The sequence below is a fragment of the Pseudoblastomonas marina genome (assembly GCF_014641655.1).
Lineage (GTDB): Bacteria > Pseudomonadota > Alphaproteobacteria > Sphingomonadales > Sphingomonadaceae > Alteriqipengyuania_A > Alteriqipengyuania_A marina.
Genome location: NZ_BMID01000001.1, coordinates 225687 through 448998 on the forward strand (window position 1 = coordinate 225687; position 223312 = coordinate 448998).

The 223312-nt window shown below is 65.1% G+C and carries 217 protein-coding genes, 3 tRNA genes, 1 pseudogene and 1 riboswitch (2 of these 222 only partly in view); of the genes and pseudogenes, 104 read left to right on the forward strand and 117 right to left on the reverse strand.

The features are described from left to right. The 5 genes from IEW49_RS01035 to IEW49_RS01055 form a co-directional block, all read left to right on the forward strand. Positions 1–268: the 3' portion of an isovaleryl-CoA dehydrogenase gene (locus IEW49_RS01035; RefSeq protein ID WP_188640938.1), read on the forward strand. Its footprint begins 899 nt before the window's first position; only the last 268 of its 1167 coding nucleotides appear in the window; its start codon lies beyond the left edge, outside the window; the stop codon is at positions 266–268. Between the two features lie 13 nt (positions 269–281). Next, positions 282–1892, forward strand: coding sequence for a carboxyl transferase domain-containing protein (locus tag IEW49_RS01040; RefSeq protein ID WP_188640939.1), 1611 nt, complete (start codon positions 282–284; stop codon positions 1890–1892). Between the two features lie 74 nt (positions 1893–1966). Beyond that, positions 1967–2479: a hypothetical protein gene (locus IEW49_RS01045; protein WP_188640940.1), complete on the forward strand. Its 513-nt coding sequence runs from the start codon at positions 1967–1969 to the stop codon at positions 2477–2479. Between the two features lie 59 nt (positions 2480–2538). After that, positions 2539–3162: a lysophospholipid acyltransferase family protein gene (locus IEW49_RS01050; protein WP_188640941.1), complete on the forward strand. Its 624-nt coding sequence runs from the start codon at positions 2539–2541 to the stop codon at positions 3160–3162. Next, entirely contained in the window at positions 3155–3952 is a 798-nt protein-coding gene (locus IEW49_RS01055; protein WP_188640942.1) for a DUF1295 domain-containing protein, read from the forward strand. The genes IEW49_RS01050 and IEW49_RS01055 overlap by 8 nt, the downstream gene beginning before the upstream one ends. Positions 3953–3956: 4 nt before the next feature. On the opposite strand, the gene IEW49_RS01060 is transcribed toward IEW49_RS01055, so the two are convergent. From IEW49_RS01060 to gyrB, 8 genes are all read right to left on the reverse strand, one after another. Beyond that, entirely contained in the window at positions 3957–5801 is a 1845-nt protein-coding gene (locus IEW49_RS01060; protein WP_229658026.1) for a methyl-accepting chemotaxis protein, read from the reverse strand. Further along, positions 5798–7315 carry a putative bifunctional diguanylate cyclase/phosphodiesterase gene (locus IEW49_RS01065; RefSeq protein WP_229658027.1) on the reverse strand — a complete coding sequence of 506 codons (1518 nt, stop codon included), beginning with the start codon at positions 7313–7315 and terminating at the stop codon, positions 5798–5800. Before IEW49_RS01065 ends, IEW49_RS01060 begins: the two co-directional genes overlap by 4 nt. Positions 7316–7378: 63 nt before the next feature. Continuing rightward, positions 7379–8242 (reverse strand): CheR family methyltransferase, encoded by an 864-nt coding sequence (locus tag IEW49_RS01070; protein ID WP_229658028.1) that lies wholly within the window; start codon positions 8240–8242, stop codon positions 7379–7381. Next, the gene (gene cheB, locus IEW49_RS01075; protein ID WP_188640943.1) at positions 8239–9342 is read right to left on the reverse strand and encodes a chemotaxis-specific protein-glutamate methyltransferase CheB; all 1104 of its coding nucleotides are present in this window, start codon (positions 9340–9342) and stop codon (positions 8239–8241) included. The genes IEW49_RS01070 and cheB overlap by 4 nt, the downstream gene beginning before the upstream one ends. A gap of 13 nt (positions 9343–9355) precedes the next feature. After that, positions 9356–9721: a response regulator gene (locus IEW49_RS01080; RefSeq protein WP_188640944.1), complete on the reverse strand. Its 366-nt coding sequence runs from the start codon at positions 9719–9721 to the stop codon at positions 9356–9358. 64 nt (positions 9722–9785) lie between these two features. Then, complete coding sequence (locus IEW49_RS01085; protein ID WP_188640945.1) at positions 9786–10229, reverse strand: chemotaxis protein CheW; 444 nt, start codon at positions 10227–10229, stop codon at positions 9786–9788. Then, entirely contained in the window at positions 10226–12592 is a 2367-nt protein-coding gene (locus IEW49_RS01090) for a chemotaxis protein CheA (protein ID WP_188640946.1), read from the reverse strand. The genes IEW49_RS01085 and IEW49_RS01090 overlap by 4 nt, the downstream gene beginning before the upstream one ends. 78 nt (positions 12593–12670) lie before the next feature. Beyond that, positions 12671–15202: a DNA topoisomerase (ATP-hydrolyzing) subunit B gene (gyrB, locus tag IEW49_RS01095; RefSeq protein WP_188640947.1), complete on the reverse strand. Its 2532-nt coding sequence runs from the start codon at positions 15200–15202 to the stop codon at positions 12671–12673. A gap of 205 nt (positions 15203–15407) precedes the next feature. Here gyrB and IEW49_RS01100 point away from each other — a divergent pair, with 205 nt between their 5' ends. Beyond that, on the forward strand, positions 15408–15752 hold the full coding sequence (locus tag IEW49_RS01100) for a hypothetical protein (RefSeq protein WP_188640948.1): 345 nt from the start codon (positions 15408–15410) through the stop codon (positions 15750–15752). Next, positions 15749–16675 (forward strand): cation efflux transmembrane domain-containing protein, encoded by a 927-nt coding sequence (locus IEW49_RS01105; RefSeq protein WP_188640949.1) that lies wholly within the window; start codon positions 15749–15751, stop codon positions 16673–16675. Before IEW49_RS01100 ends, IEW49_RS01105 begins: the two co-directional genes overlap by 4 nt. Before the next feature lie 28 nt (positions 16676–16703). On the opposite strand, the gene IEW49_RS01110 is transcribed toward IEW49_RS01105, so the two are convergent. Then, entirely contained in the window at positions 16704–17483 is a 780-nt protein-coding gene (locus tag IEW49_RS01110) for a PIG-L family deacetylase (RefSeq protein ID WP_188640950.1), read from the reverse strand. A 92-nt stretch (positions 17484–17575) separates the two neighbouring features. On the opposite strand from IEW49_RS01110, the gene IEW49_RS01115 reads away from it, so the two are divergent. The 4 genes from IEW49_RS01115 (at position 17576) to IEW49_RS01130 (ending at position 22927) form a co-directional block, all read left to right on the forward strand. Further along, a complete protein-coding gene (locus IEW49_RS01115; RefSeq protein ID WP_188640951.1) occupies positions 17576–18958 on the forward strand; it encodes an L-serine ammonia-lyase in 1383 nt (460 codons plus the stop codon). A gap of 252 nt (positions 18959–19210) precedes the next feature. Next, a complete protein-coding gene (gene guaA, locus IEW49_RS01120; RefSeq protein ID WP_188640952.1) occupies positions 19211–20785 on the forward strand; it encodes a glutamine-hydrolyzing GMP synthase in 1575 nt (524 codons plus the stop codon). Between the two features lies 1 nt (position 20786). Further along, entirely contained in the window at positions 20787–21500 is a 714-nt protein-coding gene (locus IEW49_RS01125; protein ID WP_188640953.1) for an endonuclease III domain-containing protein, read from the forward strand. 32 nt (positions 21501–21532) lie between these two features. Then, the gene (locus IEW49_RS01130; RefSeq protein WP_188640954.1) at positions 21533–22927 is read left to right on the forward strand and encodes an MATE family efflux transporter; all 1395 of its coding nucleotides are present in this window, start codon (positions 21533–21535) and stop codon (positions 22925–22927) included. Here IEW49_RS01130 and IEW49_RS01135 read toward each other — a convergent pair. From IEW49_RS01135 to IEW49_RS01145, 3 genes are all read right to left on the reverse strand, one after another. Further along, positions 22917–23465, reverse strand: a complete 549-nt coding sequence (locus IEW49_RS01135; protein WP_188640955.1) for a DUF924 family protein — start codon at positions 23463–23465, stop codon at positions 22917–22919. The genes IEW49_RS01130 and IEW49_RS01135 overlap by 11 nt on opposite strands. A 50-nt stretch (positions 23466–23515) precedes the next feature. Next, the gene (locus IEW49_RS13080) at positions 23516–23938 is read right to left on the reverse strand and encodes a hypothetical protein (protein ID WP_229658029.1); all 423 of its coding nucleotides are present in this window, start codon (positions 23936–23938) and stop codon (positions 23516–23518) included. 78 nt (positions 23939–24016) lie between these two features. Further along, entirely contained in the window at positions 24017–24307 is a 291-nt protein-coding gene (locus IEW49_RS01145; RefSeq protein WP_188640956.1) for a zinc-finger domain-containing protein, read from the reverse strand. Between the two features lie 72 nt (positions 24308–24379). On the opposite strand from IEW49_RS01145, the gene IEW49_RS01150 reads away from it, so the two are divergent. Further along, positions 24380–25327, forward strand: coding sequence for an ABC transporter ATP-binding protein (locus IEW49_RS01150; protein WP_188640957.1), 948 nt, complete (start codon positions 24380–24382; stop codon positions 25325–25327). A gap of 26 nt (positions 25328–25353) precedes the next feature. Here IEW49_RS01150 and IEW49_RS13205 read toward each other — a convergent pair whose 3' ends face one another. After that, positions 25354–25476, reverse strand: coding sequence for a hypothetical protein (locus IEW49_RS13205; protein WP_268235610.1), 123 nt, complete (start codon positions 25474–25476; stop codon positions 25354–25356). Between the two features lie 348 nt (positions 25477–25824). Continuing rightward, on the reverse strand, positions 25825–26331 hold the full coding sequence (locus tag IEW49_RS01155) for a hypothetical protein (RefSeq protein ID WP_188640958.1): 507 nt from the start codon (positions 26329–26331) through the stop codon (positions 25825–25827). Positions 26332–26387: 56 nt separating this feature from the next. Between IEW49_RS01155 and nadB the strand changes: the two genes are divergently transcribed. The 4 genes from nadB to IEW49_RS01175 all read left to right on the forward strand — a co-directional run bounded on the left by nadB (position 26388) and on the right by IEW49_RS01175 (position 30680). Beyond that, complete coding sequence (gene nadB / locus IEW49_RS01160; RefSeq protein ID WP_188640959.1) at positions 26388–27977, forward strand: L-aspartate oxidase; 1590 nt, start codon at positions 26388–26390, stop codon at positions 27975–27977. Between the two features lie 238 nt (positions 27978–28215). After that, positions 28216–28701 (forward strand): hypothetical protein, encoded by a 486-nt coding sequence (locus IEW49_RS01165; RefSeq protein WP_188640960.1) that lies wholly within the window; start codon positions 28216–28218, stop codon positions 28699–28701. 139 nt (positions 28702–28840) lie between these two features. Then, positions 28841–29725 carry an alpha/beta fold hydrolase gene (locus tag IEW49_RS01170; protein ID WP_188640961.1) on the forward strand — a complete coding sequence of 295 codons (885 nt, stop codon included), beginning with the start codon at positions 28841–28843 and terminating at the stop codon, positions 29723–29725. A gap of 115 nt (positions 29726–29840) precedes the next feature. Continuing rightward, positions 29841–30680, forward strand: coding sequence for a GGDEF domain-containing protein (locus IEW49_RS01175; protein ID WP_188640962.1), 840 nt, complete (start codon positions 29841–29843; stop codon positions 30678–30680). A gap of 19 nt (positions 30681–30699) precedes the next feature. Here the strand turns inward: IEW49_RS01175 and IEW49_RS01180 are convergent, their stop codons facing one another. Further along, positions 30700–30939 carry a GlsB/YeaQ/YmgE family stress response membrane protein gene (locus IEW49_RS01180; protein WP_188640963.1) on the reverse strand — a complete coding sequence of 80 codons (240 nt, stop codon included), beginning with the start codon at positions 30937–30939 and terminating at the stop codon, positions 30700–30702. 3 nt (positions 30940–30942) lie between these two features. After that, entirely contained in the window at positions 30943–31212 is a 270-nt protein-coding gene (locus IEW49_RS01185) for a hypothetical protein (RefSeq protein WP_188640964.1), read from the reverse strand. 486 nt (positions 31213–31698) lie between these two features. Here IEW49_RS01185 and IEW49_RS01190 point away from each other — a divergent pair, with 486 nt between their 5' ends. The 4 genes from IEW49_RS01190 to IEW49_RS01205 are packed head-to-tail and all read left to right on the forward strand — an operon-like array spanning position 31699 to position 34552. Next, positions 31699–33753 (forward strand): ribonucleoside-diphosphate reductase subunit alpha, encoded by a 2055-nt coding sequence (locus IEW49_RS01190; RefSeq protein ID WP_373282451.1) that lies wholly within the window; start codon positions 31699–31701, stop codon positions 33751–33753. Between the two features lie 13 nt (positions 33754–33766). Further along, a complete protein-coding gene (locus IEW49_RS01195; protein ID WP_188640965.1) occupies positions 33767–34102 on the forward strand; it encodes a hypothetical protein in 336 nt (111 codons plus the stop codon). A gap of 57 nt (positions 34103–34159) precedes the next feature. Continuing rightward, complete coding sequence (locus tag IEW49_RS01200; protein ID WP_188640966.1) at positions 34160–34339, forward strand: hypothetical protein; 180 nt, start codon at positions 34160–34162, stop codon at positions 34337–34339. Positions 34340–34348: 9 nt separating this feature from the next. After that, complete coding sequence (locus tag IEW49_RS01205; protein ID WP_188640967.1) at positions 34349–34552, forward strand: hypothetical protein; 204 nt, start codon at positions 34349–34351, stop codon at positions 34550–34552. Between the two features lie 113 nt (positions 34553–34665). Here IEW49_RS01205 and IEW49_RS01210 read toward each other — a convergent pair whose 3' ends face one another. Both IEW49_RS01210 and IEW49_RS01215 read right to left on the reverse strand, forming a co-directional pair. Beyond that, entirely contained in the window at positions 34666–34908 is a 243-nt protein-coding gene (locus IEW49_RS01210) for a DUF2171 domain-containing protein (RefSeq protein ID WP_188640968.1), read from the reverse strand. Positions 34909–35110: 202 nt separating this feature from the next. Beyond that, complete coding sequence (locus tag IEW49_RS01215) at positions 35111–35722, reverse strand: hypothetical protein (protein ID WP_188640969.1); 612 nt, start codon at positions 35720–35722, stop codon at positions 35111–35113. 214 nt (positions 35723–35936) lie between these two features. Here IEW49_RS01215 and IEW49_RS01220 point away from each other — a divergent pair, with 214 nt between their 5' ends. After that, positions 35937–37004 carry a ribonucleotide-diphosphate reductase subunit beta gene (locus tag IEW49_RS01220; protein WP_188640970.1) on the forward strand — a complete coding sequence of 356 codons (1068 nt, stop codon included), beginning with the start codon at positions 35937–35939 and terminating at the stop codon, positions 37002–37004. A gap of 171 nt (positions 37005–37175) precedes the next feature. On the opposite strand, the gene IEW49_RS01225 is transcribed toward IEW49_RS01220, so the two are convergent. Together IEW49_RS01225 and IEW49_RS01230 are read right to left on the reverse strand one after the other, a co-directional pair. Next, a complete protein-coding gene (locus tag IEW49_RS01225; RefSeq protein WP_188640971.1) occupies positions 37176–37715 on the reverse strand; it encodes a hypothetical protein in 540 nt (179 codons plus the stop codon). Between the two features lie 281 nt (positions 37716–37996). Then, positions 37997–38557 (reverse strand): thermonuclease family protein, encoded by a 561-nt coding sequence (locus IEW49_RS01230; RefSeq protein ID WP_188640972.1) that lies wholly within the window; start codon positions 38555–38557, stop codon positions 37997–37999. A 144-nt stretch (positions 38558–38701) separates the two neighbouring features. Between IEW49_RS01230 and IEW49_RS01235 the strand changes: the two genes are divergently transcribed. Continuing rightward, on the forward strand, positions 38702–39004 hold the full coding sequence (locus IEW49_RS01235) for a hypothetical protein (protein ID WP_188640973.1): 303 nt from the start codon (positions 38702–38704) through the stop codon (positions 39002–39004). 19 nt (positions 39005–39023) lie between these two features. Here the strand turns inward: IEW49_RS01235 and IEW49_RS01240 are convergent, their stop codons facing one another. After that, complete coding sequence (locus IEW49_RS01240) at positions 39024–39665, reverse strand: hypothetical protein (RefSeq protein ID WP_229658031.1); 642 nt, start codon at positions 39663–39665, stop codon at positions 39024–39026. A gap of 252 nt (positions 39666–39917) precedes the next feature. On the opposite strand from IEW49_RS01240, the gene IEW49_RS01245 reads away from it, so the two are divergent. Next, the gene (locus IEW49_RS01245) at positions 39918–40493 is read left to right on the forward strand and encodes a DUF4440 domain-containing protein (RefSeq protein WP_188640974.1); all 576 of its coding nucleotides are present in this window, start codon (positions 39918–39920) and stop codon (positions 40491–40493) included. Positions 40494–40574: 81 nt separating this feature from the next. After that, on the forward strand, positions 40575–40877 hold the full coding sequence (locus IEW49_RS01250) for a hypothetical protein (protein ID WP_188640975.1): 303 nt from the start codon (positions 40575–40577) through the stop codon (positions 40875–40877). Here the strand turns inward: IEW49_RS01250 and IEW49_RS01255 are convergent. Continuing rightward, positions 40860–42179 carry a NupC/NupG family nucleoside CNT transporter gene (locus IEW49_RS01255; RefSeq protein ID WP_188640976.1) on the reverse strand — a complete coding sequence of 440 codons (1320 nt, stop codon included), beginning with the start codon at positions 42177–42179 and terminating at the stop codon, positions 40860–40862. The two genes, IEW49_RS01250 and IEW49_RS01255, sit on opposite strands and share 18 nt — an antisense overlap. Before the next feature lie 133 nt (positions 42180–42312). Here IEW49_RS01255 and IEW49_RS01260 point away from each other — a divergent pair, with 133 nt between their 5' ends. From IEW49_RS01260 to IEW49_RS01285, 6 genes are all read left to right on the forward strand, one after another. Further along, on the forward strand, positions 42313–42981 hold the full coding sequence (locus IEW49_RS01260) for a queuosine precursor transporter (protein ID WP_188640977.1): 669 nt from the start codon (positions 42313–42315) through the stop codon (positions 42979–42981). Further along, entirely contained in the window at positions 42978–43892 is a 915-nt protein-coding gene (argB, locus tag IEW49_RS01265; protein ID WP_188640978.1) for an acetylglutamate kinase, read from the forward strand. Before IEW49_RS01260 ends, argB begins: the two co-directional genes overlap by 4 nt. Before the next feature lie 71 nt (positions 43893–43963). Then, positions 43964–44260, forward strand: coding sequence for a YggT family protein (locus IEW49_RS01270; protein WP_188640979.1), 297 nt, complete (start codon positions 43964–43966; stop codon positions 44258–44260). Beyond that, positions 44257–45150: a bifunctional methylenetetrahydrofolate dehydrogenase/methenyltetrahydrofolate cyclohydrolase FolD gene (folD, locus tag IEW49_RS01275; RefSeq protein WP_188640980.1), complete on the forward strand. Its 894-nt coding sequence runs from the start codon at positions 44257–44259 to the stop codon at positions 45148–45150. The genes IEW49_RS01270 and folD overlap by 4 nt, the downstream gene beginning before the upstream one ends. After that, complete coding sequence (locus IEW49_RS01280) at positions 45147–45953, forward strand: Cif family virulence factor (protein WP_188640981.1); 807 nt, start codon at positions 45147–45149, stop codon at positions 45951–45953. The genes folD and IEW49_RS01280 overlap by 4 nt, the downstream gene beginning before the upstream one ends. Then, positions 45950–46573: a MarC family protein gene (locus IEW49_RS01285; protein WP_188640982.1), complete on the forward strand. Its 624-nt coding sequence runs from the start codon at positions 45950–45952 to the stop codon at positions 46571–46573. The genes IEW49_RS01280 and IEW49_RS01285 overlap by 4 nt, the downstream gene beginning before the upstream one ends. Here IEW49_RS01285 and IEW49_RS01290 read toward each other — a convergent pair whose 3' ends face one another. Both IEW49_RS01290 and IEW49_RS01295 read right to left on the reverse strand, forming a co-directional pair. Next, positions 46574–47188: an LON peptidase substrate-binding domain-containing protein gene (locus IEW49_RS01290; RefSeq protein ID WP_188640983.1), complete on the reverse strand. Its 615-nt coding sequence runs from the start codon at positions 47186–47188 to the stop codon at positions 46574–46576. It lies immediately after the preceding gene. 17 nt (positions 47189–47205) lie between these two features. Beyond that, on the reverse strand, positions 47206–48108 hold the full coding sequence (locus IEW49_RS01295) for a tetratricopeptide repeat protein (protein WP_188643040.1): 903 nt from the start codon (positions 48106–48108) through the stop codon (positions 47206–47208). 194 nt (positions 48109–48302) lie between these two features. On the opposite strand from IEW49_RS01295, the gene IEW49_RS01300 reads away from it, so the two are divergent. Next, positions 48303–48377, forward strand: a tRNA-Gly gene (locus tag IEW49_RS01300). An 18-nt stretch (positions 48378–48395) separates the two neighbouring features. Here IEW49_RS01300 and IEW49_RS01305 read toward each other — a convergent pair. From IEW49_RS01305 to IEW49_RS01360, 12 genes are all read right to left on the reverse strand, one after another. Beyond that, the gene (locus IEW49_RS01305; protein WP_188640984.1) at positions 48396–49292 is read right to left on the reverse strand and encodes a haloalkane dehalogenase; all 897 of its coding nucleotides are present in this window, start codon (positions 49290–49292) and stop codon (positions 48396–48398) included. Beyond that, positions 49289–49819 carry a DoxX family protein gene (locus IEW49_RS01310; protein ID WP_188640985.1) on the reverse strand — a complete coding sequence of 177 codons (531 nt, stop codon included), beginning with the start codon at positions 49817–49819 and terminating at the stop codon, positions 49289–49291. The genes IEW49_RS01305 and IEW49_RS01310 overlap by 4 nt, the downstream gene beginning before the upstream one ends. Positions 49820–49922: 103 nt before the next feature. Further along, complete coding sequence (locus IEW49_RS01315; RefSeq protein ID WP_188640986.1) at positions 49923–51104, reverse strand: saccharopine dehydrogenase family protein; 1182 nt, start codon at positions 51102–51104, stop codon at positions 49923–49925. Then, positions 51101–52300, reverse strand: coding sequence for a bifunctional alpha/beta hydrolase/OsmC family protein (locus IEW49_RS01320; protein ID WP_188640987.1), 1200 nt, complete (start codon positions 52298–52300; stop codon positions 51101–51103). The genes IEW49_RS01315 and IEW49_RS01320 overlap by 4 nt, the downstream gene beginning before the upstream one ends. A 49-nt stretch (positions 52301–52349) precedes the next feature. Beyond that, positions 52350–52904 carry a dCTP deaminase gene (gene dcd / locus IEW49_RS01325; protein ID WP_188640988.1) on the reverse strand — a complete coding sequence of 185 codons (555 nt, stop codon included), beginning with the start codon at positions 52902–52904 and terminating at the stop codon, positions 52350–52352. 592 nt (positions 52905–53496) lie between these two features. Further along, positions 53497–54510 carry an NAD-dependent epimerase/dehydratase family protein gene (locus IEW49_RS01330; RefSeq protein WP_188640989.1) on the reverse strand — a complete coding sequence of 338 codons (1014 nt, stop codon included), beginning with the start codon at positions 54508–54510 and terminating at the stop codon, positions 53497–53499. Positions 54511–54519: 9 nt separating this feature from the next. Next, a complete protein-coding gene (locus IEW49_RS01335) occupies positions 54520–55800 on the reverse strand; it encodes a nucleotide sugar dehydrogenase (RefSeq protein WP_188640990.1) in 1281 nt (426 codons plus the stop codon). 89 nt (positions 55801–55889) lie between these two features. Further along, positions 55890–56387, reverse strand: coding sequence for an EF-hand domain-containing protein (locus tag IEW49_RS01340; RefSeq protein ID WP_188640991.1), 498 nt, complete (start codon positions 56385–56387; stop codon positions 55890–55892). A 90-nt stretch (positions 56388–56477) separates the two neighbouring features. Then, positions 56478–58262, reverse strand: a complete 1785-nt coding sequence (locus IEW49_RS01345) for a DUF885 domain-containing protein (RefSeq protein WP_188640992.1) — start codon at positions 58260–58262, stop codon at positions 56478–56480. Positions 58263–58329: 67 nt separating this feature from the next. Next, positions 58330–60186 (reverse strand): DUF885 domain-containing protein, encoded by a 1857-nt coding sequence (locus IEW49_RS01350; protein WP_188640993.1) that lies wholly within the window; start codon positions 60184–60186, stop codon positions 58330–58332. 100 nt (positions 60187–60286) lie between these two features. Beyond that, a complete protein-coding gene (locus IEW49_RS01355) occupies positions 60287–61216 on the reverse strand; it encodes an MBL fold metallo-hydrolase (RefSeq protein ID WP_229658032.1) in 930 nt (309 codons plus the stop codon). Continuing rightward, positions 61213–62514, reverse strand: coding sequence for an amidohydrolase family protein (locus IEW49_RS01360; protein ID WP_188640995.1), 1302 nt, complete (start codon positions 62512–62514; stop codon positions 61213–61215). The genes IEW49_RS01355 and IEW49_RS01360 overlap by 4 nt, the downstream gene beginning before the upstream one ends. Positions 62515–62611: 97 nt before the next feature. On the opposite strand from IEW49_RS01360, the gene IEW49_RS01365 reads away from it, so the two are divergent. The 6 genes from IEW49_RS01365 (at position 62612) to IEW49_RS01390 (ending at position 71021) form a co-directional block, all read left to right on the forward strand. Then, the gene (locus tag IEW49_RS01365; protein ID WP_188640996.1) at positions 62612–64657 is read left to right on the forward strand and encodes a S9 family peptidase; all 2046 of its coding nucleotides are present in this window, start codon (positions 62612–62614) and stop codon (positions 64655–64657) included. 95 nt (positions 64658–64752) lie between these two features. Then, on the forward strand, positions 64753–65949 hold the full coding sequence (crtY, locus tag IEW49_RS01370) for a lycopene beta-cyclase CrtY (RefSeq protein WP_188640997.1): 1197 nt from the start codon (positions 64753–64755) through the stop codon (positions 65947–65949). Beyond that, on the forward strand, positions 65946–67490 hold the full coding sequence (locus IEW49_RS01375) for a phytoene desaturase (protein ID WP_188640998.1): 1545 nt from the start codon (positions 65946–65948) through the stop codon (positions 67488–67490). The genes crtY and IEW49_RS01375 overlap by 4 nt, the downstream gene beginning before the upstream one ends. Further along, on the forward strand, positions 67487–68068 hold the full coding sequence (locus tag IEW49_RS01380; protein ID WP_188640999.1) for an LOG family protein: 582 nt from the start codon (positions 67487–67489) through the stop codon (positions 68066–68068). Before IEW49_RS01375 ends, IEW49_RS01380 begins: the two co-directional genes overlap by 4 nt. An 83-nt stretch (positions 68069–68151) precedes the next feature. Beyond that, positions 68152–69084: a phytoene/squalene synthase family protein gene (locus tag IEW49_RS01385; RefSeq protein ID WP_229658033.1), complete on the forward strand. Its 933-nt coding sequence runs from the start codon at positions 68152–68154 to the stop codon at positions 69082–69084. A gap of 44 nt (positions 69085–69128) precedes the next feature. Next, positions 69129–71021, forward strand: coding sequence for an acetyl/propionyl/methylcrotonyl-CoA carboxylase subunit alpha (locus IEW49_RS01390; protein WP_188641000.1), 1893 nt, complete (start codon positions 69129–69131; stop codon positions 71019–71021). Here the strand turns inward: IEW49_RS01390 and IEW49_RS01395 are convergent. Next, on the reverse strand, positions 71018–72511 hold the full coding sequence (locus IEW49_RS01395; RefSeq protein ID WP_188641001.1) for a glycerol-3-phosphate dehydrogenase: 1494 nt from the start codon (positions 72509–72511) through the stop codon (positions 71018–71020). The two genes, IEW49_RS01390 and IEW49_RS01395, sit on opposite strands and share 4 nt — an antisense overlap. Then, positions 72508–73776, reverse strand: coding sequence for a multidrug effflux MFS transporter (locus tag IEW49_RS01400; RefSeq protein ID WP_188641002.1), 1269 nt, complete (start codon positions 73774–73776; stop codon positions 72508–72510). Before IEW49_RS01400 ends, IEW49_RS01395 begins: the two co-directional genes overlap by 4 nt. A gap of 66 nt (positions 73777–73842) precedes the next feature. Between IEW49_RS01400 and dinB the strand changes: the two genes are divergently transcribed. After that, complete coding sequence (gene dinB / locus IEW49_RS01405; RefSeq protein WP_188643042.1) at positions 73843–74979, forward strand: DNA polymerase IV; 1137 nt, start codon at positions 73843–73845, stop codon at positions 74977–74979. A 7-nt stretch (positions 74980–74986) separates the two neighbouring features. Here the strand turns inward: dinB and IEW49_RS01410 are convergent, their stop codons facing one another. From IEW49_RS01410 to IEW49_RS01420, 3 genes are all read right to left on the reverse strand, one after another. Next, the gene (locus IEW49_RS01410; protein WP_188641003.1) at positions 74987–75448 is read right to left on the reverse strand and encodes a Dps family protein; all 462 of its coding nucleotides are present in this window, start codon (positions 75446–75448) and stop codon (positions 74987–74989) included. A gap of 116 nt (positions 75449–75564) precedes the next feature. Beyond that, positions 75565–76113, reverse strand: a complete 549-nt coding sequence (locus IEW49_RS01415; RefSeq protein ID WP_188641004.1) for a hypothetical protein — start codon at positions 76111–76113, stop codon at positions 75565–75567. A 72-nt stretch (positions 76114–76185) separates the two neighbouring features. Beyond that, positions 76186–76259, reverse strand: a tRNA-Gly gene (locus IEW49_RS01420). A gap of 80 nt (positions 76260–76339) precedes the next feature. Between IEW49_RS01420 and IEW49_RS01425 the strand changes: the two genes are divergently transcribed. Next, positions 76340–76756: a secondary thiamine-phosphate synthase enzyme YjbQ gene (locus IEW49_RS01425; RefSeq protein ID WP_188641005.1), complete on the forward strand. Its 417-nt coding sequence runs from the start codon at positions 76340–76342 to the stop codon at positions 76754–76756. A 40-nt stretch (positions 76757–76796) separates the two neighbouring features. Continuing rightward, a complete protein-coding gene (locus tag IEW49_RS01430; RefSeq protein ID WP_229658034.1) occupies positions 76797–77348 on the forward strand; it encodes a hypothetical protein in 552 nt (183 codons plus the stop codon). Between the two features lie 12 nt (positions 77349–77360). On the opposite strand, the gene IEW49_RS01435 is transcribed toward IEW49_RS01430, so the two are convergent. The 3 genes and pseudogenes from IEW49_RS01435 to IEW49_RS13235 form a co-directional block, all read right to left on the reverse strand. Then, positions 77361–78047, reverse strand: a complete 687-nt coding sequence (locus tag IEW49_RS01435; RefSeq protein ID WP_188641006.1) for a DUF6445 family protein — start codon at positions 78045–78047, stop codon at positions 77361–77363. Between the two features lie 80 nt (positions 78048–78127). Beyond that, on the reverse strand, positions 78128–79381 hold the full coding sequence (locus IEW49_RS13085) for a hypothetical protein (RefSeq protein ID WP_229658035.1): 1254 nt from the start codon (positions 79379–79381) through the stop codon (positions 78128–78130). A 57-nt stretch (positions 79382–79438) separates the two neighbouring features. Next, a pseudogene (locus IEW49_RS13235) lies at positions 79439–80506 on the reverse strand (hypothetical protein); the annotation flags it as partial. Between the two features lie 123 nt (positions 80507–80629). Here IEW49_RS13235 and IEW49_RS01445 point away from each other — a divergent pair. The 4 genes from IEW49_RS01445 to IEW49_RS01460 all read left to right on the forward strand — a co-directional run bounded on the left by IEW49_RS01445 (position 80630) and on the right by IEW49_RS01460 (position 84576). After that, positions 80630–81427: a response regulator transcription factor gene (locus IEW49_RS01445; RefSeq protein WP_188641008.1), complete on the forward strand. Its 798-nt coding sequence runs from the start codon at positions 80630–80632 to the stop codon at positions 81425–81427. A 33-nt stretch (positions 81428–81460) separates the two neighbouring features. After that, positions 81461–81569, forward strand: a riboswitch (TPP riboswitch). Between the two features lie 39 nt (positions 81570–81608). Further along, positions 81609–83519, forward strand: coding sequence for a phosphomethylpyrimidine synthase ThiC (gene thiC / locus IEW49_RS01450; RefSeq protein ID WP_188641009.1), 1911 nt, complete (start codon positions 81609–81611; stop codon positions 83517–83519). Then, the gene (locus IEW49_RS01455; RefSeq protein WP_188641010.1) at positions 83519–83848 is read left to right on the forward strand and encodes a cystatin family protein; all 330 of its coding nucleotides are present in this window, start codon (positions 83519–83521) and stop codon (positions 83846–83848) included. Before thiC ends, IEW49_RS01455 begins: the two co-directional genes overlap by 1 nt. A 119-nt stretch (positions 83849–83967) precedes the next feature. Beyond that, positions 83968–84576 carry a hypothetical protein gene (locus IEW49_RS01460; RefSeq protein ID WP_188641011.1) on the forward strand — a complete coding sequence of 203 codons (609 nt, stop codon included), beginning with the start codon at positions 83968–83970 and terminating at the stop codon, positions 84574–84576. Here the strand turns inward: IEW49_RS01460 and IEW49_RS01465 are convergent. Next, a complete protein-coding gene (locus IEW49_RS01465) occupies positions 84573–85310 on the reverse strand; it encodes a SpoIIAA family protein (RefSeq protein WP_188641012.1) in 738 nt (245 codons plus the stop codon). The two genes, IEW49_RS01460 and IEW49_RS01465, sit on opposite strands and share 4 nt — an antisense overlap. A 299-nt stretch (positions 85311–85609) precedes the next feature. Here IEW49_RS01465 and IEW49_RS01470 point away from each other — a divergent pair, with 299 nt between their 5' ends. Further along, entirely contained in the window at positions 85610–86014 is a 405-nt protein-coding gene (locus tag IEW49_RS01470; protein ID WP_188641013.1) for a DUF6632 domain-containing protein, read from the forward strand. Then, positions 86011–86142 carry a hypothetical protein gene (locus IEW49_RS13210; protein WP_268235611.1) on the forward strand — a complete coding sequence of 44 codons (132 nt, stop codon included), beginning with the start codon at positions 86011–86013 and terminating at the stop codon, positions 86140–86142. Before IEW49_RS01470 ends, IEW49_RS13210 begins: the two co-directional genes overlap by 4 nt. Positions 86143–86282: 140 nt before the next feature. On the opposite strand, the gene IEW49_RS01475 is transcribed toward IEW49_RS13210, so the two are convergent. Both IEW49_RS01475 and IEW49_RS01480 read right to left on the reverse strand, forming a co-directional pair. Continuing rightward, complete coding sequence (locus IEW49_RS01475; RefSeq protein WP_188641014.1) at positions 86283–87698, reverse strand: hypothetical protein; 1416 nt, start codon at positions 87696–87698, stop codon at positions 86283–86285. A 244-nt stretch (positions 87699–87942) separates the two neighbouring features. After that, positions 87943–88416 carry a YaiI/YqxD family protein gene (locus IEW49_RS01480; RefSeq protein WP_188641015.1) on the reverse strand — a complete coding sequence of 158 codons (474 nt, stop codon included), beginning with the start codon at positions 88414–88416 and terminating at the stop codon, positions 87943–87945. A 94-nt stretch (positions 88417–88510) separates the two neighbouring features. Between IEW49_RS01480 and IEW49_RS01485 the strand changes: the two genes are divergently transcribed. The 8 genes from IEW49_RS01485 to IEW49_RS01520 all read left to right on the forward strand — a co-directional run bounded on the left by IEW49_RS01485 (position 88511) and on the right by IEW49_RS01520 (position 91931). Further along, positions 88511–88855, forward strand: a complete 345-nt coding sequence (locus IEW49_RS01485) for an HPF/RaiA family ribosome-associated protein (protein ID WP_188641016.1) — start codon at positions 88511–88513, stop codon at positions 88853–88855. Between the two features lie 64 nt (positions 88856–88919). Next, complete coding sequence (locus IEW49_RS01490; RefSeq protein ID WP_188641017.1) at positions 88920–89120, forward strand: hypothetical protein; 201 nt, start codon at positions 88920–88922, stop codon at positions 89118–89120. A gap of 39 nt (positions 89121–89159) precedes the next feature. Continuing rightward, entirely contained in the window at positions 89160–89498 is a 339-nt protein-coding gene (locus tag IEW49_RS01495; protein ID WP_188641018.1) for a hypothetical protein, read from the forward strand. Positions 89499–89701: 203 nt separating this feature from the next. Next, positions 89702–89914 carry a cold-shock protein gene (locus IEW49_RS01500; RefSeq protein ID WP_188641019.1) on the forward strand — a complete coding sequence of 71 codons (213 nt, stop codon included), beginning with the start codon at positions 89702–89704 and terminating at the stop codon, positions 89912–89914. A gap of 65 nt (positions 89915–89979) precedes the next feature. Next, positions 89980–90186 (forward strand): hypothetical protein, encoded by a 207-nt coding sequence (locus IEW49_RS01505; RefSeq protein ID WP_188641020.1) that lies wholly within the window; start codon positions 89980–89982, stop codon positions 90184–90186. A 161-nt stretch (positions 90187–90347) separates the two neighbouring features. Then, positions 90348–90773 (forward strand): COG3650 family protein, encoded by a 426-nt coding sequence (locus IEW49_RS01510; RefSeq protein WP_229658036.1) that lies wholly within the window; start codon positions 90348–90350, stop codon positions 90771–90773. Beyond that, complete coding sequence (locus IEW49_RS01515) at positions 90770–91222, forward strand: DUF3429 domain-containing protein (protein WP_188643218.1); 453 nt, start codon at positions 90770–90772, stop codon at positions 91220–91222. The genes IEW49_RS01510 and IEW49_RS01515 overlap by 4 nt, the downstream gene beginning before the upstream one ends. Positions 91223–91349: 127 nt before the next feature. Further along, a complete protein-coding gene (locus IEW49_RS01520; protein WP_188641021.1) occupies positions 91350–91931 on the forward strand; it encodes a fasciclin domain-containing protein in 582 nt (193 codons plus the stop codon). 60 nt (positions 91932–91991) lie between these two features. On the opposite strand, the gene IEW49_RS01525 is transcribed toward IEW49_RS01520, so the two are convergent. Together IEW49_RS01525 and IEW49_RS01530 are read right to left on the reverse strand one after the other, a co-directional pair. Beyond that, positions 91992–92333: an Mpo1-like protein gene (locus tag IEW49_RS01525; protein ID WP_188641022.1), complete on the reverse strand. Its 342-nt coding sequence runs from the start codon at positions 92331–92333 to the stop codon at positions 91992–91994. After that, positions 92333–93769, reverse strand: coding sequence for a S41 family peptidase (locus IEW49_RS01530; protein ID WP_188641023.1), 1437 nt, complete (start codon positions 93767–93769; stop codon positions 92333–92335). Before IEW49_RS01530 ends, IEW49_RS01525 begins: the two co-directional genes overlap by 1 nt. Before the next feature lie 192 nt (positions 93770–93961). Between IEW49_RS01530 and IEW49_RS01535 the strand changes: the two genes are divergently transcribed. Together IEW49_RS01535 and IEW49_RS01540 are read left to right on the forward strand one after the other, a co-directional pair. Continuing rightward, complete coding sequence (locus tag IEW49_RS01535; protein ID WP_188641024.1) at positions 93962–94588, forward strand: YbhB/YbcL family Raf kinase inhibitor-like protein; 627 nt, start codon at positions 93962–93964, stop codon at positions 94586–94588. Positions 94589–94688: 100 nt separating this feature from the next. After that, positions 94689–94940: an SWIB/MDM2 domain-containing protein gene (locus tag IEW49_RS01540; RefSeq protein WP_160615129.1), complete on the forward strand. Its 252-nt coding sequence runs from the start codon at positions 94689–94691 to the stop codon at positions 94938–94940. Between the two features lie 37 nt (positions 94941–94977). On the opposite strand, the gene IEW49_RS01545 is transcribed toward IEW49_RS01540, so the two are convergent. From IEW49_RS01545 to dapD, 7 genes are all read right to left on the reverse strand, one after another. Further along, entirely contained in the window at positions 94978–95397 is a 420-nt protein-coding gene (locus IEW49_RS01545; protein ID WP_188641025.1) for a DoxX family protein, read from the reverse strand. Next, the gene (locus IEW49_RS01550; RefSeq protein WP_188641026.1) at positions 95394–95843 is read right to left on the reverse strand and encodes a cupin domain-containing protein; all 450 of its coding nucleotides are present in this window, start codon (positions 95841–95843) and stop codon (positions 95394–95396) included. Before IEW49_RS01550 ends, IEW49_RS01545 begins: the two co-directional genes overlap by 4 nt. A gap of 10 nt (positions 95844–95853) precedes the next feature. Further along, positions 95854–96366 (reverse strand): ion channel, encoded by a 513-nt coding sequence (locus IEW49_RS01555; RefSeq protein ID WP_188641027.1) that lies wholly within the window; start codon positions 96364–96366, stop codon positions 95854–95856. 108 nt (positions 96367–96474) lie between these two features. Continuing rightward, positions 96475–96672 (reverse strand): DUF3008 family protein, encoded by a 198-nt coding sequence (locus IEW49_RS01560; protein WP_188641028.1) that lies wholly within the window; start codon positions 96670–96672, stop codon positions 96475–96477. Then, the gene (locus IEW49_RS01565) at positions 96672–96899 is read right to left on the reverse strand and encodes a hypervirulence associated TUDOR domain-containing protein (protein ID WP_188641029.1); all 228 of its coding nucleotides are present in this window, start codon (positions 96897–96899) and stop codon (positions 96672–96674) included. Before IEW49_RS01565 ends, IEW49_RS01560 begins: the two co-directional genes overlap by 1 nt. Positions 96900–96903: 4 nt before the next feature. Beyond that, positions 96904–97107: a hypothetical protein gene (locus IEW49_RS01570; protein ID WP_188641030.1), complete on the reverse strand. Its 204-nt coding sequence runs from the start codon at positions 97105–97107 to the stop codon at positions 96904–96906. A 72-nt stretch (positions 97108–97179) separates the two neighbouring features. Then, positions 97180–98004, reverse strand: a complete 825-nt coding sequence (dapD, locus tag IEW49_RS01575; RefSeq protein WP_188641031.1) for a 2,3,4,5-tetrahydropyridine-2,6-dicarboxylate N-succinyltransferase — start codon at positions 98002–98004, stop codon at positions 97180–97182. 162 nt (positions 98005–98166) lie between these two features. On the opposite strand from dapD, the gene IEW49_RS01580 reads away from it, so the two are divergent. Then, positions 98167–100494, forward strand: a complete 2328-nt coding sequence (locus tag IEW49_RS01580) for a S8 family peptidase (RefSeq protein WP_188641032.1) — start codon at positions 98167–98169, stop codon at positions 100492–100494. A 3-nt stretch (positions 100495–100497) separates the two neighbouring features. Here IEW49_RS01580 and IEW49_RS01585 read toward each other — a convergent pair whose 3' ends face one another. The 4 genes from IEW49_RS01585 to IEW49_RS01600 all read right to left on the reverse strand — a co-directional run bounded on the left by IEW49_RS01585 (position 100498) and on the right by IEW49_RS01600 (position 105094). Beyond that, complete coding sequence (locus IEW49_RS01585) at positions 100498–101580, reverse strand: phosphotransferase family protein (RefSeq protein ID WP_188641033.1); 1083 nt, start codon at positions 101578–101580, stop codon at positions 100498–100500. A gap of 89 nt (positions 101581–101669) precedes the next feature. Then, positions 101670–102758 carry a Zn-dependent alcohol dehydrogenase gene (locus tag IEW49_RS01590; RefSeq protein ID WP_188643045.1) on the reverse strand — a complete coding sequence of 363 codons (1089 nt, stop codon included), beginning with the start codon at positions 102756–102758 and terminating at the stop codon, positions 101670–101672. Then, a complete protein-coding gene (locus IEW49_RS01595) occupies positions 102758–103897 on the reverse strand; it encodes an acyl-CoA dehydrogenase family protein (protein WP_188641034.1) in 1140 nt (379 codons plus the stop codon). Before IEW49_RS01595 ends, IEW49_RS01590 begins: the two co-directional genes overlap by 1 nt. A 15-nt stretch (positions 103898–103912) precedes the next feature. Further along, a complete protein-coding gene (locus IEW49_RS01600; RefSeq protein ID WP_188641035.1) occupies positions 103913–105094 on the reverse strand; it encodes an acyl-CoA dehydrogenase family protein in 1182 nt (393 codons plus the stop codon). Positions 105095–105332: 238 nt separating this feature from the next. Here IEW49_RS01600 and IEW49_RS01605 point away from each other — a divergent pair, with 238 nt between their 5' ends. The 4 genes from IEW49_RS01605 to IEW49_RS01620 all read left to right on the forward strand — a co-directional run bounded on the left by IEW49_RS01605 (position 105333) and on the right by IEW49_RS01620 (position 109867). Next, the gene (locus IEW49_RS01605; protein WP_188641036.1) at positions 105333–106775 is read left to right on the forward strand and encodes an MFS transporter; all 1443 of its coding nucleotides are present in this window, start codon (positions 105333–105335) and stop codon (positions 106773–106775) included. An 80-nt stretch (positions 106776–106855) separates the two neighbouring features. After that, a complete protein-coding gene (locus tag IEW49_RS01610; protein WP_188641037.1) occupies positions 106856–108145 on the forward strand; it encodes an acyl-CoA dehydrogenase family protein in 1290 nt (429 codons plus the stop codon). Positions 108146–108165: 20 nt separating this feature from the next. Then, positions 108166–108972: an SDR family NAD(P)-dependent oxidoreductase gene (locus tag IEW49_RS01615; protein ID WP_188641038.1), complete on the forward strand. Its 807-nt coding sequence runs from the start codon at positions 108166–108168 to the stop codon at positions 108970–108972. Between the two features lie 4 nt (positions 108973–108976). Beyond that, complete coding sequence (locus IEW49_RS01620) at positions 108977–109867, forward strand: SMP-30/gluconolactonase/LRE family protein (protein WP_188641039.1); 891 nt, start codon at positions 108977–108979, stop codon at positions 109865–109867. 9 nt (positions 109868–109876) lie between these two features. Here IEW49_RS01620 and gmk read toward each other — a convergent pair whose 3' ends face one another. Genes gmk through IEW49_RS01635 form a run of 3 tightly spaced genes read right to left on the reverse strand, consistent with a single transcriptional unit; the run spans position 109877 to position 111541 of the window. Then, positions 109877–110524 (reverse strand): guanylate kinase, encoded by a 648-nt coding sequence (gene gmk, locus IEW49_RS01625; RefSeq protein WP_229658037.1) that lies wholly within the window; start codon positions 110522–110524, stop codon positions 109877–109879. 49 nt (positions 110525–110573) lie between these two features. Next, positions 110574–110996, reverse strand: a complete 423-nt coding sequence (locus tag IEW49_RS01630; RefSeq protein ID WP_188641040.1) for a hypothetical protein — start codon at positions 110994–110996, stop codon at positions 110574–110576. A 32-nt stretch (positions 110997–111028) separates the two neighbouring features. Further along, on the reverse strand, positions 111029–111541 hold the full coding sequence (locus IEW49_RS01635) for an SspB family protein (RefSeq protein WP_188641041.1): 513 nt from the start codon (positions 111539–111541) through the stop codon (positions 111029–111031). Positions 111542–111652: 111 nt separating this feature from the next. Here IEW49_RS01635 and IEW49_RS01640 point away from each other — a divergent pair, with 111 nt between their 5' ends. The 8 genes from IEW49_RS01640 (at position 111653) to IEW49_RS01675 (ending at position 117111) form a co-directional block, all read left to right on the forward strand. Further along, entirely contained in the window at positions 111653–112030 is a 378-nt protein-coding gene (locus IEW49_RS01640; protein WP_188641042.1) for a histidine triad nucleotide-binding protein, read from the forward strand. 73 nt (positions 112031–112103) lie between these two features. Next, positions 112104–112556 (forward strand): YbgC/FadM family acyl-CoA thioesterase, encoded by a 453-nt coding sequence (locus IEW49_RS01645; protein ID WP_188641043.1) that lies wholly within the window; start codon positions 112104–112106, stop codon positions 112554–112556. Then, entirely contained in the window at positions 112553–113254 is a 702-nt protein-coding gene (tolQ, locus tag IEW49_RS01650; protein WP_373282458.1) for a protein TolQ, read from the forward strand. The genes IEW49_RS01645 and tolQ overlap by 4 nt, the downstream gene beginning before the upstream one ends. Further along, entirely contained in the window at positions 113254–113697 is a 444-nt protein-coding gene (locus tag IEW49_RS01655) for an ExbD/TolR family protein (RefSeq protein WP_188641044.1), read from the forward strand. Before tolQ ends, IEW49_RS01655 begins: the two co-directional genes overlap by 1 nt. Positions 113698–113707: 10 nt before the next feature. Continuing rightward, the gene (tolA, locus tag IEW49_RS01660) at positions 113708–114499 is read left to right on the forward strand and encodes a cell envelope integrity protein TolA (protein WP_188641045.1); all 792 of its coding nucleotides are present in this window, start codon (positions 113708–113710) and stop codon (positions 114497–114499) included. Then, positions 114499–115884: a Tol-Pal system beta propeller repeat protein TolB gene (gene tolB, locus IEW49_RS01665; protein ID WP_188641046.1), complete on the forward strand. Its 1386-nt coding sequence runs from the start codon at positions 114499–114501 to the stop codon at positions 115882–115884. Before tolA ends, tolB begins: the two co-directional genes overlap by 1 nt. A gap of 67 nt (positions 115885–115951) precedes the next feature. Further along, positions 115952–116473: a peptidoglycan-associated lipoprotein Pal gene (gene pal / locus IEW49_RS01670; RefSeq protein ID WP_188641047.1), complete on the forward strand. Its 522-nt coding sequence runs from the start codon at positions 115952–115954 to the stop codon at positions 116471–116473. Between the two features lie 104 nt (positions 116474–116577). Then, positions 116578–117111, forward strand: a complete 534-nt coding sequence (locus IEW49_RS01675; RefSeq protein ID WP_188641048.1) for a J domain-containing protein — start codon at positions 116578–116580, stop codon at positions 117109–117111. A 10-nt stretch (positions 117112–117121) separates the two neighbouring features. Here IEW49_RS01675 and IEW49_RS01680 read toward each other — a convergent pair whose 3' ends face one another. The 8 genes from IEW49_RS01680 to pdeM form a co-directional block, all read right to left on the reverse strand. Further along, on the reverse strand, positions 117122–117595 hold the full coding sequence (locus IEW49_RS01680) for a hypothetical protein (RefSeq protein ID WP_188641049.1): 474 nt from the start codon (positions 117593–117595) through the stop codon (positions 117122–117124). A gap of 44 nt (positions 117596–117639) precedes the next feature. Then, complete coding sequence (locus IEW49_RS01685) at positions 117640–118527, reverse strand: ATP-grasp domain-containing protein (protein WP_188641050.1); 888 nt, start codon at positions 118525–118527, stop codon at positions 117640–117642. Continuing rightward, positions 118524–119831: a cystathionine gamma-synthase family protein gene (locus tag IEW49_RS01690; protein WP_188641051.1), complete on the reverse strand. Its 1308-nt coding sequence runs from the start codon at positions 119829–119831 to the stop codon at positions 118524–118526. The genes IEW49_RS01685 and IEW49_RS01690 overlap by 4 nt, the downstream gene beginning before the upstream one ends. Positions 119832–120129: 298 nt before the next feature. Continuing rightward, complete coding sequence (locus IEW49_RS01695; protein ID WP_188641052.1) at positions 120130–121539, reverse strand: SLC13 family permease; 1410 nt, start codon at positions 121537–121539, stop codon at positions 120130–120132. A 61-nt stretch (positions 121540–121600) separates the two neighbouring features. After that, positions 121601–122782, reverse strand: coding sequence for a DUF547 domain-containing protein (locus IEW49_RS01700; protein ID WP_188641053.1), 1182 nt, complete (start codon positions 122780–122782; stop codon positions 121601–121603). 70 nt (positions 122783–122852) lie between these two features. Then, positions 122853–124016, reverse strand: a complete 1164-nt coding sequence (locus IEW49_RS01705) for a DUF547 domain-containing protein (RefSeq protein WP_188641054.1) — start codon at positions 124014–124016, stop codon at positions 122853–122855. A gap of 96 nt (positions 124017–124112) precedes the next feature. Next, entirely contained in the window at positions 124113–124655 is a 543-nt protein-coding gene (gene infC / locus IEW49_RS01710; RefSeq protein ID WP_188643048.1) for a translation initiation factor IF-3, read from the reverse strand. 122 nt (positions 124656–124777) lie between these two features. Further along, the gene (gene pdeM / locus IEW49_RS01715) at positions 124778–125473 is read right to left on the reverse strand and encodes a ligase-associated DNA damage response endonuclease PdeM (protein WP_188641055.1); all 696 of its coding nucleotides are present in this window, start codon (positions 125471–125473) and stop codon (positions 124778–124780) included. A gap of 45 nt (positions 125474–125518) precedes the next feature. On the opposite strand from pdeM, the gene hemF reads away from it, so the two are divergent. Beyond that, the gene (gene hemF / locus IEW49_RS01720; RefSeq protein ID WP_188641056.1) at positions 125519–126376 is read left to right on the forward strand and encodes an oxygen-dependent coproporphyrinogen oxidase; all 858 of its coding nucleotides are present in this window, start codon (positions 125519–125521) and stop codon (positions 126374–126376) included. Between the two features lies 1 nt (position 126377). Here hemF and IEW49_RS01725 read toward each other — a convergent pair whose 3' ends face one another. The 4 genes from IEW49_RS01725 to IEW49_RS01740 form a co-directional block, all read right to left on the reverse strand. Beyond that, on the reverse strand, positions 126378–126494 hold the full coding sequence (locus IEW49_RS01725) for a DUF2474 domain-containing protein (protein WP_188641057.1): 117 nt from the start codon (positions 126492–126494) through the stop codon (positions 126378–126380). Then, complete coding sequence (gene cydB / locus IEW49_RS01730) at positions 126494–127501, reverse strand: cytochrome d ubiquinol oxidase subunit II (protein ID WP_188641058.1); 1008 nt, start codon at positions 127499–127501, stop codon at positions 126494–126496. Before cydB ends, IEW49_RS01725 begins: the two co-directional genes overlap by 1 nt. Continuing rightward, entirely contained in the window at positions 127498–128958 is a 1461-nt protein-coding gene (locus IEW49_RS01735) for a cytochrome ubiquinol oxidase subunit I (RefSeq protein WP_188641059.1), read from the reverse strand. The genes cydB and IEW49_RS01735 overlap by 4 nt, the downstream gene beginning before the upstream one ends. Positions 128959–129045: 87 nt before the next feature. Beyond that, entirely contained in the window at positions 129046–129939 is an 894-nt protein-coding gene (locus tag IEW49_RS01740) for a glycoside hydrolase family 16 protein (protein WP_188641060.1), read from the reverse strand. A gap of 136 nt (positions 129940–130075) precedes the next feature. Here IEW49_RS01740 and IEW49_RS01745 point away from each other — a divergent pair, with 136 nt between their 5' ends. The 4 genes from IEW49_RS01745 to IEW49_RS01760 all read left to right on the forward strand — a co-directional run bounded on the left by IEW49_RS01745 (position 130076) and on the right by IEW49_RS01760 (position 135721). Next, positions 130076–131956, forward strand: coding sequence for a M1 family metallopeptidase (locus tag IEW49_RS01745; protein ID WP_188641061.1), 1881 nt, complete (start codon positions 130076–130078; stop codon positions 131954–131956). A gap of 77 nt (positions 131957–132033) precedes the next feature. After that, positions 132034–133035 carry a hypothetical protein gene (locus IEW49_RS01750; RefSeq protein WP_188641062.1) on the forward strand — a complete coding sequence of 334 codons (1002 nt, stop codon included), beginning with the start codon at positions 132034–132036 and terminating at the stop codon, positions 133033–133035. Between the two features lie 51 nt (positions 133036–133086). After that, positions 133087–133527, forward strand: a complete 441-nt coding sequence (locus IEW49_RS01755) for a hypothetical protein (protein WP_188641063.1) — start codon at positions 133087–133089, stop codon at positions 133525–133527. A gap of 103 nt (positions 133528–133630) precedes the next feature. Then, on the forward strand, positions 133631–135721 hold the full coding sequence (locus IEW49_RS01760) for a RelA/SpoT family protein (protein ID WP_188641064.1): 2091 nt from the start codon (positions 133631–133633) through the stop codon (positions 135719–135721). On the opposite strand, the gene IEW49_RS01765 is transcribed toward IEW49_RS01760, so the two are convergent. Both IEW49_RS01765 and IEW49_RS01770 read right to left on the reverse strand, forming a co-directional pair. Beyond that, positions 135718–136707, reverse strand: coding sequence for a peptidylprolyl isomerase (locus tag IEW49_RS01765; RefSeq protein WP_188641065.1), 990 nt, complete (start codon positions 136705–136707; stop codon positions 135718–135720). The genes IEW49_RS01760 and IEW49_RS01765 overlap by 4 nt on opposite strands. 37 nt (positions 136708–136744) lie before the next feature. Beyond that, positions 136745–137152 carry a metallopeptidase family protein gene (locus IEW49_RS01770; protein WP_229658038.1) on the reverse strand — a complete coding sequence of 136 codons (408 nt, stop codon included), beginning with the start codon at positions 137150–137152 and terminating at the stop codon, positions 136745–136747. 80 nt (positions 137153–137232) lie between these two features. Here IEW49_RS01770 and IEW49_RS01775 point away from each other — a divergent pair. Beyond that, positions 137233–137323 (forward strand) — tRNA-Ser (locus IEW49_RS01775). A gap of 229 nt (positions 137324–137552) precedes the next feature. Here IEW49_RS01775 and IEW49_RS01780 read toward each other — a convergent pair. Genes IEW49_RS01780 through IEW49_RS01790 form a run of 3 tightly spaced genes read right to left on the reverse strand, consistent with a single transcriptional unit; the run spans position 137553 to position 139860 of the window. Then, positions 137553–139211, reverse strand: a complete 1659-nt coding sequence (locus tag IEW49_RS01780) for a recombinase family protein (RefSeq protein ID WP_188641066.1) — start codon at positions 139209–139211, stop codon at positions 137553–137555. After that, on the reverse strand, positions 139208–139624 hold the full coding sequence (locus IEW49_RS01785; RefSeq protein WP_188641067.1) for a DUF2924 domain-containing protein: 417 nt from the start codon (positions 139622–139624) through the stop codon (positions 139208–139210). The genes IEW49_RS01780 and IEW49_RS01785 overlap by 4 nt, the downstream gene beginning before the upstream one ends. Positions 139625–139626: 2 nt before the next feature. Then, complete coding sequence (locus IEW49_RS01790) at positions 139627–139860, reverse strand: DUF3489 domain-containing protein (RefSeq protein ID WP_188641068.1); 234 nt, start codon at positions 139858–139860, stop codon at positions 139627–139629. A gap of 632 nt (positions 139861–140492) precedes the next feature. Here IEW49_RS01790 and IEW49_RS01795 point away from each other — a divergent pair. The 3 genes from IEW49_RS01795 to IEW49_RS01805 all read left to right on the forward strand — a co-directional run bounded on the left by IEW49_RS01795 (position 140493) and on the right by IEW49_RS01805 (position 142735). Further along, on the forward strand, positions 140493–140768 hold the full coding sequence (locus tag IEW49_RS01795; RefSeq protein WP_188641069.1) for a hypothetical protein: 276 nt from the start codon (positions 140493–140495) through the stop codon (positions 140766–140768). Next, the gene (locus tag IEW49_RS01800; protein ID WP_188641070.1) at positions 140768–141409 is read left to right on the forward strand and encodes a Shedu anti-phage system protein SduA domain-containing protein; all 642 of its coding nucleotides are present in this window, start codon (positions 140768–140770) and stop codon (positions 141407–141409) included. Before IEW49_RS01795 ends, IEW49_RS01800 begins: the two co-directional genes overlap by 1 nt. Positions 141410–141793: 384 nt before the next feature. After that, positions 141794–142735: a DUF4238 domain-containing protein gene (locus IEW49_RS01805; protein WP_188641071.1), complete on the forward strand. Its 942-nt coding sequence runs from the start codon at positions 141794–141796 to the stop codon at positions 142733–142735. Positions 142736–142747: 12 nt separating this feature from the next. On the opposite strand, the gene IEW49_RS01810 is transcribed toward IEW49_RS01805, so the two are convergent. Continuing rightward, entirely contained in the window at positions 142748–143827 is a 1080-nt protein-coding gene (locus IEW49_RS01810) for a hypothetical protein (protein ID WP_188641072.1), read from the reverse strand. A gap of 25 nt (positions 143828–143852) precedes the next feature. After that, positions 143853–144158 carry a hypothetical protein gene (locus IEW49_RS01815; protein WP_188641073.1) on the reverse strand — a complete coding sequence of 102 codons (306 nt, stop codon included), beginning with the start codon at positions 144156–144158 and terminating at the stop codon, positions 143853–143855. A 244-nt stretch (positions 144159–144402) separates the two neighbouring features. Here IEW49_RS01815 and IEW49_RS01820 point away from each other — a divergent pair, with 244 nt between their 5' ends. Beyond that, positions 144403–144879: a hypothetical protein gene (locus IEW49_RS01820; protein WP_188641074.1), complete on the forward strand. Its 477-nt coding sequence runs from the start codon at positions 144403–144405 to the stop codon at positions 144877–144879. A 109-nt stretch (positions 144880–144988) separates the two neighbouring features. On the opposite strand, the gene IEW49_RS01825 is transcribed toward IEW49_RS01820, so the two are convergent. The 3 genes from IEW49_RS01825 to IEW49_RS01835 all read right to left on the reverse strand — a co-directional run bounded on the left by IEW49_RS01825 (position 144989) and on the right by IEW49_RS01835 (position 149971). Next, positions 144989–145738, reverse strand: coding sequence for a phospholipase D-like domain-containing protein (locus tag IEW49_RS01825; RefSeq protein ID WP_229658039.1), 750 nt, complete (start codon positions 145736–145738; stop codon positions 144989–144991). Between the two features lie 548 nt (positions 145739–146286). Further along, entirely contained in the window at positions 146287–149283 is a 2997-nt protein-coding gene (locus IEW49_RS01830; protein ID WP_188641076.1) for a RelA/SpoT domain-containing protein, read from the reverse strand. Between the two features lie 244 nt (positions 149284–149527). Beyond that, entirely contained in the window at positions 149528–149971 is a 444-nt protein-coding gene (locus IEW49_RS01835) for a very short patch repair endonuclease (RefSeq protein WP_188641077.1), read from the reverse strand. Positions 149972–150013: 42 nt separating this feature from the next. On the opposite strand from IEW49_RS01835, the gene IEW49_RS01840 reads away from it, so the two are divergent. Next, on the forward strand, positions 150014–151525 hold the full coding sequence (locus IEW49_RS01840) for a DNA cytosine methyltransferase (RefSeq protein ID WP_188641078.1): 1512 nt from the start codon (positions 150014–150016) through the stop codon (positions 151523–151525). Here the strand turns inward: IEW49_RS01840 and IEW49_RS01845 are convergent. The 5 genes from IEW49_RS01845 to IEW49_RS01865 all read right to left on the reverse strand — a co-directional run bounded on the left by IEW49_RS01845 (position 151522) and on the right by IEW49_RS01865 (position 160263). After that, positions 151522–153600: an AIPR family protein gene (locus tag IEW49_RS01845; RefSeq protein WP_188641079.1), complete on the reverse strand. Its 2079-nt coding sequence runs from the start codon at positions 153598–153600 to the stop codon at positions 151522–151524. The two genes, IEW49_RS01840 and IEW49_RS01845, sit on opposite strands and share 4 nt — an antisense overlap. Next, entirely contained in the window at positions 153593–154579 is a 987-nt protein-coding gene (locus tag IEW49_RS01850) for a PD-(D/E)XK motif protein (protein WP_188641080.1), read from the reverse strand. Before IEW49_RS01850 ends, IEW49_RS01845 begins: the two co-directional genes overlap by 8 nt. Then, positions 154572–157271: a Z1 domain-containing protein gene (locus IEW49_RS01855; protein ID WP_188641081.1), complete on the reverse strand. Its 2700-nt coding sequence runs from the start codon at positions 157269–157271 to the stop codon at positions 154572–154574. The genes IEW49_RS01850 and IEW49_RS01855 overlap by 8 nt, the downstream gene beginning before the upstream one ends. Continuing rightward, positions 157264–158700, reverse strand: coding sequence for an ATP-binding protein (locus IEW49_RS01860; protein WP_268235643.1), 1437 nt, complete (start codon positions 158698–158700; stop codon positions 157264–157266). Before IEW49_RS01860 ends, IEW49_RS01855 begins: the two co-directional genes overlap by 8 nt. A gap of 291 nt (positions 158701–158991) precedes the next feature. Beyond that, positions 158992–160263: a hypothetical protein gene (locus tag IEW49_RS01865; protein WP_188641083.1), complete on the reverse strand. Its 1272-nt coding sequence runs from the start codon at positions 160261–160263 to the stop codon at positions 158992–158994. A 270-nt stretch (positions 160264–160533) separates the two neighbouring features. Here IEW49_RS01865 and IEW49_RS01870 point away from each other — a divergent pair, with 270 nt between their 5' ends. The 4 genes from IEW49_RS01870 to IEW49_RS01885 all read left to right on the forward strand — a co-directional run bounded on the left by IEW49_RS01870 (position 160534) and on the right by IEW49_RS01885 (position 163837). Next, positions 160534–161427 carry a helix-turn-helix domain-containing protein gene (locus tag IEW49_RS01870; protein WP_188641084.1) on the forward strand — a complete coding sequence of 298 codons (894 nt, stop codon included), beginning with the start codon at positions 160534–160536 and terminating at the stop codon, positions 161425–161427. Between the two features lies 1 nt (position 161428). Continuing rightward, complete coding sequence (locus IEW49_RS01875) at positions 161429–161704, forward strand: DUF4258 domain-containing protein (RefSeq protein ID WP_188641085.1); 276 nt, start codon at positions 161429–161431, stop codon at positions 161702–161704. Between the two features lie 445 nt (positions 161705–162149). Next, positions 162150–162836: a hypothetical protein gene (locus IEW49_RS01880; RefSeq protein ID WP_188641086.1), complete on the forward strand. Its 687-nt coding sequence runs from the start codon at positions 162150–162152 to the stop codon at positions 162834–162836. A 176-nt stretch (positions 162837–163012) separates the two neighbouring features. Further along, positions 163013–163837 (forward strand): hypothetical protein, encoded by an 825-nt coding sequence (locus IEW49_RS01885; protein ID WP_188641087.1) that lies wholly within the window; start codon positions 163013–163015, stop codon positions 163835–163837. Between the two features lie 173 nt (positions 163838–164010). Here the strand turns inward: IEW49_RS01885 and IEW49_RS01890 are convergent, their stop codons facing one another. From IEW49_RS01890 to IEW49_RS01930, 9 genes are all read right to left on the reverse strand, one after another. Beyond that, the gene (locus IEW49_RS01890) at positions 164011–164370 is read right to left on the reverse strand and encodes a hypothetical protein (RefSeq protein ID WP_188641088.1); all 360 of its coding nucleotides are present in this window, start codon (positions 164368–164370) and stop codon (positions 164011–164013) included. Positions 164371–164393: 23 nt separating this feature from the next. Beyond that, positions 164394–165290: a hypothetical protein gene (locus IEW49_RS01895; protein WP_188641089.1), complete on the reverse strand. Its 897-nt coding sequence runs from the start codon at positions 165288–165290 to the stop codon at positions 164394–164396. 142 nt (positions 165291–165432) lie between these two features. Continuing rightward, positions 165433–166893, reverse strand: a complete 1461-nt coding sequence (terL, locus tag IEW49_RS01900; RefSeq protein WP_188641090.1) for a phage terminase large subunit — start codon at positions 166891–166893, stop codon at positions 165433–165435. Then, positions 166890–167486, reverse strand: coding sequence for a DUF5681 domain-containing protein (locus IEW49_RS01905; protein ID WP_188641091.1), 597 nt, complete (start codon positions 167484–167486; stop codon positions 166890–166892). Before IEW49_RS01905 ends, terL begins: the two co-directional genes overlap by 4 nt. Before the next feature lie 68 nt (positions 167487–167554). Further along, on the reverse strand, positions 167555–168976 hold the full coding sequence (locus IEW49_RS01910; protein WP_188641092.1) for a site-specific DNA-methyltransferase: 1422 nt from the start codon (positions 168974–168976) through the stop codon (positions 167555–167557). A 501-nt stretch (positions 168977–169477) separates the two neighbouring features. Then, a complete protein-coding gene (ligD, locus tag IEW49_RS01915; RefSeq protein ID WP_188641093.1) occupies positions 169478–172006 on the reverse strand; it encodes a DNA ligase D in 2529 nt (842 codons plus the stop codon). Position 172007: 1 nt separating this feature from the next. Beyond that, complete coding sequence (gene ku, locus IEW49_RS01920) at positions 172008–172847, reverse strand: non-homologous end joining protein Ku (RefSeq protein WP_188641094.1); 840 nt, start codon at positions 172845–172847, stop codon at positions 172008–172010. Positions 172848–172978: 131 nt separating this feature from the next. Continuing rightward, positions 172979–177361 (reverse strand): chemotaxis protein CheB, encoded by a 4383-nt coding sequence (locus IEW49_RS01925; protein ID WP_188641095.1) that lies wholly within the window; start codon positions 177359–177361, stop codon positions 172979–172981. An 87-nt stretch (positions 177362–177448) separates the two neighbouring features. Then, on the reverse strand, positions 177449–178225 hold the full coding sequence (locus tag IEW49_RS01930) for a Crp/Fnr family transcriptional regulator (protein WP_188641096.1): 777 nt from the start codon (positions 178223–178225) through the stop codon (positions 177449–177451). Between the two features lie 348 nt (positions 178226–178573). Here IEW49_RS01930 and IEW49_RS01935 point away from each other — a divergent pair, with 348 nt between their 5' ends. Both IEW49_RS01935 and acs read left to right on the forward strand, forming a co-directional pair. Continuing rightward, a complete protein-coding gene (locus IEW49_RS01935; protein WP_188641097.1) occupies positions 178574–179188 on the forward strand; it encodes a flavin reductase family protein in 615 nt (204 codons plus the stop codon). 60 nt (positions 179189–179248) lie between these two features. Further along, positions 179249–181150, forward strand: coding sequence for an acetate--CoA ligase (gene acs / locus IEW49_RS01940; RefSeq protein WP_188641098.1), 1902 nt, complete (start codon positions 179249–179251; stop codon positions 181148–181150). Here acs and phoB read toward each other — a convergent pair whose 3' ends face one another. From phoB to IEW49_RS01975, 7 genes are all read right to left on the reverse strand, one after another. Beyond that, on the reverse strand, positions 181151–181840 hold the full coding sequence (gene phoB / locus IEW49_RS01945) for a phosphate regulon transcriptional regulator PhoB (protein ID WP_188641099.1): 690 nt from the start codon (positions 181838–181840) through the stop codon (positions 181151–181153). Positions 181841–181862: 22 nt separating this feature from the next. Continuing rightward, positions 181863–182582, reverse strand: a complete 720-nt coding sequence (gene phoU / locus IEW49_RS01950; RefSeq protein WP_188641100.1) for a phosphate signaling complex protein PhoU — start codon at positions 182580–182582, stop codon at positions 181863–181865. A 1-nt stretch (position 182583) separates the two neighbouring features. Continuing rightward, a complete protein-coding gene (gene pstB / locus IEW49_RS01955) occupies positions 182584–183390 on the reverse strand; it encodes a phosphate ABC transporter ATP-binding protein PstB (protein ID WP_188641101.1) in 807 nt (268 codons plus the stop codon). Next, positions 183384–184670 (reverse strand): phosphate ABC transporter permease PstA, encoded by a 1287-nt coding sequence (gene pstA, locus IEW49_RS01960; RefSeq protein WP_188641102.1) that lies wholly within the window; start codon positions 184668–184670, stop codon positions 183384–183386. Before pstA ends, pstB begins: the two co-directional genes overlap by 7 nt. After that, on the reverse strand, positions 184663–186048 hold the full coding sequence (gene pstC, locus IEW49_RS01965) for a phosphate ABC transporter permease subunit PstC (protein ID WP_188641103.1): 1386 nt from the start codon (positions 186046–186048) through the stop codon (positions 184663–184665). Before pstC ends, pstA begins: the two co-directional genes overlap by 8 nt. Positions 186049–186065: 17 nt before the next feature. Next, the gene (locus tag IEW49_RS01970) at positions 186066–187109 is read right to left on the reverse strand and encodes a substrate-binding domain-containing protein (protein WP_188641104.1); all 1044 of its coding nucleotides are present in this window, start codon (positions 187107–187109) and stop codon (positions 186066–186068) included. 121 nt (positions 187110–187230) lie between these two features. After that, complete coding sequence (locus IEW49_RS01975; RefSeq protein ID WP_188641105.1) at positions 187231–188616, reverse strand: OprO/OprP family phosphate-selective porin; 1386 nt, start codon at positions 188614–188616, stop codon at positions 187231–187233. 300 nt (positions 188617–188916) lie between these two features. Here IEW49_RS01975 and IEW49_RS01980 point away from each other — a divergent pair, with 300 nt between their 5' ends. Both IEW49_RS01980 and IEW49_RS01985 read left to right on the forward strand, forming a co-directional pair. After that, a complete protein-coding gene (locus tag IEW49_RS01980) occupies positions 188917–190470 on the forward strand; it encodes a beta-helix domain-containing protein (RefSeq protein ID WP_188641106.1) in 1554 nt (517 codons plus the stop codon). Positions 190471–190577: 107 nt separating this feature from the next. Continuing rightward, entirely contained in the window at positions 190578–193367 is a 2790-nt protein-coding gene (locus IEW49_RS01985; protein ID WP_188641107.1) for a TonB-dependent receptor domain-containing protein, read from the forward strand. Positions 193368–193433: 66 nt separating this feature from the next. On the opposite strand, the gene IEW49_RS01990 is transcribed toward IEW49_RS01985, so the two are convergent. Both IEW49_RS01990 and IEW49_RS01995 read right to left on the reverse strand, forming a co-directional pair. Beyond that, entirely contained in the window at positions 193434–194099 is a 666-nt protein-coding gene (locus IEW49_RS01990) for a response regulator transcription factor (protein ID WP_188641108.1), read from the reverse strand. A gap of 89 nt (positions 194100–194188) precedes the next feature. Further along, positions 194189–195373 (reverse strand): sensor histidine kinase, encoded by a 1185-nt coding sequence (locus IEW49_RS01995; protein WP_188641109.1) that lies wholly within the window; start codon positions 195371–195373, stop codon positions 194189–194191. 107 nt (positions 195374–195480) lie between these two features. On the opposite strand from IEW49_RS01995, the gene IEW49_RS02000 reads away from it, so the two are divergent. Both IEW49_RS02000 and IEW49_RS02005 read left to right on the forward strand, forming a co-directional pair. Continuing rightward, positions 195481–196653, forward strand: coding sequence for an acyl-CoA dehydrogenase family protein (locus tag IEW49_RS02000; protein WP_188641110.1), 1173 nt, complete (start codon positions 195481–195483; stop codon positions 196651–196653). A gap of 18 nt (positions 196654–196671) precedes the next feature. Continuing rightward, positions 196672–197793 (forward strand): beta-ketoacyl-ACP synthase III, encoded by a 1122-nt coding sequence (locus IEW49_RS02005; protein WP_188641111.1) that lies wholly within the window; start codon positions 196672–196674, stop codon positions 197791–197793. Between the two features lie 9 nt (positions 197794–197802). Here IEW49_RS02005 and IEW49_RS02010 read toward each other — a convergent pair whose 3' ends face one another. Both IEW49_RS02010 and IEW49_RS02015 read right to left on the reverse strand, forming a co-directional pair. Then, positions 197803–198177: a response regulator gene (locus IEW49_RS02010; protein WP_188641112.1), complete on the reverse strand. Its 375-nt coding sequence runs from the start codon at positions 198175–198177 to the stop codon at positions 197803–197805. 59 nt (positions 198178–198236) lie between these two features. Beyond that, complete coding sequence (locus IEW49_RS02015) at positions 198237–200354, reverse strand: protein-disulfide reductase DsbD family protein (RefSeq protein ID WP_188641113.1); 2118 nt, start codon at positions 200352–200354, stop codon at positions 198237–198239. 39 nt (positions 200355–200393) lie between these two features. Between IEW49_RS02015 and IEW49_RS02020 the strand changes: the two genes are divergently transcribed. Further along, a complete protein-coding gene (locus IEW49_RS02020; protein ID WP_188641114.1) occupies positions 200394–202094 on the forward strand; it encodes an alkaline phosphatase family protein in 1701 nt (566 codons plus the stop codon). Beyond that, positions 202091–203305, forward strand: a complete 1215-nt coding sequence (locus IEW49_RS02025; protein WP_188641115.1) for an FAD-dependent monooxygenase — start codon at positions 202091–202093, stop codon at positions 203303–203305. The genes IEW49_RS02020 and IEW49_RS02025 overlap by 4 nt, the downstream gene beginning before the upstream one ends. A gap of 10 nt (positions 203306–203315) precedes the next feature. On the opposite strand, the gene IEW49_RS02030 is transcribed toward IEW49_RS02025, so the two are convergent. From IEW49_RS02030 to hemC, 3 genes are read right to left on the reverse strand one after another with little or no spacing between them, the layout of a single operon-like run. After that, the gene (locus tag IEW49_RS02030) at positions 203316–204254 is read right to left on the reverse strand and encodes a hypothetical protein (protein ID WP_229658041.1); all 939 of its coding nucleotides are present in this window, start codon (positions 204252–204254) and stop codon (positions 203316–203318) included. An 11-nt stretch (positions 204255–204265) separates the two neighbouring features. Further along, positions 204266–204949, reverse strand: coding sequence for a uroporphyrinogen-III synthase (locus IEW49_RS02035; protein ID WP_188641116.1), 684 nt, complete (start codon positions 204947–204949; stop codon positions 204266–204268). Further along, positions 204946–205911 carry a hydroxymethylbilane synthase gene (hemC, locus tag IEW49_RS02040; protein WP_188641117.1) on the reverse strand — a complete coding sequence of 322 codons (966 nt, stop codon included), beginning with the start codon at positions 205909–205911 and terminating at the stop codon, positions 204946–204948. Before hemC ends, IEW49_RS02035 begins: the two co-directional genes overlap by 4 nt. A 46-nt stretch (positions 205912–205957) precedes the next feature. On the opposite strand from hemC, the gene tsaD reads away from it, so the two are divergent. The 6 genes from tsaD (at position 205958) to IEW49_RS02070 (ending at position 212705) form a co-directional block, all read left to right on the forward strand. Then, complete coding sequence (gene tsaD / locus IEW49_RS02045; RefSeq protein WP_188641118.1) at positions 205958–206992, forward strand: tRNA (adenosine(37)-N6)-threonylcarbamoyltransferase complex transferase subunit TsaD; 1035 nt, start codon at positions 205958–205960, stop codon at positions 206990–206992. After that, positions 206989–207975 carry an NAD(P)H-dependent glycerol-3-phosphate dehydrogenase gene (locus IEW49_RS02050; RefSeq protein ID WP_188641119.1) on the forward strand — a complete coding sequence of 329 codons (987 nt, stop codon included), beginning with the start codon at positions 206989–206991 and terminating at the stop codon, positions 207973–207975. The genes tsaD and IEW49_RS02050 overlap by 4 nt, the downstream gene beginning before the upstream one ends. Before the next feature lie 50 nt (positions 207976–208025). Beyond that, positions 208026–209486: a lipopolysaccharide biosynthesis protein gene (locus IEW49_RS02055; RefSeq protein ID WP_188643051.1), complete on the forward strand. Its 1461-nt coding sequence runs from the start codon at positions 208026–208028 to the stop codon at positions 209484–209486. 137 nt (positions 209487–209623) lie between these two features. Then, positions 209624–211213, forward strand: a complete 1590-nt coding sequence (locus IEW49_RS02060; RefSeq protein ID WP_188641120.1) for a vWA domain-containing protein — start codon at positions 209624–209626, stop codon at positions 211211–211213. A 53-nt stretch (positions 211214–211266) separates the two neighbouring features. Next, on the forward strand, positions 211267–211992 hold the full coding sequence (locus IEW49_RS02065; RefSeq protein ID WP_188641121.1) for an OmpA family protein: 726 nt from the start codon (positions 211267–211269) through the stop codon (positions 211990–211992). Positions 211993–212087: 95 nt separating this feature from the next. Continuing rightward, entirely contained in the window at positions 212088–212705 is a 618-nt protein-coding gene (locus tag IEW49_RS02070) for a helix-hairpin-helix domain-containing protein (protein ID WP_188641122.1), read from the forward strand. Between the two features lie 25 nt (positions 212706–212730). Here IEW49_RS02070 and IEW49_RS02075 read toward each other — a convergent pair whose 3' ends face one another. The 4 genes from IEW49_RS02075 to uvrB all read right to left on the reverse strand — a co-directional run bounded on the left by IEW49_RS02075 (position 212731) and on the right by uvrB (position 217765). Further along, on the reverse strand, positions 212731–213309 hold the full coding sequence (locus IEW49_RS02075; protein ID WP_188641123.1) for a hypothetical protein: 579 nt from the start codon (positions 213307–213309) through the stop codon (positions 212731–212733). A gap of 73 nt (positions 213310–213382) precedes the next feature. Further along, entirely contained in the window at positions 213383–213931 is a 549-nt protein-coding gene (locus IEW49_RS02080; RefSeq protein WP_188641124.1) for a hypothetical protein, read from the reverse strand. Positions 213932–214004: 73 nt separating this feature from the next. Then, entirely contained in the window at positions 214005–215510 is a 1506-nt protein-coding gene (locus tag IEW49_RS02085; protein WP_188641125.1) for a S10 family peptidase, read from the reverse strand. A gap of 71 nt (positions 215511–215581) precedes the next feature. After that, positions 215582–217765, reverse strand: coding sequence for an excinuclease ABC subunit UvrB (gene uvrB, locus IEW49_RS02090; RefSeq protein WP_188641126.1), 2184 nt, complete (start codon positions 217763–217765; stop codon positions 215582–215584). Between the two features lie 98 nt (positions 217766–217863). On the opposite strand from uvrB, the gene IEW49_RS02095 reads away from it, so the two are divergent. The 6 genes from IEW49_RS02095 to IEW49_RS02120 all read left to right on the forward strand — a co-directional run. Continuing rightward, positions 217864–218415 (forward strand): DUF3617 domain-containing protein, encoded by a 552-nt coding sequence (locus tag IEW49_RS02095; protein ID WP_188641127.1) that lies wholly within the window; start codon positions 217864–217866, stop codon positions 218413–218415. Positions 218416–218509: 94 nt separating this feature from the next. Further along, positions 218510–219310 (forward strand): esterase/lipase family protein, encoded by an 801-nt coding sequence (locus IEW49_RS02100; protein ID WP_188641128.1) that lies wholly within the window; start codon positions 218510–218512, stop codon positions 219308–219310. Next, the gene (locus tag IEW49_RS02105; protein ID WP_188641129.1) at positions 219307–220725 is read left to right on the forward strand and encodes a circularly permuted type 2 ATP-grasp protein; all 1419 of its coding nucleotides are present in this window, start codon (positions 219307–219309) and stop codon (positions 220723–220725) included. The genes IEW49_RS02100 and IEW49_RS02105 overlap by 4 nt, the downstream gene beginning before the upstream one ends. Positions 220726–220740: 15 nt before the next feature. After that, positions 220741–221685 (forward strand): alpha-E domain-containing protein, encoded by a 945-nt coding sequence (locus IEW49_RS02110; protein ID WP_188643052.1) that lies wholly within the window; start codon positions 220741–220743, stop codon positions 221683–221685. 38 nt (positions 221686–221723) lie between these two features. Continuing rightward, entirely contained in the window at positions 221724–222521 is a 798-nt protein-coding gene (locus tag IEW49_RS02115) for a transglutaminase family protein (protein WP_308419703.1), read from the forward strand. Between the two features lie 365 nt (positions 222522–222886). After that, on the forward strand, positions 222887–223312 hold the 5' portion of the coding sequence (locus IEW49_RS02120) for a proteasome-type protease (protein WP_188641130.1). 327 nt of this gene lie beyond the right edge of the window; 426 of the gene's 753 nt are visible here — the first part of the coding sequence; the start codon lies at positions 222887–222889; the stop codon falls past the right edge of the window.

Consider the following 223312-nt stretch of genomic DNA (forward strand, 5'->3'; position numbering starts at 1 on the left):
ATCGGCGCGCGCCTACACCTACGCCGTGGCGAAGGCGTGCGACACCGGCAAGACCACGCGTTTCGACGCGGCGGGCGCGATCCTGCTGGCATCGGAAAACGCCTTCCGTGTCGCCGCAGAAAGCGTCCAGGCGCTGGGCGGCGCGGGCTACACGCTCGACTGGCCGGTCGAACGCTACATGCGCGATGCCAAGCTGCTCGATATCGGCGCCGGGACCAACGAGATCCGCCGCATGCTGATCGGCCGCGAACTGATCGGGGCCCAGTGAGGAAAGCAGATCGATGACCGCACCCGTTCTCACCTCCACCCTCGACCGCGAGGCGCCCGATGCCAAGGCGCGGTTCGAGCACAACACATCGCTCGCCACGGACTTGCGCTCGACCGTCGCCGCGGCCGCGCTGGGCGGCTCCGATGGCAGCCGCGAGCGGCATGTGTCGCGCGGCAAGCTTCTCCCGCGCGAACGGGTCGAACGCCTGCTCGATCCGGGCTCGCCCTTCCTCGAGATCGGCCAGCTCGCCGCCAACGGCATGTATGGCAAGGACCAGATCAACGGCGCAGGAATGATCGCCGGGATCGGGCGCGTCTCGGGCCGGCAGGTGATGATCGTCTGCAACGACGCCACCGTGAAGGGCGGCACCTATTACCCGATGACGGTCAAGAAGCACCTCCGCGCACAGGAAATCGCGCAGGAGAACCGGCTCCCGTGCATCTACCTCGTCGACAGCGGCGGGGCGAACCTGCCGCACCAGGCCGAGGTCTTCCCCGACCGCGACCATTTCGGGCGCATCTTCTTCAACCAGGCCAATATGAGCGCGATGGGCATCCCGCAGATCGCCTGCGTGATGGGCAGCTGCACCGCGGGTGGGGCCTATGTCCCCGCCATGTCGGACGAGACGGTCATCGTGCGCAACCAGGGCACGATCTTCCTCGCCGGCCCGCCGCTGGTGAAGGCCGCGACGGGAGAGGAGATCAGCGCCGAGGATCTGGGCGGCGGCGACCTCCACGCGAAGAAATCGGGCGTTGTCGACCATCTCGCCGAGAACGACGAGCACGCGCTCACCATCGTGCGCGATATCGTCAGCCAGCTCGGCGCGAATACCGATGCGGCCAGGGATGTAGCGCTCAAGGACCCGCGCCCCCCCAAATTCGACCCGGAAGACCTCTACGCCATCGTGCCCGACGACGTTCGCGCGCCCTATGATGTCAAGGAAGTGATCGCGCGGCTGGTCGACGGCAGCGAATTCCACGAGTTCAAGCAGCATTACGGCAGCACCCTGGTCTGCGGTTTCGCGCATATCTGGGGCATGCCGGTGGCGATCCTCGCCAATAACGGCGTGCTGTTCTCCGAAAGCGCGCGCAAGGGTGCGCACTTCATCGAACTCGCCTGCCAGCGCCGGATCCCGCTGCTGTTCCTGCAGAACATCTCGGGCTTCATGGTCGGCGGGAAATACGAGGCCGAGGGCATCGCCAAGCATGGCGCCAAGCTCGTCACCGCGGTCGCCACCGCGACCGTGCCCAAGGTCACCGTGGTGATCGGCGGCAGTTTCGGCGCGGGCAATTACGGCATGTGTGGGCGTGCCTACGACCCGCGCTTCCTGTTCACCTGGCCTAATGCGCGGATTTCCGTGATGGGCGGCGAGCAGGCGGCGAGCGTGCTCGCCACCGTCCACCGCGACGCCGACAAGTGGACCGAGGAGGAGGCCGAGGCCTTCAAGGCACCGATCCGCCAGAAATACGAGGACGAGGGCAATCCCTATTACGCCACCGCCCGCCTGTGGGACGACGGTGTGATCGATCCTGTGCAAACGCGCGACGTGCTCGGCCTGGCATTTGCCGCCACGCTCGAGGCACCGATCGCCGACAGGCCACGCTTTGGCGTCTTCCGCATGTAATTGCTGCCATTTTTCCGCCTTTTTTGAAACCGGTGGGGGCGGTCTTCGTTGTGACGGCGAAGGAGAAAACTGACATGCGTAAACATACGATCATGCTCGCCGCCGCCCCGCTCGCTCTGCTCGCCGCCTGTGGCGACGGCGCCGACGAGGAAGCTGTGGCCGAAACCGACATGGCCGCAGAAACCACGGCGACCGACACTTCCGAGCCCGACGCAGTAGCGCCGACGAAGATCGCCGATGCCGGCGATGTCTCGGGGGCGTACAGCTTCACCGGCGAGGACGGGGCCACCCGCTCGATCACGCTCAACGCGGCCGACACGACCTATAGCTACACCGACGACGAGGGTGTCGAGCAGTCGGGTACCTACACCGTCACGCCCGACGGCTATCGCATCTACCTGTCGGATTATTACGGTTCGCCCGGCTGGTTCATCTATCGCAACGACGCGCTCGACCTGATCCGGACCGATTTCGAGGTCACCCCCGACGTGACCATCACCGGCGATCGCTATCAGCGCGACGACGACGGCGAGATGCCCTCGCGGCGTCCCGAACTCGGCAGCTCGGTCGACCGCGACAAGCAGTAAGCCTCCGGCTTCCGCTTATCCCTCCTTCGGTGCTAGACGCATCGGGGGAGGGATTTTTCTTGCATAGCAAACCATCGCTTTTGTCGCGCATCGTGCGGCGGTTGCTGATCGCGCTCTATCGCTGGAAGGGATGGAAGCTCGAGGGCGGACGACCCGCTTGCGACAAGTTCCTGATCGTCGGCGCGCCGCACACGTCGAACTGGGATTTCGTCTTCTTCATCGGTGCGACTCACGAGCTCGGCATCAAGCCCAGCTTCATGGGCAAGCACACGCTGTTCGAAGGTCCGCAGCGCCGCTTCATGCTCGACATGGGCGGGGTGCCGGTGGTGCGGCACCAGCGCGGCGGCTACGTGCAATCGGTGATCGAGGCCTTCGCGGCGGTGGACGAACTGGCGCTGGTGGTCGCGCCGGAAGGAACGCGGAGCAGCAATGGAGAGTGGCGCAGCGGGTTCTATCACATGGCGCTGGGCGCCGGGGTTCCGATCGTGCCCGCCTGGGTGAACAACGAGACGATGCGCGGCGGGATGGGCGAACCGATCATGCCGACCGGAGATTACCGTGCGGACCTGGCGAAGCTTGCGGCGTTCTATCGCGAAAGGATGCCCGATTGCGCGCGTTTCGAGGTCCTCGAGAAGACCACGCAGACGCTCGACGAGCTGGAAGGAAATCGGACCGATGATTGATGCGCTGCTGTTCAACGCGATTCTGTTGATCGCCGTCATGATCCTCCTGTGGCTGGTGTCGGTGCGGATCGGAGACGTTTCCTTCATCGACGCGTTCTGGGGTGCGGGGATGGCGATGCTCGCAATCGCGAGCTTCGCGCAGGTCGATGCACCCGGCCCGCTGGCCTGGCTGTTGCTGGCGATGACCACCGCCTGGGGCTTTCGCCTCGGCATACACCTGTTCCGCCGCTGGCGGCGCGAGGGCGAGGACCAGCGCTACGAACGCATCCTTCGCAGGGACCGGGAGAAGGGGCGCTTCGCGCTCGCCGCGCTGGTCAAGATCTGGCTCGGGCAGGCGGTTCTGCTGTTCCTCGTTTCCAGCCCGGCGCAGGTCGGCATCCTCGCGAGCGGGATGTCGCAGGCGATCCCGCCGCTCGCCTGGGCAGGACTGGCGCTCTATCTCGTCGGCATCTTCTTCGAATGGATCGGCGACTGGCAGCTTGCGCGCTTCAAGGCCGATCCGGAGAACGAGGGCGAGATCCTCGACACCGGTCTGTGGCGCTATACCCGGCATCCGAACTATTTCGGCGATGCCTGCGCCTGGTGGGGTATCTGGCTGGTGACCGCGGCAATCGGCTGGGAATGGGCGCTCTACACCGTCGCCGGGCCGATATTCCTTACCTTCACGCTCACCAGATGGTCGGGCGCGGCCTTGCTCGAAAAAGGCATGAGGAAGAAGCGCGGCGACAAATATGCCGAATATGTCGCGCGGACGTCGTCCTTCATTCCGTGGCCGCCCGCCAGGGGCTGAGCGATCAGGCGGCCTGCGCGGTTTCCATTTCCTCGCGGGTTCCGAGATCGAAATTGCGGCGGGTATTGCCGAGGAAGGCGATCAGCTGGCGCTTGAGGGTCGCGGCCTGGCCTTCGAGCTCGGTCGCGCTCGCGAGGACCTGGTCGGACGCCGTGCCGGTAGCGATCGATGCGTCGCGCACTTCGCTGACGTGACGCGACGCCTCGTCGGTGCTGCGCGCGGCCACATCGATGCTGCGGGCGAGATCGCGTCCGGCGACCGATTGCTGGTCGACCGCGCTGGCGATCGAGATCGAGGTCGCCTCGAGTTCGCGGATCTGCTGGCCGATGGTGCGCAAGGCGGTCACGCTGTCGTCGGTCGAACCCTGGATTGCGCGGATTTGCTCGGCCACGTCTTCGGTCGCTCGGCTGGTCTGCTTCGCCAGTTCCTTGACCTCGCTCGCGACGACCGCGAAGCCGCGCCCTGCTTCGCCGCCGCGCGCCGCCTCGATCGAGGCATTGAGCGCGAGCAGGTTGGTCTTCTGCGCGATCGACTGGATCAGTTCGACGATCTGGCTGACCTGGGCCGCGCTCTCGGCGAGGGCGGAGATCGTACCGTCGGCACCATCGGCGGCTTCGGTCGCCTGGCGCGCGAGCTCGGCGCTGGTGGCAGCCTGGCGGCTGATTTCGGCGATCGACATCGCGAATTCGTCGGAGGCGGTGGCGGCGGCGGTCGCTCCGGACGACGCGCGCTCCATCGCGTCGCCCGCCTCGGCGGTCTCGCGATTGGTAAGCTGAGCGGAATCGGCCATTTCGGTGGCGGTCGCACGGAGCTGCGACGAGGCGGTCGCCACGCCCGAAACGATCCGTCCGACTTCGCTTTCGAAATCATGCGACAGTTTCTCGATGAAGGCGATGCGGTCGCGTGCTCGTTCGGCACGCGAGGTATGGCGGGCTTTCTCGGCCTCGAGCTCGGCTTTCGCCTGTGCATCGCGTTCGGCCTGCAGGACCTCGAGCTTCATGCCGCCCTGGCGGAATACCTCGAGGCTGCGCGCTAGGTCGCCGAGTTCGTCGGGCCGCTCCTGATGGTCGATCGTGACCCTTTCATAGTGCATCTCGCGCCCGAGGCGGCGAACCTTGCGGAGCAGGTTTTTGAACGTGCGATCGAAGTCGCGCGCGAGGAAGAGCCCGAATCCGGCAAGCAGGAAGGTCAGGCCGAGCACCGCCATCATCAGGAAAAAGATGGTCTTGAAGGTCGCCGAACCGCTTGCAACGAAGTCCTCGGTGATCGCGCGCGTGTGCGACGAAAGCGCCTCGCTCGTTTCGCGCAACGCGGCGGCGCGCTCAAGCTGGAGGCCCGCTGGGGCGCCCGTCGCGACCGCCTGCTCGAACCGGTCGATCTGTGTCGCGACGAATCCGGAGAGACGTGCGAACTCGGTGTCGCTGGTCGACAATTCGCCCATCCCGTCGAGATTTGCGCGCATCGAAGCGATCGCTTCGGTCGCTTTTTCTTCCAACGCGCCCTCGCGGCCGGCTGCGAGGAACTGGGTTTCGAGTGCGGCACGATCGACGTCGGCCGACAGCGCATTCGCCGAATAGGTCGCCGCACGATACTCGCCCGCGCGTTTGAGATCGCTCGCCATGGTCGAGAAGCCGAACAGGATCGCAACGATGAGCGCGCTCACGAGCCCCATCAGCCCGTAATTGACGAGCTTGAGCCTGGTCGAGAGGTTCAGCGACCGCCATTGCGAAAGGCCACGGCGATGGCGCGACGTTTCTTCGCCATCGTCGATCGGCGAAATCGGATCCTGCGCTTCGATCGGGCGGTCGGCCGCGACATCGTCGGCGGTGATGGCACTCATGGCAGTCATGCTGCGGTCTTTCCGGATTGGCCGGCCCGGCGAGCGGGCAGGTTGAGATGATCTTCGATATCGGTGGCGGGCATCGGGCGGAAATAGAGCCACCCCTGCATCTGGTCGCACCCTGCAGTGCGCGCGAGATCGGCCTGCGCTTCAGTTTCGACGCCTTCGGCGGTGACGCCCATCTTGAGGGCCCGTGCGACCGAAATGCTCGACAGCATCATGGCACGGGAGCCTTCGTCGTTGGCGCTTTCGACGATCAGCGAACGATCGAGCTTGAGCTTTTCGAAGCGGAACTGGCGGAGGAAACCGATCGAGGCGTAGCCGGTCCCGAAATCGTCGAGCGCGATGTTCACGCCGAAGCCCCGGATCACGTCGAGGCTGCGCCCGGCGACGACAGGATCGACGACGAGGCAGGTTTCGGTCACCTCGAGTTCGAGCCGCTCGGGTTCGAAGCCCGTTTCCTCGAGGATCTGGCCAAGCTGGATCGGGAATTCGGGGTTGCGCAACTGCGCGGCGGAAATGTTGACCGAAAGCGTGATGTCGCCCCACGCGCGGGCATCGGTGCAGGCCTGGCGCAGCACCCATAGCCCGATCGGATTGATGAGTCCGGTGCTCTCGGCCACCGGGATGAACACGTTGGGGCCGACATTCTTGCCGTCCGGACGCGCCCAGCGGAGCAATGCCTCGACCGCGACGATCTCGCGGGTCGTGGCATGGACAAGCGGCTGGTAGTGGACCCGGAACTGGCCTTCGGAGAGTGCGGTGCGCATTTCCTCGTCGATCCGGCGCATCGCCTCGCTATCGCGGTCGAAATGACCCGAGAACCAGGTGCAGCGCGCCTTGCCGCCACGTTTCGAGGCATACATTGCGACGTCGGCTTCGCGCAGCAGCTCGGACGGCTCCAGCGCCCGGCTCGCCCGGCGGCGCGTCAGGCCGATGCTGGCGCTGATCGCAAGCTCGCGATCGTCGATCGGCACCGGGCTGTGAAAACGGGCCAACAGCGAACGGCAGATGCCTTCGAGCAGATTGCCGGCGATCGGACCCTCGACGAGCAGCGCGAATTCGTCGCCGCCGAGGCGATAGGCACGGGCCTCGCGGCCGCAGACTTGCTCAATGATCTTGGCGACCGAATGCAGCAGCCGGTCGCCGGTAGTGTGCCCGTAATGGTCGTTGATGAGCTTGAAGCCGTCGAGATCGAGCAGTGCGAGCGCACATTCTTCCCCCGGATTCAGGTCGGTCCGCGCGATGTCGCGGTGCAAGGCGCGGCGATTGGGAAGCGGGATCAGCGTATCGGTGAGGCTCAGGGCTTCGAGCCGCGTCAAGCCGCGCAGCACCGAGCGCGCGAGAATTCCGCCCACGCCGAGAAAGCCAGCGGTCGCGGCGATGTTCGGGACGGTGAGAATGGACTGGTAGTGACCGAACTGCCACGCGACGAAAGCCCCCCAGGCCAGCATGACGCAGGCGAGGAACACCATCGGCGCTAGGACGATGGCACCCAGACTGAGGTGTCTCTCTTCGTTCATCTGCGCTGATCGTCCCCGGAACTTCCCCGCGGCGGACAATGACCGAAACTGGTTACCGAAGCCTTATCGAGCAGCCGCAAGGTTCGTCCCCTCCTGCTCCTCGGTCGCTTCGGCAGCTTCGAACGGACGATACAGGCCGGGCAACTTGCGGGCGGGAATGAACGCGTCGGTATGTCCGACGGAGGTCTCGCCGGCGCCGAGCATCAGCCACCCGTCGGGCGCCATCGCCTCGACCAGCCGGTCGAAGGCGCGGCGGCGCGTGTCGGCGCAGAAATAGAGCAGGACGTTGCGGCACAGCACCAGGTCGAAGCGCGTGGCGCGGACCATCGGCTCGAGGATGTTGTGCTGCTGGAAGGTGATCATGTCGCGGATTGCGCGATCCGGTTGCCATCCCTGCGAGGTTTCCTCGAAGTGCTGGAGCATCTGCCCGACGCCGAGACCGCGCTGGATCTCGAACTGCGTATACCTGGCGTTGCGGGCCGCCTTGATCGCCTTGTTCGAGACGTCGGTCGCGAGGATGTCTATCGTCCACCCCTTCCAGCGCATCGGCTGGTCGGCGAACATCATCGCGAGGGTCAGTGCTTCCTGGCCGGTCGAGCAGCCGGCCGACCAGATCGAAATCCGCTTTTGTTTCTCGTTCTGCTTGGCGATGCGCGGCAGGACGTCGTTTTCGAGCTGGTCGAACATCGGCTTGTCGCGGAAGAAATAGGTCTCGTTGTTCAGCAGCGCGTCGACGGTTTCCTTCGCCAGCACGTTGTCGCGCTGTTCCGACAGCAACACCACCAACTGCTCGACATTGTCGAGCCCGCGCTCGCGGAACAGTCCGGACAGGGCCGATCCGATCCGCCAGCGACGGCTGTCGGTCAGCTCCTGTCCGGTATATTCGAGCAGGAGGTCGGCAATGATCTGTTCGGAAAGATTCGTCATTGCCAGAACGAACGATCCGCCAGTTCGCCGATCCTCGTAGCAAGCTTGTCGGGGGTTTCGACAGCGGCCGCGATGCCGGCTTCGGCCACGGCGCGGGGCATGCCCCACACGGCAGAGCTTTCCTGGTCCTGCGCCAGCAGCATTCCGCCCGCATCATGGATCTTGCGGGCCCCGACCGACCCGTCGCGGCCCATGCCCGACAGCACGACGCCGAGCGCGTGTTCTCCGAAGCACTCGGCCATCGAGCTGAACAGAGGGTCGACGGAGGGAAGACAGCCCGATGCAACCGGCCCCTTGGTCAGCGCGGCGACGTAGATGTCATCGCCCACCCGGCGCACGCCGAGATGCGATTCGCCGGGCGCGATGAGGATGCGGTCGGCCGCCAGGGGCATGCCGTCCTCGGCGACGACCGCCTCGCCGTCATAGGCGAGCTCGAGTTGGCGCGCGAATACCGACATGAAGCTGGTCGGAAGGTGCTGGGTGACCATGATCGGCACGCCGAGGCCCTGGGGCAGCGCCTTGAGCATCTGGGTGAGCGCATGGATCCCGCCGGTCGAGGCGCCGATCCCGATGATCCGCGAGCGATGTCGGACCGCATCGACCTTGGCCGGCGGATCGGAGAGCTCGAAGCGCGCCGGCTCGGTGCGCGACAGCGCGCTGCCGATCACCCGGATCTTCTCGATCAAATTGGCGCGGTAGTCGTCGTTGAACTTGCCCGGCCGCGGCTTGAGCAGCGTGTCGGCGGCACCCATCGAGAGCGCGGTCAGCGTAGCCTCGGCCCCCTTGTCGGTCAGCGCGGAGTTGACCAGGACCTTCGCGCCGCGCGCCTGTTCGAGGATCTGCGGCATCGCGCGGATCCCGCCCATGCCCGGCATTTCGAGATCGAGCAGGATCAGGTCGACCCTGACCTGCTTTAGCTTCTCGATCGCCTCCTCGGCCGTGCCCGCGACTTCGACCACGTCGAGATCCTCTTCGGCGGCGAGAATCTTCATCATCACCGCGCGCGCGGTGACCGAATCGTCGACGATCATCATGCGGATCGTGCGGTTGCCGCTGCGCCGCCCGAAATTCGGTCGGCGATCCATCGTGGCCTGGCTCATGGTCGCCCTCCGCTCAGGCCATGCCCACGAGTTGCAGCTTGATCTGCAGGGTCTCGTGATCGAACGGCTTCATCACATATTCGTCGGCGCCGGCATCGATCGCGGCGCGAATGTGCGCAACGTCGTTCTCGGTCGTACAGAACACCACTTTGGGGCCATCGCCGCCATTGCGGGCGCGCAGCTTGGTTATGAACTCGATTCCGCTCATCACCGGCATATTCCAGTCGAGCAGGATGAGGTCGGGCATCGACTGCTCGCAGGCGTCGAGCGCTTCCTGGCCGTTTTCGGCCTCGGAAACATCGAAGGCGAGCGATTCGAGAATGTGTCGCGACACTTTCCGGATCACGCGCGAATCGTCGACTATCAGGCATTTTTTCATGGGTATTTGGTGTCCCGAAACATGTGTTGCACAACCGCCCTAGCCACCGACGGTAACTATCGCCTTAAGCTGCCACTGCGAGCGGACCACCGACCACCGCGCCGACATCGAGCACGAGTACCGGACCCGCATCGGTTTCGATCATCCCGTTGCCGCAGCGCTGCCATCCCGGGGCGAGGCGACCGGGGATCGGTGCGGCCTGCGTCCGCGCCTCCATGACGTCGGAGACCCCGTCGACCAGCAACGCGTAGAGGTGTTCGTCGTATTCGATGACGACGGCGTTGCGTTCGCCCGGCCCGGACAGGTCGACCGGGTCGGCCAGCTCCATCGAGCGCGCACAATCGATCACGGTGAGGGCGCGGCTTCGCAGCGCGGTGAGGCCTGGAATATAGTCGGGTGCGCGCGGCACCGGAGTGACCCCGTCGAGCGCGATCACCGAATTGACCTCGGCGGCGCAGATGCCGACCTCGCGTTCCGCGATCGTCACGATCAGGAGCAATTGGTTCATCGTCCGCCTCCACTGCGGGCATCGCCGAGCGCGGCGATCAGCCCCGCCCGGTCGTAGCGATAGATTGATTCGGGGCCGTCCACGGCCGCTTCGGGGCTGGACCGCAGCCAGATCACCCGACCGGCGCGCGGCGTTTCGCCGCCCGATTCGACCGCGGCAAGCGCGATCGCGGCGTCTTCGTCGTCGTCCTGCCCGATCACGCGATAGCCCGCGGCCTCGACCAGCGGGCGCAGCAATTGCCGTGACCACGGATCGTCGAGCGGGAGCCGGCAGACCGGCGCTTCCCCGACCCGCGCGACGCGGGCGTGGCTGGCGAACAGCCAGTGGCTGTCGACCAGTTCGGTCGCTTCGCCGCCGATCAGGGTGAGGCCTTCGATCTCGCCGACCGATTCGGAGGGAATGATGTCCTGCTCGATCGCGGCGGTGTCTATGATCTCGCTGAAGGCATAGGCCATCTCGCTCTGCCCGTCCTCGATCCGGAACAGGCCGAGCTTGGCCGAGTCCGCAGTGTCGGCGGGTATGCCCTCGCCGAGCCCGGCCAATGGCAGGATATGCTCTCCGATGACGACCTGGGCTCCACCCCCGGAAATATCGATCGCCGACGGATCGAGCGATTCGATGCGGCTGACCACGTTCATCCGGATCGCGCGACGGCGACCGTCGAGACCGATGAACAGCAGGACCGGTTCGCGCGGCGCGTCGGCATCGGTCGCCGCCTTGTCCTCGTCTGCTTCATTGGGGGTGCGCGTGTCGACGCTGATATCAGCATCGCGTGCGAGCCCGGCGACGTCGAGCAGCAGGACCGGTGATCCGTCGTCGAGCAGGGTGGTCCCGGCATAGAGCCCGGTGCCCATGACCGCGGGGGCGATCGGTTTGACGACCAGTTCCTCGTGATCGAGAATCTGGTCGACCGAAATTGCGAACAGGTCGCCGCCGGGCAGGCGCAGGAGCACCAGCGTGGCGTCCTCGACCGATTTGCGGGCCTCGACGCCGAGGATGTCGGCGAGCGAGAGGCAGGCGACGCGGCGTCCGCGCAGCGTCGCGAGCAGCGAATCGCCGACCTGCGCGAATTCGACATGGTCGCGCTTGCCACTGACCAGTTCCTCAACGCTGGCGCGGGGCAGGGCGAAGCGCTGGCCGCCGCATTCGACGGTGAGCGCGGGGATGATGCTGAGGGTCAGCGGCAGGCGCAGCAGGATGCGGGTGCCCGAGCCGATAGTCGAATCGAGCTCGATCGAGCCGCCCACCCGTTCGACATTGGCGCGCACGACATCCATGCCTACGCCGCGGCCGGAGATCTCGCTCACTTCTTCTGCGGTCGAAAGGCCGGGGGTGAAGATCAGCCTGCGGCGTTCGGCAGGCGCCATGCGGGCACCGTCCTCGCTGTCGATCAGGCCTTTCTCGATCGCCTTGGCGAGTACCCGTTCTCCGTCGATCCCCTTGCCGTCGTCCTCGATCGCGATCGTGATGCGGTTGCCTGCCTGGCGCGCCGAAATCTTGAGCAGGCCGATCTCGCGCTTGCCCTTCGACAGGCGCTCGGAAGGCGTTTCGATACCATGGTCGATCGCATTGCGGATGATGTGCGTCATCGGGTCGCGGATCATCTCGATCATTTCGCGATCGAGCTCGACCTCGCCGCCCTCGACGTCGATCATCACCTGCTTGCCGAGTTCGTTCGACAAGTCGCGTGCGAGGCGGGGGAAGCTGGTGAAGAGCGTCTCGATCCGCTGCATGCGCATGCGGGTAATCGCGTCGCGGACATCGGCGAGGATCGCCGAGAGCCGTTCGAACGGGCCGTCGATGGTGGGCTGATCGCCGTTTTCGCGCAGCCGGCGGGCAAGGTCGTTGCGCGCCAGCACCATGTCGGAAACGCCGCTCATCACGCGGTCGAGAAGGTTGACCGGGAGCCGGATCGAGCGGGGCCCGCTGGCGGCTTTGGCACCCTTGGTCGCGGCGTCGGACGACGATGCGGGGGCAGGGCTGGCGCTCGGGGCGGCATCGGGGGACAGCGCGTCGATCAGCGCTTCGTCGTCGGCGGCGTGGAAATCCTCGCCTGCCTCGATCGCGTCGATCATGTCGGAAATGCGGTCGATTACGGCCAGCACGGCCGAAACGAGCTGCTGGTCGGGCTGGCGATCGCCGTTACGGCAATCAGCCAGCGCATCCTCGGCGGCATGGCTGAGTTTCTCGAGTCGCGGAAAGTCGAAGAAGCCGCAATTGCCCTTCACGGTATGCACGAAGCGGAAAATCGCATCGAGCCGCTCGCCCGTCTCGGGCTCGGCTTCCCAGGCGACGAGTTCGCCGCCCACCGCTTCGAGCATCTCGCGGGTTTCGGCTACGAAATCCGCCAGCAGTTCTTCCATCACCAGTCAGTACCCCCAATCGTGCACGGTGGGGGTATCGCCGATGATGGTTAACAAATGGTCAGGACGAAAGCGGCCTCAAACGTCGAGATTCGCGACGTTCAACGCATTGCGCTGGATGAACTCGCGGCGAGGCTCGACGACATCGCCCATCAGGCGGGTGAAGATCTCGTCGGTCACGTCGGCATCCTCGACCTTGACCTGCAGCAATTCGCGATTGTCGGGATCGAGCGTGGTCTCCCACAATTGCTCGGCATTCATCTCGCCGAGGCCCTTGTAGCGCTGCACCGACAGTCCCTTGCGCCCGGCCGCGAGTACCGCGTCGAGCAGCTGCGTCGGCGTCGTGATCGCGCCGTCGGCGGCCACGATCGAGGCCTCGGCATCGGTTTCCTGCGCTTCTTCGGTTTCGACCACCTCGCCGGTGTCGCCCTTCACGAATTGCGAGGGGTGTTCATAGGCATCGGCGTGCAGGGCGGCGATGGTGTGGAGCTTGCGCGCCTCGGCGCTGTCGAGGAACTTGGCCTCGATCTCGTGCGCGTCGGTCACCCCGCGCCAGACACGTTCGAACATCACCGCGCCGTCGGAGCGGATATGGGTCGACCATCTGGCTTCGGTGTCGCCCGCCTGGAGCCGCTCGGCGGCATCCGTCAGGCGCTGCTGGCGTTCTTCGGGCGAGGCCGCCGGATCGAGCGCGCCGGTCAGCGCCATCTGCTCGATCAATCCTTCGTCGTACTTGCGCGGCACGAAGGCGAGCAGGTTGCGCATCCGCAGCGCGTGCTCGACGAGAGCGCGCAGGTCGTCGCCCGCGCGCGTCCCGCCGCGGGTTTCGAGCACGCGGCCCGACAGTCCGCCGTCGACGAGGTAACGATCGAGCGCGGCCTGGTCCTTCAGGTAAACCTCGCTCTTGCCCTTGGCGACCTTGTAGAGCGGCGGCTGGGCAATGAAGAGATGTCCGGCCTTGATGATCTCGGGCATCTGGCGGTGGAAGAAGGTCAGCAGCAGCGTGCGGATATGCGCGCCGTCGACGTCGGCGTCGGTCATGATCACGATCTTGTGATAGCGCAGCTTGCCGAGGTCGAACTCGTCGCGCAGGCCGGTGCCCATCGCCTGGATCAGCGTGCCGACTTCCTTCGACGAAATGATCCGGTCGAAGCGCGCGCGCTCGACGTTGAGGATCTTGCCCTTCAGCGGGAGGATCGCCTGGATCTTGCGGTCGCGGCCCTGCTTGGCCGATCCGCCGGCCGAGTCACCCTCGACCAGGAACAGTTCGCACGCCGCCGGGTCGCGGTTCTGGCAATCGGCCAGCTTGCCCGGCAGCGAGGCGACGCTCATCGCGCCCTTGCGGCTCATTTCGCGGGCCCTGCGCGCGGCCTCGCGCGCGGCGGCGGCATCGATGATCTTCTGGACGATCGCCTTGGCATCGTTGGGGTTTTCCTCGAGCCACTCGGTCATCTTCTCGCCCATCAGCGATTCGAGCGGCGAGCGGACCTCGGAGGAGACCAACTTGTCCTTGGTCTGCGAAGAGAACTTCGGATCTGGCAGCTTGACGGAAACGATCGCGGTGAGTCCTTCGCGCATGTCCTCGCCCGAGAGCGAGACCTTGCCCTTCTTGAGCAGCCCCGAGCGGTCGGCATAGCCATTGAGCGTCCGCGTCAGCGCCGAGCGGAAGGCCGCGAGATGCGTGCCCCCGTCGCGCTGCGGGATGTTGTTGGTGAAGCACAGGACGTTTTCGTAATAGGAGTCGTTCCACTCGAGCGCGACGTCGATGCCGATCCCGTCCTTGTTCGCCGAAACCGAGATCGGCTCCGCGACGAGCGCCTGCTTGTTGCGGTCGAGATATTTGACGAAGGCCGCGATCCCGCCCTCGTAGAACAGGTCGTGTTCGAGCGGCTCTTCGTGGCGATTGTCGCGCAACAGGATGCGCACGCCCGAATTGAGGAAGGCGAGCTCGCGGTAGCGGTGCTCGAGCTTGTCGAAATCGAACTCGGTGACGTTCTTGAAGGTCTCGGTCGACGGCATGAAGGTCACCCGGGTGCCCTTCTTGAGGCCGTTCTCGTCGCCGTTGGACGAGACCGGCGGCGCATCGCCACGCACTTCGAGGCTGGCGACCGCGTCGCCGTGCTCGAACCGCATCCAGTGTTCCTTGCCATCGCGCCAGATCACCAGCTCGAGCCATTCGCTCAGCGCGTTGACAACCGAGACGCCGACCCCGTGGAGGCCGCCCGAGACCTTGTAGGCGTTGTCGTCCGATGTGTTCTCGAACTTACCGCCGGCGTGCAGCTGGGTCATGATGACCTCGGCCGCCGACACGCCTTCTTCCTTGTGCATGTCGACCGGAATGCCGCGACCATTGTCTTCGACCGAAACCGAACCGTCGGCGTTCAATTCGATCAAGACGAGGTCGCAATGCCCCGCCAGCGCCTCGTCGATCGCGTTGTCGGAGACCTCGAACACCATGTGGTGGAGGCCCGATCCGTCGTCGGTATCGCCGATATACATGCCGGGCCGCTTGCGCACAGCGTCCAAGCCCTTGAGAACCTTGATGGAATCCGCGCCGTATTCGCCCATTCGGGGCCCCTCGGCCGCGCCGTTTTCCTGAATATCTGTCATGGACACCATATAGGGAGCCAGGGGAACGATAGGAAGCGCAGCCCATTGAAATCCACAGGGCGGGAAAACCGTCCTGGCCGAATTTCGAGGACCGCACATGATTTCATCATTGTCAGGCGGGGCTCACCGCCTTTTCTCCATCGTCCTGCCATCCTTCGCCCTGTCGCTGGGAGCGTGTTCGATTCCGCGCGATCCATCCGGGACCATGGATCGGGTGGAACAGAGCGGGACCTTGCGCCTCGGCGTGATCGAAGGCGCGGAAATGAACGAGGCCAGCCGCCGGACGCTCGCGCGGGTGCTGGATCGCACCGGGTCCCGGCCCGAAACCCAGCGCGGCGACAGCGAAGTCGTCCTTGCCCGTCTGAAGAAGGGCGAGATCGACCTCGTTTATGGCGAGCTCGCGATGGATTCTCCATGGAGCCGCGAGGTCGCCTTCAGCGCGCCACAGGGATTGCTTGCCAAGGCGCCGAAAAGTGAACCGGTTCCCCGGTTTGCCGTGATGAACGGTGAAAACGGCTGGCTGATGCTGGTATCGGAGGCGAGCAAATGAGCGAGATTCCCTCGGCCATCAAACAGGATTTCCGCAACGCCAAGAAGCTCGAATGGTGGACGCTGGGCTGGATGGGCTCGGTGGTGGTGGTGATGTATTTCACCATGGGCGCCAGCCAGGCAATGAAGACCGCGCTGTTCGAGGACGTCCTCAGCCTGGTTCCGGCGATGACCTTCCTGGTTTCCGCCCATCTCGAGCCACGCGCACCGACCGAGAAGTTTCCCTACGGCTTCCTCCGGGCGAATTCGCTGGCCTTCCTCGGCTCGTCGGTGGTGCTGACCTTCCTCGGGCTCTTTCTGGCCTATACCAACGGCATGGGCCTGATGAAGGGCGAGCATCCGACGGTCGGACCGGTGACGATGTTCGGCGAGACGATCTGGCTCGGCTGGCTGATGATCGCGGCGCTGGTCTATTCGGTGGTGCCGCCGGTCATTCTCGGCCGGCTCAAGCAGCCGATCGCGCAGCGTATTTCGGACAAGGTGCTGTACACCGATTCGCTCATGCAGAAGGCCGACTGGCAGACCGGGCTGGCGGGGATCGCCGGCATCGTCGGCATCGGACTGGGCCTGTGGTGGGCCGACAGCCTCGCGGCGTTGCTGATTTCCATTTCGATCGTGAAGGACGGCATCACCGCCACCAGGAGCGCATCGGCCGAGCTGCTCGACGGTGCCCCGCGACGGCTCGAAGGCAGCGGCGTTTCGGAGGAAGCCGTCCGGTTGCAGGATCGGCTGCAGCAGCGATGGCCGGAAGGCCGGATCCGATTGCGCGAATCAGGCCGCTATATCCTCGCTTCGGTCGACGGGATCGAGACCCCGGGAGAAATTCCTCGGGCCGAAGAGCTGATGGACCCGGGCCGTAGCTGGCGGCTGGGGCGATTGTCCTTCACCCCTCACGGCAAGGAAGATCCGGCCCACCACCGGTAGGACGCCGTCACGGCGCGCCGATGCCGCCTCAGCGAGGCTGGCCGAAGGCAGGCCGGAAATGCACCGCGCCGCCCCAGATCGTCGCGTGGAACAGGTCGGCGATCTGTGCGCGAGTCGCGGCGTCGAACTGCGTGGCGTGGCATTGGGTGGCCGCGCGGGCGGCGGCGAGGTCTTCGTCCGCATAGCGATAGGCGATGGTCAGCAGGGCCGGCGCGGTCACCGCCCAGTCCTGCATCTGCGGGAGTGGGGGCAGCGTACCCTTGCGGATACCCGGATAAAACAGGCTCGGGCGATCATCGTCGATCGCCTGCACCACCTGCGTCACCAGCGCGCTGACCATGCGATGATCGCCATGGCCGTACCCGCCGTCGGGGCCGAAGGTGACGACGATATCGGGCTGCTCTTCGGCAATGATGGCGGCGAGGTCGGCAGTGAGACGTCGCGCCGGGCTGTCGGGCGCGCGCGGAGTCGCGGCGAGCGTGCCGTCGCCGTGACCCAGGAACACCGGTTCTCGAAGGCCGAGCGCTTCAGCCGAGCAGCGCGCCTCGTCCCGCCGCGCCGCGGCGAGGGCGTCGCCGCGTTCGAACCCCGAGACGCCCGGCCCTTGGTCGCCGCTCGTCGCGAGCACCAGCGTGACCTCGTCGCCCTCGCGTGCGGCGCGGGCCAGCGCGGGGGCGACGAACAATTCGTCGTCGGGATGCGCGAAGATCGCGAGCGCCTTGCGCGGATCGTCCCGTTCTTCCTGTTGGGCCATGCCGAACAGGGGCGTGGCAACGAGCGCAACGAACAAGGCGAGGCGTTTCTTCATCGGGTTCTCCTTTGCGAGCGGACCCTACGGCATGGCGGGCACGCGACCAATTGGCGATTGCAATTGCCGCCACAAATGTCATGCCGCCGCGCATGCTTTCGGTGCTCGACATCTTCCGGATCGGGATCGGTCCGTCCTCCTCGCACACGGTCGGTCCGATGCGGATCACGCGCAAGTTCGTGCGGCTACTCGCGCGCAGCAGGCGGCTCGATCGGGTGGCGCGGGTCGCCGTCGAGCTGCAGGGCTCGCTGGCGCTGACCGGCGTGGGACACGGCACCGTCGGCGCGACGATCCTCGGGCTGATGGGGCATCGCCCGGAAACGCTCGATCCCGATGCGGGCGAGGCAGCGCTGGCGAAGCTCGACGAGAGCGGGCGGCTGGCGCTCGACGGCAGCCGCGAGATCGCGTTCGAGCGCGCGCGCGATATCGATCTTGCGGGGCATGTCATTCCCGATCTCCACCCCAACGGCATGACCTTGCGCGCCTACGACGCGGCGGGCGAGCTCGTGCTCGAACGGACCTATTTCTCGACCGGGGGCGGCTTCGTCGCGAGCGAGAAGCAGCTGCGCAACCCGCCCAAGAACGACCGCGTCCAGAGCGCCTCGACGCCTTACGAATTCACCTCGGCAGCTGACCTGCTGGCGCTGTGCGAGCGCGAAGGTGCCGCGATCTGCGAGATCGTGCTCGCCAACGAGGATGCGCGCCGCCCGCGCGAGCAGACGCTCGCCGGGCTCGACCTCATTTTCGAGGCGATGGACGACTGCATCGATCGCGGTCTCGAAAAGCGCGGCGTGCTGCCCGGCGGCTTGAAGGTCCAGCGACGCGCCCCCGACATGTGGGACAAGCTTTCCGCCAACCCGCAATCGAACGAGCGCGAGCAATTGTTCGACTGGCTCAATTGCTACGCGATGGCGGTGAACGAGGAGAACGCCGCGGGCGGCCGCGTGGTCACCGCCCCCACCAACGGCGCGGCGGGCATCATTCCTGCGGTGATCCGCTTCTATTGTCGCGATGCCGAGGAGAAGGCGTGCCGCGACAGCCGCCGCAAGTTCCTGCTTACCGCGGGCGCGATCGGCCTGCTCTACAAGCAGCGCGCCTCGATCTCGGGTGCCGAAATGGGGTGCCAGGGCGAAGTCGGCGTGGCCTGTTCGATGGCGGCGGGTGGGCTCGCGGCGCTGTGGGGCGGGACCCCGGTGCAGGTCGCCAGCGCGGCGGAGATCGGGATGGAGCACAATCTCGGCCTGACCTGCGATCCGGTCGGCGGGCTGGTGCAGGTCCCGTGCATCGAACGCAACGCGATCGGCGCGGTCAAGGCGGTCAATGCGGCGCGCCTCGCGCTCCATCGGACCGGCGCGGAAAGCTGCGTCAGCCTCGACCAGGTGATCGAGACGATGCGCCAGACCGGGCTCGACATGAGCACCAAGTACAAGGAAACGAGCCAGGGCGGGCTCGCGGTCAACGTCATCGAATGCTGACGCTTTCCCCGTCCGGGGCGCGATCCTGCGATGTGGGGAAAGGGTCGCGGCCGTCCGGTACCTGGGGGGAAGGGGGGAGGGGACGGTTGCCGAACGGCCGCTTGGAGTGACCGCCAAATGGTTCAGTCCGGTGCAACTCTCAAGCGCAATAACTGCGCTATGGGTTGCGCAAAATGCAACATTTGACGCGAATGCTCGGGCTCGCGTCGCGCGCGGCTGGACAGGACCGCGTAGGGCGCTTTAACGGGGCCCATGCAGCCAGACCATCTCCCCGATTCCATCCTCATCGTCGATTTCGGCAGCCAGGTGACCCAGCTGATCGCGCGCCGCGTGCGCGAGGCCGGGGTCTATTCCGAGATCGCGCCCTTCAGCCAGGCGGAGGAGGCGTTCCATCGTCTCAAGCCCAAGGGCATCATCCTGTCGGGTTCTCCCGCCGGGGTGCCCGAGGAAGGTTCGCCGCGCGCGCCCGAGATGCTGTTCGAAGCCGGCCTGCCGATCCTCGGCATCTGTTACGGCCAGCAGGTCATGACGCACCAGCTCGGCGGCGAAGTGCGGCCCGGCCACGAGACCGGCGAAGGCGGCGAGTTCGGTCGTGCTTTCCTCACCGTCACGAAAAGCTGCGCGCTGTTCGACGGGCTGTGGGAAGAGGGCGAGCGCCACCAGGTCTGGATGAGCCATGGCGACAAGGTCACCCGCTTCGCCGAAGGGTTCGAGATCGTTGCGGTATCCGACGGCGCGCCCTTCGCGGTCATCGCCGACGAGAAGCGCCGGTTCTACGGCACGCAGTTCCATCCCGAAGTCGTCCACACCCCCGACGGCGCGAAGCTGATCGCCAATTTCGCGCACAAGGTCTGCGGCCTCGCGGGCGACTGGACGATGGCCGAATATCGCGAGACCAAGATCCGCGAAATCCGCGACCAGGTCGGCGACGGCAAGGTGATCTGCGGCCTGTCGGGCGGGGTCGATAGCTCGGTCGCCGCGATCCTGATCCACGAGGCGATCGGCGAACAGCTCACCTGCGTATTCGTCGATCACGGCCTGCTGCGGCTGAACGAACGCGAACAGGTCGAGACGATGTTCCGCGATCACTACAACATCCCGCTGGTGGTGGTCGACGCCGAGGAACGCTTCATGGCTGGGCTCGCGGGCGAGACCGATCCCGAAAAGAAGCGCAAGTTCATCGGCAAAACCTTCATCGACGTGTTCGAGGAAGAGGCGAAGAAGATCGGCGGCGCCGATTTCCTCGCGCAGGGCACGCTCTATCCCGACGTGATCGAGAGCGTCTCTTTCACCGGCGGGCCGAGCGTCACGATCAAGTCGCACCACAATGTCGGCGGCCTGCCCGAGCGGATGAACATGCAGCTGGTCGAGCCGCTGCGCGAACTGTTCAAGGACGAAGTCCGCGAACTGGGCCGCGAACTCGGCCTGCCCGACATCTTCGTCGGCCGCCATCCCTTCCCCGGCCCCGGCCTCGCGATCCGTATCCCGGGCGAGGTCACCAAGGAACGCTGCGACATCCTGCGCAAGGCCGATGCGATCTATCTCGAGGAAATCCGCAATGCCGGCCTCTACGACGCGATCTGGCAGGCCTTCGCCGTGCTGCTCCCGGTCAAGACCGTCGGCGTGATGGGCGACGGCCGCACCTACGACAGCGTCTGCGGCCTGCGGGCCGTGACCAGCACCGACGGCATGACGGCGGACGTCTATCCCTTCGACGCGGGCTTCCTGACGCAGGTGGCGACGCGCATCGTCAACGAGGTGCAGGGCATCAACCGCGTGGTGTATGACTACACGTCGAAACCGCCGGGGACGATCGAGTGGGAGTGATTTGGAGCTACCGCTAGGTCCCGATCCGCGCACCGAAATCCTGCGCCGGCTGCAGCCGCTGCTGGTCCAGCGCTTCGGGCGGATCGAACGCGCGGCTGCGGCGTGGCGCGCGCCCGAATGGGTGCTGGTGCAGGGCGTGATCGGGGCGCGGACCAAGTCCGAGATTTCCAACGCGGCGACCGATCGGTTGCTCAAGCGCTATTGCAGCTGGGAGAAGGTCGCCGAGGCGCCACTCGAAGAGCTTCAGGTCGAGCTGGCGACGCAGACCTATCCCAATATGGCGGGCGAGCGATTGAAGGCGTGCCTGGTCGACCTGATCGCGAGGCGCGGTTCGGTCGACCTGTCGCATCTCGGGCCGATGGATACGGGTGAGGCGATGGCGTGGCTCGAGCAACTGCCCGGGATCGGGCGCAAGATCGCCGCCGGGGTGATGAACGCCTCGACGCTCGACCGCCCGGTGCTGGTGCTCGACAGCCATCACCGCCGCATCCTCCAGCGCATGGGGCTGGTCCCGGCCAAGGCCGACACCGCGCGCGCCTACGAAGCGATCATGCCCGCGATGCCGCCCGAATGGTCGGCGGCGGATTACGACGAACACCACCTGCTGATGAAGAAGGTCGGCCAGACCTGGTGCCGCCCGCGCAGCATGGATTGTTCAAACTGCGTCGCGCAGTCGCTGTGCGAGACGGGCGCAAGCGAAGCGGGACAGGGCTAGGCAGCGCCTGAGCGGCTGCTAAGGCTTCCGCCATGGCCGCCAGCAATCCCGCCGCACCGTCCGACAATGAGGGCGGCCCGTCCAACGCCAGACTGACACGCGGTTCGATCCGCGGCCATCTCGTGTCGCAGACCGCGCCGATGATCGTCGGGATCGCGGCAATCATGTCGATCGGGATCGTCGACGCCTATTTCATCGGCCAGCTCGGCGCTGCGCAGCTGGCGGCGGTCGCCTTCATCTTCCCGGTCACGCAGGCACTTTCCAGCCTCGGCGTGGGCGTGATGGCGGGGATCGCCTCGGTGGTGAGCCGCGCATTGGGCCGGGGCGGTGACGACCATGCGCGCGGGCTCGCCAATCTCGGATTCCTGCTTGCGGGCGGTGTGGGGGTAGTGCTGGCGATCACGCTCTACCTGCTGCGGCAACCGCTGTTCGAACTGTTGCAGGCGGAGGCCGACCTGCTGCCGCTGATCGACGCTTACATGGCCCCCTATGCGCTGGGCTTCTTCGCGCTGCCCTTCATGATGGGATTGAACGGCGCCTTGCGGGCGCAGGGTGCGGCCAAGCGCTCGATGGCGATCCTGATCACCATGGCGGTGACCAACTGGATCCTCGATCCGATCCTGATCACCGGCGCGTTCGGTTTCGAAGGGTTCGGGATCGCCGGGGCCGCCTATGCCACTCTCGCGAGCTGGGTGATCTCGGGGACGGTCGGCTTCGCGCTGCTGCAGACGACCGACATCCGCTTCGCTCCTTCTGCCATCAGGTATTGCATCGTGAAGCGCGACAGCAGGGCGCTTGGCCGCGTGGCCATCCCTTCGGCCTTTGCCAATTCGATCAACCCGGTCGGGCTATCGATCCTCACTGCGCTGCTCGCGAGCGCCGGGCAGGATGCGGTCGCGGGGTTCGGCGCGGCGGGCAGGCTGCAGTCCTTCGCGGTCGTGCCGCTGCTCGGCCTGTCGAGCTCGATCGGGGCGATCGTCGGGCAGAACTGGGGTGCGAGCCGGATCGAACGCGCGCGCTCGGCGCTGCTGCAGAGCTTCGCCTTCTCGCTGGTCTGGGGAATTGCCGTGGCGGGGCTGATCGTGGTTTTCCGCACCGAGCTCGCCGCATTGTTTACGGACGACGCCGCGGTGAAGGACAGTTTCGAGCGCTACGTCTCGATCGCCGCTTGGGGCTATGCCGGCTTCGGCATGTTCATCGTCGGGAATGGCGCGCTCAATGCGATCGACCATGCCGGCTGGGCGCTGGGCCAGTCGATCGTCCGCGTCGCGCTGTTCATGATCCCGGTCGCGTGGCTGTTGCGCGAGGCTTGGGGGGAGGACGCGATCTACGCGGCCGAGCTTTCGGCCAATGTGCTCGGCGGAGCGTTGGCGGTCGTCGTGGCGCTGTGGTTCGTAAATTCCCGCCGCGCGGGCGCTACCAGCTGAAGCCCGCGGCGACCGCGCGCTTCTCGGCCGCGGTCGAGCGGCGCCCGAGCACCTCGTTGCGATGCGGAAAGCGCCCGAATCGCGCGATCATGCGGTGATGGCTGCGGGCGTAACCCTGCGACGAACCCAGCTTGGTGAATTTGGCGAGGCTCAGCCGCTGGAGGAGGATGTCCTCGGCGTGCATCAGCGGCATGTAGAGGAACTGGCGCTGATCGCGGGTGAGCGGCATGTCCCATCCGCGCGCGATCGCGCGCAGCGTAATCGCCTGCGCCAAACCGTCGCTGGCGAATGCGCGCGGATCGTCGCGGAACAGGTTGCGCGGCATCTGGTCGAACAGCAGCACCGCACCGAGCGCATCGCGCGGCGAACCGAGGAAGCTCTCGACGGGTTGCTGGTGCAGTGCATGCCAATAGCGGGCGAAGCGGGCCTCGATCAGCGTATCGACCGCCTTGCCGCCGCGATACCAGTCGCGCGGGGTCAGTTCGTGGAACCAGAAATAAAGGAGCTGCGCCGCCCAGGGCCTGAGGGCGTTGGTCACGGCGTGGCGGTCACTGGGCCAAGGTCGTCATCGAGGCGCAGCCGTCGCGATCAGGCGTCGTCCTTGTCGGCGCGTTCGTAGGGCACGAATTCCTCGAGCGAGACGATCCCGGTGAAGAACATGCCTGTGCGCGAATAGGTTTCGAGCGTTTCGCGTTCGCACAGGCGCGTATCGCCCGAATAGCGACGGATCACGAGGATATCGTCGTCGTCGAGCGCTTCGGGATTGGTCGTGCGGTTGAAATAGACCCGGTTGCCGGTGCGCACGATGATACCTTCGCCATCGACGATGGTGATGCGGGCGCTCGGGAAGGTGCGGACGCAGCGCTCGGCCTCTCCGGCTTCGCGGCCGTCGAGCATGCGCGCGAGCTGTTTTTCGCCGCGGGTCATATCCTCGTCGTCCTGCGCGACGGCAGGGGCAGCCAGCAGCCCGAGGGCGGCGACGGGGGCGAGCGTGGAAATGATGCGGCGCATGGGTTCTCTCCGACTGTTCACTGGAACAACGCGCAAGCTAGCACGAATATCCTGAACCGTCGCTGAGTCCGCCTTTCCTCAGGCGACGGTGGCGTCGGAGGGCGGCGGCAGGTCTCCCGCGCCGGCTTCGGACAGTCCGCGCGCGGCAGGCGTTCCTTCGAGCACGAAGCGGCGGTCGCAATAACCGCAATCGACGAAGCCGCGCTCGTCGATCTGCATGTAGACTCGCGGATGGCCCAGCGCGACCGGCTTAACACCCTTGGGCGCGCGAATATGGTCCGACCCGTCACACCACACGCTGCGGGTGTCGACCAGCACGGTTTCGGGGACGAGATCGCTGCGGGCGGGGGCGTCGGGTACCTGGCTCATGGAGGCGCTCTAGCAACGGTGCGCGCGGCGGAAAAGTCCTATTGGTGTTGCGCGCCCCCGCCTGCATCGGGCATGGGCGCATCCGTGACCGACAATGCCGCCATCTCGATCCGCGATCTCGCCAAGACCTATCCGGCCAGCGGCAATGCGCCGCCCAAGGAAGCGCTCAAGGGCGTGAGTTTCGACGTGCCGCAGGGCGGCGTGTTCGGGCTGCTCGGCCCCAATGGCGCAGGCAAGTCGACCCTGATCAACATCCTCGCCGGGCTGGTGTCGAAGACATCGGGCAGCGCCGAGATCTGGGGTTTCGATATCGATGAGCATCGCCGCAATGCGAAGGCGAGCATCGGGATCGTCCCGCAGGAGATCGTGTTCGATCCTTTCTTCACCCCGTTCGAGGTGCTCGAGATACAGGCCGGGCTCTACGGCGTGCCGCCCGAGAAGCGCCGCTCGATGGAAATCCTCGAACAGCTCCGCCTCGCCGACAAGCGCGACGCCTACGCGCGCACGCTGTCGGGCGGGATGAAGCGCCGCCTGCTGATCGGCAAGGCGATGGTGCATTCGCCGCCGATCCTCGTACTTGACGAGCCCACTGCGGGCGTCGATGTCGAGCTTCGCCGCCAGCTATGGGAACTGGTCACCGGGCTCAACGAACAGGGCGTCACGGTGGTGCTGACCACGCACTATCTCGAGGAAGCCGAGCAATTGTGCGACCGGATCGCGATCATCAACCACGGCGAACTGATCGCCAACAAGCCGACCCGCGAGCTGATCGACATGGCGCGCGAGAAGATCGTCCGCGTCTCGGTCGACAAGGACCTCGCCGGCCCGCCGATGGAAGAGGTCTTCACCAAGAGCGAGGCGGTGGGCGACCGCGTGCTCGAGGTGACCTATGATCGCGACAGGGCGACCGCGGGACAGGTGCTCGCGCTAATCCAGCAGCACGGCTACGCGATCGAGGACGTGACCACGCGCGAGGCAGATCTCGAGGACGTGTTCGTCCAGCTGACCGAAAGCGCCTGAAGCCGATCAGGACGACCGCCGGTCGCTCAGACCGGTTCGGACTGGTCCTGCTGTTCCAGAATCTTGCGCCATTCGCCGTGCATCCTGCGCCAGATCGGCGCGCCGCAAGCGGCGCAGGTGCCGGTCAGGCGGCGGCCCTCCGAATGCACCCGGTTTCGCACCGGAGTATGGCGATCCAGAAGGCATCGGACACGCTGAATAATCATGGCTTACCCCGCTTAGCCAAAGCGACGCCGCCTCCTGACCCGAATAAGGAGAATGCGCCGTTAATTAAGGCGATACACCATGATAGCACGGGAATCGGTGCCTGGGGGAAAATTGCCCCAAATCCTGGCATGCTGCAGCGCAACATATTCAAAATCTGCGGAAAAAATTTCGCGCCCTAATGAAATTCCGCAATTTAATGTCGCGTGATTATTGCTGTTTTATAGAAATGTGATGCGAATCGGCTGCCAGCCGCAATCGGATTTTCGCCAAGCGGGGCCATCCCCGATCGCCTATCGGCACGGTTCCATCGCCAGCCGCGCGACACCATCGCGCGAGAGCTCGATCAGCCAGTTCTCGGCGCGCGAGGTGATCCAGATCGTCCAGCCGAAATCGAGCAGCACGTCGAGATTTGCGATGGCGTCGCGCGCCTTGATGGACAGGTTGGTTTCGAAACCCGCGTCGTAGCTGAAGCGGATTTCCGTTTCCGGTCCGGTCGCGCGTGCGATCATCCGCGCGATTACCCGCTGGCGAAGCACGCGTTGCTTCGATCCGTCGGGGTCCTCGCGGTCGGTCGTGCCGCACCATTCATCTTCGACCCGCCCGGTGCTGTCGGGCCACCACAGCCCGTTGCCCGCCACGCGGATATAGTCTGGGGTCCAGATTCCGTCGAAACGAGGTTCGTGCGGCACGCCGCGTTCGATCAGACGCGGGATGATCGTGCCCTCGACCTGGCGCTCGAGCCGCTCGTGCAGCGCGACGCGCTTTGCTTCCAACTGCTTGCGACGTTCGGGATCCACTGGCCCACTCCTTCAATCCGCTTGCACACCGGGGGGCGGGCGTGTTCAAGCGAATTATGAATGCGCGACACGAAAAGTACGACGTCATCATCATCGGGTCGGGAGCGGCGGGGCTGACCGCGGCGCTCGAACTGGGGCAGAGCCGCAAGGTGCTCGTCCTCGCCAAGGGCTCGCTCACCGGCGGATCGACCGCCTGGGCACAGGGCGGGATCGCGGCGGTGCTCGATGCCGGCGACACGTTCGAGAACCATATCCGCGACACGATGATCGCCGGCGCTGGGCTCAATGATCGTGAGACGGTCGAATTCGTGATCGAGGGCGCGCCCAAGGCGATCGACCGGCTGTGCGAGCTCGGCGTCCCGTTCAACCGCGAAAGCGGCGACCTCCATCTCACCCGCGAGGGCGGCCATTCGCACCGCCGCATCGTCCATGTGAACGACGCGACCGGCTGGGCGGTGCAGGAGGCCCTGCTCAACGCCGCCAACGCCAATCCCAACATCACCCTGCTGCCGGGCCGCTCCTGCATCGACTTCATCACCGGGCGCCATGCCGAGCCTTACTCTGGATCGGGCCATGTCTGGGGCGTCTACGCGCTCGACGAGGAAAGCGGCCGGGTCGAGGCGCATTTCGCCAAGGCCACCGTGCTCGCCGCAGGGGGCGCGGGGCGGGTCTACCAGTTCAGCACGGCGCCGCGCGGTGCCACCGGAGACGGGATCGCGATGGGCTGGCGTGCCGGTGCGCGCGTCTCAAACATGGAGATGATGCAGTTCCACCCGACCTGCCTCTACAACCTCGAGGTCAAGAACTTCCTTATCACCGAGGCCGTGCGCGGCGAGGGCGGACACCTGATCAACCCGCGCACCGGCAAGCGCTTCATGGAATATTACGACGAGCGACTGGAGCTCGCCCCGCGCGATATCGTCGCTCGCGCGATCGATGCCGAGATCAAGCGCTTCGGGCTCGATTTCGTCCATCTCGACATCAGCCACAAGCCGCCCGAATTCGTGCGCGAGCATTTCCCGACGATCTACGACAAGCTGATCGGGCTGGGGATCGACATGACCACGCAGCCGATTCCGGTGGTGCCGGCGCAGCACTATACCTGCGGCGGGGTGGTGATCGACCTTGCCGGGCGCACCGACCTGCCCGGCCTGTGGGCGGCGGGCGAGGTGACCGAGAGCGGGCTCCACGGTGCCAACCGCCTCGCTTCCAACTCGCTGCTCGAATGCTTCGTCTTCGGCGAGGCCGCGGCGAAGGACATCTGCCAGCGCTGGGACGAACTGCCCGATCCGCCCGCGATCCGCGAATGGGACGAGAGCCGGGTGACCGATTCCGACGAGGAGGTCGTGATCAAGCAGAACTGGACCGAGATCCGCCGCTTCATGTGGAACTATGTCGGGATCGTGCGCACCACCAAAAGGCTGGAACGCGCCGCCAACCGCATCCAGTTGTTGAAGGCCGAGGTCGAGGACTATTACGGCTCGTTCCGCGTCACCACCGATCTCGTCGAATTGCGCAACCTGCTCCAGGCCGCCGATTTGATCGTGCGCAGTGCGCTGAAGCGGCATGAAAGCCGCGGGCTGCACTACACGCTCGACTACCTCGAAACCGACGAGGTCCCGGTCGACACGGTGCTGGTGCCCTGAGGCAAGCCGTCCGTCGACTGCGATCGACATTCGTCCGAAATTTTCGAACGTTTGCAGGATCGCAATTGAAGCATTCTTGCGCGTCGCTTACGCCTGTAATCGGACGCGGCGGTGCTCCTTTCCCCCAGGCGCCGTCGTGTCCGGATCGACCATCGAAGCCACGCACGAGTAATTAGGGACTGTGCTCGGCCTGCTGGTCCGGAATGGCCGGTCATCCACACAATAAGAGGATGATCCAATGACCAAGACCTTCAAACTTCCCCTCGCCTTCATCGCCCTCGCCTGCACCCTGCCGGTGGCGGCACCCGCGCTCGCGCAGGACGGTGTCCTCGTCGTGTCGCAATCGGCGCTGCAGCAGTGGCAGAACGACCGGACCAAGGAACTCGACCGGCTGCTGCAGTCGGATCGCGATCCCTTCGGCCGTCCGCTGTCCGGCATCGTCCAGGTCAGCTTCACGCTCGACGAGGACGGCCGGCCGACCGGGCTCGAGACCGTCCACAATTCGGCCGGTGTCGCGTCGCAACGGATCGCGCGCTGGGCGGTGAGCCAGCTGCGCGATCTCGACAGCGTCCCGCTGGCGTCCGCCGACGGCGTGCGCTTCCAGGCGAATATCATCTTCGCCGCCAACGAGCGTGAGCGCGATGCCTTCGCCGCCGAACTGGCCGCGATGGAAAGCGCGCGTCTCGCGACTGCCGAAACGGGCACGGTGATCGCGATCGGCTGAGTCGATCGCGTCCGCCCAAGGTGACCGCCGCCCTCCCGGATACGGGGTGGGCGGCGGTCCTTATCGCCGGGGCTTGCGAAGCCGGGCGCGCTGGGACAAGCTCGCCCAGATTTTGACGCGCCGCGCCGAGGGGGAATGCATGCCGCAGATCGAAGCCAACGGGATCAAGCTCGAATATGACGAGAACGGCGCGAAGGACGCGCCGCCGATCCTGTTGATCCACGGGCTCGGCGCGCAGATGACGCTTTGGCCCGACGAACTGATCGATGCGCTGGTCGCGCGCGGCTTCCGCGTCATCCGCTTCGACAATCGCGATATCGGCCTGTCGCAGAAGATGGACGGCGCGAAGGCCCCGGGCATCCTCAAGATGGTGATCTGGAACAAGCTGGGGCTCAGGATCAAGGCGCCATACACGCTCTCGGACATGGCGGCCGACGCGGTCGGGCTGCTCGATGCGCTGGGGATCGACCGGGCGCATGCGGTCGGCGCGTCGATGGGCGGGATGATCGCGCAGCGCGTCGCGCTCGAACATCCGGACCGGGTGCTCTCGCTCACCTCGATCATGTCGACCACCGGATCGAGCAAGGTCCCGCCGGCGAAGAAAGAAGCGATGCAGGTGCTCACCCAGCGGCCCAAGTCTTCGGACAAGGACACGGTGGTCGCGCATGGCGTGAAGATCCTGCGCACGATCGAGGGGCGCGGCTTCCCGCAGCCCGAACGGCGTTATCTCGAGCAGGCGACGGGCGATTTCGAACGCAGCTTCTATCCGCCGGGCATGCCGCGCCAGCTCGCCGCGATCATGGCCGATGGCGACCGGACTGAGGAGTTGGCGAAGGTCACCGCGCCGACGCTCGTGCTTCATGGCGAGGACGACCCACTGGTGCGCTGCGAAGGCGGGCACGCGACCGCCGCCTGTATTCCCGGCGCGCGGCTCAAGACCTATCCGGGCATGGGCCACGACTTCCCGCTCGAACTGATCGACGAGATCGCCGACGATATCGCGGAGCATGCCAGGGCGACCTAGGTCGAGACGCAGGATCGACCTTGGTTAATATCGACTTATGCGTGTGGGGAACCTTTCTTAACAGGACCTATTGCATGACAGACCGCAAGGATTGTGGCGGTGAGAGGGAACCCCATTGCGGATCTACAATGCAACCCGTTTTCTGTTTCCGCGCAGCTATCGCCTGCGTGTCTTCGCGATCTGTTTCGGTTCGGTCCACGTCCCGCTGATCACGTTCCTCGTCGTCCAGGGGCTGCGGGGCGAGTGGGAATGGTCGACCTTTGCCGCGTTGCTGATCGCCACGCTGGTGGGCACGATCGTTGCGGTGATCGGGCTGGCGGGCCTGCTCGCGCCGATCGAACTGGCGATGGCGCGGCTCGCGCAACTGCAGGCTGGCGAACCGGTCGACGAGTGCCCCGACGGCGGGGAGGACCTCGCCGGAGACCTGCTGCGTGCGACGGCCGGAGCGGCCCAATCCGCCAACCAGCGGATCGATCTCCTCAAGGGGGTCGCGTCGACCGACACGCTCACCGGCCTCGCCAATCGCCGCGGGTTCCTCGAATCGTTGCAGGCCAGCATGCGGCGTGGTGACAGGGGCACGCTTGCCCTGCTCGACGGCGATCGCTTCAAGCAGGTCAACGACCGGCTTGGCCATGGAGAAGGCGACAGGCTGCTCAAGACGATCGCGAACAAGATCCGCGACGGCATCCGCGAAACCGATATCGCCGCGCGCTGGGGCGGCGACGAATTCGTGATCTTCTTCGACGGGCTAGATCGCGAGGCCGCCGAAGCCGTCGTCACGCGTGTCCATGCCGCGGTGCTGCGTCGCCCGGCGGCCCTGCTCGATGGCGAGCCGGTCGCCTTCAGTGCCGGTTTCGCCGAGCTTTCGGGCCCCGGACGCGCTGCGCTCGACAAGGCGATGGCGCATGCCGATCGCGCGCTTTACGAGAACAAGGGGCGCCGGGTCAGCGTCTGATCTGGCACCGCCCGGACGGTCAGTTCAGCAGCAGGCTTCCCGCGAGGATCAACGCCATCGCGCCGAGCACGCTGGCTAGGCAGCCGGCACGGTGGAAGCCCGCTGCCCCGCGATGGGTCAGCAAACCGGCGAGCAGCGATCCGCCGATGCCGAGCAGGATCGTTTCGAGCAGGGTCATGTCGACCGCGCCGGGATAGAACCAGCGCGCCAGGGCGCCGATGATCAGCCCGCCGATGATGGCTCCGATGATGTTCAGCATGTCTTAGGTGTTCCCCTTCTGCTCGATCGTCTTCACATGCCCGGCGATCCGCGGCTGGACGAAGCCCCACCAGATCGCGTTGTAGGCGACTCCGGTCCAGAAGAAGCCCTGCCGCGCCCAGTCCGGAAGGTCGGGAAGCGACACCAACCGGGCATAGACGGCCATGCTCGCCCAGAACCAGATCGCCCCGCCGATCGTCAGCGCGCGCTTGTGGCGGATTGCGAAACGCGCCGCCCGCCCGGTCAGATCTGCGGCCCCCACTTCGTTCGCCATCGCGATTCCCCCGCATGAAAATTGCGCACCCCCTTCATGATGATTCAAAGCTGGATTCGAAAGATTCAATCACCATATTTTTCTTCACAGATTGATTTTTGGGGTTGCGCCGCGCGCCAGCCAAGCAATTCCGGCGCGTCGCTGCGTTGCAGCGATGCAATACACCTCGCCTGACGGCGGCTCGGCAACGGTAAACGGCGATTTAACGCTTGCGCCCGATTCCCGCGATATGCACTATGGATAGTGGCTCTTCGGGGAGGAGCCCTCAAGACCTTGATCCAGGGATCGGCAGCGTTTCGGCGGTGTGCGGGCGGATTCGGGCCTTCGGGATGCTCTTCGCAAGCGCCGGCTGGGGACAAGTTGCGGATAAGTTTCGCGGGTCTCCGGGGGTTGGGAATGGTAGGCTGCATGCCTGCCCGACGACTCGAACAGGACGGTCGAACAGGCGGTGCGGCAAGGCCCGCCGGAACAGGGAGCGGGCACGAAATGGAATTCAGGAACGGGGACGAGCCGACGATGGACGAGCTGGACAATATGACCGACGACGCACCCACCGTCGAAAAGGCCGCGCCCAAGGCGAAGGCCAAGGATGCCGCCAAAGCAAAGGAAACGCCCGTGACCGCTACCAAGGAAGCCGCGCCCGAAGAGGCCGCGCTCCTCGCCGCCACCGACGCGATGGCCGAAGTGGCCAAGGCCGCGGCCGACGATCGCAACGATTCCAAGCGCGTCAATGCGCGCCGCTTCAACATCGTCACCGATCCCGCGCGCGACGAGAACCTGACCGAATTCGGCAAGGAAACGCTGACCGATCGCTACCTGCTGCCCGATGAGAGCTACCAGGACCTGTTCGCGCGCGTGGCCGATGCCTATGCCGACGACCAGGAGCACGCGCAGCGGCTCTACGACTACATCTCGAACCTGTGGTTCATGCCCGCCACGCCGGTCCTGTCGAACGGCGGCACCGGGCGCGGCCTGCCGATCTCGTGCTATCTCAACTCGGTCGAGGACAGCCTCGAAGGCATCGTCGGCACCTGGAACGAGAACGTCTGGCTCGCCTCCAAGGGCGGCGGCATCGGCACCTACTGGGGCAATGTCCGCGGCATCGGCGAGCCGGTCGGCCTCAACGGCAAGACTTCCGGCATCGTGCCGTTCGTGCGGGTGATGGATTCGCTCACGCTGGCGATCTCGCAGGGCTCGCTGCGGCGCGGCTCGGCGGCCTGCTACCTCGACGTCTCGCACCCGGAAATCGAGGAATTCCTCGAGATCCGCAAACCGGCGGGCGACTTCAACCGCAAGGCGCTGAACCTGCACCACGGCGTGTTGCTGACCGACGAGTTCATGGAAGCCGTCCGCGCGGGCTCCGAGTTCGAGCTCAAGTCGCCCAAGACCGGCGAAGTCCGCGCGACCGTCGATGCGCGTTCGCTGTTCCAGAAGCTGGTCGAAACCCGCCTCGCCACGGGCGAGCCCTACATCGTGTTCTCGGACACGGTGAACCGCATGATGCCCAAGCATCACCGCGATCTGGGGCTCAAGGTCTCGACCTCGAACCTGTGCTCGGAAATTACCCTGCCGACCGGGATCGACCATCTCGGCAACGATCGCACCGCGGTCTGCTGCCTGTCCTCGCTCAACCTGGAAAAATGGGACGAGTGGAACGGCGACAAGCAGTTCATCGAGGACGTGATGCGCATGCTCGACAACGTCCTGCAGGACTATATCGACCGCGCGCCCGACGAGATGCACCGCGCCAAGTATTCTGCGGAGCGCGAACGCAGCGTCGGCATGGGCGTGATGGGCTTCCACTCCTATCTCCAGTCCAAAGGCATCGGTTTCGAAAGCGCGATGGCCAAGGCGATGAACATGAAGATGTTCCAGCACATCAGCGCCAAGGCGAACGAGGCCAGCATGATGCTCGCCAAGGAACGCGGGCCGTGCCCCGACGCGGAAGAAATGGGCGCGATGGAGCGCTTCAGCTGCAAGATGGCGATCGCGCCGACCGCGTCGATCTCGATCATCTGCGGCGGCACCAGCGCCTGCATCGAGCCGATCCCGGCCAACATCTACACCCACAAGACGCTTTCGGGCAGCTTCGTGGTCAAGAACCCGTACCTCGAAAAGCTGCTCAAGAAGAAGAGCAAGGACACCAACAACGTCTGGAACTCGATCCTCCAGCACGAAGGCTCGGTCCAGCATCTCGACTTCCTCAGCCAGGAGGAGAAGGACGCCTACAAGACCAGCTTCGAGATCGACCAGCGCTGGCTGCTCGAATTCGCGGCCGATCGCGCGCCCTATATCGACCAGGCGCAGTCGCTGAACCTGTTCATCCCGGCCGACGTCGAGAAATGGGACCTGATGCAGCTGCACTTCCAGGCATGGGAGAAGGGCATCAAGTCGCTCTACTACCTCCGCTCGAAGAGCGTGCAGCGCGCGGGCTTCGCCGGCGGCGTGGAAGCCGACAACACCAAGGACGCGACCAAGTTCGAACTGCAGGCCGGTGCCGGCGGGCAGACCGATTACGAGGAATGCCTCGCTTGCCAGTGATCCTGCCCCGACGATGAGCAACCCTGCTCAACCAGACGACAGCGCCCCGCCGACCATCCGGATCGGTTGGGGCGCCGTCATTTTCATGATCCTCGCCGCGGTCGTGTGGCTGTTCGGCGTGTATGAATTCGACGCGCTGCTCGCGATCGACACGCAATGCGATAACGAGCGCTATTACGGGCGCGGGGCGGAACTGGCCGAAATCCTGCGCTGCTCGCTCGAGGCGGGGCCGCGCGGCTGGTTCTACATCGCGTGGCTGGCGAGCTTTCCGTTCCTCACGGTCACCTGGCTCGAGCGCAAGCTGCGCAAGGCGATGCTCGCGCGGCGCAACGTCACCCCGCGTGACTGAACGCGCTTGCGCACGGGCGCACCCCTCCTACATTTGCAGACGGGAGGCCCCGCGACCATGTATCTCGTCATCGCCATCGCCATTGTCGGCCTGCTCGCGCTCGGGTTGGTCGCGCACGGCGCGCGGATCCGGCGCATTCCCGAGCGCAGGGACCGCGCGGGGCGGTACTTCCTGCTGGGTGGCGCGCTGATGACCTTTTCCGCAGTGCTGCTCGTGCTCCAGCGTTCGGGGGCCTGAGCCGCCGCCATGCTCTGGCTGATCTTCTACGCGACCGGCTGCGCGCTTACCTTGTTCCTCGCCTATGCGATCGGGCTGGGCGCGGGGCGCCGGCGCCCCTTCTTCGGCTACGGCTTCGGGGTGGTGCTGCTCGCGCTGTCGATCTGGCTCGGCCTTCGCAGCGCCGAGATCGCGAGCCACATCTGGCCGGGCATTTTCGACTGGCCGTTCTGAACGGTTCGCCCCGACCAGGGGCCCCGGACATACGAAACCCGGCCTCGCGTCAGCGAGAGCCGGGCTCCTGTTGCTCCCGCTCCTCGCGGAGCGGCAGAAACGCTTATGCTTGGTCAGGCGCTTTCGACGGCCTTGGTCCCGAGTCCTTCGGGCAGGCGCGTCCCTTCCTTCATGTAGACGCGGTTGTCGTCGACCTTCTCCACGTCGTCCATCGACAGGAAGTGGTGCATGTCGTCCTTGCTGTCCGACTTGGTCAGCTTGATCTTGCCATCATCGACTTCGTCGACGGTGCCGAGATGCTGGCCCTTGCAGTCGGTGACTTCCATATGTTCCTTGATGCGAAACCGTTCGAGCATGATAAAATCCTTTCCGTTGAGGTGTTTGTCTAAATAACGGCTGAACGGGCGGGGACGTTCCTCGACTCGTCGACGCTCGTGCACGGGTCGTTTTCTGTGAGGCCGAAGCCACGGGTCACGGACACGAAAACGCCCCCTCCCGCGAAGGAAGGGGGCGCTCGATGGCCGCGGCGTCCACATACCGCGGCGGGGGAAGCTCCGGTCAGTCGTTGATGTCGCGGCTTTCACGGTCGAGCTGCGCCTGTTCGGGCGCGGCATCGTCGAGATCGTCGTCGGTGAGGTCGCCCTCGGCGGCATCGTCGACCAGCTGCTGGCGGACCTGCGCGTCTTCGGACGCCGAATCGTCCGATGCGTCTTCCGCCTTCGTCTGCGCGCTGCCGTAATCGGCCTGGCCGGTCTCGAACGCGCCGTCCTTGCGAGGCGACGGATCGGCGGGCGATTGCTTGGCTTGCTGCTGCGGCTGGCGCAGCTGGGTCTCGCCGCGATCGTTGTGCTCGGACCAGTCGTCGGACTGGTGCTGCTGCTGGATCAGCGGTTCGGACTGGTACTGCGCCGCGCCGCGATCGAGGTCGGAGGCTTCGAACCGCGCGTCGTTGTCGCGTGACTGCTCCTGCTGGAGGCCATCCTCGCCAACGTGGTCATCCTGTTTGCTCGGCGCCTGTTCGGGGTTGCGAATGGCGTCGTCGTCGAGCCGCTCGTGGGCACGGTCGAACTGTTCGGATTGGGTCGGCTTGTCGGCGAAGCGTTCGTCGCCCTTCTTCGGCTCGGCATTGCCATGGACGACGCGGCTGTCGGTGGGTTCGAGTTCGGACATTGGTCTTTCTCCATCGAGTTGGGATCTGCGTATCCCTGTGTTCACCCAACCGCGCGCGAGGGGGCGCGTTCCGGCGCTTTCGCCGTGCGGGATTAACCATGCGACGAACCGTGCCGCAGCCGTGGACAGCCCTGTTGGCAACCCCAAATCGCCCGTTTCATTACCGGCGCCGAATCACTATATCTGGAGGTCTGACACGCAAGGGGATCACAACATGTCGCTGCTCGAAGCCCGCAAGACCTACAAGCCGTTCGAATATCCGTGGGCTTACGACTTCTGGAAACGCCAGCAGCAGATCCACTGGATGCCCGAGGAAGTGCCGCTCGGCGAGGACTGCCGCGACTGGGCGCAGAAGCTCTCCGATCACGAGCGCAACCTGCTCACGCAGATCTTCCGCTTCTTCACCCAGGCCGATGTCGAGGTGCAGGATTGCTACCACGAGAAATACGGCCGCGTGTTCAAGCCGACCGAGATCAAGATGATGCTCGCCGCCTTCTCCAACATGGAGACGGTGCACATCGCGGCCTATTCGCACCTGCTCGACACGATCGGCATGCCCGAAAGCGAATACGGCATGTTCCTCGAATACGAGGAGATGAAGGACAAGCACGACTACCTGCAGGAATTCGGCGTCGACAATGACGAGGATATCGCCCGCACGCTGGCGATGTTCGGCGGCTTCACCGAAGGCCTCCAGCTGTTCGCCAGCTTCGCCATGCTGATGAACTTCCCGCGCTTCAACAAGATGAAGGGCATGGGCCAGATCGTCAGCTGGTCGGTGCGCGACGAGAGCCTCCACTGCGAAGGCATCACCCGCCTGTTCCACGCTTTCTGCAAGGAGCGCGACTGCCTCACCAAGTCGGTCAAGGAAGACATCCTCGACATGTGCCAGAAGACCGTGCGGCTCGAGGACGCGTTCATCGACCTCGCCTTCGAGGACGGCCCCGTTCCCGGGATGACGGCCAAGGAAATCAAGAAATACATCCGCTACATCGCGGACTGGCGCCTGGGCCAGCTCGGCCTGCCGAGCATCTACATGGTCGAGGACCACCCGCTCCCCTGGCTCGCCCCGCTGCTCAACGGCGTCGAGCACGCCAACTTCTTCGAAACCCGCGCCACCGAATATTCGAAGGGCGCGACCAAGGGGAACTGGCAGGACGTCTGGTCGAGCTTCGACAAGCGCCAGGGCGCCAAGGCGGCCAACGAGGAAGAAACCGCCGACGATGGTCCGGGGCTGTTCGAGGATGGTGCGAGCGAGAGTACGGGGGTCGCGGCCGAGTAGGGCGCTATTTCTACACTTGGCAGTACGGTAGCGTGCGAGCCCTATCGCGGGCGGTAGAACTGGGGCTTCGGCCCGCCCGTGTCGGGTGCGGTGCAAGGTCGATGGACAGCGCGTTCCCCTCCCGCATGCCGGGGCGGCAGACGGCCAAAGGCCAGCGGCTAGGCCTCTTCCTCACAGATCCGCGGTGCAGCTCAGCCTGCCCAGTGTGCGCGCCGATCCGGCGGCGGAGAAATCGTATTCGAAGCCCAGCACGCTGACGGTGATCGTGCGCGCGCGCATCAGCAGGCGAAGCTGGGCGGGGGTGATCGAGCCGCCGGCATAATTCACGACCACCTCGTCGCCCGCGCCATTGTCGCGACGCGCGGCCGTGCCGCCGTAATAGCCGCGGTCGCTGGTGCGGAAGGTGAAGGGGCCATCGCTGGTCGTGCCGCTGACGGTCAGTTCGACGCCCTCATTCGGTTCGTCGCGGAAGCCGAGCGTCTGTTCCTTGATCCGCCAGTTGACGAAACTCATGATCCCGAACGCGAGATAGGGGTATATTCCGTCGAGCGCGTCGCAGCCTGCGATGAGCAGGTAGGCCTTGCCCGGTTGCTGCACGAAGGCCTCTTCGCTGGGATCGCTACCCGAATACCAGCTGGCCTCCTGCGCGGCGGCGGGGGGTGCGACCAAGGTCGCCGCAGCGGCGAGCCCGGCGGTGAAACGCGAAATCATGGCAGTTTCCCTCTTTCGATCGTGGCGATTGCGGGAGAGGCTATGGCAGCCACCCGGAAATGACCACTGACGAACTCCGACAGGGCGGCGCGAACCGGGACCCGCACCGCGACCGCGATTTTCCTACTTCGCGGCGATCCGATAGACCGGGGTCATGTCTCGACACGCCGCCTTGAGCCGATCGACAGAAACGATCCAAGGCAGCGTTTGGTGCGGAAAGATTTTGTCGCCAGAACAGTGGTCCAGGCGGTCCAAGGCGGGCTTTGGCGGCGACGAACCGTTCAGCCGCACCAGCTGCGTCTGCCGCCACCCCATCGGTGCGCCAGCCCTTCGGCCACGAGCATCCCGCCGATGCTCTCCCCGCCGCGCGCCAGCACGCGCAGCTTGCGGCCGTAGCGGTCCGCGTCGCGGCCGTCGGGGTTGGGGCGCAGTTCGAACGGGGCCCCGTTGAGCAGCACGATCAGCCGCTCGGTCGCCTGCTGGCCGAGCCGCTCCTCGCGCGCGCAGCGGGGCTGCGAGATTTCGGGGGTGTCGATATCGGCGATGCGGATCTTGTCGCCCTCCAGCCAGATCGTGTCGCCATCGACCACGCAGGTGATGCGCACCGGGCCGGCGCAGCGGGCGAAATGCTTGCGGACGGTGTCCGCCCCGCTGGCCTCGGGGCTCGCGGCGTCGGCGGGCGGAAACCCGCCGAGAAACCAGACCGCGGTGAACGCCGCCAGCGGCAGCGCGAACAGGATCGGGCCGAGCCCGCGCGCGGCCTCGCGCCAGCCGGTCGCGGCGGCGTGGCGCGCGGGCGCTCGCCTGCGCCTGCCGGGGTCGAAGCGATGGATCGTGCCCATTGCGCAAACCTACTCGCGAGTGGTTAGCAAGCGGTTGCAATCCCCGCCGCCGCGGAGCGGCAGGCGTTCTCTCGCTGCTGTCGCGACGCCCGATCTTGCGCTATGTCCAAGGGGTTCAGGGTCGCATCGTCATGGGGGAATGACATGCGTTGGATACGAATCCTGCCGATCGCGCTGGCGGGCCTTGCGCTCGCCGCGCCGGGTCCCGCGCCCGTCGCCAAGGGCGCTCCGGGCAAGTGCAAGCAACCGCACGCGCCGGTGTTCAAGCTGGAGAAACCGCGCAAGCCGAGCTGCGCGATCGGGGGCAGCTGCACGCGGCGGCAGCTGGAAGCCTATGACGACGAGGTGCGCGATTTCCGCCGCGCGCTGCACTTCTATGGCGAGGAGCTCGACCTCTATTACAAGCGCGCCAACAAATTCCTCGGCTGCATGAGCGAACTCGACTGAGAACGGAGGCGCGCGGGGCTCACCAGCCCCAGGCGGCCGGCGGGGGCGCGACCGGTTCGCTGGCGTCGAACTCGGCGCGGAACAGGCGGGTGGGATCGTTGCGACGGGTGAGCTGGTAGGCGAAGCGCGCGCCGCGCGTGTCCGCCGGATCGACCTCGATCCGCCAGACATTGGTGAGCGAGGCGCTGAGGCCTTCGCGTTCGAACAGCGCGATCGAGTATGCATCGACCGGGAAGTCCTGCACCCGCGCGGTGCCGGCCGACAGCGTGTCGCCGCCATACTGGGTGACCGCGTCCTCGCTGCCGTCCTCGTGGCGGTGATCGTGCTTCAATCGCAGGCCGTCGGCGGTGCGGGTGACGATCCAGGTGCGGCTGCGGTTCCAGCCGTCTTCCGCCTCGTCGTCCGCGACATGGAAGGCGATCGCGATGCGCGTGTCCGAACATTCGGCCCAGTGCGCGATCATGCGCTTGTCGGCCCAGTCGGCATCGCGCTCGTCGGTACTGGCTAGTTCGCCTTCGTATGCATTCCCGCAATGGCTCGAGAGCGCGTCCCAGAACCGTTCCTGCGATAGCGGCAGCGGCTCGGTGCCCGGCAGCGTGGTGCAGCCAACGAGGGCGAGAGGGGCGGCGAGCGCGGCGAAGCGGGGGGCGGTGCGTGTCATGCGCGCGACGATAGGCGCATGGCGGGCGTTTTCCTACTCGCAAGTGTCGCGCTATTCTCGCGGCATGGCACACGGCATCCGCCATGTCTTCGACGCGCGCGATCGGCGCGGGGATGTCGCTGCGCGCGCGCCGCGCTTTTTCTCTCCTGGACAGTGTAACACCCGGTCCATGGCTCGGTTTTCCGCGGCCTGCGGTTGCGAAATGGCGCTTTGGTGTTATGCAATGCCAATACACCAAGGGAGAGCCATTGCATGATCCATCGTACCCTCGCCGCCGCGCTCGCGCTGCTCGCCGCCACCCCGCTCGCCGCGCAGGATGCGCCCGCCGAAGCACCCGCCGCCATGCCGACCGGCGAGGCCTTGAAGGCAGCGGTCGAGGCCAACGATGCGCGGCTGTTCTGGGGCTTCTTCGAAGGCTGCGACCCGGAACTGGTCGCCGACCTCGTCCACCCGGACTTCCGCATGCTGCACGACCTCGTCGGCATGCCCTCCGCCAGCGGCGCGGAGATGGTCGCCGGCGCGACCCGCAATTGCGACGCGCGCAAGCCCGGCGGCGCCAACGAAGGCTATCGCAACCGCCGCCTGTTCGTGCCCGGTTCGCGCCGCATCCAGCAGCTCGGCGACTGGGGCGTGCTCGAAGAAGGGCACCACACCTTCCACGAATGGCGCAGGGCGGCCAATGACGGTGCGGGCGGCTGGGTCCAGACCGGCGGCGGGCGCTATATCCACGTGTGGAAGTGGATGCCGGAGGAGGGCAGTTTCCGCCTGCTCGAAAGCCTGAGCCTCGATCACGGCCCCGCGCCCTCCTACCCGCCCGCGCTCGACTGACCCGGGCAAGGCCAGGGGGGGAAATCGGAACGGGCACAGCGGCGATCGGTTGGTCACACGGAAACAACAGGGAGAAGACCCATGACCGACGTCGAAGACATTGAAACGAAGAACCGCTTCCCCTGGCTGCTGGTCCTCGCCGCGCTGGCGGTGCTGGCGCTGATCTGGTGGCTCACCGCGGGCGATACCGACACCGAGCTGAGCGAAGAGCAGATCGAGACCGCGCAGGAGATCACGCCCGACGAGCTCGAGGCCGACACGGTCGATGCGACCAATCTCGAAGAAGCGACCCCGCCCGATGTCGTGGTCGAAGCCGAGGAGCCCTTCGACGGGGACGCGACGATCGCCGAACCGGTGGACGAAGCGCTAGAGCGAGAGGAATAGTCCGGCGAGCGCCGCGCTCATCAGGTTCGACAGCGAACCCGCGATGAGCGCGCGCACGCCAAGCTTGGCGATCATCGGGCGCTGGTTGGGCGCGAGGCCGCCGGTCACCGCCATCTGGATCGCGATCGACGAGAAGTTGGCGAAGCCGCACAGCGCGAAGGTGACCACCGCGATCGTGCGCTCGGAGAGTCCGCTGGCATCGGAGGCCGCCGCTGCGCCGAGATCGATGAAGGCGACGAATTCGTTGAGCACGACCTTGGTGCCGAAATAGCCGCCCGCCTGCACCGCCTCGGCCCAGTCGGGCGTCGCGAGCAGGTAGAAGAACGGCGCGAAGATGTAGCCGACGATCTGCTGGAAGGTCAGGTCGCCGTAACCGAACCAGCCGCCGATCCCGCCGAGCAACCCGTTGGCGAGCGCGATCAGCGCGACGAACGAGAGCACCATCGCGCCGACTGCGACCGCGAGCTTGACGCCGGTCTGCGCGCCCTGCGCGGCGGCCATGATCAGGTTGGCGGGCTTCTCGTCGTCGTGGTCGACCGCGACCGGCTCGTCGATCTCCTCGCGGTTCAATGCGGCGGCGGCGAGGCTGGGCGGGGCCTCATCCGCCTCGACCGGCTCGGCCCCGTCCTGCACCGCGGGAAGCGCGACCGGATCGGGCATGATCATCTTGGCCATCAGGATCCCGCCCGGCGCGCTCATGAAGGCGGCGGCGACGAGATAGTCGATGCGGATGCCCATGCTGGCATAGGCGGCGAGGATCGTGCCCGCGACGCCGGCCATGCCCACGCTCATCACGCAGAACAGCTGGCTCGGCGTGAGGCTGGCCAGATAGGGGCGGATCACCAGCGGGCTTTCGGACTGGCCGACGAAGATGTTCGAGGCGGCGCACAGGCTCTCCACCTTGGAGATGCCGGTGACCTTCTCGAGCCCGCCGCCGATCCACTTGATCACCAGCTGCATGATGCCGAGGTAGTACAGGATCGCGATCAGCGAGGCGAAGAAGATGATCACCGGCAGCGCCGCGATCGCGAAGCTGTTGCCGCCGATCTCGGGCGAGGCGAGCGGGCCGAAGATGAACTGCACGCCGGCGCCGGCATAGCCGAGCAGGTTCTCGACCCCCTTCGCCGCGCCCTGGAGGAGACGATTGCCGAGCGGCACGTAGAGCACAAGCGCCGCGAACCCGGCCTGCAGCAGGAAGGCCGCGCCGACCACGCGCAGGCGGATCGATTTGCGGTCCTTCGACAGCAGGAAGGCGAGCGCGAAGATCATCACGATCCCCAGCAGGCTGTAGACGATGGACATGGGTTCGGGGCTCCCCCTCAGAAGCGGCGTGCGTGTGGCGGACCGCTCTAGCGATGCATCGATGCAATGGCGAGCGTGGACGAGGGCATTTGTCACACTTTCCCGAGCGCGCGCCCTGCGCTATCGCCCCGCCATGGAACAGAACTCGACGATTGCCGCGCCTGCCACCCACCGTTCGCTCTTCGTGTTCTCGCTGATCTATGGCGGGATGACGGTGCTGGCGGGCTTCCTCGCCTACAAGCAATTCGCGATCGGCCCGCTGGCAGTCGAATCGGGCATCCTTGCCTTCCTCCTGCTGGTGGTGATCTCGAGCGCGATTTCCCAATTGCACGGCGAAAAGACCGCCAACCGGCTGGTGCTGTGGGGCTTCGTCCCGCTCGCGATCTCGATCGTGCTGATCGGACTGGTGCTGGCGCTGCCGGCCTCGCCCGACATGCCGGCGGACAATCTCGCCGCGTTCGAGAAGATCAATTCGCAGACCCCGCGGATCATGATTGCGGGACCGATCGCCTACGGCGTTTCGCTGCTGCTCAACGTCTACCTGTTCAACCGCCTGAGGGTGGGCAAGGGCGATGGTGCCGGTGCAGGGTCGATCATGGTGCGCGGCGCGATCGCCTCGGCGCTCAGCCAGGCGATCGACACGCTGATCTTCATCAGCGTGGCCTTCTACGGCGAATTCCCGATCACCGACCTGATTCTCGGCCAGATGCTCGCCAAGGTCGTGCTCAGCCTCGTGCTGGTGCCGTTCCTGATCCAGTTCGCGGTCGGCTGGGGCCGCGCGCTCGACAAGAACCCCGCATGACCGGGCAGGCGACCGACCTGGGGCCCGACGGAGCGCAGGCCAAGGCCGCGACGCTGATGGAGGCGCTGCCCTATCTGCAGCGCTATGCCGGGCGCACCTTCGTGGTGAAATATGGCGGCCACGCGATGGGCGACGAGGATGCAGCTTCCGCCTTTGCGCGCGACGTCGTGCTGTTGAAGCAGGTCGGGATCGATCCGGTGGTCGTCCATGGCGGCGGGCCGCAGATCGGCGCGATGCTCGAGCGGCTCGGGCACGAGAGCGAGTTCGTCGACGGGCTGCGCGTCACCGACGAGACCACTGCGGAGATCGCCGAGATGGTGCTCTCGGGCGCGATCAACAAATCGATCGTCGCGCGAATCCAGGATGCCGGGGGCAAGGCGATCGGCCTGTCGGGCAAGGACGGGCGGCTGGTCCAGGCGAAGAAGCTCGAGCGCACGAAGCGCGACCCCGACAGCAATATCGAACGGGTCGTCGACCTGGGCTTCGTGGGCGAGCCCGAGACGGTCGATACCGCGGTGATCCGGACCGCGCGCGATGCGGGGATGATCCCGGTGATCGCGCCGGTCGCGTCGGGTGCCGACGGCAAGACCTACAACATCAACGCCGACACGATGGCGGGCGCGATCGCGGGTGCGCTGGGCGCCGCGCGACTGCTGCTGCTGACCGACGTGACCGGGGTGAAGGATGCCCACGGCGAACTCGTGCCCGAACTATCGCCCGCCGATATCGAGCGGCTCACCGCCGAAGGGACCATCACCGGCGGGATGATTCCCAAGCTCGAGACCTGCACCGCTGCGCTCGACGCCGGGTGCGAGGCCGCGGTGATCCTCGACGGGCGTGTGCGCCACGCGATGCTGCTCGAATTCTTCACCGCCAGCGGCGCGGGCACGCTGGTGCGGTCGCAAGGCTAGACGGGGTGGCGTCGGGCGTGTCGCACGACTAAGACAGGCCCCACACCTTCAAGCAAATCGGAAATTGACGCATGGAAGCCCTCGTTGCCATTTACCAGATCGTCGACATGCTCGCGACGATCTTCATCTGGCTGATCATCATCCAGTTCGTGATCGGCCTGCTGTTCGCGTTCAATGTGATCAATTCGTCGAACCAGTTCCTCGCCAGCTTCTACACCTCGATCAACAATTTCCTCGAACCGGTGCTCGGCCCGATCCGGCGGCGCCTGCCCGAAACGGGCGGGATCGATTTCTCCCCGCTGGTGGTGATCATCGGGTTGCAGGTCCTGCTGATCGTGCTCGCCGCCGTGCTCAGGAGCGCAACTTGACCGAGAAGCGCATCGACGGGAAAGCCTTTGCCGCGCGCCTGCGCGAACGGATCGGCGAACGCGCGGCCGAATTCGCCGCGAAGGCGGGCCGCAAGCCCGGCCTCGCGGTGGTGCTGGTCGGCGAGGACCCGGCGAGCCATGTCTATGTTCGCAACAAGCACAAGGCGACCGTCGAGGCGGGAATGGAAAGCTTCGAGCACCGCCTGCCCGCCGAGACTTCGCAAGACGCGCTGCTCGATCTCGTCGAACAGCTCAATCTCGACGACAAGGTCGATGGTATCCTCGTGCAATTGCCACTGCCCGACCATCTCGACGAACAGTCGGTGATCGCCGCGATCGCGCCCGACAAGGACGTCGACGGCTTCCACGTCGTCAATGCCGGAAGGCTCGCGACGGGCGGCGAGGGCTTCGTGCCCTGCACGCCCTATGGTTGCATCATGCTCCTCAAGGATCGCCTCGGCGATTTGTCGGGCAAGGACGCGGTGGTGATTGGGCGCAGCAATATCGTCGGCAAGCCGATGGCGCAGCTGCTGCTCAACGAAAACGCCACCGTCACCATTGCCCACAGCCGTACCAAGGACCTGCCCGAAGTCGTTCGCCGCGCCGATATCGTCGTCGCCGCGGTGGGCCGCGCCGAGATGGTCAAGGGCGACTGGATCAAGCCGGGCGCGGTGGTGATCGACGTCGGGATCAACCGGATCGAACGCGGCGAGGGCGAGAAGGCCAGGCTGGTCGGCGATGTCGATTATGCCGGTGCCGAAGAGAATGCTTCCGCGATCACGCCGGTGCCGGGCGGCGTCGGCCCGATGACGATCGCAGTCCTGCTGCGCAACACGCTGGTCGCCGCGCATCGGCGCGAGGGACTCGCGTTCGAGGAAGCGGGCCTGTGAGGGGCGGAAGCGCCGTCGCCGCACTCGCGACCCTGACGCTCGCGGCATGCACGATGGGGCCGGACTACAAGAACATGCCCGGATACGGCCAGGGCTCGGGCGAGCGGATCGACGGCTCGCGGCTGGGCGGCTACGCCAATCCGTCCGAAGTCGCGGCCACCGATATCGCCTTCTCGCGCGCCGCGCGCGACGAGGGGCAGTGGACCGCGTTCCGCCGCTTTGCCGCCGATGGCGCGGTGATCCATGGCCGCAACGGCCCGATCGATGCCGATCCGTGGCTTGCCGCACAGGACGATCCGCCTGCGCCGGTGCAATGGACCCCGACCGCCGTGTGGTCGAGCTGCGACGGTTCGGTGGCGGTAACGCAGGGCAAGTTCGCCGAGCCCGAAGGCCAGTGGGGTTATTACGTCACCGTGTGGGAGCGCCAGCGCGACGGTCGCTATCGCTGGGTCTACGACATGGGTGCCCCCGACGACCAGTTGACCGCCGCCGAGAATGCGCGCCGCGACAGCACGCCGACCGGCGAGAACGCGATCGTCATCCGCGCGATCGAGGCGATCGAAGGCCGGGTGGCGGATTGTCCGAGTGCGAGTGCTCTCCCCGATCCTCGGCCACCCCTCGTTCCGGTTGATTTGGCAGCCGAGGGCCAGAATTCCTCGAGAGATCGAACGCTCGCATGGAACTGGAGCCAGCTGAACACCGGTCGTCGGCTCTTCGATGTCCGTCTGTTCAAGGATGGTAAGTTCGAAACCGTTTTCGGCTTCGAAGTCGACCCAGACGGAAAGCACGTGCCCGACCAATGATCGAACTCTTCGTCTCCGCCTTCATCACGCTGTTCGTGGTCATCGACCCGCCCGGCTGCGCGCCGATCTATGCCGGGCTGACCAAGGGCGCGACCCCGGGTCAGGCGCGCGCGATGGCGATTCGCGCCTGCCTGATCGCGGCGGTGATCCTGCTGATCTTCGCGATGTTCGGCGAGGACCTCCTCGGTGCGCTTCACATCGAGCTCGACAGTTTCCGCATAGCGGGCGGGCTGATGCTGTTCTTCATTGCCTTCGAGATGGTGTTCGAGAAGCGCACCCAGCGGCGGGAAGAACGTGCCGAGAAGGTCGCCGCCACGCCCGAAGTCGAGGACGTCTCGGTCTTCCCGATGGCGATGCCGATGCTCGCCGGTCCCGGCGCGATCGCGGCGATCATGCTGCTGATGAACGAGGCCGAGACGATCGAGGAATCCGGCGTGGTGCTCGGCGCGCTGGCTGCGGTGCTGCTCATCACGATGATCGCGCTGATCGCCGCGCGCCCGCTGATCCGCTTGCTCGGCGACCGGGTCGAGGCGGTGATTACCCGCCTGCTCGGCGTGCTGCTCGCGGCATTGGCCGCGCAATACGTCATCGACGGCCTGCGCGGCGCGTTTGCGGTGTGATTACTGCAGCGTGACGCGGCCTTCGTCGCCGTCACGCTTGCCGTAGAACTGCATCAGCTGGACGAGCAGCTCGCAGCGTGACGCGAGGTCGTCGGCCTCGAGCAGCGCCTGCTTGCTCGCATGGTCGAACGGCGCGATCTGGCTGACCCCGTCGATCAGCGTCTCGTCGTCGAGTTGCGAGACCGAGCCCCAGTCGACCGAATAGCCCTGCGCATCGGCAAAGCGCCGCGCCTCGCGCTCGAAATCGGCGCGCGCGATGGCGCTCAGCGTCTGGTGCGAAGGGTCTTCGATCAGCTCGCCCGTGACCTGCCGGTATTGGGTGGTGACGTCGAGTTCCTCGACCACCGCGAAGCGCGACACGCCTTCGAGCACGATGTCGAAGCGGCCGTCCTGGGTCGTCTCGACATCGCCGATCCGCCCGATGCAGCCGACCTTGAACAGCGGCGAGCCTTCCTCTGGCCGTTCGGGCTGGATCATCCCGATCTGCCGGTTGCGGGCAAGCGCATCGGTCACCAGCGCGCGGTAGCGAGGCTCGAAGATGTGGAGCGGCAATTGCAGGCCGGGAAACAGGATCGCTCCCGGGAGCGGGAAGATCGAGATGCGCTGAGTGGCCATGCCTGTTCGAACGGGGCCTATCCGAACAGGATCAGCGAGAGCTGGCGGCGCTTGTCCGCTACCCACGGATCCTCGAGCCCGACCGCCTCGAAGATCTGCAGCAGCTTGGCCTTGGCCGCACCGTCGTTCCATTCGGGCTCGTCGCGCACGATAGAAAGCAGCGTGTCGGCCGCGGCATCGCGATCCCCGGCGGCGAACGCCTTTTCGGCGTAATCGAACTTCTCCTGCGCCCCGCCCGCTTCGGCCGCGCTGCGCGCCGCGTCGAGTTCGCCGCTGTCGACTTCCTCGCCCGCCAGCTCGATCGCGCTCCTGGCCTGCGTGATCGCCGGGTCTTCGGCGATCTCGAGCGGGACCGCGTCGAGCGCGACCTGCGCCTTGTCCTTAAGCCCGGCGAGCGCCAGCGCGCGGATCAACCCGCCCTGCGCCGCGGCGCTGTCGGGCTTCATCTCGACGATCTGCGCGAAGATACCCGCCGCGCGTTCGGCATCGCCGCTCGCCAGCACTTCCTCGCCCATCTCGACCAGCGGGCCGATATCCTGCTGCTGTTCGCCGCCCTGGGCGCCGTCGCCGATCGGCAATTGCGACAGGATCTGGTCGAGCGTCTGCTTCAGCTGCGATTCGCTGCGCGCCTTGGTCAGGTCCGCCACAGGCTGGCCCTGGAACATGGCGTAGATCGTCGGGATCGACTGGACCTGGAACTGGCTGGCGATGAACTTTTCCTGGTCGACATCGACTTTCTTCAGCACCACGCCCTTGTCGGCATATTCGGCCGCGACCTTCTCCAGCATCGGGGCGATCGCCTTGCACGGCCCGCACCAGTCGGCGTAGAAATCGAGGATGACGAGGTTCGTCATCGAGGGTTCGACGACGTCTTTCTTGAAACGTTCGACGGCTTTCTGTTCGTCGAGATTGAGACCCATGCTGGCCAAGGAATTTCCCCTGTTGGATTGGTGTGCGCCCTATTTGGCCATTCTCGCCCGTTTGTGAAGGGCGGGTTCGGTCACCTGCGACCGGCGGCGCGACAAAAGCGTCATTTTTGGGCTTGATAGGGTGCGGGACCGCTGCTAACTGCGCGCCTCCCACGACGGGCACGACCCGTCGATCCGATGGAATTGCGGGCGTAGCTCAGGGGTAGAGCACAACCTTGCCAAGGTTGGGGTCGGGCGTTCGAATCGCCTCGCCCGCTCCATCGAACCTCCCGGAAAATTCAGCCTTTCGCGTCGACCTGTTCGGCGACGTCGAGGATATGTGCGACGAATCCGTCGGGATCGTCCTCCTGGATGAAGTGCCCGCCCCTCAGCAGGCCGTGCGACTGGTCGCGCGCGCCGGGAACGCGGTCGATGAACCGGTTGTGCCCGCCGCGGGTGATCGGGTCCTTGTCCGAAAAGCAGCACCGGAACGGCTTGTCCCAGTGTTCGAGCACGCCCCAGGCGCGCTGCTGGTCGGGCACCGCGACGTTCTCGCCCATCGGGACGAGCGAGGGAAGCATGCGGGCGCCGGCCTTCGCCTTGCGCACCGGGAACGGCGCATCATAGGCCGCGACTTCGGCATCGCTGAGGGCCCGTCGGCTGGCGCGCTGGACGATTCCGCCGATCGGGAAAACCGGGCTCCACTTGGCGAATTTGCGCCATTTGACGAAGGCCCTGGGCGGGGTCTGCCCGGCGGGCAGGCCGCCATTCGAAAGCACGACAGCGGAAAAGCGGTCGGGTACTTCGGCTAGGACGCGCAGGCCGATCAGCGATCCCCAGTCCTGACAGACGAGGATCGCACCTTTCAGGTCGACCGCCTCGACCCATTCGCGCATCCACGCGACCATTGCGGCATAGGTGAAGTCGGAGCGCGAGAGCGGCTTGTCCGACCGACCGAAGCCCGGCAGGTCGGGTGCGAGCACGCGATAGCCGGCCTCGACCACCGGGCCGATCATCTTGCGGTAGAGATACGACCAACTCGGCTCACCGTGCATCATCAGCACAGGGCGCGCGGTTCGCGGACCCTCGTCCACATGGTGGATCCGGAGGCCCGAGGTCAATTCGGTGTAGTGGGGGGCGAAGGGCCAGTCGGGCAGGCCCTCGAAGCGATGGTCTGGCGTCCGGTAGGTCTTCACGTATCGGCCTTGCCGTCCCCGTCCACATCGACGCCGTCATGCGCGCGCGCTGCTTCGGCCAGCCCTTCGGCGCGGCCTTCCGCGCGCGCCTTCTCGAGCTCGGCCTCGCGCGTTTCGGCGCGCGCCTCGTTGGCCTCGACTTCGCCCTCGCGGCGGGCGCGCACGACCTTCCAGCTTTCGACGACATGGCCATAGGCGAACACCATCAGCAGCCCGCCGGCGACCGCGGCGTTCTTCATCGCGATCTGGACCTGCGCCGGATCGTTGAAGTCGTTGTGGAAGAACAGGATCGTGAGGATCGTGAAGCCGAACAGCGCGAGCGACGCGATCCGGGTGCCGAAGCCCAGCGCGATCGCGAGGCCGGCGACGACCTCGAACGTAGCGACCACCCAGACCAGCGAGGGCGAGAAGCCCTGCGAAGCGAGCATCTGTTCGGCCCCGCTCGGATCGATGAACTTGTTCGCGCCGGCGGCGACGAACAGGATCGCGATCAGGATACGCCCGATAATGGCTGCGATGGTGGCCATGATATTCTCCCCGTTGCCCCCGGTATACCGACCCTCAACGAAAGGGCCTAGCATTGTTTCCCGGGCCCGGCGAACATGGAGCGCGTAAGGGAGAAATTCGTGCTCAGTCCTCCGGCGCGAAACTGAGTTCGGCGCGCTCGCGCAGCCGCGCGACGAGCTTCTCGCCGAGGATCGCACCCGGGGTGCCGATGCCGCCCGGATGATCGCTTTCGAGCAGTGCCATGCCGGTCTCGCCGAGCATCCGGCTGGTCGAGCCGTAGCCCGGATCGTACTTGCCTTTCACCGCATATTTGAGCGACTTTCCATCGGGATAGAGGCCGATGAAGAGCAGGTCGTAGAACCCGTTCTCGCGCTCTTCGGGGGAGGGGCCTTCGCCGGGCTTGGGCCCGCCATCGCCGAACGGTGCCTTGAGCGCGGCGCCGATCGCCTTGGCCGCCGCCTTGCCCATGTCACCGGGGCTCGTCAGCACCATTTCGTCGTAGCGGAAGTCCTCGCCGTACTGGTGCCCCGAGAGGAAGTTCGTGCGATGGACGTTCTTGGTGTTGATCCCCGCCATGATGAAGGGCGCTGCCCAGCTTTCGAGCTCATCGTCATAGACCGGCAGCAATCCGCCGGGCTGGTCGGGTCCGGAAAAATCGCCGCATAACAGGAACGGGTCCTGCAATTGCGCGAATTCGCGCGGCTTCTTTGCCGCCGAGGCCATGGTCGCCTTGAAGCTTGCCGCGGTGCCGCCCGAAAACGTCCCTTCCATCTTGCGCACGCGGCCCTTCACGCGCGGGGCGGGCTTGCCGAAGCGCCTCACCGCCTCGGCCTGCAGCATCAGCACGCCGAGGTCGAACGGGATCGAATCGAAGCCGGAGGAGAAGGAGACGCGCGCGCCGCTTTCCTTCGCCTGTGCGTCGTATTTCTCGATCATCCTGTGCATCCACACCGGCTCGCCGCACAGGTCGGCATAGTGGGTCCCGGCCTTGACGCAGGCGGCGAGCACCGACTCGCCGTAGAGCTGGTAGGGGCCGACCGTGGTGAGGACGACGCGGGTGCGCGCGGCCATCGAGTCGAGGCTCGCCGGATCGTCGGCATCGGCGACCACCAGCGGCGTGTCGTCGGGCGCGCCGATCAGCGTGCGGACATCCTCGAGCTTGGCCCGGTTGCGTCCCGCCATTGCCCATTTCGGGCCATCGGACTTGCCACCATATTCGCGCACGAAATGCTCGGCGACGAGGCGACCGGTATAGCCGGTGGCGCCATAGACGATGATATCGAATTCGCGTGTGGTTTCGGTCATTCGGACAGCTCCGTATGGATGTGCAGATCGCCTTCGAGCGTACGGTGGACGGGGCACTTGTCGGCCACTTCGGCCAGCTTGTCGACAACCTCCTGCGGAAGGTCGCCGTCGAAACGCAGCGTGCGATGGATCGCCTGCACGCGCGGTTCGTCCTCGCAATGATCGCAATCCTTCGCGTGGTCGCGATCGTGGGTCAGCCGGACCTCGACCCCGTGGAAGGGCAGGCCCTCGCGCTCGGCGTAGAACTTCATCGTCATCGCGGTGCAGGTGCCAAGCCCGGCGAGCAGCAGGTCGTAGGGTGTCGGGCCGAGGTCCTCTCCGCCGTAGGATCGCGGCTCGTCGGCGGTCAGGACATGGTGGCCGGTGACCACTTCGGTGCCCCATTTGCCGTTGCCGGTGCGCACGATCACGCCGTTTTCGGGATGCGCCACCGGGTCCTTTGGCATGAAGCGCGCGGCCCAGCCCGCGATCATCTCGCTGGCGAAATCGGCATCCGCCTCGTCAGTCATCAAATGGTCCGCTCCTTCGAGACCGACGAAGCTCTTGGGATGGTGCGCGCGTTCGAAGATCGCCTTGGCATGCTCGATTCCGACGATCCGATCGGTCGGCGAATGCAGCACCATCAGCGGCACGCGCAACGCGTCGAGCTTGGCGGCGAGATCGGCTTCGCGCGTATCGTCTACGAAATGCGCGCTGATGGTGAAGGGGCGGCCACCGATCGCGACCTCGCCCTTGCCGTCGCGCGCGATCGCCTCGAGATCGCCCTCGATCCGCTCGAGCGCATGCGGCACATCGGAGGGGGCGTTGATCGTCGCAACGCCGTAGACGCAATCGAGCCGCGCGGTCGCGGCCAGCACCGCCGCGCCGCCGAGGCTGTGGCCGACCAGCAGCACCTTGGTTTCATAGCGCTTTGCCATCTCGCGCGCAGCGGCTTCGACATCGACGACGTCGCCGGCGAACCCGCTATCGCCGAAATCTCCCTCGCTGCCGCCCAGCCCGGTGAAATCGAACCGCAAGGTCGCAATCCCGCGTCGGGCGAGCGCGCGGGTCAGGTAGGTCGCGCCTTTCGAGTTCTGGCTGCAGGTGAAGCAATGCGCGAACACCGCCGCGCCCTTGACGCGTCCGGCAGGCAGTTCGAGCGTGCCGACGAGTTCGTGTCCGGCGGCGGTGGGGAAGGTGATTTTTTCGCGTGGCATGTCCTCTCCTCATACGCACGAGGTCCGGATTAGGTCACACGCGGACGGCTTACAATTTTGGCAGGGTGACGCCGCGCTGTCCCATATATTTGCCCGCGCGGTCGGCGTAGCTCGTCTCGCACGGCTCGTTGCCCTTGAGGAACAGGAACTGGCACGCCCCTTCATTGGCGTAGATCTTGGCCGGAAGCGGCGTGGTGTTGGAAAACTCCAGCGTCACATGGCCCTCCCAGCCCGGCTCCAGCGGGGTGACGTTCACGATGATCCCGCAGCGGGCATAGGTGCTCTTGCCGAGGCAGATCACCAGGACGTCCTTGGGCACGCGGAAATATTCGACCGTGCGGGCGAGCGCGAAGCTGTTGGGCGGGATCACGCAGACGTCGGTCTCGCGATCGACGAAGCTGTTGGCGGCGAAATCCTTCGGATCGACCACCGCGCTGTCGACATTGGTGAAGATCTTGAACTCGGGGGCGACGCGCGCGTCGTAGCCGTAGGAGCTGAGCCCGTAGGAAATGCAACCGTCGCGGCGCTGCGCCTCGACGAACGGCTCGATCATGCCGTTGGCCTGCGCCTGCTCGCGGATCCACTTGTCGGAAAGAATCGCCATGCGGGAGGGATCGCGCAAAGTGGGGCGGGCGGCAAGGGATTGTCTTTTGCTATCCCCTCGTCATTGCGCGCGAAGCGAGGGTGCGCCTCGCCCTTCGGATAGCTGGCAAAGCAACCTTGGAACAAATGCCCTCGCCAGCCCTCGCGAAGTTGATCGCGCTCTTATGATGCCGATGCGCCTAGCCACCGTGCAAATTACGGGACGAAACTATTCGAAACTAGATTTTTTGCATTTCGGGCAAGGATCTATAACCCATGGAAAATAAAATAGGCCTATGCGATCGCTAGTAATATACCCATGACCGCAAACTCTTGGCTTAAGTGCAAAATATAGATAGCATACAACTAACAATATACAAATTATCAAAACAGACATTCTGATATAAAAATCATCAAATAGAAAAGAAATAGGGAATAGAAATATTGATGAGGAAAGGATAGGTATCAATTTCTTGATTTTTTTATCGTACATTATTGACCCCTATCGATTCGTGCATCCAGAAGTTTGTGTACATTCCTCTGACACTTCATTCGGAGGAAGCGCGCGAGCTCTGGATTGCCGCCTCGGCTTTGGCTCCTCGCAATGACGGGTACTAGACCTCGTAATATCCGCGGTACCACGCCACGAACCGCCGGATGCCTTCCTTCACATCGGTCTGCGGGCGATAGCCGGTGAGGTTTTCCAACAAAGTCGCATCGGCCCAGGTCGCGGGGACGTCGCCCTTCTGGATGTCCATGTAGTTGCGCTTCGCCTCGACCCCGCACTCGCTCTCGATCGCGTCGACGAAATCCTCGAGCCGCACGCGGTCGTTATTGCCGATATTGACCACGCGATAGGGCGCGGCGGGGGAGAGCGAATCCCAGTCGGGAATGTCGTCCTTGCTCTCGGGACGCACCGGCGGGGTGTCGATCAGCAGGCGGATGCCGCGCACCAGATCGGTGACGTAGGTGAAGTCGCGATACATCTTGCCGTGATTGTAGATGTCGATCGGCTCGCCCTCGAGGATCCCCTTGGTGAACTTGAACAGCGCCATGTCGGGCCGGCCCCACGGTCCATAGACGGTGAAGAAGCGGAACATGGTGGTCGGCAGGTTCCAGAGATGGGCATAGGAATGGCCCATCGCCTCGGTCGCCTTCTTGGTCGCGGCGTAGAAGGTCAGCGGGGTGTCGGTCTTCTGCAGCTCGGAGAAGGGCATCTCCTCGTTCGCGCCGTAGACCGAGCTGGTCGAGGCCATCAGCAGGTGATCGACCTCGAGCTCGCGCGCGCATTCCATCACATTGAACGTGCCGACGAGGTTGGAATCGAGATAGGCGCGCGGGTTTTCGAGGCTGTACCGCACCCCCGCCTGCGCCGCGAGGTGGACGATGACGTCGGGCTTTTCGGCGAGCATCAGGTCGTGCAATTTGTCGAAATCCTCGAGCATGCCTTCATGCGCGGCAAAATGCTCGTTCTGGGACAGCATCTGGTGGCGGCGCTGCTTGATGCGGACGTCGTAATAATCGGTCATTCCGTCATAGCCGACGACCGCGAAGCCCTCTTCGAGCAGGTGCTGGGCGAGATGGAAGCCGATGAAGCCGGCCGAGCCGGTGATGAAGACCTTGCGCATGGTGAGCGCCTATAGGGTCCAGTCGGCCTGCCCGTCGAGAGTGCCCTTGAGATCGGCGAGTGTGCCGCCCTCCGCCAGCAGCTGGCGCAGCGCCTCGCTGCCCATGTCGCGATAGTCGCGATGCGGCACGGCGAGGACGACGAGGTCGTAGGTCCGCTCGAGCGCCTGCGGATCGAGCGTGAGCCCGTATTCGTGTTCGGCTTCGGGACTGTCGGCGAGCGGATCGTGGACGGTCACGTCGTGACCCAGTTCTGCCAGCCCCGCCACGAGGTCGGCGACCTTGGAATTGCGCAAGTCTGGTACGTCCTCCTTGAAGGTGAGGCCGAGTACCAGCGCGCGACCCGGTTTGTGCCCGCGCGCACCGTGAAGCCGCTCGGCGACGAAGCGCGCCATCGAATCGTTGATCCCGCGGCCCGACAGGATCACGCGCGGATCGTGGCCCAGCTCCTCGGCGCGGTGGGCGAGGTAGTAGGGATCGACGCCGATGCAGTGCCCGCCGACGAGGCCGGGGGTGAAGGGAAGGAAGTTCCACTTGGTGCGCGCGGCGGCGAGCACGTCCCAGATCGACAGGTCCATCTTACCGAAGATCTGCGCGATCTCGTTCATGAAGGCGATGTTGATGTCGCGCTGGGCGTTCTCGATCACCTTCGCGGCCTCGGCGGCCTTGATCGATGCGGCGCGGAAGGTCCCGCCGCTGGTGACCGCGCCGTAGAGATCGGCGACCGCGTCGAGTACCTCGGGAGTCTGGCCCGCGACGACCTTGGTGATCTTCTCGATCGTGTGTTCGCGATCGCCCGGATTGATCCGCTCGGGGCTGTAGCCGAGGAAAAAGTCCTCGCCGCAGGCCTTGCCCGAGACCTGTCCGAGGATCGGTCCGCAGACTTCCTCGGTCACGCCGGGATAGACGGTGCTTTCATAGACTACGATCGGTGTCTTGCCCGCGGCGATCGCTGCCGGAAGCAAGGCGCCGACGGTGCGGCTGGCCGCCTCGACCAGCGAGAGGTCGGGCTTGCGCTCGGCATCGATCGGGGTGGGGACGGTGACGATGTAGAAATCGCTCGGCGGAATCGCGTTCGAATCGTCGGTCAGCGCGAGGGTGCTCGCCGAGAGACGCTCGCCGTCGATCTCGTCGGTACGATCATGCCCGTCGCGAAGTTCGGCTATACGCCGCGCATCGACGTCGAACCCGACCGTGTCGAAATGCTTCGCCAGCGCGACGGCGAGCGGTAGCCCGACATAGCCGAGCCCGATGACGGTTACCGTTTTGGACAATCGAGGCCCCCTTGCCATTGCCACCCGAAGAGGCGGCTTATGCTCCGCCGGGGGCTATAGCGGCAAGGGGCTGAAAAACCGTTACCCGGCGATTCACCGCGACGCGATCAGTTCACGACGATGCCGGCGGCCTGCATTTCGCTGTTGGTCACCACCCCGTCGCGATCGGAATCGACCGCGTCGAAATTGGCCTGCGTGCGCACGCGGTACTCGACCAGCGTGATGATCCCGTCGCCATTGGCGTCGAACGCCTGCATCAGCGGGGCGGGATCGGCCGGGATCGCCTGCGGGTTCACGAGACCGGCGAATTCCTCGGCGGTGAGCACGCCGTTACCGTCGCGGTCGAGCTGCTGGAAGGCGGCCTGGTTCTGCCGCATCGCCTGGTTGTAGGTCTGCTGGCGCTGGGCGTTCATCGCCTCCTGCGCGGTCACCTGGCCATTGCCGTCGGCGTCGAGCGCGCCGAACTCGGCATCCATCCGCTGGATGAAGGTGCCGCGGTCGAGCGGCTGGTCGGCGGCCGGTTGTTGCTGCGGCTGCTGTTGCGCTGCGACCGGCGTGGAGATCGCGGCAAACAGCGACGCCACGAGTGCGAGGCGGATGGACATGGATGTAACCCCCGAAAAAATAGGAAACTCTCCCTAGCGGGATGCCACACTCCGCTTCAACCGCAGATGAACGGGTCGTCCCCGAACGGGTCAGCGTCCGCCGGCGGCAATCCAGCGCTCGATCTTGGCCTCGAGCACCGGCAGCGGGATTGCGCCGGTGTTGAGCACCTGGTCGTGGAAGCTGCGGACGTCGAAATCGTCGCCCAGTGCGGCGGCGGCGCGGGCACGCAGTTGCTTGATCTTCAATTCGCCCACCTTGTACGCGAGCGCCTGTCCCGGCATCACGATGTAGCGGGCGGTCTCGGTCTCGGCGAAATCGCGCGGAGCGCCGTTCTCCACCATGAAGTCGATCGCGCGTTCGCGGCTCCAGCCCTTGGCGTGCATGCCGGTGTCGACCACCAGCCGAACCGCGCGCAGCATCTCGCCGCCGGCCAGCGCGGCGACCCGGTCGATCGGGTCGTCGTAGAGGCCGAGCTCGTAGCCGAGACTCTCGGCATAGAGACCCCAGCCCTCGCTATAGGCGGTGAACCCGCCGTAGCGCATGAAATCGGGCAGATCCTCGTTCTCGTAGGCGATCATGATCTGGAAGTGATGGCCCGGATTGCCTTCGTGCATGTAGAGCGCGATCGAAGGGCGCAGTTCGCGTTCGGCGACATTGTAACCGCTGAAATAGAATGTCCCGGGGCGCGAGCCGTCGACCTTGCCTGGAAAATACGAGGCGGCGAGGCTGTATTTCTCGCGATATTCTTCATACGGGATGATCTGCAGCGGCGTCTCGGGCTGCTTGGCGAACAGTGCGTCGAGCTTCGGGTCGACCTTGGCGGCGACCTCGTACCAGGCCTCCTGCAATTCCGCCTTGTTGGCATAGGTCGGGCGTGTGCGATCGCCGATCTCGGCGCGCGCCTCGGCGATCTGCGCGCTGATCCGGCGGACTTCGGCGAGGCCCGTTTCGTGGATCTCGTCGGCCGTGAGCGGCAGCGTCGTCATTTCCTGGATACGATAGGAATAGTATGCGTCGCCGCCCGGATTGGCGGTCGCCGCGATCGTGTCGCGCGCCTGCGGCAGATATTCCTCGGCAAGGAAGGTGCGCAGCTTGCGCATGGCGGGAAACAGCGTGCTCGTGATCGAGGCGCGATAGGCCTCGGTCAGCCGCGCGCGCTCGGCCGGGTCGAATGTGTCGGGGAACGCGCCGAGCGGGGCGTAATAGGGGTTGGCCTCGTCGGGCGCGCCCAGTTGCGTGTCGAGCTGGTCGATCATGATCTCGACCGACAGGCGCGGCAGGGTGATGCCCTGCGCAGCGCCGGTCCGCAGCCGCGCGATCGCCTGGTCGATCCCTTCGGCGAAGGCCTCGTGCCGGGCGAGGTTGTTCTCGTAGTCGGCGACGGTGTCGTAGGGCATGAGCGCGCCCGGGGCCGACAGGCGCGGGTAGGAGACGTGGAAACCGCGAAAATGGTCGAGCGGCAGCGCGAGCGCGGTGCGCAGCGCCTCGCCTTCGGTTTCTGCCAGGCGGCGCTGCATGGTGTATTCGAACGTGTCGTAGACGACCTGGTCGGTCTCGCTCAGCGCCGAACGGTCGATCCGCCGCAATTCGGCGAGGTCGGCCTGCGCCGCCGCGCGTTCCCTGTCGTAATAGGCGGGCGAGAAATCGCCGAGCCGGTCGGCGTCGCTGAAATCGCTGCGGACGAACGCACTGACCGGATTGCGATCGAGGTAATCGGCCTCGCTGCGCTCGAGCAGCGTGTCGAGCATCGCCGCGGCGAGCTGCCTGTCGGTGGGGGCCGGGGCCTCGCTCGCGGGTATGCCGGTGCTGGCGCACCCCGCCAGCGTCGTGGCGGCGGCGAGCGCCAGCGCGGCGCGGATCGAAATCTTGGTCATGTCGGCCTTCTCCCTTGCCCGGCGAGCCTATCGCGCTCGCCGGACTTTGGGAAGCAGCCGTGGCGGACTAGCGCCCGCCGCCGGCGGCGATCCAGGCGTCGATCTTGCGCTCGAGCACGGGCAGCGGCAGCGCCCCGGTATCGAGCACCTGCGCATGGAAATCGCGGATGTCGAAGCGATCGCCCAGGGCCTTTTCCGCCTTGGCGCGCAATTCCTGGATCTTGAGCGCTCCGACCTTGTAAGCCAGCGCCTGCGAGGGAATCGCGATGTAACGCTCGACCTCGGCGACCACCTCGGTGCGGGTCATGCCGCTGTTTTCGAGCATGAAGTCGATCGCCTGCTCGCGGGTCCAGCCCTTGGCGTGGAGGCCAGTGTCGACGACGAGGCGCATCGCGCGCAGCTGCTCGTCCTGCAGCGTTCCATAACGATTCCACGGATCGTCGAAGAGCCCCATCTCGTAACCGATCGTCTCGGAATAGAGCGCCCAGCCTTCGACATAGGCGGTGTTGCCGCCGAAGCGCATGAACGCCGGAAGGTCCTCGTTTTCCTGCGCGAGGCTGATCTGGAAGTGATGCCCCGGCGCGCCTTCGTGCAGGTACAGCGTCACGTTGCCCGTGGTGAGGCGGCTCGGCAGGTCGTAGGCGTTGAAATAGAACGTGCCCGGGCGCGATCCGTCGGGCGAGCCCGACTGGTACGAGCCACCGGCCGAGAACTGCTCGCGGAACGGCTCGTAAGGCTTGATCTCGAGCTCGGTCTTCGGCGTCAGCGAGAAATATTGGGGGATCAGCGCGTCGACCGTCTCGCCGATCTCGTAGTAGGTCTGCGTCAGCGCCTCGCGGCTTTCCGGCTTGAACTGCGGATCGGTGCGGACGAAGTCGAAGAACTCGTTGAGCGTGCCTTCGAAGCCGACTTCGGCCTTGATCTCTTCCAGCCCGCCCTTGATCCGTGCGACTTCGCTGAGGCCCAGATTGTGGAGGTAGTCGGCGGTCAGCGGCAGCGTGGTCGTGTCCTCGATCAGCTGGCGATAGAGCGCGGCGCCGCCCTTCATCTGCGAAAGACCCACACTGTCGCGCGCCACGGCGAGGTATTCGTCGCGCAGGAAGTCGCGCAGGCGTTCATGCGCGGCGTAGATTTCACGCGTCTTGGCGACATAATCGGCGGTCAGGCGCGCCTTTTCCTCCTCGGTGAAACCCTCGGGATACATCCCTGCCGGACCCATGAAGGGCGATTCCTCGACCGGGATCGCGAGCTGGGTGTCGAGCTGGTCGATCACGTTACGGATCGTCAGCTTGGTTTCGTAGACGCCGCTCTCCATGCCCTCGCGAAAGCGGTCGATCGCGCGATCGGTCAACTCGACGTAGTTGTCGTGCCGCTTGAGGTTGTTCTCGTAGTCCTCGACCGTGGCGAAGGGCGCCGCGCTCTGCCCGCTGGCGAAGGTCGGGTAGAAGGTATGGAAGCCGGCGAAATGGTTGACCGGGCGCACCAGCGTGGCGGCGATCACTTCGGGGGCGAGGCCCTTCAGGGCCTGCTGCTGGTTGTATTCGAACACGTCGTAGGCGAGCTGGTCCGTGTCGTTTAGCGCGGCGCGGTCGATCGTGGCGAGCTGGCGAAGGTTCAATCGCGCATCGGCTTCGCTGGCGGTATAGTATTCGTCCTCGAGATAGTCGCCCAGTCGGTCGGCATAACGCATGTCGCCGCGGAACAGCGCGCTGATCGGGTTGAGCTTGAGGCTGCGTTCGTCGGCCTCGGCGAACAGCGCGAACAGCTTGTCGTGCTCGCTCTCTTCAGCCGCTTGCCCGGTCTCGGTCGTCGCGACCTGCGGCAGCGGCTGGGCGGCGGTGGAGGCGGGCTCTTCCGCGGTGGCCGCGCAGGCGGCGAGGGCGAGAGCGGAAGCGCCGGTCAGCGCGAGACGAACGAACGACATTGATGATCCCCTTGTTGGTGTGTTGCCCGCCTATGACTGGCGAGAGCGATCGGCAAGGGCGCGATGGATGATCGACCGTCCGGTTTCGACGAATGGTCGTTCAGTCGAGGCAGTGGCGATCCCCCCGGCGCGCGACGGCGAAACCGCGTGCGGAGACCTCGCGGCTTTCTGCGCTGTCCGGATCGCGGATCGGGTTGGTGTGGTTGTAATGGATGAATTTGACCTTTGCCCGCTCGGAATCGGGCAAGTCGGCGAGCATCGCCATTGTCGCCGTGACGCGCGGATGCGGGATCTCGCTCATGTCGCGCCCCGGTAGCTCGTTGTCGTCCCAGAAGGTCGCGTCGATGAAGGCGTGGTCGACCGCGGCGATCAGCGCGGACAGGTCCAGCGGACTTGCGGCGGCGAAATCCTCCCAGCTGTCGATATCGGGGACGTAGAGCGCGGTCTTGCCCGGGCTCATCACGACGAAGCCAACCGTCTCGGAATATTCGTCGCGGTGCGGGACTTCTATCGCCCAAACGCCGAAATGGTCGGTGATAGCCTGGACGTCGCCGCCGGCGAGATCGCGCAACTCGATGTTGCCGAGGTCGACCAGCTGGCTCCACGGGCCGTTGGTCCGCAGGAATTTGGCCATGCGCGGCATCGCGTAAACCGGCACGCCGTCAGCGCCCGCCGCTTCGCGCCCGAGCCAGGCGAGGCCCAGGTAATGGCCGATATGCGCATGGGTCAGGAACAAGCCGTCGATCCCCAGCCCATGGTCGGGCGGAGCTATCTCGTCGAGCAGCGCGAGCTGGTCGGTAATCGCCGGGGTGGCGTCGAACAGGAACCGCTCGCCGCGCGCGCGGTCGACCACCGCGAGCGAGCTCGGCCACAATTCCGGACCATCGTCAGCGGCATTGCCGATCTGCGGCGCACCCGCGTCCTGTCCCGCGCCGAGCACGACGAGTTCGAGGCTGCATTGCGCCGCGTCCTGCGCCGACGCTGCCGAAGGAATTGCGAGCGCCAGCGCGGCGGCGAGGGGACGGATCACTCGACCACTCGACCGCGCACCATCACCCATTCGACCTTCTCGAGCACGGTGACGTCGGCGAGCGGATCGCCGGTCACCGCGATGATGTCGGCCGACATGCCGGGGGCGATGCGACCGATCTCGTTCTCCATCTCGAGCACCCTGGCCGCGACGGTGGTCGCACTGGCGAGCGCATCGCGCGGGCTCATGCCCTGTTCGACCATCAGCGCGAATTCGCCGGCATTGCGGCCATGTGCGAACACGCCGGCATCGGTGCCGAAGGCGATCGGCACGCCCCAGCGATAGGCCTTGCCCATGAACACGCGCGCGGTCTCGGCCACGGCGCGGATCTTGTCTTCGACGACCGGCGTGTAGACGCCCTGGCCGAGCCGCTCGGTCACCCCCTTGAACGCCATCAGCGTGGGAACGAGCACGGTGCCGTTGGCCTTCATCGCCTCGGCCGCCGCCTCGTCGAGATAGGTGCCGTGCTCGATCGTATCGATACCTGCGCGCGCCGCCGCCTCGATCCCGCGCGCTCCGTGTGCGTGCGCCATGACCTTGAGGCCGAGCGAATGCGCGGTGTCGGCGATCGCCTTCATCTCGGCATCGCTGAAATGCGCCTCGAGCCCGCGCCCCTGCTGGCTGAGCACGCCGCCGGTCGCGGTGATCTTGATGGTGTCGGCCCCGTTCTGGCTCGCGAGCCGGACCTTGGCCGCGCACTCGACCGCACCGGTGCAGGTGAACCCGCTGTCGAGCAATTCGTTGACCTCGGGCCGGAAGCCGTTGACGTCGCCATGCCCGCCGATGATCGCGAGCGGCGGCCCGGCGGCGATGATGCGCGGGCCCGCGATCATGCCTTCGGCGGTGCCGCGACGTAGCGCGAAGGCGGTCTGCGGTCCGCTCCCGGCCTCGCGCACGGTGGTGAATCCGGCGAGCGCGGTGAGCCGCGCATTCTTCGCGCCGACGACCACGCCCCATTCGTCGGCCTCGACCGCTTCCTTCCAGTAGTCGCCGCCCGGATCGCCGGTCAGGTGGACGTGGAGGTCGATCAGGCCGGGCATCACCGTCTTGCCCGATAGATCGATCGTCGGGGCGCCTTCGGCAGCCTCGGCCCAGCCTTCCTCGATACTGGCGATCCGCCCGCCGCGCACGGTGATCGTCCGCGGGCCCTCGAGCGCAGGCTGCGCCGGATCGACGATCACCCGGTCGACGAGGATGGTCTGCAACTCGTCCTGCGCGAGCGCGGGACCGGTGGTCATCAGGCCCGCCAGCGCGGCGATCGGCGCCAGCGTGCGGGCGGCAAAAGCGGTGAACGTCATCGAAAAATCTCCCTCTCTCGGGCGGGGTGATGCCCTTGCCCCGCGCGCGCTGCAATGGCTAAGGCGCAGGCGGAAGATTTCACCGGAGAGGAAACAGATGCTCAAATTGACCAAATCCGCCCTGCTCGCGGGTGCGCTGATCACGCCGTTCACCGCCGCGCAGGCGCGCGTGATGACGGCCGAGGACGTGGCCAAGCTCGAAAGCGTCGGCCAAATCGCGGTCTCGCCCGACGGGACGCGGATCGCCTACACCGTCGCCAGCCTGCCTGACGTCACCAGCGGCGAGGAAGACGGCACCACCCGGCAGGAACTGATGGTCGCATGGGAGAAGGACCAGGCCCGCGCCTTCCTGCCCGAAGACATCAGCCCGTCGACGGTCAAGTTCTCGCCCGATGGCCGGATGATCGCCTTCATCTGGGCCAACGACGGTGAAAAGCGCGCCGTGTGGGGCCTGCCGATCGACGGCGGCGCCTATCGCAAGCTCGCTGCGGTCGATGGCGCGCATGTCCGCAGCTACGATTTCTCGCCCGACGGCTCGATGGTCCACCTGCTGGTCGCAGCTGCAGAGGACAAGGGCCGCAGTGGCGAGAGCAAGAAGGGCTTCGATGCGGTCGTCTATGAAGAGGAAGCCCAGCTTAACCGCCTGTTCTCGGCCCGGCTCGGCGACGAGATCGACGCCAACCCGCGCAGCGTGGCGATCCCGGGTTATGTCTCGGCCTTCCAGGTCGCGCCGAACGGGCAGTGGGCCGCCGTCGAGAGCGCGCCGACCCCGCAGGTCGACGACAGCTACACCTCGAAGCGCGTGCATATCGTCGATCTCGCGAGCGGCGACGTGACCCGCGTGGTCGAGACTCCGGGCAAGATCGGCGACGTCGAAATCGCGCCCGATTCGATGAAGATGTCGATGATTGCCGGGATCGACATGAACGATCCGGCCGCGACCACGCTCTATTACGTCGACCCGGTGTCGGGCGCGATGACCGCGCTCAACGAAGGCGCGGCCGAAGCGGCGGTCGATGCCGAATTCCTCGCCGATGGCCGCCTCGCGGCGGTGATCCACACCGGGGTGATGAGCGATCTGCGGATCTATTCGCCCGACGGTTCGGTTGCGCAGCAGATCGATGGCGAGAACCTTTCGATCAGCAGCATCGAGGCCGGCGGCAATCGCATCGCGGTGCGTGCCTCGACCGCGCAGCATCCGAGCGAACTCTACGTCTGGAAGGGCGCGATGTGGGAACGCTGGACGAGCCACAATCCTTGGCTCGCCGAGATCGATTTCGGCGAACAGCGCCCCTATCGCTATACTGCGACCGACGGCACCGAGATCGAAGGCGTGCTGGTCCTGCCCGTGGGCGGCGTGCCTGCCGGCGGTGCCCCGCTGATCCTCGACGTCCATGGCGGGCCCGAAGCGCATGATTCGAACGGCTGGACGACGGCCTATTCGGGTCCGGGCCAGGTCGCCGCGGGGCAGGGCTATGCCGTGTTCCAGCCCAATTATCGCGGCTCGACCGGCTACGGCGTTGCCTTTGCCAAGGCGCATCAGGGTCGCTACACCGATCCCGAGTTCCGCGACCTCGTCGACGCGAAGCGCGCGCTTGCGGCCGACGGGATCGCCGATGCCGACCGCACCGGGATCACCGGCGGCTCCTATGGCGGCTATGCCACCGCCTGGGGTTCGACCTATTACTCGGACGAGTTCGCCGCGGGCGTGATGTTCGTCGGAATCTCGAACCAGATCTCGAAATTCGGCACCACCGACATCCCCTACGAGATGTACAACGTGCATAGCCGCGCCTGGCCGTGGGACGACTGGCAGAAGATGCTCGAAGTCTCGCCGATCTACCACGTCGACAAGGCCGAGACCCCGCTGCTGATCATGCACGGCGACAGCGACACGCGCGTCGCGCCGAGCCAGAGCTACGAGCTCTATCGCTCGATCAAGGTGCGCAAGCCCGAGACGCCGGTGCGCCTCGTGCTCTATCCGGGCGAAGGCCACGGCAATGCGCGCGCCGCCTCGCGCTACGACTACAATGTCCGCATGATGGAATGGTTCGACACCTACCTGAAGACCGGCGATCGCGACGCCGAGATGCCGGACCCGCGGCCCGAGCTCGATCTCGGCAGCGACGACGGCGAAAGCTGATCGATCAAGGGATTGGATCGAAAAAGGCGCGTTCCGACACGGTGCGCGCCTTTTTCTTTGCGCTCCTTGGACCCCGTGCATAGGCATCTGTCCCCATGAGCAGTCGCGCCCCCGCAAGTATCGTCGACGTCGCCATTGTGGGCGGTGGGCTCGCGGGCGGGCTGATCGCGCTGGCGCTTGCCAACAAGCGGCCCGAACTGCGGGTCCGGCTGTTCGAACAGGGCGCGACGCTCGGCGGCAATCATCGCTGGAGCTGGTTCGAAACCGATCTCGACGATCCGGCGAAGGTGTTGCTCGCGCCGTTTCGCAAGGCGGCGTGGGACGGATACATGGTCGGGTTTCCCGGTTACGACCGCGCGCTCGAGACCCCGTATCGCTCGATGGCGTCGCACGATTTCGACCGCGCGCTGCGCCGCGAACTGCCCGCAGGGGTGGTCCAGGCAGGGATCGAAGTGGTCTCGCTCGCGCAAGATCACGTGCTGCTCGCCGACCAGACCCGGGTTCCCGCGCGCGCGGTGGTGGATTGCCGCGCCGCCACGCCCTCGCGGCACTTGGCCGGGGGCTGGCAGGTCTTCATGGGGCGGCACCTGCGCACCACCCATCCGCACGGGATCGAGCTCCCCTTCATCATGGATGCGACGGTCGACCAGATCGGCGGCTTTCGCTTCGTCTACGTCCTCCCGCTGAGCGCGAACGACATCTTCGTCGAGGACACCTATTACCAGGACAGTCCGAAGCTCGACCGCGACGCGCTGTCCTCGCGGCTCGACGCCTATTGCGCGGCGCAGGGCTGGGATTACGGCATCGTCGGCCACGAGACGGGCGTATTGCCGGTCGTCACCGGGGGTGATTTCGGTGCCTTTCGGGCGGAGCAGTCCGCACATGGCGGGGTCGTGCTTGCCGGTGCGCGCGGCGGGTTTGCCCATCCGCTGACCAGCTACACGCTGCCCTATGCCGCCGGTCTCGCCGGGCGTATCGCCGACAATGCCGACCTCCCCGGCGACCAGCTCGCGGCGTTGATTGATCGCGAGGCGCGCGAGCACTGGCGCGACACGAAGTTCTATCGCCTGCTCGGCCGGATGCTGTTCCAGGCCGCGCGGCCCGAGCAGCGCGTGCGGGTGTTCGAGCGGTTCTACAAGCTTCCCCCGCCGCTGATCGAACGGTTCTATGCCGGCAAGTCGACCCTGCGCGACAAGGCGCGCATATTGATCGGCAAGCCCCCCGTACCTGTATCGCGCGCAATCCCGGCCTTGCTTTCGGCAGGTCGCCCGATGCAAGGGAAGACAAGATGAACGCTCAAGCCCCCGTCCTCGACAAGCCCCGAATCCCCGAACTCACCGGCAAGTCGGCCTGCGTCGTCGGGGCGGGTTTCGGCGGGCTCGCGCTGGCGATCCGCCTGCAATCGGCCGGGATCGCGACGACCGTGGTCGAGGGACGCGACAAGCCCGGTGGTCGTGCCTATTTCTGGGAGCGAGAGACCGACGCGGGCAACTTCACCTTCGACGCCGGCCCGACCGTGATCACCGATCCCGATTGCCTGCGCGAATTGTGGGCGCTCACCGGACACGACATGGCCGACGACGTCGAACTGATGGAAGTGACCCCGTTCTACCGCCTCAACTGGCCCGACGGGACCAATTTCGACTATTCGAACGACGAGGCGCACTTGCGCGCCGAGATCGAGCGCGTCGCCCCGGGCGACAATCCGGGCTACGAGGAATTCCTCGATTACTCGGCCCGCGTGTTCGAGGAAGGCTACGTCAAGCTCGGCCACGTGCCGTTTCTCGATTTCAAGTCGATGCTCAAGGCCGCGCCCGCGCTGGCCAAGAACCAGGCCTGGAACAGCGTCTACGCCATGGTAAGCAAGTTCGTGCAGTCGGAAAAGCTGCGTGAGGCGCTCTCGTTCCACACGCTGCTGGTCGGCGGCAACCCGATGGAAACCAGCGCGATCTACGCGCTGATCCACAAGCTCGAAAAGGATGGCGGCGTGTGGTGGGCGAAGGGCGGCACCAACCGCCTGGTCGCGGGCATGGTGACGCATTTCGAACGCCTCGGCGGGACGCTGCGGCTGGGCGATCCGGTGGCCGAAGTCACTACGATGGGCGCGCACGCCACGGGCGTCGAGACCGCAAGCGGATGGAGCGGCCATTTCGACGCGGTCGCCTCGAATGCCGATATCATGCATTCCTATCGCGACCTGCTGGGCAAGAACGCGCGCGGACAGAAATACGCCAAATCGCTCGCGAAGAAGCGCTTCAGCCCGAGCCTGTTCGTGGTCCATTTCGGGATCGAAGGCGCGTGGCCCGGGATCCCGCACCACATGATCCTGTTCGGCCCGCGCTACGAGGGGCTGCTCGACGACATCTACAAACACGGCGTGCTGCCGCGCGATTTCTCGATCTACCTCCACCATCCGAGCGTGAGCGATCCCTCGATGGCGCCCGAGGGGATGAGCACTTTCTACGCGCTGGTTCCGGTCGCGCACCAGGGCAAGCTGCCGATCGACTGGGACGAGATGGGCCCCGAGCTCGAGGCGCGGATCCTGGCCGAGCTCGAACGGCGGCTGATCCCGGGTCTGAAAGACCGGATCGTGACCAAGTTTTCCTACGCGCCGAAGGATTTCGCGCGCGATCTCAATGCCCATCACGGCAGCGCCTTCAGCCTCGAACCGATCCTGACCCAGAGCGCCTGGTTCCGCGGCCACAATCGCGACGACGTGATCGACAATTTCTATCTCGTCGGCGCGGGCACTCATCCCGGTGCCGGCATCCCCGGCGTCATCGGCAGCGCCAAGGCGACCGCGGGATTGATGCTGGAGGACCTGCACGCATGAAGCGTCTCGCCGTCTATTGCGGCTCGGCCACGCCCGAGGACCCGCGTTATATCGTGCTCGCGCGCGAGGTCGGGCGCACGCTCGCGACGCGCGGGATCGGGGTCGTCTATGGCGGAGGCCGATTGGGGCTGATGGGCGCGGTCGCCGATGCCGCGCTCGAGGCCGGCGGCGAGGTGATCGGCGTGATCCCCGAGGCGCTGGTGGGCTCCGAAGTCGCGCATACCGGTTGCACCCGGCTCGAAGTCGTGCCCGGCATGCACGAGCGCAAGAAGGCCTTCACCGACCTCTCGGACGGCTTCGTCACGATCCCCGGCGGGGTCGGCACGATGGACGAATTGTGGGAGGCGGTCAGCTGGGCGCAGCTGGGTTACCACCGCAGCCCGGTCGGTCTGCTCAACGCGTTCGGCTTCTATGACGGACTGCTCGAATTCAACGCCAAGATGATCGAGGTCGGCTTCATCCGGCCCGCGCACCAGGGCATCATCGTCGCGCGTGAGACTATCCCGGAACTCCTGACGGCGATGGCGGATTATGAGCCGCACACCCCGATTTTCGCGATGAAGGCAGACGACCTCTGAAACGACCCCGCTTACTCGCTCCCTCGCGCATCCTGCGAAAGACCCCGTCGGCCAAGGGCGGCGGGCGCAATCGCGATTACCTGGTGCAGGAAAGCTACTGGGCGATCCGCGAAGGCTCGAAGAGCTTCGCCGCCGCGTCGCGCCTGTTCGGGCGCGACACGCGCGAACGCAGCTGGCTGCTCTATCACTGGTGCCGCCGCTGCGACGACCTCGCCGACGGACAGGAGTTCGGTGGCGAGCTGTCCGAAGTTCACGACACGAAAGAGGCCGAGGACAAGGTCCAGGCGATCCGCGCGCTGACCCGTCGCGCGCTCGAGGGACAGCCGACGCTCGACCTCGCTTTCGACAGCTTCGGCATGGTCGCGGCCGAGGTCGGACTGACGCAGGACATGGCCGACGACGTGATCGCCGGTTTCGCGCTCGACGCGCAGGGCTGGCAGCCGCGCACCGAGGCCGAGATGATGCGTTATTGCTACCATGTCGCCGGCGCGGTCGGCGTGATGATGGCGCGGGTGATGCAGGCGCCCGACGATGCCTGGGTCTTTGATCGCGCCTGCGACCTCGGGCTCGCCTTCCAGCTCGCCAATATCGCGCGCGACGTGGTCGAGGACGATGCGGCGGGGCGTTGCTACCTGCCGCAGGAATGGCTTGCCGAGGCCGATATCAAGCCGGGCGAACACGCCAAGCCGCACAACCGCTTCAAGCTTGCCGCGGTCGTGGCCAAGCTGGTCCGGATGATGGACCGGCACGCCGATGCCGCGCGGCTCGGCGCGGCTAGGCTCGGTTTCCGCGATCGCTGGGCGGTGCTGGCGGCGGCGCGAATCTATACCGCGATCGGGCGCAAGGTGCTCGACCGCGGCCAGCTGGCATGGAACAAGCGCGTCGTGGTCTCGGGTCCGGAAAAGCTCTGGCATATCATCGCGGCCTGGTGGGAAGCTCTGCGCAACAACCCGCACGAGCCCGACCAGATGCCGATCTACAGCCGTGAATTGATCCGCCCGCTCAAGGGGTGGTGACGCGCTCGCTTGATGCGGAACGCGGGGGACGCTAGCGCCTCCGCATGATCGAAAAGCTCCTGATCGCCAATCGCGGCGAGATCGCCTGCCGCATCATCCGCACCGCGCGCGAGATGGGGATTGCCACCGTCGCGGTCTATTCCGATGCCGACGCCAACGCGCTGCATGTCCGCAGCGCGGACGAGGCGGTACATATCGGCCCCTCGCCCGCCGCCGAAAGTTATCTCGTCGGCGACAAGATCATCGCCGCGGCGAAACAGACCGGCGCCGATGCGATCCATCCGGGCTACGGTTTCCTGTCCGAGAACGCCGGCTTCGCGCAGGCCGTGATCGATGCCGGGCTGGCCTGGGTCGGCCCCAAGCCGTCGAGCATCGAGGCGATGGGCTTGAAGGACGCTGCCAAGAAGCTGATGCGCGAGGCGGGCGTGCCGGTGACCCCGGGCTACGAGGGCGAGGACCAGTCGGTCGAGCGTCTGCAGAAAGAAGCCGACGCGATCGGTTATCCGGTGCTGATCAAGGCGGTCGCGGGCGGCGGCGGCAAGGGCATGCGCAAGGTCGATGCGGCGAAGGATTTCGCGGCCGCTCTCGAAAGCTGCCGGCGCGAGGCCAAGGCCAGCTTCTCCAACGACGAGGTGCTGCTCGAAAAGTGGATCACCTCGCCCCGCCATATCGAGGTACAGGTCTTCGGCGACGGCCACGGCAATGTCGTCCACCTGTTCGAGCGCGACTGCTCGCTCCAGCGCCGCCACCAGAAGGTGATCGAGGAAGCCCCCGCGCCGGGGATGGACGAGGCCACGCGCGAGGAAATCTGTGCTGCCGCAGTGCGCGCCGCCAAGGCGGTCGATTACGAGGGCGCGGGCACGATCGAATTCATCGCCGATGCGAGCGAAGGCCTGTGCGCCGATCGCATCTTCTTCATGGAAATGAACACCCGTTTGCAGGTCGAACACCCGGTGACCGAAGAGATCACGGGCGTCGACCTGGTCGAGTGGCAGCTGCGCGTCGCGGGCGGTGAACCGATCCCGCTCGAGCAGGACCAACTGTCGATCAACGGACATTCGGTCGAAGCGCGGCTCTATGCTGAGGATCCGACCACGGGTTTCCTGCCCTCCACCGGCAAGCTAGATCTGCTCGAACTCGACGAGGGCCTGGCGCGGATCGAGACCGGCGTAGAGCAGGGCGACCAGGTCAGCCCGCATTACGACCCGATGATCGCCAAGATCGTGACCTGGGGCGAAGACCGCGACGATGCGATGCTGCAACTCGCGACGGCGCTCCATGCGGTTCGCGTCTGGCCGGTGCGGACCAATGCAGCCTTCCTGCTCGCCTGCCTCAACGACCCGACATTCCGTGCCGGCGAGATGACCACCGGCCTGATCGCCGATCGCGGCGACGCGCTGACCGAAGCGCCCGAATTGGGTGAGAATGAATGGCAGGTCGCCGCGCTCAACGAATTCGCGCCCTATTATCTCGCCAGCGAGCAACCCGGTTCGGGACCGTGGGGTAGCGCCAGCGGTTTCCGCCTCAACCGCGACGGAAGTCCGCGCATCACGGTCCAGCATGGCGGCGAGGCGCGCACGCTCGAGCTCGAGGAATGCGTCAGCGCCACCGGGTTCGCCACCACGATCGACGGCGGTTCGCTGGTCTACAAGGAAGCACATCCGTTCCTCTTCAGCCTGCCCGGTTATACCGGCGGCGCAGCCTCCGCCGCCGACGGCGCGATCCTCGCGCCGATGCCGGGCAAAGTGATCGCGCTCGACGTGGCCGAGGGCCAGAAGGTCGAGGCGGGCCAGCGGCTCATGGTGCTCGAAGCGATGAAGATGGAGCACGCGCTCACCGCGCCGTTCGCCGGGACCGTGACCGAGCTTTCCGCCAGCGAAGGCGCGCAGGTGCAGGTCGAGGCAGTGCTCGCGGTGGTGGAGCCCGAGGGCGACTAACCCCCTTCGCGCATGAACGCCGCAACCCCGTCGCGCTCGGCTCCGCTCATATGCAGGCCGAGCTTGCTGCGGCGCCACAACACGTCCTCGGCGCTGCGCGCCCACTCGGCTTCCTGAAGGTAGGCGATCTCGGCCTCGGTCAGTCCGGCACCGAAGTCGATGCCGAGATCGTCCCAGTTCTTCGCGCCTTCGAGCCACCATTCAGCACGCGTGCCGTAGGCTCGCGCGATGCGGGTGGCGTCGGCGGGCGAAAGGAACGGGTACCGTGCGTTCAACTCGGCGATAAATGCCGGCTGCTCGGTCGCGGCGAAGTCGCCGCCGGGCAGTGCTGTCTTCGAGGTCCAGGGGCCGCCTCGGAGCGCGGGCAGACGTTTGGACAGCGCATCGACGGCTTCCTCGGCAAGGTGGCGGTACGAGGTGATCTTGCCGCCATAGACCGACAGCACCGGGGCGCCGTCGGCCTCGTCCGACAGCGGCAGTTCATAGCCGCGCGTCGCCGCCTCGGGGCGTCCCGATCCGTCGTCGACCAGCGCGCGCACGCCCGAATAGGTCCAGGCGATGTCGTTTCGCGTTACATCGCGGCGGAAGCTGCGATTGACGGCGGCGAGCAGGTATTCGGTTTCGCGCGCGTCGATGTGAACGTCTTCGAGCGACCCAGAGTGATCGGCGTCTGTCGTGCCGATCAGCGTGAAATCACCTTCATAGGGAATCGCAAAGACGATTCGCGTATCGGGCTGCTGGAGCAGGTAGGCGTATTCGTGCTCGAACAGTCTGGGCACGACGATATGCGATCCGCGAACCCGGCGGAGGCCGCGCGCCGGGACGAGGCCGGCGAGCCGATCGATGTCGTTCGCACCGGGGCCGCCGGCGTTCACGAGCGCGCGGGCCGAGAACGCTTCGCCGCCCGCTTCGATATGCCACAAGCCGTTTTCGCGCCGGGCCGCTGTCATTCGGCAATGGGTACGGATAACCGCGCCGCGCTCATGCGCATCGACCGCGTTCAACACCACCAGCCGCGCATCGTCGACCCAGCCGTCCGAATATTCGAAGCCGTGGGTGTAATCGGCCTCGAGGGCCTCGCCCGCGACATGCCGGTCGAGGCGGATGCCATCTGCGCCCGGGAGCGTCCTCCTGCCGCCGATATGATCGTATAGCCACAGGCCGGCGCGCAGCATCCAGCGCGGACGTTGTCTCTCGTCATGCGGCAGCACGAAGCGCATCGGCCGCACGATATGCGGGGCGATCCGCCACAGCACTTCGCGCTCGCCCAGCGCCTCGCGCACGAGGCCGAATTCGTAATATTCGAGGTAGCGCAAGCCGCCGTGGACGAGCTTGGTCGAGGCCGAGCTCGTTCCGCTGGCAAGGTCACGCGCTTCGAGGAGCAGGACCTTCGCACCCCTTCCCGCCGCATCGCGCGCGATCCCGGCGCCGTTCACGCCGCCGCCGATGATCGCCAGATCATAGGGGGCGATGTCGTCGGGCTGCGTCACGGCGTCTCCGGTTGGGGCGGACCGAACAGCTCTCCGCGTTCGGAAAAGAGCACGAAAGCGAGGCTGATGACCGCGGTGGCGAGCAATGCCAGCGCGAGCGGCAGCGCCGTCCCGTCATAGGCCTGGCCGATCACCGCGCCGAGCGCCGCGCCGCTCGTCATCCGCAGGAAACCCTGCGCCGACGATGCCGCGCCGGCGATGTGGCGGAAGGGTTGCAGCGCGATCGAGCCGAAATTGGCCCCGATAAAGCCGAGCAGGCTCATGTTCGCGGCCATCAGCGGCACGAAGGTCCACAGCGTCTCGCCCGGCTGGCTCGCGAACCATGCCTGCGCCGCGGCGACGGCGATGAACAGGAACAGCGCGATGTGGCTCACCCGCCGCGCGCCGAAGCGTTCGACGATCCGCGAATTCGACCAGTTGGCGAGCGCCATGCAGCCCGCGCAGATCGCGAAGATCAGCGGGAACTTGTCGCCCGCGCCGAAGGCCTCTCCGATCAGTTGCTGCGAGGAGTTGATGAAGCCGAACAGCCCGCCGAAGACGAGTGCACTCCCGAGGGTGTAACCGATAGTCTCGCGCAGCGTGACCGCGTGGGTCATGTGGCGGACGATCTTGGGGATGATGATCGGCTGCCGATCTTCCTCGTGGAGCGTCTCGGCGAGGCGGGTATAAACCCACAGACTCATGCCAACGCCGGCGATCGCCATCGCGACGAAGATCATCCGCCAGTCGCCGACGATCATCAGGATACCCTGTCCGATGCTCGGCGCGACAGCGGGCACGAGCAGGAAGATGACGAAGATCAGGCTCATCATTCGCGCCATCTTGTCGCCGCCCACCTTGTCGCGGATGATCGCCGGGGGGAGCGCGATGATCCCGGCCGCGGCAAAACCCTGGATCGCGCGCAGCGTCACCAGCATCTCGAAACTGGTGGCGAGCGCGCAGGCGATCGACAGCGCGATATAGGCGGCCAAGGCGACGAACAGGACGGGGCGGCGGCCATAGCGGTCGGCGAAGGCGCCCGGCACGAGCGTGCCGATCCCCGCGGCGAGCAGGTATGCGCCGACGATGTACTGGCGATCGTTGCCGGCCGCTCCGAGATCGGTGGCGAGCGTGTCCAGCGCGGGGAGAATGGCGTCGATGCCGAACGCATTGAGCGCCATCAGCAGCGCCATCATCCAGATCAGCTCACGTTCGCCGACTGGCTTGCGCTTCGCGCCCCGGGGAGCGGGCCTGGTTTCTCCGCTCGGTTCGGAATTCGTTCGCATGTGCACAAAAGGGCAAGTGCAACCAACGGTTCCGCTTTGCAAGTGCCGACCCTATTCTCGCGTGCGATGGTGCAGATCGATTCCCCCGATATTGAATCCGACGAGGATGGGGAGGCCGCACAAGGCGGCCTGCGCAAGATCATCCATGTCGACATGGATGCCTTTTTCGCCAGCGTCGAGCAGCGCGACGACCCGGAGCTGCGGGGCAAGCCGGTGGCGGTCGGCGGATCGTCGGGCCGCGGCGTGGTCGCGGCGGCGAGCTACGAGGCAAGGCGGTTCGGGGTGAAGTCGGCGATGCCCTCAGTCACCGCCAGGCGGCTGTGCCCCGACCTGATCTTCTGCAAGTCGCGCTTCGACGTCTATCGCGAGGTCTCGGGCCAGATCCGCGCAATCTTCCAGCGCCACACGCCGCTGGTCGAGCCGCTGAGCCTCGACGAGGCCTATCTCGACGTCACCGCCGACATCAACGGGATCGGCAGCGCGACGCGCATCGCGGAGATCATCCGCGCCGAAATCCGCGAGGCAACCCAGCTGACCGCGAGCGCCGGGGTGAGCTACAACAAGTTCCTCGCCAAGCTCGCGAGCGACCAGAACAAGCCCGACGGGTTGTGCGTGATCCGCCCGGGCGAGGGCGCCGCCTTCGTCCAGTCGCTGCCGGTCCGGCGGTTTCACGGGGTCGGGCCGAAGGGTGCCGAGAAGATGGCGAAGCTCGGGATCGCCACCGGCGCCGACCTCGCGGCGAAGGATCGCGAATGGCTGGCCGCGCATTTCGGGTCCTTCGGCGATTATCTCTTTCGGGCCGCGCGCGGGATCGACCTGCGCCCGGTGCGATCGAGCAGGATCCGCAAATCGGTCGGCGGCGAGCGGACCTTTTCCGAGGATATCCACGCTCCCGGTGAACTGCGCGACACGCTCGACCGGATCATCGACATCGTGTGGGAGCGGATCGAGCGCAACGAGGCCCGCGGCAAGACCGTCACGCTCAAGCTCAAGTACAATGATTTCCGCATCCAGACCCGCGCGCGCTCGCTGCCGCGCCCAGTCGAGGACAAGGTGATGTTCGCGGAAGCGGCGCGCATCCTGCTCGAGGACGCACTGCCGCTTCCGCTGCCGATCCGCCTGATGGGGCTCACGCTGTCTGGTCTCGAAGGGGTAACGAAGACCAGGCGCGCGAGCGCCGCGGACCAGCTGGACCTGTTCTGAGCGCGGCCTAGGCGGCGATCGAATCGAGGAACCAGGCGCGCTCCTCGGCCATGTCGGTCCAGTCGTCGCTGAGCCCGTCGGTGGCGTTGTCGCCGGCCTTTTCCGCCTCGGCCTTCACCGCGCGAATCTGGTCGACCAGCGTGCGGTTGTCGTCGCGAAGCTCGCGGACCATCTCCTGCGGGTCGAATCCTGTGCGATCCTGGTCGGCGATCTGGGTGTGCTTGGCGATCGTTCCGATCGAGGTGAGCGTGGTACCGCCGTTCTTGCGCACGCGCTCGGCGATCGCATCCGTCACCCCGATGATTTCCTGGGCCTGCTCGTCGAACAGCAGGTGCAGGTCGCGAAACCGCGGCCCTTGGACGTGCCAGTGGAAATTCTTGGTCTTGATGAACAATGCGTAGTGATCGGCGAGCAGCTTGTTCAGCTGCTCGTTGACGGCTTTTTTCGAGTTGTCGCCACTCTTGGCCATGATGGGGTCCCTTGTTTCGATTATATCGGTTTCACAAGGATAACGGGCTGGCGGAAAATCGGGTCCATCAATATTTGCGCTGTGGTTGATCGCCATAGACGATTGGCATTCGCCGGCTAATCGGGCAGGGCTTGCCACCCGAGCCAGAGCCCGAGGACCAGCAGGACCACGGCGAAAATCCGCCGCCCGATGGCGATCCAGCGCGCGCGCGGGTCGACCACGCCGAGCGCGCCGAGGCCGAGCGCCATAGTCCCGCCCGCCGCGCAGCCCATCGCGGCGGGTATCGCCGCGGCATAGGCTGCGCCGATTCCGAAGGCGAGGAAGCGCGCGGCATCGGTGATCTGGTGCGCGATCAGCACGAGGCTCGCCGCGCCGACCGAATGGGTCGGTTCCTTCGGCGCGCGCCCGGGGCGAAGCAGCAGCAGTTCGAGGCCCGAGAAGATCGCCGCCACCGCGCCGATGATATCGCGCGCATCGGGCACCAGCGCCGGGAGCACGTAGCCCGCGCCGTATCCCGCCAACGCCGAAGCCGCCCACCCGGCCACCACCCCGACTGGCAGCGCCGCGCCGTGCCCCTTCGCCGAGAGATCGGACACCAGCACCTGGTCCCGCGCCCCCATGGTGACGAGAAACGCAGCGACGAAAGCGAACATCAGCGCGGCCATGTTGACGCGCTACAGGCAAACGCCCGGCGATGGAACGAAATGTCGAGCGGGTGGAGATGGGGCGGGTGGAGATGGAGCGGGTGAAGGGAATCGAACCCTCGTCGTCAGCTTGGGAAGCTGCTGCTCTACCATTGAGCTACACCCGCGAGGCTGCCATCGGGCAGGGCGCGGGCTTTGCCGCGTGTGCGGGCCAGCGTCAATATCCAGCGACTAGGGCGGGAGCATTATGCGACAGGCGAGCGAGACCATCACAATCGAGACCGGCGGCAAGGGGTTTGTCGAATTCACCGACCGGCTGTGCGAATTCGTCGCGGCGAGCGGGATCGACACCGGGCTGCTCACCGCCTTCTGCCGCCACACCTCGGCCTCGTTGCTGATCACCGAAAACGCCGCCGGCGCGGTCAAGCGCGACCTCGCGGCGTGGCTCGAACGCGTCGCGCCGGAGGGCCCTGACTACGAACACGATTGCGAAGGGCCCGACGACATGCCCGCGCATTTGAAACAGGTCCTTACCGGCACGACGCTGTCGATCCCGGTCGCGCGCGGGGCGCCGGCGCTCGGCACCTGGCAGGGCGTGTTCCTCGCCGAACATCGCGCGGCACCGCACCGGCGCGAGATCGCGCTACATTTGTTGGGCGAATAGAGGGCTGACCAAAGGGCGGAAAATTGGTATCGCGCCGCCCATGCAGATCAGATCGCCTTCCTTCCGCCGCGCGATCCTCGCGCTTTTCGCCGCGTTTTTCTTCGCCCTGCCGCAGGCCGCGCAGGCGCAGGTCATGCTGTCGTTCCACAGCTTCAACGGCTCGTATTTCGGCGGCCGCTACCCGCACACCTTCATCGTGCTTGAAGGCTCGCTTGAAACAACCGGCCAGAAGATCAACGAGAATTACGGCTTTTCGGCCAAGAGCATCGGGCCTTCGGTGCTGATGGGTCCGGTCGAGCACGGGATCTTCGAGGAAGAACAGAAATACATCACCTCGACCAACCGCCATTTCACTGTGCAGATCAGCGACGCGATGTATCGCGCGGTGGTGCAGGAGATGAAGGTGTGGCGCGACGCGCCGGGCAAGGGCTACGATCTCGACAATCGCAACTGCATCCACTTCGTCGGCCGCATCGCGCAGATGGTGGGCATCAAGGTCAGCTATCCGTGGGAGCTGCGGCGCAAGCCCAAGGAATGGCTGAACCACGTTTCCAGGCTCAATCCGCGGCTAAACGCCAGGCAGATCCCCTGAATCGGCGGGTGGCTAGGCCCCGCGCAGGAACATGTTGATTGTCAGGCGGCCCGTCTCCGGATCGTCGCTCAGCGCCTGCGGGGTGGGGATGACGCCCGAATGGAGCAGCCTGCCGCGATAGAGTACGAGCCGGTCGGGTCGGGCCTCGACCTCGCCGATCATCTCGAAGCGATCGCTGTCGCCGTAATGGTAGCGCGCGGGCGGCCCGCCGTATTCGCGCTCGTCTTCCTCGAGCGCTGCATTGTAGGCGGGCTCGCGCTCCTCGGTAATCGTTTCGAAGCCGGTCCGCCGGTGGCGGTAGAAAGCGGTGCCGCCGCTTTCGGGGCCGAGCAGGTAATGCATCACCGCGATCACCTCGTCGCTCGCATGGTCGTAATGCGGGATCCGCTGGAGCGGGGCGAGCTCGTCTTCGGCGAGTGTGACCAGCGAGAACGTCGACACGTCGAGCGCGAGCCGCTGGCGAAAGCCGAAGATACGCTGCATCAGCTGGAACATGAGGTCGCGGCGGCGATCGAGGTAGGTCGGTACGCACCACGCGCGGATGCCGGGGTAGCTCGCACCGCCTTCGCGATATTCGGCCGCGCGCCCGGCCGCGAGGAGTTGGTCGGCGATCCCGCTGAAGTCGTCGATCACCACCACCGGTTCGCGCTCGCGCCCGAACTGGTGGACCTTGACCGGGGTCTGTTGCCGCGTCGCCATGCGCAAGGCGTGGCGGGGAGCGGTGCGCAAGTCAAACGGCGAAGCGGAGCGGGCGTCTTCGGTGCCCGCTCCGCGCCCGTTCAGAACCCGAAGGCGAAGCCGACCTGCGCGGTGACCTCGTCGTCGCCGGTGTTGCCGGCGATCCCCGCGCCGATCGCGAAGCTGTCGCTGACGCGGCCGGTGAAGCTTGCGGCATATCCCTGCTCGCCGCCATGGGTGGCGACGTTGCCCGCGATGGTGAAGGCCTTGTCGGGCAGGGCGATCGCGCTCCCGAGCGCGGCGGCGGCGGCGATCCCGCCCATCGCCGAGCGGTCGAGTTGGTCGAGCCGGAAGCCGAGCGCATCGACCCGCCCGCCGAGCGCGGAGACGTCTGAAGAGAGCGCCTGGAACTGCGCATCGGTGACCGCGGCGATATAGCCCATGTCGGCGCGCACGGCGGCGACCGAAGCTGCGGTCGCCACCTGCTGCTTGCCGAGCACGCCGTTGGCGTCGACCGTCACGACGTCGACCGGGCCTTCCTGCGCCGCGGTCGAGGCGTCGAGATCGCCGATCACCACCGACGATCCCGCCCCGCCGAGCACGACCTGGTTGGCGGCGGTGGTGACCGCAGCGTAGCCGATGGCGGTCGACTTGGCGTATTCGGCGCGCGCCTGTGTGCCGATCGCGGTCGCATTCTCGTCCCGGGCTTGCGCCTGGTATCCGACCGCGACGGCCTGCGCTGCGACGGTCGAACTCGCATAGCCGAGCGCGGTCGAGAAATTGCCCGAGGCGGCGGAGAACCCGCCGATCGCCGAAGAGCCGACCCCGGTGGCCCTCGATCCGGTGCCGATGGCGGAAGTCTGCACCCCGTCGGCGAAGGCCCCGCGACCCACTGCGGTGGAGCGCAGGCCTGCCGCCTCGGTCGCCGCGCCGAGCGAGGTCGATTCCTCGCCCGATGCCGCCGCGGCCGAGCCGAGCGCCGTGCCCTGCGTCCCACCGGCGCTCGCAGCGCTCGATCCCCCACCGATGGCGACCGAATTGCTGCGCGCGTCTATAGTGTCGATGCGGCCGGAATTGGTTGCGATGGCCGTGGCGTTGTCGTCGGCCTTGCTGTCGGCCGTGGTTGCCAGCGCGAAGGCATCGTCGGCGCGCGACTGCGCGGTGGCGGCGGAGCCGGACACCCCGGCGATGGCCGCGTCGAGCTGGCCCTTGGTGGCGGCGTCGCTGGCATCGATCCCGTCGCCGATATTGACGAGGCGGCGGGTGATGGCGGCGGTATCGTCGCCCGGATCGCCGGGCGTGCCGTTGTCGTCGAACGCCCGGCCGAAGGACACGGTAAGCGCCTCGTTCGCCACGGAGTCCGCTCCGAGGGCCACGGCGCCTGCGGCATTCGATGTCAGTGCGCCTGCGCCGATGGCGACGGAATCCCCTGCGGTGGCGGCGGCATCTTGCCCAATTGCGATGGCGCGCGAATTCGAGGCCCTCGCACTTGCACCGAAGGCGAGCGAGCCGGTGGCGAGCGCCCGCGCCGAATCGCCGATGGCCGCTGCAGCCTCGCCGGTGCCGAAGGCGTTGAACCCTAAGGCGACACCCCCTGTTTTGGTCGCCTGTGCCGTGGCGCCGATCGCAACTGCCGACTCACCGACACCCCTGCTACCCTGTCCGATCGCTACCGAGCCGACTGCAGTCGAAAACGATCCCGCGCCAAATGCGATGCTGTCTTCGGCCGAAGATCCACTGCCATTGCCAAGGGCTATAGCCCTGTTCCCGGAGGCCTGTGTCGCATCTGAACCATTATCGGCACTACCACCCCCGATTGCTATCGCGCCAGTTCCGGTCGCTTGTGCCCGGTTTCCCACGGCAATTGCGGCTGACGATCCACCAAGGACATCGGCGAACACCCCGATGGCTATACCACCGCGGGATGTGCCATCTACTGATGAGACGTTGCCGATGGCGATCGCCCATTGTGCTGCCGCGTTCGAGCTGGCGCCTAATGCGGATGCATCCCGCCCTGCCGCACGGCTATTTGTCCCAACTGCGATGGCATTCTGCCCCGAAGCTCCGGCAATACGCCCGACTGCCAAGGAATCCTGCCCGGTCGCTGCAGAGCCGTAACCGACGGCGGTTGCGTAATCCGCTGCATTCGATTGTGCGCCGATTGCGGTTGCGAACTCGGCGTCTGCGGTCGCGTTTACACCACAGGCCAGAGAATTGTCATTCGATGTGTCTGTGGGATTGCCGGGCGTATCGCCAGCTTGCAAATGCGACGGGCTGCCTGAGGCGGCTGTTCCGCCAGACGTTGCATTGCCGTCTCGATCAGAATTGGAACCCCCTCCGTAGCTTGTCGACTGTGACACGCCATCATTGTAGGTATCCAGCAAACACTCCTCAGCGCGCACCGGCGAGGCGGTGGCAAGCATGGCGAGGCCGAGCGCCCCGGCGGCTGCAGTGGTGCGGAGAATTGCGGATTTCGTCATCGTTGCGTCCCTTCCTCTGTCCCGCCGCGCCGGAGCGCGGCGCGGGTCAGGAAGGGTCAGGATTTGACAGAGTGCCCGCAACCTAGAACAAGTTATAGTTCAAGGGGATAAAGGAGGGGCAAATTGGGCGCCGCGAAGAGTGCCGAGCTGTTCGATTTCCTGACCAGGCTGGCGAGCGTCGCGCCGCACGACCGGGCGATGCCCGATGCCGGGAAACGATACAGTCGCTGGTTTTACGAGTACCTTCACTCGGTCGGCGTGGAGCACTGCAATTTCGGCGGCTTCGAACTCGCCGCCGCCAGCAAGGGCGAGGTGGTTGAGTTCAACGGTACGCGACTGCCCTCGGCCTTCATCGAAGAATTCACCCACGATCTGGCGCAGGACGACTACGTCCTGCTCAAGGCTCAAACCCTGTCGCCCGCTCGCCCCTTCGCGAGTTTCGATGTCGGGCTGCGGTTCCTCGACGAGGTTGAGGCGTTCAATCCCGCTTCGCGCCATGTACAGGCGGAATGCGCGCGCCACGGGATCGGCGACGGGGTGGCGATGATCGGCAATGCGCCGATGGCCCCGGGCGCGCAGGACGCCCGCTTCTTCGGCTTCGTCTTCGCCAATCGCGAGGCCGATGGCGGCGCCGTGGCGCGTGAGCGTTTTGCCGAATTGCAGGTCGCCTCGTTCGCGCTGCTCGACAGGATGATGCCGCGGCTCCACGCCACGGTCGACGGCTTCGGCTACGATCTCTCGTGCCGCCAGCGTGACATCCTCGGCATGCTGGCCGCAGGGGCGCAACGTCAGGAGATCGCGCACCGGTTCGATATCGCGGTGCCCACTGTCGACGCGCACCTCGCCGTTCTGCGCCGCAAGCTCGGCGCGCAGACGCTCGCCGAGGCCGTTGCGAAGGGCTATCTCTACGGCATCCTGTGACGCTGGACGCGGCGCCGCTTAACCCCTACACCCGAACCAACCCCGGGGAGCCTGCGCAGGCTGAGAGGGAGGCGTCGCGCCCTCCGACCCGTCGAACCTGAACCGATTAGCATCGGCGGAGGGAGTGGCTGGTCTGGTTGCCAGGAAACCGCTTCCGCTCCGCCTCAAGGAGTAGCAGCGCATGGCCGACATCAACTCGCATATCGAAATCGGCGTCACCACCGGGCCGATCCGCGGCAGCCGCAAGGTGCATGTGGCGGCGAAAAGCGGCAGCGGCGTACGCGTCGCCATGCGCGAGATCGACCTCGAAGGCGGCGAGCCGCCGGTGCGCGTCTACGACACCTCCGGTCCCTACACCGACCCGGATGCGACGATCGACATCAACAAGGGCCTCCCCCAGCTGCGCCGCGAATGGATCATGGCGCGCGGCGATGTCGAGGAATACGACGCGCGCGAAGTCAGGCCCGAGGACAACGGCCAGCTGGGCCCCGATCGCAGCGGCGGCGTGCCCGGCTATCCCAACGTCGTGAAGCGCCCGCTGCGCGCGAAAGCGGGCAAGAACGTCAGCCAGATGCACTATGCGCGGCAGGGCGTCATTACGCCCGAGATGGAATATGTCGCCGAGCGCGAGAACCTCGGCCGCGAAATGCTGCGTGATGAAGCCGCGCGGTTCGAGGCGCGCAATGACGGCCAGCCCTGGGGCGCAACGCTGCCCGATTACGTGACGCCCGAATTCGTCCGCGACGAGGTGGCACGGGGCCGCGCGATCATTCCCAACAACATCAACCACCCCGAAACCGAGCCGATGGCGATCGGGCGCAATTTCCTCGTCAAGATCAACGCCAATATCGGCAACAGCGCAGTCGCCTCCGACGTCGCGAACGAAGTCGACAAGATGGTCTGGTCGATCCGCTGGGGCGCGGACACCGTCATGGACCTCTCCACCGGTCGCAACATCCACGACACGCGCGAATGGATCATTCGCAATTCGCCCGTCCCGATCGGCACCGTGCCGATCTACCAGGCACTCGAGAAGGTCGGCGGCATTGCCGAGGACCTCACGTGGGAGATCTTCCGCGACACGCTGATCGAACAGGCCGAACAGGGCGTCGACTATTTCACCATCCACGCCGGCGTGCGCCTGCCCTACGTCCCGATGACCGCCAAGCGCGTCACCGGCATCGTCAGCCGCGGCGGCTCGATCATGGCGAAATGGTGCCTCGCGCATCACAAGGAGAGCTTCCTCTACGAACGCTTCGACGAGATCACCGAGATCATGAAGGCTTACGACATCGCCTATTCGCTCGGCGACGGGTTGCGCCCCGGCTCCATCGCCGACGCCAACGACGAAGCCCAGTTCGCCGAGCTCTACACGCTGGGCGAACTGACCAAGCGCGCCTGGGCCGAGGACGTGCAGGTGATGATCGAGGGCCCCGGCCACGTGCCGATGCACAAGATCAAGGAGAACATGGACAAGCAGCTGGAGGCCTGCGGCGAAGCGCCCTTCTACACGCTCGGGCCGCTCGTCACCGATATCGCGCCGGGTTACGATCACATCACCAGCGGCATCGGCGCGGCGCAGATCGGCTGGTACGGCACCGCGATGCTCTGCTACGTCACGCCCAAGGAACACCTCGGCCTGCCCGACCGGGACGACGTGAAGGTGGGCGTGGTGACCTACAAGCTCGCCGCCCACGCCGCCGACCTCGCCAAGGGGCATCCGGCGGCCAAGGTCCGCGACGACGCGCTGTCGAAGGCCCGCTTCGAATTCCGCTGGCGCGACCAGTTCAACCTCAGCCTCGATCCCGACACGGCCGAGCAGTATCACGACCAGACCCTGCCTGCGGAGGGCGCCAAGACCGCCCACTTCTGCTCGATGTGCGGGCCCAAGTTCTGCTCGATGAAGATCACGCAGGAAGTGCGTGAATTCGCCGCCAAGCAGAATTCGGACAGCTACCTTGCGAGCGAGAACATCAAGCGCGATACGAGCGACGCGGAGGCCGAGGAGGCGCGCGAGGGCATGGAAAAGATGAGCGAAGTCTACCGCGCCAAGGGCGACAAGCTCTACCTGCCCGAGGGCGAGGCCGAGTGATGCGCGGCGGCTGGCCCCTGACGGCGCTTAGCGTCGTGTGGCTGGCCGCCCCGCTCGCGGGCTGCGACGACAGCAGCGACGAGATCGGCGGGATCGAAACGGTGTCGGCCGATAGCGAAATGGTCCTCGAAGCCGCGCGCTTCGCCGCGGGCGCCCTCGACCGCGACGGCGCCAGCCTCGCCCGCGTGATCAGAGCCGAGCACCAGGTGATTGCGGGCCTCGCCTATTATCTCGAAATCGAACTTACCGACGGCACTCGCTGGGAGGTGACCGCCCTGTATAACACCGAGGCCGAGTGGGAGCTCAAGGAAAGCCGCGAGATCACGTGAAATGGGGAGAGGATCGTTGAAGATCACGCTGCAAGTGCGCGAGTGTGCCACCCGGCAGAACGCGGACGGTTCCCTCGCCGCCGGTTCGGGCAAGTAACGGCGCGTCGGGGCTGCTGGCGTTGGACGCGTACCTGCTCTTCTTCGCCGTGGTCCTCGGCGTGAACCTGCTCCCGGCCTTCGGGCCGCCGACCTGGTCGATCATTGCGCTGTTTGCCTTCAGCGGCGAGATCGAACTGCTGCCGCTGGTCGGGCTGGGGGCGCTGGCGGCGGCGACCGGGCGCTTCGGGCTCGGCCATGCGACCCGCGCGCTGGGCACGCGCTTCCTGTCGGCGCGGCTGCGCGCGAACCTCGACGCGGCGCGGCAGGCGCTCGAGCGGCGCCGCCGCAGCGGGATCCTCGCGCTCGGGCTATTCGCGCTCTCGCCGGTGCCGTCGGCGCAATTGTTCGAGGCCGCGGGGCTCGCGCGGCTGCCGCTCCTGCCGTTCACCGTGGCCTTTTTCGCCGGGCGGATCGTGTCCTATTCGATCTACGGCCTGACTGCGCGCGAGCTCGGCTCGACCGACATGGGCGAGGTGCTGCGCGAGGAGCTGACCAGCCCGCTCGGCATCGCGCTGCAGGTGGCGATGCTCGTCGCGCTGGTGCTGCTCGCGCGGATCGACTGGCGCAAGCGTCTGGGGCTCGGCCCGGAAGATGTCGAGGGGGAAGCGAAGGAAGGCGGCGCGCCCTAGCGCTTGATCCAGCTCTTCGCCTCGTCCAGCTCGGCCACCGGGAACAGCCGGAACTCGTACGGCATCAGCGGGGCGAACAGGCGCGCCGCGCGTGCCATCCATTCGACGTCGGTCACCAGCGCCACGCGGCGGAAATCGGTCAAGTGGCCGAAGTCGAACTTGGTATCCTCCCAAGCGGCGTCGCCGGTATAGGTCGCATAGTCGTCGTCGAGCACGACCAGGCATTTGAGCTTGTCGTGCTCCTTGAGCTTCTCCTCGACCATCGGCTTGAGCGTCTCGCGATAGTCCTCGCCGGTGATGATCCCCACCGCGCGCACCGCCACGACATCGCGCGGCAGGCCCTCGATCGGCTCGAACCGGCCCGGATCGTCGGCTTCGGCGCGGGCCCAGGCCTTGGCGTCCTCGAGCTTGGCGGAGGGGAAGCGGCGGACCTTGGCCGAGACGAAGAAATTGGCGATCTCGGGCGCGATCGAGAGCAGCGGAGAATCGCCCACCACCGCGACCTTCCTCACCACCTTCTGGTGGACCCTGACGAAATTGAAGTGGCTCGAAAGCGCGCCGAGGCTGTCCCAGTGCGGCAGCTTGTCGAGCACGATGACGAGGTTGGGCACTGCATCGGTCTCGTTGATCCGCGTGTCGATCGCCGCGGCGAGCCCGGCGAAATCCTCCTTCGACAGCGCGCCCTCGGGACGCAGGATCACGAACCCTTCATGCGTCTGGTCGATATCGATCATGGACTGTCTCCTTCCGCTGCGGTGCCCCGTTATCCGCGCCCGGAGCCGCCCTGTCATTGCGCTGGATCAAATAGGACCGCCATTGCCCGACCGGCCACGATTTCCACCGCGCAATCGAACCGACCGACGGCACAAGCCGGCAGATCACCGTGTGGGACGAAACGGCGGGCGGGATGGAGCTGACCGAGCGCAGGCAGGTGGGTGATGGGGTATGAAGGCGTGCGATTTGGATTGACCGCGCTGGTGAAAGGGCAGACACCCCTGCACGGGCCGCGCCTCCAAGAGAGAGGACGCATGTCATGTCCGCTACCCGCCTGCTGCAAATCCTGCTCGTCGCCTTCGGCGCCGTGTTCTGCCTTATCTGGCCCTTGTCGATCGTGTGGCCTGCGGGCTGGACCTGGCACGAGGGGCCGGCCACGGCCTCGCATTATTACGTGATGATCCTCGGCGTCTATGCGACGCTGGGCGTGTTCCTGATCGCCGCCGCGCGCGCTCCGCTCGCCCATGCCTCGCTGATCTGGTTCACGGCGATCTCCAGCGCGGTCCACGCGGTGATCATGGCATTCCAGGCCATGGGCGATCCGATGCAACGCGGCCACCTGCTGGGCGACGTTCCCGCGCTGCTGCTGGTGACGGTGGCCTTCGCCGTGCTGCTGCCGAAGGCCCAGCGCGAGAACGCGGCGGCGAGCGCCTCGCCCGCGTGATCGAAGCGCAGGTGCAGGTCGTCGCCGGCCACAATTTCAACCTCGAGATCGAACTCACCGACGGCACGCGCTGGGAAGGCAACCCGGAGGAGGGGATGGAACTTACCGAGCGCCGCGAGATCGAGTGAGGGAGATGTGTCAGGCGACCGAGTTAGCGCGCAAGGGATGGAGAGAGTCGGAGCGTCCGCTCAGGGCGCGGAGGCGTGCAAGGCACAAATGAGCATGGTGTATCGGGAGAAAGCGGGAAGCCGTATGTGCCGGAGGGTGACTAGAAGATTTTCTTGATTATCTCGCTCGCCATGTTTTTTCCAGCACGCCAGTCGCTTGAGGTTTTAGACATGGTAAACGTCAACTTTGGATCGCCATGATAAGTTAACTTATGGTGCTTTCCATCAGAAGTGATTGAGAAACCGAATTCCTGCAGTAATTTTGTTGCTTTTGCATCAAGGTCATCTGAACTCGATAAAGTTTCTTTGAGCGCCTTCCTGCGTCGTAAAAACTCATCCGATGATCGCATCCGATCGAAAAACTCTTGCAGTACGGCTTCGCGTCGACTGCCTGACACGACCTGCTTCAAGGCTGCTTCTACGGCATCCTTAAGAAACTGTTCGCTTTCTCCGGGGAAATAATCCTGGACTGCGATGGGTTTTTTGACGCCCGCCCCACTGGTTGATGAGACTGCATTGAGATTTTGCACCTCAGTTTTTAGCTTCCCAATCTCAACTTTCAGTGCCTCATTCTGGTCTCTCAATGCCTGATTTTCGGCGTCGAACTCCCTTACAAATGCGTCAAGGTCAGTGGATCCGGCGACTTTAAGTGCTTCGATATTTTGGCGACTTTTTTCCGCCTCCAAATCGGCCCAAGAAAAGCCCGCTATCGGGAGGCGCGTAAGTAATGAAGCCCGGACAACCTCCGATGCACGCTTTCGGACATTCCATTCGTCCTCGTTATCTGGAATGATAAGAGAACGTTGTCCTGTGGGCAGATACACTCCGACGGCGCCACCATATGCATTTCGAGAGTTAGTGAAGGGCTGTATCTCTCTAGAGAAAGAGCGTGAAGGTTCGACGACAACATGCGCTAAACCACCCAGATGGCGCGCTAATGCCAACGGATCGCAAGCTAGCTCGTCCCGAAATGTGCGACTGAGGTAGACGACTGGTATGTGATTATCCGAGTCGCCATTTAGCAACCTAATCGCCATATTTTGATCAGCATTCGTGATCAGATGCGGCTTGTCACGAACCCAAAGTTCTCCATCCAACCCACCTTTTAAATGCTTCAGTAGCAGTTTAATAATTTGCGGTTTCTGAGCTTCACGCAAGTTGATATGTGTGTCAATGCTAGCTCGATCTGTTCGAATGCTTACCCACGTGGCGTCATTCCATACTCTGCTAACGACGGTGGTCGAATAGATGATGCCGTGATCTATCGCGGTGTGTTTTGCTCCTAGGCCAACTGAAGTGGAACCTTTGAGATTGATGACTTCGGCAGTCTGACTTTTGGCTTCGATCTTTTCCTTTTCCCCGGTCGCTAGCTTTTCAATATCTTCAACGGCTAAAACTCGGTGCGGCGAACCTCGAAGCCAAGTGGCGATGCAGGAAAGCACATCCGACGGGGTTCCAGACTTGAGGGGAAATTCGGCTGAGAAGGATAGCATCCTAATTACATACCACGGAGCCATTATTCTTGAAGTGAAGGATTCCAGAAATAGTGGAAAAGCGGAGTTCGTGCTGCGCGGAAAATCGCGAGGCAAATGAAATTCTATCGCCAGTATGGCTAGTCGGCCGCCCCCCCATCTCCCCAACTACACCCTAAGCTCGCTAGGCGCGGTGTGGAGCGCGACCACCTCGTGATTGGCGAGCCTTGCGGAGGGGCTTCTCCCTTCACTGCGTCGCGAGCTGGGCCGTTGAGCGTTTTACTGCCAGCTAGGATTTCTCCATCCCCACCAGCACCCGGTCGAGCGCCTGCAGGAATCGCGAGCGGTCCGCCTTGCCGAAGGGCGGCGGGCCGCCGCCCATGCCGTCCATTCCGGCGCGGAGGTCTTCCATGATCGCGCGGGTGGCGATGGCGCTGCCGATGCTGGCGGCGTCGAATTCGTTTCCGTCGTGTTTGAGCACGCGCGCGCCCGCCTTGAGGCAGCGTTCGGCCAGCAGGATGTCGGCGGTGATCACCACGCTGCGGGCGTCCGCGTGCTTCGCGATCCAGTCGTCCGCCGCATCGAAGCCGTCGCTCACCACCACGCGCCTCACCCGCTCGCTCACCGGTACGCGGAAGGGGCTGTTGCTGACCACGCGGACCTGCGCGCCGTAGCGCTCGGCGACGCGGTAGATCTCTTCCTTCACCGGGCAGGCATCGGCATCGACCAGGATGGTTGGGGGGGTGGTCTCGGGGGCGCTCATGGTCCCTCGTCTAGGCGTGCGAGAATCCGCTGCAAAGGGGAGCCGAACCCCGTCTCGACCGTTGATGGGGTAAAGCACAAGAGGAGGTCCCCATATGCAGGTGCAGTTCAATTCCGACAGTTCGGTCATGGGCACGGAAAACGTCGCCGAGCGGATCGAGGCGGCGGTTCGCGAGAAACTCGCGCGCTTTGCCGAGCGGCTGACGCGGATCGAGATCCATGTCCGCGACGAGAACGGGGCCAAGGGCGGCGCCGATGACAAGGCCTGCACGATCGAGGCGCGGCCCGCGGGCGGTCGCGCGATCGGGGTCACCGAGCACGCCGCCAAGGTCGACGATGCCGCGCGCAAGGCGGCGGCGACGCTGGCCCAGCGGCTCGACCGGCATTTCGGGAAGAGCGACCGCAACAACCACGCGCCCCGCCCTGACAAGGTGCTGTAGGGCGGCGCAACTATTTCGGAACGCGCGCGAATCCCCGCCCGTTGCCTCCCCAAAGGAGGAATTCATGGCGCGCAACACAGGCGACGATCACCGCATCGGCTCGGTCGAGGACCGCACCCAGGTCAAGAACCCCGCGACCGGCAAATGGACCAAGCGCAACCGCGAGGAAGGCTCGGCCGAGGCCGGGCAGTTCATGGACGCCAAGGCCGACGACGAACCGTTCAAGGGCGTCGCCAAGGAGCCCGACGCGCGGCGCACCGAGTAATGCCGGCCAACCGACCCTGCCGAAAGCGGAGATAGCATTATGTCCGACGACCAGCCCTCACGCGTGCTCGACGACCGGCGCGAGCGACGGCGATTGCCGCTGGTCGGGCTGGTGCTGACCGCGCTCTACCTCGTCGGGCTGGTGATCTATCTTGCCGTGCAGGGACAGAATCCCGCCGAGCTGAGGCTCAACGAGCTGGGCGATTTCCTCGGCGGGGTGTCGAGCCCGCTGGCCTTCCTGTGGCTGGTCCTCGGCTTCTTCCAGCAGAGCCGCGAGATCCGCCTGTCGTCGCAGGCGCTCCACCTGCAGGCTGCCGAAATGAAGCGCTCGGTAGACGAACACCGCAAGTTGGCGGAGGGTGGTCGAAGCAATGATTAGGTGTTTGGGACGAACCGTGCTAAATGGCCCTCGCTGACGTCGAAATTTGCGACGGATGTCGAGATTTGATTACCGCCGCTTGCCCGTTTCTTCGGGCCCCGGCGTAAACCAGGCGACGATTTCCTTTCTTCGGACGATTTGAAGCACGACCCGTTGGGCATCCCGCCTTCCGGGCACACAAGCGTTCTCGAAAGGAACCCATTATGTCGAAGACCGGCACCGTAAAATTCTTCAACCAGGACAAGGGCTACGGCTTCATCCAGCCCGACGACGGCTCGGCCGACAGCTTCGTGCACATCACCGCCGTGCAGGCGGCGGGCATGACGTCGCTCGATAAGGAGCAGCGCCTCAACTACGACGTTGAGCAGGGCCGCAACGGCAAGGAAAGCGCCGTGAACCTCTCGGCCGCCGACTGACGAATTTCTAGTCCCCTCTCGCTCCGGCGGGAGGGGATTTTTCCTTGCCGAACCACGGAGAGCTCATGGCGCAGACCTACGAATTCTATGCCGAACGCGCGGCCGCCGCCGAGGCCGCCGCCGACAATGCCACGCTCGACAATGTCCGCGAGCGCGAGATGCGTTCCGCCAAGACCTGGACCGCGCTCGCCGATCAGGCGCGCCGCGTCACGCTCCAGCGCGAGAAGACCGAGCGCGAGAAGGCCGAGGCCCGCGCGGCCGAACAGGGCTGACCGCCCCCGAAGCCGCGCCCTCGCGTCTTTCCTACCGCGGCGATCTGGGGCACTATGCCCGCATGACCCAACCCACCGCGACAGCCCGCCCGAACCGCTTGCTTCCGACGGGTGCGGCACGCCGCCGTTTTTTCTTCCCTGAACAGTGTAACACCCGGTCCATGGCCCGCCTTTGCGTGGGGATGGCGGGGCTCGCGCTCGCCGCCTGCACCCCCGATAGTGCCACCGACGGCGATCGCGCCGCGCCGACCTTCGACGGGATCGCGGCCGACGAGACCGTGAACTTCACCGGCACCGAACCGTTCTGGGGCGGCGAGGTGCGCGGCGACACGCTGACCTATTCGACCCCCGAGGACATCGAAGGCACGCAGATCGCGGTGTCGCGCTTCGCCGGGCTCGGCGGAGTGTCGTGGAGCGGCGAGCTCGACGGGCAGCCGTTCGACCTCTCGCTGACCGAAGGCGAATGCTCGGACGGGATGAGCGACCGGACCTATCCCTTCGTCGCCACGCTGTCGGTTCGCGGCGAGACCCGGCGCGGCTGCGCGTGGAGCGAGGCGCGTCCGTTCGAGGGGCCGGCAAACCCGTGATCGGGTCGGTCCCCGCCTGGCCGCGCTGGCTCGGGCTGGCGAGCCTCCTGCCGCAACTCGCCTGCCTCGCCGCGTTGTGGTTCGGCCCCGACGGCTGGCGCTGGACGGCACAGGCGCTCGCCTGGGCCTATGCCGCGCTGATCTTCAGCTTCCTCGGCGGATTGTGGTGGGGCATCGCCGCCTCGCGCATGCACGAGGGCGAGCGGGTGCCGGGCTGGCTGTGGGGCGCGAGCGTGGTCCCGAGCCTGATCGCCTTCGCCAGCTTCGTGCCATGGGTGGTCGGCGCGTCGTGGCCCGATCCCTCGCTGCTGGTGCTCGGGGTCGCGATCGTGGGGAGCCTGTGGGTCGACCGCCGGATCGCGCCGAGCGCGCCGCACTGGTGGATGCGGCTGCGCCTCCCGCTTTCGCTCGGCCTGGGACTGTCGAGCGTGCTGATTGCCTTGGCCTGACAGCGTGATTGGCTGAGCCGATCAGCGCGGAACGCAGGTGTCGCGCGTTCGTTGTTAGCCCGAACCGCAGAGGCCCGGTCGAACCGGCCCGAAGCGGGGCGACCCTCCCAAGACTGAAGGACCCAAGATGAAACCGATTACCCTTACGCTTGCCGCCGCTTCTGCCCTCGCGCTCGCCGCCTGCGCCGAAGCGCCCGACGAAGCCGAAACCGACATGGCCGCCGAAGAAGCGGCGCCGGTCGAGGATACGGCGATGACCGAAGGCACGATCGTCGAGGTCGCGCAGGGCAATGAGGATTTCTCGACCCTCGTCAGCGCGGTGACCAGCGCCGAACTGGCCGAAACGCTGTCGGGCCCCGGGCCCTACACGGTGTTCGCGCCGACCAACGCGGCCTTCGCTAAGGTGCCGCAGGCTGCGCGCGACCAGCTGATGAGCGAAGCCGGCAAGGAAGATCTCGCGGGCATTCTCACCTACCATGTCGTGCCGGGCGAGACGAACGCCGCTACGCTGACCTCCGCGATCGAAAACGCAGGCGAGGCCGGCTACACGCTGACGACCGTGAACGGCGCCACGCTGACCGCGACGGTGCAGGACGGCAATGTCGTGCTGACCGATGCCGCGGGCAATACCGCAATGGTGACAGCAACCGACGTCGCCGCCTCGAACGGCGTGATCCACGTCATCGATACGGTGCTGATGCCCGAGTAACGGCAAGCGATCCCCAACCGGAAAGGGCGGCGCCTCGGCGCCGCCTTTTTCATGTGGGGCTCAATCGCTATCGACGCCCGCGCGTTCGAGCTCCGGACCGAGCCTTCCGGTCAGCCAAAGCCACCACATCCTGAAATCGGCGGCGAGGCTCCACAGCGGATAGGTGAATGTGGCCGGCCTGTTCCGCTCGACGCGGAAATGCGCGATCCAGGCGAAGAAGTACCCTGCCAGCGGCATGGCGATCAGCCACCACCAGCGCCCGGTGGCAAGCGCGAAGACCGCGATCGCCACCACCAGCGTGGTCCCGACATAATGCAACGCGCGCGTCGCCGGCTTGCTGTGTTCGCGCAGGTAGAACGGCCAGAACGACGCGAAGTCCGAATAGGCGCGCTCCCCGGACATCAATAGAGCCCCGGAATTTCCCATTGCGCGCCGCTCCGCTTGCCGGGCTGCGGCTGCAGGAACACCCTGTCGTCGGCGCTCATCACGCTCTGGCCTTGGGTTTGCGTGGTGATCGGCGTGCACGAACGTCCGCCGAGGAAATCGAGCGCGGCCTTGATCGAGGCCTCGTTCGGATTGCCGAACGGCGTGAAAATGTCGTCGCCCGCGCGACAGGTATTGGGCATCACGCTGGCGAGGCCGGTGAAGTATTCGCCCTGGCCGTTGCGGTTCTCGAGCTTCAGCGAGACGACCCGCAGGCGATCGTCGCAGGCGGTGATGTCGAACGCTTCCTGGCCGACCGGCTTGCCGAAGCTGTTCGACCCGACCAGCGCGAGCCCGTTGCCGAGCACGGGGATCATGTTGTTGGGCACGAATTCGGAGGCCGAAGCCGTACCGCCGGTGCTGATGAACGCGATCTTCGTCGCGTTGATCGCCTGCGGTTGCGAGGAGAAGTTGATGTCTTCGTTCTCGCTCGCGCGCGACGGGCGGAAGCTGATCCGGCTCATCAGGCTGCCGGCTTGGCTTCGCGCCAGCAGGTCGGTCAGCAGCACGCCCATCGAAACGAGGCCGCCGCCATTGTAGCGCAGGTCGACGATCACCTCGGTTACGCCTTGATCGCGGAATTTCTGGAACGCGTCGCGGATGTTGGGTTCGACCGTTTCCGAACCGAAGGTCCGGAGATTGAGGTAGCCGACTTTCTTGCCGCCATCGTCGAGGACGAGAGCGCCGTAACGGTCGGAAACCGGGTCGAGGTTGTAATTGGCCTTCGCCACCGTAGCGGTGATTTCCGCGCCGCCGAGCGGACGGAACCGCAGGGTCCGCGAGGTGCCGGGCGTGGACGGGCCGAGCGCGTCGCTGACCGCCTGCGCGCCACCGCTGGCAAACAGGGCGGCGACGGTGGTGCCGTTGATCGCGAGCAATTCGGTCCCGCGGTCGAAGCCCGCCGCAAAGGCGGGGGCGTTCTCGAACGCCTCGGCGATGAACACGCGGGCGTTGGACGTATCGTAGACAAGGCGAATGCCGAAGCCTGCGGTGGCCCCGGATTCGATCCGCGCATTTTCTTCCGCGATCGAGGTGACGTAGCTGAAGTAACGATCCTTGTCCTGTGCGCGGGCAGGCGCGACCAGCGCGTCGATATAGGGCTGGATCGCGTTGAATTGCGACCGATTGACCGAGGTGTCGAGCAGGTTGGGGAACAGGTAGTTCGTATTGAACACGTTGAAGGTCGTCGCGAGACGGTTCTGGATCGAACAGGTCGCCACGGTGGGGGTCGGCGTGGGGGTCGCCCCGGTCGGGGGCGGCTCGTCGCCACCGCACGCGGCGACCAGTGCGGCGCAGGCGGTGGTGAAGGCGAAGCGGCTGGTGCGCGTGCAGGCGCGGAGCTTGGCGAGAGCCATGATGTGCGATCCCCTAGATAACTTCCCGTCAGGATGCGGGAGCTAGCGACCCGAAGCAATATGGAAAATGAACGGGATCGTCCCCACGTCGTTGCGCATTGATGGGAAAACCGGGCGTTGCAAGCTATCCACCCTCGACCGGGGGAGGGTCATCCAGCTACGCCCCCTGCAGATAACACGAAGAGGATCACGATGACCGATTGCCCCGCTTGGCTGGCGGAAAAGCTGCCCGAAGCGAAGCCGCACCACGCGCAGCTCGCTGTCGCGCAATATGCCGATGCCGAAACGCTCGGCGTGGACGGTTTCACGCTGACATCGGCTGCTTTCCAGGATGGCGGTGCGCTCGATCCGTGCTTCACGGCCGACGAGGAAGACGCTGTCGCCCCACCGCTCGAATGGACCACGCCGCCTGCGGGAACCGAAGAACTCGTGCTCGTCGCTCAGGATCCGGCGGGGCGTAACGACCAGCCGCACCTGCACTGGCTTGCCTGGGGCTTCGCGCCGCAGCAGGGTAAGCTGCTCGAGGGCGAAAGCGCACCCTTCGCCGGCAAGAATGCCGCGGGCAATTCCGAATGGCTCCTGCCCAAGCTCGATATCGGCGATCCGGCGCATGATTACGTGTTCCAGCTGTTCGCAATCGATCGTCCGCTCGGGCTGATGCCCGGCGCGGGCGCGGACGAAGTCTTCTCCGTGCTCGATGGCAACGTGCTCGGCGCAGCGGTGCTGACCGCGAAATACGAGCCCGAGGATCTCGACGATCTGCTCGGCGATGACGCGGCCGCAGCCGGCGATGATCTCGATTGGGACGCCGAGGCGTAAACCCCCTTGCGAGGAAACTGGGGGGAAAACGCCCCCCTGCCTCGACCGCGACTTGCCACAGGCGTATCGCAAAGTCGCCAAATTATAGGGAGACTACACAATGGCCGCCAAGAACAACGCACTCGCCAAGCCGGTGAACCTTTCGCCGCAGCTCGAAGAGGTGGTCGGCAAGGGGCCGATGCCGCGTAGCCAGGTGACTTCGAAGGTGTGGGAATACATCAAGAAGCACGACCTGCAGGCGTCCGACGACAAGCGCATGATCGAGCCCGACGCCAAGCTGGGCGGCGTGATCGGCACCGAGAAGATCTCGATGTTCAAGATGACCGCCGCGGTGTCGAAGCACCTCAGCTAAGTCGTCAAGGCAATCAAATGACTGGGCGGGTGCGGCCTCAGCGGCTGCGCTCGCCCTTTTTCTTGGGTGCGAACGGCCAATCCACCGCCTTCGAGACCCACAGCGCCAGCCAGACCAGCAGCGGTTGCGCGAACATGCGCGGGACGTGGTAGCCGAGCCCCCAGCCACCGTCCGGACGCGCCATGTCCATCGCGAAATGGTTGATATTTGCAGGAAACACACAGGCGGCATAGAGTGCGAGTCCCCAGCCGCCGGCACGGCGCAGGCGTCCGGACCAAGGCTGGAGCAACACGATCGCGCCCGCCAGTTCGGCCACTCCGGTGAGGGCGATGACGGCGTCCGGCAACGGGACCCAGCCCGGCGTGATGGCAAGGAATGGGGCCGGATCGACGAGATGGCGAAAGCCGGCAAAGGCATAGAAGGCAGCGAGAAGCCAGCGCAGGCCCGTGCGGATCACGCTGCACTCTCGCCGGGCGCCCAGCCGGGCGGCGCAAGCTCGAAACCGTCGAACTCGAAGCCCGGCGCGACCACGCAGCTGACGAGGACATAGCCATGCGCCCCGTCCGCCGCGCTTCGCGCCGCCTGCCAGTGTCCGGAAGGAATGACGTGCTGGACCTGATCGCCGGCGAGAATGTCCGGACCGAGACGGTGTTGTGTCGTCGGCCCCGAATCGGTCGTCGCGACCGACAGTTCGAGCGGATCGCCCGCATGCCAGAGCCAGATCTCAGTCGCATCCACCCGGTGCCAATGCGATGCCTGGCCCGCCTCGAGCAGGAAATGGATCGCGGTGGACCCTGCGCGGGCGCCATGGTCTGCCGGTGCCCGCCAGGTTTCGCGATACCAACCGCCTTCGGGGTGCGGCTGCAGCGACAGCCGTTCGATCAGGTCCCCTGCATTCGCCATGCTGCGGGAGTTAGCGCCGGCTTTCGAGTTTGGACAGGACCCGGACGAAAAAGGCGGTCGACCAGCCGAGCATGAGCACGCCGATGATGCCCTCCGATGCCGCGATCATTCGCCAGCTCGGATCGATGTAATTGTCGGTGAAACCGAGCGTGGCATAGGTGATCGACGAGAAATATATCGCGGTGTCGAGGTCGGGCACTGCTCCGATTGCCGAGTAGAGGAAGGCGAAGGCCCAGATTTCGGCGAAGTGCAAGCCGAAGATCGCGAGAACGATACCCACGACCACGATCCCGCCGCGGATCGAGAGTGGCTCGTACCGTTCGAACCGATAGTGGCGTTCGGAACTTCCTTCTTTCTCGCGCTCTTCCGCATTCTGCTCGCGCGTGAGCAAATTGCTGAGCGAGAACAGGCCGACCCCGTGGATCAGCACCGCAACGACGATCATCACCGCACTGAGTGCCAGCTGCGACGTCATGGACGGCGTCAGGCTGAACAGGTGGCTCCCCTCGGCGCCGATATCCATGTCAGGTCTCTTCAGGGGGGCGCCCCCCGGCCATCAGGTGCTGAACTGGCCGCTGGTTGCTCGAACGGTCGGAGGCCGAAGCGCTAGCTTGCCGGTCGTGGTCTTCCATCAGCCTTCGTCGTCGCCGTCCACGTGCTCGGGGAGGCCGTCGCGATCGGTCGAGGCATAATCCTCGAGCTCGTCTTCGGACATGCTGTCGTACATCTGCTTGGACGCGCCCTGGAGCTCTGAGACCTTGGTCTCGCCGCGCTTGGCGGAAAGGGCGGCACCGGCCGCGCGTTGCTGGGCCTTCGACTTCGCTGGCATCAGGTTTTCTCCTTCAGTTCCGAGCCGCGTTTCAGCACTTCGTCGCCGTCGTCCTGCCTGATCAAATAGGCCGGATTGGCCTCGTCGCCGTGCTTTGTGACTTCGGTGCCCTGCAGAGTGCGCGTGACTTCGCGCTCGAACCGTTCCTTGATCTGGCCCGATCCTGTGCCGTTACCCCAGTTCCACTCGACATGCTGGTCGGCCTGGAAACTGTTCGCTTTGCTCACCCGTCTACTCCGCCGGTGCGGCCGTGCTCGAAACGCTCGGTTCGGGTTCGTCCCCGGACGAAGACGCGGCGCCTGTCATCCAGGTGATCGATAGGGCGACAATCGCGATCAGCAGGCCGATGAGCAGCACCCACCGGACAACGCCGCTGCTGCTGCCGCCGCGGACCTCGTCGGTCTCGACGTGGATCTCTTCGCCTTCCTTGCGCATTTCAAGTCCTCCCGTTCGTATCGCTACGCAAAGGAAATGCACCGGGATCGGGCGGGTTCCTGACTGTCTCGGCTAGGCGCGCAGCAGCTCGTTGATCCCGGTCTTCTCGCGGGTTTGCGCATCGACGGTCTTGACGATGACCGCGCAGGCGAGACCCGGTCCGCCATCTTTGCCCGGCAGCGATCCCGGGACGACCACCGAAAATGGCGGGATATGGCCGCGGATCACCTCTCCGGTGTCGCGATAGACGATCTTGGTCGACTGGGTGATGAAGACGCCCATCGCCACCACGCAGCCTTCGCCCACGATCACGCCCTCGACGATTTCGGAGCGCGCGCCGATGAAGCAATTGTCGCCGATGATCGTCGGATTGGCCTGCATCGGCTCGAGCACTCCGCCGATCCCCGCACCCGCCGAGATATGGCAATTCTCGCCGATCTGCGCGCAGGAGCCGATCGAGGCCCAGGTGTCGACCATCGTGCCCTTGCCGACATGGGCACCGATATTGACGAAGCTGGGCATCAGCACGCAGTCGGGCGCGATATAGCTGCCCTCGCGGGCGATCGCACCGGGAACGACCCGGAAGCCAGCGTCGCGGAAGCGGGCTTCGTCCCACCCGGCGAACTTGCTCGGCACCTTGTCGAACGCGGGATGGCCCGCGCTGCCGCCTTCCATGACGCGGTTGTCGTTGAGGCGGAAGGACAGCAACACCGCCTTCTTGAGCCACTGGTTGACGGTCCAGCCTCCCTTGCCGTCGGGTTCGGCAACGCGACCCTCGCCGCTGTCGAGCATGGCAAGCGCGCGTTCGACCGCGGTCCGGATCGCGTCGTCGCTGGAATCGAGGTCTGCACGGTTTTCCCATGCGGCTTCGATGGTCTGGGCGAGGGTGTCGGTCATGCGATCGCTTTCAGCAAATGGGTTCTCGTTCGGCGCGCTAACGCCTCGGGTGCCGGGCGGCAAGCGCGTCCGGCGCGGGAACTGGGGCGTATCCGTTAAGGTTCTAGGTATCAGCGCCGTGCTAGACCCGCGTGAAGGTCGGCAGTTTCCGGGATGACGCAAATGAGCTTGAAACGTGGATGGAAGGTGCGCGCGGGTGCCTGCGCGGCGGTGATCGCCCTGCTGGCCGCCTGTGGCGGCGGTTCCCCGCCTCGCTCGACGCCGGCCCCGACGCCCACGCCAACCGCAACCCCCACGCCGACGCCGACCCCCACGCCGACCCCGACGCCCACTCCGGCAAGCGTGTTCAACACGTCCGAATATCGTCGTTCGGATGGACCGGCCGACCACAATGCGATTGCCGCCTGGCAACAGGGCGCGACCGGCGCCGGGGTCGCGATCGCCATCATCGATACCGGGATCGACAGCGACAGTCCCGAATTCGCGGGTCGCATCCTTCCGGCCTCGCGCGATGTCGCCGGCAGCCGGGGGATCGACCAGGAGGACGACCACGGAACCAATGTCGCGCTCGTCGCCGCGGCGGCGCGTAACAATACCGGGGTCATGGGCATCGCCTACGAGGCGAACCTGCTGGTGTTGCGGGCCGATTTCCCGGGCACCTGCGCCGATGTGTCGGACGATGGAGGCACCAATTGCAGCCTGCGCGACAGCGATATCGCGGTCGGGATCCAATACGCGACCGACAACGGCGCGAAGATCATCAATCTCTCGCTCGGGGGTGGCAATCCCAGCCAGGCGGTTCGCACCGCCGTCCAGCGCGCGGTCGCCGCCGGCGTGGTGGTGATCGTTTCCTCGGGCAATGACGGCCTCGGATCGCCCGACAACTTCGCGGCCGGGATATCGGACGTCGGGAGCGGCGGCGTGATGATCGTCGGCTCGGTCGACGAGGGCGGCAATATCTCGTCCTTCTCGAACCGGGCCGGGACCTACATTTCCTCGTTCCTGACCGCCCGGGGCGAGCGGATCTGCTGCGTCTACGAGAACGGCGTGCTGAAGACCGAGACCGACAATACCGGGACCTACGTCTACCTTTTCTCGGGCACGAGCTTTGCCGCGCCGCAGGTGGCGGGCGCCGCGGCGCTGCTCTTCCAAGCGTTTCCGAACCTCAGCGGGCAGGATGTCGTCGAACTCCTGCTCGACACCGCGCGCGATGCCGGGGCAACCGGCGACGACGACGTCTACGGACAGGGGATCCTCGATATCGCCGCGGCCTTCGCGCCGCAGGGCACTTTGTCGCTCGCCGATACGCGGGTGGCGATGGCGCTGACCGACAGCACGCTGGTCGGTGCGCCGGCGATGGGCGATGCGCTGGCCGGGGCGTCGATGCCGGTCACGCTGCTCGACAAGTACGAACGTGCCTACAGTTCCGATCTCGGCGCGCGCGCCCTGGGCGCACAGGTCGCGCCGAAGCTGGAAGGCGCGTTGCGCGACGATCTGCGCCATGTGGGTCTCGGTAGCGACGCGCTATCGCTCTCCTTCGCGATCGACGGCACCGCACTGCGTTCGCCGTGGGGCGGGCGGCTGTCGCTGTCCGCCGAGGATGCCGAACAGGCCCGCGTGCTGGCGGCTCGCGTGGCCGCGAGGATCGCACCCGATACGCAAATGGGCGTCGCCTTCCGGCAGGGCGCACAGGGGCTCGTCGCGCAATTGCAGGGCCAGTCGCGCCCAGCCTTCCTGATCGCTTCGGGCGGGCAGGACGATACCGGTTTTGCATTGGGCGACACGATGAGCTTCGCGCTGCGACGCGATCTCGGCGATCTTGGTCTGACGCTGAGCGCGGAAAGTGGGACGGTGCTGGCCGGCGCGCGCGGGCGGTTCGCGGCGGATTTCGCCCGCAGCCGCGCCGAGGGCAACGCGATCCGTTTCGGAGCTTCGCTCGACGGCGATTACGGGCCCCTGACCGCGACGCTCGGAGCCAGCTGGCAGCGCGAGGACCGCACGGTGCTCGGCGCGCGCTTCCACGAGGCGCTCGGCGTCGGCGGGGCGGACAGCCTGTTCGTCGATGCCGATTTGCGCTTCGAAGCGGGCGACGGCTGGCGATTAGGCGGCGCCTTCCGGCAGGGTTGGACCTTCGCGCAGGGCACGCGCCTGGCGAGCAACGGCTGGGCGCTGGACCTCGAAAAGCGCGGCGTGCTGGGAAGGGATGACGGGATCGCCTTTCGCCTTTCGCAACCAATGCGCGTCGCCGATGGCGGGATCGACCTGACGCTGCCGGTCTATTGGGACTACGCCACACGCAGCGCGACGGTGGCGACCCGGTCGCTCGCGCTGGCGCCGACCGGTCGCGAGATCACCGGCGAGCTCGCCTGGCGCAGTCCGTTCCTCGGCGGCAATGCCAGCGCGAGCCTGTTCTACCGGACCGATCCGGGGCACTATGCCGACTTGCGCGACGATCCGGGCGTCGCGATCCGCTGGTCGCGCGAATTCTAGCGCCTAGGCGCCCGCCTTCTTCGCGAAATCCCACGCCAGTTCGGCCAGCGGGCCGACGCGCTCGCTCATCGCCTTGGCGTGCGCGGAGGACGCGGTGCCGTCGATCACGCGCTTCTTGATGCCCTGCATGATCCCGGCGAGGCGGAAGAAGTTGTAGGCGAAATACCAGTTCATGTCGGGCACGCTGTCGCGATCCGTGGCGGCGCAATAGCGCGCGACGATCTCGTCGAGTTCGGGGATGCCGAGCGCCGCTCGGTCAAGGTCGAGCACGCCCGACCGCCCGCCATTGTCGGTCACCCAGGCAAGACAGAAATAGGTGAAGTCGGCCAGCGGATCGCCAAGCGTCGACAGCTCCCAGTCGAGCACGGCGAGCACTTGCGGAGAGCCCTTGGCCCAGATCATGTTGTCGATCCGGTAGTCGCCATGGACCACCGAGGTCCGGGTCTGCTCGGGCACGGTGCGGGGGAGGTATTCGATCAGACCTTCCATCGGCTCGAGCGTGTCGGTCTCGCTCATCCGGTACTGCTTGGTCCAACGGCCGATCTGGCGCTCGAAATAATTGCCCGGCTTGCCGTAATCGGTAAGCCCGGCCTGCTTGAGGTCGACCGCGTGGAGCTGCGCCAGCACGTCGGTCATCGCGAAATAATGCACGCGTCGCTCCTCGGGCGAATGATCGGGCATCGCGCCGTTCCAGATCGAATGTCCATCGACCATCCCCATCACGTAGAACATCGCGCCGATGACGCTTTCGTCCTCGCACAGCCCGTATTGCGGGGCGACGGGGAAGCCGACCTTTTCGAGCCCCGACTGGACGCGGAATTCGCGATCGACCGCATGCGCGCTCGGCAATAGTTTCCCGAACGGCTTGCGCCGGAGCACGTAGTCGCGGTTGGGGGTCGACAGCTTGTAGGTCGGGTTGGACTGGCCGCCCTTGAACTTGGCCTGCGACAGCGGGCCTTCGAAGCCGTCGACATTGGCCGTCATCCACTCGGCGAGCCGGTCGAGATCGAGGACGTCCTGGCCCTGCGGCTCGGTGGTGCCGGTGAATTCGGCCTGCGCGTCGATGGGGGGCGTGATCTGGGTCATGCAGAGCTTCTATCCGTTCGTATCGAGCGAAGTCGAGATACGTTGGCCTGGACGTGTCTCGACTTCGCTCGACACGAACGGTGAGGGGGTCAGTCGAACACCACCACGCTGCGCGCGCTGGTGCCGGTGCGCATCAGGTCGAAGCCCTCGTTGATCTTTTCCAGCGGGATGCGCTCGGCGATGATCGTGTCGAGGTCGAGCAGGCCACGCAGGTAGAAATCGACCAACCGCGGCAGGTCGACCGGGAAGCGGTTCATGCCCATGATCGCGCCCTGCAGCTTCTTGCCCGAAAGCAGGTCCATCGCGCCGAGCCCGACCTTGCAGTCCAAGGGCATCATGCCGAGGATCGTCGCGGTCCCGCCGCGCTTCAACAGCTTCACCGCGGTCTTGGCGCTGGCCTCGCGCCCGACCGCCTCGATCGCATGGTCGACCCCGCCGCCGGTCAGCGCGATCACCTCTTCGAGGGCATTCTCCGCGGTCGGGTCGAACGCATGGGTCGCGCCGAGCACCTTCGCCAGTTCGCGCTTTTCCGCAATCGGATCGAGCGCGATCACGCGCCCCGCGCCCGCAATCTTTGCCGCGTTGATCGCTGCGAGGCCCACGCCGCCGCAGCCGACCACGGCCACGGTCTCGCCCGGCACCAGCTTGCACGCGTTGAAGATCGCGCCCGCGCCCGTGGTCACCGCGCAGCCGATTACCGCCGCCCGGTCGAGCGGCATGTCCCTGTCGATCGCGACGCAGGCATGTTCGTGGATCAGCATTTGCTCGGCGAAGCCCGACAGGTTGAGCAGTTGGTTGACCTGCTCGCCGTCGCCGCGCGTCAGGCGCGGCGGATCGCTCTTCGCGCGGCGCGTATCACCGCCGAGGCACAGCGCCATCCGGCCGGTTAGGCAGAACTCGCAATGGCCGCAGAATGCCGAGAGGCAGGTCACCACGTGATCGCCCGGCTTGACCGTCCTCACCTCGCTACCGACCGCCTCGACCACGCCCGCCGCTTCGTGCCCCGGCACCAGCGGAAGCGCATGCGGATAGCTGCCGTCGATGAAGTGCAGGTCCGAATGACACAGCCCGCAGGCATGGGTGCGGATCAGCACTTCGTGCGCCATCGGCTTGGAGGTGCTTACGTCACCGATCTGGAGCGGGGTGCCGGGTTGTTCGAGGATTGCAGCCTTCACGATCAGTACCCGCTCAGCTTCGCCACACGGTCGGCGTGGAAATAGTGATCGCCGAGAAATTCGTGCAGCGCGCGGTCGCGCTTCATGAACAGGCCGATATCGTATTCGTCGGTCATGCCGATGCCGCCATGCATCTGCACGCCTTCCTGCACCGCGAGGCGCGCGACCTTGCCGACCTTGGCCTTTGCGACCGAGACCATTAGGTCGGCCTTGTCGGCATCTTCGTCAAGCATCTGCGCCGCCTTGATCGCGGTGGCGCGCGCGATCTCGAGTTCGGAATAGAGATGCGCGGCACGGTGCTGGAGCGCCTGGAATTCGCCGATCAGCTTGCCGAACTGCTTGCGCTGCTTGAGGTATTCGGTCGTGCGGTCGAACGCGCCACCTGCGACGCCGACGCCTTCGGCCGCGGCACCCGCGCGCCCGGCATTGAGCATGCGGTTGAGCACTTCGCGCCCGCCGTCGACTTCGCCGATCACGGCATCGCCATCCAATTCGACCCCGTCGAAGGTCACGTGGCTCGCCATCGAGCTGTCGACCAGCCGCACCGGGTTCTGCTTCATGTTGGCCGCGTCCTTGGGCACCGCGAACAGCGTGATACCTTCATCGTCGCTGTCGTCGCCCGAGGTGCGCGCGGCGACCACCAGCATGTCGGCGCTGGCGCCCTGAATCACGAAGGTCTTGGCACCCGTCAGCCTAAAGCCGTTGCCCGATTTCTCGGCGCGGGTCTTGATCTCCTGCGGGTTGTGCTTGGGCCCTTCGTCGACCGCGATCGCGAACACGCTCTTGCCTTCGACGAGGCCGGGCAGCCAGCGGCCCTTGAGGTCGTCGGAGCCCGCGCCCAGCGCACTCGCTGCCATTACCGAGCTGGTGAGGAAGGGCGACGGCGTGAGGTTGCGGCCGATCTGTTCGAGCACGATGCCCGCCTCGACATGACCCATGCCGAGCCCGCCATGGTCCTCGTCCACCATCATCCCGGTGAAGCCCATCTCGGCGAACTGGCCCCACAATTCGTGGCCGAAACCGTCCTTGCAGCCCTTGTCGCGCCAGTGGCGGAGCTGTTTCTCGATGCTGCCCTGTTCGGACATGAATTCGCTCGCGGTGTCGGCGAGCATCTGCTGATCTTCGTTCAGGTAAAGAGGCATTGTTCTGGTTCTTCCTCAGGCGCCGGGGAGGTCAAGGATGCGCTTGGCTATGACGTTGAGCATCACCTCGCTGGTGCCGCCCTCGATCGAATTGGCCTTGGTCCGCAGCCAGCTGCGCGCCGGCGTGCCGCCATTGGTTTCCTCGCTCTCCCATTCGAGCGCGCGCGACCCCCCGGCCGACATCATCAATTCGTGGCGCTGCTTGTTCAGCTCGGTGCCGGCATATTTCATCATGTTGGGCTGCGCGGGATGGGCTTTCCCGACCTTGAGTTCGTCGAGGAATTTCTCGCCCATGCAGCCATAGGCGAGCGCATCGATATCGTATTCGGCGAGTGCGGCACGCAGCACCGGGTTGTCGATGCCGTTGCGCGCAAGCTTCGGCCCGAGCGAGCCCGAGCGTTCCTTGTTGCCCGCGCCCGAGATCATCTCGCGTTCGTGGCCGAGCAGATACTTCGCGACGTCCCAGCCGCGATTGATCTCGCCGACATAGCCAGGAATGTCCTCGCCATAGCTTTTCGGCACCTTCACGTCGTCCATGAAGGTTTCGCAGAACGGACTGTTGCCACTGATCAGCTTGATCGGCTTGGTCGACACGCCATCGCTCGCCATGTCGAACAACATGAAGGTGATGCCGCGATACTTGTCGTTCTTGTCGGTGCGGACGAGGCAGAAGATCCAGTCGGCCTCGTCGGCATAGGACGTCCAGATCTTCTGACCGTTGACCACCCAGTGATCGCCCTTGTCCTCGCCGAAGGTCTGCATGCTGACGAGGTCGGAACCGCTGCCCGGCTCCGAATAGCCCTGGCACCAGCGGATTTCGCCACGCGCGATCTCGTTGAGGAAGCGCTGCTTCTGGCCCTCGGTGCCGAAATGCAGCAGCGCCGGGCCAAGCATCCAGATCCCGAAGCTCGAGAGCGGCGGACGCGCATTGATCCGCGCCATTTCCTGGCGCAGCACCTTTGCCTGCGGCGGAGTGAGCCCGGCACCACCATATTCCTTCGGCCAGTCGGGCACGGTGTAGCCCCTGTCGCGGCAGGCTTCGAACCAGGCCTTCTGTGCGTCGTTCTTGAACTCGGCGTTGCGGCCACCCCAATAGACGTCGCGCTCGTCGCGCACGGGCTGGCGCATTTCCTCGGGACAGTTCGCTTCGAGCCATTCGCGCGTCTCGGCGCGGAAAGCGTCCAGGTCTTCAGCCATGATCCTCTCCTTCAAAATCATGCCGCCCTTGCGCGGCGATTTAATCGCGCGTTTAAAAGCAAACTCGTACGAGTCGCAAGCACCTAAGGCCATGATGTGCTGCAGCGCCGCCGTGCCGTGGTCGGGTCGCGCGTGGCTCGTTGACCTCGGGATGCTTTGCCCTAGGCTTTGACGCAGGGAAGAATTGGGAGAAGACGCAAATGCCGAGCACCGACAAGCCGATCGATCGCTCTCCCGCGTGAACGCCCCCGCCCACACGGCTCCGCCGCGCCGCGTGTCCCTGCGCACCAAGCTCGCCTTCGGGGTCGGCACCGTCGCCTTCGGGATCAAGGATAACGGCTTCGGGGTCTTCCTGCTGTTGTTCTACAACCAGGTGGTGGGGCTGCCGGCCGAAGCGGTCGGCGCGACGATCGGGCTCGCGCTGGTGCTCGATGCACTGATCGATCCGGTGGTCGGAAACCTCTCCGACCGGACCCGCAGCCGGATCGGGCGGCGCCATCCGTGGATGTACGGGGCCGCGCTGCCGGTTGCGCTGTCGTGGCTGATGCTGTGGCACCCGCCGACCTCGGGCACCGGGGCGACGCTCGGTTACCTGCTGATCGTCGGTTTTCTCGTCCGCGCGAGCCTGTCTGCTTACGAAGTGCCGTCGATCTCGCTGCTGCCTGAGATGACCAGCGATTACCAGGAACGCACTGTGGTGCTTCGCTACCGCTTCCTGTTCGGCTGGGTCGGCGGGCTCGTGATGCTAGCGATCGCCTACGGGCTGATCTTCACCGACACGCCCGAATATCCCAACGGGTTGCTCAATCCCGACGGCTATACCCCCTATGCGGTGATCGGCGCGCTCGTCATGCTGGCCTCGATCCTGCTCTCGGCCTGGGGGACGCACAAAAAATTCGCCCGCCCGCCGGCACACCCCATCGATACCGCCGAAAACCTCGGCCAAATCGTCGCCACGCTCAAATACCGACCGTTCCTGATCCTGATGGTCGCCGCGCTGTTCGGGATGGCGATCCAGGGGATCACCTTCGCGCTGACGAACTACCTGTTCGATTTCGTTTGGGAATTCACGGCGCTCCAGTTCGTGGCCTATACCGGGATCCTGTTCGCCAGCGCGGTCGCCTCGTTTCTCGTCGTGGTCCCGATCGGCAGGCGCTTCCGCAAGCAGCGCGCGGCGGCGATCTGCGTGGTCGTGATGATGCTGTTCGCCTCGGCGCCTTACTGGCTGCGCTATTTCGACCTCGCGCCGCCGAACGGTTCGGACTGGTTGCCGCCTTTCATCTTCGCGTTCGTCTTCGTCGGCAACACGGCGGGCATATCGGCGACTCTGTTCACGACCTCGATGATGGCCGACGTGACCGATCACGCCGCGAGCAAGGGCGGCAAGCAGACCGAGGGTCTGTTCTTCGCCGGCTATTTCTTCCTCCAGAAGGCGATTTCGGGGATCGGGATCTTCCTTTCAGGGCTGATCCTCGGCCTCGTCGGCTTTCCCGAGAATGCCCAGCCCGGCGCGGTCGACCAGGTCGTGCTGATGCGGCTCACCCTGTTCTACGCGGCCGCGCTCGTCGTATTCGGCCTGGCGGCGGCCTGGTCGTATATGCGTTTCCCGCTGGGACCGGTGGCGGGGGTCGATCCGCAAGGTCTCGACCGCGTGATCGACGCCGCGGGCGAGGAAGTTTAACCGCTCGCTTAAATCGAGGCTTGCGCCAGCGCGCTCGCGCTTCCAAACACGCGGGCAACTTATTTCAGGAGAGGACCGACATGGATTTCCAGCCCACCGAACGCCAGCTCTACTGGCGCGACCGCGTCAAGGATTTCATCGAGCAGCACGTCCGCCCCGCCGTGCCGACCTACAAGGCGCAAGACGAGGAAGGCGATCGCTGGAAGGTGATCCCGGTGGTCGAGGAATTGAAGGCCAAGGCCAAGGGCGCCGGCATCTGGAACCTGTTCATGCCGCCGCGCAATGACGGCCACCACCACGTCGAGGAAACCTACGAATTCGAAGGGCCGGGTCTGACCAACCTCGAATACGCGATGTGCGCCGAGGAAATGGGCCGGATCGGGTTTGCTTCCGAAGTTTTCAATTGCTCGGCGCCCGACACCGGTAACATGGAAGTGTTCCATCGTTACGGCACGCGCGAACAGAAGGACCAGTGGCTCACCCCGCTGATGAACGGCGAGATCCGTTCGGCCTTCTTGATGACCGAGCCCGACGTCGCCTCGTCCGATGCGACCAATATCGAGTGCCGGATCGAGCGCGAGGGCGACGAATACGTCATCAACGGGCGGAAATGGTGGAGCTCGGGCGCGGGTGATCCGCGCTGCAAGGTCGCGATCGTGATGGGCAAGACCGATTTCGGCGCCCAGCGCCACCAGCAGCAGTCGATGGTGCTGATGCCGCTCGATGCCGACGGCGTGAACATCATCCGCCACCTGCCGGTGTTCGGTTACGACGACGCGCCGCACGGGCACATGGAAATCGAGCTGAAGGACGTTCGCATCCCGGCGACGAACATGCTGCTCGGTGAAGGGCGGGGCTTCGAGATCGCGCAGGGACGCCTCGGCCCGGGCCGCATTCACCATTGCATGCGTACGATCGGCGCGGCCGAAGAAGCGCTAGAGAAGATGTGCCGCCGACTGCAGAGCCGCGAAGCTTTCGGCAAGCCGATCTACAAGCATTCGGTGTGGGAAGAACGCGTTGCCCGCGCACGGATCGATATCGACATGACTCGGCTGCTCTGCCTCAAGGCCGCCGACATGATGGACAAGGTCGGCAACAAGGCCGCCAAGCAGGAAATCGCGATGATCAAGGTGCAGGCGCCCAACATGGCGCTGCGGATCATCGACGATGCGATCCAGGCGCATGGCGGCGGCGGCGTGTCGAACGATTACGGCCTCGCCAAGGCCTATGCCGGGCAGCGAACGCTGCGCCTCGCCGATGGGCCCGACGAGGTCCACGCCCGCTCGATCGCACGGATGGAATTCGCCAAGCACGCCCCCGACCCCGGGGAAGTGAGCTTTAGCTCGGGCGACATGGGCGCGACGCGCTGACAGACACGGGAGCGAGACAGATGGAACTCAGTAAACTGTTCGGCCTCGACGGCCGTATCGCGCTCGTCACCGGCGGCAGCCGCGGAATCGGGAAGATGATCGTCGAGGGCCTGCTCGCCGCAGGCGCCGAGCGCGTTTACATCGTCGCGCGCAAGAAGGAGCAGGTCGACGAGACCGCTGCCGAGCTCGGCGACAAGGTAATCGGCCTGGTTGGCGACCTGTCGCAGATGAACGGGATCCAGCAACTCGCCGACGAGCTTGCTTCGCGCGAGGACCGGCTCGACCTGCTGGTCAACAATGCCGGGGCCGCCTGGGGCGAACCGTTCGAGGATTTCACCGAGGCCGGCTGGGACCGGACGATGGATTTGAACCTCAAGACCCCATTCTTCCTGACCCAGAAGCTGCTCCCGCTGCTCAAGTCGGCGGCGAGCAAGGACCGGCCCGCCAAGGTGCTGATGATTTCGAGCATCGACGGGATGAAGTCGAACCCGTGGCCGACCTATCCCTACCAGGCCTCGAAGGCCGGGTTGATCCACCTCACCCGGCGCATGGCCGCCGAACTGGTCGGGCACCACATCGTGGTCAACGGGATCGGTCCGGGCGCCTATCCCAGCGCGATGAACCGCGCTGCGCGCGACAATGCCGAACTGGTCGAAAAGGGCATCCCCGCGCGCCGCGTCGGCGTGACGGAGGATATGGCGGCAGGCGCGATCTACCTTCTCAGCCGGGCGGGCGATTACGTGGTCGGCACCACGATCCCGATCGATGGCGGCGTGGTGAACGCAAATATCGGCGCAGGTAATTTCGTCGATCCGTCGGGGAAATAGGACGATGGCGCGCGAACTCCGCACCGTCGCCGAGGGTATCCATTTCGGCGAAGGGCCGCGCTGGCATGAGGACCGGTTGTGGTTTTCCGATTTCTACGCCCACCGCGTCTACTCGGTGAGCGAGGAGGGCGGCGATCTCCGCGTCGAACTTGAATTCGACGACCAGCCCTCGGGTCTCGGCTGGATGCCCGATGGATCCTTGCTGGTCGTGTCGATGGTTCGGCAGCAGGTCTGGCGACGCTGGCCCGACAGGCGGCTCGAACTGCATGCCGACCTCTCCGACATCGCCGGTTTCTGGTGCAACGACATGGTCGTCGATGCGCAGGGCCGCGCCTATGTCGGCAATTTCGGCTTCGATCTCGACAAGGCGCTGGTCGAGAAGGGGCCCGACTGGATCCGCGAACACGGCGCGCATGCGCCGATTGCGCTTGTCGAGCCGGATGGTTCGGTCCGACTCGCTGCGAGCGAGGAGAAATTCTTCTTCCCCAACGGCTCGGTGATCACGCCCGACGGCAAGAGCTTGATCGTTGGCGAAACGCTCGCCAACCGGTTGACCGCACTCGACATTGCTGACGACGGCACGCTTTCGAACCGGCGCGAATGGGCCGAGACCGGCAAGCGCCTGCCCGACGGGATCTGCCTCGATGCCGAGGGCGCGATCTGGATCGCCAACCCGCTCGCGCCCGAATGCGTGCGCTATGCCGAGGGCGGCGAGGTGCTCGACGTGGTCGAGACGGGCGATCTCAATTGCTACGCCTGTATGCTCGGCGGGGCTGATGGCAAGACCCTCTTCACCGTCGTCGCGCCGACCTCGCATCGCGATGCGGCGAGCCAGGCGAAGAACGGGCGGATCCTCGCCTGCAAGGTCGATGTGGCGAGGGCCGGGCGGCCCTGATCTGAGCGGCTATTCGGCGTCGGGTGCCATCAATCCGCGGACGAATCCGATCAGCCCGGTCTGGCGCTGGCGTTTCATGCGTTCGGCCTCGAGGATTTCGCGCACCTTACCGTAGCATTCCTCGACGTCGTCGTTGATCACGACGTAGTCATAGCCGTCCCAGTGGCTGATTTCGGCGCGGGCACGCTCCATCCGGCCTGCGATCACCTCGTCGCTGTCGGTCCCGCGACCGCGCAGGCGATCGTGCAGTTCCTTAAGGCTGGGCGGCAGGATGAACACGCGCACCACGTCCTGCTGGTCCTTCTGGTAGAGCTGCTGGGTGCCCTGCCAGTCGATGTCGAACAGGAAATCCTGCCCTTCCTTGAGCGCGTTGCGGATATGGCCCTTGGGCGTGCCGTAGCGATGATCGAAGACATGCGCCCACTCGTAGAAATCGTCCGCCTCGATCATCCGATCGAATTCGGCATCCGAAACGAAATGGTAGTCGCGCCCGTCGACCTCGCCCGGGCGCATCGGGCGGGTGGTGACCGAAACCGACAGGCCGATATGCCCGTCGCGTTCGAGCAGCATCCTCGCGATGGTGGTCTTGCCCGCGCCCGAGGGCGAGGAAAGGATGAACATCAGTCCGCGGCGCTGGAGGGTGTCGTGATCGGCCATGCCCGCCTGTGCCCGATAGGGGCGGCGCGAATCAACCCCGATTGGCGGCTTATTCCTCTGCCTGGTCCACCAATTGCTCGTCGCCCTTGCGGCGGGACTTCGCTCGGCTCAGTGAGCGGTCGAACAGCGTCTTGCCCAGCACCGCCGTCCCAACCAGCAGCGCGCCGGGGATCGAGCGCGTGGCATATTTGGTCGCGCCGTAGGCGAGCAGCGTCTGGACGAGGCTGCGGTTTTCGATGATCTTTTTGGCGTGTTCGCCGCCATAGCGTCGCCGCAGCAGGCCTTTTTCCAGCGATGTGCGGGTCAGCCGTCCGGCAGCGCGCAGGATGAGGTCCTGGATGATCAGATTGGTCGCCGGATTGGTGCTCGGACCCCAGACCTCGTCGTCGCCCTTGCCGTTGAGCTTGCGCCCGGCCTTGGCGACCTTCTTGCCGACGATGTCGCTAGCTACCTTGTTGTCGATTTTCGCCATTTTTGCGGTCCCTGTTGCTGCAGGCCCGCGAGTTACTTGCGGCGACCGAAATCCACGGTCACGACGTTGGAGCCCTCGTCCTTCTGAACGTCGGGGCCATCGCCCTGTTCCGCCTCGCCCTCGGGCTCGTCGTTCTCGGCCGGATCGTGTCCGGGCGCAACGTCATTGTCGCCGACGGCCTGGAACTGGAGCCCGAAATCGACCGCCGGATCGACGAAGGCGGTGATCGCGGCGAACGGGATGGTCAGGATCGAACCCACGCCGTTGAAGCTGAGCCCCACCGAGAAACCCTGGTCCGACACGCTGAGGTCCCAGAATTTGTGCTGCAGCACGATCGTCATCTCGTCGGGGAAGCGGGCGCGCAGGTCGGCGGGAATGTCGACCCCGGCAGCATCGGTCTTGAAGGTGATGTAGAAGTGGTGCTCGCCCGGCAGTTCGCCGCCGGTCTGCTCGATTTCGCCCAGCACGCGGCCGACCACGGCGCGCAGGGCTTCCTGCACGATCTCGTCGTAGGGGATCAGGCTGTCGGGCGGTGTTTCGCTCATGCGCGCAGAATTGGCGGTGCGGCGGGCGCGGGTCAAGCCGAAAGCGCGTGCCTGCCCGCTTGCACCGGCGACGCCAACGCCTATCACGCCTTGCGGAAAAGGAGACCCGCCATGCCGATCGACGCCACCCTCCCGTATGACGACGACAATGTTTTCGCCAAGATCCTGCGCGGCGAAATCCCCTCGGACAAGGTCTACGAGGACGAGTGGGCCTATGCCTTTAACGACATCGCGCCGCAGGCGCCGACCCACGTGCTCGTCATTCCCAAGGGCAAATATGTCAGCTGGGACGATTTCTCGGCGCGGGCGAGCGACGCGGAAATCGGCGGTTTCGTGCGCGCCGTCGGCAAGATCGCGCGCGAAGCAGGGCTGGTCGAGCCGGGCTATCGCCTGCTCGCCAATGTCGGTGCGGATAGCGGGCAGGAAGTGCCCCATCTGCACGTGCACATCTTCGCCGGTCGCCCGCTGGGCCGGATGGTGGCGCAATAATCCGTCGCTGCTGGCCAACTGGTTAACTTTCGACAGTTGCCAGTCGAGTCGCGGGCTCGCTATGGCGGCCCAAATGGATGCGCCAGCCCCTCCTTCCGGCCTGTTCGACGGGTCCGTGCACCTGTTCCCGGTGCGCGCCTATTTCGAGGATACCGACCTGTCGGGCGTGGTCTATCATGCCAATTACCTGCGCTGGTTCGAGCGCGCGCGCTCGGACATCCTGCGCCTGCTGGGGATCGACCAGCGCGCGGCCAACGAGGCGGGCGAGGGCGCCTATGCCGTCGCCGACATGCAGATCCGCTTCCTGCGCCCGGCCAAGCTCGACGACGCGGTGCTGATCCGCACCCGCTGTACCGAGTTGAAGGCCGCAAGCTGCCGCATGCACCAGGAAGCCTGGCGCGACGACACGATGCTCGCCGACGCGACTCTGCGGGTCGGCTTCGTGGCCCCCGACGGCCGCCCGCGCCGCCAGCCCGAAGACTGGCGTACCGCGTTCAAGACCATTCTCGACGAAAGCGATAGATGAACCAGATGACGAACCTTCTTGCCGACGCGCCGACCCGGCTCGATCCGGTCGAACTCTTCCTGCAGGCCGACGTGGTCGTGCAGGCGGTCATGCTCGGCCTGCTCCTGGCGAGCGTCTGGACCTGGATGATCATCATCTCTTTCGCGATGAAGATCGGCCGCCTGAAAAAGCAGGGCGAGATTTACGAAAAGCAGTTCTGGGAGGCGGAAAACCTCGAGCAATTGCAGAAGAGCGTGGCCGATCGCGACATCCCCGCCTCGCGCATTGCGGGTGCCGGGCTCAAGGAATGGCGCCGCTCGATCAAGGCGGCCACGATCGACCGCGACGGAACCCGCGATCGCCTGCGGATGGCGATGGACATGCAGGTCGCCGAAGAGGCGGACAACCTCGCCAAGCGGCTCGGCTTTCTCGCCACGGTCGGTTCGGTCGCGCCCTTCGTCGGCCTGTTCGGTACCGTTTGGGGCATCATGAATTCGTTCTTCCAGATCGGCGCGCAGCAGAATTCCTCGCTCGCGGTGGTCGCACCGGGTATTTCCGAGGCGCTGTTCGCGACCGCGATCGGCCTGTTCGCGGCGATTCCCGCCGTCATTGCCTACAACCGCCTGACGCAGAGCGTGAATTCCTACGAAGCGCGGCTCCACCGCTTCGCCGAGCGGTTCAACATGAGCCTGTCGCGCCAGTTGGAGACGCGTAGCTGATGGCGATGGGCTTGCATCATTCAGGCCGCAAGCACCGACGCCTGCGCGCGCCGATGGCGGAGATCAACGTCACGCCGTTCGTCGACGTGATGCTGGTGCTGCTGATCATCTTCATGGTCACCGCGCCGCTGCTCAATTCGGGCGTGCCGGTCGACCTGCCCGACAGCCGGGCAAAGGCGTTGAGCCAGGAACCCGAACAGATCACGCTGTCGCTTTCGGCCGACGGTCGGCTCTATCTCGACAATGACGAGCTCGCCCCGGGCGAATTGCCCGACCGGCTCGAGGCGGCGCGGTCGGCGGCTGGCGGCGAACCGCCGCAGGTCACGCTGCGCGCCGACCGCAATCTCGACTATGGCCGGGTGATGGCGGTGATGGGCGAGCTCAATCGCGCCGGGTTCAACGCGATCTCGCTGGTCACCGGCAGTTCATCCGAGGTTCCATAGGTCCGCGCCAATGGCCACGAGAAGCCTTGCACGAGAGGAAAAATACGCACTGCCGGTGGCGGTAGTGTTGCATGTCGCCCTCGTCGTGGCGCTGTTGTGGAAGCCGGTCGGCGCGGCGATCGTCCAGCCTCCCGAACGCGTTTCGGTCTCGCTGACCGACGAAGCCGGGCTTACCAGCACCGCGCCGATCCCGCTGCCCGATGCGGCCCCGCCAGCCGCTGCCGAAGCGCTCGATCAACCGCGCGCCGACGACGCGGTCGAGCCGCTCCCGCAGCCGCGCGCCGAACCCCGCAGCGAGCCGGTCGTGCGGCCTGCGACCCGCAGCGAGACGCGCCAGCCGTCGCCGCGCCGCACGCAGGCGCCGCGCGAAACGCGGCAGGTACCTCCCAGGACCGCCGAGCCCAAGGGCCAGATCGACAGCGATTTCCTCGGCAGCCGCGGCACCACCGAAACGAGCACCAATAGCGGTACGCCAGCCGCCGAAATCGGGCCGCGGGTGCGCAATTCGCTCGCCGCTTCGATCTCGCGCCAGCTCAAGCCGCACTGGAGCGCGCCGCAGGGCGTCGACGTCGAATTGCTGGTGACGATCCTCGCCTTCGATCTCAACCCGGACGGCTCGCTCGCCGGTTCGCCACGCGTGGTGCGCCAGCTCGGCGTCAACGACGCCAATCGCGCACAGGCCGGACGCCATGCCGAACAGGCGATCCGCGCGGTGCGCCTCGCCGCGCCGTTCAACCTTCCCGAAGAATATTACGACGCGTGGAAGCGCGTGTCGGACTTCCGTTTCGACCGGAGACTGTGATGAAATTTGCCGCCCTTCTGATGACCGCCGCATTTTCGCTCGCCGCCATTCCGGCAGCCGCGCAGCAATCGCCGACGATCGACGAGGAACCGATCGCGACTTCGCAGGAGGCCCCGCAGGGTCTCTCGGGTGCGGTGACCGACGAAAGCGAATGGCAGGACCTCGAAATCGCGATCCCCGGCTTCGCGACCAATGCAAACGTGTCGACCGCCGCCAACGATGCGGGGACGGCCGCGCTCGGTCGCGATATCGCGCGAGTGATCACCGCCGACCTCCAGAACAACGGCCTGTTCCGGCCGACCGGGCCGGATTCGCTGCCGCAGCCATCCTTCGGCGACATCACCAGCCCGGCCTATTCGGTGTGGGACGGTCGCAAGGCCGAAATGCTGGTCCAGGGCTATGTCCGCAAGAATGACGACGATAGCCTGACGGTCGGCTGCTATCTCTACGACGTGCTGCTCAAACAGCCGGTCGAGAAGGCCGGCTGGCGGCTGCCGCCGTCGGACTGGCGCCGTGCCGCGCACAAATGCGCCGACATGGTGTTCTCGCGCCTGACCGGGGAGAACCCGTTCTTCGACAGCCGGATCGCCTATATCGCCGAGACCGGCCCGAAAGATAACCGCCGCAAGCGGCTCGCGATCATGGATTCGGACGGTGCGAACCACCGCTTCCTGACCAGCGGCAATGCGACTGCGCTGAGCCCGCGCTATTCGCCCGATTACAAGCAGATCCTTTATCTGTCCTATCTCGACGGCAATCCGCGGATCTACATCTACGACATCGCCAGCGGCACGCAGAAGCTGATCGCCCAGAGCGAGAATCCGACCTTCGCCCCGCGCTGGTCGCCCGACGGGCGCTGGGTGCTCTATTCGATGGCGGTCGCCGGCAATACGGACATCTATCGCGTTTCCGCCGATGGCGGCGAAAGCGTGCGACTGACCTCGAGCCCCGGGATCGACGTGGGCGGCTCGTTCTCGCCCGACGGCAAGCAGATCGTGTTCGAAAGCGATCGCTCGGGCTCGCAGCAGATCTACGTGATGGATGCCGACGGTTCGGACCAGCGCCGGATCAGCTTCTTCGGCGGACGCGCGGCGACTCCCGAATGGAGCCCGCGCGGAGACCAGATCGCCTTCACCCATATCTCGGGCAATTTCCGCATCGCGACGATGAGCCCGAACGGCAAGAACATGCGTCACCTGACCAATAGCTGGCAGGATGAAGCCCCGACATGGGCACCGAATGGACGCATCATCCAGTTCTTCCGCACCCAGCGAAATTCGGGCGAGACCTCGATCTGGCAGGTCGATCTCACCGGACGCAACGAGCGTCGCCTCACCACGCCGGTCGACGGGTCCGACCCGGCATGGGGACCGATCCGCGACTGACGCGTTGTAATAAAAGAGAAATCAGGGTCGCACCTTGTTTCAAGGCCGTTCTATCAGGAGAAAACCGATGGCCAATTGGAAGTATATCGCCCCGCTCGCGCTGGGCATCGCCCTTGCCGGTTGCTCGAAGAAGGCACCCGAAGAGCTTCCCCCGCAGCCGGCCGACACCACCACGACGACGGGCGGGCAGGACGATCGTTCTGGCATTTCGGACGAGATCGTTCCGGGCAGCCAGCGCGATTTCGAACAGTTCACCCGCGGCCAGGACACGATCTATTTCGATACCGACCGCTACAATATCGACAGCGAGGATGCCGCTCGCCTGCAGCGCCAGGCGCAATGGCTCGCGCGCTATCCCGACAAGCGCCTGACGGTCGAAGGCCATGCCGACGAACGCGGTACCCGCGACTACAACCTCGCGCTCGGCGAACGCCGCGCCAATGCGGCGAAGAACTATCTCGTCAGCCTCGGCGTGCAGGCGAGCCGCATCCGCACCGTCAGCTACGGCAAGGAACGCCCGGTCGCGCTCGGTTCCAATGAAAGCGCTTGGGCGCAGAACCGCCGTGCTGTAACGGTCACCGTCGACTGATCGACCCACAAGTTTCGGTTCGATCCGGAATAACCGGACGGGGGGCGCGTCCACTGCGGTGGGCGCGCCTTTTCCTATTCACTTCGATACCCTAGGTTACGGACATGGTTGGCGAACGCAGAAGCATGGATTGGGGCTTTCCCCGCTGGCGCGATTACGGCGCCTCGCGCGAGGCCACCAATGTGCGCATCTGCGACCGGCACAATTGCAACGAGCCCGGCAATTGCCCCGCGCCCAAGGCGGTCGGTTCGAACGAGCGTTGGTACTTCTGCGAGAAGCACGCCGCCGAATACAACAAGGGCTGGGACTATTTCGAAGGTCTCGACAAGGCCGAGGCCGCGGCGCGCGCCAAGCAGGAGCAGACCGAGAACGCCGGCTATGCCGAGGCTCAGCATTACGGCTGGTCGGGCAGCGGCGACGGATCGCGTAGCGCCGACGAGATGCGCGCACTGGACGTGCTCGAGCTGGAGCCCGACGTCGATTTCGACACGATCAAAAAGGCGTGGCGCGCCAAGGCGAAGGAGGTCCACCCCGACGTCAAGCCGGGCGACGAGGAAGCCGCGAAGCAGTTCCAGGCCTACCAGGTCGCCTACGACGTGCTCAAGCAGGCCGAAGAGCGCCGGGTCTGGAAGGGCTAGCTCCGGAAAGCTAGCATCCGCAGTACCGCGCTAGCTCTTCGCTCGTCAGGCCGATGACGGCAAACAAAGCAGTGAATACGCTAATAGGGTCGGGAAGGCCGGTAGCGAAAGTCAGCAGACCAACGCCAGAGTTTACGAGTATCACGATTTTTCTTTGCAAGAATTGTTGCAACGATTTCATGATCTCAGCCAGTGGGCGGCCAGAGGCGAGCTTCGCACAAAGATCGAACCCTCCTTCGGCGGCGGATTTGCAGATCCAGTCCTGAATGGCTGCGCCCTGTTGCTTCATGCGTTCGATAAGGCGGCGAATGACGCTGGCGGCTGAGAATGCAGAGAGTGCGCGTACCTGCGCCTGAATACCTCCTTGGTTGACGACAATGAACGTATAGTCCTCCGGCAGGATGAATTCGTCAAAAGCCGAATCCTCCGCAGCGTCAATCAGCGCGAGTTCGGGTGCGGCTATATAGTCGTCGATATCGGCCAAAGCTTTTCCCCCGACGGTTCCCTAGGTGTTTTCAACTTCACAGATCAATGTATTCGCGCCACGATAGCGCGCGCCAGCCGTTGGCCCAAGTCGCGCGATTGCTCGGGATAGAGATAGGGCTCGATCAGTTCGCACTCCATCACCGCGAGCTGCCCGTCGTCCTTCCGCACCATATCCACGCGGGCGTAGAGCAGGTCGGCGAAGGGCAGCGCGGCGATGACCGCTTCGGCGGCCGCGCGATCCTCGGGCGACGGAGCGAAGTCCTCCTCGTAGCCGCCGAACAGCGACTGGATGCGGTAGTCGTCCTTGCCCGCGCGCTTGCGCACGCCGTGCGAAAACGCGCCGTCGATGAAGACGAAAGTGTATTCGCCTTCGTCGAGGATGGCGGGGAGGAAGGGCTGGATCATCGCCCGGTGGCCGAGCGACCAGCCTTCATCGGGCAGCGTGTCGCGGGTGAAGCTGTGCTGGCCGAGACCGCCCGCGCCGACCTGGCGTTTCACGACGACGCGATCGGTCGCGAAACGGTCCATTGCCGCGAGCACTTCGGCGTGCGTGGCGTCGTCGTGCCACTGCGTCGGCACGATCCGCGCGCCGCTCGCCTCGAGCTTGGTCAAATAGCGCTTGTCGGCGTTCCAGCGGACGACGTCGGGCGGATTGCACACCTCCACCCCTTGCGCCGCCAGCGCGTCCAGCCGTGCAACGAACTCCTCCGGGTGGTCCTGGTAATCCCACGCCGTGCCGAGCAACACCGCATCGAGCCCCTCGAACGCGACGAGCGGCGCGCGCCAGTCGCGCTCGACCAGCTCCAGCCCCGCATCGGCAAAGGCCGGGCGCAGCGCGGCGACTTCGAGATCGTGCTCGAATGCGTCGCCGCGCCGCGGCCCCTCGCCCGGCAGCGTGTCCGCGCAGGCGAGGAAACCGATCCGGCTCAAACCTCTTCGAGCGCCTGTTCGAAGTCGGCGATCAGGTCGTCCGCATCCTCGATGCCGATCGAAATGCGCACGAGGTTGTCGGTGATTCCGAGCTCGGCGCGGCGACCTTCGGCGACCGACAGGTGGGTCATGCTCGCCGGGTGGCTCGCGAGCGTCTCGGTCCCACCGAGGCTGACCGCGAGCTTGGCGATCTTGAGCGCGTCGAGGAAACGGAAGCACTCGGCCTCGCCGCCCTTGAGCAGCAGCGAGAAGGTGCTCCCCGCGCCGAGGCAGTGGCGATCGTAGATGTCCTTCTGGCGCTCGTCCTTGATCATGCCGAGATAGCCGAGCCCCTCGACCTTCGGATGCTTGGCGAGGAAGTCGCAGACCTTGGCCGCGTTCTCGCCCGCGCGCTGCATGCGCAGTTCGACCGTCTCGAGCGAACGCAGCAGCATCCACGCGGTGTTGGGATCGCAGATCCCGCCCATCGTGTTGCGCAGCATGCGGACCGCATCCATCCATTTCTTCGCGCCCGCGATCGAGCCGGCGACGAGGTCCGAATGGCCGCCGACATACTTGGTCAGCGAGTAGCAGACGATGTCGGCACCGTGCTCGAGCGGACGCTGCCACAGCGGACCGAGGAAGGTGTTGTCGATCGCGATCGGGCATTCGAGCCCTGCGGCGTCCACCGCCGCGCGCACCGCCTCGACGTCGACCAGCGCATTGGTCGGGTTGCCCGGGCTTTCGAGATAGACCATCGCGACCTTGCCGCCCTGTTCGGCGGCCTTGGCCTTGGCCTCATCCAGCACGGAGTCGATTTTCTCGCGCGTCGCGCCGGCGGGGAAGTCGATGTAGCTGACGCCCCAGCGCGACATCCACTTGGCGATGAAGCCTTCGGTCGCGGCATAGAGCGGGCCGGTATGGACGATCACGTCGCCCTGCGAAGCATGCGCCATCAGCAGCACGCAGATCGCGGTCATCCCGCTCGAGAAGGACAGCGCGTCTTCGGCCCCGTCCCACACCGCGAGGCGATCCTCGAGGATTTCCTGGTTGGGCGCGTTGAAGCGCGAATAGACGAGGCCGTCGGCGCCGCCCGGACGCTTGCCGGTGATGCCTTCGAAATGGCGCTTGCCCGCCGCCGCGCTTTCGAACGCGAAGGTGCTGGTAAGGAAGATCGGGGCCTTGAGCGAGCCTTCCGAGAGGGTCGGGTCGTAGCCGTGGCCCATCATCAGGGTCGAGGGCTTGAGCTGGCGCCCACCGATGGTCTTCACCTTGGGCTGCGGATTCTTGCGCGGGGTGGTGGGATCGATTTCGTTGTCGCTCATGATGCGAGCATCCTTCCTGTGACGATGCCCCCAGGAAGGCGGGGGCCCAATGGGTGGTCGGGGCGCCCGTCCCTAACCTCCGCAGGGACGCATCTCCGCCGATCGCCGTGTCGGATCCCGCGCATAATGCGGTGCGGCGGCGCTTTCAACTGCGCCGCGACCGAAGGCATGGACCGGGTGTTACAGTGTTCTGGGTAAGAAAATCCGCGGGCCGCGGACGCGGCTGTCGAGGAGCGGGGAAGGCGCGGCGGGACGAGAGCATGGGCGCCTCATACGCCGCCGCGCCGGGGTAGGAAAATCAGACCAGCGTCCGCATCCCGAACACGACCGCGACGATCAGGCCGACCCCGATCAGGTCGAGCACCAGCCCGGCACGCACCATGCGGCCGATGCGGATCCGGCCGGTGGACCAGGCAATCGCGTTGGGTCCGGTCCCCGCTGGCAGCATGAAGCCCCAGCTCGCGGCGAGCGCGGCGGGCATGGCGAGCAGCACCGGATCGGCTCCGAGCGCCACCACCAGGCTCGCCACCACCGGGATGATCGCGGTGGCGGTGGCGACATTGCTGGCGAACTCGGTGATCAGCACCACCATCGCCACGATCGCCAGCGCGATCAGCACCAGCGGGAGCGCGTCGAGCGGGAGCAGCGCATTGCCGAGCCATTCGGCCAGCCCGCTCGCGCTCATCCCCGCGGCCAGCGCGAGCCCGCCGCCGAACATCATGATCACGCCCCACGGGGCGCGGTCGGCCTCGCTCCACACCAGCAGCGGGCGACCGGTGCCGTCGGGCAGCAGGAACAGCGCGAGGCTGGCGACGATCGCGATGGTGCCGTCGGTCCAGCTGCCCTCGGGCAAATAGGGCGCGAGCCACAGCCGCGTCATCCAGGCGAGGAACGTGATTGCGACGATCGCCATCACCCGCTTTTCGGGCACACCCATCGGGGTCTCGTCTGCGATCGCCTCCTGCGCGCTCGCGACATCGAACGGATGCGTAGCAACCTGCTGGACTCTAGCGATGATCAGCGCCGCGAGCGGTACGCCCAACGCAACGATCGGCAAGCCGTAGAAGGCCCATTGGGCGAAGCTGATCCGCGTCCCGATCATCGTGTCGAGCAGGCCCACCGCGATCGCGTTGGTGGGCGAGCCGACCAGCGTGCCGAGGCCGCCGATGCTGGCGGCGAACGCGATGCCCATCGGTAGCGCGCCCGAAAGGCCCTCGAATTCGCCCTCTTTCGCGCCGCCACCTGCCAGCACCGCGACTGCCATCGGCATCATGATCAGCGCGGTCGAGGTGTTCGAGATCAGCATCGAGAGGATCGCCGCCGAGACCATGAAGGCGAGCAGCAGCCCGGCCTGGCCGCCGCGCCCCCCGATCGCCTTCAGGATGGCCAGCGCGAGCCTGCGGTGCAGCCCGGTGCGCTCGATCGCGAGCGCGATGAAGGCGCCGCCGAGCAGCAGGAACAGGATCGGCGAGTAATAGGCGCTGGCGGTTTCGCCGGCATCCATCACCCCGGCAAAGGGCAGCACGATGAAAGGCGTGAGCGCGGTCGCGGTGAGCGGGATCGCCTCGGTCATCCACCACGAGGCCATCAGCCAGACGAGCCCGGCGACGACCAGCCCCTCGCGCGCAAGGCCCCCGGGCAGCGGCGCGAAACACGCGAGTGCGAAGCCGGTGGCGCCGACGACGAGGCCGATAATCCGTGCGGTCATGTTCCCTCCCTGCCGCGAGGGGTAGCGTGGCAACGGCGCGATGCAAACGCCCGTCGCGCGCTTATTCGACCTCGGTGCCCGGTTCCTCGTCGCGCAGTTCGCGGATGACGACGGTGCCGATCAGACCGCGCTCGACCAGCCGCGCGATTTTCTCGCGTCGTTCTACCTCGAAGCGTTGGATAGCGATCGGTATGTCGATCCGAACCGGGCATTGGCCACCATTGGTCCTGTCGGGGAAACCGACATTGCGGGTCGTAGGATCGGTGGCGCATTCGTCAGTCTGGCTATAGGCGGGCTCGCGCTCGCCCTTGGAGAGGTCGGCGATGTCGGTTTCGTAGATCGAGGCCTCGACCGGGCCGCCCGCGGCAACCAATCGCGCAACCTCGCCTTCGGCATAGTTCGCCAGATGCGCGCGCAGGTCGCGCTCCCATTCGGGGAAGTAGAAGGGGCGCGCTTCTGCATAAATGCGTGAGACCCTGAGCGTGTTGCCGTTACGGTCGACGCCGCGCAGCGCGTTGACGAACTCGCTCGCATTCCCGGCCAGCTGGCGGGCGATATCGCGCCCGGTATAGGCGCGACGCGAAATCGACGGTCCGCCGATCGCGCCGCGGAAGAAGCCGTAGATCACGCGCGGATCGTCCCAGTGGGGAAAGACGATGCGGGTGCGGATATCCTGGGGGCTAAGCGCTACGCCCGCGACGGTGATGAACTTCGCCTGGTCGAGCGGGACGCCGTCGATGGACACCTTGTCGGGGCTCATCACCGGATAGGCCAGCGCCAGCTGTTCGATCACCGCGACATTGTGGAGGTTGGTCCAGAAGGCGAGCTGTTCGTTGCGCGGGAGGCTGGCGATGTCGATCTCGGTCCCGATCCGCTCCAGATCCGCGCGGTACTCGGTCAGCGTGGCGCGCTGCTTATCCTCGAGGAACTGGAAGGCGATGCGATTGCCTTCCAATCGATAGCGCGAATCGTGCCCGAAGACGAAGCGCGTGCCCATCGCTGGTTCGCGCCGCGGCGGGAGCTCGCGCAGCGACGGGCCCATGTTGAGCACGAACCACGACAGCGCCCCGTCCCACGCGCGCCAGTCGAGACGCGTGTCGTCACCCGATGCGCGCGGCGCAAATCGATCGGGCGTCGCCGGCGCGGAAGCTTGCGGGCGCGCCTGCTGCGCAATGGCGGGGCCGGGCAGGGCGATGAGACCGGAGAGTGCGAGGCTCCCGATCAGGACCGTCGATAACCGCATGCGAACCTGCCTTTCCCTTTGGGTGGCAGGAAGGGTGCGCCGCTCGGTGCCGCCCGTCAAGCGGTCCGGATCACTCGACTTCTGCGCCCTGTTCTTCGCCGTCCCTGATTTCGCGGATGATGACGGTGCCGATGCGGCCCTGCTCGATCAGTTTCTCGACCTTGTTGCGGCGCTCCTGCACGAAACGCTTGGCGGCGCCGTTTACGCGCGGGTCGGGCGACGAGCAGTTCTGTTCGCCGGTGCTCGCGCGTTCGCATTGCTGGGTGATCTGGTAGATCGGCTCGCGCTCGCCCTTGGAGAGGTCGGCGATGTCGGTTTCGTAGATCGAGGCTTCGGTGCGCGAGGTGGCGGCGAGGATCGCGGTGACGTCCTCTTCGGCATACTGGCCGAGGTGGGCGCGCAGGTCGGTGTCGAAATCGGGGAAGAAGAACGGCTGGGCTTCGGCGTAGATGCGCGAGACCTTCATCGTGTCGCCCGACCGGTCGACACCGCGCAGCGCGTTGACGAATTCGGTCGCGTTCTCGGCCAGCTGCACCGCGACATTGTCGCCCGTATACGGATTCTTCGCGATCGAAGGACTGCCGATATCGCCGCGGAAGAAACCGTAGATCACCCGCGGGTCCTTCCAGTTGGGATAGACGATCCTGGTGCGGATATCCTTCGGGCTCATCGCCACCCCGGCGACGGTGATGAACTTCGCCTCGTCGAGCGGCACGTCGAAGCCTTCGGGTTCGACCTTGTCGGGGCTCATCACCGGGTAATCGAGCGCGATTTGCTCGATCACCGCGACGTTGTGGAGGTTGATCCAGAAGGCGAGCTGTTCGTTGCGCGGCAGGCGGGCGAGGTCGATCTCGCTGCCGATGCGCTGCAGGTCGAGCCGGTACTCGGTCAGCGAGGCACGCTGCTTGTCCTCGAGCATGTCGAACGCGATCTTGTTGCCTTCGAGCCTGTAGCGCGAGGTATGGCCCCAGGTAAACCGCGAACCCAGGTTCGGTTCGACCTTCGGCGCCATCTCGCGGAGCGAGGGACCCATATTGAGCACGAACCAGTTGAGCGCGCGGTCCCACAGCCCCCAGTCGAGCTCGGTTTGCTCGACGGTGGCGGTAGGGGTGAAGCGGGCGAACTCGCCGTCCGCCTGAACGGCGTAGTCGACGGGGGCTGCATTGGCGGAAACCCCGGCGGGGGCGCCCAGCGCGAGGGCGAGTATGGCGGTGCTGGCAAGAAGTCGGGTCATCGCTAGGCTCCTGTTTCGAAGCCCTTTAACCGAAATTGGCCGGCGGGCGGAGGGGCGGCTCGACGAATGGCCGCACCCTTCCGACCGGCGGATGAATTACTTCGGTGCGAGGACCATCAGCATCTGGCGGCCTTCGAGCCGCGGGAACTGTTCGACCTTGGCGGTCTCTTCCATGTCGTCGCGGACGCGGTTGAGCAGGTCCATGCCGAGGTTCTGGTGCGCCATCTCGCGGCCGCGAAATCGCAGCGTGACCTTCACCTTGTCGCCATTGTCGATGAACTTGTTCACGTTGCGCATCTTCACGTCGTAATCGTGCGTGTCGATGTTGGGACGCATCTTGACCTCTTTGATTTCCTGGGTCTTCTGCGTCTTGCGCTGCGCGTTGGCCTTCTTCTGCGCCTCGTAGCGGTAGCGACCGATATCGAGGAACTTGCACACCGGCGGATCGGCGTTGGGGGAGACCTCGACGAGGTTCAGCCCTTGCTCCTGTGCCTGTTCGATGGCTTCCCGGGTGTACATCACACCGAGGTTCTCGCCCTCGTCGTCGATGACGCGGACTTTGGGAACCTGGATGAAATTGTCGAAACGCGGGCCGCTTTTTACGGGCGGCTGAAGGGATCGGCGCGGTGGGCGGGCTATGTTTGGTCTCCTGTAGCTCTTGCCAATTGTGGCAGATTCTGGGCGCTAGATAGGCGCTATTGATGCAACGCGAAAGGGGCGCGAGGGTTTCGACGCGCAAAAAATGCGCGCCTCGCCAGCCGTCAGGCCGCCGCCTCCCATAGAGGGATGCGCGCGAGCTTGCCCGCGGCGGGCAGCACGGCGTCAATTCGCGCGGCCGGCTGGAGCGCCTTGAGGATCGCCGGATCGCCCGCGTCCATTCCGCCGGTCAGCGCACCGAAGGCGGGCATGATCATGCGTGTCCCGCCCACATCGTTTGCCGCCAGTACCGCGCAGGGCCGCGCGATCCGACGGCCGCGCAGGGCGAGCCGCAGCTTCGGATGGTAGTGACCCGACAGTTCGGCGCGGGTCTCGCCTGCGATCGCCTGGTGGCGCAGCACCACGCCGCCGATCTCCATTTCCTCGGCCACCGTGCCGCCGATCGCGGGATCGAGCTTCTCGTCGTGATTGCCGGTGATCCAGACCCAGTCGGTCGCGCGGGTGAGCGCGGCGAGCATGCCCCTGGCATGGGGTTCGAGCCGCGCGGGTCCATCGTCGTCGTGGAAATTGTCGCCCAGCGTGATGACGCGGCGTGCGCCGGTCTCGCGGATCGCCTCGGCCAGCCGTTCGAGCGTCTCGCGACTGTCGTAGGGCGGCAGCATCTGACCCGATTTCTCGGCGTACCAGCTCGCCTTCTCGAGATGCAGGTCGGCAACCAGCAACGCGTTTTCACGCGGCCAGTAGAGCGTACGGCTCTCGCACAGGAGCCATTCCTCGCCTGCGAACGAAAGGGGAACCATGGGAGGCTATTGCCGCAGGCTTCGCGCAATGGCAAGGCTTCCCGCATGACCGACTGGACCGAGCAGACCGCCACCGCCCGCACCTGGTTCGAGACCTTGCGCGACCGCATCTGCGCCGAGTTCGAGGCGATCGAGCGCGAGGCCGGATCGGACGCTGCGTTCGACTATGCCGAATGGGCGCGCGAGGAAGCGGGCAACGAGCACCCTGGAGGCGGCACGCGCGGCTTGATGAAGGGCAAGGTGTTCGAGAAGGTCGGGGTCAACGTCTCGACCGTGCGCGGCAGCTTCGCGCCCGAATTCGCCGCCTCGATCAACGGCGCGAGCCCCGAGCACCCCGAATTTTCGGCGACGGGCATCAGCCTCGTCGCGCATATGGCGAATCCGCATGTGCCCGCGGTCCACATGAACACACGGTTCCTGTGCACGCAGGCGGCATGGTTCGGGGGCGGCGCGGACCTGAACCCGCCGATCCCCTACGAACAGGATACCGAGGATTTCCACGCACGCTTGCGCGCCACCTGTTCGGCGCACAACCCGACCTATTACGAACGCTTCAAGAAGTGGGCCGACGATTATTTCTATATCCCGCATCGCAAGGTCCATCGCGGGGTCGGCGGGATATTCTACGACCATCTCGAATGCGAGGATGAGGCTGGCTTCGAACGCAATCTCGCCTTCACCAAGGATGTCGGCGAGGCCTTCCTCGACATCTACCCTCGGCTGGTCCGTCGCCGGATGGAGAGCGCGTTCACGCCCGAGGACAAGCAAACCCAGCTCGAATGGCGCGGCCGCTATGCCGAATTCAACCTGGTGTACGACCGCGGCACGCTGTTCGGCCTCAAGACCGGCGGCAATATCGACGCGATCCTGATGAGCCTGCCGCCCGAAGCGGTGTGGAGCTAGTTCACGCGATCCACAGACGGAGAACGTAGGCAACCGCGCCGATCGCGGCGACGCTGCCGGCCCAGATCAGCGCCATCCAGCCGAGCCGTTTCCAAAGAGGAGCACGCTCGGCTTCCATCAGTGGTAGCCCTCGTGGCCGACCTTCCCGCGGAACACCCAATAGGCCCAGGCGGTGTAGGCGATGATCAGCGGCAGGGTGATGGCGACGCCCACCAGCATGAACACCTGGCTGCGCTCGGGCGCGGCGGCGTCCCAGATCGTCAATCCCGGCGGGACGACGTAGGGCCACATCGTCACGCCCAGCCCCGCCATCCCGAGGAAGAACAGCGCGATGCCGAGCCAGAACGGTTTCGAGTGGCGCTCGGCCTTGAGCGCGCGGAGCATCGCCACGGCGACCACCGCGGTGAGGATCGGGACCGGGGCGGCGTAGAAGATCTCCGGTGCGGTCAGCCAGCGTGCGGCATATTCGGCATTGAGGAAGACGTTGTAGAGGCTAACCGCGCCCATCAGGACCAGCGTAGCCCAGGCCGCGCGCTTGGCGAGCTGGCGCGCGTGGTGCTGGCTCTCGCCGTCGAGCTTCCACACCAGCCATGCCGCGCCGAGCAGGGCATAGCCTGCGACCGTGCCGAGTCCCGTCAGAAGCGTGTACGGCGTTAGCCAGTCGAACCAGCTGCCGGCATAGGCGCGGTCGACCACCTCGATCCCCTGCAGCAGCGCGCCCAGCGTCATGCCCTGCGCCATCGCCGCGATCAGCGAGCCGCCGGTGAAGGCCGCGTCCCAGTATCGACGGTGGCCGGGATCGCGCCAGCGATACTCGAACGCCACGCCGCGGAAGACGAGGCCGAGCAGCATGGCGATGATCAGCGGATAGGTCGCGGGCAGGATCACCGCATAGGCGAGCGGGAAGGCGGCGAAGAGTCCGCCGCCGCCCAGTACCAGCCACGTCTCGTTCCCGTCCCACACCGGAGCGATCGAGTTCATCGCCCGGTCGCGCTCCGGCCCGACCTCGAATGTGGGGAACAGGATCCCGATGCCGAGATCGAACCCGTCCATAACGACATAGGCGAATACCGCGAAAGCGATGATGAAGGCCCAGACGGTGGTCAGGTCGACATTGACGCTCATGGCGCATCCCCCGGCTCGTGCTTGCTGCCCGAGAGGTCGCGGCGGCTCGCGTCGGACGGATCCTGCGTCGGCCCCGGCGTGATCCCGGCAGTGCGGATTGGCCCCTTGTCGCCGCGCTTGACGCCGTATTCGCCCGGCTTGGGCGCCTTGCGCATCAGGTGCAGGATGTACCAGACGCCCGCGCCGAAAACCGCGAAATAGACCACCACGAAGGCGAGCAACGAAGCCGCGACGGCGGGCGCATCGAGCGGGCTGGCGGCGTCGGCGGTGCGCAGGATATTGTAGACGACATAGGGCTGGCGACCGACCTCGGTGGTGATCCAGCCCGCGATCACCGCAACGAAGCCTGACGGCCCCATCGCCAGCGCGGCCTTGTGCAGCATCGGCCAGTCATAGAGCCTGCGCCGCCAGCGCGCGAACAGGCTCCACAGCCCGATACCGAGCATGGCGAAGCCGATCCCGACCATCACCCGGAACGACCAGAACACCACCGCCACCGGCGGCTGCTCGTCGTCGGGGATCGTGTCGAGCCCGGCCAGCGGGGCATCGAGGTCGTGCTTGAGGATCAGCGAGGACAGCTTGGGGATACCAACCGCGTAATCGAGCCGCTGCTCGTCATCGTTCGGGATGCCGAACAGGTAGAGCGGAGCGCCATCGGGGTGACTCTCGTAATGCCCCTCCATCGCCATCACCTTCTGTGGCTGGTGCTCCATCGTGTTGAGGCCATGGAGATCGCCGGCGAAGATCTGCACCGGCACCACGATCGCCGCCATCCACATCGCCATCGAGAACATCTTGCGGGCATGGGGATTGGCCCGGTCCTTCAGCAGGTGCCAGGCGCCCACTCCGCCGACGACGAAGGCGGTCGTGAGGTAGGCGGCCAGAACCGTATGCACGAGGCGGTAGGGGAAGCTGGGGTTGAACACGATCTCCCACCAGCTCTCGCCGGGGAGCAGCTGGCCGTTCGCGCCGGTGACGAAGCCGGTCGGCGTGTGCATCCAACTGTTGACCGAGAGGATCCAGAACGCGCTGATGAAGGTCCCCAGCGCGACCATGCAGGTCGCGGCGAAATGCAGCTTCCTGCCGACCTTCTCCATTCCGAACAACATCACGCCGAGGAAGCCGGCCTCGAGGAAGAAGGCGGTCAGTACTTCGTAGGCCATCAGCGGCCCGATGACCGGCCCGGCCTTGTCCGAGAAGACCGACCAGTTGGTCCCGAACTGGTAACTCATCACGATGCCCGAGACGACGCCCATCGCGAAGGCGATGGCGAAGATCTTGAGCCAGTATTTGAACAGGTCGAGGTAGAGTGGCTTGCCGGTCTTGAGCCACAGCGCTTCGAGCACGGCGAGATAGCTCGCCAGCCCGATCGAGAATGCCGGGAAAATGAAATGGAAGCTCACCGTGAAGGCAAACTGGATACGGGCGAGCAGCAGCGCGTCGAGACCGTCAGGCATGGGAGCGGTCTAAAGGAGAAGGGTGCATCCCACTAGTATCGGTTGCGCAATTCCTGTTGCGCGCGCGGCAAGCGCGCCGGGTCGGGCTCACTCCGGCCCGAGCACGCGCACCCAGTCGACTTCCATCCGTACCTCGCCGCGCTTGATCGCGTCGGCGGTTTCCTGCGGAAGGCCGTAATAGGGTTCCTCAATGTCGAACACCTTCCACGGGTAGATCCCGCCGACCGCGAAATTGAGGATCACGAATTTCGGCGTGTCGAAGCGCCATTCGCCGTACCGCTCGATCTCGGCGCGGCTGACGGTGTAGAACACGTCGCCGTCGACATCGAAGGCGATTTCGTCCTTCGTCCACTCGACCCCGTAGACGTGCCAGTCGGTCACGTCCTGGCCTTCGGGGAAATAGCGTCGCTCGACCAGCGGGGTATCGCCCGAATAACCCGGGCCGTGGATCGCCACCGCGGTCCAGCTCTTGTCGCCGACATATTCCATGATGTCGATCTCGCCGGTGTAGGGCCAGTCGCCATTGCCGAGCAGCCAGAAGGCTGGCCAGGCCCCGACATTGTCGGGCATGCGAATGCGCGCCTCGGCGCGGCCATAGGTGAAATCAAAATTGCCGCGCGTGTTGACCCGGCCCGAGATGAAATCGGCGTTGCGCTCTTCGTTGGTGTCCATGCCCGGTTTCCACACCGGTTCGAGGATCAGCACGCCGCCGTCGGCGCCCTCCACATTGTCTTCGAACTTGATCGTCTCGGGGCTGTCGAAATAGGCCTGCTGTTCGTTGTTGACCCAGAAATCGGGCCCGATGACGTTCCACTTCGCGCGATCGAGCGAGCCGGAGTCGAACCCCTCCTCGAACAATACGGCACGACCATCATCCATGGCCGGTTCGGCCATGTCCGTCGCAGGTGCGGTGCAGGCCGCCAGCGTCGCAGCCAGCAATCCACCCGCCAGAGATTTCCCCAGAGCCAGATTTATCGTCATCGCGAGTTCCCCTCGATCCCGATTGCGTTGTTAACGTTCACAATAGCAATCTGTTCAGGCTTGGCAAAGGGGCTGTGTCATATCCGCGCAAATCGTGTAACTGCCCCCACGAATTTTTCCTCCCCGGAGACTTGCCTTGCGTATCTTAGCCGCCGCCCTGACCTTCTCGCTGTCGCTCGCCGGATGCACCGCGACGGACGATGCCGCGCCCGACACGCCCGAGGTGGCGCCGATCCTGACCAGTGAAGACGCGTTCGACGACCAGACCTTCGCCCAGCCGCAGGTCGCGCGGGTCACGCATGTCAGCCTCGATCTCGAACTCGATTTCGATGACAAGTCGGTCGCGGGCGAGGCGGTGCTCGATATCCAGGCGCAGGACGGTGCGGACGAGATCGTGCTCGACAATGACGGCTACCGTGTCGCCTCGATCACCGATGGCGAAGGCAAGCGGCTCCGCTACGAACTGGGCGCGGAAGAGGAAGGCAAGGGCCGCCCGCTGACCGTGCAGATCGGCGATGCGCGGCAGATCAAGGTCACCTACAGCGCGACCGATGCGGACGCGCTGCAATGGCTCAGCCCCGAACAGACCGCGGGCGGCGAATATCCCTATCTCTTCAGCCAGGGCCAGGCGACGCTCAACCGCACCTGGATCCCGACGCAGGACAGCCCCGGCATCCGCCAGACCTGGGATGCGCGGATCGTCGCGCCGGCCCCGCTAGACGTGGTGATGAGCGGCCTGCGCAAGGGCGAGGCCGAGGAACTGGACAACGGCAAACGCGCGTTCGAGTTCGAGATGGACAAGCCGGTCGCGCCCTATTTGATCGCGATCGCCGCGGGCGATATAGATTTCCGTTCGCTCGGGCCCCGCACCGGCGTATGGGCCGAACCCGCCGTGCTCGATCGCGCAGCGGAGGAACTCTCCGATACCGAGGCACTCGTCGACGCGGCGGAGGAACTCTACGGACCCTATCGCTGGGGTCGCTACGACATGATCGTGCTGCCGCCAGCCTTCCCTTACGGGGGCATGGAAAACCCGGTGATGACCTTCCTCACGCCGACCTTCATCGCGGGCGACAAGTCGAACAACGGCCTGATCGCGCACGAGCTGGCGCATAGCTGGTCGGGCAACCTCGTCACCAACGCGGTGTGGGGCGACGGCTGGCTCAATGAGGGCGTGACCTCGTATTTCGAGAACCGCATCGTCGAGGCGGTCTACGGCAAGAAGCGCGCCGAACAGGAAGCCGCACTGGCCTACGCCAATATCGAGGAAACGCTCGCTGAAGTGGGCGAGGACGCGCCCGGCACCGCGCTTCATACCGACGGCAAGGGCGAGCTGATCGGCAGCGCGATCGCCTATGACAAGGGCGCCTATTTCCTCCGCACGGTCGAGAAGATCGTCGGCCGCGACCGGTTCGACGCCTGGCTGCGCCAGTGGTTCGACAACCACGCCTTCCAGCCCGCGACCAGCGCGATGCTGCTCGCCGACATGGAGGAAAACCTCGTGCGCGACGAGCAGGAGGCCGAGGCGCTCATGCTGCGCGAATGGATCTACGAGCCGGGCCTGCCGGCGAACGTGGCCAAGCCCGATCCGAAGGCCTTCGCCGAGGTCGACAACGCCGTGAACGCCTATGCGCGCAACGACATCCTCCCGACCAATTGGGAAGGCTGGACCAGCGCCGAACGCCAGCGCTTCCTCGATAACATCCCGAAGGAACGCAGCGACGAACAGCTCGCGACGCTCAACCGCGAACTCGGCCTGTCCGAGACCGGCAACAACGAGGAACTGTTCCTGTGGCTCGAACTCGCGCTGGCCAACCGGTACGAGCCGGCGGTCGCACAGGCCGAGGAATTCCTCGCCCGGATCGGTCGTGCCAAGTTCGTCAGACCACTGTTCCAGGTCCTGTGGGACCAGGGCGAATGGGGCCGTTCGATCGCGCGCGACGTCTACGAGGAAACCCGCGCGGGCTATCACGCGGTGACCCGCGGCGGGGTCGACCGGATCGTCGAAGGCGAGTGACCGGGGTTGCGTGGCGCGCACCATCTGTGCGCCACGCGATCATGGTGCGGGTCGGGAACGCGCGCTAGGCTGCGCGCATGAATGCCGCCATCGCCGCAAAAGCCCGCAAGTTTGCGCCGATCGTCCTCCCGCTGGCGGCGATCGCCGCGGCACGGACGATGACTTTCACCGATTGGGCCGCCGCCAATGCGACGCTCGCCGCGCTGCTCTTCGCCTGGGTGGTAGCCGATGGGCTGGCGCTGGGCCTGATCGCCAAGGCGGACCGTCATCGACCCGGCCTGAAGGCGCTGCTCGGCGCCTTCGCCGCGGCCAGCCTGGTGATCGTGCTGGGTGCCGCAGCACCGGTGCGCGCTGCGATCCTCTCCATGCCGCCATTGCTCGCTGCGCTGGGCGTGACAGTGGTCGCCTATCTCGGCTGGAGCGCGGTTCGCGCCGGGTTCGCATGGCGCGCGGAACGCTCGGCCGAAGCGGTTCTCGGCAGTTTCATCCCGCGCCCGCTCGCCCGCGCGATCCTGCACGAATTCGGCATGATGCATCTCGCGCTGTTCCGCTGGAACGCGCCGCGCGACGTGCCTGCCGGGGCGCAGGCTTTCGCCTATCACCGCTACCTCAACCCGATGGTCGCGGCGCTGCTCGTACTGCAATTGTTCGAGCTCGCGGTCGTCCACTTCTTCCTGATGATGTGGAACCCGACGATTGCCTGGATCGCTTTCGGGCTCAGCGCAGCCGGGGCGCTGTGGCTGGTCGCCCTGATGAAGAGCTTCCGCATCAATCCGGTCCTGCTCGATCGCGACAGGTTGCGGGTGCGCTCGGGCGCGATCGTCGATGCCGTCGTGCCGCTGGATGCGATCGCCGGGATCGTGCCAGCGTTCGACGAAGCGACCCGCAAGCGGAAGGACACGCTCGACACCGCGCTCCTCGCCGCGCCGAACGTCTGTCTCGAGCTTGCCTATCCGGTCGCGATCCCGACCATGTTCGGCGGTTCGCGCGAGGTCGTGCGCGTGGCGATGCGGCTCGAGGACAGCGCCGGTTTCATCGTGGCGCTCGGGCAGGGCGGCTGTCAGAATCCGTCCGTGTAAATCGGTCGACATGCCCGGTTAGACCTCGCTCGACACAACGAGGAGGTCCCGATGAAATTCCGCCATGCCATGCTTTCGATCTTGCCCTTCGCCGCGCTCGGCGCGTGCTCGGGCGGCGCGATCGAAACGCCGATGGATCCGCAAGCCGTGGCCGCCGCGGTCGAAAACGACCTCGGCATGGTCTGCTTCGAACCCGAACCGGGCGAGACCATCCCGTGCGACGTGAAGGCCGATCCCGGCCGCAGCCGCACCTATGCCGATGTCCGGATCCAGGTCGTCGAGGCGGACGACCGCGGTGAAGGCGTATACGAAGTCAGCACCATCTCGGTGCGCCAGTCCGAAATCGATCGCGGCCAAGTCGAAAAATTCGTCTCCCGTTTCGGCTTCAGCGCCGAGGATCTCGAAGGGGCGATCGTCAATGGCGACCGTATCACCCGCGGTCCCTTCACGCTCGATCGGTTCAAGACCGAATCGATCCTGATCTTCGACTGATCGCCGCGCGCTCCTTCTGGCGCGGCGGATGCCGGTCGGTCCCCCGTGCCGATCGGCATTTCGCGCTTGCACAACGGCGCGTCGGGCCACACATTCGCCCGCGATGCTGCGCCAGTACGAACTTGTGGAACGGGTCAAGGAATACGACCCCGACGCCGACGAGGCGCTACTCAACCGCGCCTATGTCTATACCGTGCAGAAGCACGGTACGCAGAAGCGCGCCAGCGGCGATCCCTATTTCAGCCACCCGGTCGAGGTCGCCGGGCTGATGACCGATCTGAAACTCGACCAGGAAACGATCGCCACTGCGCTGCTCCACGATACGGTCGAGGACACGCTCGCAACGATCGACGATATCGAGGAGCTGTTCGGTCCGGATGTGGCGCGGCTGGTCGACGGGGTGACCAAGCTTTCGAAGATCGAGCAGATGCCCGAGAACGAGCGCGCGGCGGAAAACCTGCGCAAGTTCCTGCTCGCCATGAGCGAGGATATCCGCGTGCTGCTGGTCAAGCTCGGCGACCGGCTGCACAACATGCGCACGCTGCACTACATCAAGAAGCCCGAGAAGCGCCGCCGCATCGCGCGCGAGACGATGGATATCTACGCCCCGCTGGCCGAGCGGGTGGGGATGTACGAATACATGCGCGAGATGCAGGCGCTCGCCTTCGAACAGCTCGAACCCGAGGCCTACACCACGATCACCAGGCGGCTCGAGGAAATCCGTTCGCAGGACAGCGGGCAGGTCGATGCGATCGCGCTCGCGATCAAGCAGGCGCTGGCCGAGACCGGGCTCCAGGTCGAGGTGACCGGGCGCGAGAAACATCCCTATTCGATCTGGAAGAAGATGGCCGAGCGGCACCTTCCGTTCGACAAGGTGACCGATATCTTCGCCTTCCGCGTGATCACCGAAAGCGTCGAGGATTGCTACCGCGCGATGGGGGTGCTGCACACGGTGTGGCAGTTCATCCCGGGCAAGTTCAAGGACTACATCTCGACGCCGAAGAACAACGGCTACCGTTCGCTTCACACCTCGCTGATCTACGAGAACTCGATGCGCGTCGAGGTGCAGATCCGCACCCGCGACATGCACCGCACCAACGAATTCGGTCTCGCCGCGCATTGGGCCTACAAGCAGGCGGACCGGCCCGACGGACAGGTCGGCTGGCTGCGCGACCTGATCGAGATCGTCGATGCGAGCCACGATCCCGAGGAGCTGCTCGAGCACACGCGGATGGCGATCTACCAGGATCGCATCTTCGCCTTCACGCCGAAGGGCGCGCTGTTCCAGCTGCCCAAGGGCGCGACCCCGGTCGATTTCGCCTATGCCGTGCACACCGATCTCGGCGACCAGACCGTCGGCGCCAAGATCAACGGGCGGCACGTGCCGCTGCGCACCACGCTCAACAATGGCGACGTGGTCGAGATCATCCGTTCGAAATCGTCCGAACCGCAACTGTCGTGGCTCGGCCACGTGGTCACCGGCAAGGCGCGCTCGGCGATCCGGCGCGGACTGCGCGCCAAGGAGCGCGCCGAACATGCCGAGATCGGGCAGCAGATGTTCGACGATATCGCCGCGCGGATGCCGACCAAGATCGGGCGCAAGGCGATCAAGGGCGCGATCGAACGGCTGCAATTGCGGGACGAGGAAGAGTTGATGGCGGCGATCGGCACCGCCCGGCTCGACGATCGCGAAGTGATGGAAGCACTGGTCCCCGGGTCGACCGCGGACCTGCCCAAGAAACCGCATTGGCCCCGGCAGGACGGCGCGATCTCGATCAAGGGGCTGACCCCCGGGCGCGCGTTCAAGCTCGGTGTGTGCTGTCACCCGGTGCCGGGCGAGCGGATCGTCGGTGTTCGCCAAGATGGCGAGGGCGTGATCGTCCACCGGATCGACTGCGAACAGCTCGCCGACGGGATCGATGCCGACTGGCTCGACCTGTCATGGGGCGAATATTCCTCCGGCGCGCCGGTGCGCCTCGGAATGGAAATCTACAATCGTCCCGGCACGCTCGCCGACATGACCGGCATCCTCGCGCGCAACACCGCCAATATCCAGCGCATCGAGATGGTCGAACGCGAACAGCCCTTCGGCACCTACACGGTCGATATCGAGGTCGAGGACCTCGCCCACCTCACCCGCATCATCTCCGCCCTGCGCGCCAGCGATGCCGTGGCGGAGGTGGAGCGGATCTAGCCCTCCACCGCGCGCACCGGCACCGGGATATTGCACACGTCGGCGCCGCCCGCGGGCACGTTGAAGAACGGGTCGCGGCGGTTGGCGCGGGCCTCGGCGTAGCGGGCGAAGTCTTCGGTCGCGGTGTCGAAATATTCGAAGGCCGGGCGCTCGGCTTCGGGCAGGTCGCTGGCGACGCGGACCCATTCGATCGGCGTGCGTTCCTCGGCGGTCTCGTAGACGCCCAGCCCGCCGGTGCCGCGCGGGAGGCTCGACAGGTGCTCGATCCCGCTCACGATCCGACCCACGAGCGCGATATTGCGATCGAGATGCCGTGGCGCATGGCCGATCACCGTGTAGAGCTGCGAGCCGTCGCCGGTATCGGGCGAGAGGTTTCGTCCCACGCCGACCATGCCGTAGCAGTGGACGGGCCAGTGGCGGGCAAGGTGCATGTGCTGGATTCCGGCGATCGGAAATCCGTCCCTGAAGCTGGCATAGTTCGCATAGGCATCGGTCATCATCGGCGCAGGCCAATCACCGAGAACCCGGGGAACCCGGGTTGCGGCGGTGACCGAAGAGGTCAGCCAGTTGGGAGAGGAAACGGTATACTCGCCTTCTGTCGGGTTGTTCAGGCCCTCGGGCACGGGCTTTTCGGTGCCGCCGGTGCCGGGATCGGGCTGGCCCCATTGCACCACGTAATTGTCCTGCACGCGGTTGATCGAGCTGCCGTCCCAGTACTCGGCGCGGGCAAGCGTGCGGATGTTCTCGATCCAGCCCTGGCTGAAGGGCGGCGGCATCAACTGCATCACCACCGTGCGCTCGTTGCCGTCCAGATCGGGCGCCAGGCGCATCACGACGAGGTCTTCCGGTTCGATCGCGATCCACGCGCTGTCGGGTGCGGCGGCGATGATCTCGTTAGGGGAGGGGGCGGGTGCAGCTTCCTCCTGTGCGAGCGTCGGGACGGACAGCGCGATCAGTGCGGCGGCGGCGAGGAGATGCTTGGTCATCCGTGCACCTTGCCAGCAAGCGTCTGAAAGGCAAGCCTCAGCCGACCTGGTCCTCGAGCGCGTGCATGTCGGCATCGCTCAGGCCGAAATGGTGCCCGATCTCGTGGACCACCACATGCATGACCATGTGCTCCAGTGTCTCGTCGCCGCGCTCGGCCCATTCGGCGAGGATCGGCAGCCGGAACAGGCGGATGCGATCGGGCATCTGGTGCGGGGCGTCGATCGATTTTTCGCCCAGCGGAATGCCTTCGTAGATCCCGGTGAGTTCGTAGGGGTGCGACAGCTCGACCGCCTTCAGCGTTTCCTCGTCGGGCAGGTCGTCGACCCGGAACACCACGTCGCCGAGGTGTTCGCGGAACTGTTCGGGCAGCCGCGCGATCGCCGCCCGCCCCATTGCCTCCATCTCGGCGTTCGAGCACGCCTTGCCGATCGTCCGCATGTCCATCGCGCCATAGGTAGGGCACGAGGCCGCTTGCGCAAGCCAATCCCCCCCGCTAGTGCGCGGCCTCTGCCAGTCAGGCATGCGGAGCAGTGGCCGAGTGGTCGAAGGCGCACGCCTGGAAAGTGTGTATACGGTACCCCCGTATCGAGGGTTCGAATCCCTCCTGCTCCGCCACCTAGTCTGCGCTTTTCGGCAGATCTGCGACCGGTCCTCCTGAGGCCCGCAATTCTGCGGGGGTCCGCGAGCAAGTTCGGTGTGGGAGACATCGCAACTCGCCCTCATTTAGCCGAAACGGCCGGATTTCTCTGGAGGTCAATTCGCCACACCGGACTCGGCGACGAGCCGGAACGAGAAAGGGCAGCACATGGCGCTGCCCGCTGCGGTTCGCTGGAATTAGCGCCGGTCAGGTCAAGCCAAGGAGCTTCGCCTGTTCCGTCCAAGACCCGGAGACTTGATTACCTGTCGTCAGGGCCGTGCCGTTGAAAGCGGCCGGCTGCGTGCCGGCGAGGATACAATCAACGATCTGCGGCGAAAGGAAGGCGAGCCTCACGACCCGGCTGATCCATGAATCGTTGATTCCTTCTTCGCGGGCGAGCGCTGCTATCGTCGTTTGTCCGTCGGACAGGCGCTCCCACCATTTCCGCGCTTGCGCGAGCAGCTGGACCAACGAGCGATCGACCTCGTCACGCACGCCTTGACCGCAAAGCTCGACGAGCCTCATGGCCCTGCCCGTTCGCTTTAAGCGAACCTTGCAGTCGAGGGTAAGCTCCGCGTCGCTAAACTCGTTTCGGGGTATCGAGAGAACTTGGCGCAGCTGATTCGCATCTAGCTGAAGTGCGATCCTCTCAGTCCCTACCGTTACCGAGTTCACTATGTCGCGGACCGTTTTCCTCTCACGTGACCGCAGTCGCCTTGCAAGTTGACCTGCGTGAGCACGCACCACCTCGATGGTGGATCGGTCGAGCTCTGCCCCGATCATGGCGAGCAGCGATAGCGGGTCATCAAGTGCGTCAACCAACCGCCCGACAACCGCTGCCTCGAGTTCCCGGGCTGGGATGCGGATGCGATCCGTTGCGGTGCCGCCCGACTCCCGCTCGCGAGCCACGTAGTAGCGATAGCGGACCTTACTCTTGCAGGCGTGGCTGGCGCCCAGCGGCTCGCCGTTCTCGTCGAACACCTTTCCAGTGAGCAGGCTTTGCATCTTGAGCGTGGGCGCCCGCTGTTCTCCCTGCCGGTTAGCCGCGAGTTGCTCCTGCACCTTTGCCCACAGATCGAGATCGATGATGGCCTCGTGCTGGCCGTCATAAGTCTGCCCCTTGTGATGGATGTCGCCGATGTAGATCGGATTGGAGAGGATCTTGTAGATCTGCCCGCGGGTAAATGACACACCGCCCATCTTGCGCCCGGTTGCGGTAAAGCGCTCCGGGACCATCACTCCCTCGTCATCAAGCTGCTCCTTAAGCAGCCGGACGTTGCCGATGTCACAATAGCGCCGGAATAATCCGCGGATTATCTCGGCGTGTTTGTCGACAATCGCGAGCGTGCGGCCGTCGGCCTCGTAGCCGAGCGGGACGATGCCGCCCATCCACATGCCCTTGGCCTTGGAAGCAGCGATCTTGTCGCGTATCCGCTCGGCGGTCACCTCGCGCTCGAACTGCGCGAAGCTCAGCAGCATGTTGAGCGTGAGCCGCCCCATCGAGTTGGTTGTGTTGAACGACTGGGTGACAGAGACGAAGCTGACCTCGGTCCGGTCCATCGTCTCGACCAGCTTAGCGAAGTCGATGAGCGAGCGCGTCAGCCGGTCGACCTTGTAAACGACCACGATGTCTATCTTGCCCGCCTCGACATCGCCAAGCAGGCGTTGGAGGGCAGGGCGCTCGAGCGTTCCGCCCGAGAGGCCTCCATCATCGTACACCTCGGGCAGTAGCGACCAGCCTTCCGATGCCTGGCTCAGGATATAGGCAGCACATGCCTCGCGTTGCGCATGGAGCGAGTTGAAGTCCTGTTCGAGGCCTTCCTCGGAGGACTTGCGGGTGTAGATGGCGCAGCGAACTTTCTTCATGCTGCTGTCCTCTTCCGTCGTAGCCCGAAGAAAGCAGGACCTGACCAGCGCGTCCCGGTGATCGCGCGCGCAACCTCGCTCAGTGAGCGCCACTCGCGCTCGTTCCAATGGATTTCCCCGGCATCGCCGATGGTGACGACATGGACCCTGCCGGCGAACTCGCGGGCGAGCCGCATGCCGGGTCGGACAACCTTGGTCTCGGTCTTTGCAGCAGCGATTTGCTCGAGCCGCTGCTTGGTCTTGCGCGAGAGGCCGCCGAGCGCCTTTGCCTGCAGTTCGTAGGCAAGCGCCAGCCGGAGCAGCTTGGCGCTGACCTGTGGGACCGGGCGACCGGTGAGCTTTGCCCACCGGTCCTTGAGGTCACCTTTCGCCATCGTATCCAGCTTCGCGAGGTGGTCGTCGATCGCGGTCATAATCACGCGCTCTTGTTGATGCGGTAGCAGGCCTTGTCGCCCAGCTTGTCGCGCTCGATCGTGTGCCCTTTCTTCTTGAGGCCGGTCAGTGCAGCCCGCGTGGTGTGCGGTTGCCAGCCCGTGGCCTCGACCATTTCGTCGAGCGTTGTACCGTTCTTGCGCTTGAGCAGCGCGATGACCTTGCCGATCTTGGTCTCGCGCGGCCTCGCTCCGGCTTTCTTTGTCGCCGTCTTCATGGGGCCGACAGGCTTCTTGGTAGTCTGCATTGTCATGGGTGGTTCTCCTGTTCCAGGGCGGCAACATGCCCCTCCCACCACCCAAGGCCCCGGCCGAGCGTCTCGCCGGGGCGGCAGCCGGTTGAGGCGGCTGCGATCCAATGATCACACCAATGCTTCGTTTGCCGCCGAAGTCGAATGGAAAGTGCGGCAGGTTGATCTCAGGGCTAGACCAGCCTGAGAATTGCGCGTGCCGTCGCAGCGATCGCGCCGAGCTTTTCCGTAATTCGTCCTACCACCGCGATCCTCGCCTCGAGTGCATTGCGTGTTAGGGCGATCGTCGTCGCGAGCTCGGGGCCGCTGGCCTACACAAGGAAGCCAGCGGTGAGCATCAGCTTCGCTATCATGTATTTCGGTGTCTGGCCGAGGTCGCTTGGTATGACGCCACGAGTGCTCGTAGCTCCGACTAGGTCGAGATCCAGCTTGCCGGAGTGGCCGCTTTGCGCCCTCAATCCGAGCCATCTAGGACGGACTGTTGCGACGCCAAGAGCTGTCATTCGTTCAGAATGCGCCCGCCCGAATACGCGCGGTGGATTGGCCTGTCAGCAGCTCCTATATTGCGCTAGCCTGATCTTGGGCTTGGGAAGTTGATAATGGATAAGGCGAAGCGACAGGAGAAGGGTAGTAGCAGTCGCCGTGTGCTCGTGAGCAGCACGGCAGCGAACATGATTTCGTCGCTACATCCGTCCAACAAAGGGAAGGCCAAAGATACTCTAGCCTCCGTCAGGTTGAGCGTCCTCGATAGAGCAAAGGTTAAGAAGATCGCGGGCATCGAAAATGCGTTCGTTGCTCGTGCCGGTAACTTACGGGTCGTCTTCAGGGACGAAGGTGATTCTTTCGTCATCACCTCAGTCATTGCGAAGGCCTGATGGCGAGGCCACACTTCGACAATCACGTCTTCAATCTCACGGAAGCGGAAGCGGAACTAGCTGAATTCAAGGCGCTCTTGGAAACGAACACCGATCTTGCCGAGCGGGATCAGGTGCTTGCAAATTTCAAGAGATGGCCGAATCTTTGCGCTACCATGGGGCAGTACAACAGCCGCTTGGGCATTGGCGATCTGTTCAGACGTGAATTTCGGATCCTCCCTCACTTCAGGACCGATCTCACGGTTCGCCGCGGCAAAACCGATAATATCTGCCTCATCGAATTCGAGGGCGCCTCCGATCGGCACATCTTTGAAGACAGCGATCGCGGCATCGACACCTGGGCGCGCCCCTTCGAGAAGGGCTTCAGCCAAGTCGTAGACTGGACATGGGCGCTAGATCACTACCGCAAGACCGCTGATTACATCGACGCCTTCGGCAGTGAGCGACCGAATATTGTGGGCGTGCTCGTAATCGGGCGCTCCACGTCTCTCTCGACAACCGCCCGTAAAGATCGGTGGGAGTGGCGGCGAAACAAGGTCAAAGCTGACAGCTTCCCGCTTACACTCGTAACATTCGACGAGCTTTATAATGACTTCGCGACTTGGCTGGCCCTGCGAAAGATGGATCACGCAAGCACATGAAGAACGAGCCACCGCCATGCGTCTCTGGCTGAAAGCGAGGCAACCGAACCCGTAAGCGGTGGCCTATCCTCGCATCCGGCGCTCCCTCAAGAGAGTGGCAGCTTTGCAACTGCCGCATCTAGGCTGCCTGTCCACTTGCGATCCATTCGCCGAATTTCTGAAATTGGCAAAGCAGCCCTTCGGCACAGCGCCCCCATTAGGTCGTTGAGTGCAATGCAAAGATTGCTCGCAAGCGGACAGTTATATCTAAATCCGCAACAGTGGTATCCGGCTCATGGTCGCGAGCGGCAGCAGTACGAATTAAAAGCGGTCGGGCACTGAGCCGCCGAGGTGCCGGCACCGTCTTTCTGGTATTCGTGACGACCAATAGAATCGGAATTGCCAATGACGAAACCCAAACGCCATCATTGGTGGCCTCAGCTTCAATCGGGTCATTGGACCGATACCGACGGGTTCATCAACGTTACGCGGTCGGACGGCAGCACGTTCCGGGCACCGCCGTCGAAGATCGGCGTCGAAGGCGAGCTCTACACTCGCTACGAACTGGCCGGAGAGAAGGACCTCACCATCGAACACTGGTTCGGCCAACAGATCGAAACGCCGTTCGTGCAGGCACTCGAACGCCTCGCCACGATGGAGGAAATCAAGGTTTCGCCGCTGCCCGCGAAGCGGCCTTACAAAGAACAGGAGCTGCGCGAGCTTGGCTTTATAGTGCCGACGAAGGTCGAAGAGATGATCCTGTCGGCCGAACACCGCGACGCCATCGACCGCTACCTTGCAGCCTTGCTGGTCCGCAGTCCGCGCTATCTCGCAAAGCTTGTCGCGTTCCACGACAGGCAAGGCGCTCCCCTGCCGAAAGCACTCTCGCGTGACGCCGCGATCAAGACGGTCGCGCTCGACAACATGCTGCAGGTGTTCGAGATCTATCGCGAGCGGATCGCGCGCGCGCATCTCGGACTGCTGCTGATCGAAGGCACCAACGAGCTGCTGTTCAGTGATGCCGGCATCAGCGCCGAAGAGCCTTGGCGGTCCGGCCCGGTGCCGTTCGACATCCATGCGCCGCTCACGCCCAAGATGGCGATCGAGGTGATGCCCGTTCCCGACAGCCATACCGGGCGATGCCTTATCATGCGTGCTAACAACCGGGGCGCGGCGAGGATGAACCGCATTGCGCTCCAGAACGCCCAGCAGTTCGTGTTCTCGAAGCAGAAGCCCCCGCTCCAGTTCATCAAGGAGCATTTCGGCAAGTCAGCGCCGAAGTCGATCGGCATCCGCATGCGCAATGGCAAAGTCGAGACCAAATTCGACTGGTCGCGCGATCGCTGACGGCCCGCCGCGTCAAACGATGACGACGCGGCTCGCATCGTCGATGACGTACCGAATCTTCTTCGCATCGGCCGGGGAAACCGCAGCAGTGAACGGCTTAGGGTTCCACAGATTCCAGAAAGGTCCATTCAGTTGAGACCAAGCGGCGAAGGGGAGCTGGACGATCAGCTCGGCCAAGCCCGCTGCCGTCGCTTGGACCCAGCTGCGTTCATCGGGCATTGCGTAGACTTCATCGGCGCGCTTGAGGATCGCGGCCCTGAGCTCGTCTAGGCCAAGGGGGGCGGTAGCGGCAGTGGCGACGTCCACGCCAGCGAGAGCGATGGCCGAGTGCACGGCAATCGACATATGATCGCGGCGCAGGTTGGGGATGAGGCGACCGGCCGTCGGACGATCCTCGTATTTCGAGATGATCTGGATGAGCTGCCGATAGTCGCCGTCCCAGACGCCGGCATTGAGGAAGTCCTGCTCTTGGCCGAAGCGCGCGTAGACTTCAGGATCGAAGTGCTCCTTGCCATAATGGAAGCAGCCGGTGGCGAGGAGTTCGGCCTTCATCGAGTCCCAGGCGAGGCCATCGATCCAGACGAGGTCGAGATGCGTGGCGAAGATATCCTCGGGCAGCGGCAGGCTGACATAGACTTCGGTCACGCCGCCGACATAGACGTCGTAGGCGGAAACCCAGAGCAGGCGGCTAATGACCTTCTCGATCGGAGCGGCTGTCGCGCCAATCCCGTTGGCGATCAGCGTCTCTACCCCGCCGCGCGCGGCCGAGATCGCGTCGACTGCGCGCTTTAGCCGGACCGATGCGGCGGGATCATGCTTGGCATCGTTGTAGAGGTCGCGCACCGAGTGCAGCTGGCCGCGCACCGTCTTGGCAATGCCGAGCGACTTGAGCCGGTTGATCAGGGTGTCGAAGGTGTCGCTCGCAGCGGCATCGGGGAACACGGCTGTCTTGAAGAAGCGCTCGAGGCGAGAACCGAGCCGTTCGACGATCGAGCGCACGGCGCTGTCTTCATAATGTTCTAGGCGCAGCTCATCGAGGGCAGCAAGCGCCGCGGCAAAGGCTGCAAGGACTTCATCTCCCCGGGTCACCATGTGCCGAGCCTTTCCTTCTTTCGCTTCATTCGGCGTTGCCGGAAGCCACGAGGTCATAGCCTCCGACGATCACGGCATCGAAACGCTCATTCGATGCTGCCCAATAGTGGACCGTCGGGTACAACCAGCGGTTCAGCTGCAGGATACTGCCGTGATGCTTAGGAAAATTCCAGTGGAGGATCGGCTTGTGATGGGCGGTGCGGTTGCGCACCAGCCGAATCTGGGTGAGCGGGCGCGAGAATCTTTTGCGCGGCAGGCGCTTGCCTTCCTTGGTCTCGGCGATGCGATTGAGCGTCGCGCGCCATAGGGTCTCGTAGGCGGGGCTCAGCATCCCGGTCCAGAAACTGAAGGTGAGCGCCGCGACGATGCGCCCGGCGGCCCCATCCTCGCCGGCTTCTTCGATTCCGGCGACGGCAGTGGCTCGGAATCAGAACGTCTGGTTCCAATTGGGTTTGGCAGAAAATGAGACAGCACGTCTATGAATGATTATCGTTCGTCGTGATTGATATTGATTTATCCCGCATCACGGCTAACCTCGAATCATCATGATTGGTGATGATTCGAGGAGAGTGATTATGAATGGTATTTTCTTAAGTAGCGCGAGCATCGGGGCGTTGAGCCCCTCGGCGCGTCGCGAGGTGCTGCAAGCGGTGGGCCTATCCGAAGGTGTTGCTGTCGCATCGGTGGATGATCCTGTCGAATTCGACGGGCCTGCCGAACTTTCGGTTGGGATGGCCCGGCAGTTGATCGCGGAGCCGATCAGCGACAAATCCGTCGCAATCCTCCGCACCATCGCGCTTAGCGCGACGCCGCAATTCCACCAGAAGGATGCAATCAACTCTATCCAGGGCGCAGAGACCTACTTGGACATCAAGAACGTCTGGTCGGGCATCACTCGCCGAACTCGTTCGATTCTCGACGACAAGACTGCCAAGCTTGTCCACTGGGACTACGAAGGCATTTACGAAGGCGAGGAATACGTTGATCACATCGGGCGCGTTGCTCCGATCACTCACCGCTCGCTCCGCGCAGCTTTCGGCATCGATGTCTAGACCGCAGGGTGGTGTTCGCCGCTGGGCGAGCAACACCCGGCAGCACCCCAGAGAACCGGACAGCGTGCGGGGATAGAAGGGCCGCGAGGGGCTGAGCATGGGGTGGGGCCTAAGCGACCTGCGTGGCGGTGTCCCATGCATCGCAATATGCCGCGACTTTCAGCGCTCCCGTTTCGTCGTCCACTTTCAAGGCAGCGGCATGGGATCGTTTCGCGAAGTCTTTGATCGACTGCGTAAGCGACCATACTTCCTTGTCGTCGACGACAATCAAGCGATCATGCAATGTTCGCTTTGCAGCCAGTCTCACCTCCAGTGGTCGATCAGAACCAAATTGAGCGATCCATCGTTCCGCAGCGGGAACCAGCGTGTCCTTGACTGTCCCTTCGTCGGCAAGAACGTGCAAGACTACGGCTCCCTTCGCGGCGGCGAGAAAATCGGTCACTAGAGTCGCGTCAAGATAAGGATCGACGATCAGGAGCCGCGCCTGTGCCGAATCAAGAATCTTGGCGATAGCTCCGTAGGCGTCGACCTGTTCGCCAGCGGCAACAAAAGCACCTTGAGCGGCTGTAGGAGCTTTCAACTCGGCGTGGCCAAGTACCTTGTATAGGACGGCCCGAATCTGCGCGCCACCCGCACTTCCTTGGCTAGAAACCAGCTTGCCCTCGGCGACGCCCAACTCGACACCTTCTTTGATCAGCTTCATTGCGTCGATGAGTGCAGCCAACTGCCCAACCCATTGCAGAGTTTCAGGTCGAACCTGACTGTCTGAGCCGATTGCTCTGAAATCCGGTTCCGTTTGGACCAAGGCCTTCACTCGGTGCAGGGCTTCTGTTGGATCCATTGGTTGGAATCGGGCCATAAAGTCGGGCGTGGTTCGTTCTGGTGGGATCGCCAAGGGTTTTTCCTGACTGAAAGTTCGTCTGCGCCGATCATAGGCCTGCTTGTGCGTTGCTCGCTAGTTCGATTGCCGCGCACGCCTTGTCATGCGTCCACTCGCCCTCGCCTGACGCGGTCGGTATACAGAGGTCGTTGAGGCGTTGGGCAAGTGCGGTCGGGCCACGGAGTTGCCACCCGTGGACCTGATCGAGTGCACATGGGCGCGCATGAATGCCTTGTGGCGCCGCACCTGTGCTGACCGTTCACGGGCGAGGTTGGGCACGTTATCGCCTCGACTGCTGGCTGCATTGGTTGTCTCACACTACGTCCATTCGGACTGGCCGGATCGTGAATGACTCAGCTCCAGAGCTGACTGTCTTCTTCCGGCCCAAAATCGGTCCGTCAGCAACGCGCCCTATAAGCGGTCATGCAACTGCGCCAACATTAAGCCTAAAAGCTGCCGCCATCAGTTGAAATACCGGGTGTGAGCCGCGTCGCAATTCGCGCGAGTGATTGCTCTGAATTAGCCATTTACTCGCCGTCGTACTCGATGTTGCGGAGCGCGACGGTCCGGTCGGCCCGGCGCCGCTCCATCGCCAGCTGATTGTCCGCCGACCTGATGAAGCGCGCGGCGAAGTCGCGCACGGCCTCGTTCTCGTCGTCTTCCCACTCGGCGACGAGGGCCTTGCGCGCCTCCTGCGCCTCGACGGAGCCGTATTCGCCGACGAGCACGCCGCTTGAGTCGATGACGATGTCGACGATGTTCAGCAGCTCGTCGTCCGCGGGCAGGAAACCGACGATCGCGCGCAGCAGCGGATGCAGGAACTTCTCGCCCTCGTAGGCCCTCAGCACCGAGAGCACGAAGTTGATGCCCTCCCGACCCTGCTCGAGCTGGCCGTAGAGCAGCGGATAGAGCGGATGCTCCAAGTTGGGGAAGAGCTCGGCGATCAGCCGGCCGCCGTGGAACTGCGAGAAGGCCGGATTGGCGTCGAACCACGCCCGCGCCGCCGCCACGATCTCGCCTGGGGCGGCCGCGAGCGGGGCGCGCAGGTCGTGGACGCCGTGCGGCAGGTCTTCGTAGCGGATGTCCCCGTTCTTGCTGTCGTGCTGGAAGCGCCGGCCGATCAGCTCGATGACTGCATGGACGTGCTCGGCCGCGATGACGGCGAGCATCGCTTCGCCGTCGCTGCCCAGGCGCGGCATATCGGTCATCAGCGCGAGCAACGGGTCGACCTGCTCGGCGGAGAGTTCCTTCAGCAGCTCGACCTGGTCCCAGTTGAACATGCCGCCGGTCCAGCTGAACACGCCGCGTGACGCCAGCGACCGCGCGGCCGGCAGGTAGATCTCGTCGAACAGGCCCTGCGGATGCCTCGCCGACTGCCGGGCGGCGGCGATGGCGGCGTTGTGCAGGATCGCGTCGTCCGCCGCGGCCAGCCCCTTAGCGGTGATGGTGGCCAGCAGGTCGAACCGGAACGCCTCGGCGAACTGCAGGTAGTAGGCGATCGAGGACAGGTGCCGGTCCTCGCCGATCCAGCCCTCTAGCAGGCGGTCTATGTCCGGGCCGCGACCGGCTTCCCAGAGTCCGTGGAGCATGCCAGGCAGCCATGCCGCGAGGCGGTCGCTGAGCCGGGGCAACCACGACAGCAGGATGTCGGGCTGGGTCGTCGCGAGCCGCTTGATGAAATCCTGGAGTCCAATGAACGTCGCCCCATCGCTGCTGCGCGTCTCGACAAAGCGCTCGAGCCGCACGAGCCACTCGTCCGACGTGTCGGCCGTGAGGTCCGCGATCAGCGCTTCGATGCCGGCGGACTGCTCTTCCTTCCTCGCCTCGTAGTCGAAGCCCGGCTTCGCCCACATGCTCGCGGTCACGCTGTCGTAGCCGACGAGCAGCCGGTAGCGGGCCAGTTCGGGATCGGCGTCTAGCGCGGCACGGACTTCGGCGAACGCCTCGAGCAGCCGCCCCTGCGCTGCCACCAGCGCGGCGTTACCAGCCATGGCGGGCGGCAGCGCGTGGTAGGCGTAGTATCGCTGGTGGACGGCGACTTCGAGATGCCGCCTCGCCTCGAGCCCGAGGCCGGGGATCACCCCGGCGAAGAACCCCATGACCCGTGCGAGGTCGTCCATAATGACCTCGCCGAGCTGATCGGTGTAACCGGCGTTGTTCGGCGTGCTGCCCGCGGCGAGCATGGCGTGCCGCACGTTGCCCTTCGCCCCGTCGTCGGCGAGGAGCCTGTGCAGGCGCTCGAGCTGTCCCAGCGCATCGCGGCGAATCTGCTTCAGCTCGTCGGTGACGACGACCGATCCGTTGTGAAGCAGCATCGCATCGGCCTTCCAGCTGGTGCCGGTCACTGTGGTCGAAAGGGTCTCCTTCAGCATGATGGTGGCGCTAGCGGTGGCGTCGACCAGGGAGGCATCCTCCATCCCCGCGATTCTGTCGACGATCAGCCGCTGGATTCCCGGCCCGACCCTCTTCCAGGCATGGAGGTCATACTGGGCGAACCGCCGGGCGAGATCGTCGATCGGCTTGCGCTCGTCGTCCGTGGCGGCGGCGCTTCGCATGGCGATCACGGCGTCGAACATCCGCTCCGGCGCCGCGTAGAGCAAATAACCGCTTTCTAGGATCCGGCAGATCTTGACGATGACCGCGTGCGCCCTGGTGCCGGGATATTCGCGGTTGAAGTACTTGAGTGGCACCTCGGGCATCCCGGGCGCACGCATCGCCGCGTCGGACATCGTGTCGATGATGTCGGGCGCGGCGGCTACGTACTCATCGAAGTGGGGAAGCACGAAGTCCGAGTAGCGCTCGACCGTCTCCTCGAGGCTGTTGCGGTCGTCACAGCCGCGGATCGCCGCGAGGGCGTCGCCGTCGAACATTTCCTTGCCGTCGCGCAGTCGGGCATAGTCGCTGGCGATCTTGTCGAAGGCGTAGCCCGCCGGCTGGAGGTGTTCCTGCATTACCTTGCGCAGACGCTTACGCATCGCCTCGATCTTCGCGACCCCGAACCCCACGTCGGTCATCGGCTTGTAGATGGTGTCGTGCGCCATCTCGGCCCAAGCGTGGTCAAGGATCGTTTGGATCTGGATCTCGCAGCGCAGTCCGGCGAACCGGCGGTATTCGGGGAGCGCGCAGCGAGCCTCGCTCAGCGTCACCACCCAGTTCTCAGATATGAAGAATTCGGCGCCCTCCTCCTTGCTCTCGGGATAGTGCATCTTGGAGCGATCGTAGTCGACGTCGAAGTTGTCGCGCAGGATGCCGCTGTTCCGGAACCGCTCGACGTCGCCGTTGGTGTAGAGGATCACGCGGCAGCCCGCGACGTCTTTGGCGAGGTCGCCGATAGGCGTGTCGGCCTTCGCCCCGGCCCTGGCGAGCTTCGCCTCGAGCGACGCCGGTTCCTTCGCGCGGCCCTGGATGTTCTGCAGGCGAAGGTCGCGTCGCTCGGCGATCGCGGCCTCGAGGATGTCCGACACCGCCTCGGCGAAGTCGGCATACAGCGCCATCCCACCGGTCTGATATTCGTCGAAGGTCATTCCGCGCTCCCGGCCCGCATCCAGATCGGCAAGACGAGGCATATCGAAAGTCCGTTTCGCACAATATCTCGTCTAGAACCTGCCGTTCGGCAAACGGCCCATCAGCAGACCTTAACTTGCACCCAACTGGATGGGCTATGTCGAATAACTCATCAGTTGGTTTTTGATCCTCAAACCCCGGGCAAAGGTTTCACATTCGAGAACTTCACAGCATAGTGATCAATCGCAAAATACGTAGGGCGATCTATCCCAGATCAAGATTTTCGCTGTCGCCATCTCTAAGCCACTGAACAAGCCGAGGAATGGTCTCGTCGAGACCCTCTCTCAATCTACACTCCCAAATCGTAGCTGTCCTCCAACCCAGTTGCTGCATGGAAGATAGGCAGCGAACGTCCCGCTCCACGTTTCTCGCAAATTTTTGCTCCCATTTTTCCGCATTGGTTTTCGGGGTCGTCGCCAATTTGCAACCCTGGTGGCGGTGCCAGAAGCATCCATGTACGAATATCGCTGCGCCATATTTGGGCAGAACAAGATCCGGCTGGCAGGGCAAATCCCTTCGTCGTCGGAGGGAAAAGCGAAACCCGCTGGCATGCAAACGTTTTCTAACGAGAAGCTCGGGCTTCGTGTTGCGCGAACGAATGCCCGACATCATTCGCGAACGCTCTTCCTTTGAAACGATATCGGCCATTTTTACCCTGGTTGTCTCGCGAAGACCTGGTATGAAACTTCCATGAAATCAAATCGGGTCTTTCGCACAATCGATCTCTTTGCCGGTCCGGGCGGGCTCGCCGAAGGCTTCTCGACCTCGACCGGACCTGCCGAATTCAAGATCGATCTTTCCGTCGAGATGGATGCCGGAGCCTTTTCCACCCTCAGACTGAGAAGCTTCTATCGGAACCTCGATCCGAGCGGCAGGCAGGACTACATCGACTTTGCGAACGGCGAAATTCCGCTGAAGGAAATCGTTCAGCGTCACGGAGTCGCCTGGGAGCAAGCGGAAGCAGAGACCGCCATGCTCGAACTTGGCAAGCCCGACGACGATCGAAAACTCGATGTGCGTCTGGACAAGCTCCTCGAGGACGATGCCGACAACTTCGTTGTGATCGGAGGTCCTCCCTGTCAGGCCTATTCGCTTGCAGGCAGATCCCGGAACGCTGGAAATGCCGACTACACTCCCGAGAAGGACCGCCGGCACTTCCTGTTTCGGGAGTATATCCGCATTCTCGACAAGGTGCGTCCCCGCGCATTCGTGATGGAAAACGTAAAGGGGATCCTGTCCTCTTCGGTTTCCGGGGGAAGAATCTTCGAACTCATCCACCGCGATCTGGCGAATGCCGCCGGGCCCGACAGCTACCGTCTTTTCTCGCTATCGCCCGAACCCGACAAGTCAGGCTATTTGTTGCGGGCCGAGGAGCACGGTGTGCCCCAGGCCCGGCACCGTGTCATCATTCTCGGATTGCGTCAGGATGTGGCCGCCAGTCTCGATGCGAGCGAAATTCGACTTCCGAAGGCGACACGGGAAGTGTCGGTGGAGGAAGCCATCGGCGACCTGCCGGAGCTGCGAAGTGGGCTGAGCCGGGGAGAGGACAACTTCCCATGCTGGAAAAAGGCGGTAGGCGAAGCATTTCTGGCCGCGGCAGACGCCGCGCCCGAGGGGTCGGGGCTGCGCGAACGGCTATGGCAGCATCATAAGGCTATCCAGCAAAGAATGGAGACGGGTCGAAGTTCCACGTCCTATGGCACCACGCCCCCGTCGGAATTTGTGAAAACACTACGCGACGATCGACTGATACGCCCACCCAATCACGAGACGAGAGGTCATATGACCTCCGATCTCGCCCGATATGCCTTCTGCGCGACATTTGCCGAGCTCGAAGGACGCCCCCCTTCCTCCCGGGACTTTCCCGAGGTTCTCGCGCCGAACCATCAGAGCTGGAATTCGGGAAAATTTGCCGACCGTTTCAAGGTGCAGGTTTGGAACAGACCCTCTTCCACCGTTACAAGCCACATTTCTAAGGACGGCCACTATTTCATCCACCCCGATCCGACCCAGTGCCGTAGCCTGACCGTAAGGGAGGCCGCCCGACTTCAAAGCTTTCCCGACGACTACGTATTCCTTGGCAACCGTACTTCGCAGTACGTACAGGTTGGAAACGCGGTACCGCCCGTCCTCGCCAGGCAAATCGCGTTGGTTCTGGGCCAGCTGCTTGCGGGCGGCATCAAACAGGCAAGGGCCGCCTAGCCCATAGATTCGACTGGCGCCCCTTCATCCGCGAGCCGATTGATCAGAAGCTTCATGGCATTTCTTTCGGGCCGCGAAAGCGCGATATTCCCGGCCGAAAGCTTCTCCAGGGCCCGGTTGGACTTGTCGGAAAGCAGGCGCTTCTGGTTGGCGTTGGCACGAACCAGATCCGCTTTTGGAACGATCGATAGCAGAACGACATCGAGATCAATTTCGTTGTCGATCTTTTTCGTGTCGCGCCCGGCCTTCTTCAGATCCTTTGCATCATCTTCGCTGAGTGTGACGTAGTCGGGAAGGGCGGGAACACTGAAATCCATCTTCGAGATATTTTCCCAGCAGGCCTGCATCTTGCAGTATTCGCCAACGTTGCGAGCTTCGGCCGGTGCGTCCTTGATCGCCGCGGCAATTTGAGGCGCAAGCACCTCGAGAAACTCCTGAAGCTCTTCCGGGACATCCTGTGTCGACCAGACAGTGTCCCAATTGATCGACGCGCGTCCTAACTCACGCACATGAAGAGAAGCTCGGGCAAGCGTGTAGGTCACTGTCTGCGACTTGAAGCCACGATCTTCCTGGTACCATTCCGACTGCGCGATCATCTTGTCAGTCCACCTGAACAGCAGTGCCATTGAGCACGCGTTCCTGAACCAGGTCTCGTTGAAGTTTGCCTGCCCGGCTTTCCACGCTTTCGCCGTCTCGTTAGCGAAGTGCATGAAGCATTTCTGGGCGCCCTTCGACACGATGTCGGGCCGCCTTTCAAAAGTAGTCACATATTTCGCGAGATCGGTTTTCACCATGACCTTGGCCTTGGGAAATTCAAGCTGATACTTCCGCCGTTCCGCCTTGCTCGCGTAGGCCATGCCGTCGCGATACTGGCCACGTGCACGCTCGTAAAACCACTTCTCGCCCGCTAGCGCACCGTCCTGCGGCGGCGCGGTCAGGACCCTAGAGTACCGTTCCATCTGCAGGTGGAAGGGATGGTTGGAGAAGAAATCGGCTTCCGAGATCCGGTTCTGCGTATTCGCGTAGCGGGAAATCAGCGGCACCACCTTCTCGACCGATTCATCCGGTACGACCGAAAGCTTCATCTGGACGTGGACTTTGTCGAGCGAGGCCTTCCCCACGTCCTTGGCATAGAGAATCGAGGCCGTTGTCTGCCCCCCGTTTACGATCTGGAGATCGTGTATCGAGGAAATGCCGAGCTGACCGTCTTCCAGTTGCCTGAGTTCCACACCTGATGCCGTCGCGGTCAGGCCATTATTGTAGGCGAAGAACATCTCGGGTTCTTCCCGAATCGTTTTGAGAATGCCCTTGTTCACTTTGGTTCTGGCCTGAAGGTAGGTCCGGACATTCTGCTCGAGTAGTCTCGCACCGTAGAGACCGTAGACGTCGGCGAGAACCTCGCCGGGCAACGCCAAAAGATAGGATTCGTATTCGCCGGACATCTTTGAAGCCCGCAGGCACGGGAGGGCGCCGCCGGCAATTCCTTCCAGATCGACCTCGATGGCTTCGGGTGTCGCCCGCGACTTTTGAATGTCGGCATATCTCGCAACATCGAGAACGGTGTAGACAACGGGCACTCCGGCAACATCCGCCATCAGCTGTGGGGGCCTGCGCGCAGCAAGTCTGGCGTTGGAAAACAGGATAACGCGAAGCCTGCGGATCGACTGCTGGTTCATGTAGATCGGATAGGCCGCCGCGAAGCACTGGCTGCTGTCCTCCAACGAGTTTATGAACTCGGGCGCGAGAGCGTTCTCGAAGAAATTGGTTGCCTGCTTGAGAGCGGAATCCATCCTCGCGGCCTGAAGCGACTGAAGCTCGCGCCCCTCCCGAAAGTCGCAGATGGCCAAGTAGAGCGTGCCTCGATCTGCGTCGAAAGCATGACCGTCCACCCGATACGGCCTTGAACCTCCTTCCTTGCGGCAGTGGGCATATTCGAGATCGATCGTGTCACCATTGTCGCTCGCGGCCTCGGCGAAAATCTCGAAGAAGGCCTCTTCCTGAAAGACTCCGCCGGCCTCCGCCTCGAGCATCACGTCTTCGCGAAGGTCCTCGAAAGCATCTTCCAGATCATCCATCGATCAGCTCCTCGAAGGTGGCTTCGATATCCCTCGCATAGGGCTGACAATCGGAGGCGCGAATCCTGTATCGCACCTGCTCCACCCCTGGTCTGAGCTCCCCTCTCTCGATTCTCGGGAAATCGTCGCGAACTTCGTAGAGAGCCCTGTCGACCCGCGTCCACGTCTCCTCCTCGTATTCGGGGTGCGGCTCGTATCCCGCTCCCAAATATCCTATACCGAGGAGATCGGAAGCGCCCCCTCCGGTTGCCTTTGCCAAGTCGGCGAGTTCCTTTGCGATCGAATTCAAGGTGCAGGATCCGGCCGCCCCTTCCGGAGCAGGAGCAATGCCCTGATTGCAGATCAGTATCCTGCCCTGACGAGGATCGAGCTGATCTTCCGACGAAACGGAAATCATCCGATCGGCCGTCACGACCTGCGTCTTCACCTCGAAGATCGTCGAACCCACCACGAAATCCTGTTCATGCCTCTCGTGCCCGGTCCAAGCATGCAGACCGGCAATTAGCCCCATGCGGGGCAGGAGCTCGTCCCGCAGGAACAAAAGTTCGCCGACAAGCCCGATTCGCTCGCTTCTGGTGAGCCGCCGATCTTGGCGGCGCTTCAGCATCTCGTGCCAGCGGTGAAGTTCTTCCAAGGTGCGGACGAAGCCTTCGGAGGACCTCGTCGCTGCGTTTGACCGCGTCGCGAGCATCAGACCAGCGCACATATGTGAGAAGATCTGGAGGTCAGCCTTGTCCTGAAGGCCGAGAACGAGTCGAACACGGCCGGCCTTGGGCTCCTCCAGCTCGATCGAAATCCCCATGACCTTGGGTAGTTTCGGAATTCCACCAGCCGGCCGGTCCGCGTCGAGCAGAAACACGTATTGTCCGCGACTATCCTGTCCGATCCGGAAGTCCAGAGGATGGCCGCTGTCGGCGAGCAGCACGTTTCGTGCACCCGATTCCGCCGGCGGCGAGAGAGATTCCCATGCCTCAAGCATCCTGGTCTCCCGTGATCGCCTCGGCGTCGTCGTCGTCTTCCTGCTCGTACTGAAGTTCAAGCTGGGTCCGGTAGACCGCATTGACCTGGTAGGTGTGTTCCTTTGCCGGCCTTTTGGTCTCGGGAATGCAGAAGGAAAGCGTCACCGCCGGACTCCCGATCTTCAGAACATCGTCCGACTGTTCCTTGTGGTCCGGATCGTCGCGCAATGTCGGCTCGAATACGTGAACCAGCATCATCGGCCGTTTTCGGACGCTACAGGCGGCACGTTCCTTCTTGTATTCGTCGTTCTCGAACCGCTGAAGTGCGTTCCTTTCCTGCTCCTCGTCGAGACCGATCCATGCATCCGGCAGATCAGCCACCCGGCTCCTCGCGCCATAGACCCTGTATGCGCCATCCTTCACGATGCCTTTATCGCGACTTCTCATGCGTACGTCCTGTCCGGCGAAGCTCTTCGCGGCACCTGCCTGCTTCATCGGTATCGCAACGTCCCACTCGGACATTTCGTCGGAGATGCGATCCTGGACATAGTCCTCGAAAAGCGAGGATTCCGAGATCTTCGCAAGATCAAGATGGGGTCCGAAGTTGAACCTAGCGATCAACTCCAGCACGTCCCTGCCTCTTGCCCGCCAAGCAACGTAGCCCGGCGCAACTTCCAACGGCTCGCCCAGCCGTTCCAAGAACTCCGTAACCGCGGCGTAATTCTCGTCGCCCTTTCTCGCGTCATTTGGAAGCGCGTGGCCCTCGACATGACGGGCGGAATAGTCCTGCGCGACGGTCAGCTTCTCTGCGGTCCGCATCTTGTTCGCTGCGGTCACGCGGATCGCCAGAGGGCTCTGGCGAACCTTCAGGCCGAAGTCGGCCGGCGTGCGGTTCGCGGCCTTCATGCGCTTCACTTCCTTGCGCAGTTCCTCGGTCGCCTCGTCGACGTACTCGTAGTGATTGAGCGACATTTGGGGAAGGTAGAGCCGGCAAATGTCCTCGTATCCCGGACGGTACCCGAACCAGCGCGCCATCTGCATCAGAGTGTCGCTCGCTGCCACGTTTCTGAGCAGATATGAAACGGTTAGCCCTTCAAGGGTCAAGCCGCGCGAAAGCGCGAGGCCACCGATGGCGATAACGTGAAGCCCGTGCAGCCTGTTGAGGCTGTAGTCGAGCACACCGCCCTTCATGTTGACCGTACGGACCTCGATGCTCTGAATGCCCTCGTTGAGGCAGGAAAGCACGTCGGACCATTCGTAGTCGAGATCCGAATATTCCTCGTCGAAGCTGACCTTGAGATCGTCCATCGTATCGTCATGGATCCTCTCCGGATCGAGCGAACCATAGACGGAGACGGCATCCTTGAGCTCGGAAAGGTATTCATGAACGTGTCCGAGGATCTGCGCCTGAATGGCATTGAAGCGGCTCACGTTTATCATCATCGAGCAGTGCGCATCCCCCTTTTCCTGCAACACACGGATCGCACGCGTCAGGCAGAAAACCCTGACAGCGTGCTTCAGGCTTTCCGGAAGATCGGTGACCAGATCGCCACTTTTGTGCTTGAGCGGCAAGAGCGCCTGATAGTCGGCAACGGTCCTGACCATCTCGTCGCGAAGATCGCCGTCATCTCGAAAAACGCGGTGCGAGCCCACGTAGTTTGAAGGCGGATCGAGAGCCTTGATGAAATTGCCGGGAAACAGGTCGTCGTGCTCCATTTCCTCCGGCGATTCAGGATCGATGAAGATGTTCGCGAATGGTGTTGCCGTGTATCCCACATAGGCGGACCGCGGAAAACGGGCGAGGATTTGCCGGATAATGCCGTTGATGGCCGTCGTAAGCTTGGGATCCTTTGCGGTGTTGATCGAGGCGTTGTCGGCTTCGTCGTCGATCAGGAGCAGGGGCAGCTCGAACCCTCCGGTTTCCTCCTGCTCGTCAATCCACTTCTCGAGCCTTTCTAGAACCGCCTTGTTCTTTTTCGTCACGAAGATCATCGGCTCTTGGTGACCGGCCAGACCGAAATAGATCCCGTCCATTCCGGCCTTGAAATCCGAGTCCCTGGTTGTGCCGACCGCGGGTATCCTTCTTTCGGTCGCGAATCTCTGGATCGGCAGCGACTGCTGTGCGGCCGCATTCGCGACCGATATCTTGCCTATGAACGTTTCGTCGAGACGCTCCTGCGTCTGGGTGCGAAGTGAATTCGTGATGCCGGCAAGGAGTATGATCACACGGTAGCCGGCATCCGCCGCCTTGCAGATGAGAGCCGAGTAGTTGGTCGTCTTGCCCATCTGCACGTTGCCCATGACCATGCCGCGGACCGCCTGGTACGACGGATCGAGCGGGTTACCGCACAGGTCGAGGATTTCGTCGGTGTCGGTATCTAGCGTCGCGACGACGTTCGACGGCAGAACTCCGGTTTCGCGGTAGTACTTGCTGAGCCTGTTCCAGTAGTAGAAACTTAGGCTGGCCTTTTTCTTCGACAGCCATGGCCGGTGTCCCTTCGAGATGACCGCGCCGCGCCTCTGGGTGACCCTGAAGCTCGCCTCGAGCTCCCGAACGATGGAGTGAACCGACTCCTCGTCGAGATGGGTAAAGGGTCCGTCCTCCACCATCTGCTCGATTGCACCTTCGGGCAGACCGGCTCCTGTGGCGAAAAGCTCGGCATATTCCCGCTCTATGTTCAGCCGGAAAAAGGCAAGTTCCGCATCATGCATTCTTCCACCCCTTTAATCGCAAATGTTCCTCGACCAGCGTCGACTGGCCGCCCCACGGCTCCGTCACCTGGAGCAGCTCCCAGAGTTTCTCGAACGAGCCATCGCAATGGGCGAGGAGAGACGGCAGCGCCGCGTCGAGCCGCTCCAGAAACGCATCCCGGTCGAGAGCGCTCTGGTTCATCATCTCGGGTCTGGTCGTGAAATCCTCGCCGATGCTGACGGCCGGAAAGCAGTCCTCGACGAGATTGAGCGCAACGCCAAAGGACTGGCGCACTTCACGATCTTCGTGCTCAAGCAGGTCGGCAACGAGCGGATGCTCACGGTTTACATAGTACCGCACTTCGCCGCTCCGGACGTATTTTGCCCAGACGGGCGTCTTGCCGTCCGTTTGCTTGATCCTGCCTCCGCGGGACTGGAATACCTTTCCCGACTGCCCCTTGAGCGACTTCACGATCTCTCTCAGTCTCGACCTTAGTCCGGAGGGGAGCTGGGCCTCCGACTTGTCGACGGTGATCTTCCAGATCGCGTCGAGGCTGTTCGGGATGTTCACCGCAATTCTGACCAGCTGCGAGAGCTCGCCGTGTCGAACCAGCCGGAACCACGTCCCGTGCATAATTAGCCTATGCTGACGGTAGACGTAGAAGCCCTGATTTTTGACGAAGCCCTCCTCGCCGCCCAGCCTCTCATGTTCCGCCGAGGAAATTTTCGAGAAGTGAGGAAGGATGAACGCCTGAACGCTGAATGGCTTTCCTTCGAGCTCCAGATGTTCGACGGGCTTGGATTGTGTCGCCGGGTGATCACGCAGAAATGGGTCGATCGGATCTAGGGCGCCCTCGTTGAAGGTGATCGTCAGCTTCTTTCTGACGCCCATCTCGCCCGCAAGATAACGGTGGAATGTGAGCGCCAGCTCGGACTTTGCGTGTGCCAGAAGCTCGTTGAATTCCTTGGCCCTGACCTTTCCGTACTCAGATAGACGGTCGCAATTTTCCCAGATTATTTCGGTCCCGTCTCGCTCGAGCAGCTTGGGATTTGCGAGCTTCTCGATCTCTTGGTGCTCGAGGATGCCCATCTGCCAGTCTTCGATATCGTCGAGGTCCCAGCTGGCTCCGGCATACTTCCCGTTCTTTCGTGTCAGAACGGTGAGCTTTCTGCATTGTGAGAGCGACGCCGACTTCATCCCCCAGCCGAAGCGCCCCAGGTCGTCCGCGGCCCGCTCGTCTTCGGGGTTTGCGCTCGCCGGCCGCATGGCACCGAAGAGTTCGTCTTCGGTCATGCCGTGGCCGTCGTCGAGAATTCGAACCGTCGGCTCTCCGTCTTCTCTCAGGCACAGGATCTCGATCATGCCCGCCCGGGCCTTGATGCTGTTGTCCAGCAGGTCCGCCAATGCGCTCGGCAGATTGTAATTGCCGAAGCTACGAGCCGAAGCCATCAGCGCGGCAGCGTCCGGCGGATTGTTCCTGTACTTGACCACCGTTTACAGCTTTGCCCCCTCGCTCCCCCGAGCATTTCGTGTCGCTATAGCGACGATCTATTCGCGACGTAAATGCTTGTTTCGCCTAATTTCAAGTTGGTCGGGGATAGCGCCCCGGAGCGTGACCCACTTACTTGGTTCGTGCAATCTGTCAGGTGCATCGCCAGCTATTTCAAAGAGGCAATCTCGGAGTTGCAGGTGAAAGAGATTGGCATGGACCGGCTCCACGTGATTTGATTCCGATTTCAGTCAGCCGGTCGGTCTTCGATCAAAATCGTGGCGATATATAGGGGGCGCATCTCGCCCTTGGACAGCCCTGAAAACGAAGTCGTGGTCATCGTCGGAGCCAAAAAGCTTGCTGCGATCAAACCTTCGCTCGAGATTTTCCGCGGTGATTGCGCTTTCAAGGTCTGCCAGACGACGACTAACCCAGCGGTCGAACTCCACCACTCTCGGGTGGGCATGCTCCCCATCGGGCTCACAGAATTTCGGAAGCAATTCCTTCAGTTTTTCGATCTCTTCGAGTTCTCGCAGAATACTCGTCAAGGCGGCGCCGCGACGCTGCTCGATATATTCCGTTCGCTGAGCGATTTCCCGCTGCCTTCGCGCTTCTTCGGCGGCCTTTTCCCGATTTTCCCGCTGCAGTCTCTGCTGTCGCTTGGCTGCGGCTATAACCGCAACACCAATCGCAACTTCCGTGGCGATGACCTCGAGCCTCTGGACCTTGGCATCGTTGAAGGTTCGCCTCGGAGATGGCTCGCCTGCTACCCATACGTGATCCAGTTCCAGGCTGAGCTTTCCGGTCGGCCGCCAGTCCCATTCCGGCGTTACGGGTCGTTTCGACCAGTCAATGTCGAACCACCCATTTCTCCGCCTCTCCAGCATCCGGTCCCACTTCGCCTCCGCAGCCAGCTCGCTCGCCGTCGGCTGGTGTTTCAGGCGCTGAAAGGTTTCGGACAGGGAAAAGCCCACATCGTCCATTCCGTTGGTGAAGCGGGCCGGCCCCTTATCGGGCGAGACCAGATTAAAGTCCTGTATACACGCGGCACTCGTTACCTGCCCGAGGATTCTGCCAAGGCGATCGATCGACGCTGGAGCAATTTCGCAGCGAATGAGGCCGTCGCGAGCGCAGGTGACCAGCCCCATGTGAGAGGCGTGCGATCGCCTCAGAACGGCCAGCGTGGCCGAGACGATTTCGCATTCGTCTGGCGAATGCCCTCCTTGATCGCCCGCTGCGCGGTCGCGTGCCTTGGCGCGCTCGCCAGCGAGTACGCCTGGTTGGCGTGCGGCAATCAGAACCTTTCCATCATCGTCGGGCGGGGCCGCTCGAAGCGGCGTAACCGATACCTTCTTCCCTGCTTTCTGCTTTGCCCACCAGCCCGCCGGGGGTGTGGGGATCGCGTGCTTGCGACAGCTCTTGTGCAGAGCGACATCGGATAGCCCGAACTCCTTCGCCAGCTGTGTCATTGGTCGTGACCAGACGAGTGCATGGAACTCCTCACGGGTAAACGCCTTGGTCATGCTCGGAATCCTGCCCATTTGCTGGTTGCGCCATCGTGACGAGTCGCAACTCGCTTTGCGACGCCTCGGTCATGATAGCGCAGCAGCCACGCGAACGGGGCTCGATTGATCGCCCGGGCCCCGGACTCGTTTCAATGCATATATGCGCTGCATTGGCATTCCGCTTAGATTTGATATCGAAAAATCAGATATACACGTTGAAATGCCGATCAAACGCTAATTGCGCCTATCAAATATGAGTCATAATCTCCGCCTCACTGGAGAAAAGACATGACCAAGATCAACGCCACCAACCTCCGCCTGCTGCGGGTGCGACGGAATCTGACCCTTGATGCACTCGAGGAGCTGTCGGGTGTGAACCGGGTAACAATCAGTCGCATTGAGAACGGCAGCAGGCAGAACAGCCGTCGTCATACCCTTGAAGGTCTGGCCAAGGCTCTTTCGACCGATATCGAAACGCTGACCGGTCCCGACCTGAACGAAGGCTCGCCGGACGGGCCCTTCAGTGGGCGCAAGAGTCAGATGAATGTCCGTATGGCAGATGACGCGCGCAACGCGCTGGCGCTCGTCGCCCTCCGCTACAACGTGAAGCCCGCTCACATCCTGCATGTCGCGCCCTTCCTGTTCCTTTGGGCAGCCGAGGAAAGCCTCAGGCGCCGGCAGAAGCATCTGGACGAGGTCGCGAACCAATGGGACCTGCTGGGAAAACTCGCCGGGGCTCGTCACCTCAGTCCGAAACTGCAGGAAAGCTGGGAAGCCGATGATCTGATGGTCGCCGAAGAGGGCTCGATCAGGGCGAGGGACCTGTTCGGGCTGAAGATCGCCGACGAGCATCTGCGCGAGGAGTATGAGGACAGCGAGCAGAACCCGTTTGCACGTTTCCTCGCCTCGCTGGCCGCGGATCTTGGAGACCTTGCCGAGTTTGAGCACTGGTCGCCCTACTGGGACGGACCGGGTTATACCCTGGGACAGAACGAAGCGGAGCGGCTGACCGGTGGGAACGCGGCGGCAGCAGGGGAGATCGTCCATGGCTATGCCCCGCTGCATGAGCTGCCGAGGGAAATCAGGGAAGCGGGCCCAAAAGCAATTGCGGAATGGGCGACCGAGGCGGGCAACAAGACCCGGGAAACCTGGAAGGGCCTCCTCGATGAGCTGGAGATCTGAAATGGGCGCTCTCGGCATTTCACGGCACGCCCGGACCCGCATGGCGCAGCGCGGACTGAGAGAGGCGGATATCGACCTGATCCTGAGGCTGGGCAGCGAGGTTGAAGGCGGGATCCTGGTGCGCCGGAAGGATTTCGAGCGCTATGCGGCAGGTCTGCGGGATCAGTTGCGAAGGGCCGAGCGCCTCGTGGGAAAACGCCTGGTCATGGCGGATGACACACTCGTCACCGCCTATCATTCCAGCGGAACCGACACCAAGCGTCTACTGCAGAACTGAATGCTGGATGTTTCAGGTACTGATCGGAGGAACGGATGTCCTACTGGGTCTACGAGAACTGGACGCACGACCGGGCGCGGATGCATGCAGGATCATGCAGCCGCTGCAACGACGGGTCCGGTGCTCATGCCGCAGGCTCGGGTCGAAATGGGCGGTGGCTGGGTCCCTTTGACGGTCGTGCCGAGGCTGAGCGCATCATGTTGGGGCTGGGCCGATCGGATGCGGGGGTCTGCGCCTTCTGCGGCGCAGGAGATTCGAACCGGCCTTAACATAACGTCAGTCGTGAAGCGAATAACGTGCGGGGACCCTACGCAGGCCTATAAAGTTCTAACTTGCTGCGAAGGCGGGCAACAGTATGGTCGAGGGCGATCTGGCGATATCTCGTTGCCGCAATAGATTTCAATAACGATAAGGCGCGAGCCGATAGCAACGGTGGCGATCGACGATGCAATTCCTGACGCGCCTGTTTGTCGATCATAGTTTCGATGAATGGGCATCAGACCAGACGCTTCTCGCTGCTCGCGTATTAAACCAAGCCGCAGCAGATCTCATCCTGCAGACTGAAGAAGATCTCACCAAGGCAGGATGGAAGGACGGACTTGTCGACCCGAACGCCTTCCTCAGGGAAAAGATCGCACCGCGTATCAGGGCAGTTGGCGAACCACTGGCGCTCATGCTGATCGAGGATGCGAACGAGGCACTCCAATCGCTGGCAAACGAGCGGGCTCTCTGGAGTCGAAACATCGAAGATGCCCCAGTGCATGGCAACTCCTTTGAGGGGGCGGGCGATATCGCAGCGACGGCAATACCCCTTGGGGCTGGCGCTGCGGCGGCTGCCGCACTGCCCTATTTGGCAATCTCTTCTACGAGCGCTTACTTCGGATTTGTCACTACCACTGCCATAAGCTGGCCGATCGTGGTGGGCGGAGGAGCTATCGCAGCGCTCGGAATTGCCACTGGCATCATCGAGGGTAGCCGCCTCTGGTCGAAGCTCGAAGCTCGCTTGCGACGCAAGTCGCGGGAATTGATCATCTCAGCTTTGCTGCGAGGCACCGCGCAGCGCCCCTCGATCCTTGAACAGCTGGAATCTGAATATAGGCAGACCGCTGAACGAGCTCGATCCATCGCATGACCGGCCGGGCCAATACCCTGCTGCGAGAAGTCCCTCGTGCTCTCCTCGCGAGGGTCAAGAGCGGTGAATACGAGGTTTTCGGATCGATTATTCGATCCAGGGCATCAGGGCGGATCGTAGGACACCTTCAAGAAACTTCCGCTCTTGGCAAATTGGTTTGGCAAGGTCCCATGGGAATGGCGAGCTTCTTGGCTGATGCTGTTACTGCCGTCCAGAATGAGCAGATCAAGGCAGCAGTCGAGGTGGTGAAGTCCCTGCAGCTTGCCAATCTGGCGCTGAGTGCAGCATCGATCGGCGTTTCGGTGGCGGGCACAGGCGCACTCTTGCACAAGCTTTCTGACGTGGAGCGTAAGGTCGATGAGTTGCAGCCTTTGCTGGAGGTGTTGAGCAGGAATATCAGGGATCTTCGTCAAGAACGAATTGAGGAGGACTTTACGCGGCTTTCGACACTGCTCGCGCAGCTGGAAGAGTGTTGGAGTCTCTCCCAACCAGAAATGGAGTGGCGCGCAATTGCTCGCGAAGCGCATTTCCTTGCCGAGAACTTCAAGCGGCGCCTGCAGGAGACCAAGAAGGAAGGAGCGGATCCGCTCGCAGTAATGCCTTTCCTCGACGCGTTCGGACTTGCCTCGATGGTGCGGGTAACTTCGAGAATGGCCTGTGACGACACCGGAGCTGCGCTAGAAGCGGCCAAGGCGTCTGCCTCTGATCTCATAGCCATGGGCCGCGAGATTCAGCTTGCGCCATTGGTCCTCGCACGCGTTCGGCAATCCACTGATGCGATGGGTACACCAGCATGGACCAAGGCGATTGAGGAAACCGAGACCGAGCTTCAAGCGCCGATTGGCGTGCTTCGCCAACAGGAAGCGGCTGCCGCCTCACGTGCCTTAACCATTGAACATCTTCGTTCGCTCAATGTTTCCGGGCGACAGTGGCTCGAGGCGGCCCGCGTGGAAGAGAGATTCCCGGTCGTCTATTTTCCCTTCGATGATTCCGATTTTTAGGCTGTCCTTTTTTCGGAGTTGCCGTCTCTCCGTGCTGTCACGCCTCGCCCGGCGTCGGGGTGGCCGGTCACTGGAGGAAAGGTGAGACTCCAGCGACCAGCCTGCCGGTGTTTTTCCCGCGACCGCCGGCTGCGCGTGCTCCCTGTCATTGCAGGGAGCGGGCTCGCGCCGCGCTACCCGCTCACGCAGGCATCAAGTGCCCTGCGTGCGGTGTCGAGCGTGGTCACGCGAAGGCGAGCCAGTGGCTTGTTGCGGAAGGTCTCCAGCGTGTTGAGATTGCTGTTGCGGCCGGTCTTCGACCCCGGAAGCCAATCAGGCGCAAGGTCGTTGATCCGTCCCTCGGCGAGCGACCGGGTGAAGTAGAGCAGCGGCGTCCCCGCGCGTTTCTCGACTGCCACTTCGTGGCCACACGCCGTGCGATAGCGCAGGACATATTTGGAATGTCCTTTCGGGTGTTCCTCAATGTTTCGGTGGCTGATGAGAAGCGCGTGCAGTTCAGCGGTCTGGCGACCGAGGCCGGTGGTGTGGTCCATATTCAATCTCCTGTTTTCTAAATTCAGTTCTGAATGCCAAGCTTGGCGGTGATGCCATTGATGACACCGGTCGGCAGGACGCTGCCCTGATCAAACCAGTTGCGAGCGTCATCGAAGGTGAAGCCCAGCTCGTTGCCGAGAGTTGAGAGGGGGCCCAGATTGACGATGCTGGCGATGAGCAGCCCTCGTGTCGCACCGCATGCATCGGAGTTGGCCAGCTCGCGGGTCAGCCAGGCAGGGGCGATCTGCGCAACCTTGAAGTCCTTCCTGCCGACAAGCCATTCGAGCGCGTCTAGGGCATTAAGCGAGACGAATGCCGGCGCTGCCTTGCCACGCTGACGGACGGCACGGTCGGCACTTGTCCGGACCTGCTTTCCTGGTCCGCAACGGTTACGAATTGTCCGGATGTCGAGACCGGAAAGAAGGGCGAGATCACCCACGCTCAATGCGGTTTCGCTCTCGCCGCAGAACCCGCCTTCAATCGTCTCGATCAGATTGAGCCATGCAAACGAGAGGTTGTAGAGTTGCCTGACGGCGCCATTCCGTGCCCCGGTCAGATCCGTGCCGCCAAGCGCGACGTCCGGCAGGGTCGAGAGGAAGTGCTCGAGGAAATAGAGATTGTCGTTTCGGCCGAATTCGGTGTCCGGGCGGTTGGGATCGTCGATCGACAGCCCGCGAGCGGAGACCATGGCATGGAGTCGCCGGACCCGCTCGGCGATGTCGAACCGGTCGAGGTCAATTGCAGCAATCGCTTCCTCGGACAGGTTCTCATCCGCGAGCCCCTCAACCTCGATGCCGAGAAAGCCGTTTCGAAGTTCTTCACCCAGGGGTGCCGCCAGCGTGAAATAGAGATCATCTGCCTTGAGCAGAAGGCAGTGCCTCAAATTGGTCTCGGTGTCCGTGAGAGACGGGATTTCCATGACTGCGCTCCGTTGTGATATCTCCATATCACTCACTTGGAGGATTCGGTCAAGCTAAAAATGATATCTACATATCACGCTCTACTTCAGTCCAGTCAGTGGTGCCCCATTTTCATCCATCGTCGTGGCCCTGCCCTCTCGATTACCAAGGCCTGCGCTCCAGCCGCACCACGTTGCGAGCCCTGCCATCCGGTTCGTATTCGGTGAGAAGCCAAGTCCAGTGCTTCAGCTGATGGCGAACGAACTGACTGAAGCTGTCCGCCTGGTCGTCGTACTTGCCGTGCGGGAAGGCGCGCAGCTCGTTCCGGAAGTCGTCGAGCCACGGCGCCTCTCGTGGCAACAGAAATCGTCCTGATTCAACTTCCGCAAGGCACGCGTTGAAGCGGTCTTCCTTGCTGGTCACGGGAGCGACTGCAATCGGACGCAACCTGTTCGTCGCTCGCAGTTCCTGCAGCAACGCATGCCCGCTACCTGCCTTTTCGATTATGACCCGGTCGGCACGATAGCGTCGGCTGAGATCCTGGACCGCTCGGAACAGGTCGGGATAGTCGAGCCGTTTGCGGAGCACGTCGAGGAGGTACCATTTTCTCTCGTGGCGCTCGAACCCCCAGGTTGTGCACACCGAGTAGTCGCTGGTCGGTGCCGCACTCATTCCGGTGTCCCAGCTCTGGACCACCTTGAGGAAGTCGTGCCGCTCCGGAGGTTCATCGTAGACCCCAAACCACTTGAGCCGGATCATGTTGCCCTCGGCTGTAACGGGCTCCTGCTGGTACTGCGAAGAGAAGACCACCGGGCCGAGATCACGACGCAACTGGTCAAGCGTCGCGCGGTTTTCGCGGGAAGGGTTGAGCAGGTCGCCGATTGATCGATGGTGTGACCGTCCCCTGCCGGTCGCGACGCACTCCTCCTTCTCGGCAATGGCGGGGAGGTTGAGGTGTTGGTATCCCTTCTCGAACATGTAGGCGGGCAAGTCATCCTCGTGGAGGCGTTGCTGGATCGAGATAATGCGCCCCGTTGCCTTGTTGTTGAGGCGGCTCAGCAAGGTATTGTCGAACCAGTCGCGCAGGTTCTGCCGTTCGACAGCGCTCTTTGCCTCGTCGGCCTTCATGCAGTCATCGACGATAATGATGTCTGCGCCGAAGCCCGTAATCGAACCCTGCACCGAAACTGCCTTGCGTACGCCGCCTGCCGTCGTCTCGATTTCGAGGGCGCGGTTGCCGCGATCGCTTATCCGCGTGCCTGGAAAATCCTTCTGGTACCAGTCGCTCTCCATCAGCGTGCGGGTCTGGTTCGAATGGTGCCGGGCGAGGTCCTGGCTGTAACTCGCGACCATGATCTTGGCTTTCGGCTCGTGTCCAAGGACCCACGCGACAAACGCAACAGACGCGGTCACCGACTTCAGGTGCCGCGGCGGAACGGTGATAACGAGGCGCCGCTCCTCGCCAGATCGTGCCTGCATGAGGGCATGGCAGATCGCTTCAAGGTACCAAGCCAGCTCGAGCGGCGGATCTCCGGGGTGAAGCGTCTCGAACGCCTTAATCAGGAATAGCTCGAACTGCTGGCGGCGCATGGCCGACAGGAGGGTGGGTTTGTGTAGGTTCATGACCTCACTCCTTGCTGTTCAGCCAATTGCGCTTCGAAGGCAGCCAGTATGGCGAGATCAGCGGAGGAGAGGCTCTCGTCGGTCGTCAATTCCTCGTCAGGTCCGGCGACATCGGGAACCGCGACCCGCCATAGCTTCATCAACTCGAACTGTGCGCGGGCATCGCCCTTCAGGGCCTTTTCCAGCGTCTTCTGCAGGACCGCCTCGATCTTGCTAATCTTCCTGGTTCCCTCGGAAGTCCGGACAGCCAGCTTTCCGCCAAGTGTCTCACGCACGATGGTGTTGAGACCCTTTGCCCCCTTGGGCCGGCCCCTTGGATTTCCGGACTGGCCCGGCTTGAAGCGGGTCGTCACAGGCGGTTTCCCGTAGCCGACTTCGTAGACCGGACCTGGTGAACCCGCTCTAAGTTCTTCTTCAGCATCGATTGGGCTCAGCTTTGTAGGTTCGGGGTCGTTGGTGTCCGGAAGCAGGTCGGACGTATCTATCGGCGGCACTGTACGAGTGCGTTTTCTCGCTGGTGGCAATCGGCGAGGCTGGTCCTCGTCCTCCTCGGGGAAGGCGCTGATCCAGTCGGGAGCAGGTTTGAACGGCATGGCTCGTCTCCGGAAAACATGGGATGGCGCGCCGGCCAATTGGTCGGGCCGGCGCGCGAAGAAACTGATCAAGCAGCGCTGGTCGTTTTTTGGGCCGCCGGGATTTCATTCTCGGCCGGGTTGTCGGCGCGGAGCGCGGCAACTTCGGCAAAGCCTTGGCCAGTTTCGAGCAGCACGGCTCTCTCGCCTGTCATGGTTTCCCATCGCCGGATCGCGACATCGACATATCCCGGCTCGATCTCGATGCCGTACCCCCGACGCTTCGTGCGTTCGCATGCCAGTATCGTGGTGCCAGAGCCCATGAAGGCGTCTAGCACGATTTCACCGGGGTGGGTGACGTCTCGGATCGCGTCGGCAACGAGGGCGGTGGGCTTGACGGTCGGGTGGTCCGCGAGATCCTTCATGCGGTCCTTCCCGAAGGTATTTATGCCTGCGTAGTCCCAGACGTTGGTGCGATAACGCCCGTGCTTGCCCAGCTCGACGTTGTTGGTATGCGGGGCCTTCCCCTTCTTCGTGATGAAGACCAGCTCGTGCTTCGACCGGTACAGGCTCCCCATCCCCCCGTTGTTCTTGTTCCACGCGCACAGGTTGAGCAGCGAAAGTCCGTTACCCTCGATTGCGGACAGCAACTCGCCGAGATGACGCCAGTCCATGCACAGATCGAGCACCGCGCCGTCCTTGCAGTGTGGAAGCATCGCCGCGATGAACTCTGACAGGAACGCGGTGAACTCGGCCTTGGTCATCTCGCCTGAGGCCATGGCAAACTCGGCATGGCTCACCTTGCCGAGCCCACAGACGTGCCCCGAGACGGGGACGTTGTAGGGTGGGTCGGTGAATACCATCGCAGCCGTCTTGCCATCGAGCAGCTTCGACCAGTTCGCAGTTTCGAGGCTGGAGCCACAAAGGAGTCGGTGCTCGCCGAGAAGCCACAAGTCGCCAGCGCGACTGACTGGTTTTGCCGGCGGTTCAACCTGGTCGTCAGCATGGTCCGCGCTGGGCTCGTCGGCCGGCCCGAAATCTTCCTCGAGCACCAAGTCAATCTCGGCCGTTTCCCAGCCCAGTATCTCGACCGGGGCCTCATCGAACTCGATGATCGCGGCCAGTTCGATCGCCAGCGCCTCGCGATCCCAAGCCCCGAGTTCAGCGAGCCGGTTGTCGGCGAGCCGATAGGATCGCACCTGCGCTGGGCTCCATTGGTGGGCGACGATAACAGGCACCTCGGTTATCCCGACGCGGCGAGCCGCTTCGAGGCGCGCCTCGCCAGCAATGATGATGTCCTGCTCATCGACCAGCATCGGCATCGCGAACCCGAATACTCGGATTGAACCGGCGAGTTTGACCAGCTGCTTCTCCGGGTGCTTGCGTGGATTGTTCTCGTATCGCTTGAGCGAGACCAGCGACCGATACTCGATTGGGCCGAGCTTTTGCTCGAGCGAGGCGATGTCATTGCGAATGCCGTTGGCGGCCCGCTTCTTTGATTGGCTTTTCATCTGAAATGTCCTTCGTTGCCGAGCAGGCAGCACGAGTAGGGACGAGGCTTGCAGCACGCGGGCGACAACCAAGGTCCCGCCAGGTGCAGTGCACGGCGGTTGCTGTTGGTTGTCCCGAGAATTGCTGCTGTGCGCCGAAGGGCGCGGTGCCTCTGCCTCGAAGGACAGCGATGAGGTTGGATTGGGCTCCCTGCTCGTCAAGGAGGCCGAGCAAAAATAGTCCGCGAAAATCGCGAACATGCTTCCCTGCTAATCGACAGATTGATCCCTGCTCGCGCCTGTAAATTCCCTGTTATCGTTTTAGGGAAATCCATTCTGGGAATGGCTGATTTCTGCCGGTCCAGCGTACCGACCCGGCCCCTCATCGGAGGCATAATTCATCTTTTCCCTGTTAATTCCCTTGAAGCAGGGAATTGCATGTGGAGAGCGGTTCGCAGCTGACTGCCTCCTCCGCCATTTTCCCCGATCGTTTACGAACCGTCACGACCGCGCGCGGGATGACTAGAGATCGGGCAGTCGCTGTTCGGCGAAGCCCCATCCGGCCAGCGCCTTGCTTTCGGCGCGCTCCACGAGGCGTTTCGCATCGTCGATCGAAAACGGGTGCGCATTGTCGATCGATTTCAGCTCGTTCCAATCGATCGGAACCGCCACCGGCGCGCCGCTCCGCGCGCGTGCGGAGTAGGGCAGCACGGCGGTGCTGCCACGCTGGTTGCGCAGCCAGTCGATGAAGATCTTCCCCTTGCGCTTGGCCTTGCTCATCGTGGCGGTGAAGCGGTCGGGCTCGGCGATCGCGAGCGCCTCGGCGAAGCGCCGCGAAAAGTCCTTGTGCGCGTCCCACGTATGGCCGGTCCTCAGCGGCACCACCACGTGCACGCCCTTGCCGCCCGAGAGCATGGCGAAACTGACCAGGCCGAGATCGGACAGCCGCGCCCTGATGTCGCGCGCCGCGTGCCTGACATCGGCGAAATCGAGACCCTCGTCGGGATCGAGATCGAACACCATCCGGTCGGGCGCTTCGACGTCGTCGCTGCGCGAACCCCAGCCGTGGAACTCGATCGTCCCCATCTGCACGCATTGCAGGATACCGCGCGCATCCTCGACATAGAGGTAGTCCTCGGTCCCGCCGTCCTTCTCGCGGATCGGGACGTGGTGGACGTGGTCGCCAAAGGCCCCGCTATCGTGCTTCTGGAAGAAGCATTTCTTTGCGCGCCCCTGCGGGCAGCGAACAAGGCTGACCGGCCGGTGGCCGGCAAACGGCAGCATGATCGGTGCAACCGCGGCATAATAATCGGCGAGCTGCCCCTTGGTCTGCCCGCTATCGGGAAAGATGATCCGCTCGCGGCTGGAGATCTTCACCACCTCTTCGGGTGCGGGCGTCGGCGCTGCGCGTTCGGGCGTCACCTTTTTAGCGGGCTTGTCCGAACGCAGGCCGAGATAGCTGCCGTGGCGGATGTTCCCGTCGGCGGTGAATTCGGAAAAGGCCACTTCGACGACGAGTTTCGGAGTGAGCCACGTGACACCGCGGGCGCTTGCCGAGTCGGTCTCGACCGGCGGCGTCTTGCGCTCCAGCCGCTTCATCTTCGCCGCCAGCTCGTCGAGTTCGTCGGTGGTGAACCCTGTGCCGACATTCCCCTTGTAGACCAGCTCGTCGCCCTCGTATTGCGCCATCAGCAGCGAGGCGAAGGGGCGGCCGCGGGCCGAACTCTTCTTCCACCCGACGATGACGAATTCCTGCCTCCGGGTGCATTTGACCTTCACCCACGCCTTGCTGCGCGCGTGGCGATAGGGGGCATCGATCTTCTTGGCGATGATCCCTTCCTGCCCGGCCCCGCACATCGAAGCGTAGAGTTGCTCGCCCGCGCCGATGACGTGATCGGCGATATGGATCGGGGGCTCGGCGGTGGAGAGCAGCGCTTCGAGCCGCTCCTTGCGCTCGATATTGGGAAGCTTCGCCAGATCCTCCCCGTCGAGAGAAAGCAAGTCGAAAGCATGGAAGGCGAGCGCATCCTGCTTCGACTGGCTCCCGTGCCCGCGCTTGAGGACCTGCTGCAGCGTCGAGAAATCGGGATTGCCCCTGGGGTCATAGGCGACGATTTCGCCATCGATCAGGCAGGCCGGCAGGTCGAGCGCGGCGATCGCTTCGACCAGCGGGCCGAACTTGTCGGTCCAGTCCTTGCCGCTGCGGGTGAAGACCCGCACCTCGTCACACCTGGCGGCGACCAATGCGCGATAGCCGTCGAACTTTATCTCGTGCATCCACCCGTTCCCGGCGGGAACCTCGTCGACCAGGGTGGCGAGCTGGGGCTGGGCGAACTTGGGAAGCGGGGCAGGCTTTCGCTTGCTGCGTGGCTTGGCATTGCGGGCATTGCGGGAGGAGGCCTTTTCCATTTGTGCGAGGAAGGCTTCATCCTTCTTGCCGGCGAGCAGGTATTCCCCCTTCTTGTCGGCCGCGATCTCGGCCATCGAGCGACCGGTGAGCACGCTGGTCAGCTCGCGCTCGACCAGTCCATCGCCCGCCTCGGCATGCCCGTCCTGCAATTTCCTGAGCAGCCAGTTTTCGCGCTTTTCACCGGGCTTCTTTTTCAGCCGGATAAGCAGCCAATCGCCCCGCATCCGCTCGCCTTCGAGGCGGAAGTGGAGGTGGCCCTTTTCGAGGTCCTGCGCGCTTTTGCCTTCGACCGGGGCCCAGCTGCCACGATCCCACAGCATCACCGTGCCGCCGCCATATTCGCCCTTGGGAATCGTGCCCTCGAACTCGGCATAGGACATCGGATGGTCTTCGGTGCGGACCGCCAGCCGCTTGATGTCGGGATCGGGCGAGGGACCCTTGGTGACCGCCCAGCTCTTGAGTACGCCGTCCACTTCTAGCCGCAGGTCCCAGTGGAGCCTGGTGGCGTCGTGCTTCTGCACGATGAAGAGGTTGCCGTTCGTGCTGCTTTGCGCCTTGCCCGAGGGCTCGGGCGTCCGATTGAAGTCGCGTTTCGCATTGTAGGTCGCCAGCGGATCGGCCGGCTTGCGCCCGCTCGCCATGTCAGGCGCTCTTCTTGCTCTTCGATCCGGACTTTGCGGCGCCGGACTTCTTCTCACCGACCGATTTCTTGAGCGCCGCCATCAGGTCGATCACGTTGCCGCCTTCGCTGCCACCCGGCTCGTCGACGTCCTCGATGATCGCCTTCTTGCTCTTGGACTTCGCCTTCTTGTCGATCAGCTTGCGCAGCGCCTCGACATAGCGATCCTCGAATTCGCTCGCGTCGAAGGGCGCGCTCCTCTCCTCGATCAGCTTGGTTGCGAGGTCGAGCAGTTCCTTCTTCGGCTTGGACTCGTCGATCTCGGAGAAGAACCCCTGCGCCTTGCGCACCTCGTCGGCATAGCGCAGCGTTTCGAGCAACAGTCCCTTGCCGCACGGCTTGATTGCGACCAGCTTCTCGCTGCCGCGCACCGAAAGCTGGCCGAGCGCGACCTTCTTGGACTTGCGCAACGCCTCGCGCAGCACGACGAAGGCTTCCTCGGCGAGATCGTCCTTCGGTGCGACGTAATAGGGCTTCTCGAAATAGAGCGGATCGATCTCGCAGGCGTCGACGAACTGGACCAGTTCGAGCGTCTTGCGGCTCTCGATCTTGACCGCCTCGATCTCTTCGTCCTCGAGCAGCACGTATTCGCCCTTGGAGATCTCATAACCCTTGATGATCTCGTCGCGATCGACCGGACCTATGCCGGGAGCGGTCTTTTCGTACTTGATGCGCTTTCCGCTCGGCTCGTGGATCTGGTTGAACCTGATCTTCGCGCCCGACTTGCTCGCCGAATAGATCTCCACCGGAATCGAAACCAACGCGAGTCTGATTTGCCCCTGCCAGTAAGCGCGTGCCGCCATTGCTTGCCTCCGTTTCCTGAAGAACAGCGCTTGGCCCGTGAAATGGTTTCGCTCGCCCCGGGCAGGCCAAACCCGCATGCCGAAGTCATCGCGCCTGCTCCGGTTTCCGGCTGCCACCGATGCCGATCAGGTCACGGCGCCGCGTTGCCGTTGGCCAGCAGGTGCGCGGTGCTGTCGAGAATCGCGTCGGCGCTGGCCGGCTTCGGGACCACCAGGTCGTCGTCGAACTGGGGCGGCAATTCGGTGCGCGAACCATAGCCGGTAACGAACACGATCGGGATACCGATCTCTTTCAGCTTTTCCGCCAGCGGTATCACGGTCGTCCCTTCGGCGAGCGCGAAGTCGAGGACCGCGATGTCGGCGTTTGCGTAATCCGATCCGAGCGCGTCCTCCAGCTTGAGAAACGGGCCGATTATCTCAGCGCCGACCGATGCGAGGACGTCGGCATGCTGTTCGGCGATCAGCCATTCGTCGTCGAGGACGAGCACCTTCTTGTCCTTGAGGCAAGCGTGCGAGGCGTGGTCGGCAATCACCTGCTTTTGCGGTTCGGCTTCGGCCACCGGCAGCAATCGCGTCATCGGCATGTCGAGGACTACCTCGATACCCTTCTGTTTCCATTCGATCGAGACGTGCGCGCCAAGCTGCTGGTGCGCCATCCGGTCGAGCACCGTGGTGCCGAAGCCTTGCCTCTCCGGCTTGGTGACCTCGGGGCCGCCACTTTCCTTCCAGCGCAGTTCCAGCCGATCGCCCTCGATCTGCTTCCAGCGCACCTCGACCTTGCCGCGCGAGCGCGAGAGCGCACCGTATTTGAGCGCGTTGGTGGTCAGTTCGTGGAAGATCATCGAGAGCGATTGCGCGGCGCTCGGCGAGACGGTGATCTTCGGTCCCGACAATTCGACCTGGCCATCGGCGGCCTGGCCGACGACCTCGTCCTGCAACAGCGATCGCAAGTGTGTCCCCGACCAGCGCGCCTGCGCCAGCAGGCTGTGCGTGCGCGCCATCGCGTCGAGCCGGGCCGAGAAATCCTCGAGGAATTCCTCGACGCTGTCGGTCGTCTTCGACGTGATGCGGGTGATCGACAGGATGACCGCGAGCAGGTTCTTCACGCGATGGTCGAGCTCGCGCATCATGAACTCGTTCTGCTCCTCGTGCTGCTTGCGCTGCGTGATGTCGCTGTTGATGCCCAGCACGATCTGGCGATCGCCCTGGGTCACGCGTTCGCCCTTGCCGAACAGCCAGATCATCTCGCCATCGGGGCGGAAGAAGCGGAACTGCTCCTCGAACGGCTTGCCCGTCTCGACCGTCTTGCGCATCGCCTGTTCCACCCGCTCGCGGTCTTCCGGAGCGATGTGATCGTAGAAGGTCTCGGCGGCGGGACGCGACTTGGCGTTGACCATTCCCGTGATCTTGCGGAGGCGCTGGTCCCAGGTGACCTCGTCGGTGGCGGTGTCGACGGTCCACACCCCCATGTTCGCGACGCTGATCGCAAGCGAGAGGACCAGCCGTTCGCGGGCGAGGAATTCCTCGCGCGTGGACTGCATCACTGCCAGGGCGATGATGTTGGATGCGGCCTCGAGGATGGAGAGATCCTCGTGGCTGAACACCCCGGCCTTGCGATCGTGCAGGCCGATCACGCCCCACGGTTTCTGCCCGACCGTGACGACGGTGCTGATTCCCGATCTCACCGAATGGTCCTTCAGCAGCGGGGGGCCTTCGAAGCGTTTCTCCTCTTCGAGGTCGGCGACGAGCACCGCACCTTCTTCGAGCATCGTATAGCCGGCCTGGCTGTGCCGCCCGGCCGTGACTTCGGACTTTCCGATCGTGCCGGGATTCCAGCCCGCACCGGCGACCAGGTTGAATGCCTTTCCATCGTCGGAAAGCTTGAGAACCTTGCTGAAATCGCAGTCGAGCGCTTCGCGCAGCGAGGCACAGGCCTCGTCGAGGAAATCGTCGATTTCGCGGATCGACAGCGCGGATTGGCCGAGCTTCGCGATAATGCGCGCCTGCCGCTCGCGCGAGGCGAGCAATCGTGCGGTGCGGGCCTGATCGGTAATATCGGTGAAGGTCGCGACGACGCCGCCGATCCGTTCCTCGGACGTGCGATAGGGCTGCAACCGGCGCAGGTATGTGCGGCCCTCGTCGTCCGAGATCTCGCATTCGATCGGCTGGAGGTCTTCGAGGACCTTGCGTGCGTCTTCCTCGAAGGCGGGGTCGTCGATCTTGCGCGCCAGGTCGCCGAACGGACGCCCGATATCGGTGTCGCGGAGTTCGATCAGGCCGCGCATGGTCGGGGTGAAGCTCGAGATGTGGAAATCGTTGTCGAGAAAGATGACCGGCAGTCGGGTGGACGACAGCAGGTTGCGCAGGTCGTCGGTCGCCTTCTCGACCTCCTCGATCTTGTCCTCGAGCTGGTGGTTGACGGTGACCAGTTCCTCGTTGAGCGATTGCAGCTCCTCGCGACTGGTCTCTAGTTCCTCGTTGGCCGATTGCAGCTCTTCGTTGGAGGCCATCGCCTCCTCGTTGCTGGCCTTCAATTCCTCGTTCGAAGTTTCGAGTTCCTCGACCGTGGTCTGCAGGTCCTCGCGCACGATTTCGAGTTCGTGCTCGAGATGGCGGACCTGCTCGTTGCCGGTTTCGGCTGCGCTCGCATCGTCGGAAACGGACGAGTGCGGATCCCCGACCTCGACGAAGGTGACGAAAAAGCGAGCCTCGTCCGCGCTCTCGCTCTGTCCCAGCTCGACGCAATCGACCCGCACCGTCTGGTCGCGATCGGCGAACCGAACCGCCACGGTGCGGCCGTCGGGCTTTTCTCCCATTGCGACCCGGCGCACGGTATCGCGCACCCGCGCACGCAGCGTGGCGGGTAGCAGTTCGTAGACATTGTGGGTGGGCGGACCGTCGGGAGTCTCGACGAAGCGCCGGACGGGGCCGGAATAATGCACGATCGTGCCATCGGGTTCGATCACGACCCCGGCCGGAGCGTAGCGATCGAGCAATGACAGGCGGACCTGCTCGTGGAGCTCGTTGGTCCGGCCGCGCTGGGCCTTGGCGAGGAATTGCGAGATCCGACCGGGAGTGGTGCTGCCACGCTGCCTCGCTGTAAAGCGCGCCTCGGCCCGGCCAGGGCGTCGCCGGTAGATATGTGCCTTTTTCGAGATCGACTTGAACTTGCGCGATTGGGTCGAGACCGTTTCCGAGGTGCCCAGCAGCAGGAAGCCTTCCTCGCGCAAGGCGAAATGGAACGTGTCCATCAATTGCCGCTGGTGCGCCGCATCGAGGTAGATCAGCAGGTTGCGACACGAGACCAGGTCCAGCCGCGAGAAGGGCGGGTCGTGGAGGATGTCCTGGTGCGCGAACACGACCCGTTCGCGCAGGCGTTTGTGCACGCGAAAGTGATTGTCCTCCCGGCGGAAGAATTGCCGGAGCCGTTCTTCCGAGACATCGGCGGAGATGCTGTTCGGATACAGACCCTCGCGACCTTGCGAGATCGCGTCGACGTCGAGATCGCTGGCGAAGATCTGCCAGTCGCACGGATGCTCCTGCTGCGCGCAATGTTCCTCGAACAGGATCGCCAGCGTATAGGCTTCCTCCCCGCTCGAACAGCCGGGCACCCAGATGCGCAGCGGTCCGGTCCCGGCCGCTTCGACCAGCGGGGTGATCACCTTGGCGACCACTTCGTCCCACACCGTATCGTCGCGAAAGAACGAGGTGACGTTGATCAGCATATCGTCCGCGAGCTGGCGCAATTCATTCGGGTCCGAGCGCAGGTGCTCGAGATATTCGGACGGCTTCTCGAACCTGAGCAGCTTGAGCCGGCGACGGATCCTGCGGCCGATCGTTCCCGGTTTGTAGGCGGAGAAATCGAGCCCGAGCCGGGCCTTGATCAGCGCGATAACGCTGTTGAGGTCGGCCTGGCCGAATTCCTGCTGGTCGCCATTGTCCATGCGCTTGGCATGCTCGGCGATCGACGCGCAGATTTCCCCGATCGTACCGATCTTGTCGGCATTGCCCGAATCGATCGCCGCCTGCGGCATCCCGTCATACAGCGCGGTTTCGGGCGACTGGACGAAGCTCAACCCGCCCGCCCCCTTGATCGCGCGCAGGCCAAGCGTGCCGTCGCTTCCCGTTCCGGAGAGGATCACGCCGATCGATTGCGGGCCTGCGGCTTCCGCCAGCGAGCGCATGAAATAGTCGATCGGCATGCGCGAACCGCGCGGTTCGAGCGGGGTTTGGACGAACAGGCCGTGATCGACGATGCTCAGATATCTGTCGGGTGGCAGGACGTAGATATGCCCCGGCTCAAGGGCGAGATCTTCCTCGGCCTGGATGCAGGGAAGCTTCGAATCGCGCCCGAGTATGCTGACGAGCTGGCTTTCGTGGTCGGGCGCGAGATGCTGCAGGATGACGTAGGTCGCGCGCGAATCCGTCGGGATGCACTCGACGAGTGCCTTGAGCGCCTCGATCCCCCCGGCCGAGGCGCCAACTGCGACAATCGGATAGTCGAACTTGGACATCGATTGCTCACCCTACCCCATGGCAGCGATGGTAGACGCAATACCGGTGATAAGCCACTGCCGAACGCCTAACAAATGTTGGGGAGCTTACGGGGATCTGCGAGCCTGGAAAAAGCGACGATAGGCGAGGTCGCGCTCAATCCGCCGGCGATCGGTGAACCGCACCGAATTGCCGTCGCGTACGATGATGCCGGTATCGACCAGCTTCTTGAACACGCGGCTCACATGCACCGCTGTCAGGCCGAGCATGTCGGCGAGTTCCGCTTGTGCGAAAGGCGTATGAATCCAATCCGGCGCCTTGCCGACCGTGCGCAATTCGTCGGCGAAGTCGAGCAACAGCAGAAGCGTTCGCTCCATCGCCGGAAGCGAGATGAAGGCACGGATCCGTTGCGTCGTCCGCATCGCGCGCGCCAGTTCGTGGCGCTTGATCGTGCTCGCCAGGCTCGCATCCTCGTTCAGCTTCTCGTCTAGCAGGCCGGGTTCGAGCAACGTCACGCTCGCGCCGCCCTTGAAAAGGATGTCGTCCTGCTCTTCGAACCGGGACAGCCGCGACCAGTTGCAAATCGCGCCGGGACCGAAGAAATCGGCGATGTGACGTCGCCCGTCATGCATGATCGCGAACTTGTACGCCCATCCGCTTTCGATCACGACGATGCTGGCCAGATCGCCGCGCTCGGCCCAGGCCGGGGTGTCGCGATCATAGCCACGCCGGCCCCTGACGAGCGAGCGGAGCGTGTCACCGGATTCGACCGCGGAAAACTTGCCGAGGCGGCTTACCAGCGAAGCGAGCGGAACTGTCTCCGGTGCCGCCACGGCCTCCGGATGCAGTGCTGCCCCATTCTTCCCAGCCTTGGCATGCCCCATGTGAAGTTAACGCTCCCAATACCGGCAGGTTCCAAACTAACACTGGTATTTCATGAACTTGGTCGCCGCTATGCACGTTCATGAAAAATATCGGCTTCGGTGCGATTCGACACCCGCTTGACCGATGTTATCGACAGCGCCGGGGCACGCGCCCAGCCTTTCGCACGCGGGTGGCACGGGCCGTTCCCGCCCGGACCGCGCCCGAAACCGAATCCCTCCCCTTCGGGCCACCCGCAATCGCCCGGCGGTTTCGCCCCCACCTCGCCGACACCTCGCCCGTGCGCCGCGCGCGAGACGAGCCATCGAGGCGTATTGCCCTTCCCGGCTCTGGCCCCTAGCGAGGCGGAAGTGCTCGACAAATCCGCCTTTCGCAATGCGCTGGGAAGCTTCGTGACCGGGGTCACCATCGTGACTGCGCGCGATCCCAGGGGAGAGCCGGTGGGGCTCACCGCCAACAGCTTCAACTCGGTCTCGCTCGACCCGCCGATGGTGTTGTGGAGCCTCGCACTGTCGTCGCATTCGCTGCCCGCCTTCCGCGACGCGACCGCCTGGGCGGTGCATATCCTCGCCGCCGACCAGCAGGATATGTCGGATCGCTTTGCCCGGTCGGGTGCCGACAAGTTCGGCGGCCTCTCCGTCTCGGACGGGCCCGAAGGGGCGCCGCTGATCGCCGGCTGCGCGGCGCGTTTCGGCTGTCGCGCGCGCTACGAATACGAGGGCGGCGACCATGCGATCTTTCTCGGCGAGGTGGTCGATTTCGCCCGCAGCGCGGCCGAGCCGCTGGTCTATCATTCGGGGCGCTATGGCAGGCTGATGCCCAAGGATGGAGGCGGGATCGATCCGCAGGACCACGCCGCGCTGGTGACCGCCGGACTGGTCGAGGAAGGCCCCGACGGCTGGCGGTTGACCGAGACGGGCGAGGCGCAGCGCGCGCTGCTCGACAGGATCGCCCAAGCCGACTGAACCGGCTTGCACGCGCTTCGCCGCTCGCCCATCGTTGCGGGAGAGAGGAGATCCAAGCGCATGACCCCGACAAAGCTGCAGGCGATGCACGACGCATTGGCCAAGGACGAGGACGGCTTCTGGCTCGACCAGGCGCGTTCGCGGCTCGACTGGATCGAGGAGCCGAACGAAGCGGGCGACTGGTCCTTCGACGCGAACGATTTCCATATCCGCTGGTTCGCCGACGGGAAACTCAACCTCAGTGCCAATTGCATCGACCGGCACCTCGATACTCGCGGGGGCCAAACGGCGATCGTATTCGAGGGCGACGAGCCGGGCGAAGGTTACGAGCTGAGCTATCGCGACCTCCATGCCGAGGTCTGCCGCTTCGCCAATGTGCTCAAATCGCGCGGGGTCGCGAAGGGCGACCGGGTCACGATCTACATGCCGATGATCCCCGAAGCGGCGTTCGCAATGCTCGCCTGCGCGCGGATCGGCGCGGTGCATTCGGTGGTGTTCGGCGGCTTCTCGCCCGATAGCCTCGCGGGCCGCATCCGCGATTGCGAAAGCTCGGTGCTGGTAACGGCGGACGGTGGCCGGCGCGGGGGCAAGTCGATCCCCTTGAAAGCCAATGCCGACACCGCGCTCGAAAGCTGTCCCGACGTCCATTCGGTGATCCTGGTCCGGCGCACGGGTGACGACGTGCCCGTGGTCGAGGGCCGCGACGTGTGGTGGCACGATGCGCGCGAAAGCGTCGATGCCGATTGTCCGCCCGAGCCGATGGCGGCGGAGGACCCGCTCTTCATTCTCTACACTTCGGGCTCGACCGGGAAGCCCAAGGGCGTACTCCACACCACCGGCGGCTACCTGCTGTGGGTGACTTTCACCTATCGCCTGCTGTTCGGGCCGGAGGAAGGCCAGGATGTGGCCGAAGACCTGTTCTGGTGCACCGCCGATGTCGGATGGATCACCGGGCATTCCTACGTCGTCTACGGTCCGCTTTCGAACGGCGCGCGCACGGTGATGTTCGATGGCGTGCCCAACTATCCCGACCCGGGCCGTTTCTGGGAAACCTCACACCGGCTGGGGGTGAGCGTGTTCTACACTGCGCCGACCGCGATCCGCGCGCTGATGCGCGAGGGCGACGATTGGGTGACGCAACACGATCGTTCGCAACTCCGCCTGCTCGGCACGGTCGGCGAGCCGATCAATCCCGAGGCGTGGAAATGGTATTCGACCGTGGTGGGTGAAGGGCGCTGTCCGGTGGTCGACACCTGGTGGCAGACCGAGACCGGCGGCACGATGATCGCGCCGGTGCCGGGCGCGGTCGAGACCAAGCCGGGCTCCGCCACCAGACCGCTGCCGGGCGTGCGACCGCAATTGGTCGATGCCGAGGGCGGGGAACTGGACGGCGCGGCGGAGGGCAATCTGTGCCTTACAGCCAGCTGGCCGGGCCAGATGCGCACGGTCTACGGCGATCACGAGCGGTTCTTCCAGACCTATTTCTCGACCTATCCAGGCAGGTATTTCACCGGCGACGGCTGCCGCCGCGACGAGGACGGCTATTACTGGATCACCGGGCGGGTCGACGACGTGATCAACGTTTCGGGCCACCGCATGGGCACCGCCGAGGTCGAGAGCGCGTTGGTCGCGCATCCCAACGTGGCCGAGGCGGCGGTGGTCGGCATGCCGCACGAGATCAAGGGGCAGGGCATCTACGCCTATGTCACGCTCAACGCCGACGCGGCCGAAAGCGACGAATTGCGCGAGGAATTGCGGCAGTGGGTGCGCAAAGAAATCGGCCCCATCGCGACTCCCGACGCGCTGCAATTCGCGCCCGCGCTGCCCAAGACCCGTTCGGGCAAGATCATGCGGCGGATTTTAAGGAAAATCGCCGAGGGCCAGCCGGACCAAGTCGGCGATGTCTCGACGCTGGCCGATCCGGCGGTGGTCGAGGATTTGAAGAAGAACGCGCTGGTCTAGCTAGACCGCCTCGATCGCGTAGCCGGCCGAGCGCACGGTGCGCACCGGATCGGGCTCGCCTTCGATCTCGATCGCCTGGCGCAGGCGCCGAATATGGACGTCGACCGTGCGCTCCTCGATCTCGCTGGCGGTGCCCCAAACGGCATCGAGCAATTGTCCGCGGCTGAAGACCCGGCCCGGACTTTCCATCAGGTGCCGCAGCAGGCGGAACTCGGTCGGGCCGAGCTTCAACTGTTCGCCCTTGCGCGTCACGCGGTGCTGGACGGGATCGAGCTCGATCCCGCCGACGGTCAAGCTCTCGCCCGCAAGGGCGGGGCGGATACGGCGCAGGACGGCATTGGCGCGCGCCACCAGTTCACGCGGGCTGAACGGCTTCGACATGTAATCGTCGGCCCCAGTGTCGAGACCGCGGATCTTGTCATCCTCGGCGCCGCGTGCTGTGAGCATGATGATCGGCACCTGCGCGGTGCCGCTGTCGCGGCGCAACCGGCGGCAGACCTCGATCCCGCTGGTGCCTTCGATCATCCAGTCGAGCACGACGAGATCGGGCACTTCCTCGCGCGCCAGCAGCAGCGCCTCGTCGCCGTCGGAGGTCGCCTGCACCCGGTATCCGGCAGTCTCGAACCGGTAGGCCAGCATCTCGGCGAGCGAGGGATCGTCTTCGACGAGGAGGAGGTAGGGTTGGGCCATTGCTCGTTACCCCCGTCGGCGGTCAGTCTTCGGTCGGCGGGTTGTCGCGGTCGTCGAACATCTGCGCGTCGTGGTCGTGCCCGCCATCCTCGACCAGCGTGTTGCCGGTGGCGGCGAAGTAGACCTGTTCGGCGACGTTGCAGGCATGGTCGGCGATGCGTTCGATATTGCGCGCGATGAACAGCATCTGCGCGGCGGTGCCGATCGTCTGCGGGTTCTCGACCATGTGGGTCACGACATTGCGGAAGATGCTGTCGTAGAAGGCGTCGACCTTGTCGTCGCGGGCGATGATCTCCTTGGCGCGGGCGGCATCGCGCGCGGCAAAGGCATCGAGCACGTCGTGGACCATTTCGCCGGCCAGTTCGCCCATTGCCGGGATCAGCGTCAGCGGCTCGAAATGCTTGCGTCCCTCGATCTTGCCGATCCGCTTGGCGATGTTCTTGGCATAGTCGCCGATCCGCTCGAGCACGCCCGAGATCTTCAGCGCGGCGACTACTTCGCGCAAATCGTCGGCCATCGGCGCGCGCAAGGCGATCAGCCGCACCGCGAGGCGATCGATTTCGGCCTCGAGCGCATTGATCTGCGCATCGCGCTTGCGGACCTTCTGGGCGAGATCGTTGTCGCCGGTTTCGAGCGCGGTGATCGCTTCGGTAACGGACAACTGGGCGAGACCGCCCATCTCCGCGATCAAGCCGCGCAGCTGGGTGATGTCTTCGTCGAATGCCTTGACGGTATGTTCCATATTATCCGTACCTTCCGGTGATATAGTCCTTGGTACGCTCTTTCTTCGGGTTGGTGAAGATTTCCGAAGTAGGGCCGAATTCGACCATCTTGCCAAGGTGGAAGAAGGCGGTGCGCTGCGAGACGCGCGCGGCCTGCTGCATCGAGTGGGTGACGATGACAATCGCATAGCGACCGCGCAGATCGTGGATCAGCTCCTCGATCCGAGCGGTGGCGATCGGGTCGAGCGCCGAACAGGGCTCGTCCATCAGGATCACCTCGGGATCGACCGCGATCGCGCGAGCGATGCAAAGCCGCTGTTGCTGGCCGCCCGACAGTGCGGTGCCCGAATCGTCGAGCCGGTCCTTGACCTCCTCCCAAAGGCCGGCTCGCTTGAGCGAGCGTTCGACTACCTCGTCGAGCGCGTCCTTGCTCGAGGCGAGGCCGTGGATCTTGGGGCCGTAGGCGATGTTCTCGTAGATCGACTTGGGAAACGGGTTGGGCTTCTGGAACACCATGCCGACCCGCGCGCGCAGTTGCACGACGTCGAGCTTGGGATCGTAGATGTCGTCCCCGTCGAGCTTGATCGTTCCCTCGACCCGCGCGGTCGGGATCGTGTCGTTCATCCGGTTCAACGAGCGCAGGAAGGTCGACTTCCCGCAACCCGACGGGCCGATGAACGCGGTGACGTAGTCGGTCGGAATGTCGATCGAAACGTCGTCGATCGCCTTCTTGTCGCCGTAGAAGACCGAGACGCCCTGCGCCTCCATCTTGGGCGGGCCCGAGGGGGCGGCGGAATCGTCTTCGAACTGGGAGGTCTGGGTTACCATGATTTCTCGAACCTGTTGCGCAGGTAGATGGCGATGGCGTTCATCGCGAGGAGGAACAGCAATAGCACGATGATCGCGGCGCTCGTGCGCTCGACGAAGCCGCGGTCGATTTCATCGGACCAGAGGAAGATCTGCACCGGCAGGACGGTCGCCGGCGAGGTGAAGCCTTCGGGCGGGGTGGCGATGAAGGCGCGCATGCCGATCAGCAGCAGCGGCGCGGTCTCGCCCAGCGCGCGCGCCATGCCGATGATCGTGCCGGTCAGGATTCCGGGAAGCGCGAGTGGAAGCACGTGGTGGAACACGACCTGCATCGGCGAGGCACCGATCGCCAGCGCACCGTCGCGGATCGAGGGCGGCACCGCCTTGATCGCGTTGCGCCCGGCGATCACGATCACCGGCATCGTCATCAGCGCCAGGGTCAGGCCGCCGATCAGGGGAGCGGAGCGATAATTGGGGAAGATCGTCAGGAACACCGCGAGGCCGAGCAGGCCGAAGATGATCGAGGGTACCGCGGCGAGATTGTTGATCGAGACCTCGATCACGTCGGTCCAGCGGTTCTTGGGCGCGAATTCCTCGAGGTAGAGCGCCGCGAGGACGCCGATCGGGAAGGCCAGCAGCAAGGTCACGATCATCGTCAGGATCGAGCCCTTGAGCGCCCCCCAGATCCCGACTTCCTGCGGATCGGTGGCATCGGCGCGGGCGAGGAAGCCGCTGTCGAAGTTCTTGTCGAGCTGGCCGGCATCGGAGAGCTGGGTCGCCAGCGCCTGCAATTCGGGCGAGCCGTCGCCTTCGAGTGCCTGCGCGAAATCGTCGGTCGTGGGGAGCCAGAAGGTCTCGCTGCGGTTCAAGATCCCGGGGTCGTCGGCGATCGCGTCGGCCACCTCGCGCCAGGCCTGGCTGCCGAGCTTGTCGGCACCCTCCGCGCCAAGCGCTTCTTGCGCGAAATATTCGACCACGTCGGGCAGGCCCTGCTGCTCGAGCGCCAGTTGCGCGCCGTTGCCTTCCATCGCTGCCGGATTGGCGGCGAGCCCGGCCTGGGTGAAATCGATCGGCACTTCGAGCTCGGCGCGCTGGAAGCCGCCGATGCCGTTGATGGTCATCGTGGCGAGCAGGAACAGCAGCACCACGACTGAGAAGATAATCGCGCCGAGCCCGGCATATTTGAAGCGCTTCTCTGCCTTGTAGCGCTGCCGCAGCCGCGCCTCGAACTCGGGCGTACGGGTGGGCGCGCGCAGCGGGCGGGGGTCGTCGGTCGCAGAGGATGTCACGGCGTCACTCATAGGCTTCGCGATATTTCTTGACGACGCGCAGCGCGACGAAGTTGAGCGCCAGCGTCACGAGGAACAGGACGAAGCCGAGCGCGAAGGCGGCGAGCGTCGCCGGATGGTCGAAACTGCCCTCGCCGGTGAGCAGCGCCACGATCTGCACCGTCACGGTGGTCATCGATTCGAGTGGGTTGCCGGTAAGGTTGGCGGCGGTCGAGGCGGCCATCACCACGATCATGGTTTCGCCGATCGCGCGGCTGATCGCCAGCATCACGCCCGCGACGATGCCGGGCAGCGCGGCGGGTACCAGCACGCGCTTGATCGTTTCGGACTTGGTCGCGCCCATCGCGAGGCTGCCGTCGCGCATCGCGCCGGGGACGGCGGCGATGCTGTCATCGGCCATCGAGGACACGAACGGGATGATCATCACGCCCATCACGAGGCCGGCGGCCAGCGCGCTCTCGCTCGAGGCATTGGAGATGCCAACCGACATGGCCATGTCGCGGATCGCGGGGGCGATGGTGAGCGCCGCGAAGTAGCCGTAGACCACGGTCGGCACGCCGGCGAGCACTTCGAGCGCGGGCTTGACCCAGGTGCGGACCTGGGGCGGGGCGTATTGGGTCAGGTAGATTGCGCTCATGAGGCCGAGCGGGATGGCGACGATCATGGCGATGATCGCGCCGATGAAGATCGTGCCCCAGAACAGCGGGATCGCCCCGTAGCGGGTGACGTCGGGATTGTCGGCGCTGGCCATCGGGTCGGGTGCCCAATGCGTGCCGAACAGGAAGCTGACCGGGTCGACCATGCCGAAGAAGCGGATGGTTTCGAACACGAGGCTGACGAGGATGCCGAGCGTGGTCAGGATCGCGACCAGCGAGGCGAGCAGCAGCAGCACCAGCATGCTGCGCTCGACCTTGGTGCGCGCGCGGAAATCGGGCTTCACCCGCAGGAAGGCGAAGGCCCCCCCGGCGAAGCCGAGCAGCAGTGCGACGACGAGGCCGATGATATTGGTGCGTTCGATCGCCCCGCGAAACGGCTCGATCAGCGGGCGCGCCATCGGGTCGAACACGCCCTGCGCCGCACCGGTCGCGACCGCGCGGGCCTCGGACAGGATCTGGGTCCGCTTGAAGCCGAACTCGGGCAGCGCGTCGGCGGCCGGGTGGGCGAGGACCGAATTGAGCACGATCTGCGGTGCGATGATGCTCCACAGCACCGCGAAGGCCACGATCGGGACGGCCACCCACAGCGCGACGTACCAGCCGTGATATTGCGGCAGGCTGGCGAGCCGCCCCGTGTCCGAGGCGGCTCGCATGCCGTAGGCCCGCGCACGTGCCGCGAGCCACCCGGCCAGGCCCAGTCCGAGGGCCAGGAGAAACAGGATGGCAGGCGACATGGTTGCGGATCAGGTCCTTAGTTGAGTTCGGAGCCGTCGATGGTGGTGTACTGCGTCGCCGCAGTCTGGTTGCGCGCCATCGTGTCTTCGGGCGAAGCGACCAGGCCGATATCGGCGAGCGGGCCGCCCTTGCTCCACATCGTGGTCCACTGGGCGAGATATTGCTTCAGGCCGGGGATCGCATCGAGATGCGCCTTCTTGACGTAGACATAGAGCGGACGCGCGCCGGGATACTCGAAATTCGAGATGTTCTCGTAGGTCGGGTCGACTCCGTTCATGGGGAGCCCCTGCACGCGGTCGGCGTTTTCCTCAAGGTAGGAATAACCGAAAACCCCAACGGCGTCCGAATTGCCGGTGATCTTCTGGACGATGAGGTTGTCCTGCTCGCCCTGGTCGACATAGGCACCGTCGCTGCGGACTTCGGTGCAGATTTGATCGTAACGATCCTCGTCCGCTTCCTTGACCGCTTCCATCTCTGGGTTGGCTTCGCAGCCGACTTCGAGGACCAGCTCCTTGAGCGCGTCGCGCGTACCCGAGGTCGAAGGCGGGCCGTAGACCAGGATCGGCTTGTTCGGAAGCGAGGGGTCGACGTCCGACCAGTTCTTCGCGGTCTGCTCTTCGCCATAGGGACGGGCGGCCAGCGCCCGATAGACGATCTCGGGGGTCAGGTTCATGTCGATGCCGCCCTGCGCCGAGGCAAAGGCGATTCCGTCGAGGCCGACCTGCAGTTCGATGATCTCGGTCACGCCATTGGCCTGGCAGGTTTCGAATTCGCTCGCCTTCATGCGGCGCGAGGCGTTGGCCATGTCGGGCGTGCTCGGGCCGATGCCCGAACAAAACAGCTGGATGCCGCCGCCGGTGCCGGTCGATTCGATGATCGGCGAACCGAAATCGGGATTCGAGCGGGCGAAGGCTTCGGAGACGGCCTTGGCGAACGGATAGACGGTCGACGAACCGACCGCGCGAATCGAATTCCGGGTGTCGCCCCCGCCTTCGCTGCCACACGCGGCAAGTACCAGCGTCGCCACCGAGGTGAGCGCGATTTTCGAGAACTTCGTCATGGGAAACCCCTTTTGCATTGGTCCAATTGCCGGCCCTTTGCGCCGGTGTGATGACACTTTCGTGACATCCGAATGACAGGCGCCAGGGAATCGCCGCAGCAAGTCCCTAGCGTTCCGTCGCTTAGAAATCGACCTGCCCGCGCAGGCCGAACACGTCGCCCGAATAGGAGGTCGAACCGAACGGGCCGACATAGGCGGCGTCGTCGAATTCGATGCGCCCGTAATTGAGCATGAAACGGGTGTTGTCGGTCGGGGTCCAGACGAGCGAGGCGAGATAGGCGTTCTGCTGCCCGCCGAGCACGGTCCCGTCGTTGAGGTCGAGGTAATCGTAGCGAAGCACGACCTGGACCGCGCCGAACCCGCCATTGCCGACTTCGTTGACCGGCTTCACCCGGTCGAACTTGCCACCCTTGTAGCCGCGCGTGTCGGGGGTGAGGAACATGCCGACTTCGGCATAGCCGCCGAAAAATGCCGGGCTGGAAGGCAGCGCCGGACCTTCGAGCGTCTGCCAGAAGGCCTCGCCCGCGGCGTGGAACCGGCCGGCAATCGCGGCGGCCTCGAGCCCGAAACCGGTCTCGCTGTCCGCGCCGAGCGTGCCCGTGCTGACGAAGCGTTCGCCGGTGAAGTGGACCTGCGGGCGCTGGCGATAACGCACGGTCGATCCCGCTTCGAGGTCGGCATAATGCGCCGAGCCACCAAAATGCAGCTGGGTCGAACCGAGCTTGGGCATCGCGACCACGCGGCCGTCCATGCTCCAGTTCTTGTTCGACAGGTCACCGATATTGTCGGTGAAGAAACCGCCCTGCGCGAGCACGAGGTCGCCCTTGTACTGCGCCGAGACGCCGACCCGGCGCTCGAAACCGAACGCATCGGTGAAGGCGGCGCGCTCGAGCATCGAGGTGAAGCGGCTCGAGGTCAGTTCCTCGAGGCTCTGGAAGTTGTTGTGCTGGCCGACCGACACTTCGAGGTCGCCCTTGCCATAGGTCAGGATCGCGTCGGTGATCTCGACGTCGTTGCCCGCGAAATCGAGTTCGAACTTGTAGCCGAAGCCGCCCGGCATCTCGCCTTCGACCCCGAGCCGTGCGCGGCGCACCTCGTTGCCCCAGCCTTCGGAGCGGCCCGTCTCATTGGGGACGTTCACGAAGCCGGCATCGTATTGCAGGCGACCGCGCGGCTTGAAGCTCCAGCCGTCGCCGGTGGAGATTTCGGGAGCACCCTTGAAGGCGACACTGGTGCCGTCGCCCGAATCGGCTGCGGCGGCCTTCGCCTCGGCAGCAGCTTCGGAGGCCCCGGCGGCAAGCGTACGCGTTTCCGCGATCGCGGCATCGCTTTCGGCTTGTTCGGCTTCGAGTTGGGCTTCGAGCGCTTCGATTCGCGCGCTCATTGCGGCCATGTCGGCGCGCATCTTGGCGAGCTCGGCCGCGGCGGCAGCCGAATCCTGCGCCATGGCGGGGGCGGACATGGTCGCGATGGCGATCGCGGCGGTGGTCGAAAACAGGTGTTTCATGGCAAGTCCCGATTGTTCGCGTGTCGAGTTCGCGATCCCGCTATGACGGGCAAATTGCACATTTATGACACGCGCGATCTGCGCTGTGGACGAGCCGCGCCGAGAGCCGACCCGCATCGGCCGCGTATCCGCGAAGGCTCATGGTCCCGTCATGAAACTGCAACATTGGCGTCATGTTAAGCCAATGATTTCGCTGTGGATTCTGCAAAGAAACCGTCACGTCCCAGCCCTAGTCCCCCGGCTCGACACACGAATCGTGTGCGTCGCATCGAATTCATCTGAACGAGGGGGCTTCCAGCCGTGACCAATCTCAACCGTGTTCTTCTTCTCGGCGTCAGCGCGCTCGCCGTCACCGGCTGCGAAGCCGATGAAATCGTTTCGCCCGGGACTTCCGGCGACGTGAACGTCGTGATCAACAATCCGACCCCGTCGCCGACCCCGACGCCGACTCCCACGGGCGGCACCGTGACCGCGGCGGCCGGCTGCCCGACAATCAACTCGACCGGCGGGCTCACCGATTCGGGCACGATCGCCGGCCCGACCGGGACCTATCGCATCTGCTCGCTCCCCGCGGTGATCGATGCCGACGACACGCTGCCTTATATTGCGGGGCTGCTCTATGCCCTGCCCGGCCGGGTCGACATCGGTGCGGACCGTGGTTTCGCCAGCACCGGATCGAGCGTCGAGCTCACGATCGAGCCGGGGGTGATCGTTTACGGAGCGACCGGTCGCTCCTTCCTCGTCGCCAATCGCGGCAACCAGCTGATCGCCAACGGCACCACCGCGCGCCCGATCGTCTTCACCAGCCGCGACAACGTGCTCGGCCTCAGCACCGACGCCTCGACCGGCCAGTGGGGCGGCGTTGTCCTGCTCGGCCGCGCGCCGGTTTCCGACTGCCGCACCGGCGGGTTCAACACCGCCGCGAGCCCGAACAACAATCCGACCTGCGAGCAGGAACTCGAAGGCACCACCACGCTCACACTGTTCGGCGGCGCCAACAGCGCCGACAGCTCGGGTTCGCTGCGCAACGTCCAGATCCGCTACTCGGGTTTCAGCCTCGCACCGGGCCGCGAACTGCAGTCGCTCACCACCGGCGGCGTGGGATCGGGCACCACGTTCGAGAACATCCTGACCTTCAACAGCTCGGATGACGGGATGGAGTTCTTCGGCGGTTCGGTGAACATGAAGGGCGTCGCCGTGATCGGTGCCGATGACGATTCGATCGACGTCGACACCGGGGCGCAGGCCAACATGCAATACGTGGTGGCCGCGCAGCGCAGCGCGGGCGGCGACAGCCTCATCGAACTCGATTCGCCCGATGGCGACTTCTCGACCGATGCGCGGCCGCAGACCGTGCTGCGCGTCGCGAATTTCACCTTCCTCGAGCGCAGCACCGGCAATTCGCAGGCGGTCCGCGCACGCGGCGGCGCCAAACTGGTGCTCGTCAACGGTGTGATCGATACCGACAACGAGACCTGCATCCGGATCGACGAAGCGGTCACCATCGCGGCCGACCCGGTGTTCAACTCGCTGGTCGGCGATTGCGACGCCGCGGCGCCGTTCAACGGCAGCTCGGGCGCCACCACCGCCCAGGTCCAGAGCGAATTCGCCGCCGGTTCGAACAACAACGCGTCGTTTACGATCACGCTGACGGCGGGCTACATCAACGGCTCGAACGAGAACGGCGTACCGGCATTCAATGCCAATTCGCTGTCGACCTTCTTCGATACCACGACGTTCATCGGCGCGGCGCAGAACGCCGCCTCGAGCCGCTTCGGCAACTGGACCTGCAATTCCTCGATCCTCGGCTTCGGCAGTGCGAACGGCAATTGCACCGGCCTGCCCGTCTACTGATCCGACGAGGGCGGGGCGCGGGCCTTGGACGGCCAGCGCCCCCGCCCTCCCATGCGGCGGCGAAGCATCGCCCTCGCGATTGAAATACTTTCCTAGGGGGCACCCACATGTCGACCGGCAAGCGTCTGGCGGGAATTCTACTGCTCGGCACCGCTCTCACCTTTCCGCACCTCGCACTCGCACAGGATACGCAGGGCGTCCCGCCCGGCGATGACCCGTCGACCGAGGCCAGCGCCGAGCAAAACGAAAACCAGATCGATCCGGCAGCGGACGATGACCAGGGCCAGGATGTCGAGGTCTCGATCCCCGGCGGCAATCGAGTCATCATCCGCGGCAATCGCGAACGCGACGTCTCGCGCGATTCGGGCCAGGTCCTGTCGGTCCTCACGGCCGAAGACATCGCCCGCACCGGCGAAGGCGACGTGGCTGGCGCGCTCACCCGCGTCACCGGCCTCAGCACGGTGGGTGACGGACGCGTCTTCGTTCGCGGCCTCGGCGATCGCTACTCGCTCGCGCTCCTCAACGGCCTGCCGCTGCCGAGCCCCGAACCGCTTAGCCGCGTCGTGCCGCTCGACATCTTCCCCACCAGCGTGGTCGCATCCAGCCTCGTGCAGAAGACCTATTCGGCCAACTTCCCCGGCGAATTCGGCGGCGGGGTGATCAACCTCACCACCCGCGCCGTGCCGACCGAAAGCTTCGTGGCGATCAGCGCCAGCGGCGGGATCGACACCGAGACCAATTTCTCCAACGGGCTGACCTATTACGGGTCCGACTGGGACAAGTTCGGCTTCGACAACGGCAATCGCGACATCCCGTCGAACCTCCAGGCCTTCTTCGACAGCGGGCAGCGGATCGAGAACACCTCGGTCGAAACGCAGGAAGGCATCGCCGCACAGATCTTCCCGCTCAACCTCGTGACGCTGCAACGAATCGACGAATTGCCGGCCAACTGGTCGGCGGGCATCGCGATGGGCACCTCGTTCGAGGTCGGCGGCGGCAATTACCTCGGCGTGATCGCGACCGCGAACATCTCGAACAGCTGGCGCAACCGCAACGTGCGCTCGCAACAGGCGAATACCGACCTGTCGACGCTGACCGACGATTTCACGACCTTCGTCACCGACAACAACGTGCTGGTGAACGGGCTGCTCAGTTTCGGCCTCGACATCGGCGAGCACACGATCCGCTGGACCAACCTCTATATCCGCGACACGCTCAAGACTGCGCGCCTCTCGCAGGGCACCGAGTTCGACAAGGGCGCGACCGGCTTCGATTTCATCAACCAGAACACCGCCTGGTTCGAACGCCAGCTGATCGACAGCCAGCTGGTCGGCGAATTCGACTTCGAGCCGATCGACGTCGATGTCCGGTTCGGTTTCGCGCAGACCGATCGCGAGGCGCCCTACAACGCGACATTTTCCTACACCCGCACCAATGTGGTCGACGACACGCCCGACGTGATCGATTCGGTCGGCGAACAGTTCGCGGTCTATCTCAACCAGGCGTCGGACACCGGCCTCAGCCGCGTCTCGTTCGACGACCTGACCGAGAAGCTCTGGTATGGCGGCATCGACTTCGGGTTCGAACCCTTCGACAGCCTCGCGATGACTGCAGGCCTGGCCTGGACCGACACCGACCGCAGCTCGATCCGCCGCGAATTCATCCCGCGCGCGGAAGCGGTTCCGCTGACGCTGACCGATCCGGTGACCGGGGCGACGCAGACCTTCACCCCCAACCCGCAGTTGATCCCGGTGATCGGGCTGCGGCGTCCGGGCGACATCATCAATGGCGCGACCCTCGCGCTGTTCGACATCACGCTCGCCGAAGCGAGCCCGTTCCCCAAATTCGACGCAAACCTGTCGATCCTCGCGGGCTACGGCCTCGTCAACTGGACCCCGATCGAGGCGATCTCGGTCGAGGCCGGGGTGAGGTACGAAATCGCCGACCAGTCGGTCGCGCTCGACCAGTCGGTGTTCGACGCGCCGATCCTCGGCGCCACCGCGACCGACCTGTCGGAGGACTATATCCTCCCCGGCGCGACGGTGACCTGGTTCGCGACCGACGATCTGCAGCTGCGCATCGCGGCATCGAAGACGATCGCCCGTCCGCAGTTCCGCGAACTCGTCGAGCAGACCTATTTCGATCCCGAATCGAACCGCACCTTCCGCGGCAACCCGTTCCTGGTCGACAGCCAGCTGACCAATGCCGAGGCGCGCGCCGAGTATTATTTCGGCAGCGCGGGCGACAAGTTCAGCGTCGCGGGATTCTACAAGAAAATCGATCGCCCGATCGAGGCGTTCATCGCCGCGAGCGCGGGTGGCGGCCTCGTCACCTCGTTCGCCAATGCGCCCGAAGCCCGGCTCTACGGCGCGGAAGTCGAGCTGCAATACACGTTCGACCTGTTCGGCCTGGGGTCGTTCTTCGAAACCAGGCAGTTCGCGCTCCGGGGGAACTACACCTACACCAGTTCGGACATTCGCGTGCAGACGGGCGACCAGACCTTCATCCCCCCGGGCGGCGCGACCGATGCGATGGTCGTGTTCACCGATGGCGACCGGCTGGTCGGCCAGTCGGACCATATCGCCAATGTGCAGGTGAGCTTCGAAGATACCGAGAAGCTGTCGCAGTTCAGCGTGCTGCTCAACTATGCGAGCGAGCGGGTTACCAGCCGCGGATTCCAGCGGCCCGACGTGATCGAGGATCCGGGCCTGACCGTGGACTTCGTCGCGCGACAGGAACTGGGCATTTTCGGGACGCCGATCGATATCGAGTTCGAGGTCCGCAACATCTTCGGTCGCGACAATTTCGAATTCCAGGAAAACGGCACCAACCGGATCGAGATCAACACCTACGAGAAGGGCACGCGCTTCTCGCTGGGGGCGAAGGTCGAGTTCTAGGACGGCGCAACCGCAAGGACAAACAGGGGCGTGGCACCGCGAGGTGTCGCGCCCTTTCTCGTTGCTTCAGTCGAGGTCGAGGACGTAGCCGAGCGGGCGGACCGTGCGGATCACGTCCTGCGCACCGGCCCGCTTGAGCGCCCGGCGCAGGCGCGCGACCCAGACATCGACCGTGCGTTCGTCGACCGGGTGGTGATCCTTGCCGAGGCCGGATATCAGCTCGCTGCGGGTCATCACCCGGTTGGCATTGCGGCCGAGGAAATGGAGTAGGCGGAATTCGTTGAGCGGGAGCTGAAGCAATTCGCCGTTCCAGCGCGCCTGGATCGCATCGGTGTCGACCAGCAGCGGACCGTGCTGCAACCGGCTGCCGATCTCGGTCCGGACCTGGCGCGGCAGGGTCTCGTCGAGCAGCCGATGGAGCGATTCGGGCGAGAGCGGGCCGAGGATCACGTCGTTCGCGCCGGCCGCGAGCGACTGCCGTGCCTGGTCGACCGAATCGTCCCGCAGCAGCATCACGATATGCGCGCGAGCGTAGCGCGGATCGGCCCGCAATGCGCGGCAGCGCTCGACCCCGCTCTCGCCTTCGAGCGCCCAGTCGAGCGCGACCCATAACGGGCCGTCGCCGGGAACGACGCGATCGAGCCGGCCGATGCGCAGTTCCACCCCTTCGGGCGCGGCCTCGGCTGCGGCGAAACTGGGCGGCGAGGTAACGAGAAGATCGACAATCTGCACGCGCGCGACATCCCCCTTTCGGTGCAATGTCGTCGCTGCCTATCTAGCGTTACAGGTCTGTGACGCTGCGGACCGAAAATTGCCCCTGGTCAGGTCGGCGAGGCGTCGATCGTCGGCAGGCGGATGCGGACGGTGGTTCCCTCGCCCAGCACCGAATCGATATCGAGCCTGCCCTGGTGCCGTTCGACGATGTGTTTGACGATCGCGAGGCCGAGGCCGGTCCCGCCCGAGGCGCGGCTGCGGCCCGGATCGGTGCGGTAGAATCGGCGGGTGAGGTGAGGCACGTGTTCGGGCGCGATGCCGGGGCCGCGATCCTCGACCGCAAGGATCACCGAATCGCGTGGCCCGGGCGACAGCGTGACCGAGACGCCCTTTTCGGCGTCGCCGTATTTGAGCCCGTTCTCGACGAGGTTGCGTACCACCTGTTCGAGCTGTTCGGGATCGCCCAGCACGGTAAAATCGCGCGGCGAGCGAAAGGTGACACGATCCTGCCGGTCGGGTCCGGCGCCGTCGCGCGCGGCGCGCTGGACGAGCGGGCCGAGGTCGATCGGCTTGGCCGGTCGTTCGTGCTTGCTCGCCTCGACCCGGCTCAGGCTCATCAGGTCGGAGACCAGCGACTGCATCCGCCGCGCCTCGCGTTCGATCACGGCGAGGAACTTGAACCGTTTTTCCTCGTCCGGCTGGGCTTCGGGATCGGCGAGGATTTCGACATAGCCGAGGATCGAGGACAGCGGCGTGCGCAGCTCGTGGCTCGCATTGGCGACGAAATCGGTGTGCGCGCGACTGAGATCGGCCTCGCTCGACCGGTTGACCAGTTCGAGCAGGATCCGGTCGCGCCCCACCGGGCGGCGGCGCAAATCCCACACGCTGCGCGGGGAAACCAGCCCCTGGATGCGGACTTCCTGTTCGTCCTCGCCATGCAGCATCGCGATTGCTTCGGGATGGCGCAGCGCGACGCGGGCGTCCTGGCCGACAATGTGCGCGCCGAGCACTTCGCGCGCGGCGGCATTGGCGCGCGTCACCCGCATGTGCTCGACGAACAGCAGCGGCGTGCTCAGGGGTTCGAGCAGGTGCTCGATCGCTTCATCGTCGAAATGATGATCGTCGTCGGACAGAATGTCGTCGGGATTGGACGGCTGGACGAGGAACAGCGAGGCGAGCCACAGCACGCCGATCGCCAGCGCCAGCTCGAATCCGGCACCCGAGGCAACCATGAAGATCATCCCGACCAGCGCCGCCAGTGCGCCGGCCATGATGCGGCCCGGTCCGCTCATCGGTGAAGCCTCGATGCCATGCGGTCATCGCCCTATCGGGCGCGGGCGAGGTGGACAAGCGCGGGCTTTGGCGGCACCCCCTGCCACCAGACCTGCGAGAGGATGCGATGCCCATCAGCGACGGCGATTTTCCCGAACTGCGCGAAGCCGTGCGCGCGCTGTGCGCCGATTTTCCCGGCGAATACTGGCGCGAAAAGGATCGCGAGCGGGCCTATCCGGGCGAGTTCGTCGCCGCGCTCACGAAGGCCGGCTTCCTCGCCGCGCTGATCCCGGAGGAATATGGCGGGTCGGGGCTGAGCCTCGAGGAAGCGGCGATCGTGATGGAGGAAATCCAGGCGGCGGGCGCCAACGGCGCGGCGGCGCATGCGCAGATGTACGTGATGAACACGCTGCTGCGCTACGGTTCGGACGCGCAGAAGGCGCGCTACCTGCCCGATATCGCCAGCGGCGAGTTGCGGCTGCAAGCCTTCGGCGTGAGCGAGCCGACCAGCGGGACCGACACGCTCTCGCTGCGGACGCGGGCAGTCCGCAAGGGCGATCGCTACGTGATCAACGGGCAGAAGATCTGGACCAGCCGGGCCGAACATTCGGATTTGATGATGCTGCTGGCGCGCACCGCCCCGCGCGACGAGGCGAAGTCGAAGACGCACGGACTGTCGCTGTTCCTCGTCGACATGCGCGACGGCAATTCGCGCGGGATGGCGATCGAGCCGATCCGCACGATGATGAACCATTCGACCACCGAAATCTTCTTCGACGATTTCGAGATCCCTGCCGACGCGCTGATCGGCGAGGAAGGCGAGGGCTTCCGCTACATCCTCTCAGGGATGAACGCCGAACGGATCCTGATCGGCGCCGAGTGCGTCGGCGATGCCAAGTGGTTCATCCGCAAGGCGAGCGAATATGCCGGTTCGCGCGAGGTGTTCGACCGTCCGATCGGGCAGAACCAGGGTGTCCAGTTCCCGATCGCGCGTTGCTATGCGCAGATGCGCGCCGCCGAGCTGATGGTGCGCCACGCCGCGCGCGCCTATGACAGCGGAGAGGGCGCGGGGAAGGCCGGCGGCGAACAGGCCAACATGGCGAAGCTGCTCGCCTCCGAAGCCAGCTGGTCCGCTGCCGACATGTGCGTGCAGACGCATGGCGGATTCGGTTTCGCGGAAGAATACGACGTCGAACGCAAGTTTCGCGAGGCGCGGCTCTACACCGTCGCGCCGATCAGCACGAACGCGATCCTGAGCTACATCGCCGAACACGTGCTGGGCCTTCCGCGCTCCTACTGACCGCGCTAGGACAGCGCCATGACCGCCTCCCCAGTGATCTCCGCCACCGGCCTGTTCACCCCGCCCGAGAGCATCTCGAACGAGGAACTCGTCGAGAGCTTCAACGCCTATGTCGCGCTGCATAACGCGCGCAATGCCGAGGCGATCGCCGCCGGCGAGGTCGAGCCGCTGACCGAAAGCTCTACCGGTTTCATCGAGAAGGCGAGCGGGATCAAGTCGCGCCATGTCATGGCCAAGGCTCCGGTGCTCGACCCCGAAATCATGGCCCCGCGCTGGGACGAGCGCGGCGACGACGAATTATCGATCATGGCCGAGATCGGGGTCAAGGCGGCGAAGCAGGCGCTCGAACGCGCCGGTCGCAAGCCCGAAGACGTCGACGCGGTGCTGTGCGCGGCCTCGAACATGCAGCGCGCCTATCCGGCGATGGCGATCGAAATCCAGGACGCGCTGGGGATCGAGGGCTTCGCGTTCGACATGAACGTCGCGTGTTCCTCGGCCACCTTCGGGATCCAGACCGCGGCCGATTACATCCGCGCGGGGAATGCGAAATCGGTACTTGTCGTCAGTCCCGAGATCACCAGCGGCCACCTCAACTGGCGCGACCGCGATTCGCACTTCATCTTCGGCGACGTGGCGACGGCGGTGCTGGTCGAGGCGAAGGACATTGCGCCGGAAGGCCACTGGGACATCCTCGGCACCAAGCTGAAGACCGTGTTCTCGAACAACATCCGCAACAATGCGGGCTTCCTCAATCGCGCGCATCCCGAGACCCGCGACGCGCCGGACAAGCTGTTCGTCCAGGAAGGCCGCAAGGTGTTCAAGGAAGTGGTGCCGATGGTCTCGGCGATGATCCTCGAGGAAGCCGACCGGCTCGGCGTCGATCCAAAGTCGCTGCGGCGGCTATGGCTGCACCAGGCCAATGCCGGGATGAACCGGCTGATCGCGCACAAGGTGCTCGGCCACGAGGCGAGCGAGGACGAGAGCCCGACCGTGCTCGACACCTATGCCAACACGTCGAGCGCTGGCTCGATCATCGCCTTCCACAAGCACAGCGAAGACCTTGGCGCAGGCGATACCGCGCTGATCTGCTCGTTCGGGGCGGGCTATTCGGTGGGCTCGGTCTTCATCCGCAAGACCTGAGCGCGCGGATCAGGCCGCGCGGCGCTTGTCCGCCAGGATATCGAGGATGATGTTGGGCGGGCACGGCTTGGCGCAGATATGCGCCTTGGGAAACCGCTCGTCGAGATCGCCCGTATCGGTGTGACCCGAATGGAAGATGATCGGGATGTTCGCCTCGCTCAGCTTCTCTGCGAGCGGGAAGACGTCGCCATCGGTCAGCTCGATATCGAGGATCGCGAGGTCGGGCTTCGCCGATTTGGCTGCGGCCTGTCCTTCGGCGAGGGTGGCATGGGGACCATCGATCAACAGTCCGAGCACCTTGGCCTGTTCGACCATGTCGAGACCGACGATGTAATCGTCTTCCATGATGAGCACGCGCGGCTGCGCGCTTTGCTTATCGGTCATCCACTTTCCCCGAATATTGCCTTGCTGGGCGACTCAACGAGTCCCCAGCGACTCGGTTCCTATCTGGCGGCCCTGTGGATAAGTGTATCCGAGGAAAGCAATTGCGGCAAATTTTCCGCCGGTTTGCCCGGCTCGTACCAGACATAGAGCGGCACGCCCGCGCTGCCGCGTTCGGTCAGATAGCGGGTGATGGCAGGGTCACGCCGGGTCCAGTCGCCGCGCAGCACGACGACGTCGGCCGTTTCAAAGGCCTGTTTCACCGATTCGGTCTCGATCGCGGTCGCCTCGTTGACCTTGCAGGTCACGCACCAGTCGGCGGTCATCCATACGAAGACCGGCCGCCCGGCGGCGCGCGCCTGCGCCAGCGCTTCGGCCGAGAAAGGTTGCGTCGGGAGAACGCCGTCCCGCTCCGCCGAAGCCTCGCCGACGAGGTGCGGCGTGACGAGCATCGCGCCCACGCCGACGAACATGGCCGCGAGGATCGCGGCAACCGCAGGCCTGCCGCTTTGCTGGCGCATCCCGGCGCGCACCAGCAGCGCTAGGATCACCGCGGCGAACACGCTCGTCCCGAGCAACAGCGTCCACCCGCCCATCCGCCAGGCGAGCCAGGCGAGCGCCAGCGCGGTCAACCCCATCGGCAGCGCCATCCAGCGGCGGAAGCGCTCCATCCATGCGCCCGGTTTCGGCAAGGCCCGGCGCAGCGGGCGGACGAAGCCCAACAGCAGGAACGGCAGGCCGAGTCCGATCCCGAGCGCGGCGAACAGCGCCAGCGCCTGTGTCACCGGCAACAACAATGCCGCGCCCAGCGCCGCGGCCATGAACGGGCCGGTGCACGGCGTGGCGACGAAGCTCGCCAGCAAACCGGTCGCGAAGGCGCCGCGCGTCTCGCCCGCCTTGCTGCCGCGCGCGCCGAAGCCGGGGATCGCGAACTGGTAGAGCCCGACGAGGTTGGCGGTGATCGCCATCGCCAGCAATGCGAGCAACACGATCACCACCGGCTCTTGCAACTGGAACGCCCAGCCGACCTGTTCGCCGCCCGCGCGCAAGGCGAGCAGCAACCCGCCCAGGCCGAGTGCCGCGAGTGTCGTCCCCGCGGTGTAGGCGAGCCCTTCGCGCCGCGCGGTCGCCTCGTTCGCGCCGTGGCGCAGCAGCGCGAGCGCCTTGAGGCTGAGGATCGGGAACACGCAGGGCAGCACGTTGAGCAGCACCCCGCCGAGCAACGCGCTTAGCAGCAGCCACGGCAGCGCCAATCCGCCCGCTGCGCCATCGAGCGGCGTGCCGCCCGGGGCGACCGAGCCGGGCTCGGTGGTAAAGGCGAGCCCGTTGCCCGCCTCGTCGAGGCGCAGCACGGCATCGAAGCGCGACGGCAGCGGCTGTGCGCCGGATGGGCGTTGCAATTCGAACACCACTGCCCCGTCCTGCCGCAGCACGCGCTGCGGGGCGGCGGCATCGACCACGCCCTTCTGTTCGACGAACAGGTGCGGCTCGGTCAGCGCGACGCCATTGGGAAGCGGGATCGACACTCGAATCGAGCCGGCCTGCTCCTCGAACCGTGCCGGGCGATCGAGCGGGGCGGGGAGCGCTTGGCGCCAGCGATCAAACCGCGCGGTCGCCTCCGCCGATGCTCGCGCTACCCGGACCGTCGCGCTGAGCCGCGCGCGCTCGGGTACGCAGAGCCTGTCCGAGCAGGCGAGCCAGTTCGCCTCGACCGCGATCGGGACCATCGTTCCCGGCTCGGCATCGGATGGCGCGGTGATCGCGAAGAGGACACCATAGGGATCCTCGTAGACGTGGTTCATCAGGCCCGAGATCAACAGCGTATCGGGGACCGGATAGCGCGGGTCGGACACAGTCCAGCCATCGGGCAGGTCCCAATCCAGCGTCATGCCGAGCCCGGCATCGCCGGGGTTCGTCCAGTATCCGTGCCATCCCTTTTCGGGGCGGAAGTCCAAGGCGAGCGCGACACTTTCGGCGGGCGCGACCGGGCCTTCCGCGACCAGGGCGGCGGCGACGCGCTGCGGACCGCCGGCAGGTCCGGTCGGCAGTTGGGCGCTGGCGGGAAGTCCCGACAGGCCGACGACAGCGATGATCAGGAGAACGAAACGAAGCACGCTGGTAACACTATCCGCCCATGCAGGGCCGCGCCAACCCTTGCGCTCGCCCGATACCGGTTCCATGGACGCGGGCGAAGCCGCTTGCAATTGCCAAGGATGATTATGCGCCGCCTCCTCTCCCTCGCCGCCCTCGCTTCCGTCACCCTGCCGCTCGCCGCCTGTGCGCAGGCAACCGCAGAGGCCGCGCCGCGATCCACGGCCCCGACGACGAGCGCGGCGAGCGCGACCGAGGAGTCGCCCAGGCTCGTCGTCATGGTCGCGGTCGATCAACTTTCCTCCGACCTGTTCGCGCAATTTCGCGACGATTTCACCGGCGGCCTGGCGCGATTGGCGCAAGGCGCGGTGTTCCCCAGCGCCTACCAAGGGCAGGCTGCGACCGAGACCTGCCCCGGTCACTCGACCCTGCTCACTGGCGTGCGTCCGGCGCGCAACGGGATCGTCGGCAACAACTGGGTCGAGGCGTCGAGCCCGCGCGAGGACAAGGCGGTCTATTGCGCCGAGGATACGACCGATCCCGCCAGCACGCGCCGCAAGCCGGTCGTCTCGGCGCGACACCTGCTGGTCCCGACCCTCGGCGAATGGCTCAAGCAGGCCGACGAGGATAGCCGCAACGTCGCGGTCTCGCTCAAGGATCGTGCGGCGATGATGCTCGGCGGCACCGCCACCGACGCCGCCTGGTGGTGGGACGGCGAAGCCTTCGTGACCCATGCCGGTCGCCCCGCCGTGCGCGACATCGACACGATCAACGCTGCCATCGCGCGTACCATCGCGACGGGTGACAATCCCGTCCTCGACCGGTCGACCCCCGGCTTCTGCGCCCGCTTCGACCGATCCTTCACCGCCGGGCCGGTCGAATTCGGGGCCAACCCGCTGGCCGTACGACCGGGCAATGAGGGCGACTGGCGCCGCAGCCCACGTTCGGATCGCGCTACGCTCGCGGTCGCGCTCGACCAGCTCGATGCCAACCGGCTGGGTCAGCGCGATGCGACCGACGTGCTCGCCGTCAGCCTGTCGGCGACCGACTATGTCGGCCATGCCTACGGCACCAACGGCCTCGAAATGTGTCTCCAGCTCGCCGCGCTCGACGACATGCTCGGCGATTTCTTCGGCGAGCTCGACGATCGCGGGATCGACTACGTCGTGGCTTTCAGCGCCGACCATGGCGGGCAGGACGCGCCCGAACGGCTGGTCGAAATGGCCGATCCGGGTGCCGCACGGTTCGATCCCTCGCTGATCTCGGACGATCTCGAACTCGAGGTTCGAAGCCGCGCCGGGATCACTTTCGATCGCCGACTGGTCTACAACTACGCCAGCGAATTCGTGCTCGATCCCGGTCTTTCCACCGCCGATCGCCCGCGCACGATCGAGGCGCTGAAGGCGATCCTGCTCGAACACCCCCAGATCGAAGCGGTGTTCAGCGAGGCCGACATGCTGGCAACCCCGGCGCCCGACGGCAATCCGCAGGACTGGACGGTCAGGCAACGCGCCCGCGCCTCGTGGCGCAAGGGCCGCTCCGGAGACGTCACGATCCTCCTGAAACGCGGCGTGTCCGCCGTCTCAATCCCGGGCGAGGGCTATATCGCCACCCATGGCAGCCCGTGGGATTACGACCGCCGCGTCCCGCTCGCCTTCTGGCGCAAGGGCATGGATGGCTTCGAACAGCCGGTCCCGGTCGAAACGGTCGACATAGCGCCGACGCTGGCCGCGCTGATCGGGCTCGACGTGCCCGAGGGATCATTCGACGGGCGCTGCCTCGATCTCGATCCGGGCGAGGGCAATACCTGTGGAGCCGTATCGGAATGAGCGAACCTCGCGACCTCCTGATCCTCGGCGGTGGGCTGGTCGGGATGACCTGCGCGCTGGCGGCCGCCAGGCAGGGCATTTCGAGCCACGTCGTCGACCGCGCGACGCCCGAACAGCTGACCGCCGAGGGCGTCGACGGCCGGGCCAGCGCAATCAGCACCGCGAGCTGGAACCTGTTCGGCAATATCGGGCTTGCCGATGCGCTCGAACCATTGGGCTGCGGAATCGAGAACATCGCGGTGACCGACGCGATGAAGCCGGGGCGGATCGATTTCATCCCCGAACCGCACGAAGGCTCGCTCGGCCGGATGTTCGCCAATCGCGACTTGCGCATCGCGCTGTTCGAGGCGGCGCGCGGCGAGGAACTGATCGACTGGCATTCGGGTGCCGAGGTCGTCGCGCGCCATCGCGACGCATACGGAGCGAACGTGACGCTGGCAGACGGGCGCGAACTGTCCGGCTCGCTGATGGTGGCGGCCGAAGGACGTCGTTCGCCGACCCGCGAGGAAGCGGGCCTGCCGCTCGCCCACTGGCAATACGACCATGCCGCGATCGTCACCGCGCTCGCGCACGAGAAGCCGCATGACGGCGTGGCGTGGGAGATATTCTATTCCGCCGGCCCCTTCGCGCTGCTGCCCTTGCTCGACGACGCGCAGGGTCGCCATCGCAGCGCGTTGGTGTGGACGGTGAAGGAACGCGACGCGGCGGGCGTGACCAAGCTGGGCAAGCGCGCCTTCGAGGCCGAAGTCGCCAAGCGGATGCACGGGATCTACGGCGCGGTCGAGGAGATCGCCCCGCGCGCCGCCTGGCCGCTCGGCTTCCATCACAGCGCTCAGATCACCGACACCCGGCTCGCGCTGATCGGCGATGCCGCGCACGGCATTCACCCGATCGCCGGACAGGGGCTCAATCTCGGCCTGCGCGATGCGGCGACGCTGGTCGAGGTCGTCGCCGACGGGATGCGGCTCGGGCTCGAGCCGGGCGATGCGCAATTGCTCGCACGCTACGAACGCTGGCGCGGGCTCGACGCGTTTTCGGTGAGCGTGGCGACCGACGGACTCACCCGCCTGTTCGGGATTCCCGGTGGCGCAGCCTCGGCGGTGCGGCGGCTCGGCATGGGCGCGGTCCAGCGCATCCCGGCGCTCAAGCGGTGGTTCATGGACGAGGCACGCGGTGTCTCGGGCGACCTGCCCGAATTGCTCAAAGCCTAAGTTTCGGGGCCTAGTCTTCGGTTTCGCGCGCCGGGCTCGGCCGATCGAGCCGCGTGCCGCTCGAATCGCCGAGCGCCCGCGGTTCGAGGATCGCGGCGAGTTCGAGTCGTTCGAGCGCGCGCTGCGCGGCGAGGAAGCGGCGCGCATCGGCCAGCCAGGACGCGGCGGCTTCGGCATTGGGCAGGTTCGATACCTCGGCGATGGCCGGCTCGATCCGGCCAACCTGGAGGAATTGCTGCGCGCGTTCGATCCGCCGCGACGGCTTGGGGCTCGCGGTTTCCGCGCGGCGGATGGTGAACATCGAGGACAGCTCGTTGCGGAAGCGCTGCCAGCCGGTGGTGCTGGCGCTGGTATCGCCGAGCCGCGGGGCGAGCGCGTCGAGGCGGCGGGTGAGGTCGTCGAGCGTCACCGGGTCGTCGGCGGCGGCGAACACCGCGGCGACCGCATTGGGCTGGGCATCCTCGAACCGCAGCCGCAGCTGGTCGCGCAAATAGCCGAGCTCGGCGCCGCGTTCGAGCGCGCGGCGGGTGGCGAAGGCGACCAGCAGGCCTTCGGCACGGGCCGCATTGCCGCGCGCGGCCTGCGCGCGCAGGTCGAGCTCGTTGAGCCGCGTCTCGACACCCGCGAGCCGCTGTTCGATCGGTGCGGCAACGGCTTCGGCCACGCGTTCCTCGGGCGTGGCGGTGTCGGTCGTGGCGGTCGGCGTGGGCGAAGGATCGACCGCCACCGGACTGCCGCTCGGTAGCGCCTCGGCCACCTGCTGCGGCTCTTCCTGGCCGAAGCGCTGGATGTCGACATAGCCGCCGCTGACGAGGTACATCATCAGCAGGATCCCGACGACGAACGCTCCGAGCGTGATGCCGAGCCAGCCCAGCAGTCCGAGGCCCTTGCCGCCGGGTTTCTTCGCGTCGGGCGCGGTCTTGATGCGGTTGAACAGTTCGTCGGCCAAGTGGTCTTCCTTCAGGCGAAACTCTGGCACAGCGCGCGCGCAGTTTCCAGCAATGCCGCATCGCTGGTCTCGTCGGGTACAGCGACCGCGCGCCACCCGCGCCCTGCCGCCTCGGCGATCCGGGGGGAGAGGCAGGCAAGTGCGATGTTCATCCGCGCCAGCCCCATCGCGGTGCACAGGTGCGCGAAATGCTCGGCCGCGCGCGCCGAATGCAGCAACGCGGTGGAGGGGCCGCAGAGCAATTCGGCAAGGTCCTCGGGCATCGGCAGCGGGCGGCTCTCGTAAAGGATCGCGGTGCGGATCGCGACACCCTCTGGTGGGGCGACGGCGATGTGATCCACTCCGGCGAGCCGGAGGATACTGGCATGGTCCGGATCGATGTCCGTCACCAGCGAGGCGATTCCGTCGGCCGCCTGCGCGACCACGTTGAACCCCGCCGCGCGGGCCTGTTGCGCGGTGCGATCGCCCACGACATAGGCGGGCAGGTGGACGATCTTGGCGAGTTCGTCGCCTCCGAAGCGCAGCGCGTTGGCGCTGGACAGCAGCACGGCATCGACCCCCGCAGCGGGCGCTTCCCAATCGCGGCCGCGCAATTCGAACAGCGGATACGGGTGGGCATCGAAGCCCATCTCGCGCGCCAGCGTAGCGGTGCGCGCGGCGGCGGGCTGCGGGCGAAGGATGACGAGCGGGGTCACCCGGCGCCTTCGAAATGGGCGGTGATGGCTTCGGGTGCCTCGTGCAGCAACTTTTCGGCCATCGCCCGGATCGGTTCATGCTCGCCCGGGGCAAATCGCGCCTCGCCCTCGCGCCGCATGGCCCCGTCGGGCGAGAAGATCGCGGCGCGCATTTGCCAGCCCTCGCCGTCGCGCATCGTCAGCGTCGCGATCGGGCTCGAGCACGACCCGCCCAGCGCATCGAGCAGGGCCCGTTCGGCGCGCAATTGCGCGTGCGTATCGGCGTGATCGATCGCGGCGAGATGGTGCTTGGCCGCGTCGTCTTCCGCGCGGCATTCGATCGCGATGATGCCTTGCGCCGGGGCGGGCAGGAATTCGGTCTCGTCGAGCGGGGTGCCGACCCCGATTTCGCCGAGCCGGTCGAGCCCCGCCTTCGCCAGCAGCGTCGCTTCGGCCTCGCCCGCCGAAAGTCGCGCGAGCCGGGTCGCGACGTTGCCGCGGAAGGTTACCACTTCGCAATCGGGGCGGGCGTGGAGGACCTGCGCGGCGCGGCGCGGGGCGCTGGTGCCGATCCGCGCACCGCGCGGCAATTCGCCGAGCGAGGCCGCGCCGACCAGCACGTCGCGCACATCGGCCCGGATGAGCGTCGCGGCGATCGCGATCGCCTCGGGTCGCCAGGTCTCGACATCCTTGGCCGAATGCACTGCGGCGTCGATCTCGCCGCCGAGAAGTTGCGCGTCGAGTTCCTTGGTCCACAGCGCCTTGCCGCCGATCTCGGCGAGTGGACGATCCTGGATCCGGTCGCCGCTGGCGATCACCTCGACCAGTTCGACCGCGCCCGCATCCCAGCCATGCGCGGCGAGCAGCGCGTTGCGCACGGCATTGGCCTGGACGAGCGCGAGCGGCGAGCGGCGGGTGCCGAGGCGGAAGGGTCGGGCGCCGGTCGGACGGTCGGGGGTCGGAAGTTCGGGGGAAGCGGTCATGTCTCGCGCTTGTGCTAAATGCGAAAAGCCTTCAGGGAAAGTGGCGATGGCGCTGGTCCTAGGGATAGAAAGCAGTTGCGACGAGACCGCCGCGGCGCTTGTCGATGGCGATCGACGCATCGTTGCGCAGCGGATCGCCTCGCAGGACGAGGAACACGCGCCCTATGGCGGCGTGGTGCCCGAAATCGCCGCGCGCGCGCATGCCGACCGGCTCGCGCCCCTCATCGCGGCGGTGCTCGAAGAGGCTGATGTCACTCTCGACCAGTGCGATGCGATCGCCGCGACCGCGGGGCCCGGCCTGATCGGCGGGGTGATGGTCGGCTTGGTGAGCGCCAAGGCGCTGGCGATGGCGAGCGGGAAGCCGCTGCTCGCGATCAACCACCTCGAAGGCCACGCGCTGAGCCCTCGGCTGGCCGATCCGGCGCTCGAATTCCCCTATCTGCTGTTGCTCGTCTCGGGCGGGCATTGCCAGCTGCTGCTGGTCGAGGGAGTGGGCGAATATCGCCGCCTCGCGACCACGATCGACGATGCGCTGGGCGAGGCTTTCGACAAGACCGCCAAGCTGCTCGGGCTCGGCTATCCGGGCGGTCCGGCGGTCGAGAAGCTGGCGCGCGAGGGCGACCCAAAGGCCGTTCCGCTGCCGCGCCCGCTGGTCGGGAGCAAGGAGCCGCATTTCAGTTTCGCGGGCCTCAAGAGCGCGGTGCTGCGCGCGGTCGAAAGCGGCGAACACGCCGATGCGGATATCGCTGCGGGCTTCCAGCAGGCGGCAGTCGACTGCCTGCTCGACCGCACCCGCCGCGCGCTCGACCGGATCGACACGCCACCGGCGCTGGTGGTGGCGGGCGGGGTCGCCGCCAACCAAACCGTGCGCGGCGCGCTCGAAGGGCTGGCTGCAGAACACGATATGCGCTTCGTCGCGCCGCCCTTGCCTTTGTGCACAGACAATGCCGCGATGATCGCCTGGGCGGGGATCGAACGCTTGCCGCTCGGGCAGTTCGACCCGCTCGACGTGGCGGCGCGCCCGCGCTGGCCGCTCGATCCGGAAGCAGAGGCGGTGCGCGGCGCAGGGGTGAAGGCATGACGATCGGCGTGATTGGGGCAGGGGCCTGGGGCACTGCACTGGCGCAGGCGATGGCGAGCGACGGCAGCGACGTGGTGCTGTGGGCGCGCGAGCCCGAACTGGTGGACGAGATCAACACCGAGCGCACCAATTCGCTCTACCTGCCCACGGCCAGCCTCCACGAAACGATCCGCGCGACCGGCGAGATTGCCGATGTCGCCGCGCTCGACACGGTGCTCGTCGTCACGCCCGCGCAGCATCTCGGCACGGTCCTTTCCGACCTGGGCCGCTGCCCCCGCGACCTCTTGCTGTGTTCGAAGGGGATCGAGCGCGACACCGGGCGCCTGATGGCGGACGTCGCCGCCGAGGCCGCGCCCGACAGCGAGCTTGCTGTGCTCTCGGGCCCGACCTTCGCGCACGAGGTCGCCGCAGGCCTGCCGACCGCGGTGACGCTCGCCTGCGCGGGCGGACGGGCGCAGTGGGATCGGCTCAAGGCGCAGATCGCGCGACCGCATTTCCGGCCCTATTATACCGACGACGTGGTCGGCGCCGAGATCGGCGGCGCGGTCAAGAACGTGCTCGCGATCGCCTGCGGCGTGGTCGACGGATTGCAACTGGGTCAGAACGCCCGCGCCGCGCTGATCGCGCGCGGCTATGCCGAGATGCTGCGCTTCGGCGAGGCGCTTGGCGGGGATCGCGACACGCTGGCGGGCCTGTGCGGTCTCGGCGATCTCGTCCTGACCTGCTCTTCGACCTCAAGCCGCAATTATTCGCTCGGCAAGGCGCTGGGCGAGGGGATGAGCGCGGAAGAGGCGCTGTCGGGCAAGAATTCGGTCGCGGAAGGCAGCCACACCGCGCCGGTACTGCACGAACTGGCGCAGCGCGATCGCATCGACATGCCGATCGTGGCCGCAGTGGTGCGGATCCTCTCGGGCGAGGCCCCGGCGCGCGAGGTCGTTGCCGATATCCTCGCCCGCCCGCTCAAGGCGGAAGTCGGAGCGTGAACCAGTTCCCGCCGGAGCAACCTCCCCTCGAGGCCGAGGGGCGCGCCGAAATGACCGCGCTCGCCAAGGGCGGGCGAACCAACTTCTTCGGCTTCGTGCTGCGCCTGATCGCGCGCATCCCATTCCTCTACATCGCCGCGAACTGGTACGGCCCGGCCGAGCTGGGGCGGTTCGCCTCGGCGCTGGTGCTGGCCGAATTCGCCGCCATGCTCGCGACGATGGGCGAGAAGCGCGGTCTCGCCCAGCGGCTGACCGACGGCGAAGGGCCCGAATCCAACATCGTGTATGACGGGTTGTTGCTGTCCCTGATCGTCAGCGCGGTGTTCGCCGGCGTGCTGTGGCTGGTGCCGCAACCGATGTTCCCCTCGGGCGAGTACAGCCGGATCGACCGGTTGGTGGTGCTCGCGATCCCCGCCATCGCGCTGACCGAGATCCTGCTCGCGGCGCAGGCCTACAAGTTCGACATCGCGACCACCGTCCGCTCTCGCGCGATCGTCGAACCGTGGGCGATCTCGATCCTCGCGCTCGTGTTCTACTACCAGATCCCCGACGAGGGGCTGATGCTGGCCTTCCTCGCCAGCGTCTACGCCGCGCTGCTGACCGCGCTGTGGCCGTTCCTGCGGACCTATGGCCTCCCGAAGGGCTGGCTTCCGCATCCGGTCACGATGGGGCGGATCGTGGTGCGCGGCCTGCCGCTCGCGGGCGCGGACGCGATCGAATGGGGCACGCGCCGGCTCGACATCTTCCTGCTCGGGCTGTTCGCTTCGCCGGTGGCGGTCGGCATCTACTACGTCGCGCAGCAGATCGCCTCGCTGCCGCAGAAGCTGAAGCAGAGCTTCGATCCCGTCCTCGGCCCGGTGATCACCAGGGCGGTGAAGGAGAAGGACTGGAAGCGGATCGCGAGCCAGGTGCGCCAGGTCGCTTTCTGGATCGTCGCCGCGCAGGCGGGAATCGCGCTGACACTCGGGATCGCGGGCGATTCGCTGATGCGCCTGCTTGGCCCGACCTATCCCTTCGCCACCGCCGCGCTCGCCTTCCTGCTCGCGGCCGAAGTGGTCGCGGCCCTGGCGGTCACCTCTGAAGCAGCGCTGGTCTATGTCGCGCGCGTGCGCAATTTGTGGCTTTCGGTCACCACGATCGTGCTCCAGGCGGTGCTGACGATCGCCTTCATGGTGATCGGGCGCAGCTACGGAATGGCGGACGGAGTGCTGGCCGCAGGCGCCGCCTTCGCACTGGTGCTCGCGCTCGGCTTCGCCTCGATCGCCAAGGGGATCGTGCTGTCGCGGATCCTCGGGGCCTCGGTGAACAATTTCCGCTGGGCGCTGGTCTATGCCGCCGCGCCCGCGGTGCTGGTCGGCTGGGCGTTCACGGAGGCGCCCGAATGGGGCCGGTTGCTGATCGGTATCCCGGCGGTGCTCGCGGTCTATGCCTGGGTGGTGTGGAAGCGCGGTTTCACCGAGGACGACCGGATGCTGTTCCGCAAGAACATGGTGCCGCAGGCCGAGGATTAGGATCGGAGAGCAGGGCGCATTTCGGACGCGCTCTGACACCTTTGCCACATTTTGGCCACATTCACAGCCGGTTCACTTCACCGGGCCCAGCCTTCCTTTCATCGCGGGAGAACGATGAGGAAGAAGGAGTGGGAGAGATGAAAAAGGCGACGAAATTCGCGATTGCGGTGGCAACGATCGCGTTGGTGGCGGGCTGCGCTTCGGGAGACGAGGCGATCGAGGAGGGTGCCGTCCAGACCGACAGCGCCGGCGTCTACTCGCCGCCGCCACCGCCTCCGGCGATGATGGCCGAACGCGCCGCGATGGCGGTTCCCCCGGTGATCGTGCCGATGGAAGCCGATAGCGAACGGTACGACGGCGAGGAGGTTTCCCCGGTCAAGCGCGTGGCGGACGAGCCGGTCTCCACCTTCGCGGTCGATGTCGACACCGGCGCCTACGCCAATACGCGGCGCTACCTGCGCGACGGGCGGCGCCCGCCCAAGGCGGCGGTGCGGACCGAGGAATTCGTCAACTACTTCCGCTACGATTACGCCAAGCCGCAGGATCGCTCGACTCCGTTCTCGGTCGCGACTGCGGTCGCGCAGACGCCGTGGAACGAGGATACCCGCCTGCTGCGGATCGGTCTCCAGGGTTACGACCTGCCCCGCGACCAGCGCCCGGCGGCCAACCTCGTCTTCCTGCTCGACGTGTCGGGTTCGATGAACAGTCCCGACAAGCTGCCGCTGCTCAAGACCGCGCTCAAAGGACTGGTCGACAACCTTCGCGACGAGGACCGCGTCTCGATCGTGGTCTATGCCGGCGCCGCCGGACTGGCGCTCGATCCGACCAACGATCCGCGCGAGATCAAGGCCGCATTGGACCAGCTTTCCGCGGGCGGTTCGACCGCGGGCGGGGCCGGGCTCCAGCTCGCCTACCAGACCGCGCGCGCCAATTTCATCGAGGGCGGGGTCAACCGGGTGATCATCGGTACCGACGGCGATTTCAACGTCGGTATCTCCGATCCCGACGCCCTGGTCGAACGGATCGAGAAGGAACGCGATACCGGCGTCACGCTGTCGGTGCTCGGCTTCGGCAGCGGCAATTACAACGAGGCGCTGATGGAGCAGATCGCCAATAAGGGGAACGGCAACTACTCCTACATCGACAGCGCGCTCGAGGCTCGCAAGGTGCTCGGCGAGGAGATGAGCTCGACCCTGTTCACGATCGCCAAGGACGTGAAGATCCAGGTCGAATTCAACCCCAAATTCGTCAAGCAATACCGCCTGATCGGCTACGAGAACCGGGCGCTGCGCGAGCAGGATTTCGACAACGACAGGGTCGATGCGGGCGAGATCGGTGCAAGCCACCAGGTTACCGCGCTGTACGAGGTGGTGCCCGCCTCGAAAACCGGCTGGATCGGAGAGCGGCGCTATGACGGCAACAAGGCCGAGAGCACGGGCAGCGGCACCGATATGGCCTATATCAAGCTGCGGTACAAACTCCCCGACGGCGATCGATCGACGCTGGTCGAGCGTGCGGTCCCGGCCGCGATGCTCGACCGGGCCGGGCGCGCGCAGGGCGATTTCGCCTTCGCCGCCGGGGTCGCCGCCTTCGGCCAGTACCTGCGCGGCGACGAATTGCTGAACGGTTTCGGCCCGCGCCAGATCGTCTCGCTGGTCGGGCCGCAGCGCGATTTCTACCGCGCCGAATTCGTCAAGCTGGTCGAAGCCAGCGCCGGCATGGATTGATCCGACGCAACAGCGTGTTGAGCACCGGGTGCGGGGGCGCTATCGCAGGGGCGATGGCCTCCCGCCCCATGATCCTCGCCGCCGGCGCGCTTGCCGCGCTGGGCATTGCCGCCGCCAGCCACGCGGCGCTCTCGCCTGCCTTCATGGCCGGGCTCGAAGCGCAGGCTGCGGCGGTGACCGAAGGTGCGGTCACGGTCGACTTCCGCACCCGCAACGGATCCTATTCGCGCCATCCCGAACTGTCGGGCGCGCGCGATCTCCATCCCGACGAGCGCCGCCGGCTGGCGCTGGCTGTGTCCGCTCTACCGGGCGTAGGCGGGCCGTACTGGCGGCGCGAAGAGCGTCGCCAGATCACCCAGGCCGCGGCCGAGGATCCGCTGTTTTGCGAGCGGCGCATCGATGCCATCCTCAAGACACGGACGATCCGCTTCGCCGAGGCCAGCGCGCGGCTCGATCCGACCAGCGCCGCGCTGCTTGACGAGGTGGCCGACGCGCTCAAGCCTTGTATCGGCAGCCGGATCGCAATCATCGGCCATACCAACGATAGCGGCGATGCGGCGGTGAACCTCGCCCTATCCGAACGCCGCGCCGACCGCGTCCGCCTGGCGCTTGCGCGGCGCGGCATTCCCGCCGTGGAATTCGTGGTCGAGGGGAAGGGCTCGGAAGAACCCGTCGAAGGTCTCGACCCGACAGACCCCGCCAACCGGCGGATCGAATTCGAATTGCTGCAGAAAGCGCCACTCGTGCCGACTGCCGTAGACACACCGGGAGCCGGTTGAGATGCCGCTACTCGCCGAAATCATGGTCCTCGCCCTGATCGCCTATACGATCGGTTTCGGGCTGGGATTGCTCATCTGGAACAGGGGTAAGAGCGATGGCTGAACTGATCGAAACGCACTGGGTAGCGCTGCTGCTGGTGCTGGCACTGGGTGTGTTCGTCGCGTGGTGGTTGTTCGGTCGCAAGAAGCCCGAGCGCGAGCGCCATGTCTCGCCCGACGTGCTCGACGAAGGCGCGGCCCCCGCCAACCGCAACCAGGCGCTGATTGACGCGCCGCCCGCTGCCGCGGCGATGGACCAGCTCGCCGGATCGGGGACCGTGGTGTCGGCCGCGGGGGGCGAGGACGAGACCGAAGTGCACCTTGCCGAGGACAAGGCTGCCGCCGCGGCGGCCAGGGCCAAGCAACCAGAAGCCGAAACCCCGCCCGCGACGCCGCAATCCCAGGCCGAAACTGCGGGGGCGGCCGATGCCGGTTCCGCCGACGAACTTGCCAAGATCAAGGGGGTCGGCCCCAAGCTGCGCACCCAGCTCGCCGAAATGGGCGTGACCAGCATCGCCCAGATCGCGGCGTGGAGCGAAGAGGATATCGACCGGATCGACGGCCAGCTCGGACGCTTTTCGGGCCGTATCCGGCGCGACAACTGGGTCGAGCAGGCCAGGCTGCTCGAAGCGGGCGATCGCGCTGCCTACGAGGCCAGGTTCGGGAAAGTCTGACCTCGCCCGCGCGGGCCGAAGAGCCTCACTCGGCCTCGGTCTCGTCTGCGACCGGCGGTTCGGCCGCCTCTTCGAGGTCTTCGCTCTCGGCGCGGCAGCTGCGCAGCAATTCGCGCGTCAGCGGGCTGGCGGGAAGGCGCAGCAGGCCTCCGCCCGGCAGTGTCGCGCTGAAGCGATCCTCGAGGATCCGCCAGCGGCGATCCTCGGACTCGAGACTCCCCGTCCAGCGGTCGGGCGGCTGGGCATCGACCGGGATCCGCAACCGGAGGTTGCCCACCAACGCGAGCAGCGCGGCCTTGCCCTGCGGCGCATGCCAGTGCCGTGTCATCGCGATCCGGGTGACCCCGAAGGCGCCTTCTTCGCAGGCCATCGAGAGCAGCGGCGGCGATCCCTCGACCCCGAATTCGATTCTTCCGTCGCTACCCTCGCGCCATTCGGCGTCGTCGGGCTGCTCGGGAGCGGGCGGGGCCGGAACGGGCGAGGGCGTGTTGGTGACCAGCGGCACCCGCACCTCGTAATCGGCCTGGTCTTCGCCCGCCGCGCGGTCGCCGCCCGAACAGGCGGCAAGCAGGGGGAGCAGGATGAACGGTAGGGCGCGCTTCATGGAAGGCGCGGTTTAGGCCGCGCCGGACAGGCTGTGAAGCGCGCCGACGGGGCTTTCCCCGGCCTCGACACACCTAGCGGCAGTCGCGGATCACCTGTCGCATCTGCTCGGCGGTGGGCACGCGGATCTCGTAATCCGCCCCATCGTCGAGCCGGATGCTGAGCGGGTCGGGCGTGTCGAGCAGGAGGCCGGCTTCGTCGCCCGCCGGGTCGAGCGTCGCGCGCCACATGGCGCCGGTGCCGAGCTCGGTCTCGACGCCCTCGACATCGGCGCGGAACAGCTCGCCGCCCGATCGTACTTCGAGGATCCGGGCTTCGCCGGCGGTCGCGCCCGGGGCGAACCAGTTGAACAGCACGCGCTTGTCGCCCTCATCGGGTGAATCGCAGCGCAGCGTCAGCATGCCCTCGCTGTCGGGCGGGCCGTAGAGCGCGGACTGGCTCTCGCTCTTGTAATACCAGCGCCGCCCGTCCTCGCCTTCCTCGCTCTCGCTGTCGACGGTGGGATCGAAGGCGGGCGCGCTCGTTTCCGCCTCGTCGGGCACGATGGTGTCGTCCGCGGTGTCTTCTCCGGAAGAACAGGCGGCGAGAGCCAGCATGGTCGCTGCTAGAAGGGCGCTGCGCATCGTAATCTCCCTCGTTCGATCCTTCGCTCCACAAACTGATCGTCGGCGCGCCTGTTCCGGCGCGGCGCGCACGTCAGCGGTTGCGGATGAAGGCGCGGATATCGGCCGACAGCTTTGCCCGGTCCTCGTCGCGGATATACATCATGTGGCCCGCGTCGTAATATTCATACGTGACGCGATCCTGCGGGATGCCCATGCGCTTCAACGAATATTCGGCGCCGAAGAACGGGGTCGCGAAATCGTACCAGCCCTGCGCGTTGAAGACCCGCAGCTGCGAGTTCTGGCGCATCGCGCGGCCGATGAAAGGGGCGACGTTGAGATAGGCGTTGCGGCCCTGGCCCGGCAGCGACCAGTCCCAGTTGCGCCCCGGCTCGCTGCCGATCGAGTTGTAGCCGCGATCGGTCTCGAAGCCGAGCGTCTCGCGCGCCCACTGGTTGATCGCGGCGGTATAGCCCGCGTCGATCCCGTAGAAGCTCGGGTCGGAATCGGGGGTCTCGCCGGCATCGTCGTAATCCTCGCCGGTGTATCGCGCATCGAGCCGCCCGATGGTGAGCCCGCGATCGCGCAGCAATTCCTTGTAGAAGCGCTGGCTGGTGACTCGCAGGTTGGCCTGGTCGAGATATCGCTCGGACAGGCCGGTGAGGCGCGAAAGCTCGGCGCGCACCGCGGCGCGCTCGGCATCGGGCAGGTCCTGCCCCTTGAGCAGCGCGGTGGCGAACGGCCCGATCGCGAATTGCCGCGCCTCCTCGGCGATCGCCTCGACCGAGGGCGCCTGCACCTTGCCGTGGTAATAGGCCGCCGCCGCCATGTTGGGCAGGGTGACGATGTAGGCCATCTCGTTGCCCGGGGTGGGCTCGCGCGCGGCGAAATCGAGGATCGTCGAGATCAGGATCAGCCCGTTGAGGCCGACATCGTTGTAGGTCGCGCCTTCGAGTTCATCGACCACCATCGCGGTGCGGGTGGTGCCGTAGCTTTCGCCGCCGAGATATTTGGGGCTGCCCCAGCGGCCGTTGTCGTTGATCCAGCGCCGGATCACCTCGGCGACCGCGCGCGCATCCTGTCGCAACCCGTAATAGTCTTCCGGATCGGCCTCGTCGGTCAGGTAGCTGAACCCGGTGCCCGGCGGGTCGATGAAGACGAGGTCGGCGACGTCGAGCAGGCTGTCGGGGTTGTCGACCAATGGATAGGGCGGCGCGCCGTCGTCGCGCGCATCGGAAGGGATCGCGACCCGCTTCGGCCCGAACGCGCCCATCTGCAGCCACACCGAGCCCGAACCCGGCCCGCCATTGTAGATGAAGAACACCGGGCGCGACGTGTCCTTCGGGTCCTTCACGTAGCTGGTGGTGACGATCACCGCCTCGGGCTCGCCCTTGTCGGACGTGAGCACGGTCTCGCCGATCGTCGCGGTGTAGCTGATCCGCTGCCCGCCGAAGGTGCCGGACAGGTCGCGCGACTTGACCTGCGGCTCGATCGTCTCGGCCGGTGCTTCCTTTTCGGCGTCCTGCGCCAGGGCCGGTTGGGCCGAAAGGGCGAGCAGGCTTGCGGCGCAAAGGCTGGCGAGGATCGGGCGGTATGTCATGACGGTTCTTCCCCCTTGTTCGCAGCGACCTATGCCCATCGCGCAACGGCCGCGTCAAATGCGCCCGTCGATCAGGGTTTGCCGCCCATCTTCTTGTAGCGGGTCTTGCCGTAGCGCGTCTTGCGGGTGCCCGGTCGCCCGGCGTCGCTGCGCCCGACCAGCGGGGCCTTCTTCTCGCCGTCGCCGAGGCCGAGCTCGTCGTTCTCGAGCTTGCGGATTTCGTCGCGCAGGCGGCCGGCTTCCTCGAATTCGAGGTCGGCGGCGGCGGCGCGCATCTTTTTCTCGAGGTCCTCGATATAGGCGCGGAGGTTGTGCCCGACGAGGCTCTGGGTCTCCTCGGCAGTACCGTCCTCCTCCTTGTTCGCATGGGCGGTGATGTCGGCGATCGCGCGCTTGATCGTCTGCGGGGTGATCCCGTGTTCCTCGTTATAGGCGCGCTGCTTCTCGCGCCGGCGCTCGGTCTCGGCCATCGCGCGTTCCATCGAACCGGTGATGCGGTCGGCGTAGAGGATCACCCGGCCATCCACGTTGCGCGCGGCGCGGCCGATCGTCTGGATCAGAGAGGTTTCGGAGCGCAGGAAGCCTTCCTTGTCGGCATCGAGGATGCAGACGAGCCCGCATTCGGGGATGTCGAGCCCCTCGCGCAGCAGGTTGATGCCGACCAGCACGTCGTAGACGCCGAGCCGCAAGTCGCGGATCAGCTCGATGCGCTCCAATGTCTCTACGTCGGAGTGCATGTAGCGGACCTTCACGCCCGCCTCGTGCATGAATTCGGTGAGGTCCTCCGCCATCCGCTTGGTGAGCGTGGTGACGAGCGTGCGGTAGCCGTTGGCGGCGGTCTTCTTGCACTCCTCGATGCAATCCTGGACCTGGTCCTCGACCGGGCGGATATCGACCGGCGGATCGATCAGCCCGGTGGGGCGGATCACCTGCTCGGCGAACACGCCGCCGGTTTCCTCCAGCTCCCAGCTCCCCGGCGTGGCGGAGACCGCGATGGTCTGCGGGCGCATCGCGTCCCACTCGTTGAAGCGCAGCGGGCGGTTGTCGATGCAGGATGGCAGGCGAAAGCCGTATTCGGCCAGCGTCAGCTTGCGGCGATGGTCCCCGCGCGCCATCGCGCCGACCTGCGGCACCGTCTGGTGGCTTTCGTCGACGAACAGCAGCGCATTGTCGGGAAGGTATTCGAACAGGGTGGGCGGCGGCTCGCCGGGTAGGCGCCCGGTGAGGAAGCGCGAATAGTTCTCGATCCCCGCGCAGGAGCCCGTCGCGGCGATCATCTCGAGATCGAAATTGGTGCGCTGTTCCAGGCGCTGGTGCTCGAGCAGCTTGCCCTCGGCCTCGAGCTCCTTGAGCCGCTCGGCGAGCTCGAACTTGATCGCCTCGGAGGCCTGCTTCATCGTCGGGCCGGGCGTGACGTAGTGCGAGTTGGCGTAGATCCGCACCTTGTCGAGGCTCGCCCCCTTCTTGCCGGTGAGCGGATCGAATTCGCTGATCTCCTCGATCTCGTCGCCGAAGAACGAGATGCGCCACGCCATGTCCTCGTAGTGCGAGGGGAAGATTTCGAGATTGTCGCCCCGCACGCGGAAATTGCCGCGCGCGAAGGCGGCGTCGTTGCGCTTGTATTGCAGCGCGACGAGCTTGCGGATCAGCTCGCGCTGGTCGACCTGCGTGTCCTTCTTGATGTCGAAGATCATCGCCGAATAGGTCTCGACCGAGCCGATACCGTAGAGGCACGAGACCGAGGCGACGATGATCACGTCGTCGCGTTCCAATAGCGCGCGGGTGGCCGAGTGGCGCATTCGGTCGATCGCCTCGTTCACCGAGCTTTCCTTCTCGATATAGGTGTCCGACCGGGGCACGTAGGCTTCGGGCTGATAGTAGTCGTAGTAGGAGACGAAATACTCGACCGCGTTGTTGGGGAAGAAGCTCTTGAACTCGCCGTAGAGCTGCGCGGCGAGGATCTTGTTGGGCGCGAGGATCAGCGCGGGACGCTGGGTTTCCTCGATCACCTTGGCCATGGTGAAGGTCTTGCCCGAGCCGGTCACGCCGAGCAGCACCTGACTCTTCTCGTCGCTCCTGATTCCCTCGACCAGCTCCCTTATCGCGGTCGGCTGGTCGCCCGCGGGCTCGTAATCCGAAACCAGCTCGAATTTCTTTCCCGGCATCGATTTCTCGGGACGCGCGGGTTTGTGCGGGACGAACTCTCCGGTGGTATCGGGTTCTTCGAGGCCGCGCCGGATGATCAGTTCTGCCATGCGCGCACATATGGGGAACACAGGCGCAGGCTGCAACGCGCTTGAGGATATGGCGAGGCGTGCTAGCCTTGCGCCCTAGACATCAGGGGAGAGTTCGCATGCGCCGTCCCGTATTGTTCGCCACCTTCACCGCTGCTGCTTTCGCGCTCGCGGCCTGCGGCAGTCCCGATGCCGACGCCGATGGCGACGGCGAGATCAGCCTCGAGGAAGCCGCCGCGAAATCTGACGAGATGGTCCGGCCCGAGCCGGGCCTGTACCGCGCCACCACCGAGATGATCGACATGCAGATGCCCGGCGCACCGCCCGCGGTGCGCGACATGATGAAGGGCATGATGGGCGGCGGTGAGGAGACCAGCACCTTCTGCCTGACTCGGGAGCAGGCCGAGAAGGGCTTCGAGGAAATGGCCCGCCAGACGCAGGAGGACGCCGATTGCGCGTTCGAGAAATTCGACGCCGACGGCGGATCGATCGACGCGGTGATGACCTGCCGCGGGTCCGAACGCGGCGAGGTCCGCATTGCGATGCAGGGGACCGGTACCCGCACCTCGTCCGACATGACGATGACGATGGATGCGCGCGGGCCCCAGGGACAGTCGATGACCATCAAGACAAGGTCGCGGCAGGAGCGCATCGGGGACTGCGAAGGCTAGGCACGGGTCGCGTTGCGTCGATGCTCTCGGAAACATAGCCGCCCTGCGGCGTTCGAATTCCAAGCAACCAACAAACGGGGCGATGGACGGCGCAATGGCCGCGGCTGAAACCGACAAGACCAACCAGACCGGGCTGCGCGCTTTCGCCGAGGAAGCGTCGCGCCGGATCGATCTCGCGCGCGAGCCCTATGACGATGCGAAGCTCCGCAAGCCGCCGCTGCGCCGCTTCCTGTCCGAGTTCAACTACATGCTCGAGCCGATCAAGCGCGCGCGGGCCAAGCCCGACATCCGCCCGGCGGCGAGGCCCAAGCGGGTGATGCTGATCCCCGGTTTCGGCGCGCATCCGTGGCGCATGCGCTACATGGCGCAGCAGCTCGAACGCGCGGGACACCGGGTCAAGCGCTGGGGCATGGGCTACAATCTCGGGCCCTCGCCCGAAGTGTTCGACAAGCTCGAACGCCGGCTCGAAAAGGTATTCGAGAGGAAGGGCGAACAGCTTCATCTCGTCGGCTGGAGCCTCGGCGGGATCTATGCCCGCGAACTGGCCAAGCGCCATCCCGAAAAGGTCGCCAAGGTCGTGACGCTCGGCTCGCCCTTTTCCGGCGACCCGCGCAACAACAATCTCTGGCGGATTTACCCTCTGGTGACCGGCCACGCCGTGCACAGCCCGCCGATCGAGGCCGATGTCCATGCCAAGCCACCGGTCGAGACGGTCGCGCTGTGGAGCCCGGCCGACGGGATCGTCCATGCCAGCTGCGCGCGCGGCCGACCCGACGAGCGCGACCGCGAGGTGGCGCTGCGCTGCTCGCATATGGGGTTCTGCTACGAGAAGGATTCGATCGAGGCGATCGCTGCAGAACTCGACGACGAGCCGCGCGGGCGCGACGAAGCATGAGCGAATTCTTCGACGAAATGCGCATGCCCGAGGGCGAAGTGCGCGAGGCCTATGCCGATTACGACAAGTGGTTCTGGCAGCAGGACGCGAGCTGGCTGCGCAAGAAGGCCAAGGAGGCCGAAGGCGTCTTCCGCAAGACCGGGATCACCTTCAACGTCTATGGCGAGGACGCGGCAGAGGAACGGCTGATCCCGTTCGACATGGTGCCGCGGATCATCGCCGCGCGCGAATGGCGCAGCCTCGAAAAGGGCATCGAACAGCGCGTGCGGGCATTGAACGCCTTCATGCACGACATCTACCACAAGCAGGAAATCCTGCGCGCCGGGATCATGCCCGAGCGGCTGATCCGCGACAACGACGCGTTCCTGCCCGAAATGGTGGGCTTCAACCCGCCGGGCGGGATCTACACCCATATCGTCGGCACCGACCTCGTGCGCACCGGCCCCGACGAATTCTACGTGCTCGAAGACAATGCCCGCACGCCCTCCGGCGTCTCCTACATGCTTGAAAACCGCGAGACGATGATGGCGATGTTCCCCGAGCTGTTCACGCGGGTCGGGGTGCGCCCGGTGCAGGACTATCCGCGCCGTCTCGCACGCAGCCTCGCCGCCTGCGCGCCAGAGCGCTGCGAAGGCCGGCCCAAGCTCGGCGTGCTGACGCCGGGGATCTACAATTCGGCGTTCTACGAACACGCCTTCCTCGCCGATCAGATGGGTGCCGAGCTCGTCGAGGGCAGCGATCTGCGCGTGGTCGACGGCAAGATCGCCATGCGCACCACGCGCGGCTGGCGCGCGGTCGACGTGCTCTATCGCCGGGTCGACGACGAATTCCTCGATCCGCTCACCTTCAATCCCGACAGCATGCTGGGCGCGGCCGGCATCATGGACGTCTACCGCTCGGGCGGGATCACGATCGCGAATGCGCCCGGCACCGGGATCGCCGACGACAAGGCGATCTACAGCTACATGCCCGAGATCGTCGAGTTCTATACCGGTGAGAAACCCAAGCTGAAGAACGTCGAGACATGGCGTTGTTCGGACGAGGACAGCCTCAAATACGTGCTCGACAACCTCGCGGAGCTCGTGGTCAAGGAAGTCCACGGTTCGGGCGGCTACGGCATGCTGATCGGCCCCGCCGCGTCGAAGAAGGAGCTGCGCGAATTCCGCGCCAAGCTCGAGGCCAATCCGCAGGGTTATATCGCGCAGCCGACGCTGTCGCTCTCGACCGTCCCGATCCTCACCCGTCAGGGCCTCGCCCCGCGCCATGTCGACCTCAGGCCCTATGTGCTGGTCTCGCCCGACAAGATCGACCTCGTGCCCGGCGGACTCACGCGGGTCGCGCTCAAACAGGGCAGCCTCGTGGTCAATTCCTCGCAGGGCGGCGGGACCAAGGACACCTGGGTGCTCGATGACTGATCGGGTGATGCCATGATGCTCGGTCGGAACGCCAACTCCATCTTCTGGATGTTCCGCTATCTCGAGCGGGCCGAGAACACGGCGCGCCTGCTCGAGGCCGGTTTCCGCATGGCGATGACGCGCGACGAGTTCACTAGCCAGGAGGAATGGCGCTCGGTCATCCAGACCGCGGGAATGCGGCGGGCTTACGAGGCCGAGCACGGCACCTATACCGGCATCCAGGCGTGGAATTTCGTCCTGCGCGACAGGAAGAACCCGCAAAGCGTGCTGTCGATGGTCGAGAACGTCCGCACCAATGCCCGCGCGGTGCGCAACATGATCAGCCGCGAGTTGTGGGAGACGATCAACGAAAGCTGGATGGAGGTGCGCGACCTGTTGTCCGCGCCGGTCCAGCAGACCCAGCTCGGCGACGTGATCAACGCGATCCGGCGCGAGGCGACTCTGGTGCGCGGGGCGATGGAAGGCTCGATGCTGCGCACCGACGTGTTCAATTTCGCGCGCATCGGCGGCTTCATCGAACGCGCCGACAACACCGCGCGCATCCTCGACGTCAAATACTACCTGCTGCTGCCCACGCTCAGCCATGTCGGTGGCAGCCTCGACAACATCCAGTGGGACAGCGTGCTGCGCTCGGTCGGCGGCGACCGCGCCTATCGCTGGCTCAACCATGTCGGGGTCGAGGCGAAGAGCCTCGCCGACTTCCTCATCCTCGACCGCCGTTTCCCGCGCAGCCTCGCCTTCGCCTACGGCAAGATCCGCAGCAACATGGCGAGCCTCGCCGAGGCTTACGGCGAGGAAACCGATGCGCATATCCTGCTGCGCGATATCGATACGCGGCTCTCGGACCTGTCGGTCGGGGAGATCATCGACGAGGGCCTCCACCAGTTCATCCTCGGCTTCCTGTCCGACAACCAGCGCCTCGCCGACGCGATCGCGCGCGATTACCGCTTTATCGAATAGGCCGACCACACCAAGGAGCATCGCCCATCCGCCTCAAGATCCGCCACGAGACCCATTACGAATTCGACGCGCCCGCGCATTACGGGCTGCAGCGCCTGCGGCTGACGCCGAAGACGACTCAGGGCCAGACGATCCTCGACTGGCAGATGAGCGTCGAGGGCGGCACGCGGCAGCTCGAATACGAGGACCAGAACCACAACCACATCACGCTCGTGTCGGTCGACGAGGGGGTCGAGCAGGTCGTGGTCTCGTGCGAGGGCGAGGTCGACACCGCAGATTATGCCGGAGTGATCGGCAAGCATGCCGGGCACCTGCCGCTTTGGGCCTTCTGTACCAACAGCGACAAGACCCGTCCCGGCCGCGCGATGAAGGCGCTGCTAGGCGAGTTCGACAGCAGCAAGGCGCGCGATGTCGGCCTGCTGCACGAATTGTCGGCCGCGATTCGCGACCAGGTCGGCTACGTGAAGGGCGCGACCCATGCCACGACCAGCGCGGAAGAGGCGATGGCGGCAGGCACCGGCGTGTGCCAGGACCATGCGCATATCTTCCTCGGACTGGCGCGCGAACTCGACGTGCCGGCGCGCTATGTCAGCGGCTACCTCATGATGAACGACCGCGTCGACCAGGAGGCCAGCCACGCCTGGGCCGAGGCCCATGTCGAGGGGCTCGGCTGGGTCGGGTTCGATATTTCCAACGGTATCAGCCCCGACGAACGCTATGTCCGCGTCGCTACCGGGCGTGATTATCGCGAGGCCGCGCCGATCACCGGCCGGACGCAGGGCGCGCGCGATAGCGGGCTCGAAGTGCGGCTCAGTGTGGAACAGCAGCAGCAGTGATATCGGTTGCGGACCCGCATTCGCGGGTCATTTGTTTGGCCTCAAGCGCCGGCGGGGCCATACGGCCCCTTAGGCTTCCGGGCCTGACCGGCCCGTGCGTGGGCTCGCACGCGTGCGCGCTGCCGCGCGCAAATTGAGGACGGATATTGCGATCAAGCGCCTGGCGGACACGACCGAGGCGGTCGCCCGAGGCCGACTAGGCCGAGGCAAGGCCGACCGGCCGCCCGCAGGTGCCCCGTAGCGTAGCGAAGGGAACAGCACCGAGGATGCCCGTGCGGATGCGCGGGCGTAACCACAAAAGACTCATCTCGGGAACATACCGCACCAGCTTCCCGTCCTTACCTCAAACAAGGAGGAAAACCTTCATGACCTATTGCTGCGGACTGATGCTCGAAAAGGGGCTCGTGTTGATGAGCGACACGCGGACCAATTCGGGCGTCGACAACATTTCGGTGTTCCGCAAGATGTTCCATTTCCGTGTGCCGGGCGAGCGTTCGATCGCACTGATGACCGCGGGCAATCTCGCCACCACGCAGGCGGTGATCAGCCAGCTCGAGGAGCGCACCAAGGCCCCCGACGAGCGCGAGAACGCGCTGTTCGGTGCGGAGACGATGTTCCAGGTCGCGACCGAAGTCGGCAAGCTGCTGCGCAAGACCGTCGCCGAACGGCAGAAGGCGAACGACCGCGAAGGGACGCGCAGCTTTTCCGCCTCGATCATCCTCGCCGGGCAGATCGCCGGGATGGAGCAGCGGCTGTTCCTCGTCTATCCGGAAGGAAATTTCATCGAGGCC

Bases quoted from the DNA above. Each gene is read 5' to 3' on its own strand.
- dcd (WP_188640988.1), bottom strand. From the start codon at position 52,904: ATGGCGATTCTTTCCGACAAGTGGATCCGCGAGCAGGCGCAGGCCAAC.
- IEW49_RS01540 (WP_160615129.1), top strand. From the start codon at position 94,689: ATGGCCGCCAAGAACAACGCACTCGCCAAGCCGGTGAACCTTTCGCCG.
- IEW49_RS01045 (WP_188640940.1), top strand. From the start codon at position 1,967: ATGCGTAAACATACGATCATGCTCGCCGCCGCCCCGCTCGCTCTGCTC.
- IEW49_RS01850 (WP_188641080.1), bottom strand. From the start codon at position 154,579: ATGCTTGAGGCATGGGAATCTCTCTCGCCGCCGGCGGAATCGGGTGCA.
- IEW49_RS01930 (WP_188641096.1), bottom strand. From the start codon at position 178,225: ATGGGGCATGCCAAGGCTGGGAAGAATGGGGCAGCACTGCATCCGGAG.
- IEW49_RS01750 (WP_188641062.1), top strand. From the start codon at position 132,034: ATGAATGCCGCCATCGCCGCAAAAGCCCGCAAGTTTGCGCCGATCGTC.
- IEW49_RS02065 (WP_188641121.1), top strand. From the start codon at position 211,267: ATGGCCTCCCGCCCCATGATCCTCGCCGCCGGCGCGCTTGCCGCGCTG.
- IEW49_RS01785 (WP_188641067.1), bottom strand. From the start codon at position 139,624: ATGACCGCGATCGACGACCACCTCGCGAAGCTGGATACGATGGCGAAA.
- IEW49_RS01225 (WP_188640971.1), bottom strand. From the start codon at position 37,715: ATGATTTCGCGTTTCACCGCCGGGCTCGCCGCTGCGGCGACCTTGGTC.
- IEW49_RS01780 (WP_188641066.1), bottom strand. From the start codon at position 139,211: ATGAAGAAAGTTCGCTGCGCCATCTACACCCGCAAGTCCTCCGAGGAA.
- IEW49_RS01620 (WP_188641039.1), top strand. From the start codon at position 108,977: ATGGCGCGCGAACTCCGCACCGTCGCCGAGGGTATCCATTTCGGCGAA.
- IEW49_RS01985 (WP_188641107.1), top strand. From the start codon at position 190,578: ATGTCGACCGGCAAGCGTCTGGCGGGAATTCTACTGCTCGGCACCGCT.
- IEW49_RS01495 (WP_188641018.1), top strand. From the start codon at position 89,160: ATGTCCGACGACCAGCCCTCACGCGTGCTCGACGACCGGCGCGAGCGA.
- IEW49_RS01630 (WP_188641040.1), bottom strand. From the start codon at position 110,996: ATGGCGAAAATCGACAACAAGGTAGCTAGCGACATCGTCGGCAAGAAG.
- IEW49_RS01600 (WP_188641035.1), bottom strand. From the start codon at position 105,094: ATGGCTGAAGACCTGGACGCTTTCCGCGCCGAGACGCGCGAATGGCTC.
- IEW49_RS01640 (WP_188641042.1), top strand. From the start codon at position 111,653: ATGCCGATCGACGCCACCCTCCCGTATGACGACGACAATGTTTTCGCC.
- IEW49_RS01865 (WP_188641083.1), bottom strand. From the start codon at position 160,263: ATGACCAAGGCGTTTACCCGTGAGGAGTTCCATGCACTCGTCTGGTCA.
- IEW49_RS01525 (WP_188641022.1), bottom strand. From the start codon at position 92,333: ATGTCCGGGGAGCGCGCCTATTCGGACTTCGCGTCGTTCTGGCCGTTC.
- IEW49_RS01535 (WP_188641024.1), top strand. From the start codon at position 93,962: ATGACCGATTGCCCCGCTTGGCTGGCGGAAAAGCTGCCCGAAGCGAAG.
- IEW49_RS02000 (WP_188641110.1), top strand. From the start codon at position 195,481: ATGCCCATCAGCGACGGCGATTTTCCCGAACTGCGCGAAGCCGTGCGC.
- IEW49_RS01465 (WP_188641012.1), bottom strand. From the start codon at position 85,310: ATGATCGATATCGACCAGACGCATGAAGGGTTCGTGATCCTGCGTCCC.
- IEW49_RS01510 (WP_229658036.1), top strand. From the start codon at position 90,348: ATGGCCCGCCTTTGCGTGGGGATGGCGGGGCTCGCGCTCGCCGCCTGC.
- IEW49_RS01975 (WP_188641105.1), bottom strand. From the start codon at position 188,616: ATGAAACACCTGTTTTCGACCACCGCCGCGATCGCCATCGCGACCATG.
- IEW49_RS01360 (WP_188640995.1), bottom strand. From the start codon at position 62,514: ATGACGTTCACCGCTTTTGCCGCCCGCACGCTGGCGCCGATCGCCGCG.
- IEW49_RS01435 (WP_188641006.1), bottom strand. From the start codon at position 78,047: ATGGCGACGCGGCAACAGACCCCGGTCAAGGTCCACCAGTTCGGGCGC.
- IEW49_RS01170 (WP_188640961.1), top strand. From the start codon at position 28,841: ATGCCGCAGATCGAAGCCAACGGGATCAAGCTCGAATATGACGAGAAC.
- IEW49_RS01760 (WP_188641064.1), top strand. From the start codon at position 133,631: ATGCTGCGCCAGTACGAACTTGTGGAACGGGTCAAGGAATACGACCCC.
- IEW49_RS01615 (WP_188641038.1), top strand. From the start codon at position 108,166: ATGGAACTCAGTAAACTGTTCGGCCTCGACGGCCGTATCGCGCTCGTC.
- IEW49_RS01675 (WP_188641048.1), top strand. From the start codon at position 116,578: ATGGTTGGCGAACGCAGAAGCATGGATTGGGGCTTTCCCCGCTGGCGC.
- IEW49_RS01520 (WP_188641021.1), top strand. From the start codon at position 91,350: ATGAAACCGATTACCCTTACGCTTGCCGCCGCTTCTGCCCTCGCGCTC.
- IEW49_RS01470 (WP_188641013.1), top strand. From the start codon at position 85,610: ATGTCCGCTACCCGCCTGCTGCAAATCCTGCTCGTCGCCTTCGGCGCC.
- IEW49_RS01055 (WP_188640942.1), top strand. From the start codon at position 3,155: ATGATTGATGCGCTGCTGTTCAACGCGATTCTGTTGATCGCCGTCATG.
- IEW49_RS01335 (WP_188640990.1), bottom strand. From the start codon at position 55,800: ATGGCAAGGGGGCCTCGATTGTCCAAAACGGTAACCGTCATCGGGCTC.
- IEW49_RS01530 (WP_188641023.1), bottom strand. From the start codon at position 93,769: ATGGCTCTCGCCAAGCTCCGCGCCTGCACGCGCACCAGCCGCTTCGCC.
- IEW49_RS01410 (WP_188641003.1), bottom strand. From the start codon at position 75,448: ATGGCCAAGAGTGGCGACAACTCGAAAAAAGCCGTCAACGAGCAGCTG.
- IEW49_RS01180 (WP_188640963.1), bottom strand. From the start codon at position 30,939: ATGCTGAACATCATCGGAGCCATCATCGGCGGGCTGATCATCGGCGCC.
- IEW49_RS01270 (WP_188640979.1), top strand. From the start codon at position 43,964: ATGGAAGCCCTCGTTGCCATTTACCAGATCGTCGACATGCTCGCGACG.
- IEW49_RS01910 (WP_188641092.1), bottom strand. From the start codon at position 168,976: ATGAAAAGCCAATCAAAGAAGCGGGCCGCCAACGGCATTCGCAATGAC.
- tsaD (WP_188641118.1), top strand. From the start codon at position 205,958: ATGGCGCTGGTCCTAGGGATAGAAAGCAGTTGCGACGAGACCGCCGCG.
- IEW49_RS01245 (WP_188640974.1), top strand. From the start codon at position 39,918: ATGATCCATCGTACCCTCGCCGCCGCGCTCGCGCTGCTCGCCGCCACC.
- IEW49_RS01250 (WP_188640975.1), top strand. From the start codon at position 40,575: ATGACCGACGTCGAAGACATTGAAACGAAGAACCGCTTCCCCTGGCTG.
- IEW49_RS01255 (WP_188640976.1), bottom strand. From the start codon at position 42,179: ATGTCCATCGTCTACAGCCTGCTGGGGATCGTGATGATCTTCGCGCTC.
- IEW49_RS01815 (WP_188641073.1), bottom strand. From the start codon at position 144,158: ATGCTGAGCCCCGCCTACGAGACCCTATGGCGCGCGACGCTCAATCGC.
- IEW49_RS01765 (WP_188641065.1), bottom strand. From the start codon at position 136,707: ATGACCAAGCATCTCCTCGCCGCCGCCGCACTGATCGCGCTGTCCGTC.
- IEW49_RS01345 (WP_188640992.1), bottom strand. From the start codon at position 58,262: ATGACCAAGATTTCGATCCGCGCCGCGCTGGCGCTCGCCGCCGCCACG.
- IEW49_RS01835 (WP_188641077.1), bottom strand. From the start codon at position 149,971: ATGGCCGATATCGTTTCAAAGGAAGAGCGTTCGCGAATGATGTCGGGC.
- IEW49_RS02100 (WP_188641128.1), top strand. From the start codon at position 218,510: ATGGCCGCGGCTGAAACCGACAAGACCAACCAGACCGGGCTGCGCGCT.
- IEW49_RS02005 (WP_188641111.1), top strand. From the start codon at position 196,672: ATGACCGCCTCCCCAGTGATCTCCGCCACCGGCCTGTTCACCCCGCCC.
- IEW49_RS01105 (WP_188640949.1), top strand. From the start codon at position 15,749: ATGAGCGAGATTCCCTCGGCCATCAAACAGGATTTCCGCAACGCCAAG.
- IEW49_RS01210 (WP_188640968.1), bottom strand. From the start codon at position 34,908: ATGCTCGAACGGTTTCGCATCAAGGAACATATGGAAGTCACCGACTGC.
- IEW49_RS02050 (WP_188641119.1), top strand. From the start codon at position 206,989: ATGACGATCGGCGTGATTGGGGCAGGGGCCTGGGGCACTGCACTGGCG.
- ku (WP_188641094.1), bottom strand. From the start codon at position 172,847: ATGGCGGCACGCGCTTACTGGCAGGGGCAAATCAGACTCGCGTTGGTT.
- IEW49_RS01895 (WP_188641089.1), bottom strand. From the start codon at position 165,290: ATGGAAATCCCGTCTCTCACGGACACCGAGACCAATTTGAGGCACTGC.
- IEW49_RS01560 (WP_188641028.1), bottom strand. From the start codon at position 96,672: ATGCCAGCGAAGTCGAAGGCCCAGCAACGCGCGGCCGGTGCCGCCCTT.
- gyrB (WP_188640947.1), bottom strand. From the start codon at position 15,202: ATGACAGATATTCAGGAAAACGGCGCGGCCGAGGGGCCCCGAATGGGC.
- IEW49_RS02020 (WP_188641114.1), top strand. From the start codon at position 200,394: ATGCGCCGCCTCCTCTCCCTCGCCGCCCTCGCTTCCGTCACCCTGCCG.
- IEW49_RS01995 (WP_188641109.1), bottom strand. From the start codon at position 195,373: ATGAGCGGACCGGGCCGCATCATGGCCGGCGCACTGGCGGCGCTGGTC.
- IEW49_RS01285 (WP_188640982.1), top strand. From the start codon at position 45,950: ATGATCGAACTCTTCGTCTCCGCCTTCATCACGCTGTTCGTGGTCATC.
- guaA (WP_188640952.1), top strand. From the start codon at position 19,211: ATGCAGCCAGACCATCTCCCCGATTCCATCCTCATCGTCGATTTCGGC.
- tolB (WP_188641046.1), top strand. From the start codon at position 114,499: ATGAAATTTGCCGCCCTTCTGATGACCGCCGCATTTTCGCTCGCCGCC.
- IEW49_RS02080 (WP_188641124.1), bottom strand. From the start codon at position 213,931: ATGCGCAGCGCCCTTCTAGCAGCGACCATGCTGGCTCTCGCCGCCTGT.
- gmk (WP_229658037.1), bottom strand. From the start codon at position 110,524: ATGGCCGATCACGACACCCTCCAGCGCCGCGGACTGATGTTCATCCTT.
- IEW49_RS01755 (WP_188641063.1), top strand. From the start codon at position 133,087: ATGAAATTCCGCCATGCCATGCTTTCGATCTTGCCCTTCGCCGCGCTC.
- IEW49_RS01085 (WP_188640945.1), bottom strand. From the start codon at position 10,229: ATGAACCAATTGCTCCTGATCGTGACGATCGCGGAACGCGAGGTCGGC.
- IEW49_RS01825 (WP_229658039.1), bottom strand. From the start codon at position 145,738: ATGGCCCGATTCCAACCAATGGATCCAACAGAAGCCCTGCACCGAGTG.
- IEW49_RS02010 (WP_188641112.1), bottom strand. From the start codon at position 198,177: ATGACCGATAAGCAAAGCGCGCAGCCGCGCGTGCTCATCATGGAAGAC.
- IEW49_RS01110 (WP_188640950.1), bottom strand. From the start codon at position 17,483: ATGAAGAAACGCCTCGCCTTGTTCGTTGCGCTCGTTGCCACGCCCCTG.
- IEW49_RS02015 (WP_188641113.1), bottom strand. From the start codon at position 200,354: ATGGAACCGGTATCGGGCGAGCGCAAGGGTTGGCGCGGCCCTGCATGG.
- IEW49_RS01770 (WP_229658038.1), bottom strand. From the start codon at position 137,152: ATGGACATGCGGACGATCGGCAAGGCGTGCTCGAACGCCGAGATGGAG.
- acs (WP_188641098.1), top strand. From the start codon at position 179,249: ATGACCCCGACAAAGCTGCAGGCGATGCACGACGCATTGGCCAAGGAC.
- IEW49_RS01090 (WP_188640946.1), bottom strand. From the start codon at position 12,592: ATGGAAGAACTGCTGGCGGATTTCGTAGCCGAAACCCGCGAGATGCTC.
- IEW49_RS01165 (WP_188640960.1), top strand. From the start codon at position 28,216: ATGACCAAGACCTTCAAACTTCCCCTCGCCTTCATCGCCCTCGCCTGC.
- IEW49_RS01320 (WP_188640987.1), bottom strand. From the start codon at position 52,300: ATGCCACGCGAAAAAATCACCTTCCCCACCGCCGCCGGACACGAACTC.
- IEW49_RS01070 (WP_229658028.1), bottom strand. From the start codon at position 8,242: ATGACGAATCTTTCCGAACAGATCATTGCCGACCTCCTGCTCGAATAT.
- IEW49_RS01115 (WP_188640951.1), top strand. From the start codon at position 17,576: ATGCTTTCGGTGCTCGACATCTTCCGGATCGGGATCGGTCCGTCCTCC.
- IEW49_RS01130 (WP_188640954.1), top strand. From the start codon at position 21,533: ATGGCCGCCAGCAATCCCGCCGCACCGTCCGACAATGAGGGCGGCCCG.
- IEW49_RS01970 (WP_188641104.1), bottom strand. From the start codon at position 187,109: ATGACGAAGTTCTCGAAAATCGCGCTCACCTCGGTGGCGACGCTGGTA.
- IEW49_RS01040 (WP_188640939.1), top strand. From the start codon at position 282: ATGACCGCACCCGTTCTCACCTCCACCCTCGACCGCGAGGCGCCCGAT.
- phoB (WP_188641099.1), bottom strand. From the start codon at position 181,840: ATGGCCCAACCCTACCTCCTCCTCGTCGAAGACGATCCCTCGCTCGCC.
- IEW49_RS01800 (WP_188641070.1), top strand. From the start codon at position 140,768: ATGGCGAGGCCACACTTCGACAATCACGTCTTCAATCTCACGGAAGCG.
- IEW49_RS01400 (WP_188641002.1), bottom strand. From the start codon at position 73,776: ATGCGAACGAATTCCGAACCGAGCGGAGAAACCAGGCCCGCTCCCCGG.
- IEW49_RS02095 (WP_188641127.1), top strand. From the start codon at position 217,864: ATGCGCCGTCCCGTATTGTTCGCCACCTTCACCGCTGCTGCTTTCGCG.
- cydB (WP_188641058.1), bottom strand. From the start codon at position 127,501: ATGAGCGTCAATGTCGACCTGACCACCGTCTGGGCCTTCATCATCGCT.
- IEW49_RS01880 (WP_188641086.1), top strand. From the start codon at position 162,150: ATGCAATTCCTGACGCGCCTGTTTGTCGATCATAGTTTCGATGAATGG.
- IEW49_RS01260 (WP_188640977.1), top strand. From the start codon at position 42,313: ATGGAACAGAACTCGACGATTGCCGCGCCTGCCACCCACCGTTCGCTC.
- IEW49_RS01240 (WP_229658031.1), bottom strand. From the start codon at position 39,665: ATGACACGCACCGCCCCCCGCTTCGCCGCGCTCGCCGCCCCTCTCGCC.
- argB (WP_188640978.1), top strand. From the start codon at position 42,978: ATGACCGGGCAGGCGACCGACCTGGGGCCCGACGGAGCGCAGGCCAAG.
- IEW49_RS01390 (WP_188641000.1), top strand. From the start codon at position 69,129: ATGATCGAAAAGCTCCTGATCGCCAATCGCGGCGAGATCGCCTGCCGC.
- pdeM (WP_188641055.1), bottom strand. From the start codon at position 125,473: ATGGTTCCCCTTTCGTTCGCAGGCGAGGAATGGCTCCTGTGCGAGAGC.
- IEW49_RS01215 (WP_188640969.1), bottom strand. From the start codon at position 35,722: ATGTCCGAACTCGAACCCACCGACAGCCGCGTCGTCCATGGCAATGCC.
- IEW49_RS01455 (WP_188641010.1), top strand. From the start codon at position 83,519: ATGCGCGGCGGCTGGCCCCTGACGGCGCTTAGCGTCGTGTGGCTGGCC.
- uvrB (WP_188641126.1), bottom strand. From the start codon at position 217,765: ATGGCAGAACTGATCATCCGGCGCGGCCTCGAAGAACCCGATACCACC.
- IEW49_RS01700 (WP_188641053.1), bottom strand. From the start codon at position 122,782: ATGCGGTTATCGACGGTCCTGATCGGGAGCCTCGCACTCTCCGGTCTC.
- IEW49_RS01585 (WP_188641033.1), bottom strand. From the start codon at position 101,580: ATGACCCAGATCACGCCCCCCATCGACGCGCAGGCCGAATTCACCGGC.
- IEW49_RS01430 (WP_229658034.1), top strand. From the start codon at position 76,797: ATGCAGATCAGATCGCCTTCCTTCCGCCGCGCGATCCTCGCGCTTTTC.
- IEW49_RS01505 (WP_188641020.1), top strand. From the start codon at position 89,980: ATGGCGCAGACCTACGAATTCTATGCCGAACGCGCGGCCGCCGCCGAG.
- IEW49_RS01840 (WP_188641078.1), top strand. From the start codon at position 150,014: ATGAAATCAAATCGGGTCTTTCGCACAATCGATCTCTTTGCCGGTCCG.
- ligD (WP_188641093.1), bottom strand. From the start codon at position 172,006: ATGGCGAGCGGGCGCAAGCCGGCCGATCCGCTGGCGACCTACAATGCG.
- IEW49_RS01725 (WP_188641057.1), bottom strand. From the start codon at position 126,494: ATGGAAGCCGAGCGTGCTCCTCTTTGGAAACGGCTCGGCTGGATGGCG.
- IEW49_RS01340 (WP_188640991.1), bottom strand. From the start codon at position 56,387: ATGTCCATCCGCCTCGCACTCGTGGCGTCGCTGTTTGCCGCGATCTCC.
- IEW49_RS01570 (WP_188641030.1), bottom strand. From the start codon at position 97,107: ATGCGCAAGGAAGGCGAAGAGATCCACGTCGAGACCGACGAGGTCCGC.
- IEW49_RS01060 (WP_229658026.1), bottom strand. From the start codon at position 5,801: ATGACTGCCATGAGTGCCATCACCGCCGACGATGTCGCGGCCGACCGC.
- IEW49_RS01145 (WP_188640956.1), bottom strand. From the start codon at position 24,307: ATGAGCCAGGTACCCGACGCCCCCGCCCGCAGCGATCTCGTCCCCGAA.
- IEW49_RS01595 (WP_188641034.1), bottom strand. From the start codon at position 103,897: ATGCCTCTTTACCTGAACGAAGATCAGCAGATGCTCGCCGACACCGCG.
- dinB (WP_188643042.1), top strand. From the start codon at position 73,843: ATGGTGCAGATCGATTCCCCCGATATTGAATCCGACGAGGATGGGGAG.
- IEW49_RS01195 (WP_188640965.1), top strand. From the start codon at position 33,767: ATGAGCAACCCTGCTCAACCAGACGACAGCGCCCCGCCGACCATCCGG.
- IEW49_RS01925 (WP_188641095.1), bottom strand. From the start codon at position 177,361: ATGTCCAAGTTCGACTATCCGATTGTCGCAGTTGGCGCCTCGGCCGGG.
- nadB (WP_188640959.1), top strand. From the start codon at position 26,388: ATGAATGCGCGACACGAAAAGTACGACGTCATCATCATCGGGTCGGGA.
- IEW49_RS01740 (WP_188641060.1), bottom strand. From the start codon at position 129,939: ATGACGATAAATCTGGCTCTGGGGAAATCTCTGGCGGGTGGATTGCTG.
- IEW49_RS01645 (WP_188641043.1), top strand. From the start codon at position 112,104: ATGGATGCGCCAGCCCCTCCTTCCGGCCTGTTCGACGGGTCCGTGCAC.
- pstC (WP_188641103.1), bottom strand. From the start codon at position 186,048: ATGTCGCCTGCCATCCTGTTTCTCCTGGCCCTCGGACTGGGCCTGGCC.
- IEW49_RS01885 (WP_188641087.1), top strand. From the start codon at position 163,013: ATGGCGAGCTTCTTGGCTGATGCTGTTACTGCCGTCCAGAATGAGCAG.
- IEW49_RS01080 (WP_188640944.1), bottom strand. From the start codon at position 9,721: ATGAAAAAATGCCTGATAGTCGACGATTCGCGCGTGATCCGGAAAGTG.
- IEW49_RS01870 (WP_188641084.1), top strand. From the start codon at position 160,534: ATGACCAAGATCAACGCCACCAACCTCCGCCTGCTGCGGGTGCGACGG.
- IEW49_RS01065 (WP_229658027.1), bottom strand. From the start codon at position 7,315: ATGAACGAAGAGAGACACCTCAGTCTGGGTGCCATCGTCCTAGCGCCG.
- IEW49_RS02070 (WP_188641122.1), top strand. From the start codon at position 212,088: ATGGCTGAACTGATCGAAACGCACTGGGTAGCGCTGCTGCTGGTGCTG.
- IEW49_RS01635 (WP_188641041.1), bottom strand. From the start codon at position 111,541: ATGAGCGAAACACCGCCCGACAGCCTGATCCCCTACGACGAGATCGTG.
- IEW49_RS02025 (WP_188641115.1), top strand. From the start codon at position 202,091: ATGAGCGAACCTCGCGACCTCCTGATCCTCGGCGGTGGGCTGGTCGGG.
- IEW49_RS01350 (WP_188640993.1), bottom strand. From the start codon at position 60,186: ATGTCGTTCGTTCGTCTCGCGCTGACCGGCGCTTCCGCTCTCGCCCTC.
- IEW49_RS01490 (WP_188641017.1), top strand. From the start codon at position 88,920: ATGGCGCGCAACACAGGCGACGATCACCGCATCGGCTCGGTCGAGGAC.
- IEW49_RS01555 (WP_188641027.1), bottom strand. From the start codon at position 96,366: ATGGATATCGGCGCCGAGGGGAGCCACCTGTTCAGCCTGACGCCGTCC.
- IEW49_RS01500 (WP_188641019.1), top strand. From the start codon at position 89,702: ATGTCGAAGACCGGCACCGTAAAATTCTTCAACCAGGACAAGGGCTAC.
- IEW49_RS01655 (WP_188641044.1), top strand. From the start codon at position 113,254: ATGGCGATGGGCTTGCATCATTCAGGCCGCAAGCACCGACGCCTGCGC.
- IEW49_RS02075 (WP_188641123.1), bottom strand. From the start codon at position 213,309: ATGAAGCGCGCCCTACCGTTCATCCTGCTCCCCCTGCTTGCCGCCTGT.
- IEW49_RS01485 (WP_188641016.1), top strand. From the start codon at position 88,511: ATGCAGGTGCAGTTCAATTCCGACAGTTCGGTCATGGGCACGGAAAAC.
- cheB (WP_188640943.1), bottom strand. From the start codon at position 9,342: ATGAGCCAGGCCACGATGGATCGCCGACCGAATTTCGGGCGGCGCAGC.
- IEW49_RS01735 (WP_188641059.1), bottom strand. From the start codon at position 128,958: ATGCCTGACGGTCTCGACGCGCTGCTGCTCGCCCGTATCCAGTTTGCC.
- IEW49_RS01375 (WP_188640998.1), top strand. From the start codon at position 65,946: ATGAACGCTCAAGCCCCCGTCCTCGACAAGCCCCGAATCCCCGAACTC.
- IEW49_RS01220 (WP_188640970.1), top strand. From the start codon at position 35,937: ATGTCGCTGCTCGAAGCCCGCAAGACCTACAAGCCGTTCGAATATCCG.
- tolQ (WP_373282458.1), top strand. From the start codon at position 112,553: ATGAACCAGATGACGAACCTTCTTGCCGACGCGCCGACCCGGCTCGAT.
- crtY (WP_188640997.1), top strand. From the start codon at position 64,753: ATGAGCAGTCGCGCCCCCGCAAGTATCGTCGACGTCGCCATTGTGGGC.
- pstB (WP_188641101.1), bottom strand. From the start codon at position 183,390: ATGGTAACCCAGACCTCCCAGTTCGAAGACGATTCCGCCGCCCCCTCG.
- IEW49_RS01610 (WP_188641037.1), top strand. From the start codon at position 106,856: ATGGATTTCCAGCCCACCGAACGCCAGCTCTACTGGCGCGACCGCGTC.
- IEW49_RS01830 (WP_188641076.1), bottom strand. From the start codon at position 149,283: ATGACCTTCGACGAATATCAGACCGGTGGGATGGCGCTGTATGCCGAC.
- IEW49_RS01235 (WP_188640973.1), top strand. From the start codon at position 38,702: ATGCGTTGGATACGAATCCTGCCGATCGCGCTGGCGGGCCTTGCGCTC.
- IEW49_RS01855 (WP_188641081.1), bottom strand. From the start codon at position 157,271: ATGCATGATGCGGAACTTGCCTTTTTCCGGCTGAACATAGAGCGGGAA.
- IEW49_RS02110 (WP_188643052.1), top strand. From the start codon at position 220,741: ATGCTCGGTCGGAACGCCAACTCCATCTTCTGGATGTTCCGCTATCTC.
- dapD (WP_188641031.1), bottom strand. From the start codon at position 98,004: ATGACCGACACCCTCGCCCAGACCATCGAAGCCGCATGGGAAAACCGT.
- IEW49_RS02055 (WP_188643051.1), top strand. From the start codon at position 208,026: ATGACCGCGCTCGCCAAGGGCGGGCGAACCAACTTCTTCGGCTTCGTG.
- pal (WP_188641047.1), top strand. From the start codon at position 115,952: ATGGCCAATTGGAAGTATATCGCCCCGCTCGCGCTGGGCATCGCCCTT.
- IEW49_RS01805 (WP_188641071.1), top strand. From the start codon at position 141,794: ATGACGAAACCCAAACGCCATCATTGGTGGCCTCAGCTTCAATCGGGT.
- thiC (WP_188641009.1), top strand. From the start codon at position 81,609: ATGGCCGACATCAACTCGCATATCGAAATCGGCGTCACCACCGGGCCG.
- IEW49_RS01365 (WP_188640996.1), top strand. From the start codon at position 62,612: ATGCTCAAATTGACCAAATCCGCCCTGCTCGCGGGTGCGCTGATCACG.
- IEW49_RS01295 (WP_188643040.1), bottom strand. From the start codon at position 48,108: ATGGGTCTCAATCTCGACGAACAGAAAGCCGTCGAACGTTTCAAGAAA.
- IEW49_RS13080 (WP_229658029.1), bottom strand. From the start codon at position 23,938: ATGCGCCGCATCATTTCCACGCTCGCCCCCGTCGCCGCCCTCGGGCTG.
- IEW49_RS01315 (WP_188640986.1), bottom strand. From the start codon at position 51,104: ATGACCGAAACCACACGCGAATTCGATATCATCGTCTATGGCGCCACC.
- IEW49_RS01475 (WP_188641014.1), bottom strand. From the start codon at position 87,698: ATGGCTCCGTGGTATGTAATTAGGATGCTATCCTTCTCAGCCGAATTT.
- IEW49_RS01185 (WP_188640964.1), bottom strand. From the start codon at position 31,212: ATGGCGAACGAAGTGGGGGCCGCAGATCTGACCGGGCGGGCGGCGCGT.
- IEW49_RS01415 (WP_188641004.1), bottom strand. From the start codon at position 76,113: ATGGCCGCGCTGATGTTCGCTTTCGTCGCTGCGTTTCTCGTCACCATG.
- IEW49_RS01810 (WP_188641072.1), bottom strand. From the start codon at position 143,827: ATGGTGACCCGGGGAGATGAAGTCCTTGCAGCCTTTGCCGCGGCGCTT.
- hemF (WP_188641056.1), top strand. From the start codon at position 125,519: ATGACCGACTGGACCGAGCAGACCGCCACCGCCCGCACCTGGTTCGAG.
- IEW49_RS02105 (WP_188641129.1), top strand. From the start codon at position 219,307: ATGAGCGAATTCTTCGACGAAATGCGCATGCCCGAGGGCGAAGTGCGC.
- IEW49_RS01230 (WP_188640972.1), bottom strand. From the start codon at position 38,557: ATGGGCACGATCCATCGCTTCGACCCCGGCAGGCGCAGGCGAGCGCCC.
- IEW49_RS01100 (WP_188640948.1), top strand. From the start codon at position 15,408: ATGGATCGGGTGGAACAGAGCGGGACCTTGCGCCTCGGCGTGATCGAA.
- IEW49_RS01200 (WP_188640966.1), top strand. From the start codon at position 34,160: ATGTATCTCGTCATCGCCATCGCCATTGTCGGCCTGCTCGCGCTCGGG.
- IEW49_RS01150 (WP_188640957.1), top strand. From the start codon at position 24,380: ATGGGCGCATCCGTGACCGACAATGCCGCCATCTCGATCCGCGATCTC.
- IEW49_RS02060 (WP_188641120.1), top strand. From the start codon at position 209,624: ATGAAAAAGGCGACGAAATTCGCGATTGCGGTGGCAACGATCGCGTTG.
- IEW49_RS01690 (WP_188641051.1), bottom strand. From the start codon at position 119,831: ATGAGCGACAACGAAATCGATCCCACCACCCCGCGCAAGAATCCGCAG.
- IEW49_RS01875 (WP_188641085.1), top strand. From the start codon at position 161,429: ATGGGCGCTCTCGGCATTTCACGGCACGCCCGGACCCGCATGGCGCAG.
- IEW49_RS01845 (WP_188641079.1), bottom strand. From the start codon at position 153,600: ATGGATGATCTGGAAGATGCTTTCGAGGACCTTCGCGAAGACGTGATG.
- pstA (WP_188641102.1), bottom strand. From the start codon at position 184,670: ATGAGTGACGCCGTGACATCCTCTGCGACCGACGACCCCCGCCCGCTG.
- IEW49_RS01310 (WP_188640985.1), bottom strand. From the start codon at position 49,819: ATGGCCACCATCGCAGCCATTATCGGGCGTATCCTGATCGCGATCCTG.
- IEW49_RS01795 (WP_188641069.1), top strand. From the start codon at position 140,493: ATGGATAAGGCGAAGCGACAGGAGAAGGGTAGTAGCAGTCGCCGTGTG.
- IEW49_RS01860 (WP_268235643.1), bottom strand. From the start codon at position 158,700: ATGGCTTCGGCTCGTAGCTTCGGCAATTACAATCTGCCGAGCGCATTG.
- IEW49_RS01790 (WP_188641068.1), bottom strand. From the start codon at position 139,860: ATGAAGACGGCGACAAAGAAAGCCGGAGCGAGGCCGCGCGAGACCAAG.
- IEW49_RS01290 (WP_188640983.1), bottom strand. From the start codon at position 47,188: ATGGCCACTCAGCGCATCTCGATCTTCCCGCTCCCGGGAGCGATCCTG.
- IEW49_RS01890 (WP_188641088.1), bottom strand. From the start codon at position 164,370: ATGGACCACACCACCGGCCTCGGTCGCCAGACCGCTGAACTGCACGCG.
- IEW49_RS01190 (WP_373282451.1), top strand. From the start codon at position 31,699: ATGGAATTCAGGAACGGGGACGAGCCGACGATGGACGAGCTGGACAAT.
- IEW49_RS02085 (WP_188641125.1), bottom strand. From the start codon at position 215,510: ATGACATACCGCCCGATCCTCGCCAGCCTTTGCGCCGCAAGCCTGCTC.
- tolA (WP_188641045.1), top strand. From the start codon at position 113,708: ATGGCCACGAGAAGCCTTGCACGAGAGGAAAAATACGCACTGCCGGTG.
- IEW49_RS01425 (WP_188641005.1), top strand. From the start codon at position 76,340: ATGCGACAGGCGAGCGAGACCATCACAATCGAGACCGGCGGCAAGGGG.
- IEW49_RS01205 (WP_188640967.1), top strand. From the start codon at position 34,349: ATGCTCTGGCTGATCTTCTACGCGACCGGCTGCGCGCTTACCTTGTTC.
- IEW49_RS01905 (WP_188641091.1), bottom strand. From the start codon at position 167,486: ATGCCGTTCAAACCTGCTCCCGACTGGATCAGCGCCTTCCCCGAGGAG.
- IEW49_RS01480 (WP_188641015.1), bottom strand. From the start codon at position 88,416: ATGAGCGCCCCCGAGACCACCCCCCCAACCATCCTGGTCGATGCCGAT.
- terL (WP_188641090.1), bottom strand. From the start codon at position 166,893: ATGAACCTACACAAACCCACCCTCCTGTCGGCCATGCGCCGCCAGCAG.
- IEW49_RS01580 (WP_188641032.1), top strand. From the start codon at position 98,167: ATGAGCTTGAAACGTGGATGGAAGGTGCGCGCGGGTGCCTGCGCGGCG.
- IEW49_RS01820 (WP_188641074.1), top strand. From the start codon at position 144,403: ATGAATGGTATTTTCTTAAGTAGCGCGAGCATCGGGGCGTTGAGCCCC.
- hemC (WP_188641117.1), bottom strand. From the start codon at position 205,911: ATGACCGCTTCCCCCGAACTTCCGACCCCCGACCGTCCGACCGGCGCC.
- IEW49_RS01695 (WP_188641052.1), bottom strand. From the start codon at position 121,539: ATGACCGCACGGATTATCGGCCTCGTCGTCGGCGCCACCGGCTTCGCA.
- phoU (WP_188641100.1), bottom strand. From the start codon at position 182,582: ATGGAACATACCGTCAAGGCATTCGACGAAGACATCACCCAGCTGCGC.
- IEW49_RS01550 (WP_188641026.1), bottom strand. From the start codon at position 95,843: ATGGCGAATGCAGGGGACCTGATCGAACGGCTGTCGCTGCAGCCGCAC.
- IEW49_RS01380 (WP_188640999.1), top strand. From the start codon at position 67,487: ATGAAGCGTCTCGCCGTCTATTGCGGCTCGGCCACGCCCGAGGACCCG.
- IEW49_RS01705 (WP_188641054.1), bottom strand. From the start codon at position 124,016: ATGACCCGACTTCTTGCCAGCACCGCCATACTCGCCCTCGCGCTGGGC.
- IEW49_RS01330 (WP_188640989.1), bottom strand. From the start codon at position 54,510: ATGCGCAAGGTCTTCATCACCGGCTCGGCCGGCTTCATCGGCTTCCAT.